Annotated in this window: 204 protein-coding genes, 1 tRNA gene and 2 pseudogenes (1 of these 207 running past the window's edge); 76 read left to right on the plus strand and 131 right to left on the minus strand. The window is 61.4% G+C overall.

Annotated elements, in window-relative coordinates:
• From ACQ4V8_RS06365 to ACQ4V8_RS06375, 3 genes are all read right to left on the minus strand, one after another.
• Positions 1–1,241, minus strand: partial view of a PepSY-associated TM helix domain-containing protein gene (locus ACQ4V8_RS06365; protein ID WP_436571162.1) — the 5' portion only. Its footprint begins 394 nt before the window's first position; the window shows 1,241 of its 1,635 coding nt (coding positions 1–1,241); the start codon lies at positions 1,239–1,241; its stop codon lies off the left edge, out of view.
• 59 nt (positions 1,242–1,300) lie between these two features.
• Positions 1,301–1,582, minus strand: a complete 282-nt coding sequence (locus tag ACQ4V8_RS06370) for a hypothetical protein (protein WP_010401367.1) — start codon at positions 1,580–1,582, stop codon at positions 1,301–1,303.
• 136 nt (positions 1,583–1,718) lie between these two features.
• Entirely contained in the window at positions 1,719–1,886 is a 168-nt protein-coding gene (locus ACQ4V8_RS06375) for a hypothetical protein (RefSeq protein WP_157998769.1), read from the minus strand.
• A 307-nt stretch (positions 1,887–2,193) separates the two neighbouring features.
• On the opposite strand from ACQ4V8_RS06375, the gene ffh reads away from it, so the two are divergent.
• Both ffh and ACQ4V8_RS06385 read left to right on the plus strand, forming a co-directional pair.
• Entirely contained in the window at positions 2,194–3,561 is a 1,368-nt protein-coding gene (ffh, locus tag ACQ4V8_RS06380; protein ID WP_010401368.1) for a signal recognition particle protein, read from the plus strand.
• A 355-nt stretch (positions 3,562–3,916) separates the two neighbouring features.
• A complete protein-coding gene (locus ACQ4V8_RS06385) occupies positions 3,917–4,315 on the plus strand; it encodes an SWIB/MDM2 domain-containing protein (RefSeq protein ID WP_010401369.1) in 399 nt (132 codons plus the stop codon).
• A 164-nt stretch (positions 4,316–4,479) separates the two neighbouring features.
• Here the strand turns inward: ACQ4V8_RS06385 and ACQ4V8_RS06390 are convergent, their stop codons facing one another.
• Positions 4,480–5,097: a lytic transglycosylase domain-containing protein gene (locus ACQ4V8_RS06390; RefSeq protein ID WP_010401370.1), complete on the minus strand. Its 618-nt coding sequence runs from the start codon at positions 5,095–5,097 to the stop codon at positions 4,480–4,482.
• Positions 5,094–6,833, minus strand: a complete 1,740-nt coding sequence (locus ACQ4V8_RS06395; RefSeq protein WP_010401371.1) for a proline--tRNA ligase — start codon at positions 6,831–6,833, stop codon at positions 5,094–5,096. The genes ACQ4V8_RS06390 and ACQ4V8_RS06395 overlap by 4 nt, the downstream gene beginning before the upstream one ends.
• 204 nt (positions 6,834–7,037) lie before the next feature.
• On the opposite strand from ACQ4V8_RS06395, the gene ACQ4V8_RS06400 reads away from it, so the two are divergent.
• A complete protein-coding gene (locus ACQ4V8_RS06400) occupies positions 7,038–7,670 on the plus strand; it encodes an RNA pyrophosphohydrolase (RefSeq protein ID WP_010401372.1) in 633 nt (210 codons plus the stop codon).
• A 100-nt stretch (positions 7,671–7,770) separates the two neighbouring features.
• Here the strand turns inward: ACQ4V8_RS06400 and mqo are convergent, their stop codons facing one another.
• On the minus strand, positions 7,771–9,369 hold the full coding sequence (mqo, locus tag ACQ4V8_RS06405; RefSeq protein WP_043462760.1) for a malate dehydrogenase (quinone): 1,599 nt from the start codon (positions 9,367–9,369) through the stop codon (positions 7,771–7,773).
• Complete coding sequence (locus ACQ4V8_RS06410; RefSeq protein ID WP_029496672.1) at positions 9,362–9,628, minus strand: hypothetical protein; 267 nt, start codon at positions 9,626–9,628, stop codon at positions 9,362–9,364. Before ACQ4V8_RS06410 ends, mqo begins: the two co-directional genes overlap by 8 nt.
• Positions 9,629–9,837: 209 nt before the next feature.
• On the opposite strand from ACQ4V8_RS06410, the gene ACQ4V8_RS06415 reads away from it, so the two are divergent.
• Positions 9,838–10,260, plus strand: coding sequence for a DUF1841 family protein (locus ACQ4V8_RS06415; RefSeq protein WP_010401378.1), 423 nt, complete (start codon positions 9,838–9,840; stop codon positions 10,258–10,260).
• A 157-nt stretch (positions 10,261–10,417) separates the two neighbouring features.
• On the opposite strand, the gene ACQ4V8_RS06420 is transcribed toward ACQ4V8_RS06415, so the two are convergent.
• Positions 10,418–10,759, minus strand: coding sequence for a c-type cytochrome (locus ACQ4V8_RS06420; RefSeq protein ID WP_436571098.1), 342 nt, complete (start codon positions 10,757–10,759; stop codon positions 10,418–10,420).
• Between the two features lie 11 nt (positions 10,760–10,770).
• Complete coding sequence (locus ACQ4V8_RS06425; protein ID WP_010401382.1) at positions 10,771–11,100, minus strand: c-type cytochrome; 330 nt, start codon at positions 11,098–11,100, stop codon at positions 10,771–10,773.
• 251 nt (positions 11,101–11,351) lie between these two features.
• Here ACQ4V8_RS06425 and ACQ4V8_RS06430 point away from each other — a divergent pair, with 251 nt between their 5' ends.
• The 5 genes from ACQ4V8_RS06430 to ACQ4V8_RS06450 all read left to right on the plus strand — a co-directional run bounded on the left by ACQ4V8_RS06430 (position 11,352) and on the right by ACQ4V8_RS06450 (position 16,669).
• Positions 11,352–12,221, plus strand: coding sequence for an AAA family ATPase (locus ACQ4V8_RS06430; protein WP_070346218.1), 870 nt, complete (start codon positions 11,352–11,354; stop codon positions 12,219–12,221).
• A 9-nt stretch (positions 12,222–12,230) separates the two neighbouring features.
• Complete coding sequence (locus ACQ4V8_RS06435; RefSeq protein WP_436571099.1) at positions 12,231–12,869, plus strand: GNAT family N-acetyltransferase; 639 nt, start codon at positions 12,231–12,233, stop codon at positions 12,867–12,869.
• Positions 12,863–14,032 (plus strand): vWA domain-containing protein, encoded by a 1,170-nt coding sequence (locus tag ACQ4V8_RS06440; RefSeq protein WP_436571100.1) that lies wholly within the window; start codon positions 12,863–12,865, stop codon positions 14,030–14,032. The genes ACQ4V8_RS06435 and ACQ4V8_RS06440 overlap by 7 nt, the downstream gene beginning before the upstream one ends.
• A 318-nt stretch (positions 14,033–14,350) precedes the next feature.
• Complete coding sequence (locus tag ACQ4V8_RS06445) at positions 14,351–15,538, plus strand: cation:proton antiporter (RefSeq protein ID WP_029496673.1); 1,188 nt, start codon at positions 14,351–14,353, stop codon at positions 15,536–15,538.
• Positions 15,539–16,669, plus strand: coding sequence for a YbdK family carboxylate-amine ligase (locus ACQ4V8_RS06450; protein ID WP_010401392.1), 1,131 nt, complete (start codon positions 15,539–15,541; stop codon positions 16,667–16,669). It abuts the gene before it with no gap.
• 29 nt (positions 16,670–16,698) lie between these two features.
• Here ACQ4V8_RS06450 and ACQ4V8_RS06455 read toward each other — a convergent pair whose 3' ends face one another.
• A complete protein-coding gene (locus ACQ4V8_RS06455) occupies positions 16,699–17,691 on the minus strand; it encodes a gamma-glutamyl-gamma-aminobutyrate hydrolase (RefSeq protein ID WP_010401393.1) in 993 nt (330 codons plus the stop codon).
• A 231-nt stretch (positions 17,692–17,922) separates the two neighbouring features.
• Here ACQ4V8_RS06455 and ACQ4V8_RS06460 point away from each other — a divergent pair, with 231 nt between their 5' ends.
• Genes ACQ4V8_RS06460 through ACQ4V8_RS06470 form a run of 3 tightly spaced genes read left to right on the plus strand, consistent with a single transcriptional unit; the run spans position 17,923 to position 19,788 of the window.
• The gene (locus tag ACQ4V8_RS06460) at positions 17,923–18,240 is read left to right on the plus strand and encodes a hypothetical protein (RefSeq protein ID WP_436571101.1); all 318 of its coding nucleotides are present in this window, start codon (positions 17,923–17,925) and stop codon (positions 18,238–18,240) included.
• Complete coding sequence (dapA, locus tag ACQ4V8_RS06465) at positions 18,237–19,268, plus strand: 4-hydroxy-tetrahydrodipicolinate synthase (RefSeq protein ID WP_436571102.1); 1,032 nt, start codon at positions 18,237–18,239, stop codon at positions 19,266–19,268. Before ACQ4V8_RS06460 ends, dapA begins: the two co-directional genes overlap by 4 nt.
• Positions 19,246–19,788: a ParA family partition ATPase gene (locus ACQ4V8_RS06470; RefSeq protein WP_010401399.1), complete on the plus strand. Its 543-nt coding sequence runs from the start codon at positions 19,246–19,248 to the stop codon at positions 19,786–19,788. Before dapA ends, ACQ4V8_RS06470 begins: the two co-directional genes overlap by 23 nt.
• A 54-nt stretch (positions 19,789–19,842) precedes the next feature.
• Here ACQ4V8_RS06470 and ACQ4V8_RS06475 read toward each other — a convergent pair whose 3' ends face one another.
• From ACQ4V8_RS06475 to kdpF, 7 genes are all read right to left on the minus strand, one after another.
• On the minus strand, positions 19,843–20,601 hold the full coding sequence (locus ACQ4V8_RS06475; protein WP_010401401.1) for a TorF family putative porin: 759 nt from the start codon (positions 20,599–20,601) through the stop codon (positions 19,843–19,845).
• Positions 20,602–20,732: 131 nt separating this feature from the next.
• A complete protein-coding gene (gene kdpE, locus ACQ4V8_RS06480; RefSeq protein WP_010401402.1) occupies positions 20,733–21,431 on the minus strand; it encodes a two-component system response regulator KdpE in 699 nt (232 codons plus the stop codon).
• Positions 21,428–24,169 carry a DUF4118 domain-containing protein gene (locus tag ACQ4V8_RS06485; protein ID WP_010401404.1) on the minus strand — a complete coding sequence of 914 codons (2,742 nt, stop codon included), beginning with the start codon at positions 24,167–24,169 and terminating at the stop codon, positions 21,428–21,430. Before ACQ4V8_RS06485 ends, kdpE begins: the two co-directional genes overlap by 4 nt.
• Positions 24,170–24,267: 98 nt before the next feature.
• A complete protein-coding gene (gene kdpC, locus ACQ4V8_RS06490; RefSeq protein ID WP_010401406.1) occupies positions 24,268–24,843 on the minus strand; it encodes a potassium-transporting ATPase subunit KdpC in 576 nt (191 codons plus the stop codon).
• A gap of 10 nt (positions 24,844–24,853) precedes the next feature.
• Positions 24,854–26,932, minus strand: coding sequence for a potassium-transporting ATPase subunit KdpB (gene kdpB, locus ACQ4V8_RS06495; RefSeq protein WP_010401407.1), 2,079 nt, complete (start codon positions 26,930–26,932; stop codon positions 24,854–24,856).
• Positions 26,933–26,941: 9 nt separating this feature from the next.
• A complete protein-coding gene (gene kdpA / locus ACQ4V8_RS06500; RefSeq protein WP_010401408.1) occupies positions 26,942–28,747 on the minus strand; it encodes a potassium-transporting ATPase subunit KdpA in 1,806 nt (601 codons plus the stop codon).
• Complete coding sequence (kdpF, locus tag ACQ4V8_RS06505; protein ID WP_034746483.1) at positions 28,747–28,836, minus strand: K(+)-transporting ATPase subunit F; 90 nt, start codon at positions 28,834–28,836, stop codon at positions 28,747–28,749. Before kdpF ends, kdpA begins: the two co-directional genes overlap by 1 nt.
• Positions 28,837–29,299: 463 nt before the next feature.
• Between kdpF and ACQ4V8_RS06510 the strand changes: the two genes are divergently transcribed.
• The 4 genes and pseudogenes from ACQ4V8_RS06510 (at position 29,300) to parC (ending at position 34,064) form a co-directional block, all read left to right on the plus strand.
• Positions 29,300–31,297 carry a DNA topoisomerase IV subunit B gene (locus ACQ4V8_RS06510; RefSeq protein WP_436571103.1) on the plus strand — a complete coding sequence of 666 codons (1,998 nt, stop codon included), beginning with the start codon at positions 29,300–29,302 and terminating at the stop codon, positions 31,295–31,297.
• A pseudogene (locus ACQ4V8_RS06515) lies at positions 31,297–31,476 on the plus strand (Hsp70 family protein); the annotation flags it as partial. The gene ACQ4V8_RS06510 and the pseudogene ACQ4V8_RS06515, both read left to right, overlap by 1 nt.
• A 14-nt stretch (positions 31,477–31,490) precedes the next feature.
• Complete coding sequence (locus ACQ4V8_RS06520) at positions 31,491–31,661, plus strand: hypothetical protein (protein WP_436571104.1); 171 nt, start codon at positions 31,491–31,493, stop codon at positions 31,659–31,661.
• Between the two features lie 48 nt (positions 31,662–31,709).
• On the plus strand, positions 31,710–34,064 hold the full coding sequence (gene parC / locus ACQ4V8_RS06525) for a DNA topoisomerase IV subunit A (protein ID WP_010401411.1): 2,355 nt from the start codon (positions 31,710–31,712) through the stop codon (positions 34,062–34,064).
• A 345-nt stretch (positions 34,065–34,409) separates the two neighbouring features.
• Here the strand turns inward: parC and ACQ4V8_RS06530 are convergent, their stop codons facing one another.
• The 12 genes from ACQ4V8_RS06530 to ACQ4V8_RS06585 form a co-directional block, all read right to left on the minus strand.
• Complete coding sequence (locus tag ACQ4V8_RS06530) at positions 34,410–34,757, minus strand: hypothetical protein (RefSeq protein WP_436571105.1); 348 nt, start codon at positions 34,755–34,757, stop codon at positions 34,410–34,412.
• 25 nt (positions 34,758–34,782) lie between these two features.
• Positions 34,783–37,200, minus strand: a complete 2,418-nt coding sequence (locus ACQ4V8_RS06535) for a DUF8189 domain-containing protein (RefSeq protein ID WP_436571106.1) — start codon at positions 37,198–37,200, stop codon at positions 34,783–34,785.
• A gap of 164 nt (positions 37,201–37,364) precedes the next feature.
• The gene (locus ACQ4V8_RS06540) at positions 37,365–37,841 is read right to left on the minus strand and encodes a hypothetical protein (protein ID WP_070346208.1); all 477 of its coding nucleotides are present in this window, start codon (positions 37,839–37,841) and stop codon (positions 37,365–37,367) included.
• Positions 37,842–38,054: 213 nt separating this feature from the next.
• On the minus strand, positions 38,055–39,284 hold the full coding sequence (locus ACQ4V8_RS06545; protein ID WP_196854976.1) for an acetate/propionate family kinase: 1,230 nt from the start codon (positions 39,282–39,284) through the stop codon (positions 38,055–38,057).
• On the minus strand, positions 39,281–40,696 hold the full coding sequence (locus tag ACQ4V8_RS06550) for a bifunctional enoyl-CoA hydratase/phosphate acetyltransferase (protein WP_010401419.1): 1,416 nt from the start codon (positions 40,694–40,696) through the stop codon (positions 39,281–39,283). The genes ACQ4V8_RS06545 and ACQ4V8_RS06550 overlap by 4 nt, the downstream gene beginning before the upstream one ends.
• 9 nt (positions 40,697–40,705) lie before the next feature.
• Positions 40,706–42,952 (minus strand): DUF3141 domain-containing protein, encoded by a 2,247-nt coding sequence (locus tag ACQ4V8_RS06555; RefSeq protein WP_436571107.1) that lies wholly within the window; start codon positions 42,950–42,952, stop codon positions 40,706–40,708.
• A 48-nt stretch (positions 42,953–43,000) separates the two neighbouring features.
• Positions 43,001–44,125, minus strand: coding sequence for an ABC transporter permease (locus tag ACQ4V8_RS06560; protein WP_010401423.1), 1,125 nt, complete (start codon positions 44,123–44,125; stop codon positions 43,001–43,003).
• 4 nt (positions 44,126–44,129) lie between these two features.
• Positions 44,130–46,886, minus strand: coding sequence for a ribosome-associated ATPase/putative transporter RbbA (gene rbbA, locus ACQ4V8_RS06565; RefSeq protein WP_070346206.1), 2,757 nt, complete (start codon positions 46,884–46,886; stop codon positions 44,130–44,132).
• A gap of 2 nt (positions 46,887–46,888) precedes the next feature.
• Positions 46,889–47,911 (minus strand): HlyD family secretion protein, encoded by a 1,023-nt coding sequence (locus tag ACQ4V8_RS06570; protein WP_436571163.1) that lies wholly within the window; start codon positions 47,909–47,911, stop codon positions 46,889–46,891.
• Positions 47,912–47,993: 82 nt separating this feature from the next.
• Positions 47,994–49,448, minus strand: coding sequence for an efflux transporter outer membrane subunit (locus ACQ4V8_RS06575; RefSeq protein ID WP_010401427.1), 1,455 nt, complete (start codon positions 49,446–49,448; stop codon positions 47,994–47,996).
• Positions 49,449–49,458: 10 nt separating this feature from the next.
• On the minus strand, positions 49,459–50,244 hold the full coding sequence (gene fabI / locus ACQ4V8_RS06580; RefSeq protein ID WP_082260962.1) for an enoyl-ACP reductase FabI: 786 nt from the start codon (positions 50,242–50,244) through the stop codon (positions 49,459–49,461).
• A 559-nt stretch (positions 50,245–50,803) separates the two neighbouring features.
• A complete protein-coding gene (locus tag ACQ4V8_RS06585) occupies positions 50,804–52,246 on the minus strand; it encodes an IgA Peptidase M64 (protein ID WP_436571108.1) in 1,443 nt (480 codons plus the stop codon).
• Positions 52,247–52,469: 223 nt separating this feature from the next.
• On the opposite strand from ACQ4V8_RS06585, the gene ACQ4V8_RS06590 reads away from it, so the two are divergent.
• Positions 52,470–53,735 (plus strand): DUF418 domain-containing protein, encoded by a 1,266-nt coding sequence (locus ACQ4V8_RS06590; protein ID WP_436571109.1) that lies wholly within the window; start codon positions 52,470–52,472, stop codon positions 53,733–53,735.
• On the opposite strand, the gene ACQ4V8_RS06595 is transcribed toward ACQ4V8_RS06590, so the two are convergent.
• The 3 genes from ACQ4V8_RS06595 to ACQ4V8_RS06605 all read right to left on the minus strand — a co-directional run bounded on the left by ACQ4V8_RS06595 (position 53,726) and on the right by ACQ4V8_RS06605 (position 58,887).
• A complete protein-coding gene (locus tag ACQ4V8_RS06595; protein WP_010401431.1) occupies positions 53,726–54,979 on the minus strand; it encodes a cyanophycinase in 1,254 nt (417 codons plus the stop codon). The two genes, ACQ4V8_RS06590 and ACQ4V8_RS06595, sit on opposite strands and share 10 nt — an antisense overlap.
• Positions 54,980–55,129: 150 nt before the next feature.
• Entirely contained in the window at positions 55,130–57,892 is a 2,763-nt protein-coding gene (locus ACQ4V8_RS06600) for a TonB-dependent receptor (protein WP_436571110.1), read from the minus strand.
• A gap of 35 nt (positions 57,893–57,927) precedes the next feature.
• Entirely contained in the window at positions 57,928–58,887 is a 960-nt protein-coding gene (locus ACQ4V8_RS06605) for a MurR/RpiR family transcriptional regulator (RefSeq protein WP_010401435.1), read from the minus strand.
• Between the two features lie 241 nt (positions 58,888–59,128).
• Here ACQ4V8_RS06605 and ACQ4V8_RS06610 point away from each other — a divergent pair, with 241 nt between their 5' ends.
• Together ACQ4V8_RS06610 and ACQ4V8_RS06615 are read left to right on the plus strand one after the other, a co-directional pair.
• Complete coding sequence (locus ACQ4V8_RS06610; RefSeq protein ID WP_029496680.1) at positions 59,129–60,265, plus strand: succinylglutamate desuccinylase/aspartoacylase family protein; 1,137 nt, start codon at positions 59,129–59,131, stop codon at positions 60,263–60,265.
• Positions 60,266–60,274: 9 nt separating this feature from the next.
• Positions 60,275–61,663, plus strand: coding sequence for a YfcC family protein (locus ACQ4V8_RS06615; protein ID WP_128089141.1), 1,389 nt, complete (start codon positions 60,275–60,277; stop codon positions 61,661–61,663).
• Between the two features lie 116 nt (positions 61,664–61,779).
• Here the strand turns inward: ACQ4V8_RS06615 and ACQ4V8_RS06620 are convergent, their stop codons facing one another.
• The gene (locus ACQ4V8_RS06620; protein ID WP_436571111.1) at positions 61,780–61,977 is read right to left on the minus strand and encodes a hypothetical protein; all 198 of its coding nucleotides are present in this window, start codon (positions 61,975–61,977) and stop codon (positions 61,780–61,782) included.
• Positions 61,978–62,251: 274 nt separating this feature from the next.
• On the opposite strand from ACQ4V8_RS06620, the gene argH reads away from it, so the two are divergent.
• Positions 62,252–63,649 (plus strand): argininosuccinate lyase, encoded by a 1,398-nt coding sequence (gene argH / locus ACQ4V8_RS06625; protein ID WP_436571112.1) that lies wholly within the window; start codon positions 62,252–62,254, stop codon positions 63,647–63,649.
• A 52-nt stretch (positions 63,650–63,701) separates the two neighbouring features.
• On the opposite strand, the gene ACQ4V8_RS06630 is transcribed toward argH, so the two are convergent.
• Positions 63,702–63,887: a hypothetical protein gene (locus ACQ4V8_RS06630; RefSeq protein WP_436571113.1), complete on the minus strand. Its 186-nt coding sequence runs from the start codon at positions 63,885–63,887 to the stop codon at positions 63,702–63,704.
• 85 nt (positions 63,888–63,972) lie between these two features.
• Between ACQ4V8_RS06630 and ACQ4V8_RS06635 the strand changes: the two genes are divergently transcribed.
• Complete coding sequence (locus ACQ4V8_RS06635) at positions 63,973–65,196, plus strand: M24 family metallopeptidase (protein WP_436571114.1); 1,224 nt, start codon at positions 63,973–63,975, stop codon at positions 65,194–65,196.
• Here ACQ4V8_RS06635 and ACQ4V8_RS06640 read toward each other — a convergent pair.
• From ACQ4V8_RS06640 to paaA, 20 genes are all read right to left on the minus strand, one after another.
• Positions 65,193–66,773, minus strand: a complete 1,581-nt coding sequence (locus ACQ4V8_RS06640) for a methyl-accepting chemotaxis protein (protein ID WP_010401446.1) — start codon at positions 66,771–66,773, stop codon at positions 65,193–65,195. The genes ACQ4V8_RS06635 and ACQ4V8_RS06640 overlap by 4 nt on opposite strands.
• 65 nt (positions 66,774–66,838) lie before the next feature.
• Positions 66,839–67,246 carry a type 2 periplasmic-binding domain-containing protein gene (locus tag ACQ4V8_RS06645; RefSeq protein WP_436571115.1) on the minus strand — a complete coding sequence of 136 codons (408 nt, stop codon included), beginning with the start codon at positions 67,244–67,246 and terminating at the stop codon, positions 66,839–66,841.
• Between the two features lie 10 nt (positions 67,247–67,256).
• Positions 67,257–68,522 carry a hypothetical protein gene (locus tag ACQ4V8_RS06650; RefSeq protein WP_436571116.1) on the minus strand — a complete coding sequence of 422 codons (1,266 nt, stop codon included), beginning with the start codon at positions 68,520–68,522 and terminating at the stop codon, positions 67,257–67,259.
• Positions 68,523–69,085: 563 nt separating this feature from the next.
• Positions 69,086–71,137, minus strand: a complete 2,052-nt coding sequence (paaZ, locus tag ACQ4V8_RS06655) for a phenylacetic acid degradation bifunctional protein PaaZ (RefSeq protein ID WP_010401452.1) — start codon at positions 71,135–71,137, stop codon at positions 69,086–69,088.
• A gap of 95 nt (positions 71,138–71,232) precedes the next feature.
• A complete protein-coding gene (locus tag ACQ4V8_RS06660; protein ID WP_010401454.1) occupies positions 71,233–71,847 on the minus strand; it encodes a phenylacetic acid degradation protein PaaY in 615 nt (204 codons plus the stop codon).
• A 77-nt stretch (positions 71,848–71,924) separates the two neighbouring features.
• Positions 71,925–72,668, minus strand: coding sequence for an ABC transporter ATP-binding protein (locus ACQ4V8_RS06665; protein WP_010401456.1), 744 nt, complete (start codon positions 72,666–72,668; stop codon positions 71,925–71,927).
• Positions 72,665–73,420 (minus strand): ABC transporter ATP-binding protein, encoded by a 756-nt coding sequence (locus tag ACQ4V8_RS06670; RefSeq protein WP_010401457.1) that lies wholly within the window; start codon positions 73,418–73,420, stop codon positions 72,665–72,667. Before ACQ4V8_RS06670 ends, ACQ4V8_RS06665 begins: the two co-directional genes overlap by 4 nt.
• A gap of 1 nt (position 73,421) precedes the next feature.
• Positions 73,422–74,438: a branched-chain amino acid ABC transporter permease gene (locus ACQ4V8_RS06675; RefSeq protein WP_070346200.1), complete on the minus strand. Its 1,017-nt coding sequence runs from the start codon at positions 74,436–74,438 to the stop codon at positions 73,422–73,424.
• Positions 74,435–75,313 (minus strand): branched-chain amino acid ABC transporter permease, encoded by an 879-nt coding sequence (locus tag ACQ4V8_RS06680; protein WP_010401459.1) that lies wholly within the window; start codon positions 75,311–75,313, stop codon positions 74,435–74,437. The genes ACQ4V8_RS06675 and ACQ4V8_RS06680 overlap by 4 nt, the downstream gene beginning before the upstream one ends.
• Positions 75,314–75,397: 84 nt before the next feature.
• Complete coding sequence (locus ACQ4V8_RS06685; protein ID WP_010401460.1) at positions 75,398–76,549, minus strand: ABC transporter substrate-binding protein; 1,152 nt, start codon at positions 76,547–76,549, stop codon at positions 75,398–75,400.
• A gap of 94 nt (positions 76,550–76,643) precedes the next feature.
• Positions 76,644–77,849: a 3-oxoadipyl-CoA thiolase gene (gene pcaF, locus ACQ4V8_RS06690; RefSeq protein ID WP_436571117.1), complete on the minus strand. Its 1,206-nt coding sequence runs from the start codon at positions 77,847–77,849 to the stop codon at positions 76,644–76,646.
• 31 nt (positions 77,850–77,880) lie between these two features.
• Complete coding sequence (paaK, locus tag ACQ4V8_RS06695) at positions 77,881–79,209, minus strand: phenylacetate--CoA ligase PaaK (RefSeq protein WP_436571164.1); 1,329 nt, start codon at positions 79,207–79,209, stop codon at positions 77,881–77,883.
• Between the two features lie 108 nt (positions 79,210–79,317).
• A complete protein-coding gene (gene paaI / locus ACQ4V8_RS06700; protein WP_261980858.1) occupies positions 79,318–79,749 on the minus strand; it encodes a hydroxyphenylacetyl-CoA thioesterase PaaI in 432 nt (143 codons plus the stop codon).
• A 10-nt stretch (positions 79,750–79,759) separates the two neighbouring features.
• Complete coding sequence (gene paaH, locus ACQ4V8_RS06705; protein ID WP_010401468.1) at positions 79,760–81,328, minus strand: 3-hydroxyacyl-CoA dehydrogenase PaaH; 1,569 nt, start codon at positions 81,326–81,328, stop codon at positions 79,760–79,762.
• A 1-nt stretch (position 81,329) separates the two neighbouring features.
• A complete protein-coding gene (gene paaG, locus ACQ4V8_RS06710) occupies positions 81,330–82,121 on the minus strand; it encodes a 2-(1,2-epoxy-1,2-dihydrophenyl)acetyl-CoA isomerase PaaG (RefSeq protein WP_436571118.1) in 792 nt (263 codons plus the stop codon).
• A gap of 123 nt (positions 82,122–82,244) precedes the next feature.
• The gene (paaE, locus tag ACQ4V8_RS06715; protein ID WP_010401473.1) at positions 82,245–83,324 is read right to left on the minus strand and encodes a 1,2-phenylacetyl-CoA epoxidase subunit PaaE; all 1,080 of its coding nucleotides are present in this window, start codon (positions 83,322–83,324) and stop codon (positions 82,245–82,247) included.
• Between the two features lie 40 nt (positions 83,325–83,364).
• The gene (gene paaD / locus ACQ4V8_RS06720; RefSeq protein WP_436571119.1) at positions 83,365–83,904 is read right to left on the minus strand and encodes a 1,2-phenylacetyl-CoA epoxidase subunit PaaD; all 540 of its coding nucleotides are present in this window, start codon (positions 83,902–83,904) and stop codon (positions 83,365–83,367) included.
• Positions 83,904–84,671, minus strand: coding sequence for a 1,2-phenylacetyl-CoA epoxidase subunit PaaC (gene paaC / locus ACQ4V8_RS06725; protein ID WP_010401475.1), 768 nt, complete (start codon positions 84,669–84,671; stop codon positions 83,904–83,906). The genes paaD and paaC overlap by 1 nt, the downstream gene beginning before the upstream one ends.
• 14 nt (positions 84,672–84,685) lie before the next feature.
• Entirely contained in the window at positions 84,686–84,970 is a 285-nt protein-coding gene (gene paaB, locus ACQ4V8_RS06730; protein ID WP_010401476.1) for a 1,2-phenylacetyl-CoA epoxidase subunit PaaB, read from the minus strand.
• A 30-nt stretch (positions 84,971–85,000) separates the two neighbouring features.
• The gene (gene paaA / locus ACQ4V8_RS06735; protein WP_010401477.1) at positions 85,001–85,990 is read right to left on the minus strand and encodes a 1,2-phenylacetyl-CoA epoxidase subunit PaaA; all 990 of its coding nucleotides are present in this window, start codon (positions 85,988–85,990) and stop codon (positions 85,001–85,003) included.
• A 267-nt stretch (positions 85,991–86,257) separates the two neighbouring features.
• Here paaA and paaX point away from each other — a divergent pair, with 267 nt between their 5' ends.
• Complete coding sequence (gene paaX, locus ACQ4V8_RS06740) at positions 86,258–87,187, plus strand: phenylacetic acid degradation operon negative regulatory protein PaaX (RefSeq protein WP_010401478.1); 930 nt, start codon at positions 86,258–86,260, stop codon at positions 87,185–87,187.
• A gap of 97 nt (positions 87,188–87,284) precedes the next feature.
• Here paaX and ACQ4V8_RS06745 read toward each other — a convergent pair whose 3' ends face one another.
• Positions 87,285–87,539 carry a hypothetical protein gene (locus ACQ4V8_RS06745; protein ID WP_010401480.1) on the minus strand — a complete coding sequence of 85 codons (255 nt, stop codon included), beginning with the start codon at positions 87,537–87,539 and terminating at the stop codon, positions 87,285–87,287.
• A gap of 141 nt (positions 87,540–87,680) precedes the next feature.
• Between ACQ4V8_RS06745 and ACQ4V8_RS06750 the strand changes: the two genes are divergently transcribed.
• Positions 87,681–88,805: a M14 family metallopeptidase gene (locus tag ACQ4V8_RS06750; RefSeq protein ID WP_010401483.1), complete on the plus strand. Its 1,125-nt coding sequence runs from the start codon at positions 87,681–87,683 to the stop codon at positions 88,803–88,805.
• A 103-nt stretch (positions 88,806–88,908) separates the two neighbouring features.
• Here the strand turns inward: ACQ4V8_RS06750 and pmbA are convergent, their stop codons facing one another.
• On the minus strand, positions 88,909–90,261 hold the full coding sequence (gene pmbA / locus ACQ4V8_RS06755) for a metalloprotease PmbA (RefSeq protein ID WP_436571120.1): 1,353 nt from the start codon (positions 90,259–90,261) through the stop codon (positions 88,909–88,911).
• Between the two features lie 92 nt (positions 90,262–90,353).
• Between pmbA and yjgA the strand changes: the two genes are divergently transcribed.
• The 3 genes from yjgA (at position 90,354) to ACQ4V8_RS06770 (ending at position 92,370) form a co-directional block, all read left to right on the plus strand.
• A complete protein-coding gene (gene yjgA, locus ACQ4V8_RS06760; protein ID WP_029496682.1) occupies positions 90,354–90,953 on the plus strand; it encodes a ribosome biogenesis factor YjgA in 600 nt (199 codons plus the stop codon).
• A gap of 122 nt (positions 90,954–91,075) precedes the next feature.
• The gene (gene mog / locus ACQ4V8_RS06765; protein WP_436571121.1) at positions 91,076–91,705 is read left to right on the plus strand and encodes a molybdopterin adenylyltransferase; all 630 of its coding nucleotides are present in this window, start codon (positions 91,076–91,078) and stop codon (positions 91,703–91,705) included.
• Positions 91,702–92,370, plus strand: a complete 669-nt coding sequence (locus tag ACQ4V8_RS06770; protein ID WP_010401489.1) for an alpha/beta hydrolase — start codon at positions 91,702–91,704, stop codon at positions 92,368–92,370. The genes mog and ACQ4V8_RS06770 overlap by 4 nt, the downstream gene beginning before the upstream one ends.
• Positions 92,371–92,424: 54 nt before the next feature.
• Here the strand turns inward: ACQ4V8_RS06770 and ACQ4V8_RS06775 are convergent, their stop codons facing one another.
• The 5 genes from ACQ4V8_RS06775 to ACQ4V8_RS06795 all read right to left on the minus strand — a co-directional run bounded on the left by ACQ4V8_RS06775 (position 92,425) and on the right by ACQ4V8_RS06795 (position 98,136).
• Positions 92,425–93,969, minus strand: a complete 1,545-nt coding sequence (locus ACQ4V8_RS06775) for a S1C family serine protease (protein ID WP_261980856.1) — start codon at positions 93,967–93,969, stop codon at positions 92,425–92,427.
• A 94-nt stretch (positions 93,970–94,063) separates the two neighbouring features.
• Positions 94,064–94,630 carry a carboxymuconolactone decarboxylase family protein gene (locus tag ACQ4V8_RS06780; RefSeq protein WP_010401492.1) on the minus strand — a complete coding sequence of 189 codons (567 nt, stop codon included), beginning with the start codon at positions 94,628–94,630 and terminating at the stop codon, positions 94,064–94,066.
• Positions 94,630–95,478, minus strand: a complete 849-nt coding sequence (locus ACQ4V8_RS06785) for a fumarylacetoacetate hydrolase family protein (RefSeq protein ID WP_010401495.1) — start codon at positions 95,476–95,478, stop codon at positions 94,630–94,632. Before ACQ4V8_RS06785 ends, ACQ4V8_RS06780 begins: the two co-directional genes overlap by 1 nt.
• A complete protein-coding gene (locus ACQ4V8_RS06790; RefSeq protein ID WP_050855968.1) occupies positions 95,423–96,769 on the minus strand; it encodes an MFS transporter in 1,347 nt (448 codons plus the stop codon). Before ACQ4V8_RS06790 ends, ACQ4V8_RS06785 begins: the two co-directional genes overlap by 56 nt.
• Positions 96,770–96,771: 2 nt before the next feature.
• The gene (locus ACQ4V8_RS06795; RefSeq protein WP_436571122.1) at positions 96,772–98,136 is read right to left on the minus strand and encodes a KamA family radical SAM protein; all 1,365 of its coding nucleotides are present in this window, start codon (positions 98,134–98,136) and stop codon (positions 96,772–96,774) included.
• Positions 98,137–98,419: 283 nt separating this feature from the next.
• Between ACQ4V8_RS06795 and ACQ4V8_RS06800 the strand changes: the two genes are divergently transcribed.
• From ACQ4V8_RS06800 to ACQ4V8_RS06815, 4 genes are all read left to right on the plus strand, one after another.
• Positions 98,420–98,878 (plus strand): cache domain-containing protein, encoded by a 459-nt coding sequence (locus tag ACQ4V8_RS06800; RefSeq protein WP_010401500.1) that lies wholly within the window; start codon positions 98,420–98,422, stop codon positions 98,876–98,878.
• Positions 98,879–98,946: 68 nt separating this feature from the next.
• Positions 98,947–100,665: a methyl-accepting chemotaxis protein gene (locus tag ACQ4V8_RS06805; protein ID WP_436571123.1), complete on the plus strand. Its 1,719-nt coding sequence runs from the start codon at positions 98,947–98,949 to the stop codon at positions 100,663–100,665.
• Positions 100,666–101,278: 613 nt separating this feature from the next.
• Positions 101,279–102,145 (plus strand): HDOD domain-containing protein, encoded by an 867-nt coding sequence (locus tag ACQ4V8_RS06810; protein WP_010401505.1) that lies wholly within the window; start codon positions 101,279–101,281, stop codon positions 102,143–102,145.
• Between the two features lie 101 nt (positions 102,146–102,246).
• A complete protein-coding gene (locus ACQ4V8_RS06815; protein ID WP_029496684.1) occupies positions 102,247–103,455 on the plus strand; it encodes a hypothetical protein in 1,209 nt (402 codons plus the stop codon).
• Between the two features lie 26 nt (positions 103,456–103,481).
• Here the strand turns inward: ACQ4V8_RS06815 and ACQ4V8_RS06820 are convergent, their stop codons facing one another.
• Positions 103,482–104,006 carry a DNA-deoxyinosine glycosylase gene (locus ACQ4V8_RS06820; RefSeq protein ID WP_010401510.1) on the minus strand — a complete coding sequence of 175 codons (525 nt, stop codon included), beginning with the start codon at positions 104,004–104,006 and terminating at the stop codon, positions 103,482–103,484.
• 95 nt (positions 104,007–104,101) lie between these two features.
• On the opposite strand from ACQ4V8_RS06820, the gene ACQ4V8_RS06825 reads away from it, so the two are divergent.
• From ACQ4V8_RS06825 to ACQ4V8_RS06840, 4 genes are all read left to right on the plus strand, one after another.
• A complete protein-coding gene (locus ACQ4V8_RS06825) occupies positions 104,102–104,530 on the plus strand; it encodes an Mpo1 family 2-hydroxy fatty acid dioxygenase (protein WP_010401512.1) in 429 nt (142 codons plus the stop codon).
• Between the two features lie 150 nt (positions 104,531–104,680).
• Positions 104,681–105,130: an outer membrane lipoprotein gene (locus ACQ4V8_RS06830; RefSeq protein ID WP_010401515.1), complete on the plus strand. Its 450-nt coding sequence runs from the start codon at positions 104,681–104,683 to the stop codon at positions 105,128–105,130.
• 326 nt (positions 105,131–105,456) lie between these two features.
• The gene (locus tag ACQ4V8_RS06835; RefSeq protein ID WP_436571124.1) at positions 105,457–106,410 is read left to right on the plus strand and encodes a DMT family transporter; all 954 of its coding nucleotides are present in this window, start codon (positions 105,457–105,459) and stop codon (positions 106,408–106,410) included.
• A complete protein-coding gene (locus tag ACQ4V8_RS06840; protein ID WP_010401518.1) occupies positions 106,407–106,916 on the plus strand; it encodes a GNAT family N-acetyltransferase in 510 nt (169 codons plus the stop codon). The genes ACQ4V8_RS06835 and ACQ4V8_RS06840 overlap by 4 nt, the downstream gene beginning before the upstream one ends.
• A 380-nt stretch (positions 106,917–107,296) precedes the next feature.
• Here ACQ4V8_RS06840 and ACQ4V8_RS06845 read toward each other — a convergent pair whose 3' ends face one another.
• Entirely contained in the window at positions 107,297–107,476 is a 180-nt protein-coding gene (locus ACQ4V8_RS06845) for a hypothetical protein (protein ID WP_029496686.1), read from the minus strand.
• Positions 107,477–107,490: 14 nt separating this feature from the next.
• Here ACQ4V8_RS06845 and ACQ4V8_RS06850 point away from each other — a divergent pair, with 14 nt between their 5' ends.
• Positions 107,491–107,670: a hypothetical protein gene (locus ACQ4V8_RS06850; RefSeq protein WP_029496687.1), complete on the plus strand. Its 180-nt coding sequence runs from the start codon at positions 107,491–107,493 to the stop codon at positions 107,668–107,670.
• 11 nt (positions 107,671–107,681) lie between these two features.
• Here the strand turns inward: ACQ4V8_RS06850 and ACQ4V8_RS06855 are convergent, their stop codons facing one another.
• The 8 genes from ACQ4V8_RS06855 to ACQ4V8_RS06890 form a co-directional block, all read right to left on the minus strand.
• On the minus strand, positions 107,682–109,148 hold the full coding sequence (locus tag ACQ4V8_RS06855; RefSeq protein ID WP_436571165.1) for a glycine betaine ABC transporter substrate-binding protein: 1,467 nt from the start codon (positions 109,146–109,148) through the stop codon (positions 107,682–107,684).
• A gap of 45 nt (positions 109,149–109,193) precedes the next feature.
• Entirely contained in the window at positions 109,194–110,420 is a 1,227-nt protein-coding gene (hutI, locus tag ACQ4V8_RS06860; protein ID WP_010401522.1) for an imidazolonepropionase, read from the minus strand.
• 12 nt (positions 110,421–110,432) lie between these two features.
• Positions 110,433–111,008 carry a HutD/Ves family protein gene (locus ACQ4V8_RS06865; RefSeq protein WP_436571125.1) on the minus strand — a complete coding sequence of 192 codons (576 nt, stop codon included), beginning with the start codon at positions 111,006–111,008 and terminating at the stop codon, positions 110,433–110,435.
• Positions 111,008–112,399, minus strand: coding sequence for a formimidoylglutamate deiminase (locus ACQ4V8_RS06870; protein ID WP_070346191.1), 1,392 nt, complete (start codon positions 112,397–112,399; stop codon positions 111,008–111,010). Before ACQ4V8_RS06870 ends, ACQ4V8_RS06865 begins: the two co-directional genes overlap by 1 nt.
• Positions 112,384–113,172: an N-formylglutamate deformylase gene (gene hutG / locus ACQ4V8_RS06875; protein WP_436571126.1), complete on the minus strand. Its 789-nt coding sequence runs from the start codon at positions 113,170–113,172 to the stop codon at positions 112,384–112,386. The genes ACQ4V8_RS06870 and hutG overlap by 16 nt, the downstream gene beginning before the upstream one ends.
• Positions 113,173–113,192: 20 nt before the next feature.
• Positions 113,193–114,752 carry a histidine ammonia-lyase gene (gene hutH, locus ACQ4V8_RS06880; RefSeq protein WP_010401527.1) on the minus strand — a complete coding sequence of 520 codons (1,560 nt, stop codon included), beginning with the start codon at positions 114,750–114,752 and terminating at the stop codon, positions 113,193–113,195.
• 19 nt (positions 114,753–114,771) lie between these two features.
• Positions 114,772–116,475, minus strand: a complete 1,704-nt coding sequence (gene hutU / locus ACQ4V8_RS06885) for a urocanate hydratase (RefSeq protein WP_436571127.1) — start codon at positions 116,473–116,475, stop codon at positions 114,772–114,774.
• A gap of 124 nt (positions 116,476–116,599) precedes the next feature.
• Positions 116,600–118,273: an amidohydrolase gene (locus ACQ4V8_RS06890; protein ID WP_436571128.1), complete on the minus strand. Its 1,674-nt coding sequence runs from the start codon at positions 118,271–118,273 to the stop codon at positions 116,600–116,602.
• Between the two features lie 160 nt (positions 118,274–118,433).
• On the opposite strand from ACQ4V8_RS06890, the gene ACQ4V8_RS06895 reads away from it, so the two are divergent.
• Positions 118,434–118,763: a hypothetical protein gene (locus tag ACQ4V8_RS06895; RefSeq protein ID WP_070346189.1), complete on the plus strand. Its 330-nt coding sequence runs from the start codon at positions 118,434–118,436 to the stop codon at positions 118,761–118,763.
• Between the two features lie 69 nt (positions 118,764–118,832).
• Here the strand turns inward: ACQ4V8_RS06895 and ACQ4V8_RS06900 are convergent, their stop codons facing one another.
• The 3 genes from ACQ4V8_RS06900 to ada form a co-directional block, all read right to left on the minus strand.
• Complete coding sequence (locus tag ACQ4V8_RS06900) at positions 118,833–120,518, minus strand: mechanosensitive ion channel family protein (protein WP_436571129.1); 1,686 nt, start codon at positions 120,516–120,518, stop codon at positions 118,833–118,835.
• Between the two features lie 74 nt (positions 120,519–120,592).
• The gene (locus ACQ4V8_RS06905; protein ID WP_436571130.1) at positions 120,593–121,282 is read right to left on the minus strand and encodes a 2OG-Fe(II) oxygenase; all 690 of its coding nucleotides are present in this window, start codon (positions 121,280–121,282) and stop codon (positions 120,593–120,595) included.
• Entirely contained in the window at positions 121,279–122,334 is a 1,056-nt protein-coding gene (ada, locus tag ACQ4V8_RS06910) for a bifunctional DNA-binding transcriptional regulator/O6-methylguanine-DNA methyltransferase Ada (protein ID WP_436571131.1), read from the minus strand. The genes ACQ4V8_RS06905 and ada overlap by 4 nt, the downstream gene beginning before the upstream one ends.
• Positions 122,335–122,516: 182 nt before the next feature.
• Between ada and hutC the strand changes: the two genes are divergently transcribed.
• The 8 genes from hutC (at position 122,517) to ACQ4V8_RS06950 (ending at position 133,095) form a co-directional block, all read left to right on the plus strand.
• A complete protein-coding gene (hutC, locus tag ACQ4V8_RS06915) occupies positions 122,517–123,236 on the plus strand; it encodes a histidine utilization transcriptional repressor HutC (protein ID WP_070346186.1) in 720 nt (239 codons plus the stop codon).
• A gap of 330 nt (positions 123,237–123,566) precedes the next feature.
• Entirely contained in the window at positions 123,567–126,887 is a 3,321-nt protein-coding gene (locus tag ACQ4V8_RS06920; RefSeq protein WP_010401540.1) for a PAS domain-containing hybrid sensor histidine kinase/response regulator, read from the plus strand.
• A 71-nt stretch (positions 126,888–126,958) separates the two neighbouring features.
• The gene (locus ACQ4V8_RS06925; protein WP_010401541.1) at positions 126,959–127,417 is read left to right on the plus strand and encodes a response regulator; all 459 of its coding nucleotides are present in this window, start codon (positions 126,959–126,961) and stop codon (positions 127,415–127,417) included.
• A 303-nt stretch (positions 127,418–127,720) separates the two neighbouring features.
• The gene (gene trxA, locus ACQ4V8_RS06930; protein ID WP_010401542.1) at positions 127,721–128,047 is read left to right on the plus strand and encodes a thioredoxin TrxA; all 327 of its coding nucleotides are present in this window, start codon (positions 127,721–127,723) and stop codon (positions 128,045–128,047) included.
• Between the two features lie 156 nt (positions 128,048–128,203).
• Complete coding sequence (gene rho / locus ACQ4V8_RS06935) at positions 128,204–129,466, plus strand: transcription termination factor Rho (protein ID WP_010401543.1); 1,263 nt, start codon at positions 128,204–128,206, stop codon at positions 129,464–129,466.
• Between the two features lie 278 nt (positions 129,467–129,744).
• Positions 129,745–130,014: a type B 50S ribosomal protein L31 gene (locus ACQ4V8_RS06940; protein WP_010401544.1), complete on the plus strand. Its 270-nt coding sequence runs from the start codon at positions 129,745–129,747 to the stop codon at positions 130,012–130,014.
• 152 nt (positions 130,015–130,166) lie between these two features.
• On the plus strand, positions 130,167–131,891 hold the full coding sequence (locus tag ACQ4V8_RS06945) for an ArnT family glycosyltransferase (protein WP_010401546.1): 1,725 nt from the start codon (positions 130,167–130,169) through the stop codon (positions 131,889–131,891).
• Positions 131,892–132,084: 193 nt separating this feature from the next.
• Positions 132,085–133,095, plus strand: coding sequence for a choice-of-anchor A family protein (locus ACQ4V8_RS06950; RefSeq protein WP_436571132.1), 1,011 nt, complete (start codon positions 132,085–132,087; stop codon positions 133,093–133,095).
• 78 nt (positions 133,096–133,173) lie between these two features.
• On the opposite strand, the gene ACQ4V8_RS06955 is transcribed toward ACQ4V8_RS06950, so the two are convergent.
• Entirely contained in the window at positions 133,174–134,853 is a 1,680-nt protein-coding gene (locus tag ACQ4V8_RS06955; RefSeq protein WP_010401550.1) for an AMP-binding protein, read from the minus strand.
• A 145-nt stretch (positions 134,854–134,998) separates the two neighbouring features.
• Here ACQ4V8_RS06955 and ACQ4V8_RS06960 point away from each other — a divergent pair, with 145 nt between their 5' ends.
• Entirely contained in the window at positions 134,999–137,359 is a 2,361-nt protein-coding gene (locus ACQ4V8_RS06960) for a DNA polymerase II (protein ID WP_436571133.1), read from the plus strand.
• 1 nt (position 137,360) lies between these two features.
• On the opposite strand, the gene ACQ4V8_RS06965 is transcribed toward ACQ4V8_RS06960, so the two are convergent.
• Complete coding sequence (locus ACQ4V8_RS06965) at positions 137,361–137,519, minus strand: hypothetical protein (RefSeq protein WP_196854919.1); 159 nt, start codon at positions 137,517–137,519, stop codon at positions 137,361–137,363.
• A 103-nt stretch (positions 137,520–137,622) separates the two neighbouring features.
• Between ACQ4V8_RS06965 and ACQ4V8_RS06970 the strand changes: the two genes are divergently transcribed.
• Entirely contained in the window at positions 137,623–138,939 is a 1,317-nt protein-coding gene (locus ACQ4V8_RS06970) for an enoyl ACP reductase FabMG family protein (protein ID WP_436571134.1), read from the plus strand.
• A gap of 170 nt (positions 138,940–139,109) precedes the next feature.
• Here ACQ4V8_RS06970 and ACQ4V8_RS06975 read toward each other — a convergent pair whose 3' ends face one another.
• Positions 139,110–139,292, minus strand: coding sequence for a hypothetical protein (locus tag ACQ4V8_RS06975; protein ID WP_436571135.1), 183 nt, complete (start codon positions 139,290–139,292; stop codon positions 139,110–139,112).
• A 46-nt stretch (positions 139,293–139,338) separates the two neighbouring features.
• Here ACQ4V8_RS06975 and ACQ4V8_RS06980 point away from each other — a divergent pair.
• Positions 139,339–139,425, plus strand: a tRNA-Leu gene (locus tag ACQ4V8_RS06980).
• A gap of 208 nt (positions 139,426–139,633) precedes the next feature.
• On the opposite strand, the pseudogene ACQ4V8_RS06985 reads toward ACQ4V8_RS06980, so the two are convergent.
• Positions 139,634–139,870 (minus strand): annotated as a pseudogene (locus ACQ4V8_RS06985) (type 2 periplasmic-binding domain-containing protein); the annotation flags it as partial.
• Between the two features lie 349 nt (positions 139,871–140,219).
• On the opposite strand from ACQ4V8_RS06985, the gene msuE reads away from it, so the two are divergent.
• From msuE to ACQ4V8_RS07000, 3 genes are all read left to right on the plus strand, one after another.
• On the plus strand, positions 140,220–140,801 hold the full coding sequence (gene msuE / locus ACQ4V8_RS06990; protein WP_010401558.1) for an FMN reductase: 582 nt from the start codon (positions 140,220–140,222) through the stop codon (positions 140,799–140,801).
• 207 nt (positions 140,802–141,008) lie between these two features.
• Positions 141,009–141,995 (plus strand): DUF1852 domain-containing protein, encoded by a 987-nt coding sequence (locus ACQ4V8_RS06995; RefSeq protein ID WP_070346180.1) that lies wholly within the window; start codon positions 141,009–141,011, stop codon positions 141,993–141,995.
• 23 nt (positions 141,996–142,018) lie between these two features.
• Positions 142,019–143,047 carry a methionine synthase gene (locus ACQ4V8_RS07000; RefSeq protein ID WP_010401562.1) on the plus strand — a complete coding sequence of 343 codons (1,029 nt, stop codon included), beginning with the start codon at positions 142,019–142,021 and terminating at the stop codon, positions 143,045–143,047.
• Positions 143,048–143,211: 164 nt separating this feature from the next.
• Here ACQ4V8_RS07000 and ACQ4V8_RS07005 read toward each other — a convergent pair whose 3' ends face one another.
• Positions 143,212–143,604, minus strand: a complete 393-nt coding sequence (locus tag ACQ4V8_RS07005) for an Imm10 family immunity protein (RefSeq protein WP_010401563.1) — start codon at positions 143,602–143,604, stop codon at positions 143,212–143,214.
• Positions 143,605–143,751: 147 nt separating this feature from the next.
• Between ACQ4V8_RS07005 and ACQ4V8_RS07010 the strand changes: the two genes are divergently transcribed.
• Together ACQ4V8_RS07010 and ACQ4V8_RS07015 are read left to right on the plus strand one after the other, a co-directional pair.
• A complete protein-coding gene (locus ACQ4V8_RS07010) occupies positions 143,752–144,024 on the plus strand; it encodes a hypothetical protein (protein ID WP_436571136.1) in 273 nt (90 codons plus the stop codon).
• A 173-nt stretch (positions 144,025–144,197) separates the two neighbouring features.
• Positions 144,198–144,698, plus strand: coding sequence for a hypothetical protein (locus tag ACQ4V8_RS07015; protein ID WP_010401567.1), 501 nt, complete (start codon positions 144,198–144,200; stop codon positions 144,696–144,698).
• Between the two features lie 358 nt (positions 144,699–145,056).
• Here ACQ4V8_RS07015 and ACQ4V8_RS07020 read toward each other — a convergent pair whose 3' ends face one another.
• The 9 genes from ACQ4V8_RS07020 to ACQ4V8_RS07060 all read right to left on the minus strand — a co-directional run bounded on the left by ACQ4V8_RS07020 (position 145,057) and on the right by ACQ4V8_RS07060 (position 155,004).
• Positions 145,057–147,375 (minus strand): NADP-dependent malic enzyme, encoded by a 2,319-nt coding sequence (locus ACQ4V8_RS07020; protein WP_029496694.1) that lies wholly within the window; start codon positions 147,373–147,375, stop codon positions 145,057–145,059.
• 244 nt (positions 147,376–147,619) lie between these two features.
• A complete protein-coding gene (locus ACQ4V8_RS07025; protein WP_010401572.1) occupies positions 147,620–148,540 on the minus strand; it encodes a Brp/Blh family beta-carotene 15,15'-dioxygenase in 921 nt (306 codons plus the stop codon).
• Complete coding sequence (locus tag ACQ4V8_RS07030) at positions 148,537–149,760, minus strand: lycopene cyclase family protein (protein WP_070346177.1); 1,224 nt, start codon at positions 149,758–149,760, stop codon at positions 148,537–148,539. The genes ACQ4V8_RS07025 and ACQ4V8_RS07030 overlap by 4 nt, the downstream gene beginning before the upstream one ends.
• The gene (locus ACQ4V8_RS07035) at positions 149,750–150,712 is read right to left on the minus strand and encodes a phytoene/squalene synthase family protein (RefSeq protein ID WP_070346176.1); all 963 of its coding nucleotides are present in this window, start codon (positions 150,710–150,712) and stop codon (positions 149,750–149,752) included. Before ACQ4V8_RS07035 ends, ACQ4V8_RS07030 begins: the two co-directional genes overlap by 11 nt.
• On the minus strand, positions 150,709–152,208 hold the full coding sequence (gene crtI / locus ACQ4V8_RS07040) for a phytoene desaturase family protein (RefSeq protein ID WP_436571137.1): 1,500 nt from the start codon (positions 152,206–152,208) through the stop codon (positions 150,709–150,711). The genes ACQ4V8_RS07035 and crtI overlap by 4 nt, the downstream gene beginning before the upstream one ends.
• A gap of 11 nt (positions 152,209–152,219) precedes the next feature.
• Entirely contained in the window at positions 152,220–153,131 is a 912-nt protein-coding gene (locus ACQ4V8_RS07045) for a polyprenyl synthetase family protein (RefSeq protein WP_436571138.1), read from the minus strand.
• Between the two features lie 74 nt (positions 153,132–153,205).
• Entirely contained in the window at positions 153,206–153,994 is a 789-nt protein-coding gene (locus ACQ4V8_RS07050) for a bacteriorhodopsin-like (RefSeq protein ID WP_010401582.1), read from the minus strand.
• Between the two features lie 93 nt (positions 153,995–154,087).
• The gene (locus ACQ4V8_RS07055; RefSeq protein ID WP_010401584.1) at positions 154,088–154,330 is read right to left on the minus strand and encodes a hypothetical protein; all 243 of its coding nucleotides are present in this window, start codon (positions 154,328–154,330) and stop codon (positions 154,088–154,090) included.
• A 23-nt stretch (positions 154,331–154,353) separates the two neighbouring features.
• Positions 154,354–155,004, minus strand: a complete 651-nt coding sequence (locus ACQ4V8_RS07060) for a sigma-70 family RNA polymerase sigma factor (protein ID WP_261980854.1) — start codon at positions 155,002–155,004, stop codon at positions 154,354–154,356.
• Between the two features lie 249 nt (positions 155,005–155,253).
• On the opposite strand from ACQ4V8_RS07060, the gene thiL reads away from it, so the two are divergent.
• Positions 155,254–156,234 (plus strand): thiamine-phosphate kinase, encoded by a 981-nt coding sequence (gene thiL, locus ACQ4V8_RS07065; RefSeq protein WP_436571139.1) that lies wholly within the window; start codon positions 155,254–155,256, stop codon positions 156,232–156,234.
• Positions 156,235–156,276: 42 nt separating this feature from the next.
• Here thiL and ACQ4V8_RS07070 read toward each other — a convergent pair whose 3' ends face one another.
• From ACQ4V8_RS07070 to ACQ4V8_RS07080, 3 genes are read right to left on the minus strand one after another with little or no spacing between them, the layout of a single operon-like run.
• Positions 156,277–158,853, minus strand: coding sequence for an EAL domain-containing protein (locus ACQ4V8_RS07070; protein ID WP_436571166.1), 2,577 nt, complete (start codon positions 158,851–158,853; stop codon positions 156,277–156,279).
• Positions 158,850–160,880, minus strand: coding sequence for a sensor histidine kinase, YfiR-like protein-associated (locus tag ACQ4V8_RS07075; RefSeq protein ID WP_495542704.1), 2,031 nt, complete (start codon positions 160,878–160,880; stop codon positions 158,850–158,852). Before ACQ4V8_RS07075 ends, ACQ4V8_RS07070 begins: the two co-directional genes overlap by 4 nt.
• 2 nt (positions 160,881–160,882) lie before the next feature.
• Entirely contained in the window at positions 160,883–161,500 is a 618-nt protein-coding gene (locus tag ACQ4V8_RS07080; protein ID WP_157998773.1) for a TOL_0243 family YfiR-like periplasmic protein, read from the minus strand.
• 224 nt (positions 161,501–161,724) lie between these two features.
• Between ACQ4V8_RS07080 and ACQ4V8_RS07085 the strand changes: the two genes are divergently transcribed.
• The 4 genes from ACQ4V8_RS07085 to ACQ4V8_RS07100 all read left to right on the plus strand — a co-directional run bounded on the left by ACQ4V8_RS07085 (position 161,725) and on the right by ACQ4V8_RS07100 (position 166,452).
• On the plus strand, positions 161,725–162,207 hold the full coding sequence (locus ACQ4V8_RS07085; protein WP_010401591.1) for a CinA family protein: 483 nt from the start codon (positions 161,725–161,727) through the stop codon (positions 162,205–162,207).
• 245 nt (positions 162,208–162,452) lie between these two features.
• Positions 162,453–163,181, plus strand: coding sequence for a P-loop NTPase family protein (locus ACQ4V8_RS07090; protein WP_010401592.1), 729 nt, complete (start codon positions 162,453–162,455; stop codon positions 163,179–163,181).
• Entirely contained in the window at positions 163,182–163,571 is a 390-nt protein-coding gene (gene traM, locus ACQ4V8_RS07095) for a conjugal transfer transcriptional regulator TraM (RefSeq protein WP_070346170.1), read from the plus strand. It abuts the gene before it with no gap.
• 67 nt (positions 163,572–163,638) lie between these two features.
• Positions 163,639–166,452 (plus strand): M16 family metallopeptidase, encoded by a 2,814-nt coding sequence (locus ACQ4V8_RS07100; RefSeq protein WP_070346169.1) that lies wholly within the window; start codon positions 163,639–163,641, stop codon positions 166,450–166,452.
• A gap of 85 nt (positions 166,453–166,537) precedes the next feature.
• On the opposite strand, the gene ACQ4V8_RS07105 is transcribed toward ACQ4V8_RS07100, so the two are convergent.
• The 4 genes from ACQ4V8_RS07105 to tcdA form a co-directional block, all read right to left on the minus strand.
• Positions 166,538–166,939 (minus strand): ribosomal maturation YjgA family protein, encoded by a 402-nt coding sequence (locus ACQ4V8_RS07105; protein ID WP_070346168.1) that lies wholly within the window; start codon positions 166,937–166,939, stop codon positions 166,538–166,540.
• Positions 166,940–167,114: 175 nt separating this feature from the next.
• Entirely contained in the window at positions 167,115–168,047 is a 933-nt protein-coding gene (gene cysK / locus ACQ4V8_RS07110; protein WP_196854904.1) for a cysteine synthase A, read from the minus strand.
• Positions 168,048–168,143: 96 nt separating this feature from the next.
• Positions 168,144–168,608, minus strand: a complete 465-nt coding sequence (locus ACQ4V8_RS07115) for an FKBP-type peptidyl-prolyl cis-trans isomerase (RefSeq protein ID WP_010401609.1) — start codon at positions 168,606–168,608, stop codon at positions 168,144–168,146.
• Between the two features lie 206 nt (positions 168,609–168,814).
• The gene (gene tcdA, locus ACQ4V8_RS07120; protein ID WP_010401610.1) at positions 168,815–169,645 is read right to left on the minus strand and encodes a tRNA cyclic N6-threonylcarbamoyladenosine(37) synthase TcdA; all 831 of its coding nucleotides are present in this window, start codon (positions 169,643–169,645) and stop codon (positions 168,815–168,817) included.
• Positions 169,646–169,786: 141 nt separating this feature from the next.
• Between tcdA and pdxH the strand changes: the two genes are divergently transcribed.
• From pdxH to ACQ4V8_RS07135, 3 genes are all read left to right on the plus strand, one after another.
• On the plus strand, positions 169,787–170,992 hold the full coding sequence (gene pdxH / locus ACQ4V8_RS07125; RefSeq protein ID WP_010401611.1) for a pyridoxamine 5'-phosphate oxidase: 1,206 nt from the start codon (positions 169,787–169,789) through the stop codon (positions 170,990–170,992).
• 125 nt (positions 170,993–171,117) lie between these two features.
• Positions 171,118–172,353 carry a class I SAM-dependent methyltransferase gene (locus ACQ4V8_RS07130; RefSeq protein ID WP_436571141.1) on the plus strand — a complete coding sequence of 412 codons (1,236 nt, stop codon included), beginning with the start codon at positions 171,118–171,120 and terminating at the stop codon, positions 172,351–172,353.
• 98 nt (positions 172,354–172,451) lie between these two features.
• The gene (locus ACQ4V8_RS07135) at positions 172,452–172,958 is read left to right on the plus strand and encodes a flavin reductase family protein (RefSeq protein ID WP_010401613.1); all 507 of its coding nucleotides are present in this window, start codon (positions 172,452–172,454) and stop codon (positions 172,956–172,958) included.
• A 41-nt stretch (positions 172,959–172,999) separates the two neighbouring features.
• Here ACQ4V8_RS07135 and ACQ4V8_RS07140 read toward each other — a convergent pair whose 3' ends face one another.
• From ACQ4V8_RS07140 to ACQ4V8_RS07190, 11 genes are all read right to left on the minus strand, one after another.
• Positions 173,000–173,686: an OmpW/AlkL family protein gene (locus tag ACQ4V8_RS07140; protein WP_010401614.1), complete on the minus strand. Its 687-nt coding sequence runs from the start codon at positions 173,684–173,686 to the stop codon at positions 173,000–173,002.
• 106 nt (positions 173,687–173,792) lie between these two features.
• Positions 173,793–175,175 carry an SGNH/GDSL hydrolase family protein gene (locus ACQ4V8_RS07145; RefSeq protein WP_436571142.1) on the minus strand — a complete coding sequence of 461 codons (1,383 nt, stop codon included), beginning with the start codon at positions 175,173–175,175 and terminating at the stop codon, positions 173,793–173,795.
• Positions 175,176–175,417: 242 nt separating this feature from the next.
• Entirely contained in the window at positions 175,418–176,446 is a 1,029-nt protein-coding gene (locus tag ACQ4V8_RS07150) for an L-threonylcarbamoyladenylate synthase (RefSeq protein WP_436571167.1), read from the minus strand.
• Between the two features lie 2 nt (positions 176,447–176,448).
• Positions 176,449–177,645: a 5-(carboxyamino)imidazole ribonucleotide synthase gene (locus ACQ4V8_RS07155; protein WP_029496697.1), complete on the minus strand. Its 1,197-nt coding sequence runs from the start codon at positions 177,643–177,645 to the stop codon at positions 176,449–176,451.
• A 15-nt stretch (positions 177,646–177,660) separates the two neighbouring features.
• Positions 177,661–178,167 carry a 5-(carboxyamino)imidazole ribonucleotide mutase gene (purE, locus tag ACQ4V8_RS07160; RefSeq protein ID WP_070346166.1) on the minus strand — a complete coding sequence of 169 codons (507 nt, stop codon included), beginning with the start codon at positions 178,165–178,167 and terminating at the stop codon, positions 177,661–177,663.
• 1 nt (position 178,168) lies between these two features.
• Positions 178,169–179,062 carry a phosphoribosylaminoimidazolesuccinocarboxamide synthase gene (locus ACQ4V8_RS07165; protein ID WP_070346165.1) on the minus strand — a complete coding sequence of 298 codons (894 nt, stop codon included), beginning with the start codon at positions 179,060–179,062 and terminating at the stop codon, positions 178,169–178,171.
• Between the two features lie 117 nt (positions 179,063–179,179).
• Positions 179,180–180,244, minus strand: coding sequence for a class II fructose-bisphosphate aldolase (fba, locus tag ACQ4V8_RS07170; RefSeq protein ID WP_010401625.1), 1,065 nt, complete (start codon positions 180,242–180,244; stop codon positions 179,180–179,182).
• Between the two features lie 79 nt (positions 180,245–180,323).
• Positions 180,324–181,772: a pyruvate kinase gene (pyk, locus tag ACQ4V8_RS07175; RefSeq protein ID WP_010401626.1), complete on the minus strand. Its 1,449-nt coding sequence runs from the start codon at positions 181,770–181,772 to the stop codon at positions 180,324–180,326.
• Positions 181,773–181,894: 122 nt separating this feature from the next.
• The gene (locus ACQ4V8_RS07180; protein WP_010401627.1) at positions 181,895–183,106 is read right to left on the minus strand and encodes a phosphoglycerate kinase; all 1,212 of its coding nucleotides are present in this window, start codon (positions 183,104–183,106) and stop codon (positions 181,895–181,897) included.
• Positions 183,107–183,183: 77 nt separating this feature from the next.
• Positions 183,184–183,534, minus strand: a complete 351-nt coding sequence (locus ACQ4V8_RS07185) for an AzlD domain-containing protein (RefSeq protein WP_070346163.1) — start codon at positions 183,532–183,534, stop codon at positions 183,184–183,186.
• Positions 183,527–184,261 carry an AzlC family ABC transporter permease gene (locus ACQ4V8_RS07190; RefSeq protein ID WP_010401629.1) on the minus strand — a complete coding sequence of 245 codons (735 nt, stop codon included), beginning with the start codon at positions 184,259–184,261 and terminating at the stop codon, positions 183,527–183,529. Before ACQ4V8_RS07190 ends, ACQ4V8_RS07185 begins: the two co-directional genes overlap by 8 nt.
• A 257-nt stretch (positions 184,262–184,518) precedes the next feature.
• On the opposite strand from ACQ4V8_RS07190, the gene ACQ4V8_RS07195 reads away from it, so the two are divergent.
• From ACQ4V8_RS07195 to ACQ4V8_RS07210, 4 genes are all read left to right on the plus strand, one after another.
• Positions 184,519–184,713, plus strand: coding sequence for a zinc-finger domain-containing protein (locus ACQ4V8_RS07195; RefSeq protein ID WP_010401630.1), 195 nt, complete (start codon positions 184,519–184,521; stop codon positions 184,711–184,713).
• 95 nt (positions 184,714–184,808) lie between these two features.
• Positions 184,809–185,234, plus strand: coding sequence for a YybH family protein (locus tag ACQ4V8_RS07200; protein ID WP_010401633.1), 426 nt, complete (start codon positions 184,809–184,811; stop codon positions 185,232–185,234).
• Complete coding sequence (locus ACQ4V8_RS07205) at positions 185,234–186,271, plus strand: YheT family hydrolase (RefSeq protein ID WP_010401637.1); 1,038 nt, start codon at positions 185,234–185,236, stop codon at positions 186,269–186,271. Before ACQ4V8_RS07200 ends, ACQ4V8_RS07205 begins: the two co-directional genes overlap by 1 nt.
• Entirely contained in the window at positions 186,264–186,854 is a 591-nt protein-coding gene (locus ACQ4V8_RS07210) for a DUF2946 family protein (RefSeq protein ID WP_010401639.1), read from the plus strand. Before ACQ4V8_RS07205 ends, ACQ4V8_RS07210 begins: the two co-directional genes overlap by 8 nt.
• A 3-nt stretch (positions 186,855–186,857) precedes the next feature.
• On the opposite strand, the gene ACQ4V8_RS07215 is transcribed toward ACQ4V8_RS07210, so the two are convergent.
• Positions 186,858–188,444 carry a beta-barrel assembly-enhancing protease gene (locus ACQ4V8_RS07215; RefSeq protein ID WP_436571143.1) on the minus strand — a complete coding sequence of 529 codons (1,587 nt, stop codon included), beginning with the start codon at positions 188,442–188,444 and terminating at the stop codon, positions 186,858–186,860.
• 196 nt (positions 188,445–188,640) lie between these two features.
• Between ACQ4V8_RS07215 and moaC the strand changes: the two genes are divergently transcribed.
• Both moaC and ACQ4V8_RS07225 read left to right on the plus strand, forming a co-directional pair.
• On the plus strand, positions 188,641–189,147 hold the full coding sequence (gene moaC / locus ACQ4V8_RS07220; RefSeq protein WP_070346604.1) for a cyclic pyranopterin monophosphate synthase MoaC: 507 nt from the start codon (positions 188,641–188,643) through the stop codon (positions 189,145–189,147).
• A 252-nt stretch (positions 189,148–189,399) separates the two neighbouring features.
• Positions 189,400–190,122: a flagellar brake protein gene (locus ACQ4V8_RS07225; protein WP_010401643.1), complete on the plus strand. Its 723-nt coding sequence runs from the start codon at positions 189,400–189,402 to the stop codon at positions 190,120–190,122.
• A 21-nt stretch (positions 190,123–190,143) separates the two neighbouring features.
• On the opposite strand, the gene ACQ4V8_RS07230 is transcribed toward ACQ4V8_RS07225, so the two are convergent.
• From ACQ4V8_RS07230 to recA, 6 genes are all read right to left on the minus strand, one after another.
• On the minus strand, positions 190,144–190,614 hold the full coding sequence (locus tag ACQ4V8_RS07230) for a pilin (RefSeq protein ID WP_010401644.1): 471 nt from the start codon (positions 190,612–190,614) through the stop codon (positions 190,144–190,146).
• Between the two features lie 210 nt (positions 190,615–190,824).
• Complete coding sequence (sucD, locus tag ACQ4V8_RS07235; RefSeq protein ID WP_010401645.1) at positions 190,825–191,706, minus strand: succinate--CoA ligase subunit alpha; 882 nt, start codon at positions 191,704–191,706, stop codon at positions 190,825–190,827.
• Positions 191,707–191,719: 13 nt separating this feature from the next.
• On the minus strand, positions 191,720–192,889 hold the full coding sequence (gene sucC, locus ACQ4V8_RS07240) for an ADP-forming succinate--CoA ligase subunit beta (RefSeq protein WP_010401647.1): 1,170 nt from the start codon (positions 192,887–192,889) through the stop codon (positions 191,720–191,722).
• Between the two features lie 72 nt (positions 192,890–192,961).
• Positions 192,962–193,522, minus strand: a complete 561-nt coding sequence (locus ACQ4V8_RS07245; RefSeq protein WP_029496701.1) for a DUF2889 domain-containing protein — start codon at positions 193,520–193,522, stop codon at positions 192,962–192,964.
• Positions 193,523–194,023: 501 nt separating this feature from the next.
• Entirely contained in the window at positions 194,024–194,479 is a 456-nt protein-coding gene (gene recX / locus ACQ4V8_RS07250; protein WP_010401650.1) for a recombination regulator RecX, read from the minus strand.
• Positions 194,480–194,682: 203 nt separating this feature from the next.
• The gene (gene recA / locus ACQ4V8_RS07255) at positions 194,683–195,783 is read right to left on the minus strand and encodes a recombinase RecA (protein ID WP_010401651.1); all 1,101 of its coding nucleotides are present in this window, start codon (positions 195,781–195,783) and stop codon (positions 194,683–194,685) included.
• A gap of 249 nt (positions 195,784–196,032) precedes the next feature.
• Between recA and ACQ4V8_RS07260 the strand changes: the two genes are divergently transcribed.
• The 6 genes from ACQ4V8_RS07260 to ACQ4V8_RS07285 are packed head-to-tail and all read left to right on the plus strand — an operon-like array spanning position 196,033 to position 203,968.
• Positions 196,033–196,767, plus strand: a complete 735-nt coding sequence (locus tag ACQ4V8_RS07260; RefSeq protein WP_010401652.1) for a response regulator — start codon at positions 196,033–196,035, stop codon at positions 196,765–196,767.
• The gene (locus ACQ4V8_RS07265; RefSeq protein ID WP_280721114.1) at positions 196,764–198,296 is read left to right on the plus strand and encodes a sensor histidine kinase; all 1,533 of its coding nucleotides are present in this window, start codon (positions 196,764–196,766) and stop codon (positions 198,294–198,296) included. The genes ACQ4V8_RS07260 and ACQ4V8_RS07265 overlap by 4 nt, the downstream gene beginning before the upstream one ends.
• Positions 198,289–198,603, plus strand: coding sequence for a DUF4212 domain-containing protein (locus tag ACQ4V8_RS07270; protein ID WP_010401656.1), 315 nt, complete (start codon positions 198,289–198,291; stop codon positions 198,601–198,603). Before ACQ4V8_RS07265 ends, ACQ4V8_RS07270 begins: the two co-directional genes overlap by 8 nt.
• Complete coding sequence (locus ACQ4V8_RS07275) at positions 198,600–200,648, plus strand: sodium:solute symporter family protein (RefSeq protein WP_436571144.1); 2,049 nt, start codon at positions 198,600–198,602, stop codon at positions 200,646–200,648. The genes ACQ4V8_RS07270 and ACQ4V8_RS07275 overlap by 4 nt, the downstream gene beginning before the upstream one ends.
• 41 nt (positions 200,649–200,689) lie before the next feature.
• Positions 200,690–202,708 carry an alpha/beta hydrolase family protein gene (locus tag ACQ4V8_RS07280; RefSeq protein ID WP_436571145.1) on the plus strand — a complete coding sequence of 673 codons (2,019 nt, stop codon included), beginning with the start codon at positions 200,690–200,692 and terminating at the stop codon, positions 202,706–202,708.
• Positions 202,709–202,741: 33 nt separating this feature from the next.
• Positions 202,742–203,968, plus strand: a complete 1,227-nt coding sequence (locus tag ACQ4V8_RS07285; RefSeq protein ID WP_070346159.1) for a 6-phosphofructokinase — start codon at positions 202,742–202,744, stop codon at positions 203,966–203,968.
• Between the two features lie 177 nt (positions 203,969–204,145).
• Here ACQ4V8_RS07285 and panB read toward each other — a convergent pair whose 3' ends face one another.
• The 6 genes from panB to ACQ4V8_RS07315 form a co-directional block, all read right to left on the minus strand.
• Complete coding sequence (panB, locus tag ACQ4V8_RS07290) at positions 204,146–205,021, minus strand: 3-methyl-2-oxobutanoate hydroxymethyltransferase (RefSeq protein WP_010401664.1); 876 nt, start codon at positions 205,019–205,021, stop codon at positions 204,146–204,148.
• Between the two features lie 109 nt (positions 205,022–205,130).
• Positions 205,131–205,619, minus strand: coding sequence for a 2-amino-4-hydroxy-6-hydroxymethyldihydropteridine diphosphokinase (gene folK / locus ACQ4V8_RS07295; RefSeq protein ID WP_436571168.1), 489 nt, complete (start codon positions 205,617–205,619; stop codon positions 205,131–205,133).
• Positions 205,619–207,001 carry a polynucleotide adenylyltransferase PcnB gene (gene pcnB / locus ACQ4V8_RS07300; RefSeq protein ID WP_010401667.1) on the minus strand — a complete coding sequence of 461 codons (1,383 nt, stop codon included), beginning with the start codon at positions 206,999–207,001 and terminating at the stop codon, positions 205,619–205,621. Before pcnB ends, folK begins: the two co-directional genes overlap by 1 nt.
• Positions 206,994–207,665: a histidinol-phosphatase gene (locus ACQ4V8_RS07305; protein WP_436571169.1), complete on the minus strand. Its 672-nt coding sequence runs from the start codon at positions 207,663–207,665 to the stop codon at positions 206,994–206,996. The genes pcnB and ACQ4V8_RS07305 overlap by 8 nt, the downstream gene beginning before the upstream one ends.
• Entirely contained in the window at positions 207,665–208,333 is a 669-nt protein-coding gene (gene hda, locus ACQ4V8_RS07310; protein WP_010401672.1) for a DnaA regulatory inactivator Hda, read from the minus strand. The genes ACQ4V8_RS07305 and hda overlap by 1 nt, the downstream gene beginning before the upstream one ends.
• Before the next feature lie 99 nt (positions 208,334–208,432).
• Positions 208,433–209,515 carry an AI-2E family transporter gene (locus ACQ4V8_RS07315; RefSeq protein WP_010401673.1) on the minus strand — a complete coding sequence of 361 codons (1,083 nt, stop codon included), beginning with the start codon at positions 209,513–209,515 and terminating at the stop codon, positions 208,433–208,435.
• A gap of 188 nt (positions 209,516–209,703) precedes the next feature.
• On the opposite strand from ACQ4V8_RS07315, the gene purM reads away from it, so the two are divergent.
• The gene (gene purM, locus ACQ4V8_RS07320) at positions 209,704–210,747 is read left to right on the plus strand and encodes a phosphoribosylformylglycinamidine cyclo-ligase (protein ID WP_010401674.1); all 1,044 of its coding nucleotides are present in this window, start codon (positions 209,704–209,706) and stop codon (positions 210,745–210,747) included.
• A 130-nt stretch (positions 210,748–210,877) separates the two neighbouring features.
• Here purM and ACQ4V8_RS07325 read toward each other — a convergent pair whose 3' ends face one another.
• The 7 genes from ACQ4V8_RS07325 to ACQ4V8_RS07355 all read right to left on the minus strand — a co-directional run bounded on the left by ACQ4V8_RS07325 (position 210,878) and on the right by ACQ4V8_RS07355 (position 219,362).
• A complete protein-coding gene (locus ACQ4V8_RS07325) occupies positions 210,878–212,368 on the minus strand; it encodes an aldehyde dehydrogenase (RefSeq protein WP_010401675.1) in 1,491 nt (496 codons plus the stop codon).
• A 36-nt stretch (positions 212,369–212,404) separates the two neighbouring features.
• On the minus strand, positions 212,405–213,250 hold the full coding sequence (locus ACQ4V8_RS07330) for an ABC transporter permease subunit (protein ID WP_010401676.1): 846 nt from the start codon (positions 213,248–213,250) through the stop codon (positions 212,405–212,407).
• Complete coding sequence (locus ACQ4V8_RS07335; protein WP_070346157.1) at positions 213,247–214,188, minus strand: ABC transporter permease subunit; 942 nt, start codon at positions 214,186–214,188, stop codon at positions 213,247–213,249. The genes ACQ4V8_RS07330 and ACQ4V8_RS07335 overlap by 4 nt, the downstream gene beginning before the upstream one ends.
• A gap of 7 nt (positions 214,189–214,195) precedes the next feature.
• Positions 214,196–215,344, minus strand: coding sequence for an ABC transporter ATP-binding protein (locus ACQ4V8_RS07340; protein WP_436571146.1), 1,149 nt, complete (start codon positions 215,342–215,344; stop codon positions 214,196–214,198).
• A gap of 219 nt (positions 215,345–215,563) precedes the next feature.
• Complete coding sequence (locus ACQ4V8_RS07345) at positions 215,564–217,024, minus strand: aspartate aminotransferase family protein (RefSeq protein ID WP_436571147.1); 1,461 nt, start codon at positions 217,022–217,024, stop codon at positions 215,564–215,566.
• A gap of 113 nt (positions 217,025–217,137) precedes the next feature.
• Complete coding sequence (locus ACQ4V8_RS07350) at positions 217,138–218,508, minus strand: glutamine synthetase family protein (protein WP_010401682.1); 1,371 nt, start codon at positions 218,506–218,508, stop codon at positions 217,138–217,140.
• A 77-nt stretch (positions 218,509–218,585) separates the two neighbouring features.
• Positions 218,586–219,362 (minus strand): gamma-glutamyl-gamma-aminobutyrate hydrolase family protein, encoded by a 777-nt coding sequence (locus ACQ4V8_RS07355; RefSeq protein WP_436571148.1) that lies wholly within the window; start codon positions 219,360–219,362, stop codon positions 218,586–218,588.
• Positions 219,363–219,639: 277 nt separating this feature from the next.
• Between ACQ4V8_RS07355 and ACQ4V8_RS07360 the strand changes: the two genes are divergently transcribed.
• Positions 219,640–220,785, plus strand: coding sequence for an MFS transporter (locus ACQ4V8_RS07360; RefSeq protein WP_010401685.1), 1,146 nt, complete (start codon positions 219,640–219,642; stop codon positions 220,783–220,785).
• A gap of 145 nt (positions 220,786–220,930) precedes the next feature.
• On the opposite strand, the gene ACQ4V8_RS07365 is transcribed toward ACQ4V8_RS07360, so the two are convergent.
• The gene (locus ACQ4V8_RS07365) at positions 220,931–221,554 is read right to left on the minus strand and encodes a trimeric intracellular cation channel family protein (RefSeq protein ID WP_010401687.1); all 624 of its coding nucleotides are present in this window, start codon (positions 221,552–221,554) and stop codon (positions 220,931–220,933) included.
• A gap of 72 nt (positions 221,555–221,626) precedes the next feature.
• Between ACQ4V8_RS07365 and ACQ4V8_RS07370 the strand changes: the two genes are divergently transcribed.
• Positions 221,627–221,758: a hypothetical protein gene (locus ACQ4V8_RS07370; protein ID WP_436571149.1), complete on the plus strand. Its 132-nt coding sequence runs from the start codon at positions 221,627–221,629 to the stop codon at positions 221,756–221,758.
• Between the two features lie 205 nt (positions 221,759–221,963).
• A complete protein-coding gene (locus tag ACQ4V8_RS07375; protein ID WP_196855626.1) occupies positions 221,964–222,851 on the plus strand; it encodes an HTH-type transcriptional regulator ArgP in 888 nt (295 codons plus the stop codon).
• Positions 222,852–222,912: 61 nt separating this feature from the next.
• Here the strand turns inward: ACQ4V8_RS07375 and can are convergent, their stop codons facing one another.
• The 4 genes from can to grpE all read right to left on the minus strand — a co-directional run bounded on the left by can (position 222,913) and on the right by grpE (position 227,584).
• Positions 222,913–223,584, minus strand: coding sequence for a carbonate dehydratase (gene can, locus ACQ4V8_RS07380; protein ID WP_436571150.1), 672 nt, complete (start codon positions 223,582–223,584; stop codon positions 222,913–222,915).
• Between the two features lie 134 nt (positions 223,585–223,718).
• Positions 223,719–224,852 (minus strand): molecular chaperone DnaJ, encoded by a 1,134-nt coding sequence (dnaJ, locus tag ACQ4V8_RS07385; protein ID WP_010401694.1) that lies wholly within the window; start codon positions 224,850–224,852, stop codon positions 223,719–223,721.
• Between the two features lie 160 nt (positions 224,853–225,012).
• Positions 225,013–226,956 carry a molecular chaperone DnaK gene (gene dnaK / locus ACQ4V8_RS07390; RefSeq protein ID WP_010401696.1) on the minus strand — a complete coding sequence of 648 codons (1,944 nt, stop codon included), beginning with the start codon at positions 226,954–226,956 and terminating at the stop codon, positions 225,013–225,015.
• 91 nt (positions 226,957–227,047) lie between these two features.
• Positions 227,048–227,584 (minus strand): nucleotide exchange factor GrpE, encoded by a 537-nt coding sequence (gene grpE, locus ACQ4V8_RS07395; protein ID WP_029496707.1) that lies wholly within the window; start codon positions 227,582–227,584, stop codon positions 227,048–227,050.
• Positions 227,585–227,683 lie beyond the last annotated feature (99 nt).

A 227,683-nucleotide genomic window follows, 5' to 3' on the forward strand; every position in this document is an offset into this window, starting at 1 on the left:
CCCACACAGGCAATGGCCAGGCCGGCAATCGCCGCCACGTTGAGGCATTCAATCACGCGGTACACGCGCTGCGTGCAGGCGCCGAACTCGGCGCCGGCCTTCTGGCGCCGCTTGACCAGGAACAGGATGGCACCCGTGCCCATCATGGCCGTGCCGGCCAAGCCGCAGACAAAATACAGCCAGCGCATCGGCGTACCGCCGAAACCGACCATATGCAGGTTAGACATGACGGAGCGCGTCAAGCCCGCGCCGCCCGTGTCCGACTCGCCCGGCAAGCGCACGGCAACTTGCTCGCCCGTAGCCAGCGCATAGCAGGCACGGCCCGTATTGGCGCTCAGGCGCGTCAGCAATTCAGCGTCTTCATTCCAGCCATACATGCATACGCGCATGGAGGCGTCATTTGGATTGTCCAGCACCACGGCGCGGATATCCTGGCCGATGGCTTGCTCGGCGCGCAGCGCGAACGATTCCAGCGCGGGAATGGCCAGCGGCTGCCCTGTCTTGACGGGTTTTCCCGCATCGTTCCAGTCGGCCAGGAAGGCTTTCTTGGCATTGTCCATGCCATATTGCACCACCACGGGGGCCGGCACATAGTCATCGCTGAAAAATGCCAGGCCCGTATAGGCGATCATGCACTGGAACGGTAACGTCAGCACCGCCACCGCATTGTGTGCGTCGAGCCAGGAACGCTGGCCCTTGGCCGGGCGAAAGGTGAAGAAATCCTTGAAGATGCGCTTGTGCGTGATGACGCCGCTCACCAGCGCCACCAGCATGATCATGCTGGTGATGCCGACGATCCACACGCCGATGCGTCCCGCGTGCAGCGCGTAGTGGAAATCGACGAAATGGTGGCCGCCGATGGTATCGCGCTGCGTTGCCGCGCGCGCCTGTTTGACGATGGCGCCCGTCAAGGGATCGAGGTCGGCCGAGCCATAGCCGCCGCTGGGCTGGAACCAGTAGGCGGACAGGCCGTGGCCCGGGCGCTGCACGGGCCAGATTTCCCACATATCCGCCTTCGGGTGCTGCTTCGCCATGAAATCGAGCGCCAGTTCCAGGCGGTGCGCGCGGTCCGTGACCTTGGGCAGCGCTGGGTCGTGCGCGCGCGATGCCTCTTCCAATGCGTGTTCAGGCGTCATCCAGTGGCCGATCGGGTCGTCGAAGACGGCCAGGGTGCCGGTCAGAAAAATGGCGAACAACAGCCAGGAAATCCACAGGCCGCTCCAGGTATGCAGCCAGGCCATGGCCTGGCGCAAACCGCCCTGCTGTGGCGTTTTGACCACCTTATCGACCTTGACGGCGTTCAAGCGGCACCTCGCGACAGCAGCAGGCCAATGCCGCCGCAGACGATGGCCGGCAGCAGCATGCCGAGCCAGGCGCGGCGCAGGTCCGGCACGGCAAAGACCCAGATCACGGCGCAGGTGTAGACGACGAAGGCGCTCAGAGTCGCTGTCAGCACAGCTTCGGCGCGCGACAGCGGCAGCACGGCCGACAGCAGCACAGCCACGCCGGACGTGAGCGCATAGCCGCCAAAGACGGCGGCAAGCACGCGCGAGAACAACAATATGTGGGCCGCTTTCATCATCGCGGTGCGACCGGTGCCATACGCCCGCTGCCGCCATCGCCGGCCAGATTGAACTGCACATCCATAAACCATGCATCCTTCATCAAGATAGGTCATTCAACAGTGATTATTGACAGTTGGTAGTTCAAGCTCAGCATCAGGTTGCGCGGCGTGCCAGCAGATTGCCGAAGACAGTCGAGCAAATGCTCTGGCCATCATGCTTGTCGAGCGCATTGCTGACGTTCAGGCGCAGCGCGGCGCCGCTGTTGAACTCCTTGCCGAGATTGGACGGACCGCTGTCGCGCGACAGCGTGCGGCGACACATCGGTATCGGCGGCCGACATGGCATCGCTTTCCGGTCAAGCGCGGCATACATTTAAATGCAAATGAGAATTATTACTATTCTAACCGCGTCTTTGGCTTTCGTGCAATCGTGACATTGACAGAAATACCAACTAATTCAAAAGCAGACCAGGCGCCAGGCAGTGCAGCGCAGGACCGCCAGGGCCCCGCGATGGAGTAAAATGGCGCCCATCGTCCGGTTCAGAACCTCCCCCAGCAGATGCATCCATCTCCTGCCGGGTCAGGCTCTTAGCACCGCCCACTCCCAAGCTTTTCATTGCAGGTTCATGATGCTAGATAATCTCACCCAACGGCTTGCCAAAGTCGTCAAGACCATGCGCGGCGAGGCGCGCCTGACCGAAGCGAACACCGCCGACATGCTGCGCGAAGTGCGCCTGGCGCTGCTCGAAGCCGACGTCGCCCTGCCCGCCGTGCGCGAATTCATCGCCAAAGTCAAAGAAAAAGCCATGGGCGAGGATGTTATTTCCTCGCTCACGCCAGGCCAGGCCCTGGTCGGCGTGGTGCAGCGCGAGCTGGCCGCCCTGATGGGCGCCGACCTGGGACCGGAAGCGTCGCAGATCAGCTTTGCGCAGCAACCGCCCGCCATCATCCTGATGGCCGGTCTGCAAGGTGTGGGTAAAACCACCACCGTCGGCAAGCTGGCAAAATATCTGAAGGAAGAAAAGAAGAAGAAAGTGCTGACCGTTTCGGCCGACGTGTATCGTCCTGCCGCGATCGCCCAGCTGCAATCGGTCACCGCCCAGGTGGGCGCCGACTTCTTCCCCTCTTCCAGCACCGACAAGCCGGTCGATATCGCCCTCGCTGCGCTGGACTGGGCGAAAAAGCATTACCACGACGTCCTGATCATCGATACGGCAGGCCGTCTGGGTATCGACGAAGAAATGATGCGCGAAATCGCTGCCGTCCACAGCGCCGTGAAACCGATCGAAACCCTGTTTGTCGTCGACGCCATGCTGGGCCAGGACGCGATCAATACGGCGAAAGCGTTCAACGATGCACTGCCGCTGACCGGCATCGTGCTGACCAAGCTCGATGGCGATGCACGCGGCGGTGCCGCCCTGTCGGTACGCCACATTACGGGTAAGCCAATCAAGTTTGCCGGTGTCTCGGAAAAACTCGACGGCCTGGAAGCATTTGACCCGACCCGCATGGCCAACCGCATCCTGGGCATGGGCGACATCCTCGCCCTGGTGGAAGAAGCGCGCAAGGGCGTCGACAGCAAGGCTGCGGCCGACCTGGCGCAAAAGATCAAGGTCGGCGGCAAGTTCGACATGAACGACTTCAAGGCGCAACTGGGGCAAATGAAGAAAATGGGCGGCATGGCCAACCTGATGGATAAGCTGCCAGCGCAGTTCCAGCAGGCGGCAGGCGGCAAGAACATGGATCAAGCCGATAAACAGGTGCGCCGCATGTGCGGCATCATCGATTCGATGACGCCGCAGGAGCGCGCCAAGCCTGAACTGATCAAGGCTACGCGCAAGCGCCGCATCGCCGCCGGCGCCGGCGTGCAAGTGCAGGAAGTGAACCGCATGCTGACGCAATTCGAGCAAATGCAGACGATGATGAAGAAATTGTCCGGCGGCGGCATGATGAAGATGATGCGTTCCATGAAGGGCATGATGCCCGGCATGAGGTAAGGCATCAACACCCGCGTTCGCGCGGATGTTGATGGCCTTCGCGACGCCGCACCAGCATCGCTTGAGACTCAAAAAACACCGTTTCAAATAATGCCGGTTTGCATTCTCCTGCGACCGGCATCCGTTCTTCTCTCCCCCTCAATAGCCCTCGCTGTAGAGTCAGCAAGCATGCCGTTTACGGGCAAAAACACGCTTCTGTGCTCCTGCGCGGTGCGCCCGGGCGACAGCATCGCCATTTAGCTGCTTTTTCCTCGTAAAAACGTGAAAAACACTTGCGTACAAGGTCAATCCACACCAATATTAGCCGTGCGATTAATTGCGCAATTTCCCATGTGTTTGTTAAGGAGGCTCGAAGATGGCAACAGCCAAAAAAACCCCAGTAGCAGCGCCAGCCAAAGCGGCCGCAGCAGCCAAGCCTGCCGCCGCCAAAAAAGCAGCACCCGCAGCCAAAGCAGCAGCTAAACCAGCAGCGGCAAAGAAAGCGGCAGCACCGGCAACACCACGCAAGCCAAACGCAGCATTCATGAAAGCAATGACGCCATCGAAAGAGCTGGCCGCCGTTGTTGGCGCAGCACCACTGCCGCGCACGGAAGTGACCAAAAAGGTATGGGATTACATCAAAAAACTCGATCTGCAAGATCCGGCCAACCGCCGCATGATCAATGCGGACGACAAGCTGAAAGCTGTTTTCAGCGGCAAAGCCCAAGTCTCCATGTTTGAAATGACGAAACTGATTTCCGATCATTTGAAATAATCAGATACCCGCCGGCCCTATCCCGAGCGAGTGCCCCGTAGCTGATTCAGCGAGCGGGGCATTTTTTTGGGGTCAGACTCTCAACACCGTTTGCTGGGGTCAGACCCTCAACACCGATAACACAGAGCTTTGCGCCAACGCTGCCGGGGGTCTGACCCCAGCCTTCATCTGAACTCCCACTGTTTCCACGCCGCCAGCACGGCATTCGGATACTCTGCCCGCCCCCGGCTGCCGTTATACCGCCCCAGCGCCAGGTACAAATCCCCGCGTTCCATATCCAGGTACATGCGCAAGATCGCGCAGCCATAGCGCAAATTCGTTTGCATGTGGAATAGCTTGCTGCGGTCACTGTCGCCGATGACGCCCGTCCAGAATGGCATGACCTGCATGTAGCCGCGTGCGCCAGCCAGCGAGACAGCATATTTGCGGTAGGCCGATTCCACCTGGATCAGGCCCAGCACCAGGGCCGGTTCCAGGCCAGCGCGGCGCGCTTCATACCATACCGTTTCCAAAAATTCCGTGCGCAGCTGCGCGTCCGGCAGCTTGCGTTGCAGGCGTTGCGACATTTGCGCCAGCCATTGCTGGTAGCGCTGCAGTTCGATGGGTGTGGCAAATTTGGGTTGCGGCGGGCGCTCATCGCGAATCGCGTGCGACAAGGCCAGGCGGACGGAGTCGGCCAGCGCCTCCTCTTTCTGCTTGCCGGCCTGCGCCGGGAAAGCGCAGGCCAGGCCGGCGGCCAGCGCGAGCGCGCCAGCCACCTTGCTTACTGATGGACGCTTCACTGCGCCATTTTGCCCTGGATGAAGGCGACGATCTCGTCCGGTGCCACGCCCGATGCTTCGGTGTCGCGGCGGCCCTGGTATTCAAGCTTGCCTTCTTTCAAGCCACGTTCGCCGATGACGATGCGGTGTGGCACGCCGATCAATTCCCAGTCTGCAAACATGGCGCCAGGACGCAGGCCGCGATCATCGACGATAACGTCCACGCCAGCGCCTTGCAGGGCCGCGTACAGCTTCTCCGTCTCTTCCTTGACCATCTCGCTGCGGTCCATGCCCATCGGGCACAGCACCACCTCGAATGGGGCGATCGATGCCGGCCAAATGATGCCCTTGTCATCGAAGTTCTGTTCGATGGCAGCGCCCAGGATGCGCGTCACGCCGATGCCGTAGCAACCCATCTGCAGTGGCGCAGGCTTGCCATTCTCGTCGAGGAAAGTGGCTTTCATGCTTTCCGAGTACGCCGTGCCCAGCTGGAACACGTGACCCACTTCGATGCCGCGCTCAATCGCCAGCACACCCTGGCCGTCCGGCGAGGCGTCGCCGGCGACGACATTGCGCAAGTCAGCCACGATGGCTGGCTCGGCTACATCGCGACCCCAATTGGCACCCGTGTAATGGAAACCGGCGTCATTCGCACCGCAAACGAAGTCGCTCATGTGGGCGACCGTGCGGTCCGCCACCACGGTGACCGGTGCTTTGGTGCCGATCGGGCCCAGGTAGCCAGGAATGGTGCCGTAGACTTCCAGGATTTCCGCTTCCGTCGAGAAACGGTGACCGGCCAGGCCGGCAACCTTGCTCACCTTGATCTCGTTCAATTCATGGTCGCCGCGCAGCAGCAGCATGAAATGCTGTTTCGTCACTTTCTCGTCCTTGCCCGTGGTTTCCACCGTCAGGGCGATGGTTTTCACGGTCTGCGACAAAGCCATGCCCAGCAGGGCCGCTACGCTTTCGCACTTGACGGTATCGGGCGTGGCCGTTTTGCTCAGTGCCTGGGTAGCGGCAGGACGCTCGCCCGCTGGCGCCAGCGCTTCAGCCGCTTCCATATTGGCGGCGAAATCGGAGGTCGGGCAATACACGAGCGCGTCTTCACCCGTGTGGGCAATAACGTGGAATTCGTGCGAACCGGAACCGCCGATGGCGCCATTGTCGGCCGCCACGGCGCGAAATTTCAGGCCGAAACGGGTGAAGATGCGCGTGTAGGCATCAAACATGACCTTGTATGACGCTTGCATGCCGGCCAGGTCGCGGTCGAAGGAATAGGCGTCCTTCATGGTGAATTCGCGGCCACGCATCAGGCCAAAACGTGGACGACGCTCGTCGCGGAATTTGGTCTGGATATGATAAAAGTTCAGCGGCAACTGGCGGTAGGACTTGATTTCCGTGCGCACGACGTCGGTGATGACTTCTTCTGATGTCGGCTGGATCGCGTATTCGCGGCCGTGGCGGTCTTTCACGCGCATCAGTTCATCGCCCATCTTGGTCCAGCGGCCCGTCTCCTGCCACAGTTCGGCTGGCTGTACCAGCGGCATCAGCAATTCGATGCCGGCGGCTTTGTTCATCTCGTCACGGATGATGGCTTCCACCTTGCGAATCACGCGCAAGCCCATCGGCATGTAAGTGTAGATGCCGGAACCGAGGCGTTTGATCATGCCTGCACGCATCATCAATTGGTGGCTGACGATTTCCGCGTCGGAAGGTGCATCTTTAAGTGTGGAAATAAAAAAACGGGAGGCGCGCATAACGGTGAATTCTTTTTAAAAAGAGAGGGTTATAATCAACCTAATTTTAAAGGATTAGCTGGCTGATGCGTCCATACTTTACACAAATGCGCTCAATTGGTGCGATTCCGGCGCTTTTCTCACCCCGAAAAGGTCACCGGCTTGCGAAGTTGTGGGTAATTACGTAAATAAGGACGCTCTGTCGCAGAAAGTTTGAGGTGCATTATGCTCGACCGTGAAGGGTTTCGGCCCAACGTCGGCATCATCCTGCTAAACGCCCAGAACGAGGTGTGGTGGGGCAAGCGGGTGCGCGAGCACTCATGGCAGTTTCCGCAAGGCGGTATCAAATATGGCGAAACACCGGAACAAGCCATGTTTCGCGAACTTGAAGAGGAAATCGGACTCAGACAGGAACACGTCAAAATTGTCGGCCGCACCCGCGACTGGCTGCGCTATGAAGTGCCAGACCACTTCATCAAGCGCGAGATTCGCGGCCACTACCGTGGCCAAAAGCAGATTTGGTTTCTGCTGAGAATGTGCGCGCGCGATAACGACGTCAATCTGCGCCTGACCGACCATCCCGAGTTCGACGCCTGGCGCTGGCATGAATACTGGGTCCCGCTCGATGTCGTCATTGAATTTAAACGCGATGTGTACCAGCGCGCCTTGCAGGAGCTGTCGCGCTTCCTGACTTGGCCCGCGCATGGCAACGCACAGCAAGCGCAGCGCCACACCTCGCGCTACCTGCGCCAGCCCCATGCACCACGGGCGCAGGATGCTGTGGCACTGGTCAAGCCTTGCGACGGCATTGCCGCCGATGGGTGCATGCCGGAGCTGCTCTTGCCGGGCAAGGTCTAGCCCAGCGCGATGAACGCACTTTCCCACGCAAAATGGGCAGCCTGAACAGGCTGCCCATTTTTACATTCCGGCAAAGAACTTTTTTGCCGGTCAGACTGACTTAGTTTGCCGCCGGCGCTGGCGCAGTAGCGGGAACATCGAGCGTAATCGCTTTCAAGCCCAGGATGTCGCTGCTGTAGTGGCGGATCTTGTTGGCCAGAGCCGGGTCACTATTCAACTTTTGGCCATACGACGGCACCATTTCCACCATCTTGGCTTGCCATTCCGGTGTCGCCAGGCGGCTCTTGAATGCCGTTTGCAGCACCTTGATCATGATAGGCGGCGCGGTCGAGGCACCGGGCGAGGCACCCAGCAGGGCGACGATGCTGCCATCGGCAGCGCCGACGACTTCCGTGCCGAACTGCAGCAAACCGCCTTTGACAGGATCATCTTTGACGATCTGCACGCGCTGGCCCGCGTTTTGCAAGGTCCAGTCTTCCATCTTGGCATTCGGCAGATATTCACGCAGGGTCTTCAAACGGTCTTCCGGCGTGTTCATGACTTGCTCGACCAGATATTTCGTCAACGGAATATTGTCATAGCCGGCTTGCAGCATGGGTTTCACATTGCCCGCGCCGATAGAGGCAGGCAAGTCGATCCACGAGCCGTTCTTCAGGAACTTGGTCGAGAAAGTGGCAAACGGGCCAAACAACAGCGCTTTCTTGCCATCGATAATGCGCGTATCGAGATGCGGCACGGACATCGGTGGCGAACCGACGGATGCCTTGCCGTAGACCTTGGCCGCATGCGCCGCCACCAGTTCCGGGTTGGTGGTGACCAGCCATTGGCCACCCACCGGCACGCCACCGTAGCCCTTGGCTTCAGCAATGCCCGATTTTTCCAGCAGCGGCAGCGAACCGCCACCGGCGCCGATGAAGACGAATTTGGCGCGCATGGTCTTTTCCTTGCCGGCAGCGAGGTCTTTCACCGTCACGTTCCACACGCCATCGGCGCCGCGCTCGATGTCTTCCACCTGGTGGCGCAGATGCAGGGCCATGCCATGACTGTCCGTCAGGTATTTCACCAAGCCGCGCGTGAGGTTGCCGAAATTGACGTCGGTACCGATTTCCATGCGCGTCGCCGCCACTTTCTGGCCCTTGTCGCGCCCTTGCATGATCAGCGGCGCCCATTGCTCGATCTGTGCCTGGTCTTCCGAGTACAGCATGCCCTTGAACAGGTTTTCCTTTTGCAGCGCGGCGTAGCGCTTCTTCAAAAAGGCGATATTGTCATCGCCCCAGACAAAGGCCATGTGCGGCACATTGTTGATGAAGGTCTGCGGTGCGCCCAGGTGCTTGTTGGCTACCTGATAGGCCCAGAATTGCTTGGAAATTTCAAATTGCTCGTTGATGGCAACGGCTTTTTTCGTCTCGATGCTGCCGTCGGCCGCTTCTGGCGTGTAATTGAGTTCGGCAAATGCCGAGTGGCCAGTGCCCGCGTTGTTCATCGCGTCCGAGCTTTCGGCGGCCACGGAATCGAGGCGCTCGACCATTTCCATCGTCAGCGATGGATCGAGTTCCTTGAGCATGCTGCCCAGGGTGGCGCTCATGGTGCCTGCGCCGATCAGCAGCACGTCGACCGGTTTTTCGGACGAGGCAGGAGGGGTCTTGTTACATGCCGCCAGGATCAGGCACGACATCAAAAGTAATAGCGATTTACGCATACGTAACTCCGTTTATGAATACTGAAGGATGATTCTTGCGCGCCACCGTGGCGACACCATCGCAGCTACCGGCTGATCTGACGAAAAACAGTCTGGCCTGCGGCGCGCCATGGCGGCCGAACAGCTCAATGTCGATGGTGATAGGCATGCTGCCGCGCTCCGGAATATCCCAAGAGCAATATCTGGTGGCAAAGGTGCGGGCAATGGATAGCGCAGACTGCGTTGCCGGCTGAAAAGCCGGCAATGAAATCGCCGTCATGTCCAGTGCGAATATCAAGAGTGGCGATTTTATCACCGTTATTTGGCGCCGCTAGGCCCACACGATAGTGGATAACACTTACTGCAGGGTAATAAATTGCCCCAACTATCGGGGCACGCAAACAGGCGCCAGACGGCAAGCATCCCCGATGCCCTTTGTCTATGTACGCGGTACAATGCCGGCTACCCCTTAGCCAGACTCCTTGAGCCATGTTCAACCCCTCTTCCGACGATGTGCGACGCTTCTTTTGCGAAACATTGCGCAAGCACCGCGCCCATGAAATCCTCACGCCGATGGAAGCCATCGCGCTCGACTGGATCCTCGAACACCCCGAATATGAAGACGCCTTGAGCGACGTCGAAGCGGCACTGGCGCGCGATTACTCCGTCGAAGGCGGACAGGCCAATCCTTTCCTGCACCTGTCCATGCATCTGTCGATCACGGAGCAAGTCCAGGTCGACCAGCCGCGCGGCATCCGCCCGGCAGTGCAGCAACTCACGCAACGCCTCGATTCAGCCCATGCAGCGCAGCACGAAGTGATGGAATGCCTGGGTCAGATGATCTGGGCATCGCAGCGCTCGGGCTTGCCGCCCGATACCGACGCCTACATCGACTGCGTGCGCCGCCGCTAAACCAGGCCAGCGCTGACGCCCTTGCCGGTATCGCTGGCCGAGAGCGAGCGGCTCGGCCGCGCGCCAAGCGCAAGGACAGCATGCGCTTGAACACGGCTATGTTCGATCTCGGCGCGCGCGACGCCGGCTGGCTAAAAACCTGGCGCGGCGCTACAGCTCAGCGGCGCACCACCAGGGTGGTCGGCAGGCTGTGCAGGTAGGCGGCCAGGTCCTTGATGTCTTGGTTGCTCAACGGTTTCACCTGGCCCGTCATGATGGCGTTGTTGCGGCCATTGGCCTTGTCGCCGCGTTTATACGCCGTCAAAGCATGTTCCAGGTAATCCTTGTGCTGGCCCGCCAGTTTTGGATACGATGGATCGATGGGCGAGCCGTAATCCTTGCCGTGGCAGGTCGCGCAGCTGTATTTTTCAGCCAGGGCCTTGCCAGTGTTGATATTGCCGGTGGCGCCGGCGCCGAACGACACCGTGGCGCAAACGAGGGCGGCGAGTAATGTTTTCATCGGGCTAGTCCTCAGTTCGGCTTGGCTTGTTGCGCATAATATGCGGCGACATCGGCGATATCCTGCTCGGACAGGCTGCTGGCGATACCCTTCATGCTGGGATGCTTGCGCTCGCCCTTCTTGTAGGCTAACAGGGCATTTTCGATATATTTTGCCGTCTGGCCGCCGATCATCGGTACCTGGAACACCTCGGGAAAGGTCGCCTTGTAACCGGGAATGCCGTGGCAACCAATACACATCTCCACCTTGGCAGTGGCTGCCTTGGCGTTTCCTACAATGTCAGCCGCTGTGACGGCATTTGCTGTGCCGGCAAGCACGAGAAGTGCAAATATTTTTTTCATAGTGGCAATGTGAACAAAGCTAATCGGAGAAACGCCAGAGCTGGTTTTTATTGATCTTCTCTATTGTATTGACAATTAAGATTGACAATTAAGGTTAACAATTAATCTGCTGCTTGCCGATTCTAGCCAAGATATTCTTGCAAGTCCACCTATAAAACCCGCATTGTCGGCCGGCAAGCACTGGCCATCCGCGTGGCGGTGCGCCACAGTTCTGTTTATACTCAGCATTTCCCTATTTTGGCAGACCGCTCATGCAAGCAAAGCACCCCCAGCAAGGCCAACGCTTCGAAGGTTCCGACAGCTATGTCGCCACCGCCGACCTGAAACTGGCCGTGAATGCGGCGCTGACCCTGCAGCGCCCGCTGCTGATCAAGGGCGAGCCGGGCACCGGCAAGACCATGCTGGCCGAAGAAGTGGCCGCCGCACTGAACATGCCGCTGATGCAATGGCATATCAAATCGACCACCAAGGCGCAGCAGGGCTTGTACGAATACGATGCCGTGTCGCGCCTGCGCGATTCGCAGCTGGGCGACGAGCGCGTGCGCGACATACAGAACTATATCGTCAAGGGCGTGCTATGGCAGGCATTCACAGCGCCCGAGCCGGTGGTGCTGCTGATCGATGAAATCGACAAGGCCGACATCGAATTCCCGAACGACCTGCTGCGTGAACTGGACCGCATGGAATTCTATGTCTATGAAACGCGCGAAATGGTCACGGCGCGCCATCGCCCGCTGGTCATCATCACCTCGAACAACGAGAAGGAATTGCCGGATGCGTTTTTGCGCCGCTGCTTCTTCCATTACATCAAATTCCCGGACAAGGACACGATGGAGCAGATCGTCGCCGTCCACTACCCGCACCTGAAACAGCAATTGCTGGCACAGGCGCTCGACACCTTCTATGCAGTGCGCGACGTGCCGGGCCTGAAGAAAAAACCGTCGACCTCGGAATTTCTCGACTGGCTCAAACTGCTGCTGGCCGAAGACATCCCCTTTGACGCGCTGCGCAGCAACGATAACAAGGCTGTCGTGCCACCGCTGCACGGTGCGCTGCTGAAAAACGAACAGGACGTGCATCTGTTCGAGCGCCTGATGTTCATGTCGCGCACCAACCGCTAAGGAGCGCAGGTGAACGACATCAGCCCGGACAAGGTCTTCGTACCCCTGGAACTGCACGGCATCGCCCTCGAAGCGCTGGCGCCGCACCACGCGCCCGGCTTGCGCGCGGCGGCCACGGATGGCGAACTGTGGAATCTGCGCGTCACCTCGGTGCCGGAACCGGAACAGGTCGACCAGTACATTTTCAAGAGCATCGAAATGCGCCCGGCGCGCTTCGCCTTTGCCGTCATCGACGTGGCCAGCGGCGAGGTGCTCGGCAGCACCAGTTACCACGACGTAGTACCCGCCATAGGCCGCCTGGAAATCGGCTACACCTGGTACGCGAAACGCTGCCAGCGCAGCCACGTCAACACCACCTGCAAATTGCTGCTGCTGGCGCATGCCTTCGACACGCTCGGCTGCGCTCTGGTGGGTTTTCGCACCGATAATTTCAACCATGCCTCGCAGGCGGCCATCGAGCGCCTGGGCGCGAAAAAGGATGGCGTGCTGCGCCACCATGCGCTGCGCCGCGACGGCACCGTGCGCGACACCGTCATGTACAGCATCACGCGCGGCGAGTGGCCGGAAATAGCCGCCCATCTGCGCGACAAGCTGGCGCAGCGCCGCATCGCCGCACTGCCCCGCGCGCAAGGGCAGACGCCATGCTGATCGATTTCTTCTTCACGCTCAAGGACGCAAAGATTCCTGTCTCGATCAAGGAATTTCTGACCCTGCTCGAAGCATTGCAAAAGAATGTCATCGACGCCTCGATGGACGATTTCTACTATCTGTCGCGCCTGACCCTGGTCAAGGACGAAGCCCATTTCGACAAGTTCGACCGCGCATTTGCCCAATACTTCAAGGGTGTCAACGCAGCCTTCGAGACGAACGCGGCGATTCCCCTCGACTGGCTGCTCAAGCGCATGCAGCGCGAGCTGTCCGAAGAGCAGAAGGCGCAGCTGGAAAAATTCGGCTACGACAAGCTGATGGACCGCCTGAACGAACTGCTGAAGGAACAGAAGGAGCGCCACGAGGGCGGCAGCAAGTGGATAGGCACGGGCGGCACGTCGCCGTTCGGCAATGGCGGCACGAATCCGGAAGGCATCCGCATCGGAGGCAAGGGCGGCAACCGCACGGCAGTAAAAGTATGGGAAGCGCGCAGCTACAAGGATTACGACAGCGAGCGCGAACTAGGCACGCGCAACATCAAGGTGGCACTGCGCCGCCTGCGCAAATTCGCGCGCGAAGGTGCGCAAGACGAGCTGGCGCTCGATGCCACCATTGCCGCCACGGCCAACAACGCGGGCTATCTGGACATCAAGATGCGGCCAGAGCGCAAGAACCGCATCAAGGTACTGATGCTGTTCGATGTGGGCGGCAGCATGGACGACCATATCGAGCGCACCGAAGAACTGTTTTCGGCGGCGAAAACGGAATTCAAAAACATGGAGTTCTTTTACTTCCATAACTGCGTCTATGACACCCTGTGGAAGAACAACCGGCGCCGCAACGCCGAGCGTTTTTCCACCTGGGACGTACTGCGCAAGTATGCGCCAGATACCAAGCTGATTTTTGTCGGCGACGCCACCATGAGTCCCTACGAAATCCTGCAGCCGGGTGGTTCGGTCGAATACAACAACGAGGAAGCGGGATCGACATGGCTGGCGCGCTTTACCCAGGCATTCCCCAAATTCATCTGGCTCAATCCCGAGTCGGAGGGCTTGTGGCAGTACCGCCAGTCGATAGGCGTGATACGCCAATTAATGAACAACCGCATGTTTCCCCTCTCGATCGACGGGCTGGAACGGGGCATGCGCCTGCTCAGCAAATAAAGAAATACGCCAAAAAATCCATGGCGGCGGACGGGCCGCCATGGCGCACACTGCGACACTGACCTACCGTGCAGGGCCTGTGCGCCGCGCTCGAGTACTATACGCTGATACCAGCCCTGCCATACCCTAACCTGCTGCATCCTGTGCGCGGCCGCCATGGCCGCGACACTGTTCGATTGCGCACATCGTGCACGCCTTCTGCTCCGGTAGAATCGGCGCATCGCTGTGCGCAAACTATGCACCATCGCTGCACCACGACATGATCGCGCCAGCCTCCATGCTGGCGCTTGGTGCCAGCGCTATTTCAAAGGAATGAGCATGCAAAGTCTGATCTCGATCGCCGCCGACCTGTCCTGGCCATTCGCCATCACCGTGGCCTGGGTGGTGGGCGAATTCGGCCACCGCTGGACTGGCCTGCCGCGCATCAGTTTTTATGGCGTCATCGGCTTCGTCCTGGCGCAAACGCAGGTCGGCATCTTGCCGCAAACGGACGCCGGTCCCATGCTGGTGCTGGCCGACGTGGCCTTCGGCCTGATCCTGTTCGAAGTCGGCTACCGCATCAACCTGCGCTGGCTAAAGAACAACCCGTGGATTGCCGTCACGGGCCTGGCAGAATCCTTGCTGACCTTTGCCGTCGTCTACTTCATCGGTATTGAATTTGGCAGCACCTCGATGACAGCGCTGCTGCTGGCGTCCTTGGCCATGTCCACCTCGCCAGCCACCATCATGCGCGTCATCAACGAAGAACGCAGCTCGGGCCAGGTGACGGAACGCATCGTCCACCTGACGGCGCTGAACTGCGTGTTGGCCGTCTTCACGTTCAACATCATCGTCGGCTTCTGGATGTTCCAGAGCGCCACCGACCTGGTCCAAGCCACTAGCAGCAGCGCCGCCGTGCTGGCCGCCTCGGTCGCCGCCGGCACCGTCTTTGGCATCGTCGTACCGGCCATGCTGCGCCGTCTGGGCAATATGGCGCAGGACGCCACCGTCGCCTTTGCACTGTCGGTGATGCTGCTCGTCGCCCTGACCTATTCCACCAGCCTGTCGCCGCTACTGGCCACCCTCACATTCGGCCTGGTAGCGCGCCACCGCCGCGTCGCCTTCAGCCAGGCGCAGCGTAATTTCGGCGCGCTGGGCGAACTGCTGACGGTGCTGCTGTTCGTGTATGCCGCCTCGACCCTGGAGTGGGCCAGCGTGACGGCCGGCGCGGCCCTGGCCCTGGCCGTCGTCGGCGGTCGCTTGCTGACGAAAGTCGTCGGCGTGGCCGCGTTTTCGCACGTCAGCGGCATTTCCTGGCGCAAGGGCGTGCTGACGGGAATGGCCCTCACGCCCGTTTCCGTCTTCATCATCCTGCTGCTCGAACACGCGCGCCAGCAAGGCGTGAACTTCGGCGACGAATTGAACGCCCTGGCCGCCGTCACGCTGGGCCTGGAACTGGTCGGCCCGGTGCTGGTGCAGCGCGTGCTGATGCTGGCCAAAGAAACCCACGAAATCAAGGAGCGCTAAATGCCACTGGAACCCTTTGGCCAATCGGCCGCGCTGACCTTCGGCGTCGAACTCGAACTGCAACTGGTGAATCTGTCAGACTATGATTTGACGGCAGCGAGCCCCGATCTGCTGCATCTGCTGAACAAGAAACCGTTTCCCGGCAACGTTACGCCGGAAATCACCGAGAGCATGATCGAGATTAACTCTAGCGTGCACACGCATCACGGCCCCCTGCTGGCGCAGTTGCAAGAAATCCGCGACACACTGGTCACGGCCGGCGACAAGCTCAATATCGGCATCGCGGGCGGCGGCACGCACCCGTTCCAGCAATGGTCGTCACAAAAGATCTTCTCCAAGCCGCGTTTCCAGGAAATCTCGGAACTGTACGGCTACCTGGCCAAGCAGTTCACCATCTTCGGCCAGCACGTGCACATCGGATGCGCCTCGGGCGACGACGCCATGTTCCTGCTGCATTCACTGAACCGCTACATCCCCCACTTCATCGCCCTGTCGGCTTCCTCGCCCTACGTGCAAGGACGCGATACGCTGTTCGACTCGGCCCGCCTGAACTCCGTATTCGCCTTTCCCATGAGCGGGCGCGCACCGTTCACCCTCAGCTGGGAACAATTCTCCAACGAATATTTCGCCAAGATGGAGAACACGGGCATCATCAAGAGCATGAAGGACTTTTACTGGGATATCCGTCCCAAGCCGGAATTTGGCACTATCGAACTGCGCGTGTGCGACACGCCGCTGACGGTGGAGCGGGCCGCCGCGCTGGCCGCCTACCTGCAAGCGCTGTGCCGCTACCTGCTCGAACGCCGCGAAACCCCGCCGGTGGAAGACGATTACCTCGTGTATAACTACAACCGCTTCCAGGCTTGCCGCTTTGGCCTCGATGGTGCCATCACGCATCCGAAAACCTACGAGACGATGTCACTGCGCGAAGACATCATGACCACCCTGCGCAAAATGGAACCGCACGCCGAGGCGCTGGGCAGTACGCCAGCCTTGAAACACCTGTCTGAGGTGGCCAAGCAATGGAGCGACGCACAATACCTGCGCAAGCAGCACAGCCTGCAGGGCAGCGCCGAGGGCATGGTCGATGCCGCCATTCGATGTTTTCGCGGTGAGCCCATGAATTACTGACGCTGCCCAGCCTGGAAACATCGGTCGGCTCAAAACCGCGTCTCGCGCGCCGCGCGCAAAAAGTTATCGAGGATGGGCGTGCAATCGAGCAGTTCGACCCCGCCTGCCGAATGAAATTCCGGGTGCCACTGCAGGCCCATGACGAAGCGCGCCCGCTGGTAGCGGATGGCTTCGACGATATTATCGCCTTGCGAATACGCTTCCACGCTGATGTCGCGCCCCAGGTCCTTAACCGACTGGTGGTGGATGGAATTGACGAGCGCCTCGCCCGCCTTCGGGAACATGCCCGCCAGCGACGAGCCTTTCGGGAAGACGATGCTGTGGCGATGGCGGTCGTACAGGTCGTTGACGTGCGAGGTGGCGCCTTCCACGTCCGAAGCGATGTCCTGGTACAAAGTGCCGCCAAAGCCCACGTTGATGAGTTGGCAGCCGCGGCATATGCCCAGCACGGGTTTGCCCGCGTCGACAAATTCATGCAGCAATTCCAGTTCGTACAGGTCGCGCGCGCGGTCGCCGCTCCATTCGGGGCGCGTAGCCGCCTCGGAATACGTCTGCGGGGAAACGTCGGCGCCCCCCTGCAGCACCAGGCCGTCCAGGTGGCGCGCATAGTGGCGCAAGGTGATATTGCTCGGGTGTAGCAAGCCGCTGGTATTGACCGTCGGGATCATGAACACCAGCACGTCACGCGACATGACCCACTGCGCAATCGACTCCTCCAGGTATTGCAGGTTCTTGCTGCGCAGTCCGGTGGCGCCCGGCTCGGGATGGAAAATGCGCGCCGAGATGCCAATGCGCAGGGTGCGCCGCATGAAATCGCGGCTGGCCTTGTCGCGCATGGAACGGTAGCGCGACGAGATCACCCTCCACGCCAGCGCCAGCGGCGTGTCGTTATCCTTCAGATAACGGGGCACAGCATCGTGCGCACGCTGCTCATCATCGGGTGCCCTGCCGACCCGCTCGGGCCGGGCCGGCGTTGCAGGATCGGTGGCCGGGAGGTGCTGGAGATCTTTTTCGTCTGACATGGCAAGGCTGACTGAAAGCGGAGACGTTTTCAATATAAACCCCTGCCTGCCAAAGCACGATTCAATTTTGTAACAAAAGCACAGGCGCGCCGCATCCACGCAACACGCGGGCAGAAAAATGCGGCCAGCGCTGCATACGGCGCGTTTACGCGCGCGGTCCCGCTTTTTAGAGAATCTTTACGCCCCCGCTGCTAATCTTGAACGTACCTCAACCACCGCTGCAAAGCTACCATGGAACCCCATTCACGCCTGCCTACGCATCAAGCCCATCAAGTCCATCGAGCACTGCCCCACCGCCATCCGCGCCTGCCCACATTCCTCATGCATATCACGGTCGACAAGTCTTGCCTGGCCGAGCTGCGCCAACTGGTCGTCAAGACGTGCGGCGGCATGCTGTCATTCATGCGCATCGAGGCGATCGAGCATGCCGAACGCATGAAGGTTTGGCTGTGCGTGACGGAGCCGGCCCTGCGCCTGACCATGGATGCCGTCATGCGCCTGCTGCCGGCGGCGGAATTTGGCCGTATCAGCCAGGGGAAATCGCTATGAACCAGTATTGCTGCGAGCAGGCGATGTCTTCATCGCGCATCACCGCGCACTTCCAAGGCATCTGGGTACCGATGGTCACGCCGTTTTGCGAAGGCGAACTCGATCTAGCCGCAGCACAGCAGTTGGCCAGCGAGCTCGCTAGCAGCGGCGTCGATGGCCTGGTGGTGTGTGGCACCACGGGCGAAGCGGCCATGCTGAGCGCTGCGGAGCAAAGCATGCTGCTCGATAGCGTACTCGAAGCCGTCGGCCCCCGCTTCCCCGTCGTGATGGGTATCGGCGGCAGCGATACGCGCAGCGTCGTCGCTGCGGTGCAGCGCTATCACGACCATCCGCTGGCCGCTCTGCTGATCTCGGCACCGTCGTATGTACGCCCTTCGCAGGACGGCATCGTGCGCCACTTCCAGGCCATCGCCGACGCCACCGACCATTCCATCGTGCTATACAACGTGCCGGCCCGCACGGGGGTCAATATCGAACCGCAGACGGCGGCACTGCTGGCGCGCGACTCGCACTTCGTCGCCATCAAGGAAGCGGGCGGCAAGCTGCAGCAATTGGCGGAACTGCTGCTTGAGACACGCCTGGACGTGCTGTGCGGCGACGACACTGTGCTGCTGGCCAGCCTTTCCATGGGCGGCCACGGCGCCATGTCGGCCGCCGCCCAGATAAGGCCGGATCTGTATGCGCAGCTGTACCACCTGGTCAAGCAGGGCCGCCACGGCGCCGCAGGCGCCCTGTTCAAGACCATGCTGCCCCTTATCCGCCTGCTGTTTTCCGAACCCAATCCTGGGCCATTGAAGGCGGCGCTGGCCATGCAAGGCAAGGTGCGCGACGAGCTGCGCCTGCCGATGACGCCGATGTCCCGCGCCGGCCAGGACAGTCTGGCCGAAGCACTCGATGCATTGATGGAACTGCCCACATGGACAGCCAGCGACAGGGACGCGCCACGCGAAGGCTGTGTGCTGCAACTGGTCTGCGCCGCCAACCTCATACCAGCCGTGCGCCAAGATGATCATCGCCATCACGGATGAAAGCGGGGGCATCGAGAAATCCATCCTGGCCGGGCGACTAGCCGCCTCGCGCGCGCTGGCCGGACGCAAGGTATTGCTGCTCGATGCCGATCCGCGCCAGGGAGCCATGGCGCAGGCGAAAAATATGCACGACATGGCCATGCACGGCAGCCCGACGCGGCCACGCCTGATGGCGCGCGCCATCAGCGCCAAGGGCTTGCAGCCGGAACTGGAACACCTGGTGACCTGCTACCACGACATCGTCATCGACAGCGAAGGGCGCGACTCCATGGGTAGCCGTTCAGCCCTGATCGCCGCACGCGTGCTGGTGGTGCCGCCGAACGGCGTCGTGGATGGCGCTGCGCAGGCTGGCCTGGCGCGCCGCATCGCGTATGCACGCAGCATCAATCCGGAGCTGCGCGTCCTGCTGGCAACGGACACACAAGCGGCACCTGCCCACGCCCTGGCCGCACAGATTCCACTGGCCCGCGTGGTCAGCCTGGGACAATTGTATTGCGCCGTTTTCAACCTGCCCCGCTAGCACGGCTCGAAAAAAAGGCGGCGCATGCGCCGCCTCTCCTTTTATCTCCGTCAATTAGAACGTTTTGCCAACTGTCAGTTGCAGCGCCGTCTTGCCCATGAATTTACCATTCACCGGCGAAGCATAGGCCGACTTGTCAGCGTTCGTGCCGATCACGGCCAGCGCGCCCGTCACCACGCCGAAATCGCGCGTGATGCCCACTTTCCAGTCCGTGTAGCTGGCCGCATCATTGTTTTTGACCTTCTGATGGCCCGCGTGCAGGTTAGCGGTCCAGCCGTTGCTCAGGTCGATATTCGCGCCGATGTCCAGATAGCCACTGTTTTTGCTGTTGACGAGGCCGAACAGATTGGAAACGGTGTGCGAATACTTGATATAGGCGGGGCCATACGACAACTGGCCGTAGACTTCCTGCGTATCGGCGTCGGCCAGGCCGGCGATGTACTTCAAGCCATTGTCCGCATACACATACGCCAGCACGCCCACGTCGTAAGCGACATCGGCCGTCAACTGGCCGCGCTTGCCCGCATACAGATCCACTTCAACGTCGCCGCTGCCGCCCGCATCCTTGGTCCATTTGATGGTGGAGGCCCAGGCGCCCGCGTACAGGCCGGTAGGATTGTTGACGTAGTCGACGCCACCCTGCAGCGCCGGCTTCAAGCGCGTCTGCGAAATGCCACGAAAACGGTAGTCGGACACGCCGGCCACGTTGAAGCTGATTTCATTGTCAGGCTTGGCTTCTTCTGCGTGAGCCAGGCTGGCCGTAAAGGCGCTGAAGGGGGTGGCTAGGGCGAGTGCAAGGAATAATTTATTCATGGTTTCTTCTTCTTCATGGGTAGTATGGGCCTTTGCCAATATGGCGCAGCTGGCCCGCCGCTGCAAAATTGTAGGTAAAGCGTCCCCCCGGCGCGCGCAGCGCCCGTTTTCCAACAGGGGAATAAAGCTGTTTAGAGAGGCAGCAGCAAGCGGTAGCCGACCGCCGTTTCCGTCAGCAGGTACTGCGGCTGGGCCGGATCGGCTTCCAACTTCTGGCGCAGATGGCCCATGTAGATGCGCAGATAGTGGCCGTTTTCACTGTTCGACGGCCCCCATACTTCGCGCAGCAGTTGCGGATTGGTGACCACCCTGCCAGCGTTCTTCACAAGCACCGACAGCAAGCGAAATTCAGTCGGCGTCATGTGCACCAGTTGCTTGTTGCGCGTCACCAGGCGGTCCTTCAGGTCAACGCGCACGTCGCCGAACTGCACCACGCCATCATCGCTGGCGGCAGGTTGACGCTGGCGGCGCAAGGTGGCGCGCACGCGGGCCAGCAACTCGCCAACGCCGAACGGCTTGGTCAGGTAATCGTCGGCACCGGCGTCCAGCGCGCGTATCTTGTCCTCTTCATCGACGCGTGCCGACAGCACGATGATGGGCACGGCCGACCATTTGCGGATGTCGGCGATGAAGTCGATGCCGTCGCCGTCAGGCAGGCCCAGGTCCAGCACGATCATGTCGGGCCGGCGCGTGCCGGCATCGATCAGACCGCGCTGCATGGTGGCGGACTCGAAAATCTGCCAGCCCTCGTCTTCCAGCGCGGCGCGCACGAAGCGGCGGATTTGCGGTTCATCCTCGACCAGCAAGGCGGTGGCGGAAGGTTCGTTCATGATGGTTTTCCTGTTTCATAATCGTTGGCGTCATCGAGTTCGATCTCCGGCGGCGCAGGGGGCGTGCCCAATGGCAGGCTAAATGCAATGGCAGCGCCCTGTCCCGGCACATGCGGCTGCGCGTGTATGCTGCCGCCGTGGGCTTCGACGATGGCACGGCAAATGGCCAGTCCCAGCCCGACGCCCGGCTTGTTCGATTCGCGCTCGCCGCGCGTGAATTTTTCAAAGATGGCCTCTTCGCGACCGGGTGGCAGGCCCGGACCATCGTCAAACACCCTCACCTGCAGGAACTGGCCGTGCACCCCGGCCGCGACAGTAATGGTGCTGCCGGGCGGCGTGTACTTGGCCGCGTTTTCCAGCAGGTTGCACAGCACGCGCTCGATCAGCACTGCGTCGTAGCGTACCAGCGGCAAATCTGGCGCCAACTGCGTCTGCACGGCATGCTGCTGTAATTGCGGGCCGCTGGCGCGCAGCGCGCTGCCCACCACCTCTTCCAACGCCTGCCATTGCAAGTTCAGGCGTACCTGCCCGCTTTCGATGCGCGCCATGTCCAGCAAGTTCGCCACCAGAGCGCTCATGCGCACGGTTTCAAACTGCAGCGAGCGCGCCATGTCCAGCTGCGCAGGCGACAACGCTGGCCTGGACAGCGCCAGCGATTCGGCCAGCCCCACCAGCGACGTCAATGGCGTACGCAAGTCGTGCGAGAGGGCCGCCAGCAGCGAATTACGCAGCCGCTCGGACTCCATCTGCAGCAGCGCGCCCTGGGCGACGTCGATATAGTGCACGCGCTCGAGCGCGATAGCGGCCAGTGCGGCAAAGGTATCGAGGTGCTGCCGCTGTTCCGGCACCAGCAGCCAGCGCCCGTGCTGGGCAGCCTCCAGCGGCAACAGCGCCAGCACGCCCCGCGTACGCATCGGCGCGATCAGCGGCAGGTAGAAAATGGGCGAAGCGGGCAAGGTATCGGTGCCCGTACCGGCTGCCTGCGCATGGTCGAAGGCCCACTGCGCGATACCCATATCGAGCGGCTCGCCGCCGTTCGGCGGCAGCAAGCTGCCCTCATCATTGGGCAGGAGCAAGGTGGCGCGCGCACGGAAAGCGCGTTCGATGGCGCTTTTCGTGATATCGAAAATCTGCTCTGTCTGCAGCACGCCGGACAGCTCCCGCGAAAACTCGTACAGGGCACGGGCGCGTGCTTCGCGGTGCGATGCCACGCGCGCCTGGAAGCGCAGGCCGGCCGTCAGGTGGCCCGTGATCAGGCCCACGGCCAGCATCACGCCAAAAGTAATTATGTACTGAAAATCGCCCACGGCAAACGAGAAGCGCGGTGGCACGAAGATAAAATCGAAGCAAGCCACGCCCACGAGGCTGGCCAGCGCCGCCGGTCCGCGCCCCAGGCGCACAGCCACCAGCACCACCGTCAGCAGCGACAGCATGGCGATATTGGCCAGGTCCAGATAGGGTTGCAGGGGGACCGAGGCGAGGGCTGTGCCCAAGCTGACGCCGGCGGCCAATAGGTAACGCCAATGGCGCGATGACCTGCGCGGCACCTGCGCATCGTCGCCCGCCGCGCGCCGCAGCGCCGTATCGGCAGGTGGCAAGCCGACCTCGATCAAGTCAATATCGGGCGCCAGACTGGCCATGCGCACGGACGGAGGCGTATGCCACAGGCGCAGCAGCGCACCGCAGTTGGCACGGCCGACGATGACTTTCGAGATATTTGCGCTGCGCGCATACTCGACCACGGCACCGGCAATGTCGGCGGACGGCACAATAGCCGTGCGCGCCCCCAGGTCCTGCGCCAGTTTCAGCGTTTTCAGGATGCGTTCGCGCTCACGCGCCGGCAGGCGCTGCAGGCGCGGCGTTTCCACGTACAGCGCGTGCCATTCGGCATTGAGCTGGCTGGCCAGGCGCGCCGTGCTGCGGATCACGTGTTCGCCACCCACGTACGGGCCCACGCATGCGAGCAGCGCGGCGCCCGTCTTCCACACTGGATTGATGGATTTCTCGACGCGGTAAGCCTGCACGTCGTCCTGCACCCGGTCCGCCGTGCGGCGCAAAGCCAGTTCACGCAGGGCGATTAGATTACCCTTGCGGAAAAAATGCTGGGATGCCCGCTCGGCCTGCTGCGGCTGGTATACCTTGCCCTGCTTCAGGCGGCGCAACAGTTCATCGGCGGGGATATCGACCAGTACCACTTCATCGGCGCGGTCGAACACCGTGTCGGGCAGGGTTTCAGCCACGCGCACGCCGGTGATGCCACCCACCACATCGTTCAGGCTTTCCAGATGCTGCACATTGACGGTCGACAGCACGTCGATACCGGCCGCCAGCAATTCCTCGACATCCTGCCAGCGCTTCGGATGGCGCGAACCGGCCACGTTCGAATGGGCCAGTTCATCCATCAGTATCAGCGGCGGCGCGCGCAACAAGGCCGCGTCCAGGTCGAACTCGAACAGGGTCTTGCCACGGTATTCGATGGCCTTCAGGGGCAGCAGCGGCAAACCGTCCAGCTGGGCCATCGTATCCTGGCGCCCATGCGTCTCCACCACGCCCACCAGCAGATCCTGGCCATCGGCCAGCATCTTGCGGGCGGCGGCCAGCATCGCATAGGTCTTGCCGACGCCTGCCGAGGCGCCGAAGTAAATGCGCAGGCGGCCGCGCGCGGCTTTCTTTTCCTGCGCCTGCACTTGCGCCAGCAGGGCATCAGGGTCGGGGCGTTGGCTGTCGTTGGGGAGCATGTTGTATTTTAATCTTCTTGGGCATTGTAGGTCGGATTAGCGCGTCCGAAGGGCGCGCGTAATCCGACAACATCGTTGGCCTGCGTACCGTTGGCAGCTTACTTTGCCAGGGCATCAAGCGCCAGATTGAGTTCCAGCACATTCACCCGTGGCTCGCCGAAAAAGCCGATATACGCGGTTTTCTGCACCTTGGCGATGGCGTTTTCCACCTGCGCCAGCGGCACGGCGCGGACGCGGGCCACGCGCGGCGCCTGGTACAACGCTGCTGCCAGACTGATTTCCGGGTCCAGGCCGCTGCTCGACGCCGTTACCAGGTCGACCGGAATGGCGCGCGTATTGCCGGGATCTGCTTCCTTCAGGGCGGCGATGCGCGCCTTCACGGCGTCCACCAGGGCCGGATTGCTCGGTCCCAGATTCGAGCCGCCCGAACCGGCACCGTTATTTGCCATCGGCGCGGTGGCCGATGGCCGGCCCCAGAAATACTTGGGCGAGGTGAAGGACTGGCCGATCAGCATCGAGCCGACGGGGCGGCCAGCGCGCTCGACGATGCTGCCGTTGACTTCATCGTTGAAGGCCAGCTGCCCGATGCCGGCCGTGGCAAACGGATAGACGACGCCGCAGATCACGGTCAGCGCGGCAAACAGGACCAGGGCGGGACGTACGATAGTGCTCATGATGGTTCCTTTAAACTAAATTGAGAGCGGACAGCAGCATGTCGATCAGCTTGATCCCGATAAACGGCAAGATGATGCCGCCCAGGCCGTAGATCAGCAGATTGCGACGCAACAGGCTGGCCGCGCCGATGGCCCGGTATTGCACGCCCTTCAGGGCCAGCGGAATCAGCACGACGATGATCAGGGCATTGAAGATCACCGCCGACATGATGGCCGAGGCGGGGCTGGACAGGTGCATGATGTCGAGCGCCTTCAACTGCGGATAAGTGCCCACGAAGGCAGCCGGGATGATGGCGAAGTACTTGGCGATGTCGTTCGAAATCGAGAACGTCGTCAGCGAACCGCGCGTCATCAGCATCTGCTTGCCGATTTCAACGATTTCCAGCAGCTTGGTCGGATTCGAATCCAGGTCGACCATATTGCCCGCCTCTTTCGCCGCCTGCGTACCGGAATTCATGGCCACGGCGACATCGGCCTGCGCCAACGCAGGAGCATCGTTGGTACCGTCGCCCGTCATTGCCACCAGGCGGCCTTCGGACTGGTAGCTGCGAATCAGCTTGAGCTTGTCTTCCGGCGTCGCTTCGGCCAGGAAGTCATCGACGCCCGCCTCGGCTGCGATGGCCGCTGCCGTCAGCTTGTTGTCGCCCGTGATCATGACGGTCTTGATGCCCATGCGGCGCAATTCCGCAAAACGCTCCTTGATGCCGCCCTTGACGATATCCTTCAGTTCCACGACACCCATCACGCGGCCATCGTCGACCACCACCAGCGGCGTGCTGCCACGGCGCGCAATATCATCGACAGCGCGCGATACCTCGGCCGGATACGGCTGGCCCAGCGCTTCCACATACTTTTTCATGGAGTCGGCTGCACCCTTGCGCAGCTGGCGCACTTGCTGTTCGCCAGGAATATCCACGCCACTCATGCGCGTTTGCGCCGTGAAGGGCACGAAGGTGGCGTTCAAGCTGGCCATCTCGCGTTCGCGGATGTTGAATTTCTGCTTGGCCAGCACGACGATGCTGCGTCCTTCCGGTGTTTCATCGGCCAAGGAAGCGAGTTGCGCCGCATCGGCCAACTGCTGCTCTGTCACGCCGGGAGCGGGCACAAAACTCGACGCCTGGCGGTTGCCCAGGGTGATGGTGCCCGTTTTATCGAGCAGCAGCACGTCCACGTCACCCGCCGCTTCCACCGCGCGGCCCGAGGTGGCGATCACATTGGCTTGCATCATGCGGCTCATGCCGGCCACGCCGATGGCCGACAGCAGGCCACCGATGGTAGTCGGGATCAGGCACACCAGCAGCGCGATCAGCACGGTGATGCTGACGGGCGTGCCGCTGCCGGCTGCCGCTACGGAAAACAGCGAGTACGGCAGCAAGGTCACGGTGACGATCAGGAAGACAATCGACAGGGCGACGAGCAAAATCGTCAGGGCGATTTCATTCGGTGTCTTCTGGCGCTTGGCGCCTTCCACCATGGCGATCATGCGGTCGATGAAGGCTTCACCCGGATTGACCGAGACGCGTACCAGCAGCCAGTCCGACAACACGCGGGTGCCGCCCGTCACGGCGGAAAAGTCGCCGCCCGATTCGCGGATCACGGGCGCCGATTCGCCCGTGATGGCACTCTCGTCGACCGAGGCCACGCCGGCCGTGACTTCGCCGTCGGCGGGAATCACGTCACCCGCCTCGACCAGCACCGTCATGCCCTTGCGCAGATCGGTTGCCGGCGTAGGCAGCCAGGAGGTGCCGTACTTCGGTGTTTGCATTTTCTTTGCCATCACCGTCTGCTTCAGGGCGCGCAAGGAGGCCGCCTGGGCCTTGCTGCGCCCTTCGGCCAGCGCTTCGGCAAAGTTTGCGAACAGCACCGTAAACCACAGCCACACGGCAACGGCGGCGATGAAGCCGAACGGCGCTTCACCCTGGCCGTTGATGGCCTGGATAGCCAGCAGGGTCGTGATGATGCTGCCCACGTAGACGACAAACATCACGGGGCTGCGCCACTGCGTGCGGGGGTCGAGTTTTTTGAACGCATCGACGATGGCGGGGCCGATCAATGCGGAATCGAACAAGGTCAGGCTTGTGCGTGACATGGTAGCCTCTTATTGTGTGAAAAGTTGCAGGTGTTCGACGATCGGGCCGAGGGCCAGCGCGGGAACGTAATTGAGCACGCCAACGAGCACGACCACGCCGATCAGCAAGCCGATGAACATGGGGCCGTGGGTGGGCATGGTGCCGGCGTTGGCCGACAAGCGCTGCTTGGCTGCCAGCGAACCGGCCACTGCCAGCACGGGCACGATCACGCCGAAACGGCCGAACCACATGGCAATGGCCAGCATCACGTTGTAGAACGGTGTGTTGGCGGACAGGCCGGCAAACGCGCTGCCGTTGTTATTGGCCGCCGAGGTGAAGGCGTACAGGATCTCCGAGAAGCCATGCGCGCCTGGATTGGCGACGCCGATCTTGCCCGGTTCGACCATCACGGCGATCGCCGTACCCGTCAATACCAGGGCTGGCGTAATCAGAATGGCCAGCGAGACCATCTTCATTTCATAGGCCTGGATTTTCTTGCCCAGGTATTCAGGCGTGCGCCCTATCATCAGACCGGCGATGAAGACGGCCAGGATGGCGAACATCAGCATGCCGTACAGGCCCGTGCCCACGCCACCGAAAATCACTTCGCCAAATTGCATCAGCAGCAGTGGCACCATGCCGCCCAGCGGCATGTAAGAGTCGTGCATGGAATTGACGGCGCCGCAGGATGCCGCTGTCGTCACCGCAGCGAACAGGGTCGAGGAGCTGATGCCGAAGCGCGTTTCCTTGCCTTCCATATTGCCGCCCGATTGCAGGCTGCTCACTTGCTGGTCCACGCCCAGCGCTTGCAAGGCGGGATTGGCTTGCTGCTCGGCGCTCATCACGCCAGCCGTCATGACGACGAAGATCAAGGTCATCGCGGCCAGCACGGCCCAGCCCTGCCGCAGGTCACCCACCATGCTGCCGAATGTAAAGCACAGACCGGCGGGAATGATGAAAATGGCCAGCATCTGCAGGAAGTTCGACAGCACGGTGGGATTCTCGTACGGATGCGAGGAATTGGCGTTGAAGAAGCCACCGCCATTCGTGCCCAGCAACTTGATCGATTCCTGCGACGCGACGGGGCCCATGGCGATCGTCTGCGTGCTCGCTACTTGGGCTTCCATGACGGGTTTGCCGGCAGCGTCCAGCACCGGCTGGCCATCGGCAGTCATTTTCGGCGTTTCATACGCCACTTGGTCGAGCAGGGTCACTTCCTTGTAGGCGGAAAAATTCTGGATCATGCCTTCGCCCATGAAGACGACAGACAGGGCCAGCGACAGCGGCAGCAGGATGTACAGCGTGGAGCGCACCAGGTCGACCCAGAAATTACCGATCGATTTACCCGAGCGCGAGGCAAAGCCGCGCACCAGCGCGAAGATCACGGCGATGCCGGTCGCTGCCGAAAAGAAGTTCTGGCATGCCATGCCCAGCATCTGGGTCAAGTAGCTCATGGTCTGTTCGCCGCCGTAGCCCTGCCAGTTGGTATTGGCGACGAAGCTGACGGTGGTATTGAACGAGGAATCGGGGCTGACGGCGCCCAGGCCCTGTGGATTGAGGGGCAAGAAGCCCTGCAGGCGCTGCAGGCCGTAGACGAAGACGGCGCCCACGGTGTTGAAGACGATCAGGGCGATGGCATAGCTTTTCCAGCCCATGCCCTTGTCGGCGGGCAGGCCGGACCAGCGGTACAGCAGGTTTTCCAGCTTTTGCAACCAGCCCAGGCCGCGCACGGGGCCATCGCCGGCCACCCTGGCCATGTACAAGCCGAGCGGATAGCCGGCGGCCAGCAATACGACCAGGAAGGCCACCAGCAGCAATATCGATTGCGTCGTCATCACAGTTCCTCCGCCTTCAGCAGCGCCACCAGCAGGTACACCAACAGGCCAGCCGAGACCACGGCGCCCAGCACATAAAACGCGTTCATTTGACGCTCCCTAATTTGTCGCAGGCGACGGCAAAGCCGGCCGCTACGACGAAAAAAACGGCAATCAAGCCGAGATACACGATATCCATTCCCACCCTCATTCAGGTTTGTTTTGATGCTGTGCAGATTAGCCAAAAGGGTCTAAAAAATTTGTAAAGACTGGAGAGGTGCTTGTAAACAAGATGTAAAAACGACGGCTTTGCCGCATAAAATCCTTCACAATGGGCGTCAAACCACGCGTACGGCGCACTCTTGTTGCCCTGGAGTAGCGCTATTGCTCGCTGGACAAGATAGAATGCGCGAGCGTCCGCACAAGGACGCCATGTCTGCCGCACTGCCCTGTGCCAGTGACGCTGGACGGGATATACTGTATATTCATACAGTTATCATCGCCGCTGTCATTGCGCCCCGCAGTGCACTGGCCTGGCGTTCCAACCACTGTCTTTACTTAGCTTGAACACGTATGGCCACTAAAAAACCAGCATCCGACTACAGCGAATCATCCATCCGTGTCCTGAAAGGACTGGAACCCGTCAAGCAGCGCCCGGGGATGTACACCCGCACTGAGAATCCGCTGCACATCATTCAGGAAGTGATCGACAATGCCTCCGACGAGGCGCTGGGCGGTCATTGCACACATATCGCCGTGACGCAAAACACGGATGGCAGCATCACCGTTGAAGACAATGGCCGCGGCATTCCCGTCGGCATCCACCCGGAAGAAGGCGTGCCGACGGTGGAAATCGTGTTTACACGGCTGCACGCGGGCGGCAAGTTCGACAAGGGTTCGGGCGGCGCCTATGCGTTCTCGGGCGGCTTGCACGGCGTCGGCGTGTCCGTTACCAATGCGCTGTCGACGCGCCTGGAAATCACCGTCTGGCGCAAGGAAAGCGACGGCAACGGCCTGCATCACATGGTGTTTGCGAATGGCGACGTGATCGAACCCCTGAGTTCCCGCCCCGCCCCGCGCGACGGCAAGAAGTCGGGCACGCGCGTCACCGCCTGGCCCGACGCGAAATATTTTGATTCCCCCAATATCTCGCAAACCGAGCTGCAGCGCCTGCTGCGTTCGAAAGCCGTGCTGCTGCCCGGCGTGACCGTCACGCTCACCAACGCCAAGACGGGCGATACGCAAACCTGGCTTTACGCGGAAGGCTTGCGCGGCTACCTGACCGAATCGCTGGCGCAGGTATCGAATGGCGAAACCCTGATTCCCCTGTTCGAAGGCGCGCAGTACGCAGGCCCGGATTCAGAAGGCTTTGCCGAAGGCGAAGGCGCGGCCTGGGTCGTGGCGTGGACAGAAGAAGGCGCCATCGTGCGCGAATCGTATGTCAACCTGATTCCCACCTCGAATGGCGGCACGCACGAATCGGGCTTGCGCGACGGCCTGTTCGGCGCCGTGAAAAACTTCGTCGAAATGCACTCACTGCTGCCAAAAGGCGTGAAGCTGCTGCCGGAAGACGTGTTTGCGCGCGCTTCCTTCGTGCTGTCGGCCAAGGTGCTGGACCCGCAATTCCAGGGCCAGATCAAGGAACGCCTGAATTCGCGCGACGCCGTACGCCTGGTCTCGACCTTCACCAAGCCGCCGCTGGAACTGTGGCTGAACCAGCACGTCGATTACGGCAAGAAGCTGGCCGATCTCGTGATCAAGCAGGCGCAGTCGCGCCAGCGTTCGCTGCAAAAGGTAGAAAAGAAAAAATCCTCGGGCGTCGCCGTCCTTCCCGGCAAGCTGACCGACTGCGAATCGTCGGACATCACGCGCAATGAACTGTTCCTCGTCGAGGGTGATTCGGCGGGCGGCTCGGCCAAGATGGGGCGCGACAAGGAATTCCAGGCCATCCTGCCGCTGCGCGGCAAGGTCTTGAACTCGTGGGAGACAGACCGCGACCGCCTGTTTGCCAATAACGAGATCCACGATATTGCAGTCGCCATCGGCGTCGATCCGCATAGCGTGGGCAGCTCGCCCGACCTGTCCGGCCTGCGCTATGGCAAGATCTGCATCCTCTCGGATGCGGACGTGGACGGCTCGCACATCCAGGTACTGCTGCTGACCCTGTTCTTCAAGCACTTCCCGGCCCTGATCAACAAAGGCCATATCTGCATCGCCCGCCCGCCCCTGTACCGGGTCGATGCACCGGCGCGCGGCAAGAAGCCAATGCAGAAAATCTATGCGCTCGACGACGGCGAACTGGTCGCCATCGAGGACAAGCTGCGCAAGGAAGGCGTAAAGCAGGGCGCCTGGTCGATCTCGCGCTTCAAGGGCCTGGGCGAAATGAACGCAGAACAGCTGTGGGAAACGACGATGAACCCGGACACGCGCCGTTTGCTGCCCGTGACGCTGGGCGAAATCGATCATATGGCTTGCGCCGCCCGCTTCAATATGTTGATGGGCAAAGGCGAAGCGGCTGGGCGCCGTGCCTGGATCGAGGAACACGGCAATGAGGCGGAGGCCGATATCTGATGATCATCGGTATCGACCTGGGCACCACCAACGGCCTGGTCGCCATCTGGCGCGACGGCAAGGCTAGCATCATCCCGAATGCGCTGGGCGAACACCTGACGCCATCGTGCGTCAGCATCGACGCTGACGGCAGCGTGCTGGTGGGCCGCGCCGCGCGCGAGCGCCTGCAGACGCACCCGCCGCCTGGCCACTGGTGATCACGCCCGCGGCCGCCACCTTCCTGCTCGCCAGTGAGCCCGATGGTCCGCCGCAGCTGGCCATCGTCAAGCTGAGTGTCGTACTGGCGCTGTCCGTCCTGTATTTCACCGTGCGCCATCTGTGTCTGCGGCAGCGCAGGTCCGCACAAGCGTCCGGGCTGTCATAATCAGCTCAATAAATTTAACCGCAACAACCTAACACCGAAACAAGCGCCATGTCCACACAAACCAATTTATTTGACGATACCAAGCCAGAGCCGACCCTGCCGGATGAACCGGTATTCGACGGCGAAGCGCTGACTCTCTCTACCTTCGCCGAGCGCGCCTATCTCGATTACGCCATCTCGGTGGTCAAGGGCCGCGCCCTGCCCGACGTGTGCGACGGCCAGAAACCGGTGCAGCGCCGCATCCTGTATGCGATGAATGAGCTGGGCTTGAATTCCACGGCCAAACCGCGCAAATCGGCGGCCGTGGTCGGCGACGTGCTCGGTAAATTGCATCCGCACGGCGACCAGTCCGTATATGACGCGCTGGTGCGCATGGCGCAGGATTTCTCGCTGCGCTACCCGCTGATTGATGGCCAAGGCAACTTCGGCTCGCGCGATGGCGATGGCGCGGCGGCGATGCGCTACACGGAAGCGCGTTTGACGCCGATCGCCAAACTGCTGATGGATGAAATCGGCATGGGCACGGTGGACTTCCAGCCCAACTACGACGGCTCGACGGAAGAACCGAAGCTGCTGCCAGCGCGCCTGCCGATGGTGCTGCTGAACGGCGCCTCCGGCATCGCCGTAGGCCTGGCCACGGAAATCCCGTCGCACAACCTGGCGGAAGTGGCGAAAGCGGCCGTCGCCATGATCCGCGATCCGAAGATGACGCACGCCGAGCTGATGGCCATCATTCCCGGCCCCGACTTCCCCGGCGGCGGCCAAATCATCACGCCGCCCTCGCAGATCGCCGACATGTATGCGAGCGGGCGTGGCAGCATGAAAGTACGCGCGCGCTGGAAGATCGAAGAGTTGGCGCGCGGCCAGTGGCAAGCCGTCGTGACGGAACTGCCGCCCGGTACTTCGTCGCAAAAGGTGCTCGAAGAAATCGAAGAACTGACCAATCCAAAGATCAAGCTGGGCAAGAAGGCGCTGTCGCCGGACCAGGTGGCCCTGAAGGCGCTGATCCTCAATTCGCTCGACACCATCCGCGACGAATCGGGCCGCGCCGCCCCCGTGCGCCTGGTGTTCGAGCCGAAGTCGAAGAACCAGGACCAGACAGAATTCATGCTGATGCTGCTGGCACACACCTCGCTGGAATCGTCGACTTCGATCAACCTGGTGATGATAGGCGGCGATGGCCGTCCGCGCCAGAAAGGCCTGGGCGACATCCTGCGCGAGTGGATCGATTTCCGCTTCGAAACCGTCACGCGCCGCACCGGCTACAAACTGGGCAAGGTCAAGGACCGCATCCATATCCTGGAAGGACGCGAAGCGATCCTGCTCAATATCGACAAGGTGATCCAGATCATCCGCAATTCGGATGAACCGAAAGCGGCCCTGATCGACGCCTTCAAACTGTCCGAGCGCCAGGCCGACGACATCCTGGAAATCCGCTTGCGCCAACTGGCGCGCCTGGAAACGATCAAAATTCAGCAAGAGCTGGCCGAACTGCGCAAGGAAGAAAAATCCTTGCAAGACCTGCTCGACAACCCGGGCTCGATGAAACGCGCCGTCATCCGCGAAATCGAAGCGGACGCCAAACAGTTCGGCGACGCGCGCCGTACCCTGATCGAGGAAGCGCAAAAAGCAGTAGCGGAACAAAAAGTAGTCGATGAACCGGTCACCGTCATCATTTCGGAAAAAGGCTGGGTGCGCGCACGCACCGGCATCGGCCACGATGCGGCGCAGTTCACCTTCAAGGCGGGCGACACACTGCATGGCGCCTTCGAATGCCGCACGGTCGACACCTTGCTGGGCTTTGGCAACAACGGCAAGATTTACTCGGTTCCCGTCTCGGCGCTACCCAACGCGCGCGGCGATGGTGTGCCGATCACGACCCTGTGCGACCTGAGCGGCGGCACGCCGGGCAATGCCGTGCGCATCCTGCATTACTTTGCGGGCAATGGCGCCACTAATTTGCTGCTGGCCTCGAGCGCCGGCTATGGCTTCATCGCCAAGGCAGGCGACATGAGCAGCCGCCTGAAAACCGGCAAGGCCTTCATCACCCTCGATGAGGGTGACCTGCCATTGGCGCCGAAAGTCATCGCTGAAGCGGCCAGCGCCCTGGCCTGTCTGACGGAAGGCGCGCGCCTGCTGGTGTTCGGGCTCGATGAAATGAAAATCCTGACCAAGGGCGGCACCGGCGTCAAGTTGATCGACTTGGACGCCAAGGACAAACTGTTGGCCGTGCAGCCTATCACCCAGCGCGGCGTGGTAGTGTCGGGCATCGGCCGGGCATCGAAACCGCAGGATGCGTCGCTTGGTGCGACCGCCCTGGCCGAGCATTTCGGCAAGCGCGCAAAGAAGGGAAAGTCGCTGGCGGCCAAGCTGAAACCGGTCTCGATGGCAGCCATCGGCTAAGCCTCACCCGCTCAATCGAAAAGACAGGTTCGCCTGTCTTTCGTCCATCGGCGCGTAGCGGCAACAGGTAAAAGTAATTTGCAGATAGTTTTATGGATATTTTATAGACGCTGCCGCACTTTCGTTATCCCTGCAGGCATGAACAATACAGGCGAGCTGCCATGCAGCGCTTGATCCCGGCCGAGCGGCTGGTAGCGAGTATGGCGGCCCGAGGCTTGCCGCATAAAGCATCGCCAGGGAACTGGACAAGTCGCCGGCCAACGGACGCAAGCGCTTGCATGCGATTGACGAGAAACTCGGCGTGGGCAAGCGCAGCGCGCTCGCGTACACGCTGCGCGCCTAAGCTTAACGCCGCGACAGACGCAGCACCTCAGGCGTTGCTTCGACGATGTCGATCACGTCCTGTGTCCCGACGCCATCGCCCAAGATATAACGCCCCATGCCCAGGGGCCGCAGCCGGGTAGCCGGACCGGCGCGGGGGCGGTCATCGGGGCCGGGCGACATGCTGGTCATGCTCGCCTCCCCGCCTGCCATGGCCCCGGTTGCACCGCCGAATTCCAGCACCTTGCGTCCCTTGCGGCTGGGAGGAAAGACGAACGTCGCCGAGGGCCGGTACACCTCGATACCGTCTGCATCCTCCTCGAAGGAATGCGTCCAGCTACCGCTGGGCAATGCCATCGTCATGCCTTGCATGGTGCCCCCTGTTTAAATAATCGCATCAAAAGCACGATACCACGCCGCCCAGGCTTTCGTAGCCGCTCACGGAGGGCGACCAGGTCGTACCATGCCATGCCTTGTGCAACAGGGCGCCATTCGTGCCTGTGACAAACACGTCGAGCCGATTTGCGCCCCAGGCCGTGGCGCGCGGCCGCGAGGTGCACACGCCGCCCAGGTTTTCAAAACCCGTCAAGGATGGTGTCCAGGCAGAGCCATTCCAAGCCTTGTGGTACAGGGCGCTATCGGTGCCGATGACAAACAGGTCGAGCCGGTTGGCCGCCCACGATACGGCTTCCACCTCGCCCACGCAGATGCCGCCCAGACGCTCATAGCCGTCGATGGAAGGTCCCCATTTCGCGCCGTCCCACCATTTATGGTACAGCGCGCCATCGGTGCCCGTGACAAACACGTCGAGCCGGTTCGATCCCCACGCCACCGCCTTCGGCGACGAGGTGCAGACGCCCCCCAGGCGCTCATAGCCCGTCAGCGACGGTCCCCAAGACGTGCCGTTCCACCACTTGTGGTACAGCGCATGGTCGGAACCGATGAGGAAAACGTCGAGGCGGTTCGGTCCCCAGGCAACCGCTTCCGGCTGTCCCAGGCAGATGCCGCCCATGGCTTCGTAGCCCGTCAAAGATGGTCCCCAGGCGGCGCCATTCCACCACTTGTGATACAGGCCGCGGTCCGTACCGACGACAAACACGTCGAGGCGGTTCGGCCCCCAGGCGACGACACGCGGGTCGCCCACGCACACGCCGCCCATGGCTTCATAGCCTGTCAGAGACGGTGCCCAGGCAGTGCCATTCCACCACTTGTGGAACAGGCCGCTGTCAGTGCCCGTGACAAACACATCGAGCCGGTTCGGCGCCCACGATACCACCTGCGGCGCACTGGTACAGATGCCGCCCTGCCCTTCGTAATCAGTCAGCGGTGGCACCCAGGCCGTGCCATTCCAGGCCTTGTGGCACAGTGCACGGTCCGTGCCCAGCACGAAGACGTCGAGGCGGTTCGCCCCCCAGGCCACGACAGGGGAGGAACTCTGGCGCGGCAGCGCGCCAGTGCCGCCCGTCCCACTGCCGATGCTGGCACGCGGACCGTCGAGACAAGCCTGCATGCGCGCCACCTGGCCCGCCGTGAACATCAACATGGCCGTATCGTCGACATAATCCATGTAATTCATGAACATGTCGCCATTTGGTCCATTGCTACAAGAAACATGCGGGAACGAAGGCTGGCCGGTGTTCGGCCCGCCCTGGTTAGGCGTGTCGGCCACATTGTCCGTGCCCGAGCACCCCGTGCCGTCATCACCCCAGATATGGTTCAGGTTCAGCCAGTGTCCAATTTCATGCGTGGCCGTGCGTCCCAGGTGGAACGGTGGCGCTGCCGTACCGGTCGTGCCGAAAGCCGATTGCAGTATCACCACGCCGTCGGTGGCGGCCGGGCCACCGGGGAACTGCGCGTAGCCCAGCAAGCCGCCGCCCAGCTGGCACACCCAGATATTGAGGTAGGTATCGGCCGGCCAGGCATCCATGCCGCCCGCCGCCTGCAATTTGACGCCATCGTCCGCGCCAAACGATGGCAGCGTCGTCTGGCGCCGCTCGATGCCGCTGGTAGCTGCGCCCTGCGGATCGGTCGTGGCCAGCGCAAACTCCACGCGCGCGTCGGACGCCAGCGGCAGGAATGGCGCCGGCGTACCGTTGACATCCGGGTTGACGCGCCGGAAGTCACGATTGAGCACGTCGATCTGGCTGACGATCTGCGCATCCGAAATATTCTGCGCTGCGGTATGCCACACCACGTGCACGACTACCGGTATCTGCGTCACGCCGGCACGACCGGCAATGCTGCTGTCGCCCGCATAGAGTCCGGCCTGATTTTCAATGTCGGCGCGGACATGCGCATAGGACGGATCTTCGCTCAGCAGGCGCCGGTGCACATCCATGGTGGCGCAGGTACGCACTTGCGGCGTGCCGCCGCCCTCGCCCTGTTCACCTCCCCCACCTCGACCACCTCCCCCGCCTCCCATGCCTTCCATGCCTTCCATGCCACCTGCACCGCCCGCCCCGCCCGCCCCGCCTCCCCCGCCTCTCATGCCACCTGCACCGCCCGCGCCATCGCCGCCGCCCCCCATGCCGCCGCCATCGCTCACGTGCATGCAACTGGCGCCGGCCATGCCCTGTGATACCTGCTGCATGCCGCCGCCGGGCATGCTGGCGTCGGTGGCCGTGGCGCCAGCATGGACAACGGCCTGGTCCGCATACGAGACGCCAAGGCGCGGTCCCGGCATGACATCGTCGCCGGCCGCATCAGCGTCGGCCTGAATATCACCTTCGACCGGCATGGCCTGCATGAGAGGCGCGGCGGAGCTGCCGACAGCCATGCCGGGAGTTGGTGAATTTTTCGTTTTAGCGGTACTCATGATGTCCCCTTCGTCTATTTGCCAGTTCACTATGGCACGGCAAAAGGACGAGCATTTGCGCCAGATCAAGGCTGGCAAGCCACGCCAGAGAAAAAACGAGGACGAAAAAAAAGACAGCCGAAGCTGTCTTTGCGGTTTGCGGGACGTCACCCGCAAACAGGGAATTACTTGGCCGCGGCGGCCTTGACTTCAGCGTCGGCCTTGGCTTTGGCTTCTGCCGTCTTGGTGGCGGCGAGGGCCTTGTCGGCGTTCGCTTCGACTTTTTCCTTGGCGACCTTGACGTCGGCTTTCACGGCAGCCTTGGTGGCTTTCGCATCAGCCTTGGCGTCGGTTTTATCTGCCTTGGCTTCCATTTTCAGTTTATCTTCCGCATCGGCATTGACGACTTTATCGTGGGCCTTGGCCTTGGTTTTATTCGCCTTATGATGGGCGTCGGCTTTCTTTTCGTCGGCTTTCATTTCTGCCTTGGCGACGTTGGCGTCAGCCTTGGCGTCGACTTTGGCTTGCGCAGCGGCAGCCTTGTTGACGTCTTTTTGTGCGCCAGCCTGGGCTTTCACGACGGCTTCCGTAGCCGGTGCGGTTTGAGCGAAGGCTGCGGTAGCAAACAGGGTAGCGATCAGGGCGGCGAGTAATTTGTTCATGATGAGACCTTTCAATATGGATTCGAGTTATTTTTACTAAAGGCGGGCAAGATGTGCCAAATTTGCCAGGCATCGGGCTGTTGCTGTCAGCAACCCGATGGCATGACTTCATCCTAAAGAAAAAACTAAAACCAGACTGTACGCTATCGCACTCAATACGAAATAGGTGCAATTCGGCAAATTCCCATGGGGTGCGATGGCATCGTCAGATCCTCATGCGCTGACGGCCAATATCGCATGGCGGGCGGCCACCCATTCCTCGTTAGCCGGTTCCACGCCCACCACAATGCGGCTGGCATCGGTGGAAATACGGCTGGCGTTGCGCGCATTGGCCTGCGCCTCAAGCACGGGGCCGATGAAACCGAGTTCGGCGCAGATGCGTTGGCGCAGTTCAGCGCTGTGTTCGCCGATACCGGCCGTAAACACCAGCATATCGAGCCCACCCAATACGGCCGTCAGGGCGCCGATTTCGCGCACGATGCGACGGATATACAGCGCCAGCGCGGCGCGGATGCGCTCGCCCGTGGCATCCTGCCGGTCCTGCTGCGCCAGCAACACCGGCGGATCGGCCGACACGCCCGACACGCCCAGCAAGCCCGACTCGTGGTACAGCACATGCGCCACCTTTTCCAGCGACAGCTTCTCGATTTCCATCAGATAGATCACGGCACCCGGATCGAGCGAACCGCAGCGCGTGCCCATCATCAGGCCGTCGAGCGCGGAAAAGCCCATGGTCGTGGCCACGCTGTGTAAATTATCCATGGCGCACAGGCTGGCGCCGCTGCCCAGATGGGCAACGATGACCTTGCCGCGCGCGACGGGGCCGTAGCGCTGCTCCAGCACCAGCGACTGATATTCGTACGACAGGCCGTGGAAGCCATAGCGGCGCAAGCCCCGCTCCCACGCATCATAAGGCAGGGCCAGCATCTGCTCGACCTGCGGCACCGTGTGGTGGAAAGCGGTGTCGAAGCACGCCACCTGGGCAATATCGGGATGCGATTCGAGCAACACCTCGATCGCCTCCAATGCAAAAGGCTGGTGCAGCGGCGCCAGCGGAACAAAACTTTTCAGGTCCGCCAGCACGCTCAAATCGATGCGCACAGGGGCGAAATACTTGCTGCCGCCATGCACCACGCGGTGCGCCACGGCGCGCAGCGGGCGTCCCGCCAGTTGCGCCACGACTTGCGCGCGGATGGTTTCGAGGGCCGCGTGGTGCGGCTGCTCTGCATCGAGCTGCAAGGCGACTGGGGGCAGGCCAGCGGCGCGGTAAGTGGCATTTTCGCGGCCGATACCTTCGACCTTGCCGCTCCATTGCGCCTGCTGCGGCAGTACACCGCCGGCTTGCTCGAACAGGGCGAACTTGATGCTCGATGAGCCGCAATTGAGCACCAGGATCAGGGGGCCATCGGTCTGTTCTTCTACGTGCAGGACTGGCGCGTTCATGGCGGCGTACTGCGGTAATGATTAGCCAGCATCACGGCGATGGCACACGAGGCGATACGGCTGGCGCGCGAGTCGGCGCGGCTGGTGAGTATCACGGGAACCTTCGCGCCCAGCACGATGCCGGCGCTGTCCGCGTCACCCATGTATTCAAGCTGCTTGGCCAGCATATTGCCGCTTTCCAGGTCGGGCACCAGCAAGATATCGGCGCGGCCCGCCACCTCCGAGACGATGCCCTTGACGGTGGCGGCGGCGATCGACACGGCATTGTCGAAGGCCAGCGGACCGTCGAGGATGGCCCCGGTGATCTGGCCACGATCAGCCATCTTGCACAGGGCGGCCGCGTCCAGGGTGGCCGGCATGTCCGCATTGACCGTTTCCACGGCGGCCAGGATGGCCACGCGTGGTCTGGCCACGCCGATCACGTGCGCCAGGTCGATGGCGTTGCGCACGATGTCGGCCTTCATGGCCAGGTTCGGCGCGATATTGATGGCCGCGTCCGTGATGATGAAAGGACGCGGATACGCAGGCGTCTGCATCAGGAAGCAGTGGCTGATGCGGCGCTTGGTGCGCAGGCCGGCGCTGGCAGCGAGCACCGCCGACATCAATTCATCCGTGTGCAGGCTGCCCTTCATCAGCGCCTCCACTTCTCCCTTGCCCGCCAGTTCGGCACCGCGCGCCGCTGCCGCATGGCTATGTTCGACGTCCTCGATGGCGATGCCGGCCAGGCTCAGGCCAGCCTCCAGCGCTACCGCTTCCAGGCGCGCGCGCGGCGCCACCAGCACGGGCGTGATCAGGCCGGCCGCATAGGCGTCCAGCGCGCCCGACAAGCTCAATTCGTCGCAAGGATGGATCACGGCCACCTTGATCGGACCCAGCGTGCGCGCATGCTCGAGCAGGCGCCGCGTGCCGTCGCCGTTATGCAGGCGCACTTCCGGCAAAGTGGCGCGCACTCTTTCGATCTGCTCGGCGGGCGCGATCACCTGCGCTTCGCCGTCGAGCACTACGGCACCATGCTGGTTGACGCAGCGGCAGGCCAGGGTCACGTGGCGGTTGCGCGGATCGAGCGTGGTGACGGTAACGCTGATGGCCAGCGTATCGCCTACGCGCACGGGCTGCAGGAATCGCAGGGTCTGGCCCGTGTAGACCGTGCCGGCGCCGGGCAGGCGCGTGCCCAGCACGGCAGAAATGAGGGCTGCGCCCCACATGCCGTGGGCAATGACGCCCTGATAGCGGCTGGAGGCGGCAAATTCAGCATCCAGATGCTGCGGGTTGTCATCGCCCGACATCACCGCGAACAGGGAGATATCGTCCATGCTCAGGGTGCGCGTGATGCTGGCAGTGTCGCCGATGGCGATCTGGTCGAAGGTGCGGTTACGCACGATATGCAAATCATCGTCTGGGGGAGTAGTCATCTTGGTCTTTTAGGCAGGGGTAGTGTTTTTGGCAGGTTTGCTTGCGGGCCTGGCCTGCGGCAAGGCCTTCGCCTGCGCCTTGGTCGCGCGCTCGAAGCGCGCCAGCATCTGCTGCAGGCTCGCTTCCTCGTCCGGCGTCGGCGCTACGGGCACTTGCAGCACTTGCTGCAGCCAGTCGGCCAGCGCGCCGATGTCGTCCGGGTCAGCGCGCGATAGCAAGACCGGCAAGGCGGCGATGGCGGCATCGAAATCGTGCAGCATCAAACGCGCCTGCTGGCGCACGATGCCGCGGAATTGCTCCATGCTAAATTCCTGCCGGTATTGCGGCTCAATCAGCTTCAAGGCCAGGTTGAAACGGCGCTCGTCGGCGATCATGCGGAAGCGGTAAATATAGAACAGCGCGCGCACGGCTGCTTCCACCAGCCCCCCGCACTGCATGTCCTCATCCATCTTGCGCGTTTCGCAGCGCACGTATTCGCAATGCTCGGGCGAGATGCCAGGATGGGGGCGCGGCGGCGCGGCGGCGCCCATGGTTTGTCCCGTCAGCGCTTGCACCAGGGGCGAGCCATAGATCATGTCGAAAGTCGTTTCCTGCAGCGTGTCGCGCCAGTTGCTCCAGCTGTTCAAGCCAGCGCTCATGGCGCCGGAGAAGGCTTCCTGCATGGCCAGCAGCGGGTTATCCGGTGCCACGGGGTGGCGATGGGAACGCACTTTTTCCGCCTCTCTGGCCACCAGCTTGGCCAGCGGATTGTGGTCCGTCCAGCGCTCGTACGAGACGCGCAGCGGGTGCGTGAGCTGCAGCAAGCGTGCCGACTGCGGCGTAACCATGGCACGCACCCACGGTTGCGCGAAGCTGCGGTACAAAGCCAGATTCACCTCGGATACGCGCGCAGCGGCGGCGAACTTGCGGTCGTTTTCCACATCCGGCTGGACGATGGCGCGCACATCCTCGATGCCGCGATGCTCGACCTGCAGCACATAGTCGCCGCTGGCCAGGTCGGCGTTCGGCGTCTCGGGCGTCTTGTCGACGATCCTGGCTTCGTAAATGCCGGCCGGCAGCAGGTTGATCAAATCGATATTACTGGCGAATTTCTGGTGCTCCTTGTGCCCCACCTTGGCCGATACGAAAATACCCAGGTGACCGATACTGTCATGCACCGCATAGACGATGGTCTGGTCGTGCATCAGCACATCGTTATCGTCGCGGTACAGGTCCGTGATCCAGCCCAGCGCCTGCGGCGGCGGCGTAATGTTGTCGCCGTTCGAGCAAAACACGACGATGGGCGAACGGATATTGCGCAAGTCCAGGCGCACGCCGTCGGAAGTGATCAGTTCCGCCGTGGCCAGGCGGTTGCCGATGAACAGATTGTCGACGATGTACTGCATCTCGACGTCATTGAGGAACACGTGGCCGCCCCAGTATTTTTCAAATTCCAGGTAACGCGGCGCTTCCGTATCGATATTTGCGTACAAGTTGTACTGCTTGCTCCACAGCGTGTTGGCCGGATTGAGCTTCTCGAAATTTTGCACCAGGCTGGCGCCGTCGAAGCGCCCATTGCCCAGGTCGCCCGCCAGCGCCGTAGCCCAGCTACCGCCCATCAGTCCGCCCCCGTAGCGCATCGGATTGCGTCCGTGCCAGCCGGCCCAGTACGACACGGGCGCGCCGGCCACGATAATGGGACCGAATAGTTCCGGACGCATGGCCGCCGTCATGAGGATTTGCCAGCCTGCCTGGCAATTGCCGATGACGACGGGCTTGCCCTCACTGAGCGGATGCAGGGCGATGACTTGCTCCAGGAAGGCCGCCTCGGCGTGCATCACGTCTTCCACCGTCTGTCCCGGCACGGGATCGGGCAGGAAACCGATGAAGTAGCACGGATGGCCGGCGCGCAAGGCCACGCCGATTTCACTCTCGGCCTTGAAGCCGCCAATGCCGGGACCATGGCCAGCGCGCGGGTCGACGACTACAAAAGGACGCTTGCCCGGATCGGGCGGCGGCGCATCTGGCGTCAATATGCGCGCCAGGCCGTAATTGACGGGGCGCGCCAGGTCCAGCCCGGACAGCACCAGTTCGGCGGGGAAGTCCAGTACGTTCGGCACTTCCTCGGCCAGATGCTCCTGGTACTGATTGCCGCGCCGGCGCATCACGTCCGCGTACAGCACGATGCGCTGCCAAGAGTCGCGCGCATAGTCGCCCAGCATGCCCATGGATGGCAAGCCGCCGGTGGAGAAAAATGGAGCAGATTCGATCTTCATGGCTATCCTTTTCATGCAAACAGGCGACGGAACATTCCGGCGCAGGGCCTACGCCATTTGGCTGATGGTCTTGCGAAAGCGCGCCAGCGCAAAGGTAAACAAGGCCGTGCCGATTGCCAGCAGGGCCAGGAACGGCTTCCACACCACGTCGATGCCCGCACCACGGTACAGAATCGCCTGGCTTAACTCGACGAAATGCGTGGTCGGTGCAATCAGCATGATGTTCTGTACCAGCTCGGGCATGCTTTCGCGCGGCGTGCTGCCGCCCGAGAGCATCTGCAGCGGCAGCAGCACGAGGATCAGCAGCATGCCGAACTGCGGCATGCTGCGCGCCACGGTGGCCAGGAAAATACCCATCGAGGTGGTGGCGAACAGGTGCAGGGCAGCGCCGCACAGGAACAGTGCGATGGAGCCTTCGATGGGCACGTGCAGCATGCCACGCACCACCAGGTTCAGCGACAGGGCGGCGGCCAACAGCACCACCAGGCCCATCGACCAGACCTTGCCCAGCATGATCTCGGCCGGTGTCACGGGCATCACCAGCAGATGCTCGATGGTGCCGTGTTCACGCTCGCGTATCAGGGCCGCGCCCGTGAGGATGATCGACAGCATCGTCACCTGGTTGATGAGTTCCATCAGCGAGCCAAACCAGGCCTGGCTCAGCGAAGGATTGAAGCGCGCGCGCATCACCAGCTCCACCGGCGAGATCGTCGCGCCACGATAGCGTTTGACGAATTCTGCCACTTCGCCGGCGACGATCTGCTGAATGTAGCCGCTGCCGCTGAAAGCCTGGCTCATGCGCGTGGCGTCCACGTTCATCTGCAGTTCCGCATGGCGCCCGCCCAGCACGTCGGACTGCAGCTTGGGCGGGATCGTCAGCACGAAGGTGTACTGGCCCGCATCGAGGCCTGCATCGATCTGACTCTGGCTGATCATGGCCGGCGGCGTGAACTGCGGCGGGAAGAACGCAGAGGCGATGCGCGCGGACAGGGGCGAGCCATCCTCGTCGACGATGGCGATCGAGGCCATGTGCAGGGTTTCCGGCTTGGCCGTGGCAGCCACGTAAATGGCTAAGGTGAAGGTATAAAGAATCAGGATCAGCATCATCGGATCGCGAATCAGGCTCCAGATTTCTTTCACGCCCAGGCGGTAGATATTTTCAAGGTGACGCATACGCTTATGACTCCTGTTTCTTCAGCAGCGCCACCGTCACGCCGAGGATCACGGGAATGGCGACAATCAGCGGCCAGAACGAGGCCTGCAAGTCGCCCAATCCCAGTGCCTTGTTAAATACGCCGCGGCTGATATTGAGCATGTGCGTGGCCGGGTACATCAGGCCAATCGCCTTGCCCACGCCTTCCATCGACGAGACGGGATTGAGCAAGCCGGAAAACTGGATGGCCGGGATCATGGTGCCGATCATGGTCACGAACAGGGCCGCGATCTGGCTGCGGGTAAATGTCGAGGCGAACAAGCCGATACCGGTGGCGCAGATGTTGAAGATGAAGGTGGCGCCGATCAGGGTCGGCAAGCTGCCCTTGATCGGCACGCCAAAGGCGGTGACCGCCAGCAGCGCCATGAGCACGAAGTTGAGCATGGCCAGCAGCACGTACGGCACCTGCTTGCCGAGCAAAAATTCCAGGCGTGTGACAGGCGTCACGTACAGGTTGATGATGGAACCGAGTTCCTTTTCGCGCACCACAGAAAGCGCTGCCAGCATGGCCGGCAGCATCAGCAGCAACAAGGGAATCACGGCCGGCACCATGGCTGGCAAGCTTTTCACGTCAGGGTTGTAGCGATAGCGCGTCTGGATGGCGACGGGGTTAGCCATCTTGATGCCATAGCGGTGCAGGGCCTGGTCGGCCAGCCACAACTGATGCATGCCCTGCACGTATCCCTGTACGGTTTCGGCGCGCATCGGCATGGCGCCGTCGATCCACGCCCCCACTTGCGCTGGTGCGCCGCGCTGCACGTCGCGCGCAAAGCCGGGCGGAATCTCGATGGCCAGCGACAACTCGCCGCTGCGCATGCGCTTGTCGATATCGGCATAGTCGCGTAGCGGCGCTCGCTCGACGAAGTAGCGCGAGCCCGCCAGATTGTTCGTGTAATTCTGGCTCAGGCTAGTCTGGTCATGGTCGAGCACTGCGTAACTGAGGTCTTCGACGTCCAGGCTGATGCCAAAACCAATGACGAACAACAGCAGCACGGAGCCACCCAGCGCCAGCGTCAGGCGCACGGGGTCGCGGCGCAATTCCAGCGTTTCGCGCCACATGTAGCTGAGCATGCGCCCCAGGCTGAAGCGACTGCGCCGCTGCTGCGGTAGTGGCGCCTGCGCTGGTGCTGCCTGCACGGGTGCCGCCGCTTCCTGCGCGTCCTCCACGGTCGCCGCTGCCGTGCCGCCACCGGCTTCTTCCAGGTAGGCGATGAAGGCCGCTTCCAGCGATACTGCGCCCTTCTTGCGTACCAGTTCGGCCGGCGCATCGCTGACCAGCACTTTACCCGCATGCATCAACGAAATGCGGTCGCAGCGCTCGGCCTCGTTCATGAAATGGGTCGAGATGAAGATGGTCACGCGGTCACGCCGCGCCAGCTCGATCATCAGGCGCCAGAAGTTGTCGCGCGCGATCGGATCGACGCCGGACGTCGGCTCGTCGAGGATCAACATCTCCGGCTTATGCACCATGGCGACGGCCAGCGACAAACGCTGGCGTATGCCCAGTGGCAGGCTATCGGGCAAGTCGTCCATTACGGCGTGCAAGTCGAAGCGCTGCGCCATTTCATCGATGCGGGCAGCAATTTGCGCTTCCGGCACGTGGAACAGGCGCGCATGGAGCACCAAATTCTGGCGCACCGTCAGTTCGCTATACAGGGAAAATGCCTGCGACATATAGCCAACCCTGCGGCGCGTGTCGATATCGTTGGAATCGACTTCCTTGCCGAATAGCCAGGCCTTGCCCTCGGTGGCCGGCAGCAGGCCAGTGAGCATCTTCATGGTGGTCGACTTGCCGCAGCCGTTCGAACCGAGAAAGCCGAAAATCTCACCGCGACCGATGCGGAAATTCACATGGTCGACGGCAGTGAAATCGCCGAAGCGCATGGTCAGGTCTTGCGCCTCGATGGCTACATCCTGCGCGCTGGCGGCATCGAGCGGCGTGATGACCACGGGCTGGTGACCGGCGCGCTTGGCTTCCGGCAGCAGCTTGATGAAAGCCGCTTCCAGGGTATCGCTTTGCGTGCGCTCCAGCAGTTCGGCCGGCGTACCGGTACCGCGCACCTTGCCGTCATCCATGGCCACTAACCAGTCGAAGCGCTGCGCCTCGTCCATGTAGGCGGTGGCCACCATCACGCTCATCTGCGGGCGCTGCACGCGGATACTGGCGATGAGGTCCCAGAACTGGGCCCGCGCCAGCGGATCGACGCCGGTGGTCGGCTCGTCGAGAATGAGCAGGTCGGGATCGTGGATCAGCGCGCAGCACAGGCCCAGTTTCTGCTTCATGCCGCCCGACAGCTTGCCCGCCGGGCGCGCCAGGAAGGTATGCAAGCCCGTGCTGCGAGTGAGCTGGTCGATGCGGCGGCGGCGCTCGGCGGCATCATGGCCGAACAGGCGCGCAAAAAACTGCAGGTTTTCCTCGACCGACAGGGTTGGATACAGGTTTTTTCCCAAGCCTTGCGGCATGTAGGCGATGCGCGGACAGACATCGTCGCGATGGCGCGCATCGCGCATGTCGCCGCCCAGCGCCATGACGCTGCCTTGCTGCACGACGCGCGCACCGGCCACCAGCGACAGCAGGCTCGATTTGCCCACGCCATCGGGCCCGATCAAGCCCACCATGCGGCCGGCCGGCACGTCGAGGTCAATGCCGTCGAGCGCCACCGTCTTGCCGTAATGCTGGCTGACGCCCTGGATGCTGACGACAAACGGGTTCACGTCCATGCTCACTGCGCTACCTTGGCAGTCAGTTCAGCCGGCCATGGCTGCTTTGCATCGAGACGCACCCACGCCACGCCGGGCAAGCCCACTTTCACCAGCGCCAGGTGCTTTTGCAGCAGCTCGCGGCTGATCTGCGCCTTGACGCGGAACATCAACTTCTGGCGCTCGCTGGCCGTCTCTACCGTCTTCGGCGTGAACTGCGCGCTGGCAGCGACAAAGGAAATCGTCGCCGGAATCACATAATTGGGCGCGGCGTCGAGGATGATGCGCACTTCGCTGCCCATCGCCACCTTGCCGGCCGCCGTTTCGGGCAGGAAGAAGGTCATGTAGACATCCGACAGGTCGACCAGGTTGAGCACCTTGCCGCCACCGGCCAGCACTTCGCCCTGCTGCGCCACCAGGTACTGCACGCGACCATCGCGCGGCGCCGCCAGTTGGCCATCGGCCAGGTCGGCGGCTATGCGCGCAGTAGTTGCTTCGGCGGCCGTCACGGCGGAACGCGAACCGACCACTTGCGCCTTGGCCGCGTCGATGGCCGCCTGCGCCGCCGTGACCTGCGCCTTGGCCGCATTCAGGGCGGCAGCCACGCTGCGCACGCGAGCGCGGTCATCGTCGAGTTCCTGCACCGAGGAAGCGCCTTCTTTCGACAGAGTTTCGGAACGCGCCAGACGGCGCCTGGCCGCATCGAGTTCGCTTTCACGCTGCGCCACCAGGGCCTGCGTGGCCGCCTTGTCGCTCATGCGCACGGCCACCTGTGCCTGCGCCCCGACCACCGCGTCGGACGCCTGCTGCTGGCGCGCGCGCGCCTCGTCGCGCTGCGCCGTCAGCGAGTCCACCTGCATGCTCGCCAGCGGCTGGCCAGCCTTGACGAAGTCGCCCTCGCGCACGAGGATATCCTTGACGCGGCCAGCGAGCTTGGTGGCGACATCGATCTCGGTCGCTTCGATGCGGCCATTACCACTGACGAAACCTTCACCGGGGCCGGTGGGGCGCATTTTTTGCCAGGCCACAAAGCCCAGCACGAGCATTGCCGCGACGAGCGCAGCGGGAATAAGTTTTTTCTTCAGTTGTGGAGTCATGGTGTCGGCAATCGCAATCAATCGGGGAACGTCAATAGGTGAACGTGGCGGCAGCGGGTGCGCCGCCACCCAGGGCGGCGTACAGGCTGACCTGGCTGGCGAGCAGCGCGCGGCGCGTCTGCACCAGTTGCTGCTCGACCGTCAGCAAATCGCGCTGCGCATCGAGTACTTCCAGGTAGGGCGCGGCGCCATTGTCGTAGCGCAGCTTGGCCAGGCGCGCCCGCTCGCTCTGCGCGGCCAAAGTGGTCTTGCCGATGTCGACCTGCAGCGCCAGCCAGCGCCGGTTCGACAACGCGTCGGCCACTTCGCGAAACGCGCCCTGCACGCTCTTTTCATAATTGGCCACGGCCACATCGCGGCGCACCTCGGCCAGATCCATATTGGCGCGGATGCGGCCGGCGTCAAAGATCGGCAGCACCAGGCGCGGCGCGAAATTCCACGCGCCACTGCCCGAGTCGAACAGGCCACTTAATTGCGCGCTGGCAGTGCCGTAGCCAGCCGTCAGCGAAATACTCGGGAAGAAGGCAGCGCGCGCCGCGCCAATATTGGCTTGCGCTGCGCGCAGCTGATGCTCGGCCGCCACCAGGTCGGGGCGCTGCGCCAGCAAGGCCGACGGCAAGCCCGCATGCAGCGGCTGCAGCACGCTGGCATCGTCGAAGCGGCGCACCTCACCAGCCACCGGCGTCAGGTCGAGCACGCCACCGACCAATTGGGCCAGCGCATGCGCCTGCACGGCGCGCGCCTGCTCCAACTGCGCCGATAGCGACAAGGCCTGGCTAAGCAGGGTTTCCACCTGCGTCAGGTCCAGCTTGGAAATCGAACCGACCTCGAAGCGGCGCGTAAAGATGCGCAGCGACTCGGCGCGGCTATCGACCGTGGCGCGCGCCAGCGCCACCCGTTCATCGAGTTCGCGCAAGCCCAGGTAGCCATTGGCCACCTGGGCCACCAGGGCAACACCGACGGCGCGGCGCGCCTCGTCGCTGGCCAGCAGGGTTTGCAGCGCGCTATCGTTCAGACTGCGCACGCGGCCCCAGAAATCGAGCTCCCATGCACTCACGTTCAAACCCGTTTGGTACTGCGTACTCGTCATGGGGCGCCGCGTCAGGCTAAGATCAGCAGGCACGTGCGCGCGACTGCCGGAGGCTCCCAGCGCAATGGTGGGGAATTGCTCGGCGCGTTGCATGCCGTATGCGGCGCGTGCCTCTTCCACCCGCAGGGCGGCGATGCGAATATCGCGGTTGCTGGCCAAGGCCTGCGCAATGAGCGCCTGCAAGCGCGCATCGGTAAAGTAGGCTTGCCAGCCGATATCGGCAGCATGCGCGCCGGCAGGATCGGCTTCCGGATACTGCGCCGCCACCGGTAGCGGCGGTGGCGCATACGGCGGCGCCATCGAGGCGCAACCGGCCAGGGCCAGCGTGGTGGCCAGAGCGGTGGCCAGCGCAGCGCCCCTGGCGCACGCTGGTAAAGCGGGAACAGGCATGATCATCTTCTTCCAGTCAATTCAGAATGTTGTAGCCACCGTCGACATACAAGGTGCCGCCCGTGATGGCGCGCGCGCCGTCGCCGGCGAGGAAGGCGCACAGCGCGCCCACGTCTTCGATGGTGGCCAAGCGCCGCATGGGCGAGCGTGCGATGGCGTCAGCCATCAAGCGGTCGAAATGGGCAATGCCGGAAGCGGCCCGCGTCTCCAGGGGCCCGGGCGAGATGGCATTGACGCGGATACCTTGCGGGCCAAGCTCTGCTGCCAGGTAGCGCACCGATGCTTCCAGTGCGGCCTTCACGGGCCCCATCAGGCCATAGTCGGCGATGACTTCCTCGGCCCCCAGATACGTCATGGTCATCAGGCTGCCGCCGTCGGGCATCAGGGGTTCGGCCAGCTTCGCCATGCGCATGAAGGAGTGGCACGAAACATCCATCGCTTGCGCGAAACCATCGGCGGAACTGTCCGTGACGCGGCCATGCAAGTCCTGTCTGGGCGCGTAGGCAATGGAATGCACAACGAAATCGAGCCGCCCCCACTGCTGCTCGATCTGCGCAAACAGCGCTTCGAGCTGGCCCGGCACGGCCACATCGAGCGGTGCCATGATGGCCGCCTGCACTTGCTGCGCCAGCGGTTCCACATGCGGGCGGGCCTTGTCATTGAGCCAGGTCACGGCCAATTCGGCGCCGGCTGCGCGCAGCGCGCTGGCGCAGCCCCAGGCAATGCTTTGCGCGTTGGCGATACCCACCACCAGCCCGCGCTTTCCCTGCAATGTCAGTAACGGCGGCATGGACGTCGTCATGCTTTATTCGGCCGCAGGACGGGCCAGGGCGTGGCCGCGTCCAGGCATTGCAGCGCAGCGGTGAGCGCGCATGGCAAGGCGATGCAAGTGGGGGGAGGTAAGCTACTGCACGCGTCAGGCGCGGGGATCTGCATCTTCATGTATCGGGCTTCCATCACTGAAATTCGAGGCCGGCACCAGTGCATTCTCGGGGAACTGGTACGGGGCAAAATTACTCTACAGCATTTAGACGCGTGCCTCATAAAGAGTCCAATCCGCATTCGATGACGCTTTGAGTGAGGTCAACTATAAGCGCGATTGCGGCAATGCAACATTGATATAGATCAAATTCTACCCCAATATTATTTAAATGAATTATTTTTTATGCAATCGCGCGGACGTGCCTATCAGACAACTCTGCCGGGCTGAGGGAAAGAAAAGAACGTTTGCCAGCTTGCATGAAAAACAAACAGCGCTGGGCGATGGCGGACGGCAGACGGCGCGGTAGAGACAAAATGGGGGCCATGCTATTGCATTGCAACATGCCCCAGCATCCCTTGCACAATTGAGCTGACCGGCCTTATTTGCGAGGCGCCGCAGCGGGACGCGAATACAGGTCGATGATGCTGCTGATACCATCCTGGCATACGGTGCAGAACGCCTCGCTACGGTCGAACATGATGCACTGCAGTTCGGGCCGGTAGTAGCCGGACGACTCGTAGTTGGCGCCTTCGAAGGCGCCAACGGCATGGCGCTGCGGCGCCGTGGAAAACAGTTGCTGCGTGTATGCCAGGTCGGCCTTGAACAAGTCGCTCATCTCGCTTTCCGGGCGGTTGGCCGCGCGCAGCGCGGCGCGCTGCTTCTGATACTCGCGCGCATGACTGTCGTACGCTTGCTTCGGCCACGGGGTAGGCAGCGGCGTGCCGGCCTTGACGTGGTGCTTCCATTTCAGCCTGGCCGGATCGCGCAGCGCCGTGGCGTTCGGCTCCCACGGTTCCTGCCGCTCGCCATTCGACTGATAGGCCACGGGCGAGGTGTAGTACTCGTCGGCCAGGCCGGCGAAATGGTGGCCAAATTCATGCACAAACAGATATTTTGCCCAATCGCTATTCGCTGCCGCCGTGCTGAACTGGCCGAAGATACCGCCGCCACCGTAGGTGTCGTTGTTGACCAGGATTTCAATGAATTCATACGGCGCATACTGCGCCAGGTCGCGCAGGGCGCGGTTATCCGTCGTCAGCACATAGCGCTCGCTGCCAAAGATATCGTAGCGCGTGCCCAGCGGCGACGCGTGATGCACGCCGGTCGATGGGCGCGATACGCCCGATTCCTGCGTCGGCGCGGCCATGGCCCATACATTGAAATCATTGGCCCGTTCGCGAAATGGCGACACCGTAAACAGGTGCTCGGCCAATTTGCGCGCCGTCGCTTCGAACTTGCCCATGTCGGCGGCCGTGTAGCCGTCGCCCATGATCAGCAGGTCGACCTTTTCGGACGATGGGCCACTGATGCGGATCGGGATCGGCTTGACGGGTGCCGGTGGCTGCTTGCGAATCACGTCCTGCGCCGCCGGGTCGACGTCGGTGCTCCATACAATGGAAAACAGGCCGCGCTCGTCGCGCTTCAAGATGCGCACGCGCGCGGGCTGCTCCGGCTGCGGGAAGCGCACCGATTCCTGGAAGGCGCGTGTGGTGGTTTTCGCTTCATCGGTGCTGGCCCATTCGCCAAAGATGGTGGAAAAACCGCGCGAGTACAGTAGCTTGCCCGACTTGATATCGACCACTTCCAGCAGGTTGTTGCCGCGATTGCTATCGTCGATGGGACGCGCCGGATTGCCCGGCCATGGCAGGGGCTCGACCAGCACGCGCTCGATCGCATAATGTTCGCCCAGTGCATTGCCGCTGTGCTGGTAATCGAGGCGCATGGTCGCTGGCAACGGCGCAGTGTCGGCCTGCGCGATAGGCAGCAGGCCGGTGGCCAGCGTCAGCGCGCAGAGGAGGGGGCGAATCGGGGTCTGCTGCATGTGATTCCTAAAACGATAGAAAAACAGGTGAAGGGTACGGTTTCCCAAACAATCCGCATGCCTGCCGGCAGGCACGGGAACAAGCGCTGCGGCACATTGTAGCGACAGGAAGCGAGCGCGCAAAGCGCCCATTTCACCCGCTGCACTTGACCATGCCATCCAATCGCTGCATATTAAATCGACTAGTCAATTCATTGTATATTTAAAAGGACCGCAAGCCGCCATGCGCACCATCGATCCCGAGAAACACACGGCCCGCCGTGACGCCATGAGCAATGTACCCAGCACGCCATGCCCACGCATCGCCGACATCGACGCCCTGCGCGGCTGCGCCCTGTTCGGCATCCTGGTGGTCAATATCGGCGCCTTTGCCACGCCCTGGTTTGGCCTGGGCTTGAGCGATCCGGCATTTCACGGCAGCGTGGACCGCGCCACGCACTTCCTCGTCGCACTGCTGTTCGAGACCAAGTTCTATCTCTTGTTTTCCTTCCTGTTCGGCTACAGCATCACCTTGCAGATGCAGGCTGCCGCGCGCGCCAATGCGCCGTTCGTGCCGCGCATGCTGCGCCGGCAAGCGGGCCTGTGGCTGATCGGTGCCCTGCATGCGGTGTTTCTGTTTCATGGCGACATACTCACCACCTATGCCGTGCTGGGCATGGTGCTGCTGGTACTGCACCGCTGCGGTGAACGCCGGGCACTATCGCTGGCCTTGATGCTCGTCACCGTCTGCATCGGGTTCTGGGGGGCCATGGCCTGGCTGCAAAGCCTGCAGCCAGCGCACGCCGCCGCCCAGCAGGCCGTGTCCATGGCGCAGAAGGCGGCGAGCGCGCTAGCCGCCTACCGTGCCACGCCGGCCACCGTCATCGCCCAGCATGTGCGCGAACTGAATGACATCTGGATCGTCTTGCTGCTGGTGCAGGCGCCCTGTGCGCTGGCCATGTTCCTGTGCGGCATGGCCGCCGGCAAGCGCGAGATGCTGCTGCACGCCAGCGATTATCTGCCGCTGCGCCGCCGCCTGCTATGGGCCGGCGCGCTGGCGGGATTGCCCTGCGCCGCATTCTATGCGTGGACCTCGGTGTATGCAGACAGCCAGGCATGGCAAGTGGCGGGACTGGCCGTGGGACTGGCGAGCGCACCGCTGCTGGCGGGCGCCTACCTGGCGCTGGCGCTGGCCCTGTTCGGGCGCCTGCGTAATGGCACGCTGTTCGCCCTGCTAGCCGAGGCGGGCCGCATGGCACTGTCGAACTACCTGCTGCAGTCAGCCGTCTGCGCCTGGCTATTTCTCGCGTATGGCCTGCGGCTGATGGGCAGTGTCTCACCGCTAGGCGCCCTGGCGCTGGCCGTCATCATCTTCAGCCTGCAACTGCCACTGAGCCACTGGTGGCTGCGCGGCCATGCATATGGCCCTGTCGAGTGGCTGCTCCGGGCCTTGACGAACGCCGCGTGGCCACGCTGGCGCCGCGCCAGCGCCAGCACTGGCTATTTGTAGCGGTACAGCGGCTGGCGCAGCTGGATCGGCCGGATATCGAGGCGCAGTTTCAACACCGAATACGCTTCCGCCTCGGTCGAGCTGTAACCGACGCTGTTGACCGTTTTACTGAAGCGGAACTCGAAGCCCAGGTCCGGATATGGATCGCGCGGGTTGCCGAAAGCGATGCCGATGGCTTCCTGCTGCGCGTTGTCAATCAGGTTGCCCATCAGGTCGAGCACGGCGTTATTGCCGAGAATATCGTTGGTAAACACCGGCTCGCGCATGTCGGGCTGGTTCGGATCGAGCTTGTTGTCAGCCTTGTCCGGCGAGGGCGTGAACGCACGCGTAACGAGATTGAATTTGTCGCCCCGGTCCAGATAACTGATGGCAGCGTTGCTGATATTGAAGTTTTTCACGCCACGGTCGCTGATGGCGCCCGACAGGTCGATCAGCAAGGCACCGCTATAGCCGATGACTTCCACGTCGCGCATGGCGTCAACCACCATGGCGCTGTTTTCATCGATGCCCAGTCCCAGGTGATAGCCTTTTTTCAGCATCACGGGAATCATGCGCGCAAAGCGTCCGCGCACCAGCAGATGCTGGTCCACAAAAACATCGCTGCCGATGAAGCCCAGTCCAGGTGCGATCTCGCGGCCATCTGTCACGCCCATCTTGAGCATGTCCAGCACGGGCTTGGCGTCATAAAACATGGTGGTGCTCATGATGGCGGCGCCGGCGCTGGAACCGGCGATCACGCCGCCGTTGCGATAGACCGACCAAATAGCTTCCAGCGCGGCCGTCCGGCTGCCGTCCGCGCGCAGCAGCGCTTGCGTGATGCGCCCCTGGTCGCCGCCCGCAAAATAGATGCCGGTGGCCGACTTGATCTGCGTGACGATGGCCGGATCTTCGGCTGCCTTGCGGTAATCGCGATTGGGCAGCTTGACGGCAAGCGGTACGAAAAAGGCATCGGCACCATATTGATTGAGTTTTTTAATGATGCTTTCACCCGATTTTTCCGGGTTCATCGCGGCCGAGGCCAGCACGGCGATGCGCGCGCCTGGCCCGCCCGACAACTTGACGATGCGCTGCCAGACTTCGGCATTGTCGGCGCGCAGGCCGCCGCCGATGATGACGAGGGTGCCCTGCGGAGCGCTGCCGATGGCACTGGCGCCAGGCGCCGCCACGGCATGGATGCTGCACAATGCCAGCGCAAACAGCAGCGCGGCGAGGAAGGTCTGATACAGGCTTGAAGATGATTTCATGATGCCTCTCGAATACAAGAAAAGTGGCGCACGCTTGTTGATACAGGCGCGCGCCCTTGCTGCCTATGCTGCTTGCAACCCAACTCCATCGAAAACGATATTACCGTCTGCATGTGACAGCGGTATTGCGGTATCTCCTGCTCTTCGGCCCTATTTGAAGCTGTAATTGGCACTGGCATAGAAACGCCGGCCACGCGGGTCAGAATAGCTGGGGTCATAGCCAGACAGGAAAAAGTACGCCTGGTTCGAGTAGGGCGGGCTGGTGTTGAATAGGTTCTGTATGCCCGCGCGCAGCTTGAACTGCTTGCTGACCGCATACGCAGCCGACATGTCCCACAGCGTGTAGGCCTTCACCCGGTTCGGCTTGACGACGCTGCCGTCGTCCGTGTTGATGGCCGAATTCTGGTCAGCATAGCCGCTCGAATAGGTGTTCGACAGGCTGGCCGAATACGCGCCGTTATCCCAGTCCAGCGTGATCGTATGGCGCCAGCGCTGTACCACGCCATCCGTGACGAAGGCATTCAGATTGCTGATGAAATCGTCTCCCGGGCTGGTCTGGATTTTCGAGTCGAGCACATAGGTGCCGCTCAGGTGTCCGCCAAAACGCCCCCACGCTGTTTTCACGCCATGCAGATCGGCCGTAATATCGAGACCCGCAGCCTTTTGCGCGCCGCGGTTTTCCTTGCGCAGCTCGATATAGTCGATTTCATTGTCAGCGTTGCGGTGGACAAGGTCGCCGTATTTGGCCAGCTTGCCCAGAATGATATCGTCGCCGATTTCGCTGATCAGGTCCGTGCGCTTGATGTTCCAGTAATCAAAGCTGAAGGTCCAGTGCTGGCTCGGTTCCAGCACCATGCCGGCCGAGAACTGGCGGCTGCGCTCCGGTTTCAGCTTATCGTTGCTGTAGCGGCGCGTGTCCCAGTTTTGCGCGCAATCGGCATAATTGTTGTCCACGGTGGCGCACAGCACGGGATCCGGCAAGGTCGCCGTGCTGCTGTAGACGGTAGGACGGTGCAGGTCCGACATCGACGGCGCGCGGAAGCCCTTGCCGGCCGAAGCGCGCATCAGCACTTGCTTGCTGGGCAGATAGGTCAGGCCCACCTTGGGGCTGAGGGCGCCACCGACCTGCTGGTAGTGATCGTAGCGGCCCGACAACTGCGCCTGCCATTGCTTGGTAAACGGCAGCAGCAATTCGCCGTAGACGGCTTGCACATTGCGACTGTCGCTAGTGGTCACGCCCCCTTCTGGCGCTTCATCGTTGGTAATATTATTACTCATCAACAATGCGGATGGCCGGAAATCCGTACGCTCGCGGCGCACTTCGCCGCCCACGGCCAGCGCCATGTCGCCACCGCCCATGGGCATCAAGGCACGCGATACCTTGAAATCCAGGGCATCCATGACGCCGCGCGCATGCCGTACTTCGTCATTGACCTGGATGCTCTCGAGCAGCGCCTTGCCGGCCGCGCCAGACGGGCCGAATGGATTGATGGTGCCATCCGTGATGCCCTTCTGTAGCTGGTCGGCCAGTAAGTAGCCGTGCGTGTCCTTGTCCCTGACCACGTTGACGCTGTGATTCAAGCCCACATCGTAATCCCAGCCGCCGACAGTGCCAGTGGCGCCGACTACATAACGCTGGCTTTCGCTGGTCAATTCGCTGGTGCGCATGCCAGCTTCGTTCAGGCGTATGCGCAGGGCCAGCGTGCCAGTCAAGCCGACGGCGTTCAACTGCGGCACCATGCTGGCGTCGATTTCGCCGTCTGGCCGCGCTGTCGATCCCACGTAATAGCTGCGCGAGCGGCTCAACGCCACCTCCGCATACAGCTGGTGATCGTTGTTCAACTTGAGGACGCCGCGAGTCAGTAGATTCTGCTTGTCCGTTTTCGGATACAGTTCGGTGTCGCCCATGTAGTTATAGGTACATGCATCGACACCACCCGTTCCAGCCGGCAGGTACACATTGGCCGGTCCGCTACAGCCTGGAATCGACAGATTGATCAAACGATTCGTGATCGGCTGGCCATTTAGCAGGAAGCCCTTTTCCTGCAGGTAGTCGCGCTGGTCGCGGCTCAGGCGAATATTCGCCGGACTGGTGTAACTGGACAGCAAATGCCCCAGGCGTTCCGGCACATGCAGGTTCGGAATGAACTTGCGCTGCGAGGTGTTCAGGCGGTCGGTTTTTTGCAGGTCGAGCACGGCAAATATATTGTAGCCATCCACAGCCAGGTCGCCCGTGCCGGCCGTGATGCTGGCCGTGCGCTTGCCGGCACCGCCCTCCTGCGTGCCGCTGCCGTAAGCGTTCAGTTCCACGCCCTGGTAATCCTTGCGCGTTATAAAATTGATGACGCCGCCGATGGCGTCCGTGCCATACAGGGCCGAAGCGCCGTCGAGCAGCACTTCCACGCGCTGCAGGGCAGCGGCCGGGATGTTATTCAAGTCCACGCCCGCATCGTCGCCGGGCGAGGCGAAGTTCGCCATGCGCCGGCCATTGAGCAGCACCAGCGTGGACGAGGTGCCCACGCCGCGCAGATTGGCGCTGTTGAAGCCGCGCTGGTCGCCGCCCACGTTGATGCTGGCGCCATCGGTCAAGCCCCCAACGTTGGCCGAGACGCGCGCCATCAGTTCGGCTGCCGTCGTCACGCCCGCCTTTTCGATATCGGCGCGCGTGATGACTTGCACCGGCAGCGCCGTCTCCGATTCCAGCCGCTTGATGGCTGAGCCCGTGATCTCCACGCGCTGCATCTTTTTCTGCGCCGGCTCCCCAGCCTGCTCCTGCTCCTGAGCCTGTGCGCCGCTGGCCAGCATGCCCAGCGCCGCCGATACGCTCAAGGCGCCCAGCGCCAGGCGCACGCCTTGCGCCAGCGCAGATTCGCGTGGCAATACGCAAGCACCATCTTGTCTTTTAATGTGCATGGAAACTCTCCCCAATCGTCTATATTTAATTTTTGTCATAATTTTTGTACTGCCTTGCGTTGCCTCGATACTGCTTTCCGAGGCCCCGGCACGCCATGCTCGCCGCCGTATAGATAGGCGGCGATGACTTCGCTCAGGCGGGCCGCTTTTTCAACGTTCTTCTTGTTCGACACCATCAGCGCCACGGCCAGCGCCTCGATCATGGCCAGCGCCGTGCTGGCACTGCTGGGCAGGACAGGGTGCGTGCTTTGCGCATACAGCGCGTGATCGGCCAGTTCGGCCAGCGGCGACGCGGGAGAGTCGGTCAGCGCGACGATGCAGGCGCCGCGGTCGCGCGCGAAGCTGGCCAGGCCGATGCAGTCGAGCGTGTAACGGGGAAAGGAGATCACCGCCAGCACGTCTTGTGACGTCAGGTTGAGCAGATGCCCGGCCGCCACTTCCGAACCACCTGTGCCCACCACTTCGACCACATGCGGGCAAAACGGCTGCAGATGCTGCACCAGCATGCCCGCCAGGTTGGCCGACAGGCCAAAACCCATCACGTACACTACCCTGGCGCGCGTCAGGCGCCGCACCACGGCCTGCATGGCGGGCGGCGACAGGGCATCGGATGTGGCGGCGATGTTCGCAGCCGCATACTCCAGACTTTCCGTGATGGGTGATGTGGCGCGCACGCGCCGTTCTATCGTGCGGCGCAATTTGTCGACTGGCTGCAATAGCGATTGCAGCGTTTCAGCCATGGCGCCACGCATGGCCGAATAATTCTTCTGGCCGATGTCACGCGCGAAGCGGCTGATGGTGGCCGTCGATACCTGGCAACTATCGGCCAGTTCCTCGATGCCCAGCGCCGTCACGCGCATCTGGTTGCGCAGCAGGTAATCGGCGATCTGGCGCTGCGAAGTCGAGCCGCTGGTCAGCACGTGCATCAGCGTTTGCCCCAGCGACGATTGCGCGAAGGCAGCATCGGGCGACGACAGGGTGGAGGCCACTGGCATGCGGGAGCTGTTACGGGCAGCACTGGCGGATGATTTCATGTCACTGGCGGCCTGTGTTCTTGTGCATCGAGAAAAAGGGATAAAAAGGCGAAAACGCGTCGCTGCGACTCACTCTACGCATATCAAAAAGAAAACTCAACAATTATTTGTAACAGGATTTTCATTGATTTACTTCGTGAAAATAATGCTACATAATCGACCGAAATCCATCAACCGCGCTCCGTTTTGGGGCGAATTCACCATGCAAGTACGACAGCACCCCATCTCCACCGCGCACGCCAGCGTATCCTGCCAGTTGAGCAGCTTTCACTTTGGCACGGCGGCGGCTGACAGCCGCAGCGGCAAAAAGGTCTATATTCAGGCGGCGCTGCACGCGGACGAAGTGCCGGGCATGCTGGTAGCGCAATTTTTGCGCCGCGAACTGCTGGCGCTGGAGGCGGCGGGCAAGATCCACGGCGAAGTGATACTGGTACCGGCTGCCAATCCCATCGGCCTGGCGCAAGCCATCCATGGCGCGCCGTTCGGTCGCTTCGACCTGACCACTGGCATCAACTTCAACCGCGCCTACCGCCACGTGGCAGATGAACTGAAAACCACGCTCGATGGCCAGCTGGGACAGGATGCAAAGGCCAACGTGGCGCTGATACGCCAGCACGCACGCGACGCTGTCGCTGCCTGGCGACCGGGCACGGATGCGGAGACGCTGAAAAAGACCTTGCTGGGCATGGCTATCGATGCCGACATTGTGCTTGACCTGCATTGCGACAACGAAGCGGCCCTGCATATCTATACAGGCACGCCGCTGGCGGCGCAGATCGCGCCCCTGTCCGCACTGCTAGGCGCGCGCGCCGTGCTGCTCGAACTGGCAGCCGGCGAAGAACCGTTCGACGAAGCCTGCAGCCGCCTGTGGTGGGACCTCGACGCACATTTCAAGGGACGCTATCCGATTCCCGCCGCCTGCCTGTCGAGTACCATTGAATTGCGCGGCGAAGTGGAAGTGAGCTATGCGCTGGCAGAACGCGATGCCACCGCCCTGCTGCGCTTCCTCGCCATCGAGGGCGTGCTGGAGCTAGCCGGCGCCGGCGACGACCTGCCCGCGCCGCAATGCCAGCCGACGCCGCTGGCCGGGGTGGAGCCTATCCTCGCGCCACATCACGGCGTACTGGTGTATCTGCGCGAAATGGGCGAAGTGCTGGCCGCCGGCGATGCGCTGGCCGACCTGATCGATCCCGTCAGCGGCACGACGACGACCTTGCGCTGCAGCGTCGCCGGTGTCTTCTTTGCGCGCAGTGCCCACCGCCACGTCTTGCGTGGCATGAACGTCGGCAAGGTCGCCGGCGCCGTCGCCTTCCGTGGCGGTAGCCTACTGAGCCAATAAATGACACCCATGAAAAAATTCAAGCTCCCCAACACCTTCGTCCTGCTATGCGCCATCCTGGCCATGATCGCCGTAGCGACATGGCTGGTGCCAGGCGGGAAATTCGACACGCAACTGGTCAACGGCAAGCAGCTGATCATTCCCGGCACGTTTCACTATGTGGATAACAAGCCGCAAGGTCTGGCCGCGCTGATGATGGCGCCCATCAAGGGCTTCGTCGACGCCAGCCTGATCATCGGCTTCGTGCTGATCGTCGGCGGCGCCTTCGCCGTGCTGCAAAAGACGGAAGCGTTCGATTCGCTGATCAAGGCCATCGCCAAGGCGCATACCAGTTCGCGCTTCGTGCGGGCCGCCATCATTCCCGTCTTCTTCACCATGTTTTCCCTCGGCGGCGCCACCTTCGGCATGAACGAAGAAGCGATCCCCTTCATCCTGATCTTCGTGCCGCTGGCGCTGGCCCTGGGCTATGACACCATCACGGGCGTGTCGATCCCCTTCATCGGCTCGCAGGTGGGGTTTTCAGCCGCCTTCCTGAACCCGTTCAACGTCGGTATCGCGCAGGGTATCGCCGGCGTGCCTATCTTTTCCGGTATCGGCTACCGCTTGATCGTGTGGGCCATCGCCACCGCTGTCAGCATCGTGTTCCTGATGTGGTACGCGGCGCGCATCAAGCGCCATCCGGAAAAAAGCCCGACCTATCTGCTCGATATCGAAAAACGCAGCGAACACTCGATGGACCTGGACAGCTTTGCCGGCATGACCCGCACGCACCGCGCAGTGCTGTGGATTTTCATGGCGACCTTGCTGACGATGGTCGTCGGCGTCGTCAAGTACGACTGGTTCATCGATGAAATCGCCGCGCTGTTTCTGGTCATGGCCATCGTCGTCGGCCTGGTGGGACGGCTCGACATGGACAGCCTGGTGGCCTCTTTCGTGCAAGGCGCGCGCGACATGGTCAGCGTGGCGCTGGTCATTGCGCTGGCGCGCGGCACCATGATACTGGCGCGCGACGCGCAGATCATCGACACCATGCTGCATGCGCTCACGCCCCTGGTGGCCTCGTCGAGCCCTGTCTTTGCCGCGCAAAAGATGTTCTTCATGCAGTCGGTGATCAACTTCTTCATCCATTCTGGCAGCGGCCAGGCTGCGCTGACCATGCCCATCATGGCGCCGCTGGCGGACCTGGTGGGCGTGACGCGCCAGACCGCCATTCTGGCTTTCCAGTTCGGCGAATTCACCACACCGATGATCCCGACCTCCGGCATCACTGTCGGCGTGCTGGCGCTGGCGCGCGTGCCGTGGATTACCTGGGCCAAGTGGATGATTCCGCTGCAACTGATTTACCTGGCGCTCGCACTGCTACTCCTGATTCCCCCCTGCCTGATGCACTGGCAGTAAAAATCCCGGCCATGACGACACCCAGTGCGCATGGCCTTTTTTACGCCCGACCAGGCGTTGCTGTGTAGCACTACTGCTGCCGCCCTGCCCGTACTACCTGCATTTCCTGGCCGTGCTTACAGTGCGGCTTTTTCTTGCGCAGTCAGTCGCTTGGCGCTGACATGGACGGTGTGCATGGTAGCTTGATCGGCGCTGGCAGCGATCGATGACGGCGCAGCACGGAACTTCGGCACGGCGGCAGTGGCCAGGCTGGTGGCAGCGGCGATGGCGATGATGGCAACGAAGATGGCTTCCATGTTTTTCATGATGTTCATGTTATTTTCCTTCAGGTTAAGGGGCGTTGCCGTTTGTCCTGCAATGCTTGAACTGTAGGCCGATGCTCCTGGAATCACCATCGGCTTGCGACAAAACGCGCACTTCGCGGGACAGAATACAAAAAGAAGGGATGAAACGCGCAATAGCGCCCGCAGCGTGACATTTGAGGCTTGCCAGCCCCATTGCTGACCATTTCAGCGCCCTGCAAGCCCCTAAAAGCCCTACCGCCGGCCAACCTTGTTTATAATCGCCCCACACTAAAGGACTTCTTTCATGACTGATCAATTCTCCAAAAAGGGCGAAGCCTGGTCGGCCCGGTTTTCCGAACCGGTCTCGGACCTCGTCAAGCGTTACACAGCTTCTGTATTTTTTGACAAGCGCCTGGCGCTGTTCGACATCGAAGGTTCGCTGGCCCATGCGGAAATGCTGCATGCGCAAGCCATCATCAGCCCGGCCGATTACGCGCAAATCGAGCGCGGCATGGCGCAAATCTCGCAGGAAATCGCCACCGGCCAGTTCGAATGGCTGCTGGACCTGGAAGATGTCCACCTCAATATCGAAAAGCGCCTGACCGAACTGGTAGGCGATGCGGGCAAGCGCTTGCACACGGGCCGTTCGCGCAACGACCAAGTGGCCACCGACATCCGCCTGTACGTGCGTTCCGCCATCGACGACATCACCGCTCTGCTGGCGACGTTGCGCAGCGCGCTGACGGATCTGGCCGAGCAACATGCCGACACCATCATGCCGGGCTTTACCCACATGCAGGTGGCCCAGCCGATCACCTTCGGTCATCACATGCTGGCCTACGTGGAAATGTTCGGCCGCGATGCCGAACGCATGGCCGATTGCCGCAAGCGCGTCAATCGCTTGCCGCTGGGCGCCGCAGCCCTGGCCGGCACCACCTTCCCTATCGACCGCCTGCGCGTGGCCAAGACGCTGGGCTTCGACGATGTCTGCCACAACTCGCTCGATGCCGTTTCGGACCGTGATTTCGCCATCGAATTTTGCGCCGCTGCCGCCGTACTGATGATGCACGTGTCGCGCATGGCAGAAGAACTGGTGATCTGGATGAGCCCGCGCATCGGCTTCATCGACATCGCCGACCGCTTCTGCACCGGCTCGTCGATCATGCCGCAAAAGAAAAACCCGGACGTGCCGGAACTGGCGCGTGGCAAGACGGGCCGCGTGTATGGCCACCTGATCGGCCTGCTGACTCTGATGAAAGGCCAGCCACTGGCCTACAACAAGGATAACCAGGAAGACAAGGAACCGCTGTTCGATACCGTCGACACCGTCATCGACACGCTGCGCATCTTCGCCGACATGGCCGGTGGCATCACGGTGAAACCGGAAGCGATGCGCGCGGCGGCCCTGCAAGGCTACGCCACGGCGACCGACCTGGCCGACTACCTGGTCAAGAAGGGCTTGCCGTTCCGCGACGCGCATGAAGCGGTGGCCCTGGCCGTGCGCGCCTGCGTCGATGCCGGTTGCGACCTGGCCGACCTGACCTTGGACCAGCTGCGCGCGTTTTCCCCGCTGACCGGTGAAGACGTATTCGAAGTGCTGACCCTGGAAGGCTCCGTCGCCGCGCGCGACCACGTGGGCGGCACCGCGCCGCGCCAGGTACGCGCCGCGATCGCCCGCGTGCGCACCCAGCTGGAAAAATAATCCGCGCTTGCGCGCGCAAGCGCCCCGCTGCATCGCGCAAGCGGGGCGTTTTTCATTGCGCGACGATTTTCGACAATACGGAATAAGCGGCACCCGTCTGCGACGCTTCCAGCAGCAGGGTCAGCTCCGTGTAAGTACAGATAATGTTGATCAGCTTGATGCGGTCCCACGCCAGGGCTAGAGCAAGGCTCGGATGCAAGGTGCCAGGCGCAAGCTCACGGCCGTCAGCCAGCTTCAAGCCGAAAGGCGCGAACTGCGAACTGCGAACTGCGAACTGATATCATGCCCGCATTCCAAATTCAGCATCGAGCAAAGGAGCTTGCATGAGCATAGGTGGCACTTCCATAGAACAGGCATTGGCATCGCTGTCAGACATGACGGGCGGTATGCTTGCTATCAGCAAGGACGAACATGCCCAAGGCATCGCCAAGGCGCAAGCCTTCATGCGCGAACAGGGCATCGCCGCGATCTACCTGAACGCGGGCGCCAACCTCACCTATTTCACGGGCACCAAATGGTATGCCAGCGAACGCATGGTCGGTGCCATCGTGCCGGCCAGCGGAGAGATCGAATACATTGCCCCCGCCTTCGAGGAAACTACCTTGCAAGGCTTCATGCTGGTCGAAGGCCGTGTCAACTGCTGGGAAGAGCATGAAAGTCCCTACCAGCTGTTCGTCGATGTGCTGGCGCGCATGGGAGTGGCGCAGGACGCGCACCAGCGGCCACGCGTGGGCATCTGCGAAAGCGCCGCCTTCTTCATCTACGATGGCATCGCGCCACTGGCCGCCGGCTACGCGCTGGAAAATGCACGCGCCGTCACCGCGTACTGCCGCAGCCGCAAGTCACAGGCGGAAATCGCCCTCATGCAGCGCGTGATGGACATGACCCTGGCCGTGCACGTAGCTACGGCCAGCATGCTGCATGAAGGCATCACGACGCTGGAAGTGGAAGAATTCATCCAGCGAGCGCACCGCAAAGTGGGAGCGCCGCGCTCGTATTTTTGCATCGTGCTGTTCGGCGAAGCGACCGCCTACCCGCATGGCGTGAACTATGTGCAAACGTTGAAAGCGGGCGACACGGTGTTGATCGACACGGGTTGCCAGGTGATGAACTACATCTCCGACATCACGCGCACCTATGTGTTTGGCGCCATCAGCGAGCGCCAGCGCAGCGTATGGAATAGCGAAAAGGCAGCGCAGGCAGCCGCCTTCGCCGCTGCCCAGCTGGGCGTGCCCTGCGGCGACGTGGACCGCGCCGCGCGCGCGTCGCTGGAAGCGGACGGCTTTGGCCCGGGCTACAAGCTGCCGGGACTGCCGCACCGCACGGGCCACGGCATCGGCCTCGATATCCACGAATGGCCTTACCTGGTGGGAAATGACACCACGCCGCTCGACGTCGGCATGTGTTTCTCGAACGAACCGATGATCTGCATCCCTGGGCAATTCGGCATACGTCACGAAGACCATTTCTACATGACGCAAAACGGTCCACGCTGGTTCACCGAACCGGCGCGCAGCATCGACGATCCGTTCGGGCTGCAGGCCTAAGCCGCCCTCGACAAGCCAAGCCGCCGTCCCACCGGCACGCTGGCGATCGGTTCCAGGCTACCTTGCGCCAGCTTGAACACGGCCAGCGCCGTGCCCAGTTGCACGGCCTGATCCTGCAGTGATTCGGCCGCTGCCGACGCCTCTTCCACCAGTGCGGAATTTTGCTGCGTCATTTGATCCATATTGCCGATGGCCACGCCGATATCGCCAATGCCTGCACTTTGCGCCTGGCTCGCTGCGCTGATCTCGGCCATGATGTCGGCCACTTTTTTCACGGAATCGACGATCTGGCCCATGGTCAGCCCCGCCTCGTCGACCAGCTTCGAGCCCACATTTACTTTCGCCACCGAATCGCCGATCAATTGTTTGATCTCGCGCGCCGCGGCCGCGCTGCGCTGCGCCAGGTTGCGCACTTCGGAGGCCACCACGGCAAAGCCGCGCCCCTGCTCGCCAGCGCGCGCCGCTTCCACGGCCGCATTCAGAGCCAGGATATTGGTCTGGAAGGCGATGCCATCGATGACGCCGATGATGTCAACGATGCGTCTGGATGAATCGTTGATCTCGCCCATGGTGCTCACTACCTGGCTGACCACTTGCCCACCTTTGACCGCCACTGCGGATGCCGACACCACCAATTCATGCGCCTGTCCTGCGTTGGCGGCGTTGTCGCGCACGGTCGTCGTCAGACTGTCCATGCTGCGCGCCGTCTGGTCCAGGCTACCCGCCTGCGATTCCGTGCGCGCGGCCAGGTCTGCATTGCCCTGTGCGATTTCGGCGCTGGCCACCTGGATGGTTTCGGCCGACGCCTTGATGTCGGACACCATGCCACCCAATTTGGCGCGCATGTCCTTGAGTGCCGCCAGCAGGCTGCCATGGTCACCCGCTTCGGTGACGATCTGCATGGACAAGTCGCCGTCGGCAACAGCGCGCGCGATCTGGCGCGCATATTCGGGTTCACCACCCAGTTGCTGCCAGATGGCGCGCACGACGAAATGCGACACAGCCACCAGACAGACGATCACGGCCAGCGCCACGGCGATGCTGGTATTGAGCGCATGGCGCACATTGGCCGCGCTGCGTTCTATGCCCTCTTTGAACTGCAATTGCGCCTCTTCGTTAGTCTTCGCCAGATCTTTGTTGAGCACCGCCAGCGCGACTTGCATGCGCGCCACGGTCGCCTGCGGATCGCCCTCTTCCATTTCCAGCATGATGCGCGCTGCGCTCAGCGCAGGCGCGTAGTAGGCATCGAATTCCTTGGCAAGGCGCTGGCCATGCTCGCGCTGGCCGGCAATCGCCGCAAAGTCACCCAGCTTGGCGCGCAGCTTGACTGCCTGGCCGCCGACTTGGCCGATACGCTCTTTGTCGCCTTCACTGACAGCATCGCGCAGGGCGTCACCGACGGCGACCACATCCAGGGTCAGCGACTTGGCCATGTCAAGCACGGGATAGTCGGCGCTTTCGGTGGCGTGGATGGAATTGAGCGCGGCCGTCGACAGATAAGCGCTGACGGCCAGACCCAGCCCAAAAATTACGGCCGAGACGACAGGCAGCGCCCATATCTTGCGTTTGATGCTCATTGCTGTCTCCTGATGTTATCTGGTGCAAAAGACGACATGCGCCAGGGCATGCCGTCGCTACTGCTTTATGGCGTGGTCAGCACCGCTTTCACCGTGCCATCGAGCGCGCTCTTCTCGATGTAGCCGATGGCTTTCGGATCGGCAGCCACGGCCTTTTTCACCTCTGCGCTATTGGCCACTTCCTTCGGCAAGGTCGCCTTGCCCGTGAAAACCAGCTTGGACCACAGGGCTTTCGCTTGCGACGGTTCCTTGTCCGTCACCTTCTTGTAGAACTCTGCGCGCACGGGAGCGCCTTCCGGCTGGTCGATCGGCGTCATGGCCGTCGATTTGCCGAGAAAGAATTGGGCTATCTGATCATTCGTCATGGCGCCAGCAGCGCTCTTGGCATTGACCACCACGACCACTTCGGCCATGGCGGGAACGTTAATCGACAAGGCCAGCAGGGTAGCTACATGCAAGATAAATGGTTTCATGCTGCGCTCCTTAAAAAACGAAATCGATGGCGGCGGCAACCACCGTCACGGGGCCGCTGAAACCTGGCTTGGCTTGTACAAACAAGCCCTGGCCGTTCTTAGGTTTGATGCGGTCGATCTGTACCTTCAACGCCGCCGAGCGGTGGAAGTCCCAGCGCACGCCAATGCTGTCCGTCGATTGCTCCAGCTGATTGCGTGTGTAAGCCATGGTGTTGACGCCGGCCGACAGCGCGCGCAAGGTCGGCGTACAAGCGGCAGGATAGCCGGGCGGGCAAGCTGCCGGTACGGTGTTGTTCACGCGATCATCAGCCTTCAGGCTGGCATGGCTGTAATACGGCAAAAAGGCGCCGATCCGGTAGGCCGCCATCACATACCACGAGGTGCTGTCGCTGACGTAACTATCCGTCTTGCGCTTGGCGTACTCGGACTGCACCAGGATATCGTTCCAGTCCAGGCCCAGGCCGATGGAAGTAAACGAAGCTTTCTTGTTCTTCACCTCCAGCGCATCGGCCAGTACGCCCAACTGGGCAAACTTGTAGCCAGCACCGGCGGCGCGCAAGCCCTCCATCAGCGCATTCTGGCTGGCGGAATCATTGATGGTCAGCTTGGTTTCGGCGCGACCGAAACGCAGGGTCACGGGGCCATGTTCTGCCACCAGATTGAGTGCGACGATGGACTTGCCTTCCACATGCACGGTGGAGTTGGGGCCGGTGGCCAGGGTAGCCTTGGTACGGCCCAGTGCCAGTTGGCTGGTGATGTTGGTGTCACCGAGGCTGAACTGGTAAGTGCCGTCGATGCCGTCGATGCTGTTGAGCGGCACCTGCGAATACATTTCGCCCGGTGGACGCAGCATGGTGTTGGCATAGCCCACGTTACGGTAATCGGAAATCATGAACACGGGCAGGCCCATGCGGCCGACGCGCACGCTGAAGCTGTCCGACACCTTGGCCTTGGCGAAGGCCCATGCCAGTTCGGCGCCGAAATCATCCTCGCCATCCTTGCGCACCAAGCCTTGCACGGTGGCCGACAGCCATGGATTGACTGTGACATTGGCCTGCAAGCCCAGATTGGAATCGACGCCGGTGCGGGCAGTGCGGCCCGCGCCAGCAGCCTGATTCGGACGCGCGAACTGTGCGTTGTCAGTATCGGCCACGGTCAGCGCGGCGGTACCAAAACCGCTGATCTTGACGGTCGGGCCGCTGGCAGCATCTTCGGCATAGGCATGGCTGATGGCCAGAGGCATGGCCAGCAGAAAAATCAGGACGTGTTTATTCATAGTAATTAAATACCCGTAGCAAAGAATGTTAATCGTGGAATTAGGCTCGTGGCCGATGGCTTGCCGGCCATCACGGACCGGGTCCTTTTTTGCACCACCGTCGCTGAGCATGGCGTGACTGGCGATGTGACCTTTTAGCCAGCCCATGCTACAGAGAAAATCGCTACTTTGAAAAGTTTTCCTAAGGCAATTACCGATTTTGCCATTTTTTACCGAAAAAACATGCTTTCTAGAGGATTTTGTCTAAAGAGCAGGCCGGAAAAACCACACTTTCATTGTAATTTTCACATTTTTCAATATATATTTTAATAACTAAATAAACAATTAGCTGTATGCCCGGCATCGACCTGTTCGACAGCCATTTGCCTCGTCATGTCAGCGGCGCGGGCACATTTGCCCAGCGCGCATAACGTCCATAACGCATCTAACGCGGCAGGCTGCCAGTGCTCGTCCCTGCCGGCAGCAAGCCGGCCTGAAGAGCGCCTTGCCGGCCGAATCCGTATACTGGCTCAAGGTGAAAAACTCGGACGGCGCAGGCGGCGCAGGTTCGGGCTTGCTAACGTTTACTCACGCTTCGATACCAGGGTCAAAATGTCGTAGCTGGCGACCAGTTCCTCATTCTGGTTGCTCACCTGCACGTCCCAGGCCACCACGCCCTGGCCCACGCCAAACACGTCCTTGCGGTTGCGGTCAACCTTGCGTTTGCAGGTCAGGCGGGCGCGAATGGTGTCGCCAATGGCGACGGGCGCGACGAAGCGCAGGTTATCGAGGCCATAGTTGGCCAGCACCGGGCCGACACCGGGCGAGACGAACAGGCCGGCAGCGGCCGACAGCACGAAGTAGCCATGGGCGATGCGCTTGCCGAACTGCGATTGCTTGGCCGCGATTTCGTCGAAATGCATATAGAAGAAATCGCCCGAGATACCGCCGAAGGCGACGATGTCCGCTTCGCTGACGGTGCGGCGGTGCGTGAGCAGCGAGTCGCCCGTCTTCAAGTCTTCGAAGTGCTTGCGGAACGGATGGATCGGGCTTTCATTGACATCTGCGCCGCGCACGTATTCGCCCGTGATCGCCGCCAGCATGGTCGGCGAACCTTGCACCGCAGCCCGCTGCAGATAGTGGCGCACGGCGCGCACGCCGCCCAACTCTTCACCGCCGCCTGCGCGGCCAGGGCCACCGTGCTTCAATTGTGGCAATGGCGAACCATGGCCGGTCGAATCGACGCAAGCCACGCGCTCGAGCACGTGCACGCGGCCATGCGTGGCCGCCACTTGCGGCACCACACGCGCAGCGATCCTCGGATCGCGCGTCACCAGGGTGCTCACCAGGCTACCCTTGCCGCGCGCGGCGAGAGCCAGCGCTGCGTCGATATCGTGGTAGCCCATCATGGTGCTGACGGGACCAAACGCTTCCACGTCATGTACGGCGTCGTTAGCGAAGGCATCGCGGCACAGCAGCAAGGTCGGCGAGAAGAAGCTGCCGTCAAGGGCACCATCGCCAAGCGGATTGAAGCCGTCGGCCGCGCCGAACACCACCTCATTATGCTGCGACAGCGTGGCGACACGCTCCGCCACATCGCTTTGCTGTTCCTTCGAGGCCAGCGCGCCCATGCGTACGCCTTCGATGGACGGGTCGCCCACCACCACCTTGGCCAGGCGTTCGCGCAAGCGCGTGCCGACGGCATCCAGCAGGTGCTCAGGCACGATGATGCGGCGGATGGCCGTGCATTTTTGGCCCGACTTGCCCGTCATTTCTCGCACGACTTCCTTGACGAACAGGTCAAATTCCATGTCCTCGGGCGTGACGTCCGGCGCCAGGATGGCACAATTGAGCGAATCGGCTTCGCCGTTAAAGGGTACGGACTGGGCGATCAGGTTCGGATTGGTGCGCAGCTTGGCGGCCGTAGCGGCCGATCCTGTAAACGTGACGAAGTCCTGGCCATTCAAGCGGTCCAGCAGGTCGCCTGTGGAGCCGATCACCAGTTGAATACTGCCGGCCGGCAGCAGGCCTGATTCATGCATCATGCGCACGACGGCCTGCGTCAGGTAACTGGTCGCCGTGGCCGGCTTGGCGATACAGGGCATGGCAGCGAGAAAACTCGGCGCAAATTTTTCCAGCAAACCCCATATGGGAAAATTGAAGGCGTTGATATGCACGGCCAGGCCGCCGCGCGGCACCAGAATGTGCGTGCCGGCAAAGCCGCCTTTTTTACCCAGCGCAATGGCCGGGCCTTCATGCAGCACGTTCGACGACGGCAGCTCGTTGCTGCCCATGCTGGCGTAGGCGAACAGGGTGCCCGTGCCGCCTTCGATATCGACCCAGCTATCGGCGCGCGTGGCGCCTGACAGATGCGAAATCGCATACAGCTCTTCCTTGCGCTCGACCAGATATAAGGCCAAGGCCTTCAGGCGCGCGGCGCGCTGCTGGAAGTCCAGCGCCATGAGCCCCGGCACACCCGTCTTGCGGGCATAGGTGACGGCTTCGTCGAAGTCGATCTTCTCGGCATGCGTGTGATAAATGACGCGGTTATTCAAAGCGTTGTGCAGCGGCACCGCCGCACTTTCGCCCAGCCAGCGGCCGGCGATCAGGCTTTGCAAGGTGGATATTTGAGCCATGTGGTTTCTCCGTAAAACGAGGGTGTTGGTGACGTTGGTGTGGTGTCGGATTACGCGGGGCGCTGCCCCGCTAATCCGACCTACGCCCATATTGTTTATTGCGCTGCGGCGTTCTTGTGCAGGTGTAGCGGCAGTGCGGATTCAAAATTGAGGCGTTGGCGGTTCGCCTCGACTTGCGTCAGGGCGTCCACCTCGCGCATCGTCTGCATCGAGCGAACGGCAAGTTCGTGGTACTGGCCCGTGCCCGAACTTTTCCATTTGATTTCATCGTCTGTCAGCGCGCGGATGATCTTGGCCGGCGTGCCCACCACCATGCTGCGCGGCGCAACGATCATGCCCGCGCGGACGAAACTCATGGCCGCGACGATGGATTCCGCGCCGATGATGGCGTTGTCCATGACCACGGCGTTCATGCCCACCAGCGCATTGCGGCCGATGCGGCAGCCGTGCAGTACGGCGCCATGGCCGATATGGCCATCGACTTCGACCACCGTGTCGCAGCCAGGGAAGCCGTGCATGACGCAGGTATCCTGCAAGTTCGCGCCCTCTTCCAGGATCAATCGACCGAAGTCGCCACGGATCGAGGCCAGCGGGCCGATATAGCAGCGCGGGCCAACGATGACGTCGCCGATCAGCACGGCTGACGGGTGCACATAAGCGCTGGGGTGGACGACGGGGGTGACGCCATTGATTTCGTAGACTTTGACCATGTTGCTCTCCAAAACATTATTGCCAGCCGTAGCGGCTGATGTCGGATTACGCGCAAGCGCTAATCCGACCTACGTCTTCACATACCCAGGTAGGCGCTTTGTACTTGCTCGTTGTGCAGCAACTCGGGACCGGGGCCGGACAAGATGATCGCCCCAGTCTCGATCACATAGCCCACGTCGGCGATCGACAGGGCGGCGTGCGCGTTCTGCTCGACGAGGAAGATGGTGATGCCCTGGTCGCGCAGTTCGGCCACGATGCGGAAGATTTCCGCGATCAGGAGCGGCGCCAGGCCCATGCTCGGTTCATCGAGCAGCAGCAGTTGTGGACGGCCCATCAGTGCGCGCGCCATGGCCAGCATCTGCTGCTGCCCGCCCGATAAGGTCCCGGCCAGCAGCAGCCGCTTTTCCTTCAAAATCGGGAACAGGCCATACATGCGCTCCATGTCGCCCGCCACGTCCTGCGCGGGGCGTGTAAAAGCGCCCAGGCGCAGATTGTCTTCCACCGTCATGGGGCCGAACACTTGCCGCCCTTCCGGCACCTGGCAAATGCCGGCGCGCACGCGCCTGTCGGCGCTCATGCGGCTGACGTCCTCGCCGGAAAAGACAATACTGCCGGCGCTGATCGGCTGCACGCCAGAGATGGCACGCAGCAAGGTCGTCTTGCCGGCACCATTGGCACCCACCAGCGCCACGAGTTGCCCCTGGCGCACCTGCAGGTCGATGCCGTGCAGGGCCTGGATACGGCCATAATGACTGGTCAGCCCTTTGATATCGAGTAGCAGCGGTGTTTGAGGTTTTTCCTGATTTTTTTCGTGCTTCATGCAGCCACTCCCAAATACGCCGCCACCACGTCGGGATTGGCGCGCACTTCGGCGGCGGTCCCTTCGGCCAGCTTCTTGCCATAGTCGAGCACCAGGATATGGTCCGACAGGTTCATCACCAGTTTCATGTCATGCTCGACCAGCACCACCGTCACGCCCGATTGCGCCACCTTGCGTATCAAGGCTTCGATCTCGCCCGTCTCCGTGTGGTTCAGGCCAGCGGCCGGTTCATCGAGCAGCAGCACCTTCGGCTTGGCCGCCAGCGCGCGGGCGATTTCCAGACGTTTCAGCGCACCATAAGACATCTGGCCCGCCTCGTCATCGATATGCCGACCTACGCCGACAAACTCCATCAGGCCCGCCGCCTCGTCGCGGCAAGCTGCGTCGGCGCGACGCACGGACGGCAAACGCAGCATGCAGGCGAACAGGTTCTGGTTCAGGCGCAAATGCGCGCCCACCATCACATTGTCGATGGCCGTCATATTCATGCATACCTGCAGATTCTGGAAGGTGCGGCTCATGCCGCGCCGCGCCAGCGCATCGGGCGACATGGCGGCCACGTTCTCGCCATTGAGCAAGATCTGGCCTTTGCTCGGCGTATACACACCCGTGATCAAATTGAACAAGGTCGTCTTGCCGGCGCCATTGGGACCGATCACGGAGTGGATATTGCCCTGCTTGACGGTGAAGCTCACATCCTGCACCGCGTGCACACCGCCAAAACTCTTGCTCAGATTATTAATCGTCAGCATTTCATGCCTCCTGCACCGGTAGTTTTTCCGCGCCGTCGGGGGCTTTGGGTGCCTGCGGCACTCCTGCCCGTTTGCGCGAACGGCTGGCCAGGCTAGGTACGAGCCCCTTGGGCATAAAGATCATGGTGGCCATCAGGATCACGCCGAAGACCACCGTTTCCCAGCCTTCAAAACTTGACAGCAGCTGCGGCAAAATCGTCAGCAGGGCCGCCCCGATGATGGAGCCGAAGATCGACGCCATGCCACCGACCACCACCATCGTCACCAGCTCGATCGAGTGGAAGAAGCCGGACAGGTTGGGGGTAATAAAACCGATGTAATGAGCGCTGATGCTTCCTGCGATGCTGGCAATGACGGCCGACAGCACGAACACGCGCACCTTGAAGCGCGTAGTATCGACGCCCACCACGCGGGCCGCCACTTCCGAGCCGTGGATGGCCTGCAGTGCGCGCCCGACGGGCGAATCGATCAGGTTCAGGGCCAGCCAGGTGACCAGTAACAGCAGTACGGCGCAGACCAGGTACCACGCTTTCTCACCGGCGATTTCCAGGCCGACCAGCGTGAAGGCGGACACACCTATCCCATCGGGGCCGCCCGTCCATTGCGTCTCGTTGTTGATGACGATGGAAATGATGATGCCCAGGCCCAGAGTCGCCATGGCCAGGGTGTGGCCCTTGAGCTTCAATACGGGGCGCGCCAGCAGCAGCGCCAGCAAGCCTGTGGCGACGGCACCTGCCGCCAGGGCAGCTAGCGGTGGCCAGCTGTAGTGCGTGGTCAGCACGGCCGAGGCATACGCGCCCAGGCCGTAGAAACCCGCGTGACCCAGGCTGATCTGGCCCGTATAGCCCATCAGGAGATTCAGGCCGATAACGACGATGGCGTTAAGCGCAATGCGGATCGCAACGTCATAGTAGAACGCATTCGTGAAGAACAGCGGCAGGATGGCCAGCACCAGCGCCAGCAACAGCAAGCCGCCGTGGCGCGAGCGGGTAAAGAATGTGCGCAACTGCGTCTTCATACACGCTCCGAGTTTTTGGCGCCAAACAAGCCTTGCGGCAGGAAGAACAGGATCAGCAGGATCAGCACGAAAGGCACGGCGTCCTTGTAGGCCGAGGAGATGTAGCCGGCCGTCATGGCTTCGGCAATGCCGAGAATGAGGCCACCGGCAATCGCACCGGCACCGCCGCCGAGGCCACCGAGTACGGCGGCGACAAAGCCTTTCAGGCCCAGCATGATGCCGGCGTCATACGAGGTGTAGGTGATCGGTGCGACCAGGATGCCGCCCGCCGCGCCCAGCAAGGCTGACAAGCCGAAGGAAAATAGCAGCACCTTGCGCGTGTTGATGCCCACCAGTTGCGCAGCGAGCTTGTTGTGCGAGGTGGCCAGCATGGCCTTGCCCATCAAGGTACGGCCGAAGAACCAGCCCAGCACCAGCACGATGACGACCGTCACGCCCAGCACCCACAGGCTTTGCGGCAGCAGGCTGGCGCCCAAAAATTCGATCGGCGCATCGCCGGAAAAGGCAGGCAGCGTATGCGTATCCTTGCCCAGCCAGATTTGCACCAGGCCTCGCAGCACCAGCGAGGCGCCGATGGTGATGATCAACAGGGTGATGACCTGTGCATTTTGCGCCGGTTCGATCACGGTTTTTTCCATCAACAGGCCTACCAAGCCCGTAGCGATGACGGCCAGGATGATGGCCAGCGGCAGCGGCACGCCGGCGGCCGACATCACGGCGGCCAGCATCCCGCCCAGCATGATGAATTCGCCCTGGGCGAAGTTGATCACGCCGCTGGTGTTGTAGATGATGGTAAAGCCCAGCGCCGCCAGCGCGTAGGCGGAACCGACCGTCATCCCCGAATACAAAAATTGCAGAAATTGAGCGACTTCCATGGTGTCTCCATTATGTTCGGCTGTGCGCGGACGGCCTTCGAGGGCAGCCCGCGCGGGTACTTCTGGCTTACATTATTTCGAACATCACTTCGACAATTGCCATTCGCCGTTCTTCACTTCCACCATGCGGAACGCCGACAGGTCCAGGCCCATGTGGTCCTTGGCCGACATGTTGAAGACACCGGTCGTGCCGACAAAACCCTTGGTCTGCTCCAGTGCCGTGCGCACTTTTTCGCGCTCCGTTCCCCCGGCGCGCTTGATCGCATCCACAGACAGGTTCAGGGCATCGAGCGCATAGCCGCCGAAGGTCGACGGATCGATCTTGTAGCGCTCTTTATACGTCTTGTCGTAGCCGACCACGATGGCCTTTTGCGCGTCGCTATCGGGCAGCATGGCACCGATCAGCAGCGCTGGCGTCGGCAGGCGCACGCCTTCGGCGGCCTTGCCCGACAATTTCAGATACTCGTCTGACGCCACGCCATGCGACTGGTACAGCGGCAGCGCGGACATGCCCAGCTGGCCGTAGTTCTTGGTCACCACCGCCGGCCCCTGGCCCAGGCCGAAGACGAATACGGCTTGCACGCCGGCGGTATTTTTGATGCGCGTGAGCTGCGCCGTGATGTCCGTGTCTTTCGGCCCGTAGGTTTCATCGGCCACCAGGGTAATGCCATATTTCGAGGCGACGATCTGCGATTCCTTGCGGCCCGAGGCGCCGAAGCCACTCGTTTCCGACAGCAGGCCGACCTTGCTGATGCCGCGCTTCTTCATGTCCTCGAACACCTTCTCGGCCGCCATACGGTCCGTATGCGGCGTCTTGAAGACCCATTTTTTTACCGGATCGATGATGACCACAGCGCCCGCCAGCGAAATGAACGGTATGCTGGCGCGCTCCACCAGCGGTGCCATCGCCATCGTCGCGCCGGTGGTGGTGCCGCCGATCAGCACATCGACCTTGTCGGACTCGATCAGGCGCTTGGTAAAACCGTTGGCCTTGGCGGCGTCGCTGCCATCATCGTAGTGCACCAGTTCCAGCTTGCGCCCCAGCACGCCGCCAGCGGCATTGATTTTCTCAATATACAGTTGCAGGGTTTTCAGCTCCGGATCGCCCAAAAAAGCGGCTGGTCCCGTGACCGACAGCACGGAACCGATCTTGATATTATCGGCCGCATACGCGCCTGCGGCGGACATGGCCAGCACGCCGGCGATCAGGGTTTTCTTGAAAATATTGGCAATCATTGTGGTCTCCACCAGGTTGGCACTACGGTCAATGTAGGGTTGGCGCTTTTTTATGAGCCTGCGCCTTTTGTATTTTTACTTTGTTTTTACTCGTTTATACGCGTTCAATGACGACAGCAATACCCTGCCCCACGCCGATGCACATGGTGCACAGCGCATAGCGCCCGCCCGTTCGTTCCAGCTGGTTCAGGGCCGCCATCACCAGGCGCGCACCGGATGCGCCCAGCGGATGGCCGATGGCAATCGCGCCGCCATTCGGGTTCACGTGGGCCGCGTCGTCAGCCAGGCCCAAGTCGCGCGTGACGGCCAGCGCCTGCGCCGCAAACGCTTCATTCAATTCGATCACATCCATCTGCTCGATGCTCAGACCCGTCTGTGCCAGCACCTTGCGCGAGGCTGGAGAAGGACCAAAGCCCATGATGCGCGGCGCCAGGCCAGCGGTGGCCATGCCCAGCACTTTTGCGCGTGGCGTCAATTTGTATTTATCCACGGCGGCGGCCGAGGCCAGCAAAATTGCGCAAGCGCCATCGTTCAAGCCCGAGGCATTGCCAGCGGTGACCGTGCCATCCACCTTGACCACGCCCTTGAGTTTCGCCAGCATGTCCAGCGAAGTATCGGGACGCGGATGTTCATCCATCGTCACCATCTTCGGCTCGCCTTTTTTCTGCGGCACGGCGACAGGCACGATTTCGCGATCGAAGACGCCAGCGGCGTTCGCTGAAGCCCAGCGCTGCTGGCTGCGCTGCGCCAGGGCATCCTGATCGGCGCGGCTGATGCCAAATTCCATGGCCACGTTTTCCGCCGTTTCCGGCATGGTGTCGATGCCGTACTGCGCCTTCATCTTGCCGTTGACGAAACGCCAGCCAAGGGTCGTGTCTTCGATTTTCGCCGCGCGCGAGAAGGCGCTGTCAGCCTTGCCCATCACGAAAGGCGCGCGCGTCATGCTTTCCACGCCGCCGGCGATGATCAGTTGCGCCTCACCGGCCTTGATGGAGCGCGCAGCGAGACCCACGGCGTCCAGGCTGGAGCCGCACAGACGGTTGATGGTATTGGCGGGCACCTCGGCGGGCAAGCCGGCCAGCAGCGCGGCCATGCGGCCCACGTTGCGGTTGTCTTCACCCGCCTGGTTGGCGCAGCCGTAGAACACGTCGTCGATGGCGGACCAGTCGACGGATGGATTGCGGGCGATCAGCGCGGCAATCGGCAGCGCGCCCAGGTCGTCCGCGCGCACGCTGGAAAGTGCCCCGCCATAGCGGCCAAAGGGAGTGCGTACTGCGTCACAGATAAAGGCTTCGTTCATGGTCTATCCTGCTTGATCGATGTAGAGAAAATTAGGAGAACATCTTTTGGCGCTGGTCGAGCACGCGGCGGGCCTTGCCCGTCAAGGTGCGTTCGATGCCGGCAGCAGCTACCAGGCGCACGCGCGTGCTTACACCCACGTGCGTCTTGATGCGATGCTCCAGCTCGCGCGCCAAGGCGTCCGTTTCGCTCACCGAGATGCTGGCAGTGAGGTCGAGACGCAGCTCGGCGATCACTTCGAGCTTGTCGAGGTGGCCGTCGCGCGTGAGCACCAGCTGGTATTGCGGCGCCAGCTTTGGCATCTTCAAAATCAGCTCTTCGATCTGCGTAGGGAAGACGTTCACGCCGCGGATGATCAGCATGTCGTCCGAGCGGCCAGTGATCTTGCCGATGCGGCGCATGGAGCGCGAGGTTGGCGGCAGCAAGCGGGTCAGGTCACGCGTGCGGTAGCGGATGACAGGCAGCGCTTCCTTGGACAGCGAGGTGAAGACCAGTTCGCCCTCTTCGCCGTCCGGCAGCACTTCGCCCGTTTCCGGATCGATGATCTCGGGGTAGAAATGATCTTCCCAGATGACGGGACCGTCCTTGCTTTCGATGCATTCGGAAGCCACGCCAGGCCCCATTACTTCGGACAGGCCGTAGATGTCGACGGCGTCTATGCCGGCGCGCGCTTCGATTTCCAAACGCATGGCATCCGTCCACGGCTCGGCACCGAAGATGCCCACCTTCAACGACGATTCGGCAGGATCGAGACCCTGGCGCGTGAATTCCTCGATGATGTTGAGCATGTACGAGGGCGTGACCATGATGATGGCAGGCTTGAAATCCTGGATCAACTGCACCTGCTTTTCCGTCTGGCCGCCCGACATCGGAATGACCGTGCAGCCCAGGCGTTCGGCGCCATAGTGCGCGCCCAGGCCGCCCGTAAACAAGCCGTAGCCGTAGGAGATATGCACCATGTCGCCCGCGCGGCCACCGCCGGCGCGGATCGAGCGCGCCACCACATTGGCCCAGGTATCGATATCGTTCTGCGTGTAGCCGACCACCGTCGCCTTGCCGGTGGTGCCGCTCGATGCGTGGATGCGCATCACTTGCTCGCGCGGCACGGCAAACAGGCCAAACGGGTAATTGTCGCGCAAGACTTTTTTATCGGTGAATGGAAATTTCGACAGATCAGACAACGCCTTCAGATCGTCCGGATGTACGCCCGCTTGGTCAAAGGCAGCGCGGTAATGGGGCACGTTATCGTACGCGTGCTTGAGCGTCCATTTCATGCGTTCGAGCTGCAGCGCCTGCAGTTCATCCTTGCTGGCGCGCTCGATCGGCTCAAGGTCATTTGGGGAAGGCGTACGTTGCACCATCATTGTCTCCTTTAGTAAGGCCTGACCAAACCTGCTGCGCGTCGTGATTTGCGACGGTTTTGTCGAGGCATTTTCAATCTTAAAAAAATATCAAACCATTCCGGCAGTTCAAGCCTGCTCTTGTATGACTTCACCCGCCACGCGGATCGACTTGCCGCGAAAGAGCGCGATGGTGCGCCCTTCCTGGTTGCTGACCTTGACGTCGTATACGCCGCTCTTGCCGGCCAGCGCCTGCTCGACGGCGTCGGCCGTGAGCACGTCGCCTTCGCGGCCCGGTGCCAGGTAATCGATGCTGCAGCCGGCGCCCACGGTATTGAAGTTATAGCTATTGCAGGCAAATGCAAAAGCGCTGTCGGCCAGGGCAAAGATAAAGCCGCCATGGCAGCTCTGGTGGCCGTTGAGCATGTTCGGGCGCACCGTCATCGTCATGCGCGCATGGCCAGGGCCGACCTCGGCCAGCGCGATGCCCATGGCAGCGGTGGCGTTATCGCGCGACAGCATGCAGGCAGCGGCTGCCTGCGCCAACGCTTGTGCAGTCATATTCTGATCTTCATTCGGCATAAAAGCGGGCTCCAGTGGCAAGTTTGCGGCGCAGCAGGGGCGAGACACGGTAGCGATCTTCGCCATAACCCAGCGCCAGGTGCTGCAGCACGGTCACGATGTGATGGACGCCCACCGCATCGGCCCAGGCCAGCGGTCCGCGCGGATAGTTGACGCCTTTCTGCATGGCGATATCGACGGCAGCGACCGTGCACACGCCCTGGTTGACGGCGTCGGCGGCCTCGTTGGCCAGCATGGCGACCGTGCGCATGACGACCAGTCCAGGCACGTCGTCCAGGCGCGTGACGCTAAAGCCGGCTGCCTGGAACAGGCCCACGACAGCGGCGTAGGCGGTATCGCTGCACTGGTCGGCGCGCGCCACGGCGATGCGCTTGGCACTCGCGTAGTCAAGCGCCAGATCGAATAAGACCGTGTCCGGATGCTGATTGTCGTGCGCGCGCTGGGTAGCGCTACGGCCGTCGCTGAGATAAATCGCGGCACCATGGCAATGCAGGGCCGGCGCTTCGTCGTGCACCTGGCCTTCCTGTGTGACGCGGCGGCTAACACTGATGCCAGTGTGCTCCAGGCGCTGTACCAGGCTGCGAATGACGCCGCTGTGGCCACGGCCATCACCGCCTATGGCTGCTGACAAGGCGACAAATTCGGGCTTGGGCTGCGGGCCTTCCGCTTGCACGACCGGTGCAGAGGCACCTTCGCCATAGGCATACAAGCCACGCCCCGACTTGCGGCCCAGGAAACCGGCGTTGACCATTTCCTGCTGCAGCACGGACGGCGTGAAACGGGGATCATTAAAGTAGGCATCGAACACCGATTGCGTGACGGAGAAATTGACATCATGGCCGATCAGGTCCATCAACTCGAATGGCCCCATGCGAAAACCGCCGGCGTCGCGCAGCACCGCGTCGATGGTGGCGGGATCACCCGCCTGTTCGCTGAGCAAACGCCAGGCTTCCGCGTAAAACGGACGCGCAACACGGTTGACGATGAAGCCGGGCGTCGATTTGGCATGCACGGGGTTCTTGCCCCAGACAATCGACGTGTCATACACGGTGGCGGCCACTTGCGCGCTGGTGGCCAGGCCACTGATTACTTCAACCAGCGCCATCAAGGGCACGGGATTAAAGAAGTGCATGCCGACCAGGCGTTCAGGGCGGCGCAGCTTGGCCGCGATGGCCGTGACGGAAATCGACGACGTGTTCGTCGCCAGGATGCAGTCGTCGCTGACAACAGCCTCCAGTTCGGCGAACAGGCCGCGCTTGACATCAAGGTTTTCCACGATGGCTTCCACCACCAGCGCGGCATCTGCCACGTCGGCCAGGCTGTCGACAGCCTGCAGGCGTGTCGTGGCGGCCGCGGCTTCATCAGCCGTCATGCGGCCCTTTTCGGCCAGCTTTGCGTACATCTTGCCGATATCGGCCAAGGCCTTGCTCACCGCTTGCGCGCGCGTGTCGTACAACTTGACACGGTAACCGGCAGCGGCAGCGACTTGTGCGATACCGGCGCCCATGGCGCCGCTGCCGATGACGGCGATGATACTGTTGTTTGCCAATGCGCTCATATCAGTGCCCCTTGAATTGCGGTGCGCGCTTTTCCATGAAGGCGGCCACGCCTTCGCGGTAATCGTCGCTGTTACCGAGTTCGCGCATCATGCGTGCCTCCAGCGCCAGCTGCTGCGGCAGAGTATTGGCGCCACTTAGAGCCAACGCCTGCTTGGTGTAGGCCAGGCCCTTGGTCGGCGCCGCGGAAAAGTGCACGGCCAGCTTGCGCGTTTCTTGCGCCAGCTGCGCATCGTCCACGCATTTCCAGATCAGGCCCCAATCCTCGGCCTTTTCAGCCGTCAGCTTTTCACCGAGCATGGCCAGGCCCATGGCGCGCGCCGATCCGATCAGGCGCGGCAAGAAGAAAGTGCCGCCCGTATCCGGAATCAGGCCCAGCTTGCAAAACACTTCGACGAAACTGGCCGACTTGCCGGCGATGACGATGTCGCATGCCAGCGCCAGGTTGGCGCCTGCGCCAGCGGCCACGCCATTGACGGCGCAAATGACGGGCATCGGCAAGGCTTTCAGGGCCAGCACCAGCGGCGCATAGTTTTTTTCCACCGACTCGCCCAGGTCCACGCCCTTAGCGCCAGGTTCAACGGCGCGGTCGGACAAATCCTGGCCCGCGCAAAAGCCGCGGCCAGCACCCGTCAACACGAACACGCGCACGCAGCTGTCGGCGTTCACTTGCGCGATCGCGTCACGCACTTCGTCGTGCATGGCCTGGGTAAAGCTATTGAGCTTGTCGGGACGGTTCAGGGTGAGCGTGGCGATGCCCTGCTCGATGGTGAAGAGGATGTTTTGGTAGCTCATGGCGTCTCGCTTTTTTAGTTTTCAACCCGCAGCGGAAATCTGGGGTCAGTTCCTTCGGAATCGTCATTCGCCCCACTGGGGCGAATGACCCCGACGGGTCTGACCCCGGCAGTCGCAGTTGGGTTATTCGGCCTGGTCGAAGTCGACCACGACCTTGTCGGTGAGCGGAAAACTCTGGCAACTGAGGACGAAGCCACGCGCCACTTCATAGTCTTCCAACGCGTAGTTGACGTCCATTTCAACCTTGCCATCGAGGATCTTGCAGCGGCAGGTCGAGCATACGCCGCCCTTGCACGAATAGCGCATGTCGATGCCTTGACGCAGACCCGCGTCGAGGATGGATTCCTTATCCTTGTCCATCGTGAAGGTGGTGTGGTTGCCATCGAGGATGACGGTCACTTCGGCTTCCTGCACCGCGCCGGTGGCTAACGGCGCGCGCGGCTTATGAAAGTTTTTAGGGATGCTGGCGGCGAACAGTTCGATCTTGATATGCTGCTTGGGCATGCCGGCCGCCTGCAGGGCTGCGGAAACGCCGAGCATCATGTCTTCCGGGCCGCAGATGAAGGCGTTGTCGTAGTCTTCGACCTTGATCCAGTGCTGCAGGAACTGCTCGCATTTTTCCTGCGTGATGCGGCCGTTGAACAATTCGATATCCTGCTGCTCGCGACTCATCACGTAGATCAGGTTCAATCGTTCCAGGTACACGTCCTTCAAGTCCGTCAATTCTTCCTTGAAGATCACGGACGAGGAAGCGCGGTTACCGTAGAACAGGGTAAATCGGCTCAATGGCTCGGCCAGCAGGGTCGTCTTGATGATGGACAGGATGGGCGTGATGCCGCTGCCGGCCGCGAACGCCAGGTAGTGCTTGCGGTTGACGCAGTCGAGCGGCACGTTGAAGTGGCCCATGGGCGGCATCACTTCGATGATGGTGCCGGCTTTCAAGGTATCGTTGGCCCAGGTGGAAAACGCGCCACCGGGCGTGCGCTTGATGGCCACGCGCAAGGTGCCGTCTTGCACCGCCGAACAGATCGAATACGAGCGGCGCACGTCTTCGGCGTTGATATTGGCGCGCAAGGTCAGGTGCTGGCCCTGCTGGAAGCGGAACTGCTGCTGCAACTCCAATGGCACGTCGAACGTCACGGCGATGGTGTCACGCGTTTCATTGCGCACCTTCGCCACGCACAGCGGATAAAATTTACTCATGCTTCATCTCCAGTTTCTTCGGAACGTGTGCCTGATTTTTTTAGTGGCACTTGAAGTAGTCAAACGGTTCGCGGCAATCGATGCATTTGTACAGCGCCTTGCATGGCGTGGAGCCGAACTGGCTGGTCAGTTGCGTATGCGTGGAAGCGCAGTTAGGGCAAATCACCTCCAGCTGCGGCAAGGGCAGGCGCTTGACGCCACCCGCTGTGCCTCTATGCAGGCCGCTGATATCGATCACCTGCTGCTGCGGCGGGGCGATGCCATAGCCTTTCAGCTTGGCCTTGCCGGCCTCGCTCATCCAGTCTGTGGTCCAGGCGGGCGCCAACTGGTTCACCAGCGTCACCTTGGCCACGCCATGGCTGCGCAAGGCATCCGTGACGGCATCGGCGATCACCTGCATGGCGGGGCAACCTGAATACGTGGGCGTGATCGTCACGATGCACTCGTTGCTGCTGACCACATCGACGGCGCGCACGATGCCCAGGTCCACCACCGAAATGACGGGAATTTCCGGGTCCGGCACGTCGCCCAGCCAGGCCCAGACCTGGGCCGCGTCCAGCGCCGCCGTGGGCGTGTCCATTACCACTGCACCCCGGGATAAGCGCGCTGCAGGAACTGCATCTCGGCCAGGATGAATCCCAGGTGTTCCGTGTGCGTGCCCTGCTTGCCGCCCTTTTGCATCCAGGCGTCGGGCGCCGGCATGCTCAAGGTGGCTTCGGCGAAAATCTCGGCCACGTGTTCGAGGAAGGCCTGGCGCAACACCTCCGATGGCGGTGCGATGCCGGCGGCGAGCATGGCTTGGTCGACGGCGTCGTACTTGAACATCTCGCCCGTGTACATCCACAACTTGTCGGCAGCGGCTTGTGTTTTCGCGTGGCTGTCCGCCGTGCCGTCACCGAGGCGCACGATCAGGTCACCGCTGCGGCGCAGGTGATACGTCACTTCCTTGAGCGATTTTTTCGCCACTTCGACGATGCGTACGTCGCTGGCCTTGGCCAGTTCCAGCAGCTGGAAGTAGTGCCAGGTATCGAAAAAGAACTGGCGCATCATGGTGTCGGCGTAATTGCCGTTCGGCTGTTCCAGCAGCAGACAATTCTTGAAGTCATGGGCGTCGCGCAAAAAGGCGATGTCGTCCTCGTCACGGCCCGCGTTTTCCAGTTCGGCCGCATAGCTGAACCACAACCGCGTCTGGCCCAGGAGGTCGAGTGCCACATTGGTCAGCGCCATGTCCTCTTCCAGCGCCGGCCCCTTGCCGCACAGCTGCGACAGCTGCTGGCTGAGGATCAGGGCATTGTCACCCAGGCGCAGCAGGTAATCGAACTTTTGTTGCGTGAGCTTGTCATCCATTACAGGCGCTCCCATCACAGGTTCTTGACTTCTTCCGGCATCGGGAAGAAGGTGGGATGGCGATACACCTTGCTGTTCGACGGCTCGAACAGGGCGCCCTTGTCGCCAGGGCTGCTGGCGACGATATCGGCCGCGCGCACCACCCAGATGCTCACGCCTTCATTGCGGCGTGTATAGACATCACGCGCATGGTTGACCGCCATGCTGGCGTCGGAAGCATGCAGGCTGCCTACATGTTTGTGCGCCAGGCCGTGCTGGCTGCGGATGAAAACTTCCCACAATGGCCATTCTTTGCTCATATTGTTCTCCCCTATCTGTCTTATTTCTATTCAGGCTGCCGCTTTGTTAGCGGCTTGCTTGTCGGCGTAGGCGAGCAAGGCATCGCGGAACCACGCGCCGTCTTCATACGCCTTGACCCGCGTTTGCAGGCGCTCGCGGTTGCACGGGCCATTGCCCTTCAATACATTGTTAAATTCGGACCAGTCGATTTCACCGAACTCATAGTGGCCTGTTTCGGCATTCAATTTCAGGTCGGGATCGGGCACGGTCAGGCCCAGGTACTCGATTTGCGGCACGGTCTGGTCGACCATGCGCTGGCGCAATTCGTCATTCGAAAACAGCTTGATGCGCCATTGCGCCGATTGGGCGCTGTTCACGGAGGCGGCGTCGGAGGGGCCGAACATCATCAACGATGGCCACCACCAGCGGTTCAGCGCATCTTGCGCCATGGCTTTCTGTTCCGGCGTGCCCTTGCACAACGACATCATGATGTCGTAGCCCTGGCGCGCATGAAATGATTCTTCCTTGCAGACGCGGATCATGGCGCGCGCATATGGGCCATATGAGCAGCGGCACAGCGGGATTTGATTGATGATGGCGGAGCCGTCGACCAGCCAGCCGATGGCGCCCATGTCGGCCCACGACAGCGTAGGATAGTTAAAGATGCTCGAATACTTGGCTTTGCCAGAATGCAAGGCGGCGAGCAGATCATCGCGCGACACGCCCAGGGTTTCCGCGGCGCTGTACAGGTACAGCCCGTGACCGGCTTCGTCCTGGATCTTCGCCAGCAGGATGGACTTGCGTTTCAAGGTCGGCGCGCGCGTGACCCAGTTACCTTCGGGCAATTGACCGACGATTTCCGAATGGGCATGCTGCGAAATCTGGCGGATCAAGGTCTTGCGGTAAGCGTCCGGCATCCAGTCCTTGGCCTCGATCTTGATGCCTTCGTCGATGCGCGCCTGAAAAGCGCGCTCTTCCTGGCCCATGTCGTCGATGGAACGGACGTTCTTGAGGCCGGTTTCAACCATTTGTGCGTACATGATATGTCTCCCATGTCTTTGATTTTGCACAGCAACGCGGTGCCTTGGATGAATAATACGATACAAAAAACTATTTGCATACACTTGATGTGAGTCATTTTAAAAATTCGTATCTTGTTGGGATTTTTTGTGCGTATGATCTTGCTTATGAGAAAACACTGTGTAGCGCCATCAGCGCTTCCGGCAAATTATTGACGCGCTACCCGCGCAGCCAAGTAAACTGCTGCCTTTATTGAATCGACCGCAACACGGCCAGACCGGAACCACATGAAGAACACCCGCTGCACGGCATGGATAGCCGATTTCCTGGAAAGCGACCCACCGCGCTCGAAGTCCCTGGTGATGACCATCTTTGGCGACGCCATCGTGCCGCGCGGCGGCGCCATCTGGCTCGGTAGCCTGATCGAACTGCTGGCACCGTTTGGCGTCAATGATCGCCTGCTGCGTACCAGCGTATTCCGCCTGGCGCAGGAGGGCTGGCTCAGCTCGCAGCGCGATGGCCGCCGCAGCGCCTATACGATACGCCCGGAGGCGCTGGCCCGCTTCGAGCGCGCCTATCGCCGCATCTATGCGCCGCTGGTGGTGCACTGGGATGGCAGCTGGACCCTGGTGATCGGGCCGGCCGGCAGCATCGGCGCCGCTGAAAGGGGCGCGCTGCGCAAGGAATTATTGTGGGCTGGCTATGGCTTGATATCTCCTGGCATCTTTGGCCATCCAGCCAGCAACGCGGAGGCGCTGGAAGATATCCTCGTGCGCAATGAAGTACAGGGCAAGCTGTATGTGTGCCACACCACGGAGTTGCCCGATGTCAGCACCCGGCCCTTGCGCGACATGCTGGGAGAATGCTGGGACTTGTCGGAAGTGATCGCCGGCTATGAAAAATTCATCGCCCGCTTCCAACCGCTGCTGACCCTGCTGCAAGAAGAGCCCGTGTTCGATACCGAGCAAGCCTTTGTCATCCGCTCACTGCTGACGCACGCCTACCGTCGCGTGCAATTGCACGATCCGCAACTGCCCGTCGAACTGCTACCCGAACCGTGGCCAGGCACGCAAGCATATGCACTGGCGCGCGACCTGTACCGCATCACCCATGCGCCAGCCGAAGAACATATCCTGGCCACTTTGCGGCGCGAGGATGAGCGGGCGCCGGACGTTGCACCGTGGTTTTTTGAACGTTTTGGGGGACTGACGACGTGAACGCCTGAAAAATGTTCAGGGCCAGGCGCGTAGCCGCAGGCAGTACGACTAGTACGCCAAGGCAACGCAACGCCGCCATGGACATTTTCTCAGGTGTTCACTGCTTTGCCACCACCTGCTTCGCCCCAGCCAACAAATCCTGCCCCAGCTTTTCCAGCGCATTCGCTTGCACCAGCATGGTATCGAGGATGGCGGCATTGAAGGTGAATTCGGCCGGTGTGGTGTAGCCGGGGAAACGCAGGATGCGCAACAATTCCTGCAAGGTGGTGCCCTTGCCCAGGTGCGCCAGGGCGTCGCCGAGGGCGCTGACTTTCTTTTCCAGTTCGCGTATGTGTTTGCCGTTGTCATCCATGATGATCTCCCGTTGTTGGAACTTCCACGTTAGCAAAGTACATTCGCCATCGTTTGCGCCAGCACAAAGACATTCGCAAAACAGGTATCATCGCGCCATTGCACACGATGCAAAACCCATACGTTTTTATCAGGAACACTCATGACCATTAAAATCAGCCAGCAATTCGACGCCGGCGCGATCGAGGTGCTGCGCGCCGACGATGCCCACTCCATCGAGCTGAACATCCGCAAGGATTCCCACGCCGACATCACGCAGTGGTTTTATTTCCGCCTGCAAGGCGCGCAAGGCGAAGCGTGCACGATCCGCTTCATGAATGCAGGCAAGTCGGCCTATCCGGACGGCTGGAAAGACTATCAAGCCGTGGCCAGCTATGACCGCGAAACCTGGTTCCGCGTGCCAACCAGCTTCGATGGCAGCGTGATGACCATCGAACACACGCCGGAAGAAGAGAGCGTGTATTACGCCTACTTCGAACCGTATCCGTGGGATCGCCACCTGGCCCTGATCGACAGCGCGCAAGCGTCGCCGCTGGTACGCTTGATCGACCTGGGCAGCACCGTGGAAGGGCGCGACATGAATCTGCTGGTGGTCGGCGACGCCGATGCCGAGAAGAAGGTCTGGGTCATCGCACGCCAGCATCCGGGCGAAACAATGGCGGAATGGTTTGTCGAAGGCATGCTCGAAGCATTGCTGGACCAGGCCAATCCATTCGCCCGCCAGTGCCTGCAAGACGCCGTCTTCTACGTGGTGCCGAACATGAACCCTGACGGTTCGGTGCATGGCAACCTGCGCACCAACGCGGCCGGCGCCAACCTGAACCGTGAATGGATGACGCCGACGATGGAGCGCAGCCCGGAAGTATTCCTGGTGAAACAGAAAATGCATGAAATTGGCTGCGACCTGTTCCTCGACGTGCATGGCGACGAAGGTCTGCCATACGTATTCGTCGCCGGCAGCGATGCGCTGGAAAATTTCACGCCTGCACAAAAGGCCGAGCAAGACCGCTTCATCGCCGACTTCAAGGTGGCCAGCCCCGACTTCCAGGATGAGCACGGCTATGAAGATGGCCCGTTCACGCCGGAAGTGCTGACCATGGGTTCGCCGCATATCACGCACGCCTTCGGCTGCCTGGCGCTGACCCTGGAACTGCCGTTCAAGGATAATGCCAACGATCCTGACCCACAAACGGGCTGGAGCGGCGCCCGCAGCGCTGCCCTGGGCGCGGCCGTACTGCAAGCTATCCTGTCCACCTTGCGCGCCTGAGTAGCAGGGCCAAACCGGCCCGCGTGAGATGCATGCCACGCTGAACACGCAAGACCAGAAAAAAGGCGCCAACGGCGCCTTTTGATCAGCAGGCATGCATCGTTCAGCCGCCCGCTACCACCATGCTCTCGATGAGGATGGAACCGGTCTCTTTGGTGCCACGGCGCAAGGCGTCGGCGCCCACGGCGACGATGTTGCGCAACATCTCCTTCATGTTGCCGGCGATGGTGATTTCTTCCACCGGATACTGGATCACGCCATTTTCCACCCAGAAACCAGACGCGCCGCGCGAATAGTCGCCCGTCACATAGTTGGTTCCTTGTCCCATCAGTTCCGTCACCAGCAAGCCCGTGCCCAGCTTTTTCAGCATGGCATTAAAGTCGTCGCTCGCATGCGTCTGGGTCGAGGTCAAATACAGATTATGCGAGCCACCCGCATTGCCCGTCGTCTGCATGCCCAGTTTGCGGGCCGTGTAGGTCGACAGGAAATAGCCTTGCACCACGCCATCCTTGACGACGTCGCGGCTGACCGTTTTCACGCCCTCCTCGTCGAACGGGGCCGAACCGACACCGCCGATGACGTGCGGATCTTCAAAGATCTGCACGTGCGACGGCAGCACTTGCGTGCCCAGGGCATCCATCAGAAAAGTGGATTTTCGGTATAGGGCGCCGCCCGAGGTCGCTTGCACATAAGTACCCAGCAAACCGGCTGCCAGCGGCGCCTCGAACAGCACGGGACAAGTGCGCGTGCCCAGCTTGCGCGCATTCAGGCGCGACAGGGCGCGCTCGGCGGCATAGCGGCCGATGGCTTCCGGACTGGCCATTTTGGCGGCATCGCGCACGGATGAATACCAGTCATCGCGCTGCATCTTGGCACCCTTGCCGGCAATTGGCGCCACGGACAGGGTATGGCGCGAAAACGGGTAGCCGCCCATGAAGCCGCGCGAATTGGCGGCAACAAAGTGCGATTGCTGCACGTACACGCCGGCGCCTTCGCTGTTCGTGATGCGCGGATCGACGGCAAACGCGGCCGCCTCGGCGCGCTTTGCCAGCACGACAGCTTCCTCAGCGGAAATCATCCACGGATAGAACAATTGCAAGTCGCGTGGAGACATTTCCAGCGTGTCGGCATCGGCCAAGCCCGCGCAATCGTCCTCGGCCGTGAAGCGGGCGATGTTATAGGCGGCATCCACCGTGGCGCGCAGGGCGGAAGGCGAGAAATCGGCAGTGCTGGCATTGCCGCGCTTCTTGCCGACAAACACGGTCACGCCCATGCCCTTATCCTTGTTTTTTTCTATCGTCTCGATCTTGCCTTTTCGTACAGAAACGGACAAGCCGCCGCCTTCACTGACTTCGACGGCTGCATCGGTGCCGCCCGCTTCCCGCGCAAAAGACAACACATCACGGGCTAGTTGCTGCAATTGCTCTTGACTATGGGTAAATACGGAGTCGTTCATGCGCTGTTTTCTTCGGAAAGCCGCTAAAAAGGTTATCATAGCAGTCGTTTACAGTTTACAGGTGCGGCCTACGCGGCCAATCCCGCCTTATCATGCCAAATCCAAACCGGGGAGCTTGCGGCTTCCAATCCACCGAATTCGAACAGGAATATGAACGTCCATCGAAGTCGGAACTCAAGCGTCAAATGACCGTCCTGCAAAAGCTGGGCGAAGAACTCGTCAACGAGGCACGTGACCGCGTCAAGCGCGTCCCGATGCCGGAAGACGTGCGCGACGCCATTCTCGAATGCCAGCAAATCCGGGATCACGAAGGCCGCCGTCGCCAGCTGCAATTCGTGGGCAAGAAGATGCGCACCCTGGATGAGGAAGAAGTTGCCGCCATCCAACGTACCATCGATAGCTGGAAAGGCTTGTCGAAAGCCGACACGGCCAATATGCACGCGATGGAACGCCGCCGCGACAAGCTGTTGACGGATGACAAGGCGCTGACCGTCTTGCTGTCGGAAAACCCGGAATTGGACGTGCAGCACCTGCGCACCCTGATCCGCAATGCCCGCAAGGAGCAAGCCGAGAACAAGCCGCCAAAAGCCTACCGTGAAATCTTCCAGATCTTGAAAGAGATCGCCAAGAAGAAAAACGGCGGCAAGAAAGATGCCGACGAAGATGACGTTGAAGGCGACGAAGACGAATAAACCCCACATGCAAAAGCCGGGGTCGGACCCTCAGGGTCCGACCCCAGTCTTTGCTTAGGGTTGGGAAAAAACCGGGAGCCAACCCGGTTTTTTTTGGTTTTTACGACATAGACAGGTGCCCCATGACCACGATAGAAGACGAATTGATTATCGGCCTCGTGTCGATCTCGGACCGCGCCAGCGGCGGCGTGTATGAAGACCAGGGCATCCCGGCCCTGGAAAGCTGGCTCACCGCCGCCATCCGCACGCCATTTCGCCTGGAAAAACGGCTGATCCCGGACGAGCGCTCGCAGATAGAAAACACCCTGATCGACCTGGTCGACCTGAGCCACTGCCACCTGATCCTGACGACGGGCGGCACGGGCCCGGCACGGCGCGATGTGACGCCGGACGCCACGCTCAGCGTCGGGACCAAGGAAATGCCCGGTTTCGGCGAACAGATGCGCCAGATCAGCCTGCAATTCGTGCCGACGGCGATTTTGTCGCGCCAGGTGGCCGTGATCCGCGAAACGCCCGAGCGCGCCGCCCTGATCCTGAACTTGCCAGGCCAGCCGAAAGCCATCAAGGAAACATTGGAAGGTCTGAAAGACGTGGACGGAAATCAATTGGTGGATGGCATCTTTGCCGCCGTGCCGTATTGCATCGACCTGATCAAAGGGCCTTACATGGAAACCGACCCGGCCATCTGCAAGACCTTCCGCCCCAAATCGGCGCTGCGTCCCGCGCAACCTTTACCTGAGGAAAATACATGAGCACCTTGCTGGAAACCATAGAACTCGACAGCGCCGCCAACCCCACCGTTTCCATCATCTGGATGCATGGCCTGGGCGCCGACGGCAATGACTTCGTGCCGCTGGTCAAGGAACTCGATTTGCGCGGCTGCCCCGCCATCCGCTTCATCTTCCCCAGCGCCGGCACCATGCCTGTCACCATCAACAACGGCTATGTGATGCGCGCCTGGTACGACATCCTCGTGAGCGACCTCGTGCGCCGCGAAGATGAAGGCGGCTTGCGCGCCTCGCAAGCACAAATCGAAGCGCTGATTGCGCGCGAAAAGGCGCGCGGCATTCCCGCCAGCCGCATCATCCTGGCCGGCTTTTCGCAAGGCTGCGCCATGACCTTGCAAACGGGCTTGCGCCATGCCGAGCCACTCGCTGGCCTGATGTGTTTATCCGGCTATCTGCCGCTGGCCGACAAGACCGCGTTTGAACGCACGCCAGCAAGCCTGGAAACACCGGTCTTCATGGCGCACGGCACGGCCGACCCCGTGGTGCCGATGGCCCGCGCCCAGCAGTCGCGCGACATGCTCACCGGCATGGGATACAAAGTGGAATGGCACGAGTACATGATGCAACACTCGCTGTGCCAGGAAGAAATCGACGCCATCGGCGCCTGGCTGAAAAAAGTATTGGCTTAAACAATAACAGGCGCAGTGTGCGCTGCGCCTGTTGTTGTTCGGAACGCCGGGAGCCTAGTTGCTCGCCGGCTTTTTTGCATTCCAGATCGTCAGCATGTCGGACGATGCTTCCGAGCGGATGCCGTTGTCCGTCAGCACCGATTCCGTCGCTGCCAGCATGTCCTTGCGGGGCACGACAAGCATTTCCGCATCACGCTGCTGGAAGCGGAACGTCAACAATTCATCCGTCTGGTCGCGCAGCAGGGCCACCAGGTGTGCCAGGCTGCGCACGCGCACGCCATTGACGGAGTCGACAACCGAAAAGAAACGCGTGCTGTAGCCATTCATCAGCTTGTGCGGAAAGAACGGTGCGGCGATCACCACCAGTTCTTCGCGCTCACCGTCGGGCGCATCGCCGCGCCGCGTGGCAAGGGGATTGCCAGCAAACGCCATGCCGCCCAACATCGCCGGGTTGCCATTCGGCGCGGCCATGAATTCCGTGCTGGCGCGCGAAAACACCATCGGCCCGAAAATGAAATAGGATGGGTAATTGCCCTGCAGGCTGCTAATCAGCATCGGGTGCGCAGCCGAGACGGGCACCTTGATTTTCAGGGACACGCCCTGGCGTACCACCGTCAGCGGCAACTGCTCGTCCTTCGCCAGTTGCTGCACCCGGTACTGAAAGCGTACGCGGCTGTTGGCATTCAGCTTGACCATGCCCTGGTTGTCGATAGGAAATTCACCGATATGCGTGATGACGTCCCACTCCTTGAGCGGATAGGCCGCATCCTTGCTGGCCGGCGTCATCACGACGGCGCCCTCGACACCCTTGGCCAGCTTCAGATATGTGCGCAGGGCGGGATTTTCCAGCGTTTGGGTCACGTCACGCAGGGCCGGCTTGCCCTTGGGCGCGCCACTTTCCTGGTCGCGCAGGAAGAGTTCGATTTCCTCGTTGGGAATGATATAGCCGATGTTTTGCGCATTGAGCATGCCGGCAAAGGCCAGGCCGATCATCTTGTCGCCGGCAATCACGGGGCCGCCGCTATTGCCCGGATTGATGGCCGCATCGATCTGGATGCGCAAACCGGAGACGGGGAAGTTATAGCGCACAAATTCGATGCGCGAGACGATGCCCTTGGTGATCGACAGCGAGGTGCCACCCGTCGGATAGCCATACGCCAGCACGGCATCACGCACGTCCGGCAAGACATTGGCGCGCGGCACCGCTTTGTGGCTGGCGAAAAAACTGTCATCGTCAATTTTCAGCAAGGCCAGGTCCATACCGCGCGAGATGGCCAGCACGGTGGCCGGTATCTTGTCGCCCGCGCCATTGGCCTGGATCTGCACCTGGCTGGCATAGCCGACCACGTGCGCATTGGTGAGGATGCGGCGCCCTTCGATGACGACGCCTGAGCCCGTCACCTCTTGCGGTGCGGCCTTGCTCCAGGGCTTGTACGGATCGGGGCCGCGCAGGGTGGAAAACACCTTGACGACGGAATTTTCCAGGATGGATGCGCTGGTGCTGGTCTCGGCGGCAAGCGCGTCCAGCGTCATCAAGGGGCAAAGGACCAACACCAGCAAGGCGCGGCACATCAGGGTAAAGCAAGAACGAGTTTTCATTGAACTTTTTGGCAATGGAAGAGAAAATTATTATATATAGAATAATTTCAACTGCATTACACTTTATCCATCTTTACCCGAAGAACTGCTCTAATTAAATGGGCAAGGGCGGCACGCCTAATGCCGGCACCGCCGTCTGCGCCCCATTCATCACCATGGCCAGGAAAGTGTAATAGCCATTGATGCCCATCAAGTCAACCACACCGTGTTCGCCAAACAGGGCCAGCGCGCGTGCATAGGTGGCATCGCTGACGCGCTTGTTTTGCTGCAGCTCGATGCAAAAGTCATGCACGGCTTGCTCGTCTTCTTTCAGGGCCGGCGGCGCGCGGCGCGCGGCAATGGCGTCCACGGCCGCTTGCGCGATGCCGTTTTGCACGGCCAGCGGTGCGTGGATGGCCCATTCGACTTGCTGATCCCACTGGCGCGCCGTCAGCACAATTGCCAGTTCCGACAGGCGCGTGCCGATGGCGCTGCGGTAGCGCAGGTACTCGCCCATGCGCTGCGCTGTTTCCATCAGCTCGGGGCTGCGGATCAGCGGCACGAAGGGACCGTACAGGGCACCGCGCGGGCCATCGATGATGGCTTGCGCGGCAGCGCGCTGCTGCGGGTCGAGCTGCGCCAAGGGCAGCGCTGGCAGACGGTCGATACTTGACCGCGCCATCAAGCCGTCCAGGCGAGCACGTCCTGCTGCTGTTCGCCGAGGCCGGCGATACCCAGACGCAGGCTGTCACCCTTTTTCAGGAAACGCTGCGGCTTGCGGCTCTGGCCCACGCCCGGCGGCGTGCCCGTGGCGATGACGTCGCCCGGTTCCAGAGTCATGAATTGCGACAGGTAGCTGACGATCTGCGCCACCGTGAAAATCATGGTTCGCGTATTACCCGTCTGCATGCGCTTGCCGTTCACTTCCAGGTACAGGTCCAGGTCTTGCTCGTCGATGACTTCATCGCGCGTCACCAGCCACGGGCCGACGGGGCCGAAGGTGTCGCAGCCCTTGCCTTTATCCCATTGGCCGCCCCGCTCCAGCTGGAATGAGCGCTCGGAAATATCGTTGACGACGCAGTAGCCGGCCACGTATTTCAGCGCATCTTCTTCGCTCACGTACTGTGCGCGCGTGCCGATGACCACGCCCAGTTCCACTTCCCAGTCGGTCTTTTTCGAGCCTTTCGGCAGCACGATATTGTCGTCCGGGCCATTCAGGCAGGTAATTGCCTTCATGAACACAATCGGTTCGGCAGGAATCGGCATGCCGGACTCGGCCGCGTGATCCGCGTAATTGAGGCCGATGCCGATGAACTTGCCGACTTTCGCCAGCGGCACGCCGAAGCGGGGATTGCCGCGCACCAGGGGCAGCGTCTTTTCGTCGAGCTTGGCCAGCTTGCGCAGGGCCTTGTCGGACAGTTGCGCGCCGTCAATATCCGCGATCACGCCGGACAGGTCGCGCAATTTGCCTTCTTCATCGATCAGGCCCGGTTTTTCCTTGCCTGGACGTCCATAACGAACGAGTTTCATAGTCTTCCTTGGAGTTGATCATTGCCGCTGTGCAAGCTGCCATTTTACCGGATGGCCCGGCACGCCTGTAGCGGTAGATGAAAAACATCGCAAGTCCCGGCAGTTGCAAGGCCACCAGCACGCCAAACGCGACCTGGTACGCTTGCGGCGGATACTGCTGCAGACTATTTAGCGGCCAGCATCCGAGGATCAAGCCAAAGCCTGCCTGCACCAGGAAGGCGCCCGTAAAAATGAGCAGATTCAAGCAGGTCGACGCCCTGCCAGTCAAGCTGGGCGGCATGCTTTGCGCGACGATCGCATAGTCGAGGCCCGTCACCGTGCCCAGCAAGGTAAACAATACCGACAGCAAAGGCAGGCTGGGCAGCACATTGCATGCCATCGCCACTTGCACGGCAATGAACAGGAGCAGGCCGACGCCCGCCACTTGCATGGGTTCGATCGCCCGCCGCCCGGCCCACTGCGTCAGCATGCCCATGCCGATGGCGCCAAAGATGACGGCTGCCATGCCCAGGTACAACAAATACGCCACGCTGTCATCGGACAAGCCACCGACGTCGGATAGCCAGCGCCCAAGCCACAAACCCTGCACGCCAAAGAACACCGTATGCGGCAGCAGGATCAGCGCGATGGTGCGCAGAAAGGCCCTGTCGCGATACACGCGCCAGACACTGGCCTGGCTCACCGTGTGGGCGACAACGGGCACGGGCAGGGCCGGCGACAGCAGGCGGATCAGCAGGCCGATGGCCAGCGCCGCCAGCGCCAGTCCCAGGAACACGCCACGCCAGTCCGTATAGTGCAGGGCCAGCTTGACGGGCATGGTGGCCGTGGCCGCGCCGAGTCCACCCACGGCGATCAGGTAGCCGTGCACGGATGGCAGGCGCGCGGGTGCGATGGTGCACGAGATCGCTTTCACGGCGGCCATGAAACAACCGCCCAAGCCTGCCCCCATGAGTGCCCGCGCCCACATCAACTCGGCAAAGCTGTGACCCCGGCTGAACAGCCACGCACCGAGGGCCGCCAGCGCCAGCAGCCACAGTTGCAGCGTGCGGGGGGCGTAACGGTCGAGCGCCATGCCGATCGGCAGTTGCAGCAGCGCAAAGGCAAGAAAAAAGACGCTGGTCAGCAAGCCCAGTTGGGCCGGCGTCAGGGCGATGGAAGCCAGCAATTGCGTCGTCAGCACGGCATTCACGCCGCGCAGCAGACACGACAGGTAGTGACCGAGCGCAAACGGCAGAAACACCAGGTAAAACACGGCCACGCCGGAACGGGAGGAGGCGTCGGCGCCGTGCATGCTCAAGCGGCCTGTGCCAGGCGGATGATTTTCTGCGGCAACTGCGGCATAGGCTCATCGGTTTCAAAGAAAAACTTCTCGTGGCCAAACGCGGGCTGTAAATCGTCTATCCACGTCGCTTGCGCGTCGAACTTTGCGTAAAACGGCCGGCGCACCCAGTCCGGGTTGCGCGCCTGTAAAAATTGCAGTGCAAACAGTTTTTCGCCATTGATGGTAACGATGCCATCGATGACGATCTTGCCGGGAAAGGCGCTCATGGAGGGCCCGCGCACCGTGCGCGACAAGCCGGACACCTTCTGGTAGGCGGCCTGGAAAATCTCGTGCGCCTTCGCCAGCGGCAACTCGAAATAGCCGCGAGGGCCCGTATCGCGTTCGACAAACATGTAATACGGAATCGCTCCCAGGCGCGTACCGGTCTGCCACAACTCGGCCCAGCTAGCCGGGTCTTCATTGATGTGGCGGATCAGCGGCCCCTGCATGCGCAAGGTGGCGCCGGTCGACACGATGCGCTTGACGGCGTGCTGCGCGATGTCCTGGCGCAACTCCACGGCATGACTGTAATGGCCCATCACGGCCAGATTCTTGCCCGCCTTGACGATGCGCTCGAACAGGCGCAGCAAATCGTCCGCGTCATGCTCGAAGACAAAGCGCTGCGGCCAATAGGCCACCGCCTTGGTGCCGATGCGGATGTTCTGCAGGTGTTCCAGGCCCGGCGCCAGCAGCGGCTCCAGGTAGGCGGCAAGTTGCCGCGTATTCATGATCATCGGGTCACCTCCCGTGATCAGCACATCCGTCACTTCCGGATGCAGTTTCAGGTAGGTAACCAGCTCATGCGACTCGCGCGCGTCAAACTTCATGTCGTCCATGCCGACGAACTGGGGCCAGCGGAAGCAGAAGGTGCAATACGCGTGGCACGTCTGCCCGGCGCTGGGGAAAAACAGCACCGTTTGCGCATATTTATGCTGCAGGCCGCGCACCGGCTCAGCGTTGATCCGAGGCACGTTATGCGTCATCTGCCCGGCCGGATGGGGATTCATGCCCAGGCGGATAGCGCGCACATAGGCGTCGATGGCGGCCTTGTCGCGCTGCACCAGCACGAGGTCGCGCAAGTGCGCGTACTGCTCGGGCGCCAGCATGTCGCGGTGGGGGAAAACGAGGCGATAGATGGGATCGTCAGGGATATTATTCCAGTCGATCAACTGGTCGAGCACATAGACATTAGTGCGAAACGGTAAGACGTGCGAGACCACTTGCACAGCCTCGCGCTGCTCTTCCGGCAACCATTCCCACTGCCGCGCCTGATGAATGGTGTGCCGCGTATACGGCTTGAACTTGGGTGAAAACGGCTCGGTAATAAGTGCGGACACGATGAGCTCCTTGCGAATAAATAGCGATAACTAGCATGAAATTGAACCTATATCGCTCAATTCCAACCTTTTCTCCCACTGCCATGCCAGCTTGGCATGGCGGCAGAAGTCAGCATAATTCTTGCCGTACAGAACCAAATTGCTTCACATCAACAGGCATTCCGATACCTTGTTCGCTGCCTACAAGCAACACCTTAGTTTGTTCTTGCGCAATTTGAGGAAACCTTTGACGACGTAAATTACGACTTGGCAAATCATCCCTCGATTCTCACAAGGAGCTGTCATGCAATACTTAATTACGCGTAGCCTGCTGTGCCTAGCCTTTGCTGGCGGCAGCGTCAGTGCCGCAGTCGAAGCAACGGAAAAAGACGCCATCGCCATGACCGAACGGGGCGCCGCCTTCATGAAGGCGCATGGCAAGGAAGAGATGATGAAGAAAATCACGGCGAAAGATCCCGACTTCGTGCAGGGCTCGCTATACGTGGACATGCGCGACCTCAAGACGGGCATTGTGCTGGCTCACCCCATCAATCCCTCCATTGTGGGCAAGGACTTGACGGACGTGCCTGACGCGAGCGGCAAAAAATATCGCCGTGAAATCATTGAACTGGCGCAAAAACAGGGCAAGGGCTGGGTCGACTACCAGTACAAAAACCCCACCAGCGGCAAGATCGAACCCAAGACCACGTATATCCTGCGCGTCAACGATGTGGTGCTGGAAGCGGGCATCTACAAAAAATAAGGCCGCGATGGCGCACACCAACAGCGTGCGCCACCAGCGCTTGGAACAGCCATAGCCAGGAGTCAAGCATGCTCAATACATTACGCATCGGACCAAAATTATTGCTGGCGCCAGCGCTGGTCTTGCTGCTGCTGATACTCAGCTCGACCGGCGCCTGGTATGGCATGGTGCGGCAAAATGCCTCGCTGGAAAACATGGTGCGCGTGCGCATCACGCATCTGAAGGCGGCCTGCGACGTGGCAGGCGACGCCAAGCACGTACACGGCAATATGTACCAGTTGCTGTCGTGGACCAATGGCAGCTTCGCCAAGGCCCGCATCGATGCGCTGGAGCAACAGATCAAGGCGCGCCATGCGGCCATCGGCAGCCAGCTGGCCGCGCTGCGCGCCACGGCCACGGGCGCCGAGCGCAGCTTGGTCGATGCCGCCATCACGGCCCTGGCCGGCTACCGCAAGGCGGTGCTGGAAACCATGGAAATGGCGCAAATGGACCAGTCGATCGCCACCAATTCCATGCTCAAGGCGGAAACGCAATTTGGCCAATTCAATACCCAACTGGCACAACTGTCGGCCCTCGAAACGAAGCTCAGCAGCAAGGCCCATGCGACGGCCAGCGCCGAGTTTCGCCGCCTGGGCTGGAGCCTGCTGCTGGCCGTCCTGCTCTCCATCGTACTTTCCATCGTGGTGACCATGCTGGTGCGCCGCGCCATGCTGCTGGAAATCTGCGGCATTACTGAGGCCGTGCAAGACCTGGCGGCAGGCAAGCTGATGGCTGGCGCCCCCAAACACGGCAAGGACGAGATCGCCGCCACGTCGCGCGTGCTGGACCAAACCATCGCCCACCTGAACCAGACCTTGCGCACCATCATGGGCGCCGTGCAATCGATCGATACGGCGTCGCGCGAAATTGCCACTGGCAATCAGGATCTGTCGGCGCGCACGGAAATGCAAGCGAGCTCGCTGGAAGAAACGTCGAGTGCCATGGAAGCACTGACGCAGGCCGTCAATGACAACGCCGACAACGCCCAGCTGGCCTGCGACTTGGCGGGGCAAGCGTCGACCCTGGCGACGCAAGGGGGCGCTTCGATGCAGCAGGCGGTGGCGACGATGGCGACGATACGGGCCAATTCGCGCCAGATCGTGGATATTATCGGCGTGATCGATGGCATTTCCTTACAGACCAATATCCTGGCGCTAAATGCGGCGGTGGAAGCGGCGCGCGCGGGCGAGCAAGGGCGCGGCTTTGCCGTGGTCGCGTCCGAAGTGCGCACCCTGGCACAACGCTCGGCGCAGGCCGCCAGGGAAATCAAGACCCTGATCGCCACCTCGGTCACTACCATCGATGGCGGCAGTGTTGCAGTGCAGCAAGCCGGAGCCAGCATGGGCGCTATCGTCGCCTCGGTGCAGCAAGTCAACGAGATCATCGAGCGCGTGAAACAGGCCAGCGCCGAGCAAGCGTCGGGCATCACGGAAGTGAACCAGGCTGTCACGCAAATGGATGACGTCACCCAGCAAAATGCAGCCCTGGTGGAGCAGGCGGCAGCGGCGGCGGCCAGTTTGCAGGACCAGGCCGTCAAATTGTCGGCAGCCGTAGCCGTATTCACCCTGGACGAGCAACCCGCTACGCCGCTCGGCGACAGCGACGACGCGCTCTTCCAGCATCCGGCCAGTCGCATCAAGGAAGAAGGCAAGGACAGGCGCGCGCAGCACAGCGCGCTGCGCAGCCTGCCCGACCTGCGCGCAAGCAAGGATACGCCGCCGCGCCGGCGTGGCCAGATGCGTAATTAAGCCCGGCGCGCGCATCGGCTGGCGCGGATGCGGCAGGTGGGGCGAAGCGTCCGGCATGCGGCGCCACGGCATCCCCAGCGCCCTGGCGATGCCTGTGTCCGGCCCCGAATACAGTTGCTGCACATGCTAGACGCTAGACGCTAGACGCCGCGCCCTTCGCGCATGGCACCAAGACTTGCCGGCGGCGCGATGGCGCCCCTCATACGCTGGCGTTTCCATGCTACGCCCACCCACGCCGTCGAGCATTACGGTCAGACCGCTCAGTGGACGCGCCACGCTAATGGAATCGTCCGAAAAATTGATACCGGCAAGGCGTTTTTCATGCCAGAATTGTCCTGCCGCGCTTCCCTCCGTCCCCTTCGCCACACCTTAAAAATAAATAAAAATTAATCTTCTTGCCATGGCGGCGGCGATGAACATCGTCGTAAAATGACGAAAATATCCGATGAACAAGGTCAAAACGGCGATTTTTTACAGAATATATTGTCGAGTTGAACTATTGCCACGCATAAACAGCGATAATCGTCGGGCATTGCGCCAAACGCTCATGAAGCAGACAGCGCCAGCGCATGACAGAATAAGCACCGGGCACGAAAATAATGATGAAAGCGTGATGATGAAAGCGGCAGCGCAAAAGCAGGCAGTGCAGGAAGATCCGGTTGACGCCTTGATGCGTTCCATCCGTATCCCGCCGCGCCCCAGCCTGCTGGTCGACTTGCAGCGCGAACTGGCCGAAGACGACCCGTCGCCACGCCGCATCGCGCGCATCATCGCCAACGATGTCGGCATGTCCGGCGCCCTGCTGAAACTGGCCAACTCGCCCTTCTATGGCGCGGCACGCAAGGCCAAATCTGTCGAGCAAGGCATCAACTTTCTCGGCGTCAACCAGTGCAGCGCCATGATGACGGGCTTGCTGGCGCGTCAGGCGCTGGAAGCGGAAGGCGTGGAACTGAACAACTTCTGGGATGTGTCGGCCAAGCGCGCGCGCGCCGTGGTATTTACCTCGCGCAAGCTGCGCATCGCCCCGCCCGACATCGCCCATACCTTCGGCCTGTTCTGCGATATCGGCGTGCCCCTGCTGATGAACCGCTTCCCCGACTACGTCAACACGTACGCGGCGGCGGCCAACGATGCGCACAATTGCTTTACCAGCCTGGAAGATGCACGCCACCAGACCAACCACGCCGCCATCGGCTGCTTGCTGGCACGCAACTGGGGCCTGTCCTCCGATGTCTCCTGGGCGATTTTGCACCATCACGACTACTCGGTATTAACGGACACGTCCACGGACGAAGCCATCCGCTCGCTCGTCGCCCTGTCGCTGCTGGCCGAAAAGGGTATTCAACGCTACCATGGCAACAGTACCTCGCTGGAATGGGACAAGGGCGGTGAACTTGCCTGCCAGCATCTCGGCCTGTCGCAGGAAGAAGCCGCCGACCTGCTCGACGAGTTGCACGAGATGTTCGATACCGACCATTAAGGTATCGGGCGGCCACATCCACCTGTATGATCTGTCCCGGCGCCTGGCCTGAGCCTTGGCGCCCGTTCGCCTGACCCGTCTTTCTTAACCTGTTGATCGCCATGCCCAAAAATAAGCGCCCTGTCCCCCGTAAATCCGCCAACACGCCTGAAGACAAGGATGAGTCCGTCACGCGCATGCTGTGCACGATGGCCCTGAACCTGGCGGAGCAGGAAGACAGCGAATCGCAAGGCACGGTACTGGCCGAGCAAGCCGTCGAATTCGGCCGCCTGATCCGCAAGGCCTTGAATCAAAAGAAGGATGAAATCCTGTACGACGCTATCGAGCGCGCCAAATACGAAGACGTGGGTGCCTACCAGTACCTGCGCAGCCATATCGAAGAAGCGGCCTCGATTTCCGTGATCCGCCGCGACAATGCCCCGGCCATGGAAATCAACGCCTTCGTCGTGCCCCTGCTGGTGCAAAGCACGGGCGGCCTGCAGGAAGCCGATTGCTTCCAGGACCAGGACGCGTTCGAAGCGCTGGTGAAAAGTTTCCAGCAGGCGCAGTTGGAAAGCGCCAAGGCCAAGGTGGTCTTGATGAGCCATGCCTACGACCTCGATGAAATCGACCGCATCACTTACAGCCACTTGCATGAGATGGTGCGCGATGCGTACTCGTCGATGACAGACAAGAAGATCGTCGCCACGCCGGGCCTGGAAAACAGCATCGTGGGCTGGAGCGAGACAGCCTTCGGCCCGCAAGACACAGCCGTCGAACTGCGCTTCCTGCTGGGCTTTGCCCTCAAGCGCGTGGACGATCCTTTCTATGCGGAACCGAAGGATGAAGCGGCGCTCGACGCCTGGTTCGACGCGCGCATGGCCCGCTACCAGCAGTGGACGACGGAAGTGGGCGAGCTGGTCAAGCGCTGCCTGGCGCCCGCCAGCAGTGCCCTGGAAGTCAGTTTTTTATACCAGGATTTGTTCCACGGTGGCAAGGAACAAGGCATGAGCGAATATGCGATGCTGCAAATGATGTCGGGCATCAACCACGCGCTGGCGGAAAACAGCGTCGATGCCGCAGATGTCTCGGTCGTCGTCGGTCCGGCCGATGAACACGGCGAAATGCTGTTGCGCGTCAACGTCAGCACGGCGGGCGGTGCGCTGCTGCACAGCGCCGACAAGCCGCTGGATCTGGCCGCCGACCTGCAGGACGAAGTCGACGATATCTGCGATGCACTGGCCACCATCGGTGTAACGCAATTGTCAGTGGCCTTGAAATTCGATGCCAAGGGACAGCCGCTGGAAGCGCAACCGTACGCACCGGCCTGAGGCGCTGGCGCGATCTATATTCTGGATTAAAACGGCTGTAATGTTCTCCATTGCGCCAACTTGGCGCCATAGCCGAGCGTATAGGCAGGGCTGCTCGATGGCAAGCTGACGATGCGGTAACGCTGCGCGTGCTGGCCCAGCACCTTGAGGCCCAGCTTCGCGGCCGTGCCACCGTTAAAGGCGATCGTGTGCAACTGCGGCAAGCTGGCGGCCAGGGCCACCAGGTCGTTGTCGTCGCGGGCGCGGATATTGCTATCCAGGCTGCCCGTGCGCTGCGCCTGCGCCACCACATCCCATAAGCCTACGCCGTGCGCCAGCAAGGTGCTCAAACGCGCTGCGTAAGGCAGGCTGCTCAATGCCACGCCCAGCACCTCGCCCAGCAACATCCAGAATTTGTTTTGCGGGTGCGCATAGTACTGACTGTGCGCCAGCGATTTTTCGCCGGGCAGGCTGCCCAGTATCAGCAGGCGCGTGCCGGCGTCGACGACGGGAGCGAAGCAGCGCTTGCGCGTGTCGACGGCAACGTCTGGCAAGAAGGCTGGGCTATTCAAACGAGAGCTCCGGAAGGGGAAACGAAGCACCATTTTACCCGGCCACGCGACGGTGTAGAATTGCTTGACAAGCTAGCCCACACAAGAGACCACCCATGCGCACCATCGACACCCTGCTGGCCCAGTATGGCGAAAGCCACCGCAACGACGTCAATGAATGGGTACATATCGTGTGCGTGCCCTTGATCGTTTTCAGCCTGCTGGGGCTGCTGTGGAGCGTGCACCCCAGCGTGGCGCTGCTCGCCAGTGTTCTGGCCTTATTCTATTATTTCAAGTTGTCGCGCCCGTTCGCGGCGGGCATGCTGGCGATGCTGGCCGTCATGCTGGGCCTGCTACTGCTGATGCCGGCACTGACCATCGTGCCCGTGTCGGTGGCGCTATTCGTGCTGGCCTGGATCGGCCAATTCATCGGTCACCAGATCGAAGGCAAGAAACCGTCGTTCCTGGACGATGTACGCTTCTTGCTGGTGGGGCCGCTGTTCGTGCTGGGATTTTTGTACCGGCGCCTGCGGCTGGCGTATTGAGCTGCAAGCGCGCATGTGCTCATGCTGGGCCGGTAACAGATTTTTACTCTTCGTAACGAGCTATCTGCGCTAAGTTTCCTTATGATAAGTCAGCACCTTTACTGCTGGTCGACGCAATCGGCAACTAACTTTTGTCCAAGGGAGTCCCACATGAAAGCACCAATTATTGCAGTGGCATTGCTCGCCACCCTGGCCGGCTGCGCCGTACAACCGAACTCGGCAAACGTCTACCCTGCGCGCCAGGCGCAAAATGAACAGACGGTTCGCATGGGCACGGTTGAATCCGTGCGTGAAGTGACCATCGCCAAAGGCGAAACAGGCACGGGCGTACTTGCTGGCGCGGCACTAGGCGGCGTGGCCGGCTCGGCAGTCGGTGGTGGCAAGGGCGCCATTGCGGCCAGCATCCTCGGCGCGGTCGCCGGCGGCATCGCCGGCCAAAGCATTGAAGCGAACGCTTCCAACAAGCGCGGTCTGGAAATCACCGTGCGCCTGGACAATGGCGACATGCGCGCCATCGTGCAAGAGGCGGACGAACTGTTCCGTCCGGGCGAGCGCGTGCGCCTGCTGTCGGACGGCCGCAAGACCCGCGTCACGCACTGATAGCACGGCCGGCGCGCAGGCATCAGGCGAAGGCGCAGGTCGCCAGCAACAAAACCGAGGGGTGCAGCCAGACGGCAACCGAGGTTGCCACGATAACGTAGACAAGCAAGCTCCAGACTTTGACATGCAGTGACGTTGGCATGGCGCCCCTCCTTTCAAGATGCAATTCAGAACATATTTAATTGATAATAATGTAAATATTTTTATAAATTTAATATTTTCCAGCAGCACTGCGCTGGCTCAATGCCTGAGGGTATCTGGCCGCGCATATGGCCCATCCATTTGCCAAGCTCGACCGGGACGCGCAATGCCCTTATACTCGGGCGATGTCCTCTCCTCTCCTGTTCATCATTGCCTGCTTAATCTGGGGCTCCACCTTCTGGGCCATCACCTTGCAGCTGGGCGATGTCGCCCCCGCCATTTCCGTGGTCTACCGCTTCGGCCTCGCCTGCGCCACCCTGTTTGCCTGGTGCGCATTGCGCGGCGACACCTTGCGCCTTCCCTGGCGCGCACAAAAATGGATGCTACTGCAAGGCCTGGCCTCGTTTGCCCTCAGCTATGTCTGCACCTATAGCTCGGAGCAATACCTCGTCTCTGCCCTCGTCAGCGTACTATTTGCGTTGATGGTGTTCTGGACACCATTACTCAACCGCATCGCCTTCGGCACACGCCTCACCTGGAGCACTTGCTGCGCGGCGTTTGTCGCCCTCTGCGGCATCGTGCTGCTGTTTTACCAATCCATCGGCGCGGCGCTGCACGATATTGTCGGCGGCGGCAATGGCCGCAATGCACATTTCCTGCTCGGTTTCATGCTGGCCCTGGTGGCCACCGTTTCGAGCACGCTCGGCAATGCCCTGGTCATGAAGGTGCGCGAGCATTCCAGCAACGTGATGCTGAGCATGGCCTGGAGCATGCTGTGGGGCACGCTCATGGTGGCCGTCTGGGCCATCGCCACGGGCCAGTCCTGGCAAGTACCCACACGCCCCAGTTACTGGATAGGCTTGCTGTATCTGGCCATCTTCGGCTCGGTGATCGCCTTCAGTGCCTATTTCACTTTAATCGCGCGCATCGGCACGCAAAAGACCGTCTATATCGGCGTAGTCACGCCCGTCATCTCGGTGCTGCTGTCGGTGCAATTCGAACACTACCGGCCCGCCGCCATCGAATGGGTGGGCATGCTGCTGTGCCTATCGAGCGTGGCTTGGGCCCTGACGTCAGGCGCGCGCAAGACGGCTGGCGTTTCCGCCATTTCCACCACTTCATCAGTAAAGGCAACATGAACACTTCCAACGCCACCCTCGCCATCCGTCCCGCCCTGGCAAGCGACGTGGCCGCCATCTTCGGCATGATCCATGAACTGGCCGTGTTTGAAAAACTTGAACACCTGATGATCGCCAAGGAATCCATGCTGCACGACAGCCTGTTTGGCCGCCATCCCGCCTGCGAAGCACTGGTCGGCGTGGAAAATGGCGAAGTGGTGACGTTCGCCCTGTTCTTCCACAACTTTTCCACCTTCCTCTGCCGCAAGGGGCTGTACCTGGAAGACCTGTACGTGAAGCAGTCGGTGCGCGGCAAGGGCTATGGCAAACAGATGCTGGTGGCGCTGGCGCAACTGGCCGTCGAACGCGATTGCGGCCGCTTCGAATGGTCGGTGCTGGACTGGAATGAAAACGCGATCAACTTCTACAAGGGCATGGGCGCGGACGTGATGCCGGACTGGCGCATCTGCCGCGTGGCTGGCGATGCCTTGACGCAATTGTCGGCTGGCACGCCCAAACCCGCATAAGCGATTGCCAAAAAAAATCCCCGCGGGCTAGCGGCACCGCGGGGTGAACCCATTGTCAAGTGGGAGGGGGAGAATGCAATCAACGGTGATCACTATAAACGCTACAACTTGTCACCGCGCCGACCTTTACATTTGCTTACCGGGCCTTACATTTTCCTTAAAGCACTCACGTCACTGCCCATCGCTTGCCACAGTTTATTTCCGTGGTTCAATCAATATCCCGTGCAAGCCTATCTGTTGTTGCGCAACGCGACTATCAGCGTGCGCATTCGTATAAAGTTGGTACACTGTCAGGCAGGCGATGCCAACAGCAAACACGGCAAAAATGACCATACGACGCTCCTTGAGTATGCTTGTCGGCATCAGCAATATCAGCGATATCAGAGCCTGCGGCCGCTGATGGCCAGGCAGGGAAGAATCAGTGTGACATCTTCTGCTGGTAGGGCCTTGCGCAAGATCAAATGCGCCAACGTGAGGACACGCTGGCGTTTGATGCGGCGCAAAATGGCAGCCATGTGCTCACACACAATAAACGCATTAATGAATGCATCGTCGTGCATACGGGAGCCGCATCATGAATGTCTTTGCCAAACCACTGGTCATGAAAATCTACCGCACCTACCTGCGTTTTCGCCTGGAACGCTACACACGCGACCTGCAAGCCATCGCTGAACAGCGCGAAAACGACTTCCAGGCTGAACGCATCCTGCACCAGGCGGTCGTCTCTGTGCGTTCGAAACTACACTCGCTGTAAGCAGGCGGACGTCAATGCTGCCGGCCGGCCACGGCCCAGCGCTCCAGCAGCTCGAACAGGCCTTGCGTCAGCAGAGCCAACACGGCTGCGGGGATCGCACCGGCCAGCAACATGTCATTGTCGTTCAGCGCCAGGCCGATGGTAATGCGTTCGCCGTAGCCGCCCGCGCCGATGAAAGCGGCGATGGTGGCCGTGCCCACGCTCATCACGGCCGCCGTTTTTACGCCGGCCAGCATGACGGGCAAGGCCAGCGGCAATTCCACGTGTAGCAGGCGGTCGCGCCAGTTCAAGCCCAGCGCCAGCGCCGCCATGCGCAAGCCTTGCGGCACTTGCATAATGCCGGTGCAAGTATTGCGCACGATGGGCAGCAAGGCATATACGAAGAGGGCTACCAGCGCAGGCACCGTACCGATCATGCCCAGCAGCGGAATCAATATCGCCAGCAGAGCCAGCGACGGTACCGTCTGCAGTACGCCCACCATGGCCAGCACCGTTTGCCGCAGGGGCGCCGAAAACGCCGCCAGCACGCCCAGCGGAATGCCGATCAGGCAGGCCAGCGCCACCGACAGCAGCACCAGGGTCACGTGCTGGCGCGTCAGCGTCCATACATCGTCGCCGATGACTTTATCGAGCAGATTGCTGCGCGCAGCGCTGGCTGGCTGTGATACCTTCGCAGCGCTGGCCAGCCACTGCCGCGCCACGCCGGCAAAGCTCTTGCCATCGATTTCCACGGCCGCATTCATGGCGATCATATCGTCCTCGCTGATGCGCCCCTGCAGTGCTTGCAGTGCCTGCCAAGCGGCAGGAAAGCGCGGCGGCAAATCGAGCCGGAACAAGAGCATGGCGTCATAACGAGGGAAATACTGCTGCGTGTCGGCCAGCACGCGCAAGCCGTACTGGCGGATCTTCGCATCCGTCGAATAGATATCGATCACGTCCACCTGGCGCTGCGCCAGCGCTTCATAGGCGATGCCGTGATCGAGCCCGCGCGGGCGCTGCGGCAAGCCATAGCGCGCGGCCAAGCCTGGCCAGCCATCGACGCGGCCGATGAATTCATGCGACAGGCCAAACTGCAAGGCGGGATGCTGCGCCAGTTGCCCCAGGCTGGCGATGCCCGTTTCATCACCACGCATGGCCAGCGCATAAGTGTTGTTAAAACCCAGCGGCACGGCCACGCCCAGGCCCAGCAGCGCCAGCTCGCGTCGCATCTGCTGCAGATCAATGGCTTTGTCGTGCTTGAGGATTTCGCTGCCGATCGTACCCATGTATTCGGCATATACGTCAATGCTGCCCGCCTGCAGCGCGGCGAGCACGATGGCCGTGCTACCCAGCCCCTGGCGGTGCTCCACCATGACGTGCGGCGCGGCGCTCTGCTTGAGAATTTCGCCGAGGATGTAGGATTCCGTAAAGCGCTTCGAGCCCACCTTCAAGGTGCCGCCCTCCATGGCGGGCGCGGGCGCGGCCGTAAAAACAAGCATTAACAACAGGTAGACAACACGCACGCGGCGCTCCAGGATGGCTGATCAATCCGTCAAGCTTACCACCGGCGCGCGCCAGACACCGCCGTGTACCGCGCCCACGCACGGGTTCAGGCCCAGCGCATACGCCAGGTCGGCCGGACGCGCAATGCGCCACAGGGCGAAATCGGCGCGCTTGCCGACCACCAGGCTACCGGTCTCATGCTGCAAGCCCAGTGCGCGCGCCGCGTGGAGCGTGCAGCCGGCCAACGCTTCCTGCGGCGTGAGGCGCCACAGGGTGCACGCCATATTCATCGCCAGCAGCAATGACGTCATGGGCGAGGTGCCCGGATTGCAATCGGTGGACACGGCCATCGGCACGCCCGCCGCGCGCAAAGCGGCCACTGGCGGTTGCTGTATTTCGCGCAAAAAGTAATACGCGCCCGGCAGCAGCACGGCCACCGTGCCATGCTCTGCCATGGCGGCGATGCCCTCTTCCGACAGAAATTCCAGATGGTCGGCCGACAGGCCAGCATAACGGGCGACCAGGGCCGCGCCGCCCTGGTCCGACAATTGCTCCGCATGCAGCTTTACAGGCAAATTCAATGCCTGCGCGGCATCGAACATCCGCTGTGTTTGCGCTGGCGTAAAGCCGATGCGCTCGCAAAAAGCATCGACGGCGTCGACCAGGCCGTCGCCAGCCAGCTTGGGCAGCATCTGCGCGCACAGCAGATCGATATACGCGTCGGCGCGCCCCGTATACTCGGGCGGCAGTGCGTGCGCACCGAGGAAAGTGGTGCGCACGGTGAGCGGCAGCTTTTCAGCGATCCTGCGCGCCACGCGCAACATCTTCGCCTCGCTGTCCATCTCCAGGCCGTAGCCGGACTTGATCTCCAGCGTCGTCACGCCCTCGGCCAGCAGCGCCAACACGCGCGGCAAGCTTTGCCGCAGCAATTCGTTGTCGCTGGCCGCGCGCGTGGCGCGCACGGTGGACATGATGCCACCGCCGGCACGGCTGATATCTTCATAGCTGGCGCCATTGAGGCGCGCTTCGAATTCGTCGCTGCGATTGCCTGCGTGGACAATGTGCGTATGGCAGTCGATCAGGCCCGGCGTCAGCCAGCAGCCCTGGCCGTCCAACACGGTGGCTGCGCTGGCCGGCAGCTCCTTGCCGTGGCCGAGCCAGGCAATGCGGCCATCCTTGACGGCGATGGCCGCGTCCAGCAGTTCGCCATAGCCGTGCTGCATGGTGGCCAGGTGAACGTTGTGGATGACCAGGTCCCAATCTTGCATGCTTGTTCTCTCCTAGATGAACAGGTCGACGCGGAACACGGCCGAACGCTGCAAGGCGTCGAGCCGCCATTCCTGCGCATCGTCGGCATCGAGCAGCAGCGTGTCGTAACGGGCCAGCGCGAACTGCTGGTCGCCACCGCGCGCCAGCACGGCGCCCGCGCCGGCGACAAATAGCAGCGTCGTCGTACTGCGCCGCGACAGCTTGCCCGGCGCCTTGATTTTCTCCAGCTGGTGGCGACAACGGTCGCGCCGCGTCATCACGTTGAAATCCGTCGTCAGCGCCTTGACATGCGCAACGAAGGCCGCTTCGCCAGGAAACCAGAGCATGGGCTGCGCCGCGTTCAAGACCACCTTGCGCGTGCCATCGAGCGTCAGCTGCACGCTGTCGCCATCGACCAGCATCAGGCTGCGATCGATGCCGGGAAAGCTGGAAAACGGTCCGCTGGCCGTGATCGTCGCCAGGCTGATACGCCAATCGAAATTATCGAAGCCGGCACCCTCGGGAGCGATGGCGATTTCCGTCGTGCTGCCGCCGCCGTTTTTCCACGGCGTGGCGCGCAAGCATTCATGCGGGATGAAGGTCGCCATCAGAGCGCCCTCAGTTGCGCCAGGGTGCGCTTGTAGGCAGCCGCGATGGCATCGTGCGCCACATGGCGCCCGCCGCGCACCTGCCACTGGCCGCCACACAGCACGTCGCGCACCAGGTTGTCGTTGCCGCAAAAGAGAAAACTGCCCAGCACATCGGCTATGGCCACGCCGCACAGGTTGACGTGCGCCTCGTCGAGCACCAGCAAATCGGCGCGGCAGCCCGGCGCCAGCGCGCCCAGCTTGCGCCCGGATGCCTGCGCGCCGCCGCGCAAGGCCGCCTGCCACAGATAATCGCCCACATGGCGTTCATCGGAGGTGGCAGCGACATTGCGCTGCTGGCCCTGCAAGCGCTGGCCGTATTCGAGCCAGCGCAATTCCTCCACCGGCGACTGCGATACATGGCTGTCGCTGCCGACGCCGAAACGCCCGCCGGCGGCGATGAATTGAGCCAGCGGAAACAGGCCATCACCGAGGTTCGCCTCCGTCGTCAGGCACAGACCTGCCACGGCGCCGCTGGCGGCCATCAGCGCCACCTCGTCGGGCTGCACATGCGTGGCGTGCACCAGGCACCAGCGCGCGTCAACATGGACTTGGTCGTACAGATACTGCACCGGGCGCCGGCCGCTGTAGTCAAAACATTGGCGCACTTCGCCCTGCTGCTCGGCGATGTGCATATGAATCGGGCGCTGCGCCGGCAGCGCTTGCAGCACTTCGTGGATCTGCGCCACGCTGGCGGCGCGCAGCGAATGCGGTGCAAAGCCCACTTCCACCTGCCCGCAGCGCTGCGGCGCCAGCGCCTCGATGATGCACAAGACATCGTCCGCATCCGTGCGAAAGCGTGCCTGCTCCGCTTTCAACGGCTGTTCGCCAAAGCCCGCATGGCTGTACAACACGGGCAGCATGGTCACGCCGATACCGCTGATGCGCGCAGCGGCCAGCACCCGTTCGGCCGTCTCCGCAGGGCGTGCATACAATGCGCCTGCAACATCGCGCTGCAGATAGTGAAACTCGCACACGGACGTGTAGCCATGGCGCAGGCATTCGGCAAACAACTGCGCGGCGATGGTTTGCATTTGCTCGGGCGTGATGTGGCGCGCGAAGCGGTACATCAGTTCGCGCCACGTCCAGAAGCTGTCCGGCGCATTGCCGACTCCTGCGCCGGCGATTTCGGTCATGCCACCCAGCGCGCGCTGAAAGGCATGCGAATGCAGGTTGACCATGCCGGGCAAGACATATTCCACCACCTCCACGCCAAGCACAGTTGCAGTTGCATCCTCCTGAATATGCGTCAAATCCCCATTTTTATCCCATTCCAGCAGCACGTCGCGGCGCCAGCCCTGCGGTAGCAGCGCGTGGCGGGCAAACAAACGGGAGCTCAAGGCGCCACCCATGCCACGGCCGCTTGCATCATCTGGCGCAGCAGCGGCTGCACCTGTGCGGCCAAGTCGGGACGGTAGCCGAACGGCATCGCTTCATCCATGTACAGGCACTGGCACATCTCCAGCTGGAGCGCATGCACGCGGCGTTGCGGCTGGCCGTAATGGCGCGTGATGTGGCCGCCCTTGAAGCGGCCGTTCAAGGCCACCGTAAAGTGCTGCTGCGAACGCGCGATATCGACCACGGAGGACGTCAGGCCGGCATCGCAGCTGGCGCCATCTGCCGTGCCGAAATTGAGGTCTGGCAGCTTGCCGTCAAAGAAGCGCGGCACGTGCGAGGCGATGGAATGGGCATCCCACAACACCACGGCAGCGTGCACGCGCAGTAGCCGGTCCAGTTCCGCCCGCAGTTGCCGGTGGTACGGTGCCCAGTAACGCTGCAAGCGCTGCTGCACCTCGGCCGCATCGGGTTCGCACCCTGGCAGATACAGCGGCTCGCGGTGAAACGTATCGTTGGGCAGCAAACCCGTCGTATCCTGACCCGGATACAGATTCGTGTCTTCCTGCGGGCGGTTCAAGTCGATCGTGTAGCGCGACCAGCGCGCCGACAGCACGGACGCACCCATCTCCTGCAAAAAACCATACAGCTCGCGCAAATGCCAATCCGTGTCGGCCTTGATCAAGGCCTGCGGCGTCATGCGCGCGGCGATATCGTCCGGTATGTCGGTGCCCACGTGGGGCATCGACACCAGCAGTGCAATGCTGCCTTCATTGAAGCGGAAATCCATGCTTGTCTCCTTGCACCCGTTCAAGCGTACAGCGGGGCGAACAAATTCTTGCACGTGCTGCTCAATTCCCCGCGTATGACCATCTGCTTGGCCGCTTCGATATCGGGCGCAAAAAAGCGGTCGGCGTCGAAGAACGGCACCTTCTGGCGCAGTTGCTGATGTACATGTTCAAGCTGCGGCGAAGTTTTCAGGGGGCGATGGAAATCGATGCCCTGCGCAGCGGCCAGCAGCTCGATGCCGATAATCACGGCCGTGTTGTGCGCCATATCGTCCAGGCGGCGCCCGGCGAACGTGGCCATGCTCACGTGGTCTTCCTGGTTGGCGGAAGTGGGCAGGCTGTCGACGCTGGCCGGATGCGCGAGCGACTTGTTTTCCGACGCCAGCGCGGCAGCCGTCACGTGGGCGATCATGAAACCGGAATTGACGCCCGGATCACGCACCAGAAAGGGGGGCAAACCGGACAGCGTGGCGTCGATCAGCAGCGCGATGCGGCGCTCGGCCAACGCGCCGATTTCGGCGATCGCCAGCGCCAGGGTATCGGCGGCAAACGCCACCGGCTCGGCATGGAAGTTCCCGCCCGAGACGATTTGCACCTGTCCGTTGGGTCCATCCTGGAAGATCAGCGGGTTATCCGTAACGGCATTGGCTTCGATCAGCAAGGTGCGCCCCGCATTGCCAATCAAATCGAGACAGGCACCCATGACTTGCGGCTGGCAGCGCAGGCTGTATGGGTCTTGCACGCGCTCGTCGCCCTCCAGGTGCGAGGCGCGAATAGCGCTGTTGGCCACCAGTTGGCGGTACATCTGCGCGGCCAGGATTTGCCCCGGCTGTCCCCGCACGGCATGCACGCGCGCGTCGAATGGCGAGTCGCTGCCCTTGGCCGCATCGAGCGACAGCGCACCCGTGACCATGGCCGCTTCCAGCAAACGCTCGGCCATGAACAAGCCATGCAGCGCCAGCGCATTCGACACTTGCGTGCCATTGATCAGTGCCAGGCCCTCTTTCGCCGCCAGCACGACGGGCGCGATGCCCGCCTGCGCCAGCGCTTCAGGGGCCGGCATCAATGCGCCGTTGACACGCACGTCGCCCACGCCCAACATGGCCAGGGTCATGTGCGACAGCGGCGCCAGGTCGCCCGAGGCGCCCACGGAACCCTTGGCGGGAATGGCCGGCATGATGCCCGCGTTGTACAGGGCGATCAGGGTATCGATAATCAGCGGGCGCACGCCGGAATAACCGCGCGCCAGGCTGCCGATCTTCATCAGCATGACCAGACGCACGACGGCGTCCGACAGCAGTTCGCCCGTGCCGACGGAATGCGACAGAATCAGGTTGCGCTGCAACTGCTCCAGCTTTTCATCGGGGATACGCGTCTTGGCGAGCAAGCCGAAACCCGTGTTGATACCGTAAGCCGCGTCGCCCTTGGCGACGATGGCTTGCACGGCTGCGGCCGAGTCCTCGATGACGCGATACGCCTCGGCGGCGAGGATCAGTTTGGCGGGTGCGGCCCAGACGGCGCGCAGGTCGCCCAAGGTCATCGCGCCCGGTTTCAGGGTCCAACTTTTGGCATGCTGTGTCATAGTCATTCGCATCAAGGTCTCAAGGAAGCATGGGAAGAATCAGGCCGTTGCGCTTGGCGCAGGCGGCCGCTGTTTCATAGCCGGCATCGGCATGGCGCATCACGCCCGAACCGCTGTCGTTGACCAGCACGCGCGCCAGGCGTTTCGCCGCGCCTTGCGTGCCGTCAGCCACGATCACCATGCCCGAATGCTGAGAATAACCCATGCCCACACCGCCGCCATGGTGCAGCGAGACCCAGGTGGCGCCGCCGGCCGTGTTCAGCATGGCGTTCAGCAAGGGCCAGTCGGAAACGGCGTCGGTGCCATCCTTCATGCTTTCGGTCTCGCGGTTCGGGCTGGCGACGGAACCCGTGTCCAGGTGGTCGCGGCCGATGACAATCGGTGCCTTCAGCTCGCCCGTGCGCACCATCTCGTTGAAGGCCAGGCCGGCGATGTGGCGCTCGCCCAGTCCCAGCCAGCAGATGCGCGCCGGCAAACCCTGAAAGGCGATGCGCTCGCGCGCCATGTCCAGCCAATGGTGCACCTGCTTATGGTGCGGGAACAGTGCCTTGATCTTCGCATCCGTCTTGTAGATATCTTCCGGGTCGCCCGACAAGGCCACCCAGCGGAACGGCCCGCGTCCTTCGCAAAACTGCGGGCGGATGTAGGCGGGCACGAAGCCGGGGAAGTCGAAGGCATTCTGCACGCCCTGGTCGAACGCCACCTGGCGGATATTGTTGCCGTAATCGACAGTGTGCACGCCCATGGCGTGGAAATCGAGCATGGCTTGCACGTGGGCGGCGCAGGAATCGGCCGCGGCCACCGTCAGGCGCGCGTGGCGCTGCGGGTCCTGTTGCGCCGCCTTCCAGTCCGACACGCTCCAGCCGCGTGGCAGGTAACCGTTGACCAGGTCATGCGCGGATGTCTGGTCCGTCACCAGATCCGGCAGCATGCCGCCCGCTTTCGCGCGGCGCACCAGTTCCGGCAACACTTCGGCCGCGTTGCCCAAGAGGCCAATGGAAATGGCTTCCTTGCGTTCAGTGTGATATTTGACCAGTTCCAGGGCTTCGTCCAGGCTGGCCGCCTGCTTGTCCAGGTAGCGCGTGCGCAAGCGGAAGTCGATGCTGCTTTGCTGGCATTCGATATTGAGCGACACGGCGCCCGCCATGGTGGCAGCCAGCGGCTGCGCGCCGCCCATGCCGCCCAGGCCCGCCGTCAAAATCCAGCGCCCGCCCCAGTCACCGCCAAAATGCTGGCGCCCCGCCTCGGCGAAGGTTTCATACGTGCCTTGCACGATGCCCTGCGTGCCGATATAGATCCAGCTGCCGGCCGTCATCTGGCCGTACATGAACAGGCCTTGCCGATCGAGTTCGTTGAAGTGTTCCCAGTTAGCCCATTTCGGCACCAGGTTGGAGTTGGCGATCAGTACGCGCGGCGCGTCAGCGTGGGTCTGGAACACGCCCACCGGCTTGCCGGACTGGATCAGCAAGGTCTGGTCGTCTTCCAGTTCGCGCAGCGAGGCGAGGATCTGGTCGAAACAGGCCCAGTTGCGGGCGGCGCGGCCGATGCCGCCGTAGACCACCAGATGCTGCGGATTTTCCGCCACTTCCGGGTCCAGGTTGTTTTGCAACATGCGGTAGGCCGCTTCGGCCTGCCAACTCTTGCAAGCCATGACCGTGCCGCGCGGGGCGCGGATGGTACGGCTGGCATCAAAGCGTGGATCGGTGTCCATTGTGCTATTCATGCTGTCTCCTCGTAGGGTGCGAGCGGACATGCGTGGTCCGCTCTGGTGCTCCCAGCATAGGTTGTCTATACAACCAAGTCAACAGATTTTCTTTGAGGTCACCCGACGGGTCTGCCCCCAGCCCTCATTTTTTCTCGTACACGCGCTGGCCCGCCACCCACGTCTGCAGCACCTGCGTCTTGCCAATCGCCGTCGGCGCCACCTTGAACAGGTCCTGGTCGACGACGATGAAGTCCGCCCATTTGCCCGCTTCCAGCGTGCCGATGACCTTTTCCTGGTGCGCCGCCCAGGCCGCGTCGAGCGTGAAGCAGCGCAGCGCTTGCGTCACCGTCATCGCTTGCTGCCGATACCAGCCACCAGCCGGGAATCCTGCGCTGTTTTGCCGCGTGACGGCAGCGTGGATGCCCTCGAACGGATTCGGCGACTCGATGGGGAAGTCCGATCCGCAGGCGATGCGCGAACCTTGCGCAAGGAAGGTGCGCCACGCATACGCGCCCTTGATGCGCTCGTGGCCCACGCGCTGCTCCGCCATGTTCTGGTCGGACGTGGCGTGCGTGGGCTGCATCGACGGCACGATGCCCAGGGTTTTGAAACGGGGGATGTCGGATAATTGCACCACCTGCGCATGCTCCATGCGATGGCGCAGGCCCGCGCTGCGGTATTGCGCGGTCAAGGCCTGGTATGCGTCGAGGATTTGATGGTTGCCCGCGTCGCCGATGGCGTGCACGTTCACCTGGTAGCCGGCGCGCATGGCTTTATCCATCTTCGCGCGCATGGCGGCGTCCGGGTAGAACAGCAGGCCGCGGGTAGACGGATCGTCGCTGTAGGGCGCCAGCAGAGCCGCGCCGCGGCTGCCCAGGGCGCCGTCGGACAGCAGTTTGACGGCGCGCAAGGCGTACATGTCGCGCGCGTAGCTGTTCAAGGGGCCGTTTTTCGCCAGCGCGTCGAAGTCTTCCGTGGTGTCGGCGATCATGCCGTACACGCGCACCGTCAGCTTGCCGTGGTCGGCGTAATCGCGGAACAATCGGTCCTGCAATTGGCCGATGCCCGCATCGTGCACGCTGGTCAGGCCCACTTGCGACAGCTGCGCCAGCGCGCCATCGAGGGCGGCGCGGTTTTCCACGTCGCCGGGCTTGGGCAGCACGGCGTCCATCAAGTCCATGGCGTTATCGACCAGCACACCGGTGGCATTGCCGTCCGCATCGCGTTCGATCTTGCCGCCCGCCGGATCAGGCGTGGCGCGCGTGATGCCGGCCAGCGCCAGCGCGCGGCTGTTGGCCCAGCCAGCATGGCCATCGACGCGGCGTAGCCAGACGGGGCGCGCGCTTTCGGCCGCATCGAGCTCCAACGCCGTGGGAAAGCGCCCCAGCTTCCAGATTTCCTGGTTCCAGCCACTGCCGACGACCCAGTTGCGCTCCGGGTGCGCACGGGCGAAGTCGCCCACGGCCTGCACGGCGGCCGGCAGCGAGGTGGAACCGTACAACATCACGCCGCTGGCGATCGTCCCCAGGCCAAACACGTGGCCATGCGCGTCGATCAGGCCCGGCAACACGATCTTGCCCTGCACGTCAACATGGGTGGCGCCCTTGGCCGCCTTGCGCTTCACCTGCGCGGCACTGCCGACGGCGAGCAGCTTGCCTGCGTCGTCAAAGGCCAGCGCCGTGAAACGCAGCACCTTGCCAGCCGCGTCGAGCGTATAGCCATTGGCATTGTCGATGACGGTGTCAGCATGCACGTGGCCGAGGGTGCCCAGGCAAGCGAGAATAAGCAGGGTGCGGCGCATTGGCAGGGTCGGCATTTCCATCTCCAGGTCGTGAATGAATAGACGAGTGTATAGAAATTGGCAAAATGGTCAATCAGGCAGACACAGGCGCGCATGCCTTGCGCCCCGTCAACAGTTCCCCACCGCCGCTGGCCTACGCTGGCGTTTTATCGCGCAGGTTCCATGGCCAGGCACCATGTCATCAGTACCACCGCTTGCGACATGTTCTTCAAGCGCGTGGCCCACTAAAAGAAAAGCCAGGGCGCGCGCTTCGACAGCCATCAAGGTCGTCCAACTGGAAGGCATCAAGACGACCGACAAGGACGTCGATTCGTCCGTCAAGCAGGTCAAAGTGAAGGACACGGTTCGCCCGCTGACCAAGGGCGAGATCGACATGGCGTGGATGCTGTTCCAGGATGCAATCGACTACGGCAAGCTCAAGGTGCATGGGGAGCCGCATCTATGGCTATCAAGGAAGATTCTGCGTAAGAACTACGGCTGTTGGCGGCCAACAAGTCATTCCTAGCAAGTCATTCCGATTCACAGCGAACAGCGACATGCAAGCCTGGATTGATGAAGTCTGCCCATCCCCTCGCTAGCAACTTCCGGGCTTGGACGGCACCACTTGACCCGATTCTTCCCCCCGCTGCGCCGGCGCCCTGAACCATTCACCGGGCGGCACCACGTGCGACTCTTTCGGATCATCGATGTAGTGCGGCGAAGTAATCTGCACGTCGAATTCGTTGAAGACGTCGATGATATTCTGGTGCAAGCGGTTCAGCACTTCGGCGCGCTGGCGGGGGACTTCGGCACTGGCATAGGCGACCAGGCGATATTGCACGTAGTAATCCTGCAAGGCCAACTGCATCACGTAAGGTTTCGGCGTGGTGGACAGTTCCGTCGTGCGCGACGCGGCCAGTTCCAGCATGGCGTGCACCTGGCGCCATGGCGTGGCATAGCCGATGGTGACGGTGGAATCGAGCACGAAGCCGCCGCCGGGCTGGGCGCGCGAATAGTTTTTCGTCGTTTGCGACATCACCCAGGCGTTCGGCAAGGCCACTTCCTCGCCCAGGCCCGTGCGCAAGCGCGTCTCGAACATGCCCACGTCGACCACCGTGCCTTCGCTGTCGCCCACACGCACATATTCTCCCTTGCGCAGGGCGCGCGTGTACATCAGGATCAGGCCGCTCGCGCCCTGGCCGACGATGCTCGACGCGCCGATCGACACCATCAGGCCCACCAGCACGGACAGGCCCTGGAAGGCGGCCGTGTGCGAACCGGGCAGATACGGATACGCCATGGCCAGCGCGAACAGCCAGATCACCACGCTGGCGATGCGGCGCGTGGGCAAGGCCGTGTCCTTGTCGAGCCAGCCGATTTGCAGTTCTCCGCTTTCCACGCGCTTGAACAGCGAGGCGGCCGTGGCGGCGATCAGGCGCGCGATGGCGAAGATCACGCACACCAGCACCAGCCCCGGCAAGGCACCGAGGATGGCGTGCAAGACGTCGGCGGCCACGGCGAACAGGTAGCCGCTCAGGCTTTCGCCCCAGGAACGCGTGTAGGGCAGGCGGCCCAACACGAACGCGGCCCACAAATACGTGGCCATCAGGCGCAAGCCCCACAGCACGACGCTGAGCAATTGGTAGGCAAAGGCGATGTAGTGCTCGGCGTCGAGCACACGCACGTTTTTCAGGCGCACGTCGCGCAAGCGCGAGGCCAGCAGGATGCCGCTGCGACGCTTGGCCCAGTGATACAGTCGCGTCAAGCCCATCCACACCAGCCAGAACACGAGGGTGGCGGCCGCGCACATGGCGGCGGCGATCGACAGATAGCGCCAGCTGCTCTGTTCGCGATAATCGGTGAGGGCCTTGCTCAATTGCTCGGCGGCCACCTTGGCCACGCTTTCCGTCGTATCGCCGGCCAGCTGGTTGACATCGCCAGGCACGACGACGAACAGTTGCACGCCATCGAGCAGCACTTGCGTGCCTTCAGCAATCATGCGCGTGCTCGTCTGCATGCGTCCGTTTTTCGCCAGCACGCCTTCCAGGCGGCGCTGCGCGCCGATGGCGCGTTCATCGGGAGGATAGCCGGCCAGCGCGGCGCGGAAGACGAATACCTTGCGGTTGGCAAACATCAGCGGTGCCGTCCTGGCCGCAGCAAGCTGCGACGGCGCCATGACGGACGCGGCTTCCGTAACAAGCGCGGGCACGCCCTCGTCCGCACGGGCTGCGGGCAACAGGAAAATGGTCAACAGGCACAGCAGGCGGAGCAACACGGACATGGCAGAAATGAAAGAGTGGCACGTAAAGCCATCATGCCATGTAATCCTGGAAACTCAAGCGCCGCAGCTACCGTTCAGCTCGCATCGTGAAAAATGATGCCCAGGGTGTGGCGCAAGCCAGAATGCAGGCGCGACACGCCGTGGCGCATGTTGACGCGGTAACTGCCGCGCGTGCCATTCACCGGGCGCTGCGCGACGGGAAAGATGACAGCGTCGCCCTGCGCCAACGGCACGACCTCCAGGCGCGACTGCATGCGCGGGCGCTGCTCCGTCAGCACGAAGTGACCACCCGTGAAATCGTCTTGCGGGCGCGACAACAGCACGGCCAGTTGCAGCGGTAACACGTGCTCGCCATACAGGTCCTGGTGCAGGCAGTTGTAATCGCCTTCGCGGTAGCGCAGCAGCAGGGGCGTGGGCCGCGTCTGCCCGGCCGCATGGCAGCGCGCCAGGAAATCCCCGTGCGCCACAGGAAAGCGGCTATCGACGCCCATGCTGGCGTGCCAGCGGTTGGCAATCGCCGCCAGCGGCCCGTACAGTTGTTCGCGCAAGGCGGCCACGATGTCGGGCAGCGGATAGGCCCAATACTGGTACTCGCCCTGGCCAAAACCATGGCGCTGCATCACCACCTTGCTGCGAAAACGCGAGGCATCGTCATAGTGCGCGGCCAGTGCCGTGCAGGCATGCTCACTCAGCAAGCCCGGCACGACGGCGCAACCGTATTGATTCAGCGCATCCTCGATCTGGCGCCAGTCCAGCGCCCTCACCGTTCGCCCTCGCGCTCGAGCAGCGCCTGCTTGCGCTCCACGCCCCAGCGGTAGCCGGACAAGGCACCATCGTTGCGCACCACCCTGTGGCAGGGGATGGCGACGGCCAGCGCATTGGCAGCGCAAGCGCCCGCCACGGCGCGCGCGCCTTGCGGGACGCCGATGCGCTGCGCCAGTTCGGCATAGCTGACGGTACTGCCGGCAGGGATCTCGCGCAAGGCTTGCCACACGCGCTGCTGGAACACCGTGCCGCGCACGTCGAGCGGCAAGTCCAGGCCGATAGCGGGCGCCTCGACCAGGCCCACCACCTGCGCCACCGTCTGCTCGTACGCGGCTTCGGCGCCGCGCAGTTCGGCCTGCGGAAAACGGTCCTGCAAATCGCGCAGCAGCACTTCCGGGTCGTCATCGATCAAAATCGCGCAGATGCCCTTGTCCGTGCTGGCCACCAGGATGGCGCCCAGCGTACAGGCGCCGATGGCGAAACGGATCACGGCGCCGCTGCCGCCAGCGCGAAACGCACCCGGCGTCATGCCCAGCAAGCCGGGCGTCGCGGCATACAGGCGGGCGCTGGAATTGAAGCCGGCAGCGTACAAGATCTCGGTGACACTCGCCGCGCCCTGCAAACCGGTCTTCAGCCGCGCGCCGCGCCGCGCCGCCGCATACGCTTTCGGCGTGATGCCTGTGTGCGCCTTGAAGACGCGGTGAAAGTGATAGCGGCTCATGCCGGCGGCCCTGGCCAGGCTGTCCAACTCCAGCAGCTCCTCGCTGGCATCGATCAGACGGCAGATATCTGCCACGATGGCCGCCTGGCGCTGGGCCAGCGGCGGCAGGTTCGGCTTGCAGCGCAGACAGGGACGAAAGCCAGCCGCCTCGGCTTGCTCGCAACTGGCGTGGAAGGCCACGTTGCGGCGCAAGGCCGGGCGCGCCGCGCAGGAAGGGCGACAATACACGCCCGTCGTGCGTACCGAGTAATAAAAAACGCCGTCGGCCTCGGGCGCGCGCCGCTGCAGGGCCTCCCAGCGTTCATCGTCGGTCGAGTAAGAGTGTTCCATGGCGAACTCCGTGCAGGTCAATAGTCAGTAGCCAGCATAGCCAGCGGCGGCCAGCGCCACACTCCGGTGCTTGCTTTTGAATTCAAAAAAAAGGCTGGCGGCAGGCCTGGTGCTCGGTGCTAAAATCGGCCATCGCGCCCCCAGCCGGCGGCGCATGCTGCCCGTGCCCCGGAGAAACCGCATTGGACGACCATACTACCCAGGAAAATACGCCTATTTTCCAGCGCATCAAGGATTTTCTGCTGGCCGGCATCGCCGCCGGACGCTGGAAGGAAGGCGACGTAATTCCCTCCGAGCAAGCATTGGTGAAACAATTCGGTGTCTCGCGCATGACCGTCAACCGCGCCGTGCGCGAACTGACCAGCGAACAGGTGCTGACGCGGCGCCAGGGTTCCGGCACCTATGTAGCACAGCAAAAATACCAGGCAACCTTGTTGGAAATCAAGAGTATCGCCGATGAAGTACGCGCACGCGGGCATATCCACCGCAGCAGCTTGCAATTGCTCGAACGCACCAAGGCCTCGGATTTGCTGGCAAAGCAATTCGACTTGCCATCGGAACATCCTTTGTTTCATTCGCTGATCGTGCATTTTGAAAACGGCGTGCCGATCCAGGTGGAAGACCGCTGGGTCAATCCCGAGTGCGCGCCCGACTACATGACGCAGGATTTTTCCAGCATCACGCCGAACGAATACCTGATGGCTGCCGCTCCCCTGCAAGGCGCCACCTACAGCATCGAGGCACTGTCGGCGCCGCGCGACATCGCCGAAATGCTGGCCATCGACACGAAACAGGCTTGCCTGGTGCTGCGCCGCCAGACGCGCTCGGGCGGCAAGATCGCCTCGATCGCCACCATGTGGCATCCCGGGCACCGCTATCAGTTCGCCGGCAGCTTTACCTAAGGCTATCGCCGCGATTGATTAGCACGATTTCGCGCCAACTTTCTCACCAATTCCCACCAAATCACAAAAAAAACAGGCAACCCGGGGCAAAAAAAAAGCCATTTTGGCCGTTTCTGAACTTAAATACTGCGACTAAATATTCGATGCTATAGTTGCCGCCAGAAAGCGGCGCAGGCGCTTATTTGAGCGCGCATCATGCACTGCCAATCGAGTCCAATCACGCCCCAGAAAGGGATGCATTTGCCGTATTGCAGTCATACGAGTTTCAGCGCACCACGCCGACGGCGCCCTGCGCTGCATCGGCTTGCACGTACGCTGCTGGCGGCAGGCATGGCACTGGCGCTACCGGTGCAGGCGGCGGTACACGGCATGACGCCGACACTGCTGTGGCCGTACGCTGCCGCCAGCGCCACCGCCCTGGCGGGACTGGCTTGCTGGCAAGCCTGGCGACTGCGGCAACAGTTGCGGCGCCTGCTCCCGCCCGCGCAAGCACTGGTCGAGCAGGATGCCGGACAAGCCTTGCGCGGCGCCGCCCTGGCTGGCTGGACCTGGCGGCGGCAGTCCAACCTGCTGCAATTCGCGCCCCAATATCAAGAGATGCTGGGCGACAAGAGCGCCAGGCTCGAGCATGCACTATCCGACTGGCTGGCCGAAGCGCACCGCGACGATCGCGCGCGCCTGATGCTTGTATTTCGCCAGCATCTCGATGGCCAGGCGCAGGGCACCTTTCATTGCGAATTCCGTTTGCGCCATAGCGACGGCCACTGGCGCTGGCTGCTGGCGCGCGGCGCAGTACTGTCGCGCGCTGCGGATGGCGCCGCCACACAGGCCAGCGGTATCGTCTGCGATATCAGCGCACGCAAGCAAGACGAGCAAGAACGCATGCATTCACTGCTGGAAGCGGCGCCCGAAGCCATGCTGGTGGCCGACATCGAGGGCAAGGTGCATTACGCCAACCAGATCGGCGCGCGCTGTTTCGGCTATCCCCTGGCCGAATTGACGGGCATATCGCTGGAGCAACTTGTGCCTGAAAGTACGGTCAACCATCCCTCGGGCGACCCGCAAGCGCGGCACAGCCTGCCAGGCCGGGTGATGCTGGCGCGCCGCCGCGACGGTACGCACTTCCCCGCCAAGGTCAGCCTGTCGCCGCTGCGCATAGCCGGGCAAGCGTTTTCCATCGTTTCGCTGCGCGACATGACGCAGCGCCAGCGCGCCGAAGAAGCCTTGCACGCCAGTTCGGAGCGCTACCGCCTGATCGTACAGACGGCCGCCGAAGGCATCTGGATGACGGATGCGGACGGCAAAACCACTTTCGTCAACCCGAAGATGGCGCATATGCTGGGCTACACGGTACAGGAAATGCTGAACCGTACCATGCTCGATTTCATGGACCGCGACAGCCAGTTGCTGATGCAGCGCCGCCTGGCCAGCCACGGCAGCTTCGCCAGCCAGCCCGAGCAGGTCGACTTGCACTTCTTGCGCAAGGACTTGTCCAGCCTGTGGGGCTTGCTGTCAAGCACCAGTATCGAATCGGAGAATGGCGAGCCGGGCGGCACGCTGGCGATGATTACCGACATTACGGAACGGCGACAGGCGTCGATCGCCCTGTCCAATTCAAGCCAGCGCATGGCGTCCGTATTTGGCGCCGTCACCAACGGCCTGGTGGTGCAAGACAGCCATGGACACATATTGGAAAGCAACGCAGCCGCCGAACGCATGCTGGCGGCCAGTCCGGCCAACCGCAGCCTGTGGCAAGCCATCCGCGAAGACGGTTCCGCCTTCGACCGGCACAGCCATCCCGTACACATCACCCTGTCGACGGGCAAGGCCATGCGAGACGTGCTGATGGGCGTCCAGCAGCACGACGGCAGCCTGTCGTGGCTATCCGTGAATACCGAGGCCATACGCGACGAATACGGCAAGGTAGGCATGGTAGTGGCCAGCCTGACGGACATCACGTATCACAAGCGCAGCGAGAGCGCCTTGCGCGAACTCAATGAACATCTGGAAGAGCGCGTAGCGCAGCGTACCGAGCAGCTCGACCAGGCCAAGCAGATGGCCGAAGAAGCGAGCCTGGCGAAGGGACAATTCCTGGCCAATATGAGCCATGAAATCCGTACGCCGATGAATGGCGTGATCGGCATGGCCTATCTCGCACTAAAGACGGACCTGGAACCGCGCCAGCGCGATTACCTGGAAAAAATCCGCTTTGCAGGCGAACACCTGCTGGGCATCATCGACGATATCCTCGACATCTCGAAAATCGAAGCGGGCAAGCTGGAAATCGAGCACGTCAACTTCAGTTTCGACCACGTGGTGCAAACCCTGATGACGGTGGTGGCGCCGCGCGCCGCCAGCAAGAACCTGGAACTGCTGTTCGAGATCGACCCGCAATTGCCGGCCGTGCTGGTGGGCGACCCGCTGCGCCTGGGGCAAGTACTGATCAACTACGCCAATAACGCCATTAAGTTCAGCGAAAAGGGTAGCATTACCGTGCAAGTACGCAAAGTGGTGGCGGACGAAAAAAACTGTTTGGTACGCTTCGAAGTGTGCGACCACGGCATCGGCCTGTCGCACGATGAAATGAGTAAGCTGTTTCAGTCCTTCCAGCAGGCCGACACTTCCACCACGCGCGAATATGGCGGCACAGGCCTGGGCCTGTCCATCTGCAAGCAGCTGGCACAGCTGATGGGTGGCGACGTGGGCGTCGACAGCAGCCCAGGCGCCGGCAGCACCTTCTGGTTCACGGCCAACCTCGGCATTTCCGACCAGGCGGCGCCGGCCATGCTCGACAGCATGGCGCAGACGGCAGCGGCCATGCGCGCCAGCGCCGACGCCGCCCTGGTCATGCGCACGCTCAAGCATGCGCGCATCCTGCTGGTGGAAGACAACACTTTCAACCAGCAAGTGGCGCTGGAATTGCTGGAGGAAGCGGGCGCCTGCGTCTGCCTGGCCAACAATGGCGAAGAGGCGCTCGACCTGCTGCGCCAGACGCAGTTCGACTGCGTGCTGATGGACGTGCAGATGCCGTTGATGGATGGCTTGCAAGCGACGCGCGAGATCCGCGCCGACCCGCAGCTGGCGCATCTGCGCGTGCTGGCCATGACGGCCACGGCCACCAGCGAAGACCGCGTGCGCTGCCTGGAAGCGGGCATGGACGATTTCATTTCCAAACCGATCCAGCCAGCCATGATGTACCAGACCATCGCCAGCTGGCTGCCGGCGCGCGAGACACCGCCGCCTGCCCGCAGCCGCGCCGCGCCCGCCTTCAAGACCACGCTGGCGGGCGACCCGCAAGTGATCGACTTGTCCATCCTGGCCAAGTTACTGGGCTACAATCCGGAAAAAGTGCGCAAATTCGCCTTCAAGTTCCTGCAGACGACGCAGGATGGCTTTGACGATATCGACGCGGCCCTGGCGCGCGGCGACGTGCATCAGGTACGTGAACTGGGGCACCGCATCAAGTCGTCGGCGCGCACCGTGGGAGCCATGGGGCTGGCCGAACTGTGCCACAACCTGGAAACGCTGGCGCCCGGTGAGCCGGACGACGAGGCTGAGCGGGCCCAGCGCATCGTGGCGCACATGTGGCCCCTGCTGGAACAGATTACCGAGCAAATCATGCATAACACCAGCTTTGCCAATGACGATTAGTTACCGCTAGTTTTTTGAGGCGAGGTATCGGCATCAACAACGATGCAACATATCAATAGGAAGACAGGACGATGAATACTGTATCAAACCAAGCACGCCGTGAACAGGACGAAGCAGGCCTGGCGCCGTTGCGCGTGCTGCTGCTGGACGACGATGTCTTCATGCTTGACGTGCTCAGCGACATGCTCGAACAAATGGGGCCGTTCGACATCCGCTGCGAGTCGCACAGCGAACGGGCGCTGGCGGCCCTCAAGCAGCACCAGCCAGACCTGCTGATCTGCGACCTGTCCATGCCCGACGTCGACGGCATCGAATTCCTGCGCATGGCGGCCGACAATGGCTTCCGCGGCGGCGTGGTCCTGCTCTCAGGCCTGCATTCGGCCGTGCGTCTGGCGGCCGAGCGCCTGGCCGTGGCCAATGGCCTGCATATATTAGGCACCTTCCGCAAGCCGATGGAAAGTGCGGAATTGCAACTTATGGTGAACTTGCAACTGCAGCACACGGCCCGCCTGGCCAGCGTACACGCCTGAGCGCGGACGCTGGCCGGGAGGGTGGGCACGGCGCTGCAAGCGAGCAGGCATGCGGCTTTGCCGCATTGCCGGGACGCGCGCCGGCAATATGGCGCAAGTTTTTCTGCAATAATCGCCACGCTTTGAAAAAATGGGTTATTATTTCAGCCATCCCCGCCTGCATACCTCTGGCCGCACCCTCCAAGAACATTGAAGTTGTGCCCATTGTCCCCATCTGCTAGCTGCATTCCAGGAAGCATGGATGGCGAACCAGCGTATGGTTAATTCCAGGCATTATTGATCCCACCCTCATTTGAGGAAAATATGAGCGAAAATATCAAACACATTAGCGATGCATCTTTTGAAGCAGACGTCCTGAAATCCGAGTTGCCAGTACTGGTCGACTTCTGGGCAGAATGGTGCGGTCCCTGCAAGGCCATCGGTCCGATCCTGGAAGAAGTAGCCAAGGAATATGCTGGCCGCATCGTGATCGCCAAGATGGACGTGGACGCCAACCAGGCAGTGCCTGCCAAGTTCGGCATCCGTGGCATCCCAACCCTGATCCTGTTCAAGGATGGTGTCGCAGCCGCCCAAAAAGTGGGCGCCATGGCCAAGGGCCAGTTGACCGCTTTCGTCGACAGCAACATTTAATGTATGATAGGCAGCGCTGCGCCCGCAGCGCCGCCTGACTGGATAGACCGGGAAGCGGCTTTGCCATCATTCGTGCACAGCCTGCCCCAATAATTAATCAACGCCACGCAGTCCCCTCCCCTACCTTTACATCCCGTCTCGGGACACTCAACACATATGCATTTATCCGAACTAAAGGCCCTACACGTATCCGCCCTGCTTGAGATGGCGATCGGTCTTGACATTGACAACGCAGCCCGCTTGCGCAAACAGGAGCTGATGTTCGCTATCCTGAAAAAACGCGCCAAGTCCGGCGAACAGATTTTTGGCGACGGCGCCCTGGAAGTGCTGCCAGACGGCTTCGGCTTCCTGCGCTCGCCTGACGCCAGCTACATGGCGTCCACCGACGACATTTACATCTCCCCTTCGCAAATCCGCCGCTTCAATCTGCACACCGGCGATTCGATCGAGGGCGAGGTAAGGACCCCGAAAGATGGCGAACGCTATTTCGCACTGGTCAAAGTAGACAAGGTTAACGGCGAATCGCCGGAAGCGTCGAAGCACCGCATCCTGTTTGAAAACCTGACGCCGCTGCACCCGAACGAGCCGCTGCGCCTGGAACGTGAAATGAATGGCCAGGAAAACATCACCGGCCGCATCATCGACTTGATCGCCCCGATCGGCAAAGGCCAGCGCGGCTTGCTGGTGGCATCGCCGAAATCCGGTAAATCCGTGATCCTGCAGCATATCGCCCACGCGATCACGGCAAATCATCCCGATATCACGCTGATCGTGCTGCTGATCGACGAGCGTCCGGAAGAAGTTACCGAAATGCAACGTTCGGTGCGCGGCGAAGTCGTCGCCTCGACCTTCGACGAGCCAGCCACGCGCCATGTGCAAGTGGCCGAGATGGTGCTGGAAAAAGCCAAGCGCCTGGTCGAAATGAAAAAAGACGTAGTGATCCTGCTCGACTCGATCACCCGCCTGGCGCGCGCCTACAACACCGTCATCCCTGCCTCGGGCAAGGTATTGACCGGTGGTGTCGACGCGAACGCCCTGCAACGTCCAAAACGCTTCTTCGGCGCCGCGCGCAATATCGAAGAAGGCGGCTCGCTGACCATCATCGCCACGGCGCTGATCGAAACGGGTTCGCGCATGGATGACGTGATCTTTGAAGAATTCAAGGGTACCGGCAACATGGAAGTCCATCTGGAACGCCGCCTGGCCGAGAAACGTGTCTATCCGGCAATTAACCTGAACAAATCGGGTACCCGCCGCGAGGAACTGCTGATCAAGCCAAACGAGCTGCAAAAAATCTGGATCCTGCGCAAGTTGCTGTACTCGATGGACGAGATCGAGGCGATGGAGTTCATTCTGGACAAGATGAAGGCAACCAAAAACAACGCCGAATTCTTCGACATGATGCGTAGAGGCGGCTAAAACCTACTGCGCGGCCACATTTGCGATCTGCGTTGCTCACTGTACTAAAGTACAGTTCCGCTACCCAATCGCAACTGTGGCCTGCTCGCTACGGTTTTATCTCGCCTCTCACGTAGGTGCAAGCCGCTCATTGAGCGGCTTTTTTATTGCCTGCCGCCAGAAAGCGCTATATAATCTGCGGTTGCATTATTTTAAACCCTGGCAAGTGATCGGCAATCGGGTCAAGAAGCAAGACGACCGACGAAGTGCTGTTTGGCTACCAACCTAGAGAGAAGACCATGAAAGTCGATACCCATCCAGAATACCGCGAAGTTGTTTTCCACGATCTGTCGTGCGATTTCAAATTCGTTACCCGCTCGACCATCCAAACCCGCGAAAAAATCACCCACGACGGTAAAGAATACCCACTGGTGAAGATCGAGGTTTCGGCTGAATCGCACCCATTCTTCACGGGCAAGCACAAAATCGTCGATACCGCTGGTCGCGTCGAGAAGTTCCGTCAGAAGTTCGGTACCGTTGGTTCGAAAACCGCAGTCGCAGCAGGCTGATTTTTGCCGCTTTGCGGCAAAAAAGGGCAGCTTCGGCTGTCAGAAAAAAGGCAGCCACGGCTGCCTTTTTTGTCTTTGGCCGCTTTACCTTATACTCGCGCATACCCGATGCCATTCGTTGCATCTTGCCACCATTCTGATACCAACTATCGATGAAGCCAGTCCGCCTTCCTGCCGCTGCCACACTCGCGCTGCCACGATGGGCCTTGTTTGCGCTCGGCCTGCTGTACATTCTGCCTGGCCTGATCGGCCGCGAACCGTGGAAGAACGATGATGCCGCCAGTTTCGGCATCATGTGGACCATGGCGCATGGCGGCCTGAGCGACTGGCTATGGCCCAACGTGGCCGGCCTATCGATGCCCGAGGAAGGCCCGCTGGCCTTCTGGCTGGGTGCCATTTTCATCAAACTGTTCGGCTGGATCGACGGCGACGTCTTTGGCGCGCGCATGTCGACCATCGGCATCTTCATCGTCAGTACCGTGTCCGTCTGGTACACCGCCTTCAACCTCGGACGTCGCAATGATGCCCAGCCCCTGCGCCTGGCCTTCGGCGGCCAGCCTGAGCCGGACGATTTTGGCCGCACCCTGGCCGATGCCGCCGTGCTCATCTACCTGGGCTGCCTGGGCTTGCTGCAGCACAGCCACGACATCACGGCCGAAGCGCTCTATGTCTCCCTGATGGCCTACCTGCTGTACCGCGCCGTGCGCTATGTGGAAGGCCCGTCCGTGCGCAATGCTGCCCTGCTGGGCCTGGCGCTGGGCGGCCTGACCCTCACGCGCGGCTGGATCACGCCGGCGGCGCTGAGCATCGCCCTGCTGCTGTGCAGCGTCTTCCTGCGCCTGCCGCTACTGCGCAGCGTGCGCCACCTGGCGCTGGCCGTGCTCGCGGCCATCGCACTGGTCCTGGTCTGGCTGTTGCCTAGCGAACTGCTGATGCCCTACGGCCATTCGCCGCTGCAGGCATGGATGGAGTGGAACTGCCGCCAGTTCAGTCCACCCAGCCTGAAAAGCCTGCAATATTTCTTACGCGTCGGCATCTGGTTCTTCTGGCCCGCGTGGCCGTTCGCAGCCTGGGCCGTGTACGCCTGGCGCCGCCAGCGCCATGTGCTGCACATTGTCGTGCCGCTCACATTTGTCGCCATGCTGGCCATCCTGGGGCTATGCCACCCCGATCCCGAACCGAGCCAGCTGCTGCCGCTGCTGCCGCCGCTGGCAGTGATGGCCGCATTCGGCCTGCTGACCATGAAACGCGGTGCCATCAACGCCATCGACTGGTTCTCAGTGATGGTGCTGACCATCTGCGGCCTCATGCTGTGGCTATTCTGGTTCGCCACCCTGACAGGCTGGCCGCCGCGCCTGGCGTACAACGCATTGAAGCTGTTGCCAGGATTTAAGCCTGAACTGGAACTGGTGGCCTTCTTCGTCGCCGCCTGCGCCAGCGCAGGCTGGGTGGCGCTGGTGCACTGGCGTATCTCGCGCCAGCCCGCCGTGCTGTGGCGCGCCGTGGTGCTGTCGTCCGGCGGGCTGATCCTGATCTGGGTGCTGATCATGACGCTGTTCTTGCCCGAGCTGAACTACAGCAAGAGCTACGCCAGCGTGGCGCAGCAGATTTCCATCCACCTGCCGCCAGGCAGCACGTGCATCAACAGCAACGTCGGTGCCGCCCAGCGCGCCTCGTTCGCCTATTACGGCCACTTGCCATTTGCCAAGCTGGGCCAGCAGCAGTGCGATGTATTCTTGTTGCAAGATAGTCTCAAGGTTCCAGACAACAAGGAACAGCTGCCCGAGCATCACGGCGCGGACTGGATCAAGCTATGGGAGGGACGCCGCCCCACCGATAATGTGGAGCGTTTCCGCCTGTACCAGCGCGTCAGATAGCAACATAACCGGGCCAGTCCCGGTTTTTTTATGCCCACAAGCAGCTTATCAATAAAACACTATAAGTTGCAAAATAAAATATTTTATTGCTTTTAGTGAATGAAACTTGCTTTTTATGTATAATTCGTATCAGCGCGACGGCGGCCATCCTGCTCTCCCGCCCCATCCGTTCACTCCTTACCATGAGAAACCCATGAAATCCTTGTCGATTACCGCTCGCAGCCTGCCCGTCATCAGCGCTACCGTACTTGCCCTTTCCTGCAGCGCCTTCGCGCAGGCGGCAAGCACGAACATCAACCTGGGCGCAGCGAACGGTTATTCGGCATTCATTTTCGGCAACGTTGGCGGCAGCGGCATCACCGGTTTCCATGACGTCGAAGGCCGCCTGGCAGTCGGCGGCGACGCTTACCTGAGCAGTTTTTCGGTTGGCCAAAAAAGCACGGCCGGCGCCGGCGCCCCAAGCATCGTCACGGGCGGCAATCTCAACATCGGCACGGGTGCCATCTACAACGGCGGCGCCTTGGGCAAGGCTGTGTATGGCGTTAGCCAGCAGAACGCCAAGGTATCGACGCAGCAATGGTTTGAACAAGGCACATTCAGCAAAGGCAATGCCTCGACGCTGAACTTTGCAGCGGCCAAGCAGCAGTTGACCACCCTGTCGAAGGATGTTGCCAAGCTGAAACCGACGGGCACCGTCATCATGGAAAACGATGGCTACACCCTGCGTGGTGATATCCATGCGGATGTGAATATCTTCAACATCGATTCCGATGCACTGAAAAACCTGACCCTGGACCTGTCCACGATCAAAAGCACAGCCCACATCATCATCAATGATGGCGCCAGCAAGATCAACCTGTCGGGCGGCTACGCCAGCTTCAGCAATTTCGCTGACCGCACGCTGTTCAATTTCGCGAACGCCACCAGCACCAGCCTGACGACCTACAGCTGGGGCAGCATCCTGGCACCGAACAGCGACTTCTTCGGTACCGGCCACCTGGAAGGCACGCTGGTGGCCAATTCCGTCAGCGCCAAGAGCGCATGGGGTTCGCAGGTAGAGATCGGCGCCAAAGGCTTCAATGCCGTCACCGTCTCGGCCGTACCGGAGCCAGGCACCTACGCCATGCTGCTGGCCGGCCTGGGCTTGCTGGCATGCATGCGCCGCCGCACGCCAGCGCGCACAGCGCACGCACAACTGGCTTAAGCTGCGCGCCGAAGCAATACACCGGGACGCTCGCTGAGCGTCCCGGTGCTTTTTTATATACGCCAGAAAAGTGAACGCTTACGCGGCGCCCAGGCCCAGGTCGGTCGCCACCTGCTGGCGCAGCAGGTATTTCTGAATCTTGCCCGTCACCGTCATGGGGAATTGCTCGACGAAACGCACGTAGCGGGGAATCTTGTAATAGGCGATCTGGCCGTCGCAAAAGGCACGGATATCCTCGCTGCTGGCCTGCATGCCAGGACGCAAGATGATGCAGGCACACAACTCTTCGCCATACTTGGCATCAGGCACCCCCACGCATTGCACGTCGAGCACGCTCGGGTGGCGGTACAGGAATTCCTCGACCTCGCGCGGGTAGATGTTTTCGCCACCACGGATGACCATATCTTTCGAGCGGCCGACGATGCTGCAAAAGCCCTTGTCATCGATGACGGCCAGGTCGCCCGTGTGCATCCAGCGCGCCGTGTCGATGGCTTCCCTGGTTTTTTCAGGATCGCCCCAGTAACCCTGCATCACGGAATAGCCACGCGTGAGTAATTCGCCCTTCTCGCCGCGTGGCACGATGCGCCCTTGCGCATCGATGATTTTCACTTCCAGATGCGGATGGACGCGACCAATGGAGGCGACGCGCATGGCGCGCGGATCATCGATGGAGGTCTGGAAACTGACGGGCGAGGTTTCCGTCATGCCATACGCAATCGTGATTTCCGCCATGTGCATCAACTCGATGACGCGCGTCATGACTTCCATCGGACACGGCGAGCCAGCCATGATGCCGGTACGCAAGGTCGACAGGTCATATTGCTTGAAATCCGGGTGATCGAGGATGGCGATGAACATGGTGGGCACGCCATGCAAGCCGGTGCAACGCTCGGCCTGCACCGTGCCCAACACGCTCTTCGGGTCGAAACCTTCACCCGGGAACACCATGGCCGCGCCATGCGTGACGCAAGCCAGGTTGCCCAGCACCATGCCAAAGCAGTGGTATAGGGGGACGGGGATGCACAGGCGATCGTGTTCGGTAAGGCGCATGGCCTCGCCGATGAAAAAACCGTTATTGATAATATTGTGATGCGTCAGGGTCGCGCCCTTGGGCGCGCCCGTGGTGCCGGAAGTGAACTGAATATTGACGGCGTCGTCAAACTGCAAAGTGGCGCTGACTTCTTCCAGGTGCGCGAGGTCGGCGTCGGAGATGCCCTCCATCAAGGCATCGAAGTTGTGCATGCCCGGCGTGGCAGCCGCGCCCAGGCGTATCACATGGCGCAATTGGGGCAGGCGCGACGAGCGCAGCGCACCGGCACGCGAACCGGCGATTTCCGGCACCACGTCCTGCACGATGGCCAGGTAATCGCTGGACTTGAAGCTGGGCGAGACGATCAGCGCGCTGCACTGCACCTTGTCGAGCACATATTCGAGTTCCGAGCGGCGGTAGGCGGGATTGATATTGACCATGATCAAGCCGGCTTTCGCCGTAGCAAACTGCGTCAGCACCCATTCGGCACAGTTTTGCGACCAGATGCCGATTCTGTCGCCCGGCTGCAAGCCCAGCTTAAGCAAGCCGGCAGCCAGGCGGTGCACGCGCTGCTGGAATTGCAGATACGTCCAGCGCACGTTCTGGTGCGCCACGATCAGCGCATCATGCTGGCCGTAGCGGGCGGCGACGCCGTCCAGGTAAGCGCCTATCGTTGCGCCGATCAACGGCGTCTCGTGGGCGCCATGTACATAACTCAGTGCTTGCATGCTGTCTCCAGGGTAATGGCGCGATGCGCTCTTGTTATCGTCTTCGATACTAAAAATTATAGCCGCATCCCATCGCGCACGGCACCGGCTTGCTGTAATGTGCAGGCCGGTGCCACACTATCGGGCACGACACGGACACCAAGGCATGGACAGCACCGCACTCCCTCCCACACAGGGCTTTATCCTGACCCGCCACTGGCACGACACCAGCGCCGGTACGCAGGTCGATTTCTGGCTGGCAACAGATGCCGGTCCCCGCCACGTGCGCCTGCCCGTACAGACGGCGGTCGCCTTTCTTCCCATGGCGCAGCGCGAGCAGGCGCAACTGCTGCTGCGCGGCGAGCGCCACGCCGAGCTGCGAGCGCTGTCGCTGTGCGACTTCCAACATCGCCCCGTGCTGGGCTTGTACTGCAAGCAATACCGACATTTGCTGAAGCTGGAAAAGCAGCTGCGCGCCCATGGTATCGACGTGTATGAAGCCGATATCCGCCCGCCCGAGCGCTATCTGATGGAGCGCTTCATTACGGCGCCGGTGTCGTTCAGTGAGGAAACATCGCAGGCAGTACAGCTGAAGCCGGCGCCCGGCTACCGCCCGAACTTGAAACTAGTGTCGCTCGACATCGAAACGACGGCGTACGGCGAACTGTATTCGCTGGCCCTGGAAGGCTGCGGCCAGCGCCAGGTTTATATGTTGGGGCCGCCAAACGGCGGTGACGAGGCACTCGATTTCGACCTCGAATACTGCGACAGCCGCGCCCAGATCCTTGAACGCCTGAACACGTGGATGGAAGAGCATGATCCAGACGCCATCATCGGCTGGAACCTGGTGCAATTCGACTTGCGCGTGCTGCGCCAGCACGCCGAGCGCTACCGTGTGCCCTTGCGACTGGGACGCGGTGGCGCCGTCATGGAATGGCGCGAGCATGGCGACAAGCAAGAACACTATTTTGCCGCCGCCGCAGGCCGGCTGATCATCGACGGCATCGAAGCGTTGAAGTCGGCGACGTGGAACTTTTCCTCGTTCAGCCTGGAAAACGTGGCACAGACACTGCTCGGTGAAGGCAAGTCCATCGACAATCCCTACCAGCGCATGGCCGAGATCGACCGGCGTTTCCGTGAGGATAAACCGGCACTGGCGCGCTACAACCTCAAGGATTGCGAACTGGTCACGCGCATCTTCGCCAAGACCGAGTTGCTGACGTTTTTGTTGGAACGGGCCAGCGTCACAGGCCTGGCGGCCGACCGCAGCGGCGGCTCCGTAGCCGCCTTCGAGCACCTGTACTTGCCGCTGATGCACCGGCAAGGTTACGTGGCGCCCAACCTGGGCGATGTCAGCGGCGAAAACAGTCCGGGCGGCTTCGTCATGGATTCCCAGTCGGGCTTGTACGATTCCGTGCTGGTGCTAGACTATAAAAGCCTGTACCCATCCATCATCCGCACTTTCCTGATCGACCCCGTGGGCCTGGTGGTGGGTACGCGTGGCGACGAGGCACAAACCGTGCCCGGCTACCGGGGCGCGCAATTTTCACGCCTGAAACACTGCCTGCCCGCCATCGTGCAACAGGTATGGCAGGGGCGCGAGGCGGCCAAGCGCGAGCGCAACGCGCCGCTGTCGCAAGCGTTAAAGATCATCATGAACGCGTTCTATGGCGTGCTGGGCTCGAGCGGCTGCCGCTTTTTCGACCCGCGCCTGGCCTCGTCGATCACCCTGCGCGGCCACGACATCATGCACCGCACGCGCGAGCTGATCACCGAACAGGGCTACCAGGTCATCTATGGCGACACGGATTCGACGTTTGTGTGGCTGAAAACGGCGCATAGCGATGCAGAAGCGGGCAAGATCGGGCGCGCCCTGGTGACGCACGTGAATGCCTGGTGGGAGCGGCATTTACGCGATGAGTTCGGCCTGGACAATGCGCTGGAACTGGAATTCGAGACGCATTACCGGCGTTTCCTGATGCCCACCATCCGTGGCTCGGAAGAAGGCAGCAAGAAGCGCTACGCCGGCCTGGTGGGCAAGCCCGACGGCAGCGAGGCGATGGTCTACAAGGGCCTGGAAACGGTGCGCAGCGACTGGACGCCGCTGGCACAGCAATTCCAGCAAGAGTTGTACCGGCGCATCTTCCAGCGCGCCGCCTACCAAGACTATGTGCGCCACTACGTGGCGCGCACGCTGCGCGGCGAATGCGACGCCTTATTGGTCTACCGCAAGCGATTGCGCCGTCCGCTCGACGATTACCAGCGCAACGTGCCGCCCCATGTGCGCGCGGCGCGCACGGCCGACGCCTACAATCTGGCGCAGGGCCGGCCACTGCAGTACCAAAATGGCGGCTGGATCAGCTATGTGATCACGGTGGCAGGGCCGGAACCGCTGGAAACGCAGCGCTCGCCCATCGATTACCAGCACTACCTGACGCGCCAGTTGCAGCCGGTGGCCGACGCGATACTGCCTTTCCTGGGCGACGATTTTTCGCGCCTGGTGTCGGGGCAGCAGGATTTGTTTTAGATCAATTTTGCTGACCGGCAAGGCCAAGCTGAGGTAATATCGGCGCCTGCCAGGCCAGTCTGCGGGTGCTGTGCGCCGGAGCAGCGTAAAATACGCCATGGCGAAAGAATAAGAGCTGCACGAAAAAGACGATGCCATTCCAGACGAGAATCGTTTGCAACAGGATTTTCGCCGCTGAAATGGCGCATCATTTGACATTATGTTGAACCAGCAGGCAGCGCATGTAACCGTCTGTCCTGCTAATTTTTGAATGAATTGACACCATGACCGAGATTACGTCCTTAAGAGACATCCCGCAAAAAAATATCTTCCGCAAGGGCGACACCTTTGTGCTGTTCGGCGAGCTGTTCGGCCGCGGCTATGTGAATGGCTTGCTGGACGAAGCGCGCAAGGCGGGCATGAATATCGTCGGCATGACGGTCGGGCGCCGCGATGAAAACCTGGCGCTGCGCCCACTGAACGCGGAAGAGCTGGCAGAAGCCGAAGCCAACCTGGGCGGGCGCATCATCAATGTGCCGCTGATGGCCGGTTTCGACCTCGACGCGCCAGCCGGCGAACCGACGCCGACGGCCCTGCTGGCCGGTATGACCCTGAAGAGCTGGCAGGAAGACAAGCTGGACTGGGCGCAGATCGAACGCTGCCGCGAAGCCGGCATCGCCCGCTTCAGCGCTTCCGTGGCGAAAGCCATGGCCGAACTGGACAGCCTGATTCCTGATGGCAGCAATGCGTATTTCGCCCACACCATGGCCGGTGGCATTCCGAAAGTCAAAGTCTTCCTGGCCATCGCCAACCGCGTCTACAAAGGCCGCGGCGAGCGCTTCATGTCCTCGCGCGCCCTGCTCGACAGCGACCTGGGCAAGCTGATCCTGATGAACTTCGACGAAGTCACGGCCAACACCCTGCAGCACCTGATCGACGGCAGCGCCGCCATCCGCGCACGCCTCGAGCAAACGGGTGGCCAGGTGCGCTACAGCGCCTACGGCTACCACGGCACCGAAATCCTGATCGACGGTACATACCAGTGGCAAACGTATAGCAACTACACGCAAGGCCTGGCCAAGATGCGCCTGGAAAACGTGGCCAAGGCTGCGTGGGAAAAAGGCATCAAGGCCACCGTCTTCAATTGCCCGGAAATCCGCACCAATTCGTCCGACATTTTTGCGGGCGTGGAACTGTCGCTGTTCCCCCTGCTCGATGCGCTGAAAAAAGAAGGCGGCGCAGCCTGGGCCGAAGAGCAATGGAAAATCTGCCAGGGCTTGCTGGAAGACGGCGTCTCGCTGCAAGACTTGCTCGACCGTATCGCCGCCTACAATGGCGACGCCACCAGCGTGCAGTTCCGCAACTTCGCTGCCTGGCCGATGGACAACACGCCGGAGCTGGCCGAGGTCATGATCGGCACCTCGGACGACATCACCAAGCTGCACAAAGAGCGCAAGGAACTGATCACCGATCAGCTGAGCTCGCTGGTGCTGGAAGGCACGGGCCCGCTGATGTTCCACGCCATGTCGGAGCCGCAAGCGCCCGTCGTCTGGCTAAACCACGACATCATCGCGCGTCAGCTGAACTCGGCTCACAACTGAACTTGATGTAACGCAAGCTGCAAGACACCGACGGCCCGGCTCATCCCCGGGCCGTCGGCGTTTTGATGGCGGCTTTGCGTGACGCACGCCTTACGCGCGCACGCTGGACACGCCACCATCGGCGAGCAGCGCCGTGCCACGGCTGACACTGCAGGCATAGGCAGCCAGGGTCAGCGCCGGGCGATCCCGTCCGGCGTGGCCAGGCGTTTCGATACTTGCCAGCCCACCACACAGGCCACGGCTTGCGCGCCGCCGTGCACCAGCACAGTAACGCGCCATGGCACGCGAACAGCTGCGCTGGAATTGGCGTCGTCAAAGAGCACCAATGCATGTGTAAAATACTTTTCAAGCATAAAACTTGCCAGATTGTGACAGATCAGCCATAATGCGTCTCGCGTTGCCGGGATGGCGGAATAGGTAGACGCACGGGACTCAAAATCCCGCGCTGGAAACAGCGTGCCGGTTCGATTCCGGCTCCCGGCACCACCAGACAAATCGAAGAAGTGCCGATAAAGCCACTAAATCCAATAAAATCAAGGATTTAGTGGCTTTTTTCTTGTCTGTTCAATCCCCACATTGCTGATCAAGCCCGAAAAACTGCTGACGTTCTTGGTCAAGTTTTGTGTAACCTTGGCGCCACCTCCGATGCAACCCTCCAAACATTTTGGAGAAAAACGTGACATCGGCAATTACTAGCGCGACAAAAGATCAGCTTGGCGACGCCGCCCACACCCAGCCGTGCCAGGTGCCGGCACCACGTCCATCTTGCTCGCATATTGCTCGACCAGCCAACGCGGCAGGGCCGACACGCAGCGTCCACTGGCCACCACTGCAGCATGATGTCGATGGTTTCGATGGTTTCAATGGCTTTGTGGCGCTTGGGCGTGACACCGAGCGGTAACAGGAACTGCTTGTCGATGTCCAGGCGTTGAGCGCGCCTAGCGCGCCAAACTGGCACTTCTGCTTGACGCTCACATCAGCGTCGGGCCAAGTTTCTCGACCTGCTGGACGATGGTTAGGTGGATGCGCTCAAGCATCTGAATGAATCATTTTCATATATGCATGAAATATGACCATTATGCTTCATGGATACTCAGCGCTATCATGTACCCCGTGGTGCTCGCATCTTGCGCAGCGCTCATGGGCCAGCATGCATCAGCTCGGATGAGCGGCCGTGATGCGCAGCGTCGATCTGGCCGACACGCTGGAGCAGGAGAAACCCAGGGCCAGGCCGCGCGGATTTCCCGGCGCCGTACAGATCCATCTACATGAAAGCAAACATGACACGTCCACTGCGCTTAGTCGCCGTTTCCGGCGGGATGCAACGCCCTTCCAAGGCTACCGCCCTGGCCGAGCACCTGCTGGACCTGATCGCCGACGAAGTCGCCTGCGAACTACGCCTGGTTGAACTGGGTCAGTTGGCACCACAGCTTGCGGGCGCGCTCTGGCGCTCCCAACTGCCCGACAACGTGGAGCGCGAACTTGCAGCGGTCGAGCAAGCTGACATCCTGGTGGTGACAACACCGGTCTTCCGCGGCGCCTACACGGGACTGTTCAAGCACTTCTTCGACTTCATTCATCAAGATGCCTTGATCGACAAACCCGTCCTGTTGGCAGCCACCGGCGGCAGCGAGCGCCATGCCCTGGTGATCGAGCACCAGTTGCGACCACTGTTCAGCTTCTTCCAGGCACGCACCTTGCCGCTGGGCGTGTACGCGACCGATAAGGATTTCCTCGACTACCGTCTGCAGGACGCGGCCCTGATCGGGCGGGCCGCACTGGCAGTCCAACGGGCATTGCCATTGATCGAGTTGACGCGCCGTGCAAGATCTGCCGCCGCCGAGGAGTTGATTGCGGCCTGAAGCGAAGGAGCATCGGATTGCCGCCTGGCGGGTGATAAAGAACGCTGGTCACTCGCAGCAGACAGCGGCACGTCTCGATTAGCACGCACAGGAGCAAGAATGGCACGCGAGAAGAATTGCAAATAAGATTGTAAAACTATCAATAAAAACAGACATCTCAATACTCAAATTCATATTTTCCCGCAGAAATTAGGACACCAGATCACAATGAGCAAAGATTTCACATTTAACATCAAGAGCATTTCTTTCGATGAAAACTATCATCCATCGGAAAATACGCGCCTGACGACCAACTTCGCCAATTTAGCCAGAGGAAAGAGTCGCCAAGAAAACTTGCGCAATACCCTGAGGATGATTGAAAATCGCTTCAATAACTTGGCGCACTGGGATAACCCGAAGGGAGATCGCTACTCGGTAGAACTGGAAATCATTTCCGTCGAGATGAATATTGATGTTGAAGGCGGCAATGACGTACTGCCATTGATTGAGATATTGAAACCGAATATCATAGACAAAAAAACCAAGGAACGCATTGATGGCATCGCCGGGAATAATTTTTCCTCTTACGTGCGCGATTACGACTTCAGTGTGCTGCTGCCAGAGCATAACAATAATAAATCAGCATTTGGCACTCCGGAGAATTTCGGCGATTTTCATGGAAAGCTATTCAAACACTTCGTCAAATCAAATGCTTACCAGGAGCGTTTCAACAAGCCACCTGTTATCTGTATCAGCGCATCGAGCAGCAAGACTTATCATCGAACTGAAAATCAGCACCCGATACTGGGCATTGAGTATCAGCAAAATGAATTTTCCCCGACGGATGAGTATTTTGAAAAAATGGGTATGCAAGTTCGCTATTTTATGCCGCCTAATAGTTCTGCCCCTTTGGCTTTCTATTTTATCGGCGACCTGCTTGCTGACTACACCAATCTTGAGCTTATCGGCACCATCAGCACGATGGAAACGTTTCAAAAGATTTACCGGCCTGAAATTTACAATGCCAATTCTGCGGCGGGAAAGCATTACCAGCCTAGCTTAAAGAATCAGGATTATTCATTGACGCAAATTGTCTATGATAGAGAAGAGCGCAGCCAACTCGCTGTCAAGCAGGGAAAATATACGGAGGAGCACTTCATCAAGCCCTACAAAAATATTCTCGAACAATGGGCTGCCAGCACGCTCTCGCATTAAGCAAAATACACGAAAAATTTATCATGAAAAAATTATTACCTACTTCAACTGCCGGCAGCTTGCCCAAACCTTCTTGGCTTGCACAACCTGAAAAACTGTGGTCGCCTTGGAAATTACAAGACGAGGAATTAATTGAGGGCAAACAAGATGCTTTACGTTTGTCACTGCAGGAACAGCAGCAAGCAGGCATTGATATCGTCAGTGATGGCGAGCAGACGCGCCAGCATTTTGTCACCACGTTTATTGAGCACCTGAATGGCGTTGATTTCGAAAAACGCGAGACTGTCAGAATTCGTGATCGCTATGACGCGGTTGTGCCGACAGTCGTTGGCGCAGTGAGTCGCCAGAAGCCGGTTTTTGTGGAAGACGCCAAATTTTTACGACAGCAAACCAAGCAAGCGATTAAATGGGCCTTGCCAGGTCCGATGACGATGATTGATACGCTATATGACAGCCACTATAAGAGCCGCGAAAAACTGGCCTGGGAATTTGCTAAAATCCTCAATCAAGAAGCCAAAGAATTAGAGGCTGCTGGCGTCGACATCATCCAGTTTGACGAACCCGCATTCAATGTCTTCTTTGACGAAGTCAATGACTGGGGGATTGCTACCTTGGAAAGGGCGATTGAAGGGCTCAAATGCGAAACTGCCGTACATATTTGCTATGGTTACGGCATCAAAGCCAATACTGATTGGAAAAATACGCTGGGGTCCGAATGGCGCCAATATGAAGAATCGTTTCCCAAGCTGCAGAAATCGAACATCGATATCATCTCGCTGGAATGCCACAACTCGCGTGTCCCCATTGACCTGATTGAACTCATTCGCGGAAAAAAAGTGATGGTAGGGGCGATTGACGTGGCAAGTAATACCATAGAAACACCGGAGGAAGTAGCCAACACCCTGCGCAAAGCGCTACGCTTTGTCGATGCCGACAAGCTCTACCCTAGCACCAACTGTGGCATGGCACCGTTGTCGCGCCAAGTAGCAAGAGGCAAATTAAATGCGCTCAGTGCAGGCGCAGCAATCATCCGCGGAGAACTCTCAGCCTAACTGGCTGCTGCAATACCGTCCCGGTCCGTCGCCCATGGCGACGGACCGATGCCATGTCGAAAGGGAAATGACATGGCCCGATGCATCAGCTTTTTTCCGCTGCTGCCAACCGCCTTCATGTCAGCCGGCCTGCACGGCGCCCAGGCGCACGATGGCGACGTAAATCACCGTTCCTCGCGATAGTAATCGCAGCCCTCGAACGTGGTGCGCAGCGCCTGTTGCAGCTGCGCGTAGCGCTCCGGCGTCAAATTAAAACGCACGTCGATCTGGCCATCGTCATCCATCTGCATGGCCGCCTCGGCATCCATCTGCACCGACAAGCGATTCGGATGCAAGATCACGGCATGCATGTGGCCGTACCAGGCAAATTGCTGGCCGCAGTATTCGATGTACGGCTCGTCCATACCCATGGCCACGTCCTGCGCGTCGTATTCTTCGGCGCGCTGCAGCATCAGGTAGACGGGCTCGCCTTTGCCGGGCGCCGCGGCAAGGGTGGTGATCAGGGCGTGGTCTTGATTGACAACGGACAACTCGGTGGCGGTAAATCCTGCGGACATGGCGTGCTTTCAACAAATAGAAGAATCACGCCACCATAGCGCAAAAGTGCCCCGGACGACATAGGGTGCGACGAATATAGCGTGCTGCCCCGGAGCCGCTTGGCCGCCTATCATTGCCGCTCCAATCCATTTTTGCAGGAGAGCGCCTTGATCGCAGCATCGCCCTACACCACCCGCCTGGCCATTCCCCCGCTCGCCACCTATCAGCAGTTGCGCGTCGCCGCCGGCCTGAGCGCGAAAACCACGGAAGCGGCGGCCAAGGGCTTGCCGAACTCCCTGTTTGCCGTGCAAGTACTCTACGGCGACGCCGTAGTGGACATGGGCACGGTCATCGGCGATGGCCAGGCGCAAGCGCTGTACGCGCAGTTCGGTTTCCAGCACACGGCGCCCGCCTCGGTGGGGATGGCGCTGAAACGCTAGGCGCTGACGCTGACGCTGATTGTGGATGATGGTTGATGGTTGATGGCCATCGGCGACGGCGCATCATAGCGAGGATTATTCTGGGCGGCACGACGAACTTGCTATAGTAGCGGCAGCGACGCGCTGCGCGTTTGCGCCCCCGGCTCACCCCCTTCAGAAATCAGAGAGATACCATGCTTTACCTGCTTGCCATCGTGATCGTCATCGCCCTGCTGTACTACGTCTTCAGCGGTCGCACGTCCGTCAAACCGCTGCACCAGCCGCTGCTCTCGATGCGCCAGTACGTGCCGGCGATTCCTCCTGGCGCCCCGGCGCAGCACTGGAACGACGCGGGGCGCTTTGCTTCGGAAGTGGAAAACGAATCGATGTACCAGCCCGCTATCGCCAAGCTCGCAGGTGAGCATGGCCCAGGCAATGCGGAAAAAAAATGCCTGGCCCTGCTCGTCTGCGACGATGCCCATCCGTTCCAGGACAAGGCCATCGCCGTCTTCATCGATGGCGAGCTGGTCGGCTACCTGGCGCAGAACGACGCCCTGCGCCTGCACCGCAACCTGGGCCGCCAGGAGCTGGCCGGCCAGCTGACCTCGTGCGACGCCGTCATCCGCGGCGGTGGACTGTGGCACGGCAAGCGCCTGTCGTATGCCGTGTGGCTCGATCTGCAGCCCCATAATTAAGTGAACTCCCGCCACGGCCAGCGTTGTTGCGTCACACAAAGGGACGCCGGCACGATGCTGCCGACGCCGATGCAGACCACTGGAAGGGCAAGGAGTTCGAGACCATTATCGGTCGCTGCAGGGCGAGCATATTGATACAGATCAAATAGCTCGCCATTTCCTGGAAATGGCCTTGCAGATAGCCATCGCCAGTATTTTGTTGACGCATATCACACTGCGCTTAAGGACGTCGCCGCCCGGCACGGCAATGTGCGCGCGACCCACACAGTACTGATGACGCCCCTTGCTGATACCGCACAGATGTAAAAAAGCCGCACCACCGTGAAGGATGGCGCGGCTTTTGTCGAGCAGCTAGCGCTTAGGCCTTGCGTTGCGCCACGGCGTCGACGACGCACAGGGCCGTCATGTTGACGATGCGGCGCACGGTAGCCGATGGCGTCAGAATGTGCACGGGCTTGGCGCAGCCGAGCAGGATCGGACCCACGGCGATGCCGTTGCCGGCTGCCGTCTTCACCAGGTTGTAGGCGATGTTGGCCGACTCGATATTCGGCATGACGAGCAGGTTGGCATCGTTCTTCAGTGCCGAGTTTGGCATGATTTTCTGACGCAGCTTGCTGTCGAGGGCCGTATCGCCGTGCATTTCGCCGTCGATTTCCAGGTCCGGGGCGCGTTCCTTGATGATCGCCAGCGCGGCGCGCATTTTTTGCGCCGAGGCGCTGTCGCTGGAACCGAAGTTCGAATGCGACAGCAGAGCCGCGCGCGGCGACAGGCCGAAACGGGTCATCTCTTCGGCCGCCATGATGGTGATCTCGGCCAATTGCTCGGCGTCCGGATTCTCGTTGACGTGCGTGTCCACCATCACCAATTGACGCTCCGGCATGATCAGCACGTTCATGGCCGCATAGACATTGCTGCCGGCGCGCTTGCCCAGCACCTGGTCGATGTACTTCAGGTGCAGCTGGGTGGTGCCGAAGGTACCGCAGATCATGCCGTCGGCGTCGCCCTTGTGGATCATCATCGATCCGATCAGGGTATGGCGGCGACGCATTTCCAGTTTCGCGTATTCCTCGGTGACGCCCTTGCGGCTGGTCATGGCGTAATACGTATTCCAGTAATCGCGATAGCGCTCGTCGAAGTCCGGGTTGATGACGTCGAAGTCGACGCCTTGCTTGAGGCGCAGGCCGAATTTCTCGATGCGCGCTTCGAGTACCGGTGGACGGCCCACCAAGATAGGCCGCGCCAGCTTTTCATCGACCACCACTTGCACGGCGCGCAGCACGCGCTCTTCTTCGCCTTCGGCGTAGACGATGCGTTTGAGTTCGGCCGGCGTCGATTTGGCTTTCAGGAACAATGGCTTCATGAAGGTGCCGCTGCGGTAGACGAATTGCTGCAGGCTATCCGCATACGCTTGCAAGTCCTTGATCGGACGGGTGGCGACGCCCGATTCCTCGGCCGCCTTGGCGACAGCCGGGGCGATCTTGATCAGCAAGCGCGGATCGAACGGCATCGGGATCAGGTATTCAGGGCCGAACGACAGGTTGCTGATGCCGTAGGTAGTGGCCACGATGTCCGACTGCTCGGCATGCGCCAGGTCGGCGATCGCGTGCACCACGGCGATTTCCATCTCGCGCGTAATCGTCGTCGCGCCGCAATCGAGGGCGCCGCGGAAGATGTACGGGAAGCACAGCACATTGTTGACCTGATTCGGATAGTCCGAACGGCCCGTGGCGATGATGGCGTCGCTGCGCACGGCCTTGACTTCTTCCGGCAGGATTTCCGGATTCGGGTTGGCCAGCGCCAAGATCAAGGGATTCGGCGCCATATTGCGCACCATGTCTTGTTTCAGCACGCCGCCGGCGGAAACGCCGAGGAAAATGTCGGCGTCCGGGATGACCTCGGCCAGGGTGCGCAGCGGCGTGTCTTGCGCGAAGCGTTCCTTGTCCGGGTCCATCAGTTCCGTGCGGCCCTTGTAGACCACGCCGGCCAGGTCGGTGACGTAGATATTTTTCAGCGGGAAGCCCAGGTCGACGATCAGGTCCAGACAGGCCAGCGCAGCGGCGCCTGCGCCCGACACGACCAGCTTGCATTCCTCAATTTTCTTGCCGACGGCTTTCAAGCCATTCAGGATGGCCGCACCGACGATGATGGCGGTGCCGTGCTGATCGTCATGGAAGACGGGAATCTTCATGCGGTCGCGCAGTTGGCGCTCGATGTAAAAGCACTCGGGCGCCTTGATATCTTCCAGGTTCACGCCACCGAAGGTCGGTTCCAGCGAAGCGATGATGTCGACCAGCTTGTCCGGGTCCATCTCGTTGATTTCGATGTCGAAGACGTCGATGCCGGCGAATTTCTTGAACAGTACGCCCTTGCCTTCCATCACCGGCTTCGCGGCCAGCGGGCCGATATTGCCCAGTCCCAGCACGGCCGTGCCGTTGGTGATCACGGCCACCAGGTTGCCGCGCGCCGTATATTTATACACATTCGCCGGATCGATGACGATCTCTTCGCACGGTGCCGCCACGCCTGGCGAGTAAGCGAGCGCCAAGTCGCGCTGGTTGGTCAGTTGTTTGGTGGGCGTCACGCTGATTTTACCGGGGCGCGGACACTCGTGATATTCAAGTGCAGCCAAGCGCAATTGTTGACGCAATTCTTCTTTTTTATCAGATGACGAATCCATGCTGTGCAGCCTTCCTGTTTGGTCGATCGGGTATTCGGGATTTTATCAGACCAATTCTTTCAATCAGCTAGGTATTTTCCGCTAGCCACAGTCTGATATCACGAAAACGTATAACTTACCATTGTAAAGCCATCTGGTGGCATACATAGGATAAGCAATAAAAACTATCAATTATTATACTTCGATTTGTTTTTTAAATGAAAGACCAATAGCACGCTACAGCGGCAGGGCCATACGCATCTCTTCACCGATTGAGCGGGGACGGCGCGTCCCGTCTGGCCCAGCCAGACCAGCGCACTTGCTCCACCAGGGCCATATGCGGCACTGTCAGCGCCGCCAGTCCGACAAACACCAATTGCATCAGGCCCGCTTCCAGTGGAGCGGCGCGCAAACCGTATGCGGCGGCCCCCCCCAGGATGAGCGTACCCAGCATGGGAAGCAGAGCGGCGCGGCCCAGCCTTGTCGTCGATTCAGCGCCAGCGCCAGCATAGTGCCAGGTGCGCACGATGTGGCGCGCGCCATGCATGGCACAAAAAAACACGGTAAATGCCAACAGCGGCGGCGCCAGCAGCGCCAGCGCCGCCGCCGCCGCCATTTCGAGGCCGGTCAGCCAATGCGTGCGGCTTTGCCAGGCTGCTGCCAGCGCCGTTGCCAGCAGCCAAGGCCAGCTGATCTCGTGTAAAAAGCTGGCCAGTAGCATCGCCGCTTGCGGTAACACCAGAAAGGCAAACAGGCGCGCCATCTCGTTTTCATGCAGCAGGGCGGGCAGCACGATCATGGCGCCGCCGTAGAGCAGGCGCGCGACCAAGCTGGTGCCTGGCGCCGGGTCGCCCGAAAAATGCAGCGCCGACAATAGCAGGAAACCGAGCAGGAATAATTGTGGCATCGTGTGCCATATCAGTACCACCAGCAGCCCCGCACTCAAATACGCCAGCGTGAAGCCGCACCAGTGGCGCAATCCGTGCACGCCGTACAGTTCCTGGGCGAACACAATGTCGAGCGCACCGTGTGGCACGCCAAGCAGCAAGATGAGTGCGGCCAGCACCAGCAGACCTGTCGTGCCGCCCAATGCGAGCGCCAGCGCATCAGCAACGACGACGCCCGCAGCCGCGACGCCGGCGGCAATGGCGCAAAACAGCAATCCCTGGATGCGTAGTGCCGTCATGCCGGCAGCACGGCACTGCGGCGCGTCGCCAATTGCTTGAGCGCGATCGGAAGATGACGCAGGAATGGGCGCGCAGGCAACGCGGCAACGATCTTTGCGCAGTCGGTCAGACTGCCTTGCTCGCTCAGGAAGCGCGTCAGGCAGCCGCTGTCGACCGTGTCGAACAAGCGCAGAAACAGCGCGGGCGCGATGTCCGGCCGGGCCCGCAGCAGTGACAGGAACAGGCCGTCCAGCGCGCGCAGCAGCGGCGGGTCAGCCACATGAGCAAGCGGCAATGCACCTTCGCCGAGCCGCTCGGCGCACAGTTCGGCCCAGCGCTGTATGCGCTGAAATGCGTAACCGGTGGCCGGACGCGCCGCCCCTTGCAGTATGCCGGCCCTGACATAGGTCGGATCGCACTGTGCAGCCGACTTTGCAGCCGACTTTGCAGCCGAGTTTGCAGCCGATACCTGCAAGCCCATCGGCAGCATGCCATGCTCGTAACGCAGCACCTCGAACCTGGTTGCACCAGTGCAGGCGGCAACGGCCAGTGCGAGTTCGTCCGATAATTGTTTTGGCCTCAGCGGCGTCGGCCCGAATTGCGTCACTTCGATCAGCGCGCGGTGCGCTGACAGAGGCAGCACATAGGTAAACAAGATGCGCTCTAGGCCGGTGCCGCGAAAATCCATCAGCGTCACGCAAGCGGGATCGAATATCGGCGCGCTGCAGACAATTTCCTGACCGTAAAATGACTGCCAGAGCGTGGCCTCTGCGCTGGGCTGCTCACCGATGCCGGCGCCAGCGCGGGTGTCGATGAGCATCGCAGCGCGATAAGCGTTCTGGCGGCAAGTGACATGCCAGGCTTGCTCAGCCTTGCGTGGCGTACCATCGACAGACTCGCCCAGCAGCAGCGTGATGGCCTGATTGCTGGCGACCTTGGCCAGCGCTTCGGTGTAAAACGCATCGGCGCTGATGCGCTGGTAAGGCGTGGCAGAGCAGTCGACCCTGACCTGGCCCGCGTCCGTATGCACGGTCAGCGCATTCCAGCGTTGCTGCACCAGATGGCGCAGCGGCGCTGCCGGCTCGCCCCAGAAACACCAGGTCCGGTCGTTGGTGTAAGCATGGCGCGCTTCGATGATCAGCGTGCGCGGACAGCGCTCGCCAAGCGCGGCCAGGCGCAGCGCCAGGCTCAGGCCGGCGCAACCGCCACCCAATATGATCAGGTCGAATTCAGTGCTCATGTGCCCGTTCGCTGCGCGGCAGCGCATGCTGCAAGTCGGCAAAAGCGTTGTGCAATGCATGATCGTGCCCACGGCTGCTGCGCCAGAAGCGCGGCGTCAGCGCCGCCGTCAGCAAGGCGTGCAGTGTCAGCGCCGCCTTGCTCCTGCCTGGCACCACCGCGCGTCCTTCCCAGAATGCATGGTCACTGCGCCGCAGACGCACACCGATGGCCTGGTACAGGCGCGCTGCGACGAGAATGGCGCCACGCGCGCGCAGCGGCAAGTAGGGCAAACCCTGTTGGCCACTCTGGTAATAGATGTCGGCCTGATCGAGCAAGTCAGCTACGCAGCGGCGCAGCAACGGTTGCAAGGACAGGGCTGGCGCAATCAATTGCTGCGGCGCGAGCGCGCCGATGCGCGACGCCGGCAGGTAGCGTCGTCCGGCGCCTGCATCTTCGCTCACATCGCGGCAAATATTGGTCAGCTGCATGGCAATGCCCAGATCGAGCGCATGGCGCAGCGCCGCCTCGTCGCGTACGCCCAATACCTGGCACATCATCAGTCCGACCGTGCCGGCTACCCGATAGCAGTAGCGCAGCAAGGCAGCATCGTCTTCGACACGCACCGGCTCCAGATCCGAAGCCACGCCGCGTATCAATTCGAGCATCAGCGCCGGTTCGATAGCGCATTCGGCCATCAGACCCAGCACGTCGCGCGTAGCCGGATCATCCGAGATGCCGGCAGCGATCTCGGTGCTCAGCAGTGCCAGCGCGCGCTGCGCATCCTCGACCGACGTTGCTTCGTCGGCCAGATCGTCGACATGGCGGCAAAAACCGTACAGGCGCGTCGCGCGCGCGGCATGCACCCTGCCCAGCAGGTGGCCGGCCCAGTAGAAGCTGCGTCCTTTCGAGCGCAGCGCGGCGCCGGCGTTCGCTAGCGCGCGCTGTTGTGCCGGCGTGCGCGCCGGCGTCATGTTGCCCGCGTCACTGCGGTCGCGGCTGGAATCAGCGCGTCGACGACCTTGGCCGAGCAGAGCACGCCCGGCAAACCGGCGCCGGGATGGGTGCCGGCGCCGGTCAGATACAAATTCTTGATGCCTTCGGCGCGGTTGTGGAAGCGAAACCAGGCCGATTGCCGGAACAGCGGCGCCACTGAAAAGCCGGAACCGTGCACGCTCAGGTAATCGTGCTGGAAGTCTTCGGGCGTCTTGAAGAAATCGGCGGTAATGCTTTCCTGTAAGCCTGGCAGCAAGGTCGCATCGAGCGCGGCGACGATGCGGTCGCGCAGCAGCGGCCCTTGCTCTTGCCAGTTGATGCCGCCTTGCAGATTCGGTACCGGGCACAGCACGTAAAAACTGTCACAGCCGGCCGGCGCAAAACTGGGGTCGGTGGCGGTAGGCCGGTGCAGGTACAGCGAGAAGTCATCGGCCAGCACCTTGCGCTCAAAAATGTCCTTCAACAACTCGCGGTAGCGTTCGCCCATCGAAATGGTATGGTGCGCAACATCGGGATAGGTGCGTGTAGTGCCAAAATAGAGCACAAACAATCCCATCGAATAATGCGCTGCGGCCAGTTTCAGACGCGCCGACAGCGCCTGCTGACGCGGTTTAAGCATGGCGCCATACAAATGCGCCGCATCGGCATTTGATACCACCAGATCGGCGTTCAGCAGTGTGCCGTTTTCCAGTTGTACGCCGGTAGCCTTGCCTTGTTCGACGCGGATCGAACTGACGGTCGTGTTGAGCTGGACCACAATACCATGGCGCTGCATCAGTTGGCCCAGCGCAGCCGTGATCGCGCCGGTACCGCCCATCGCAAAATGGACGCCGTAGGCGCGCTCGAGAAAATGGATCAGGCCATAAATGCTAGTGGTATTGAATGGATTGCCGCCCACCAGCAGCGGCTGGATTGAAAACGCCTGGCGCAGTTTCGGGCTCGTCAGATAGCGCGACACCAGGCCCCACACGGTCTGGTAACTACCGAGCCCGATCAGGCGAGGGATCTGGCGTAGCATCGTGACCAGCCGGTCGAATGGCTGGGCAGACAATTCGGTGAAGCCGACCGCAAAGATACGTTTTGAATGGGCCAGCAAGGCGAGGTAACCGTCGCAGTCGCGCGGCTCGATGCGGGCGATTTCGGCCATGGTCTGTTCGAGCGTGCCGCCGTAATCGAAGGTGTCGCCATCGGCGAAACGGAAGCGATACCAGGGCGTGAGCGGCACCAGCGTCAGATGGTCGGCCATGCGTTCGCCGAACAATTCGAACAGTTCTTCGAACAGGAATGGGGCGGTAATGACGGTCGGCCCGGCGTCATGCCGGAAGCCGTCGCGCTCGAACACCTGAGCGCGTCCGCCGAGCGCACCGCTGCGATCGAGCAGCGTGACCCGGTAACCCTTGGCGCGCAGCCTGAGCGCTGCCGCAATACCGCCAAAGCCGGCCCCGATGACGATGCCGTGCGCTTGTTCGTGCATGTCGGTGTCTCTCATAAGCGCTGCGCCAGACGCTGTATCAGCGTCGTGAGCAAATCGCCGGTGCCACCAGGCAGTTCGGCGGCGGCAGCGGCGGCGCACCCGAAATGGTGCTGTGCCCGCTTCACTGCGGCGGCGCGGGCAGACGCTTGTCCGCCTGCTTGCAGCATCAGCACGATGTTGAATGAGCGCGCTATCTTCAGCGGGTCCGAATCGATGTCGATATCGTCGATGTCATCAACGATCTGATAGCCGATGGCAAAGCTTTCGGCAGCGTATCTGGCGTTCGGCATGGCCTCGGCGCGCCCGGCAGCGAGCAGCGCGAGTTCCGTCGGCAAGCTCAGCAGGGCGCCCGATTTTGCCCTCGCCATCGCTTCATAGCTGGCGATGTCGTCATGCTGCGGGCCGGCCAGATCTAGGCATTGGCCGTGGATCGCTTTGCTCGTATGCGCCAGCGTCAGGTTCAGCAGCGCCGGCAGGAGGCTCGTTTGGGTGACTGCACCAAGTGCGCCGTAGGCCATTGCCAGCATCAAATCGCCGGCGCAAATGGCCGTGTTGTCGCCAAACGCCGACCAGACAGTGGCTACGCCGTGGCGCAGCAGGTCACGGTCTTGCAAGTCGTCGTGTATCAGCGAAGCGTTGTGCAGCAGTTCTACTGTGGTGGCGATGGCGACGATATCGCCAGGCGCCAGTTGCAGACTCAGCCCGGCATGGATGGCCAGGCGGGCGCGCACACGCTGGCCGCCACTGCGCAGATGGCAGGCAGCGGCAGTGGCCGCGTCCGATGGCGGCATGTGCGAGGCGACGCTATGGAATAAATTAAGTTCGACCGCATCGAGCAAACTCCCGAAGGTGGCCACCGCAGTGGCGGGGGCGGGCCTTGGAATGAGCACCTGATGAGGTGATGGTATGGCTTGCGCGTACATGGTTTCGCTCCAGCGACGAGGAAAATTGCGCCGGAACCGACGGCCCCGGCGCATCAACATCCTACTTGTGAAGCTTACGCGTTGCCGCCTTGCTTGTGTCCAGAGGCGGGGGCGACGGCATGCTCGTCGGCGGCCGACTTGCGGACCGCGATCATGTAGATCAGTACGCCGAATGCCGCTTTGGCTACGATATCAGCGACCGTGTATCCCACCTGAACGGCGGTGGTGGCAGCGCCGCCAGTAAAGCCTATCATCGGGAAAATGAAGACGACCGGATAAAAGCACCACGACAACACGGTCACCCAGCGTGCGGCACTGACCAGGCCGCGTGCCGATTCCGGCTGCGATGCGATCGATTTTTTCAGGCCGAAGAACAGGTCATAGACAATGATCAGGAACGGGATCATGGCCAGCGTCCACCAGAGCCAGCGCGTGCCAGGAACACCGGAAATTTCACCGGGGTAACCGAGCACAACCATCAGTGCGGCCAGCAAGCCCAGCTTGGTGCTTTTTGCCACGGTTTCCGCTGGCGATAAACGCATTACCAGGATCAGTTCGATCAGCAGCAGCGGCACCGTCAGCAACCAGTCGACGTAACGATAGGCATCGTTAAATTTGATGCCCGTCGCCGTTACCTGTCCTGCCACCACGGTGTACGACTCTTCCCACGAGGCGAAAATACGGATGTAGTGGTAGGCGGCGATCAGTGTCACCAAGCCGGTGATGGTGAGGGCCGTCTTGTAGGGCGCCGCCACCTGTGAGCGTCCGAGGAAAAAGAAGATCGTTGCCGCTCCCATGACGGCAATGGCGAATGAAAACGCGTTATATACCAGTTCGAATTGTCCTACTGTGATTAGATCCACGGTTACTCCGATGATGGTGATGTTGCTAGTTGGTTGCTTTCTTCCCGATGCAAAACGGATCTGTTGCCGATCCGCCTGCCTGTATCAAAGCCATCATTCGGGAACTCTTTCGGTACCACACTCGGCAGTGCGCGTGGCTTCGGCCGCGGCGATGAAACGCATGATCCCCGCAGTGTAATGCCGGTCGGGACAACAGTTGCCCCGGAGCGCGTCTTTCACAAACTGCACTGCCACCAGGGACTCAAATAGTGCCGGTGATGCATCGAGTTCTTCAATGGCAGCCTGAAATGCGGTATCGCTAATGTCTTCTTCGAGCAGTTGCAGTACATATTCCATGCTGTCGCTGTTTGCTATCGAATTCAAAAAGACCTCACTGAAATGGCTTTGCTTAACATTGGACGTATATCCGAACTAATAGTTGCACGTGCGCGGAAAATAAGTGAACGCACCGTATTGAGTGGCATGCATAGTTGCGTCGCAATTGCTTGATAGCTCAAGTCATCGCGCTCGCGCAAAAGGAAGGCGCTGCGCATGCTCGGCGTCAGGTTTTCGATCGACTGTTCAATGCCGGCCGCCAGTTGCGCGCCGCACAAGTGCTCGTCGGGACCGGGTGCGTGACCTTTCCAGCTCGCATTATCCTGCAGCACCATCGTTTCTGTCAGCAGATCCATCGGGATGGAATTTTCGTCTTGCTCCTGGCCATCCCTGAAATAAGACATTGTCAGGTTGCGGGCGATCGCATACAGCCAGGTCGAAAACGCACTTTCGAAACGAAACTCGGGCAAACTGCGGTAAGCGCGCAGAAACGCTTCCTGTGTCAGTTCTTCTGCCACTGCGTTATTGCGCACCGAAGCGTTAATCAGCGCGGCAACCCGGCGCTGGTATTTTGTTACCAGCACTTCGAATGCGCGCAAGTCACCACTGCAAAAGCGCCGGATCAACAAGTTGTCAACTTTACCGATCTCTGAAAGTTCAGGTTGCGAGTGCGTCTGCAACGGTCTCGACATCATGTTGGCCTCGTTATATTTACAACATTGGATTTGGACGTAGCGCGTTCTCATTTGCCAAATATTGAAGACATAGTAACAATATTTCCAATAAGTCGTCGGGCGTAGCTTATTTAGTTATGTATAAGGTATTTCAAATTTACTGCCCTATCGAGGATGGGCATGGTCAGCTGCTTGCAGTGACAAAGACCTGTATTCCGGGCCAGCCTATAATAGCCAGGCCCCACCATCACTCAACGAACAGACTACGCCATGGCCCTACAAGACGCGCTTTCCGAATTCGACCTGATCAAACAATATTTTGTACGCCAGCGCCCCAGCCGGGCCACTCTGGGCATCGGCGACGATTGCGCCCTGCTCACCCCCGGCGCCGGCAAGCAGATCGCCATCTCCTCGGACATGCTGGTCGAGGACCGGCACTTCTTTGCCGGTGCCGACGCCCGCATGCTGGGCCACAAAAGCCTGGCCGTGAACCTGTCTGACCTGGCCGCCATGGGCGCGCGTCCCGTGGCATTTACCCTGGCCCTGGCCCTGCCGCAAGCCGAGCGCGCCTGGCTGGCAGGCTTTGCCGAAGGTCTGTTTGCGCTGGCCGATGAATTCGGCTGCGAACTCATCGGCGGTGACACCACCAAGGGTGCCTTGAATATCTGCATCACCGTGTTCGGCGAACTGACACCGGGCCAGGCGCTGCGCCGCAGCGCGGCCGTGGCGGGCGACGATATCTGGGTCAGCGGGACTGTCGGCGATGCGCGCCTGGCGCTGGCCGGCTACCGCATGGAGCAGGCGCTGACACCAAACGAGCTGCTGACGGCAGCGGCGCGCATGCACACGCCCACGCCGCGCGTGACACTAGGCTGCGCTTTGGCCGAGCATGGCCTGGCGCATGCGGCCATTGATATTTCCGACGGCCTGGTGGGAGATCTGGGTCATATCCTGAAAGCGTCGCAAGTCGGTGCCACGCTCGATGTCGATGCGCTGCCAGCCGGTCCCGTGCTGGCGCAGCAAGAAACCGGCCTGCGCCGCCGCTACACGGCCGCCGGCGGCGACGATTATGAGCTGTGTTTCACGGCACCGGCAGCGTCGCGCGAGGCCATCGCCGCCCTGGCGACCAGCTGTGGCACGCCCGTCACACGGGTCGGCTGCATTCAGGAGCAAAGCGGCTTGCGCCTGGTCGATGCGGCCGGCTTGCCACTCGACCTGCAACTATCGTCCTTCGACCATTTCAGCGACTAACGACGACAATGCAGACGACAATGCAGACGACAATTAAACCGGCTACCGCAGCGCCGCGCGCGCCAGCCCAGGCTGGTTCACCATCCAGTAGTGCTGGAAGGCCAGGCGGATGTTGTCGCGCAGCTCGGTGTCATCCCAGGGCTTGGTATAAAAACGGTAAATCGCACCCCGGTTGATCGAGTCGAGCACCGCTTCGAAGCCCGTGTAGCTCGACAAGATGATGCGTATGGTTTCCGGATACAGTTCCTTGACCTTGCTCAAAAATTCCGTGCCGCTCATGCTGGGCATGCGCTGCTCGCAGACGATGACGTGCACGCGGTGCAGCGCCAGCATCTCGAAGCCCTCGCCTGGCGTGCTGGCCGTGAGGATCTGATATCCCTCAGGGCGGAGCAGGCGGTGCAGCGACGACAGCACGTTGACGTCATCGTCGACGATGAGCAGAGTTTGCGCCGGCTGCGCGGCGGGATCAAGACCGGGCGGCAGGCCGGCGCCGACAACAATCATCTGCCCCAGTTCCAGCGCGGGCAAGGCGCGGCTGAAATACAAGCCCTGGATCTCGTCGCAGCGGTTACGCCGCAGATATTCAAGCTGCGGGCGCGACTCCACGCCCTCGGCCACCACCCTCAGTTTCAGGCTATGCGCCATGCTGACGATGGCCAGCGCGATGGCCGCGTCGTTCGGATTGCTGGTGATGTTGCGTACGAAGGCGATATCGATTTTCAGCTTGTCGATGGGGAAGCGCTGCAAGTACGCCAGGCTCGAGTAGCCGGTGCCGAAATCGTCGATCGCCACCTTGACGCCGATTTTCTTCAATTTTCCCAGTACGACGATGGTGTGTTCGGCATTCGACATCAGCGCCGTTTCCGTCAGTTCCAGCTCCAGCAGTTCAGGCGCCACGCCATACTGCGCCAACGCGCACGTCACCTCGCCTTCCAGGTCGCCTTCGGCAAACTGGCGGCTCGACACATTCACGGCCACGTGCACGGGCCCCACTTCGCTGTCGCGCCACTCGGCGATCTGGCGGCAGGCGGCCTGGATCACCCACGCGCCCACGCGTACGATCAAGCCCGTATCTTCCAGCACCGGCACGAATTCGGCCGGCGCCACCAAGCCGTAGCCAGGGCGACGCCAGCGCAGCAGCGCTTCGACACCGCTGATGCCGCCCGTGCGCAAGTCCACCTTGGGCTGGTAGTACAGGATGAATTGTTCGTGTTCGATGGCATGGCGCAGCGCCAGTTCCAAGTCAAGGCGCACCAGCACCTGCACGTTCATGCCGGCCGTGAAAAAGCGGTAGCCGTCGCGCCCCGCCTGCTTGGCGCCGTCCATGGCCGTATTCGCGTATTTAATCAGCGTTTCCGGGTCGGTGGCGTCGTCCGGATACATGGCGATGCCGATGCTGGCCGTCAGGGTGGCCGCATGGCCGCGCAAGTCGAATGGTGCGCGCAAGGCTACACGCACCTGATTGGCCACGGCCACGGCGTCCTGCTGGTTACGGCTCATGCTCAGGATCAACGCGAATTCGTCGTTGCCCAGGCGCCCCACCGTGTCGCGCAGGCGCACGCATTGAACCAGGCGGTTGCTGAACTGGCGCAGCAATTCGTCGCCCAGCGCCGCGCCCAGGGTATCGTTGATGCTCTTGAAACGGTCGAGTCCGATGCACAGCACCACAATGCGCCATCTTTTTTCCTGTGCAAGTTCGACGGCCTGGGCCAGCGCCTGGTAAAACAGGCTGCGGTTAGGCAACCCAGTCAAGCCATCGTAATGGGCCAGGTGCTTCAATCGCTCCTGCGCCTGGCGCCGCTCGCTGATGTCGCGCGCCACGGCAATCAGCAGCAGGCCACCGGGCCCCTGTCCGCCTGCCACGGGCGCTTGTACATACCAGTGCCAGCCCAGTTCCACGGGCACCAGGCTCAGGTCGCGCCGCAGCAATTCGCACTCCGTCACTTCCATGGCCAGCTGGACCGGGCCGTCCGGCAGCGCGGTCAGGGGCGCCGATGGCGGCGACGGCAACAAGGTGCCGGGCGCCAGCGCCAGCAGCTCGCCGCGCGCATAGCCGAGCAGGCGGCACGCGCCGTCGTTGACGTCGACCAGGGTCATGCACAGCACGTCGACCAGGAAGATGGCGTCGCTGGTGGCATCCATGGCGCCGCGAAAGCGCTGCAGCTCGGCAGTGCGCTGGCCCACTGTACGTTCGAGCAGCGTGTTGTAGTGATGCGCGGCGCGGTGCAGCAGCCGCACTTCGAGCATGTTGCGGATGCGCGTGAGCACTTCGAGCGCGTCGAACGGCTTGCTGATGAAGTCACGCGCGCCCGCTTCCAGCGCGGCCAGCTTGGCCTCAGGGTCGGCGGCGATCACCAGCACGGGCAGATAGCCTTCCAGCTCCAGCGGGCGCAGCGCATCCATCACGGCATAGCCGCTCATGGCAGGCATGACCAGGTCGAGAATGATCAGGTCAAACTGGTGGCGCTGGTGCAGGCCGACTACGGTGCGCGCATCGAGGGTGCTGGTAATGGCCGTATAACCACCGCTGCCGAGTAGATGCTCGAGCAGGCGTACATTGACTTCATGGTCGTCGACGATGAGAATTTTAGCCGCGTAAATATCGGCCTGGCTGATCATGGCGCCCACTTGCCTTGCCGCTGGCGCTGCTGCGCCACATAGGCCAGGGTACTGTTAATCGCCTCGGTAAATTCATCGAGGTTGATCGGCTTGGTAAGATAGCGGTAAAAGCCCAGCGCCATGCTGCGCTCCACATCGCCGGGCATGGCGTTGGCCGTCAAAGCGATGACAGGAATATGCGCCGTGCGCGGATCGGCGCGCAGTAGTTTCAACGCATCCGTGCCGTTCACATGCGGCAGGTTGATGTCCATTAAGATCATCTGCGGCAAGTGACTGCGCGCCATCTCCACGCCCAGGCGGCCATCCCTGGCCGTCAGCAACTGCAATCGGGGGCAGTAGCGCACGATTTCCTCGACCAGGGTCAGGTTGGCGGGGTTGTCTTCCACATACAGCAAGGTGACGGGGGCGCTGTTCTCAAGCAAGGCGCCGGCCAGGTCAGGTCGCGACAAGGCCGGGGCCACGGGAATGGGCACGGCATCGACTATGCACAGCTCGATCCAGAAAGTGCTGCCATCGCCAAGCGTGCTCGACACGCCGATGCTGCCATCCATCAATTCCACCAGGCGCTTCGTCACTACCAGGCCAATGCCACTACCTTCTTCGGTGCCGCCCTCCTGCCCCAGCCGGTTGAAGGGCTGGAACAGCAGCGCCACCTGTTCTGCATTCAAGCCCAAGCCCGTGTCACGCACGCTGATGCGTACCCGTCCGCCGACCTGCGGCGCGCAATCGATGGTCACCTGCCCCTGCTCGCGGTTGTACTTGAGCGCATTCGACAGCAGGTTCAACAAAATCTGCTTGAGGCGCGTGCGGTCGGCCAGCACGTTGTAGGTGCAGGCATCGGGGAAGACCATGCCGATGCGGCGCTGGGTGGCCAGCGGCGCGATCATGTCGTGGCATTCCTGCAAGATGGCGTCCAGGCCCACAGGTTCGAGCGACAGGCTGAGCGTGCCCGACTCCACCTTCGCCAGGTCGAGGATTTCATTGATCAAGGTCAACAAATGGCGTCCCGATTTAAGGATATGGCCGGCAAACTCCTTCTTTTGCTGCAGGGTCGACGGCAGGCGGTCGGAACTGAGGATTTGCGCGAAGCCCAGGATAGCGTTCAGCGGCGTGCGCAATTCATGGCTCATCGACGACAGGAACGCCGACTTGGCATAGTTGGCGCTGCGCGCCTCCTCCATCGCCATGGCCAGTTCCGCATTCGTCATTTCAAGCTGCATCGTGCGCTCGTGCACGCGCACTTCGAGCTCCTGATTCAGGCGCATGACTTCCTGCTGCGCCTGGGTGCGCTGCTCGCCTTCGCGCGCCAGTTCGCCGTTCGAGCGCTCCAGCGCATGCGTGCGCAGCTCGATCTCGGCCAGCATCTTGTTGAAGGAATCGACCAGCTGCGCCACTTCGTCGACGCTGAGCTTGCGCGCGCGGCGCGAGTAGTCGCCCGTCTCGATCACGACACGCGCCACATCAGCGATATCGAGGATGGGCTGCGTGATGACAAAATCGAGGCGACGCAGCAGCAACAAGGCCACCAGCAGCGCCAGCACCGTCACGCCCAGCGCCATGGCCAGATAGTCGGCCGTGCGGCCGGCAAGCTCATAATCGGCACGCAGATAGACGGTGCCCAGCAGTTCGCCATTGTCAACGATGGCCCTGAACAGTTCCAGCGAGCTGCCCTGAATGGTTTCGCCTTCCTTGCCCGCCTTGTCTGGCAGCTCGCCCACGCGCTCATTCGCGCGGTAGCTGGCAAACAGACTGCCATCGGCCTTGTAGAGGGCGCCGGCCGTCACGCGCGGACGGATGCGCATCAGGTTGAGGTTTTCCAGCGCCAGGCGCTCGTCATCGAAGGTCAGCGCGGCCGAACTCATGTGCCCCAGCAACTCGGCCTGGGTACTGATATCGGTCACCAGGTTGCGGTGGTAGGCGCGCAAGTCATAGACGACGATGGTGGCCAGCGAAATGACGAGCGCCACCAGGGTCGTCAGCAAGACTACCGACATCAGTTTGTGACGAATGGAACGCAGCCTGATCATGCTTATGCGCCCCCCGTCTGCACGCGGTACGCAGCGAGCAGCATGCGCGCACTGATGCGGATATGCGCCTGCGCCACCGGTTTCAGGGCCACGTCGAAGCGCACCTTGTCTTCGGCCATCACGAAATTGATCATGCTGCCCATCGCATAGACCTCTTCCGAATCGGAGACCGTCAGTAACGCCAGGCCACGGCTAGCGGCCAGCATCTCGTGCAGTATCGCCTTGTCGAGCACGCCCAGGTACAGCACGTGCAGCCCGGCCAGCGTTTCGCCGCGGCGTACCTTTTTTACCTGCACGGCGCGACCATTGACGCTGTGCCCGGCCACGCTCTGTTCGAGCTGCTCGGCCAGCGCATCGGCGCCCGCCACGCCAATCACCAACGCAGAGTCTGGGCGCAAAAAACTGCCGTCCGGCCACTCGACATAACCGGCAAACCGATACAGGTACGCGGCCTTGACTTGGCGTTCCAGTTCGCCCTGCATCTGCGCCAGCGCATCGGCGCATAGCAGGCTAAGGAGCAGCAATAGCCAGCCCCAGCGCAGAGGGTGGCGCTCTGCGCCGCGCAAGGGGCGACGCAGGGCGCCAGAATGGCGCCACCAGGAACAGTTCAGAATTGCCATGACAACCGAGTAAAGATAATGCGTACGAAGGCGCGGCACCATGCCGCGTGCCTATTCGGGCGATGCGCACCAGGGTGGCGCAGCGACAGAGCGCCCGCCATCCCGAAGTGGTAGCAAATGTATAAAAGAGTGTACGCATTTTCGCTGTTAAAGGGGAAACTTTCTTTTACCGGCGGTCATGCTACAGTCTTGCCACCCTTCCACATCGCATGCAGGAGTCCTCCATGAGCAACGCACTCGTTCCCCTCTCCAACGCAGTCGGCCTGGCCTTGCAGGCCAAGGGCCTGCTGCTGGCCACGGCCGAATCGTGCACGGGCGGCGGCGTGGCGCAGGCCGTCACCGACATCGCCGGTTCGAGCGCCTGGTTCGAACGGGGCTTCGTCACCTATTCCAATGCGGCCAAGAGCAGCATGCTGGGCGTACCCGCCGAGCTGATCGCCGTACACGGTGCCGTCAGCGAGGAAGTGGCCGCCGCCATGGCACAAGGCAGCTTGGCCCACAGCAATGCCCAGGTCGCCATCTCGACCACGGGCATTGCTGGCCCCACGGGCGGCGTGCCGGGCAAGCCTGTCGGCACCGTCTGCTTTGGCTGGGCCGTGGACGGGCGCGTACAGACGCAGCGCAAGGTGTTTGCAGGCGACCGCCAGGCCGTGCGCGAGCAGGCGGTAGCGCACGCCCTGCAAGAACTGCTACGCTTTCTTGACTGAGCTCGGCGCTGCAGGCTTTCTCGAGACAGGACAATGGCACTGCATCCTGGTTCATACTATCGGGGGAGATTTTTCACACAAAACTTGCTCTATATCAATGGTATCCTGACTGGCATCATCAGCAGATCGCTGTTGCGCGTGGCATCGTTGCAAACGATGGCGCGCAACATGCCAGTGGTGGCCTGACGCGCGCCGCTGTCACGGATCTTTGATAGTCACTGACGCAACAACTTGGAGTAGTCGCAATGCAAAACACGGTACATTTCATCCTGCAGGGCAAGGGCGGCATTGGCAAGACCCTGGTATCGACCCTGCTGGCCCAGTGGCTAAACGGCAAGGACGACCTGCCTTTGCGCTGCTATGACACCGATCAGGAAAACGCCACGTTCTCGCGCTACAAGGCGATGCAGGTCAAGCATGTGCCGGTGATGACGGATGCGCGCAACATCGACCCGAAACGCTTTGACGCGCTGATGATCGACATCCTCGAAACAGACGGCAACTGCGTGATCGACAATGGCGCAAATACCTTTTCACCGCTGATGGGCTATCTGCTGGAAAACGACTGCTTCTCGCTGCTCGAAGAATCGGGCCGCAAGGTCTACATCCACACCATCGTCGGTGGTGGCGATACCCTGCACGACACGGCCACGGGCTTTGTTGCCACGGCGCAAGCGACGAAAGTGCCACTGGTGCTGTGGCAAAACGAACACTTCGGCCTGCTGCAATCGGCATCCGGCAAGCAGTTTATCGAATCGCAGTCGTATGCCGACAACCGCGCGCGCGTCAGGGGCAGCATTACCTTGAGCCAGCGCAATCCCGACACCTTTGGCGCGGATATCAAGAAAATGAACACGGCCCGCCTGACGATGCAGGAAGTGCTGCAAAACGATAAGTTCAACATCATGGAAAAGCAGCGCATCAAGGTGGTCTACCGCGACATCTTCGAACAACTCGACAAGGTGCAATGGTAGATGGACCAGCATAAACTGCGCAGCCACGTGTTCGACAAGACGGGCATCAAGATCGACGTTGACGACCCGATATTCGCCCTGGTGGCGCTGAACGAAGCGGTGCTGGCGGAAACCGTCGAGCGCCAGCTGGCCCTGCTGGACGCTGCCACGCAAGCGCTGGCGGCGCAGGCACGCGCGGCGGGCGGCTTGCCGCCCTTGCCAGCGGCGGCCATGGCCCAGCCGACAGCCGAATTGGAATTGCCCTTGTCCGCGCCCGTGTCTGCGCCATCGCCAGCCGGGCCGGCCGGCTTCACGCCGCGCGAATGGCGCCTGCTGGGCGCGGCCGCCATCGTCTCCCTCGCCTGTGCGCTGCTGGTACTGGGCGGCGCGGCCCTGCTGTATAAACCCTAGCACCATCGCGCTGCGCCAGCGACGAGCATGCCGCAGCGTCTCCCCTCACCTTCGCCTGGAAACATGCATGAAACCGATCAAACTGTTGGCCATTCCCGCCCTGATGCTGTCGCTGTACGGCACCCCGCTCAGCCTCGCCCAGGCCGCCGCTGCGGCCGTCGCGACGCCAGCGACGACCGTGCCAAATGTTGCCTACGAAAAATACACGCTGCCGAATGGCCTCGATGTGATCCTCGTGGAAGAGCATAAATTGCCCGTCACGGCTGTCAATATCTGGTACCACGTGGGGCCGGCCAATGAAGCGCCCGGCCTGACGGGCTTTGCGCATTTGTTTGAACACATGATGTTTGCCGCCACCAAGCATGTGCCACGCGGCATGGCCGATCAGTTGCTCGAAGGGGCAGGCGCCACCGATTCGAACGGCAGCACCGATTTCGACCGCACCAATTATTTCGACACGGTACCGTCGAACCAGCTGGAACTGGCCCTGTGGGCCCATTCCGACCGCATGGGCTATCTGCTGGACGTGCTCGACCAGACGGCGCTGACCAACCAGCAAGACGTGGTGCGCAACGAGCGCCGCCAGAGCGTGGAAAACGCGCCCTACGGCATCGTGCAGGAAGCCCTGTACCACCAGCTGTTCCCCAAGACCCACCCGTATTACGCCAGCGTCATCGGTACGCATGCGGACATCCAAAACGCCAAACTGGCCGACATCAAGGAATTCTTTAGCAACTACTATGGCCCCAACAACGCCAGCCTGGTGATCGCCGGCAACATCGACAAAGCGAAAACCAAGGAACTGGTCAACAAATACTTTGGCAGCTTCAAGAGCGGCCCGGCCGTGGCCAAGCCCGCTGTGGTGACGCCGCCCATCACGCAGGAACGCCGCCTCGTGGTGCAAGACAGGGTCGAGCTAGCGCGCGTCTTCATGGCCTGGCTGACGCCGTCCGCCTACGCCAAGGATGATGCGGAACTGTCGATGGCGGCGCACATCCTGGCCGGCGGCAAGTCCAGCCGCCTGTACAAGTCCTTGGTGTACGACAAGCAGATCGCGCAGGACGTGGGCGCCAACCAAAGCTCGAACGCCCTCACCTCCGTGTTTACCATCGACGTGACGGCCCGCCCCGGCCACCTGCCCGAGGAAATCGAGCAAGCCATGCAAACGGAGCTGGAGCAATTGCGCACCCAAGGGCCTGGCGAGAAGGAAATCGAGCGGGCCCGCAACAGCATCGAGACCGCCATGCTGAGCCAGGTGGAAAAAGTGGGCGGCCGCGCCAACATGATGAATCAGTACAACCAGTACCTGGGCGACCCGGGCTACTTGGCCAAGGATATCGAACGCTACCGCCAGGTGACGGCGGCCGGCGTGCAGCGCGCCGTCGACACCTATCTGAAAAACCAGTCGCGCGTGGTCGTGTATGGCGTGCCCGGCACGCCGGACCTGGGCGCGGAAGTGCCGACGCCGGCACCGGGCAAGGTCAAGGCGGCGCCAGGCACGGCCATCAATGCGGACCAAGCATGGCGCCGAGCCGTGCCGAAGGCGGGTCCGGCGCCGAAGATTGTGCTGCCGCAAGCGACGTCCTTCACCCTGAGCAATGGCTTGACGGTGATCCACCATTACAACCCGGCCGTGCCGCTGGTGGCGAGCCAGTTGGTCATCAAAAGCGGCTCGGGTGCCAACCCGCTGGCGCAGCCGGGCTTGTCTGGCTTTACAGCGCAATTGCTGCAGGAAGGCACGGCCACGCGCAGCGCGCCGCAGATCGCCGATGATGTGGCGCAACTGGGCGCTTTCCTGGGCACCGGTTCCGACGCAGATGCCTCGTTCGCCCAGCTGACGTCGCTGAAGACCACCTTCCCGCAAGCGCTAGACGTGCTGGCCGACGTGGTACTGCACCCGCAATTCCCCTCAGCCGAAGTGGAGCGCCAGCGCGCCAGCCGCATCGGCGAACTGGCACAGCAGCGCGAAAACGCTGCGGCCGTGGCGGCTCGCGTGGAAGCGGCGGCCCTGTATGGCCCGCAACATCCATACGGCACCACCGAGCTGGGCACGGAAGCGGCCCTGACAGCGACCAGCGGCGCCGACTTGCAGGCGTTCTGGCAGCAGCATTACGTGCCCAATAATGCGGCCCTGATCGTCTCGGGCGATATCGGCGCTACCGAATTGAAGGCGCTGGCCGAAGCCAAGTTCGGCAGCTGGAAGGCGGGCCCGGTGGCGCCGTCCGTGACGGCGGCGCCGGTCACGACGCAAGCCCGGCTGATCCTGGTCGACAAGCCGGGCGCGCCGCAAACGGCCGTGCGCATATCGAGCATCGGGGTGGCCCGCACGACGCCCGACTATGCGCCGCTGCAAGTGATGAACGCGGCGCTGGGCGGCTTGTTTACCAGCCGGCTCAGTAATAAGCTGCGCGAAGAAAAGGGCTACACCTATGGCGTGCACTCGCAATTCCAGTACCGCAGCGAGCCGGGGCCGTTCTCGATTGCCGCCGGCGTACGCACCGACGTGACGGGTCCGGCCGTGTCGGAAACCTTCAAGGAAATCCGCGCCATGATCGCCCAGCCCCTGGCGGCCAAGGAATTGTCGAATGCGCGCAATTCGCAGGTGCTGTCGCTGCCGGGCCAGTTCGAGACGAATGCCAGCATCAGCGCCAGCCTGGCCAACGCGTATATCTACGGCCTCGGCCTCGACTACTACGCAACCTTGCCGCAGCGCTTTGCCAGCGTGACGGACAAGCAGGTGCAGCAAGTGGCGAAGAAATACCTGCAGCCGGAAAAGCTGATCGTCATCGGCGTGGGCGACAAGGCGAAGATCGCCCCGCAATTGAGCAAACTCAAACTGGCACCCGTGGAATTGCGCGGCGCGGAGGGTAACGTCAAGTGATACTGATGGGGCTAGTCCTGTCAGGGGAATGTGTCCCAATGGGACGCATTCCGATTCCAAAGGAACTGGCCCCACATATCAAAGCTTAGCGGCGCTTGAACAGCGCCGCTTTATCGACCAGTGCAGCGATCGCCACACCGACCGTGTAGGCGATCAGGTCGGCCCAGCCAAAGGTGGAACCCAGCACCAGGTGCCCCAGCGGATGCGCGCGCAGCTCGACGATCCATGGCACCTGGATCAACTGGCCAAATTCGACGCCAAAGCAGATCAGCAGACAATACAGCGCCAGTTTCCACGTGCGCATGCGCGTGGCGATGGCACCGAGCGCAAAGACGATCATCATGGCCCACAGGGCGTCGCCCGGATACTTGCCGAGGGCGGCAGGAAGCAATTGGGGATAGGCGCGCGAGGCCAGGCCCAGCGCAATGACAGCCACGGTTGCGCCCACCTGCAGCAGGCGGCGGCGTTCAGGTTTTACCAGGAACATATTTCCATTCAAAGGCACAATACAGGCCGAACCATTACGGCCCAGTATGGCGGTATTGTACTGCGCCTGCCGTGTCTGCCTCGCGCATATTTCGCCGGGGTAAATTCAACCGCTCCCCTGCGGCAGCGCCGGTGAGGCGCGACCACCTACGCAGCCGCGCCCGACAGGCCCACACTCAGTCGCCCAAGCCCGCATACAGCGCCGTACTCAGGTAACGCTCGCCAAACGACGCGATGATGGTGACGATGGTCTTGCCCGCGTTTTCCGGACGGCGCGCCACTTGCAGCGCGGCCCATAGGGCGGCGCCCGACGAGATGCCGACCAGCAAGCCTTCATCGCTGGCGGCCAGGCGCGCGGTGGCGAACGCGTCGTCGCTCTTGACGCAAATGATTTCATCGTAGATGGCGGTGTTCAACACATGCGGCACGAAACCGGCGCCGATGCCCTGGATCGGGTGCGGCCCTTTCGTGCCTTTCGACAGCATCGGCGACGCTTCCGGTTCCACGGCAATCACTTGCAGGCCAGGCTTGCGTTCCTTGAGCGCTTCGCCGATACCGGTAATGGTGCCGCCCGTGCCGACGCCAGCGATAACGATGTCGACTTGTCCATCCGTATCGCGCCAGATTTCCTCGGCTGTCGTGACGCGGTGGATGGCGGGATTGGCGGGATTGTTAAATTGCTGCAGCATCAGGTAGCGCGGATCGGCTGCCACCATCTCTTCGGCCGTACGGATGGCGCCCAGCATGCCTTCGCTGCCGGGTGTGAGCACCAGCTCGGCGCCATAGGCGCGCAGCAAGATGCGCCGTTCGCGGCTCATGGTATCGGGCATGACGAGGGTGCAGCGGTAGCCGCGCGCGGCGCAGACCATGGCCAGCGCAATGCCCGTGTTGCCGCTCGTGGGTTCGACGATGATGGTATCGGGATGGATCTTGCCGGCCGCTTCTGCCGCGACGATCATGGCCAGGCCGATGCGGTCCTTGACGCTGTGCGCGGGATTATAGAATTCGAGTTTAGCCAGGATGGTGGCAACGCTGCCGGCGGCGATGCGATTGATGCGCACCAGGGGGGTGTTGCCGATCAGTTCAGTGACGTCATTGGCGATGTTCATGGAAGCAGTCTCCGCTATTTCAAGAAACTGCAGTCTACCGCGTTTCAAAGCGCTGATGGCGGCAGCGCGTGCATGCGCCGCCGCCAAACTGCATAATTACTTAACGTCCAGTAATTCCACATCGAAGATCAGTGCCGAGTTCGGCGGAATGTCGCCATTGCCGGCGCCACGCGGACCATAGGCCATGTCGCCTGGAATGATCAAGGTGCGCTTGCCGCCTACTTTCATGCCAGCCACGCCCTGGTCCCAGCCCTTGATGACCATGCCCTTGCCGAGCGGAAAATCAAACGGGCCACGGCCAACGGAGCTGTCGAACTTCTTGCCGCGCGAATCTTTCGCCAGGGGACGGTACAGCCAGCCCGTATAGTGCACGGTGACGTTACTGCCAGCGGAGGCTTCCTTGCCCGTGCCGACTTTATTGTCGATCAGAATCAATTTATCGGCGACGGGGCCGGGGCTCAGCGATACGGCGGCGGCGGGAACAGGCGCTGGTGCCTGTGCCTGTGCCAGCGACGCGGCGACGGAGCAGATCAGGGCAAACAAAACGGAGCTACGCGTCATGATGTCTTCTTTCAGTGAGTTTCAGTGGTATCCCTGCGCCAGCCAACCGGCAGGGAAAGCCAATCATAGCAAACCGTTGCAGCGATAGGAAAAACTTGTCGCCCGCTACACACTGTCCCCGCCTGTGTTGCACGCTTCGGCCCGATGCGGGTGGACTCGCTGAACAGCAGCGGCGACTCGCCCATCCTGGCCGGCCGAAAACTGACTTAGGCGGCCTCTGGCACTGACACTGGCGGGGGCAGCGCGACAGGCTTGTCCTGGCGCAAGCTTTTCAGCGCATGTGCGGCGGCCACCATGCCGAAGCTGGCCGTCACCACCACGCTGGAGCCGAAGCCGGCGCAATTGAGGCCCGTCACGCCGGCGGACGTGCCATCGATGGCGCACGCTTCGGCGCTCTCGGGCGTGCTCAACGGTTCCATGGAAAACACGGCGTCGACATTGAATTTGTTTTTCAGGCCACGCGGAAAACCATATTCGGTGCGCAACAGTTTTCGTACACGCTTGAGTAGCGGTTCCTGCTCCGTTTTCGCCAGGTCGCGCACGGCGATCAGGGTCGGGTCGGTCTGCCCGCCCGCGCTACCGATGGTCAGCATGGGCAACTGGCGCGCGCGGCAATAGGCGATCACGGCCGCCTTCGCCTTGGCATTGTCGATGGCGTCGACCAGGTAGTCGAAATCGCGCCCGCCCAGCAACTGTTGCAAATTATCGGGGGTAATAAAATCTTCGATCTGCGTGACTTGGCAAAATGGGTTGATCAGTTCGATGCGTTCGGCCAGGGCCGTGATCTTGGCCTTGCCGATGGTGTCGCTCATGGCCTGGATCTGGCGATTGATATTTGATTCGGCAACATTATCGAGGTCGATCAGGGTCAGGCGGCCGATGGCGCTGCGCGCCAGCGCTTCGACGATCCAGGAACCGACGCCGCCCACGCCGATCACACACACATGGGCGGCGCGAAAGCGTGCCAACGCCGGAGCGCCATACAGGCGGGCAATGCCGCCGAAACGCCGTTCAAAATCGATTTCGGTCAAGTCCATGGAAGTTAGTTCATTGGTGGAAGTATGCATGGCACCATTTTAACGGACACTGCGCCGGCAGATATTCTAAAATAGCCCAATAGATACAGCGACCAGGCATTTGTCGCCGCGTCCCCACACCGCCCACCACGAGAACTCGCCATGACCTCTCCCCTGTTCGACTCCGTTCCCGGCTTTGACCAGCCCATCGCCGTGCTCAAGCATTGCCACGACAAGATCCGCAAGCAGTTGACGACCCTGCAAAACCTGCTGGGCCACCTGGCGCAGCACGGCAACACGACAGAGGCGCAGCAGGCTGCCAAGGCGGTGTTGCAATATTTCAATAAAGCCGCGCATGTGCACCACGACGACGAAGAGCAAGACTTGATGCCCATGCTGCAGGCGACGGCTAGCGGCGACGACGCAGCGCTGCTGGCGACCCTGGTGCCGGAAATCCTCGCCGACCACCAGCGTATGGACCAGTCCTGGCTGACCCTGCGCCCGGAACTGGACGCCATCGCGACCGGCATGGGCACGCAACTGTCCACCGATGCAGTACGCGATTTCGATGCCGCCTACCAGGCCCACATGGTCAAGGAAGAGAGCCAGCTGGCGCCCATGGCCAAGCGCCTGTTCAGCGCGCAACAGATGGCGCAGCTGGGCACGGCGATGCAGCGCCGCCGCGGCATCGCGCCCGATGCGCCCGCAGCAGTCCAGCCAGACGCAGCAGCGGTGCTGGCGGCCATGCGCACCGATTACGCCCAGTCCAGTCTGAACGAGACGGATGTGCTGGCAGATCCCATCGCCATGTTCCAGAAATGGTTTGCCGAGGCCGTCAAGGCCCAGGTGATGGAACCGAACGCCATGAGCCTGGCAACCGTCAGTGCTGACGGCAAGCCCAGCTCGCGCATCGTGCTGATCAAGCAGTTCGACGCACGCGGCTTTACCTGGTACACGAATTACGACAGCGACAAGGGCCAGCATCTGGCACACAAGCCGCATGCCGCGCTACTGTTCTTTTGGGGCGAGCTGGAGCGGCAAGTACGCATCGAAGGCACGGTGGTGAAAACCACGGCGGCCGAGAGCGACGAATATTTCAATGTGCGTCCCCTGCAAAGCCGCTTGTCGGCCATTGCCTCGCAGCAAAGCGCTCCCATCGCCGACCGTGCCGCGCTGGAAAGCAATTACGAGGCTGTCGCCGCTGCTGTCGGCGACGCCCAGCCGCCACGCCCGGCCCACTGGGGTGGCTACCGTTTGCAGCCGGAACGCATCGAATTCTGGCAGGGACGCCGTTCGCGCTTCCACGACCGCATCGTGTTTACGCGTGGTGCTGACGGCCAATGGAGCATGCAGCGTTTGCAACCGTAAGCGCGCATCTAGGCAGCGCAAAGCAAGCGACTACTTATCGGTGTAGGGTAGGAGGCTGGAAGTGACTAAATAACATAGTTTCTCAATTTGCGGCCCCAACTGGGGCCGCCTCATTGGAGGCGATCTTGTTTATACAAAACCAACTCAAGTCCTGGATCGCCAGCATCGGCAGCAAGACCGCCTTGCCGCTGCGCATAGAATTGTGGAATGGCCAGCATGTTGATCTGTCCAGCGAAACGCCGCGCGTCACGATTCGGCTGCCGACCGTCGCCTCGGCCCGCTATCTGCTGAACCCGTCGCTGGCCAATCTGGGCTCGGCCTATGTGGAAGGCAATATCGAAGTCATGGGCAAGGCGCAGGACATGATTTCCATCTGCAATGCGCTGGCGCGCCATACCCTGAAAGCGCAAGGCAAGCTGGCGCGCATCGTGCGCAGCTTCAGGCACGACAAGCGCCAAGATGCCGAGGCCATCCGCTACCACTACGATGTATCGAATGGCTTCTACCAGCAATTCCTCGACCCCGCCCTCGTGTATTCCTGCGCCTATTTCGAACACGGCGATGAAACCCTGGCGCAGGCGCAAGTCAAGAAGATCGAGCATATCCTGAAGAAAATCCAGCTGCAGCCGGGCCAGAGCCTGCTCGACATCGGCTGCGGCTGGGGCGCGCTGGTGATTCGCGCTGCGCAGCAATATGGCGCCCGCTGCGTGGGCGTGACGCTGTCGGAAAACCAGTACGCGCTGGCGCGCGAGCGCGTGGCGGCGGCGGGCCTGGCGCACCTGATAGACATCCGCCTGCAAGACTACCGCGACGTCACGGGTCAGTTCGACCGCATCAGCAGCGTGGGCATGTTCGAGCACGTGGGCCTCAAACACTTAGCCGACTACTTTGCCATCATCAACAAGCTGCTGGCGCCCGATGGCATGGCGATGAATCACGGCATCACTTCCACCGACCCGGAAAATGGGGAAATGCCATACGGCGGTGGCGAATTCATCGAAAAGTATGTGTTTCCATACGGTGAGCTGGCGCACATCGGCAATGTGCTCAACACCATGCAGCAGGGAGGGCTGGAAGTGCTGGACGTGGAAAACCTGCGCCGCCACTATGCGCGTACCTGCGCCCTGTGGACGGAGAATTTCGAAGCCAACGCCGAACAGATCCGCCTGTTGGCGGGCGAGCGGCGCTTCCGCATCTGGCATGTCTACCTGGCTGGCTGCGCCTATGCCTTCGAGCAAGATTTGATCAGCCTGTACCAGATCGTTTGCGTGAAGGCGGGACGGCATTCCTCCAGCCTGCCCTGGTCGCGCCACTACATGTATGCGCAGGATGCCAGGCTGGCACGCGTGTTCGCGCCCTGACAGGCGCACCACTTGCGCCGCAAATGAGGGCATACTGGCCACGCTTGCACTGGCATCGCCGATCTTTGGCATAATGTCAGCAAATAGACAGGTCAACCATGAACACTAGCTTTCCCCGCGCACCCGCGCAAGAATTCGATACGGCACATTTCCGCCAGGCGCTGTCACAGTTTGCCACCGGCGTGACGGTCATTACGACGCGTCTGGCCGATGGCAGTTTTCGCGGCTTGACGGCCAGCTCCTTCAATTCCGTCTCGCTGTCGCCGCCCCTGGTGCTGTGGAGCCTGGGCTGCGAGGCGAACAGCATGCCCATCTTCAGCGGCAACTCGCATTACGTCATCAATGTGCTGAGCGCCGACCAGGCGGAACTGGCTATGCGCTTTTCACGGCGCACGCCGAATCCCTTCGACGACGTCGAATATGAACTGTCGCGCACGGGCCTGCCCATCCTGAAAGGTGTGTCGGCCTGGTTCGAATGCCACAACCGCAGCCGTTATCCGGAAGGCGACCACGTCATTTTCGTGGGCGAAGTGGAACAATGCGCATTTGCCGCGCAGTCGCCCTTGATCTATCACAATGGAAAGTTCAATACACCGCCAGCCTGAGCAGCGGAACAAAAAAAATCCGCCGAGGCGGATTTTTTGTTTTACAGGGTAAAGTTGTACCCGATGCTGATACTCACGGCAACCGGGTCAAGCTTGATGTCCTGCGTCTGCCCCGTCGAGAATTTCGCCTTGGTTTTGAGGTAAGTCTTGACCACGGCCACGTCGGCAAACCAGCGCTCGTTGAAAGCGAGCGTGCTGCCGATCACCAGGCTGCCAGTCAACTTGTTGTCCATGCGATAGGTCACTGGTTTTCCACCCGGATCGAGCAAGGCCGTCATCTGGCCCGAGCCTGTTTCTTTTTGGAAATATGCATACGTCAAGCCCGCGCCCACGTAGGGGCGGATCATCGCATTGGGCTGGAAGAAACGGTACTGGATGAAGGCCGTCGGCGGCAACACTTCCGACGTCCCCAGCTTGCCCGTACCTTTGATCGAACCATCGCCCATCAGGTCATGCTTGTAGGGCACGCCCAGGATCATTTCAGCCGAAATATTGTCCGTGAGCATGTAGGCAAAGGTCAGGATAGGCTTGGTATCGGCCTTGACGTCGGCCTTGGTGCCCGGCAGTGCCGGTGCAGAAATGTCACCACTATCGACATGTGGCGTGATCTTGTTGATGCCAGCCTTGGCCATCCAGGTGCCTGCACTTTGCGCCGAAGCACCCGTCGCCATGGCCATCGCGGCGGCGGCGGCCAGCACGCGTACAGCGGTATTGAAACGATTGTTCATCTTGTCTCCTGATCATTATGTGCGGATAGCTGAGCATCTCAGCTATCCAGTCTTGTCACTGGCAGCGCCAGCCACGCCGCGCGGACGCAGCCGACACGGCCATTCTTTACAGCCAGCCCCGCACGACCATGTCCTTGGCCACATAACGCGCCAGCAACAGGTTATTGAACGGCGTAGGGTGCACATCGTCGGCATACGAGTAATGGCTGACGTCGCCCGCTTTCAGGTTCGTGCCATTGCAGGCCAGCGAGCTTTCCAGGAAATTCTTCGCCGGCGTCAGGTCGCACGCCGTCTCGCGGACGTTGGTCAAGCCATACGGGCCGGGATTGGTGCCCTGGTCATTGCTGACTTTAAACACGTCGACCAGCAAGACTTTCGCATTGCCGCCCAGACCGGTGCTGAGTTCGCCATTGAAGGCGCTGACCATGGCATTGATGAGCGCCTTGGTATTGGCATCCTTGCTCAAGCCCGATGGCGTGCCAGCCACGTCAGGCAGGTTGTTGAGCACCACATAGTTGGCGCCCTTGGCGATGATCTGCTCTTTCACCAGCACTACCAGATCGCTACCCGCTTGTTTCAATGCAGCAATCAGCAACGGCCCCTGGGCGGCAGCGTAATCGGCACCGGCCTTGGCGCCGGCAGCATTGCCCGTCACCGTCGCATCGGCTTGTGCCTTGGCGGCGGCAGCGGCGGCCAGCGATGGGGCATTCGTATTGCCGGCCACAACGGCCGCTTGCACGGCGGCACCGACGATGGTCGTCGATGTCGCACCAGGCGCAGCGCTGGCCGCTTTGATGGCGGCACCGATGCCAACAGCGGCCGTGGCAGGATTGGTGGCGCCGGCCGCCAGGGCCAGTGCCAGGTTGGTGGCGAAGGCTTGTGCGCCCGCAGCCGCGCCTGCGGCCGCACCAGCGGCCTTCGCCCCTGCCTGCAATACGCCGAGCTGGTACAGCACGTCGTTACCACCGGCCATCACGAAAACGGCTTCCGTGCCGCTGAACTTGCCACCGGAAACAGCCAGGTGATTCTCGATCTGCTTCACCACGGGCACGGTCAGGGCACCCAGCGTGCTGCCTGTCAACTTATTGTTCGGGCCAACCGGGTTCGTCACGCGCGAACCGCCCATCGCATAGCCAAAGCAGCCGGCATGCTTGACGCGCGGGGCAGCCAGTGTCGGTATGCTGCTTTCCAGCCCCGTTTCGGCAGCGCATGGTGCCGGCAAGCCCAATTGCGCGGCCAGGTGCTCGGTCCAGTTCTTGCCCGTCAATTCGGGATTGATCTTGGTATTGTCACCATTGATGGTGAATTTGCCGCCACCGGCGGCGGCCACGCCTGCAACGGCATACGAACCGACGTCGGACAGGCTGTCGCCGAACGACACCTGCGCCGTGTATTTGACTTTCAAGGTTTGATCACCGCCGGTGGCGCCACCGCAACCTGCCAGGATAGCCGCAGCCAGCACGGCCAACGCGAATTTTGTTTGATGCATTTTGTCTCCTCGGTCTTTTTTCTGGTTTCTAAACGAACGGGCGTGCTATTCGCTACCCAGCTAATATGCCATCGTTCTTCAGGCTTGTATAGAAAATATGTTATAAAAATCAACGAAATAACAACACTGCCAGCGCCCTGGCACGACAGGGCACGCGCCTGAATTATGGAGGATTTAAGATGTTTTGTGGCAAGCATCTCTATTGCGCTGCATCAAGAAAAAGCCCCTTGCGGGGCTTTTCATTATGCGCACAGAAACTGCTGCAAGATACCGCTTGAGCCGAACGCGGCACGCCGCAATCGGTCATTCACGCCCAACCACTCGGGGCCGGTGGGCGGTGCTTCGACGAGTATCAGCTCGGCGCCGACCTGGTCCATCATGCGCAGCGAGGCATACAGGGCATGTGCGTAATTTTCCGGGGTCGCGGCCAACAGCACGCTGGCGCTGGCCGGCGGCAGATCCGAGTAATGAATCAGGGCTACACGGCGCCCATCATTGAGCAAGCGGTTCAAGGTGGCGCGCACAGCGTCGCTATGCTGCATCGCAACAGGAGTGTGTGGCGCGTAGTGCGATTCCAGGGTACCCGAGGCACGCGGTGCGGCCGCATCGGCGATGGCCGGTGCGCGGCCTATGACGGCGGCGATCTGCGCGCTGCTGATATGGCCGGGACGCAACAGCACGGGACCGTGCGTGCGCAGGCGCGACAGGTCGACGATGGTCGACTCAATGCCGACCTCGCTCTGGCCGCCATCGAGGACCAGGCCCAGCAAGCCGCTGCCCAGTTCCGCCGGGAATTCATCGCGCACGTGCTGCGCCGTGGTGGGACTGACATTGCCAAATTTGTTTGCCGACGGTGCCGCCAGGCCACCCTTGCCGCCCTTGAAGCTGCGTAGCAGGGCGATCGCCACCGGATGCGACGGGCAGCGCAGGCCTACCGTATCCTGGCCGCCAGAGACGGCATCGGGAATATGTGCGGCGCGCTTGACGATCAGGGTCAGCGGACCGGGCCAGAAGGCGGCCACCAGCTGTTCTGCTTCGACTGGGATGTCATCGGACCAGTGCCCCAAGTCGGCGCCAGGCGCCACGTGCACGATCACCGGGTGGTCCGATGGACGGCCCTTGGCTTCGTAAATGCGCGCCACGGCGACCGGGTTTTCCGCATCGGCGCCAAGACCGTACACGGTTTCCGTCGGGAACGCGACAAGGCCGCCCGCTTCCAGCACGTCAGCGGCCGTCGCGATGGCGGTCATATCGAAGTCTTGTGCAGGCATGCTCACGGTACGATTCCCAGGATCAGGCAAGCGTCGTGCAGGCGCTGCTGCGCCTGCGGCAAGCTGGCGGCGATGAAGGTCAGGTGCCCCATCTTGCGCCCAGGGCGCGGATCGTCCTTGCCATACAGGTGCAAACAGGCACCCGGCAACGCCAGTACCTGATCCCACGCCGGTTCGCAGGCGACATCGCTGCCGGCAGCAAACCAGGCGTCACCGAGAATATTGAGCATCACGGCCGGCGAATGCTGGCGCACGTCGCCCAGCGGCAAGCGCGCCATGGCCCGCACCTGCTGCGCGAACTGGCTGGTGGCACAGGCATCCATCGTGTAATGGCCACTGTTATGCGGGCGTGGCGCCATTTCATTGACGACCAGGCTGCCATCGTCGAGCACGAAAAATTCGATGCACAGCACGCCGACGTAGCCAAGTTCGGCAACCATGGCTTGCGCCGCCCGCTGCGCTTTGGCGGCGCAATCGTCCGATACGTTCGGGCCCGGCACGGTGGTAGTAAACAGCACGCCGTCGCGGTGCACGTTTTCGGCGATCGGATACACGACTGACTGCCCGTCCACGCCGCGCGCCGTGAGTACCGACACTTCATAGGCCAGCGGCAGCATCTTTTCCAACAAGCAAGTTACCTCGCCCATTTCGGCAAACGCGGCGCGCACCTCGTCGCGCGTGCGCACGCGGAACTGGCCCTTGCCGTCATAGCCCATGCGCACGGTTTTCAGTATGCCCGGCAGCAAATCGTCGACTATGCGGTCGATATCGTGCTGCGTGGCAATCACCATGTGCGGCGCTGGCAGCACGCCCGATTTGGCTGCGCAGTCGACAAAGAAACGTTTTTCCGCGATACGGTCTTGCGCCACCGACACGCCATGCGCATTCGGCGCCACGAAGACGTGGCCAGCCAGACGCGACAGGCTGTCGGCCGGCACGTTTTCGAATTCGGTGGTCACGGCCAGGCATTGCGCAGCGAGGGCGTCGAGACCGGCCGCATCGCTGTAACCGGCATTGATCAGGCGCTGCGCCACCTGCCCCGCAGGGCAAGCTTCAGACGGTTCCAGCACGGCAACCTGATAACCCATGCCTTGTGCGGCCTGGGCAAACATGCGGCCGAGCTGGCCGCCACCCATCACACCCAGCCACGCCGGTGGATTGGCGGCGGGCAACAATGGGGAAGTCGATTTACTATTCATTATTTTTCAAACACATTAATCAGGCAAGACCATGGCCTTGGCGGCGGCCGTTTGCGTGGCACGGAAGGCTTCCAGCTGGTCGGCCAGGGCGTCGTCATTGGCGGCAAGCATGGCCACCGCCGTCAGTGCCGCATTTGCCGCGCCCGCTTCGCCGATGGCGAAAGTGGCCACCGGCACGCCCTTGGGCATTTGCAGGATGGATAGCATGGAATCTTCGCCGCGCAAGTATTTCGATGGCACGGGCACGCCCAGCACGGGCACGATGGTCATCGCCGCCACCATGCCAGGCAGGTGGGCGGCGCCGCCGGCGCCGGCGATGATGGCACGCAAGCCGCGCGCGCGCGCGCTTTTCGCGTACGCATACATTTCGTCGGGCATGCGGTGCGCGGAAATGACTTGCGCTTCGTATGGCACGCCAAACTGTTTCAGGATGGCAACCGCATTTTGCATCACGTCCCAGTCCGAGGACGAGCCCATGATGACGCCGACCAGCGGCTTGGCGTTCAACTTTTGCTCACTCATCTCAGGCCTTCAGCTTCTCGCCCGTCAGGCGTTCGATAGCTTCGAAATACTTGGCCTGGGTTTTTTCGATGACGTCGGCCGGCAGCGCAGGCGCCGGCGCGGTCTTGCCCCATGTCAACGTTTCCAGGTAGTCGCGCACGAACTGCTTGTCGAACGACGGCGGCGAGATGCCAGGCTGATAAGAATCGGCGGGCCAGAAGCGCGACGAATCGGCCGTCAGCACTTCATCCATCAAATGCATGACGCCATTATCGTCGAGGCCGAATTCGAATTTGGTGTCGGCGATGATGATGCCGCGCGTGGCAGCGTACTCGGCGGCAGCCTGGTACAGGGCGATGGCCACGTCACGCATCTTGGCGGCCAGGTCAGCGCCGATGCGCTGTTCCATGTCCGCAAAGCTGATATTTTCGTCATGCTCGCCCAGTTCGGCCTTGGCCGCCGGGGTGAAGATCGGCTGCGGCAGTTTTTCCGCCTGTTGCAGGCCCGCTGGCAGCGCGATACCGCAAATGCTGCCCGTGTCCTGGTAATCTTTCCAGCCCGAGCCGATGATGTAGCCGCGCACGACCGCCTCGACCATGATGGGTTTCAAGCGCTTGGCCACCACGGCGCGGCCCCTGACTTGCTCCACTTCCTCGGGCGCCACCACGGATTCAGGCGCCACGCCAGTGAGGTGGTTCGGCACGATGTGGCCCAGTTTTTCGAACCAGAAGTCGCTCATTTGGTTGAGCACCTTGCCCTTGCCGGGGATAGGCTCGTTCATGACGACATCGAAGGCCGACAGACGGTCCGTGGTGACGATCAGGATCTTGTCGTCGCCAACGGCGTAGTTGTCGCGGACCTTGCCGTGGCCCAGCAATGGCAGGGAATGGATGGAAGTCTGATAGAGGCTGTTCATAGCGGGGGAATAGTTGGATGATACAAAACCGGCAAGCAGGGGATGCCTGCCGGTCGAGAAAATCGGGCACCAGGACGCGCTGTATGCGCATGCCTGCTGCCCGTTCCAGACAGAATTTTACTTCACAATTTGCGACAGCTCGCCGGCCTTGTAGCGCTCGGCCATTTTTTCCATCGTGATGACCTTGATTTTCGAGGCCTGGCCTTCGCAGCCGAATGCCTGCATGCGCGCGCGCACGATCTGCTCGGCAGCAGTGCGGGCTGGCTTGAGGAAGTCGCGCGGATCGAATTTCGACGGATTTTCAAACAAATACTTGCGGATTGCGGCCGTCATCGCCAGGCGGATATCGGTGTCGATGTTGATCTTGCGCACGCCGTGACGGATGCCTTCCTGGATTTCTTCGACTGGCACGCCGTAGGTTTCCTTCATGTCGCCGCCGAATTCGCGGATGATGGCCAGCAATTCCTGCGGTACCGACGAGGAGCCATGCATCACCAGATGGGTGTTCGGGATACGCGCGTGGATTTCCTTGATGCGGTCGATGGCGAGGATATCGCCAGTCGGCTTGCGCGTGAATTTATACGCGCCGTGCGAGGTGCCGATGGCGATCGCCAAGGCGTCGCACTGGGTGCGCTGCACGAAATCGGCCGCTTGCGCCACGTCCGTCAGCAATTGCTCGCGCGTCATGGTGCCGTCGGCGCCGTGACCGTCTTCCTTGTCGCCCTTCATGGTTTCCAGCGAACCGAGCACGCCCAGTTCCGCTTCCACCGTCACGCCGATGGCGTGCGAGAATTTCACCACTTCACGCGATACTTCCACGTTGTACTCGTACGAGGCGACCGACTTGCCGTCCGCTTCCAGCGAGCCGTCCATCATCACGGAGGTGAAGCCCGAACGGATGGCAGCCATGCAGACGGCCGGCGACTGGCCGTGGTCCTGGTGCATGACGACAGGAATGTGCGGATACGCTTCGACGGCGGCGTCGATCAGGTGACGCAGGAAGGCTTCACCGGCGTACTTGCGCGCGCCAGCGGACGCTTGCATGATCACCGGGCTGTTGAGCGCATCGGCGGCAGCCATGATGGCTTGCACTTGCTCCAGGTTATTGACGTTGAAAGCAGGAATGCCATAACCGTTTTCGGCGGCATGGTCCAGCAGTTGACGCATGGATACGAGAGACATGGTAATACTCCAGAGAACAATAGAAACTGTTGCGGCGCTTCGCAGTCCATGACCGCGCCGGCGCCTGAATTCGGGGGCCTTATTCCAATTCGCCGACTGTGACGATTTTCAGGGCATTCGTACCGCCCACCTGCCCCATCGGCTCGCCCCAGGTGACGACGATCATGTCGCCCTTCTTGACGATACCCTGCGCTACCAGCAGCTCTTCGGCTTGCTTCAGCACTTGCGCGCTGGGGGCATTTTGCATCAGATGATACGCGCGCACATTGCGGTACAGCGCCGCTTTACGCAGGGTTGTTACACTCGGCGTCAGCGCATAGATCGGCGTGTCGATGCTGTGACGGCTCATCCACAGGGCGGTGGAACCCGATTCCGTCAGCGCCACGATGGCTTTCACGCGCAAGTGATGCGCCGTAAACAGGGCGCCATACGCGATCGACTGGTCGATGCGGGTAAACGTGACGTTGAGGAAATCGGCATCGAGCTTGTTGTATTCGGACTGTTCCGCCTCGACGCAGATGGCGGCCATCATTTCCACCGTTTCGATCGGGTACTTGCCCGAGGCCGTCTCGGCCGACGTCATGACGGCATCCGTGCCGTCGAGCACGGCATTGGCCACGTCGGACACTTCGGCCCGCGTGGGCACGGCGTTGACGATCATCGATTCCATCATCTGCGTGGCAGTAATGGCCAGCTTGTTCGACGCGCGCGCCATCTTGATCATGCGTTTTTGCAGGGCCGGCACGGCCGCATTGCCCACCTCAACCGCCAAATCGCCGCGCGCCACCATGATGCCGTCCGAGGCATCGAGGATTTCCTGCAAGGCTGGAATGGCTTCCGCCCGCTCGATCTTGGCGATCATCATCGGCTTGTGGTGGTACGCTTCGCCCGCGATATTGGCCAGCTGGCGCGCCATTTCCATGTCGGTCGCGCATTTCGGGAAGGAAATGGCCAAGTAGTCGGCCTGGAAACTCATGGCCGTCTTGATGTCTTCCATATCCTTCGCCGTCAGTGCGGGCGCGGACAGGCCGCCACCCTGGCGGTTGATGCCCTTGTTGTTCGACAATTCGCCACCGATCTTGACGGTGGTATGGATTTCACTGCCCTGAATGCGCTCGACGATCAGCACGATGAGGCCATCGTTGAGCAGCAGCACATCGCCCTTGTGCAGGTCGCGCGGCAGGGCCTTGTAATCGAGGCCCACGCGTTCCTGGTTGCCTAGTTCGCCATTCTCGCCCCACTTGGCGTCGAGGATGAAGCGCTGGCCCGCTTCGAGCTCGATGCGGGTATTTTCAAACTTGCCGACGCGAATCTTCGGCCCTTGCATGTCGGCCATGATGGCCACTTCGCGGCCGCATTCAAGCGCCGCCTGACGCACCAGCGCGGCGCGGTCGATATGGTCTTGCGCCTTGCCGTGGGAAAAATTCAAACGCACCACGTCGACACCCGCACGTATCATCTTCACCAAAATAGCGAAGTCGGTGGAGGCAGGGCCGATGGTTGCTACGATTTTTGTACCACGTGGCATAGGAGTCCTTTTGCGCCAACAAGACGCTAGCTGAGCAAGACCTGGCAGCGACGCCACCCGGCAAGGTAAAAGCGCAGCGATCAGGCTGCGCTTGCTACTGAACTGCTGACGACGGCTAAAAATTAAGCAGCGCGCTGCAGGAGAATGTCCACGGCGGGCAAAGTCTTGCCTTCCAGGAACTCCAGGAAAGCACCGCCGCCCGTCGAGATATAGCTGATTTTATCGGTGATGTCATACTTGGCAATCGCCGCCAGGGTGTCGCCACCGCCAGCGATCGAGAATGCTTTCGATTCGGCAATCGCCAGCGCCAAGGTCTTGGTCCCGTTGCCGAACTGGTCAAATTCGAACACGCCCACGGGGCCGTTCCACACGATGGTGCCGGCAGCGGCAATCTGCTGTGCCAGCAGGGCCGCCGTTTTCGGGCCGATATCGAGGATCATGTCGTCGTCAGCCACATCGGCCACATCCTTGACGGTCGCGCTAGCGGTTGGCGAAAATTCCTTGGCGCACACGACGTCGACAGGAATCGGCACTTGCGCGCCGCGCTTGGCCATGATCTCGATGATGGCTTTGGCTTCTTCCACGAGTTCCGCTTCCACCAGCGACTTGCCGACATTCAAGCCAACGGCCTTCATGAAGGTGTTGGCGATGCCGCCGCCGACGATCAGATTATCGACCTTGTCGGACAAGGCTTTCAGGATGGTCAGCTTGCTCGATACTTTCGAACCGGCAACAATGGCCAGCAAAGGGCGGGCCGGCGCGTGCAAGGCTTTCCCCAGCGCATCGAGTTCGGCGGCCAGCAGCGGACCGGCGCAGGCGACAGGCGCGAACTTGGCGATGCCGTGCGTGGATGCTTCGGCGCGGTGGGCCGTGCCGAACGCGTCATTGACATAAATATCGCACAGCTTGGCCATTTTTTGCGCCAGCACATCGCTGTTTTTCTTTTCGCCCTGGTTGACGCGCACGTTTTCCAGCATGACCACTTGGCCATTGGACAGGTTTTCCAGGCCGGCGCCATCGGTCCAGTTTTGCTTCAGTACAACTTCTTGACCCAGCAGCTCGGACAGGCGGGCCGCCACCGGCGCCAGGCTGTCGGCCGGCTTGAACTCGCCTTCCGTCGGACGGCCCAGGTGCGACGTCACCATGACGGCTGCGCCAGCGTCGAGCGCAGCGCGGATGGCCGGCACCGAGGCGCGGATGCGCGTATCTTCGGTAATCTTGCCACTCTCATCTTGCGGGACGTTCAGGTCGGCGCGGATAAACACGCGCTTGCCTTGCAGTGCATTTTGGGCGATCAAATCTTGCAGACGGATGAAGTTGAGAACAGCTGACATGGCGATCCAGATGACGAGTGGAAGGAAGTGCGCTATTTTACCGCAATGCCCAAGGCAAATCGCCGATTTGTCCGGCTTTACTGAAAAACATGCAACAGTCGCAAGCCCGTGAAAACCAGCATGCCAAACACAATGGTTTGCAGCATATTGCGGCGGAGCACAAAAAAGAGCGTCGCAGCAATACCCGACAAGAGTTTCAAATTCGACAATTCGAAATATACTTGCTGCCCGTCCATCAGCATATCGGGCGCGATGATGGCCGCCAGCGCGCAGGCCGGTGCAAAGCGCAGCATCTCATTGATCCTGCGCGGAATGCTGATGTGATGGCCGACCAGCCAGAAGGTGCTGCGCGTGGCAGCTGTGGCCACCACCAGCACGGCGATGGCGATCCACACGTCGCCCCTACCCCAGTCTATACCGTCAAACATGGCGTTTTTTCCATTTTTCCGTCAATTCTTCCACGGCCATGGCGCTGACCATACCCACCAGCACGGCCACCAGCAAGCCCAGCTTATACGGCAGGCCGTAGGCCAGCACGGCTACCGTGCCCGCCACCAGCACGCCGCACAGGGCGGCGCGGCTGAGAATCAGGGGTACGGTGACGCACAGGATCGCCAGAGTCCCGGCAAACCCCAGCCCCCATTCAGCCGGTACGACGGCGCCCAGCACGATGCCGATGAGGGAACCGGTTTGCCAGGCCAGCCAGTTAGGGTAGATCAAGCCCTTGAGGAAGGGCAGCTTGGCCGGGTCCGGCGTTTCATGGGGGTAGCGCTGCAAGAACAGGCCCACGGTGATATCGCCGGCCACATAGCCGAGCGCAAAGCGCTGGCGCCACGGCAAATGGGAGAAATGCGGGGCCAGCAGCACGGAAAAGATGACAAAACGCAGATTGACGACGAGGGCCGTGGCAAAAATCACCCACACGGGCGCGTGCGCGGCCAGCAGGGGCAAGGACGCCAGCTGGGCCGAGCCGGCAAAGACCAGCAGCGTCATCGCCCCTGCCTGCACCGGCGTCAGGCCGCTTTTCACCATGGCAACGCCCACCACCATACCCCAGGCGGCAATGCCCAGCAGGCTGGGCGCCCCCAGTTTCAGGCCAGCGCGCCAAGCGTCTTTCAGCAAGCCCTCGTCCTTGTCGGCGGCAACGGCATTCACACGATGCTCCGGTAGGCTGAGTGTGGTAACTGCACAACATTTAGGCAGGGCGAGAGGGGCGGCAACGGTAATACCGGCAAGGCAAATCCAGTCAGTGTGGCGCTGCAGCCGCTATATTTGCGCAAAAAACGCGCCGCAGCCGCAAATAATCAAGCCGCCATTTTAGCCATGATTTTTGCTGTCTGCCTGAATCCGTTAAAATCGTACTTTTTGCAGCAGCCGACTTCCTTCCATATAGCCTCACGGAGCATGACAAGATGACAAAAACCACCCAGCCAGCGGTCGAACTCGACAGTAAAGACTTGCCAGCCCACTGCCCTAACCCGGCCATGCCGCTGTGGTCGTCGCATCCGCGCGTGTTTCTGGAGTTTAACCATGACGGTATCGCCAAGTGCCCGTATTGCGGCACGGCGTACACCCTGAAGGAAGGCGCCAGCGCCGGCCATCATTAAGCTGCCCAGCGGCGCGCACCGAGCGCGCCGTTTTCATTTGCACCTCTGAGTGTCATACTCTGAGTGTCATATATAGCGCTCAAGCCGGAGTCGTCATGAAACGTCTGAAAGAACTCAATGGCAGCGCCGCCGAAGTCGAAGCGGCGTTCTACGATGCCTTGCACCGCGCCGACCTCGAAGCGCTGATGGCGCTGTGGGCCGACGATGAAGAGATCGTCTGCATCCACCCGGGCGGAGCGCGCCTGATCGGCCATGCCGCCATCCGCGCCGCATGGGAAACTATCCTCGCCGGCGGTGGCCTGCACATCGTGCCGGCACAGCTGCATGAAACGCACAATTTGATGAGTTCGGTACACACCGTCATCGAAGGCGTCACCAATGAAGCCGGCGCTGCGGCGCACTTGCTGGCCACGAATGTGTATGTGAAAACGCCGCGCGGCTGGCGCATCGTCCTGCACCACGCCTCCGTCGCCCCCGGCGGCGCGCCGCCTGACGTCACGCGAGCGCAGATCTTGCACTGATGCCTATACCCTTTTCCACCAGCGCGCCCTACAGCGCGCCACTCTGGCTGCCCGGCGGCCACGCGCAGACGATTTATCCGGCCGTATGCCTGGCCAAGCCGGCCGTGCTGTTCCGCCGCGAACGCTGGCAAGCACCCGATGGCGATTTCGTCGACGTCGACCTGGTCGACGGCCAGCCGGGCCAGCCTTTCGTGGTGCTGTTCCACGGTTTGGAAGGCTCATCGAACAGCCACTACGCGCGCGCCCTGATGGCCGAGGTAGCCGCGCGCGGCTGGTCGGGCGCCGTGCCGCATTTTCGCGGCTGCTCGGGCGTAGCCAACCTGGCGCCGCGCTTTTACCACTCGGGCGATGCACAGGAAGTGGACTGGATCGTGCAGCGCCTGCGCCCGCGCGCAACGGGCAAGTTTTACGCAGCCGGCGTCTCGCTGGGCGGCAATGCCCTGCTATGCTGGCTGGGCCAGTCGCAGCACCAGGCCGAGATCATCGATGCCGCTGCGGCCGTGTCTGCCCCGCTGGACCTGGCGCAGGGAGGCAAGGCCTTGTCTTCCGGCGCCAACCGGCTCTATACGCGCATGTTCCTGAACACGCTCAAACCCAAATGCCTGGCCAAGCTGGAACAGTTTCCGGGCCTGTTTGCACGCGACGCCATGCTCGCTGCGCGCGACTTGCACGCCTTCGACAATGTCGTCACGGCCCCCCTGCATGGATACCGCGATGCCGACGATTACTGGCACCGCGCCAGCGCCAAGCATGTCTTGCAAGACATCACTGTGCCGACCCTGGTGTTAAATGCGCAAAACGATCCTTTCCTGCCCGGGCGCTACTTGCCGCGCAGCGCCGCAAGCAAGGTAACGCTCGAGTATCCGCGCCACGGCGGCCACGTCGGCTTTGCCGCTGGCAGCTTGCCAGGCAGTACGCGCTGGCTGCCGCAGCGCCTGATACATTTTTTTGAAGGCGGCAACACGGCGCCAGCGGCACCACAAAGCTGTCACGCTAGTGGCTCGCAAACGCACACGGAAAACCCTACACATGGATGAACTCGTCAAACAGGCGCTGGCCAAATGGCCCAACGTGCCCCACTGCTACGGCTGGCTGGGTCTGGATGCGCGCGGCAACTGGCGCATGCGCGACCAGCAGGCGCAACAGCAACAACTGCCAGGCGACAAGATCGCCCACGTGGCCCTGCTGGGATTTATCAACCGCAATTACGACCATGACGAACGCGGTTGCTGGTTTTTCCAGAATGGCCCGCAGCGCGTCTACCTGAACCTGGAAGCGACGCCGTATATCGCCCGCAGCGATCCGCAGCACGGTTTTGTCTTGCAGACAGGCGCGCCGCTGGCGGCCATCGATGCCGCCTGGCTGTGCGACAACGGGGCGCTCATCCTGCGCCAGGGCGACTGCGTGGCGCAGGTCGATGACCGCGATATGGCGCAGGTGCTGCCCGCGCTGCGCGTCGACGGACAGGTGGCCAGCGACGAGGCGATGCTGGACTGGCTGGAAAATAACCAGGGGAACTTGGTGTTATTGCATGACGGCAAGGAGATTGCCGTGCAGCCGCTGGCCTATGCCAGCGTAGCGCAAACCTTCGGCTTCCAGCGCGCGCCGCAAGCCGAATAAAAACTAGCCCTTCTGGTCCTTGATCTGTTCGCGGCGCTTTTCCTGCAGTTCGCGCTCGCGCGCATCGATCACGGCCTGGTCATAAAAAGTCGCGTCCGTCGATTTGCGGGCGATCGTCAACTGGTCCAGCGCGGCCATGGTGGCGCCCTGCAGCACGTAGGATTCGGCCAGCGCCATGTGCTGCAAGGTCATCTTGCCCTGGTCCGCATAAGACTTCGCCAATAAATCATACAGTTCCGGCTCTTCCTTGTAGAGCTGCACCTGGTCGCGCAAGTACAAGGTCGATTGCTCCAGCTTGCCCGCCGCCATCAACGCTTGCGCATACTGGTGGGCAATACCGCGCGAGAGGGGAAACTGCTGGCGCGCCGCCTCGGCCGCCTTCAGGGCTTGCTGCGCCACTTCCTTTTTCTGCGCCGGCATCAGCAACACTTCCAGCCCCATCGCGGCCAGCAGCGAATTGGGGCCCTGCGTGCCACCCGAGGTATACACATTCGGCCCGGCCGGCTGGTGCAGCGCGGCATTGGCCGCATCGAGTTCCTTCTGCGCCTCGACCGGTTTACCCTGCTTGACGGCGACGAAGGACAAGCCGTAATGGGCGGCCGTCACCTGGAAGCGGCTTTGCTGCTCCAGTTGCGTCTTGAAGATGGCCGCAGCATTGAGCAAGCCTTGCACGCTTTCATCTTGCAGCACGCGCGCGCGGGCGCGGGCCAGGTGGAAACTCAAGCTATCCGGACGCTGCTTGTAGGGCTGCTCGCGGATGCGTGCCTGGATGTCGGCGATGCGCTCCGTCGTCAGCGGGTGCGTCTGCAGATAGGCGGGCATCAGGTCACTGTACGAGCGGCTGGCGGCCTGCATGCGGCCGAAGAAGGCGACCATGCCGGTGGTATCGAAACCGGCTTCGCCCATGATCTGGAAACCGATGCGGTCGGCCTCGCGTTCGGCCTCGCGGCCGAAATTGAGCTGGCGCTGGATGGCCAGGCCCTGGCCCGCGGCAAACACGCCCAGCGCCACATCGCCGCCCGCGCGTGATGCCAGCGCCGCGAGCAGCATGGCCGCCAGCGGCATCAGGGCATCCTGGCGCTGCTGGCCCAGCATGCGCGCGATATGGCGCTGCGCCACGTGGCCGATTTCGTGCGACAGCACGGACGCCAGTTCGGCCTCCGTTTGGGCTGCCAGTACCAGCGCCGAATGGACGCCGATGAAACCACCGGGCAAGGCAAACGCGTTCAATTGCGGATCGCGCACGGCAAAGAAAAAATAGTCATAATTCGTTTCGCCGCGCACGCTGGGGCGCGCCGCCACGAGGGCGTTGCCGAAGGTGTTCAGGTATTCCAGCAAGGGCGCGTCGTCGAGATAATCGCGGTCGCCGCGGATGCCACGCATGATTTCCTCGCCGATCTTGCGCTCCATCGCCGGCGACAGGTCTTCGCGCGAGGTGTCGCCCAGGTTCGGCAGATTCGGCGCTGACGGCACGGCCAGCGGCGTCCAGTTGCCGGCCGGCTTGGCCACCGCGCTGGCGGCCGACGCCGGTGCGGACGTGTAGGATTGCGCCAGCGCAAACGGGGCCGCCAGCCACAATGCAGCGAGCATGGTTGCGCGCCGGCAGCCGCACAGCGATGCTGCAGCGGCGTTTTCAAATACGCTCGGAAGGGTAGTTTTTGAATTCACGGGTGCTATCATACCTTGTTAGCGGCGCCCATTCCCACGCGACAAACATGCACCATGCCAATGACATGGCGTGCTGGCCTGGCGTGCCGCATCTCCACTCCTCACCTATTTTGACGCCATGACAACAGCAGACAAGCAAGCCCCCGCCGGGGAACTGAGCCATTTCGATGCCACGGGCCAGGCCCATATGGTCGACGTAGGCAGCAAGGAAGACACGCGCCGCAGCGCCGTGGCCGCCGGCACCATCCGCATGCAAGCGGCCACCCTGGCCTTGATTATTTCAGGCAACGCCAAGAAAGGCGACGTACTCGGCATCGCCCGCATCGCCGCCATCATGGGCGCCAAGCGCACCAGCGACCTGATTCCCCTATGCCACCCGCTCGCCCTCACCCGCGTCAGCGTCGATTTTGACGTCGATGAAGCGGCCAACAGCGTGCACTGCCGTGCCCAGGTAGACACCACGGGCAAGACCGGCGTGGAAATGGAAGCGCTCACTGCCGTGCAAATCGGCTTGTTGACGATCTACGATATGTGCAAGGCCGTCGACCGGGGCATGGTCATGACCAATGTGCGCGTGCTGGAAAAGCAGGGCGGCAAGTCGGGTGATTGGCACGCCGAGGTGTAAGGCGACAGCGCCACCGCTACAGGCAGGCACTGGCTGAGCCAACTTGACGCGGCGCACACGCCCGCATGCAGGGATGCGCGCGCCGTGGCCATGCCGAGCCGGCCAGTAACACGGCAATAACTGCCAGCTTAGCTAGCCGCTTAGCTACCCGCTTAGCCACCAGGAAAGCCCGAATGAATTTCCGTAAAATAAGTGCTTTTTCATCAATAAATCATGCATACTGCGGTTCGCCAATATCGAGATGAGCATCGCATGACAAGCAACAAGCCCGCCGCGCAAAACAAGCTCCAGGACTACGAATTCGAGGCGATGAATCTACAGGTGGGCGGACGCATCCAGTTCATCACGCACCGCACCATCAAGCCCATCCAGCATTTCTCTACCCTGATCGGCTACGTGAAAGACGAGTACCTGATCGTCAAGATACCCATGGAAAACGGCGCCTCCATCGCCCTCAACGAGGGCGACAAGCTGACCATCCGCGTGTTTTCCGGCGTCACCGTGTGTTCGTTTGCGTGCAGCGTGCTGCGCATGTTCGGGCGCCCCCTCAATTATGTGCATCTGAGCTTTCCCGACGCCATCCAGGGCACCAGCCTGCGCACGGCGATGCGCGTGAAAGTGGACATTCCAGCGCAACTCAGTTACCGCGACGTGGCGCCCGCGCCCGTATTCATCGTCAACCTCAGCGTCTCGGGGGCATTGATCGAGGCCGCCAGCATGCTCACGCCGGACGACGATGGCGTAGCGCTCAGCTTTACCCTGCTGGTGCAGCCGAACAAGCATCAGATGCGCGTCAATACGCGCGCGCGCATCCAGAACGTCAGCGTGGGCAAGCCCTCGCATGGCAACGCCGCCGACAACGCCGAAATCTATACGTATGGCGTGCAATTCATCGACCTGGAACCGACCCACTATACCCTGCTGCAAAACCTCACCTATGAAGCGCTGATTGCAGACCGGCAAAAAATCGTCTGACACGGACACGTCAGGCGCCGCTCACTGCGTCGCCACCACCTTGGGAGCATTGTTCCTGATAATGGCTTCCCTGGCCGCCGCATTCGTCACGCTGGTGCTGTTGAACCAGTTCAGGCTGCTGCCGCTGTTGAGCTGCAGCTCCATGCTCACCGTCTGGCCGCCCAGGCCACTGCCTAGGTCAGCTGCCAGGGTCAACTCGATATCACCCTTGAGCACCTTGGCGCCGGCCACTTCGCGCGTCGGGGTAAAGGTGGGGATGGCGCTGGGCACGGCCGGGGTAGGTGTGCTGCAGGCATCTGCCAGTCCACCGTTTTCCTGCACGCACAGGGCCACGGCCGTCTTCAGCGGTGCAGCGGCCATCAGCACGTTGCTGACCTTGGCGCGCATCGTATAGTCACCGTACTGGGGAATGGCCACGGCCGCCAGGATGCCGGCGATGGCCACCACGATCATCAGTTCTATCAGGGTAAATCCGCTCTGCGCGCGCATCATATCCTCCCATGGTGCCGTTGCTCACGTCAGGTACACAGCAAGCGTCATGCCAGCCATGCGCCCGGGCAGCGGCAGTACCGGTGGAAAGAAAAGCGACACATTTGGGCAGGTTCGGACCAACGCCGTCGGTCCAGACCCGCAAGCGGACTGTCTTGCGGACAAAAAAAGGAGCCGAAGCTCCTTTTTTGTACTACGTGCACCGGGCTGGAATTACAGCATGGCTTTCAGCAGACGCGCCATTTCCGACGGGTTTTTGGTCACGGTGATACCGCAAGCTTCCATGATTTCCAGCTTGGCTTGTGCCGTATCGGCACCGCCCGAGATCAGCGCGCCGGCGTGGCCCATGCGCTTGCCTGGAGGAGCGGTAACGCCGGCGATGAAGCCAACGACCGGTTTTTTCATGTTGTCTTTGATCCAATAAGCCGCGTTGGCTTCGTCAGGACCACCGATTTCGCCGATCATGATGACCGCGTCGGTATCTGGATCGTCATTGAACATCTTCATGATGTCGATGTGCTTCAGACCGTTGATCGGGTCGCCGCCGATGCCGACTGCCGACGATTGGCCCAGGCCCAGTGCGGTCAACTGACCCACTGCTTCATAGGTCAATGTGCCCGAACGCGATACCACGCCGATGCGGCCTTTTTTATGGATGTGGCCTGGCATGATGCCGATCTTGATTTCGTCTGGCGTGATCAAGCCTGGGCAGTTAGGGCCCAGCAGCAATGTTTTGCTGTTGGCTTTAGCCATGCGGTCTTTCAGAGCCATCATGTCACGTACAGGAATGCCTTCGGTGATGCAAATGGCCAGATCCATTTCAGCTTCGACCGCTTCCCAGATCGCCGCTGCTGCGCCTGCTGGCGGCACGTAGATCACGGAAACGTTGGCGCCGGTTTCTTTTTTCGCTTCGGTAACGCTAGCGAAAATGGGAATGCCTTCGAAATCTTCGCCGGCTTTCTTCGGGTTCACGCCTGCCACGAAGGCAGCTTTGCCGTTCGCGTAGTCGCGGCAACCGCGGGTGTGGAACTGGCCGGTCTTGCCGGTGATCCCTTGGGTTACGACTTTGGTATCTTTATTGATCAGAATGGACATGTTGATTCCTTAATTAAGCTTGACCGGCAGCAGCGGCAACGACGCTCTTTGCTGCATCTTCCATGGTGTCGGCTGCGATGATAGGCAGACCGGAATCGGCCAGCATCTTTTTGCCCAGATCTTCGTTGGTGCCCTTCATGCGCACGACCAGCGGGACGTTCAGCGAGACGGCCTTGACCGCGGCGATGACGCCTTCGGCGATCACGTCGCAACGCATGATGCCGCCGAAAATGTTCACCAGGATGGCTTTCAGGCCTGGGTTTTTCAGCATGATCTTGAACGCTTCGGTCACTTTTTCTGCCGTGGCGCCGCCGCCTACGTCGAGGAAGTTGGCTGGCTCGCCGCCGAACAGCTTGATGGTGTCCATGGTGGCCATGGCCAAGCCGGCACCGTTCACCAGGCAACCGATGTTGCCGTCGAGCGAAATGTAGGCCAGATCGAATTTCGACGCTTCGATTTCAGCTGGATCTTCTTCATCCAGGTCGCGCAGGGCGACGATTTCCGGATGACGGAACAGCGCGTTCGGGTCGAAGTTGAACTTGGCGTCCAGGGCGATGACCTTGCCGCTGCCGGTGACGATCAGCGGATTGATTTCGGCCAGCGAGCAATCGGTTTCCCAATACGCTTTGTACAGGCCTTGCAGGTTGACGCGGGCGTCGACGATGGAACCGGCAGGCACGCCGATTTTGCTCGCGATGTCATCTGCCTGGGCATCGGTCAGGCCAACGCCTGGATCGATGGTGACGTGATGGATCTTCTCTGGATGGCTCTCGGCCACTTCTTCGATGTCCATGCCGCCTTCGGACGACGCCATCAGGACGATTTTCTGCGTGACGCGGTCGGTGACCAGCGAAACATACAGTTCTTGTTTGATGTCGGCGCCTTCTTCCACCATCAGGCGGTTGACTTTCTGGCCTTCGGCGCTGGTCTGATGCGTGATCAGCTGCATGCCCATGATCTGGTCAGCATATTGCTTGACCTGCTCCATCGATTTCGCCACTTTGACGCCGCCGCCCTTGCCGCGACCACCTGCGTGGATCTGCGCCTTGACGACCCATACCGGACCACCCAGGGTTTCCGCAGCCTTGACGGCTTCGTCGACGGACATGCACGCAATACCGCGTGGTACCGTCACTCCATATTGCCGGAGGATTTCTTTGGCTTGATACTCATGGATTTTCATGCTGGCTTCCCTTCTGATACTGATGTATAAAAATACGGTTAGTGGTGCAAAAAAAACAGGAAAGCGCCGGGGTCACGCTTTGGCTACCCAGCGCGGGTAATACTGTGCAACCGCCCCACCATCGGTGCGCAGGGCGTGGCATTTGTCGAGTTGAAACGGCTTTTCATGCGATAAGTCAGCATTCTCACCGTCACGGGTCGACCAGACATCGCCGGCAAATGCCTGAACCGTCGCAGTCGGCAAGACTTGCGCCAGTTCGGTCAAATGGGTACAGCCAGCGATTCCCGCCAGGCGCTGTTTCAAGTCGCGGCGGAAATTCTTGAGTAAATTCAAACCGATCAGCGCCCTGTATGCGGGGCCGATGGTATCGCAAAAACCAGGATAGGGCACGGAATCGGAGGCGGCATCGGCCTCGACGATAGTCAGTGCGTGATCGACGGTAATGCGCAAGTGGAGGTCATGCAGGGGAGTGCCGGCGGGACGGGGGCCGGAGGCCAGCATCGCGTCATAGCTTTTGATATCGGTAATACGGGCGTCAATATCCCACAGGCCGTCGTCGCGCACATACGCTTGGACGTCGATAACGCGGGAGTGCCGTAAGGCGCGCCGGGATACGGGAGTTGACAGGGGCATAAGACCGATGCCGCTTGCGCGGCCGTAATTTAGTAAGCAGCAATGTGCATAAAGCACGCTGTTCGCAGCTTCTACGAACAGCAACCGCACCTGCGGCGCCGCAAAAACCCTAAAAGTGTAGCACACTGGACGCCGGTTGCGCCGCAACATAATTTTTCACTGCCTCGATAAAGACATTTCAAAGCATAAATAATGCACATGGAAATTGATGCCATTATCACCGATGGTGATGATTGATATGTCCGATGCACGCCGCGAAATACGCCAACGTGCCGCGCTTGCCCTGCAAACAGCAGCATGGGCAAGCCTGGCCCCACGCAGCGCAACAATAGGCCATCCAATGAACAGGCTGATGCCAGGGAAAGTGACTTGCCAGTAAAACCATGCTCTGGCGCGATGCGAGCGCGCGGGCAAGGCTCAGGGCAGCCATCGACTGTTGCAGAAGGAACACAACGGTGCCGGCGAGGAGTCGCGGCCAGCGGGACCGCTAGCGGCGCGCACCTAGTCGTCTTCGGGCTCCAGGCCCTTCAAGGCCACGTGCACGGCGCGCTGCGAAAAGCCGCGCTGCATCAAAAAGCGCATCTGCTTGTTGCGCTGTTCGGCATCCTGCGCCACCGTACCGAATTTGCGACGCCATACTTCGCAGGCGCGTGCGGTCTCGCCTTCGGCCAGGCCCGCCTTGAGTTCCTGCAAGGCCTCGCCAGCAATCCCATGGCTTTGCAATTCCGCCATGATGCGGCTATTGCCGAAACGGGCCGAGCGGCGGTGTATCAGCGACTCGGAAAAACGCTCCTGCGACAGCCAGTTGGCTTGTTCCAGGCTGTCGAGCAAGGCCTCCACATCATCGCCTTCCTGCGCATGGCGCTGCAACTTGCGCCGCAATTCCATGCGGCTATGTTCGCGCATCGACAAAAAGCGTAGCGCCCTGCCCTTCAGGCTTAGTTGTACTGCAGCCATACACCCACCTTGTCTTTCATTCCACGATCACAGCACCCAAATACAATCGCCGCCCGGCGCAACAGCGCGGGACGGCGATCAGGGTCCTACCTTGCGGCAAGCCATGCGTAGGTCGGATTAGGCCACCTGGGCCGTAATCCGACAACATTGTTGACGTCTGTGGTGTTGTCGGATTAGGCGCGGCTTTGCCGCGCTAATCCGACCTACTCTGACTTGGCTTCCGCCTTGGCAGCCTTGTCGGCGGCTTTATCCGCTTTTTCCGGCTTTTCAGCCGCCAGCGGTGGCAGTTCGCGCACGCCCAGCGAAGCGCGGACCTTGTTTTCGATCTCGCGGGCCAGCGCCGGACGCTCTTGCAAGAAGGCACGGGCGTTGTCTTTGCCCTGGCCGATGCGTTCGCCGTTGTAGCTGTACCACGAACCGGATTTTTCCACGATCTTGGCATCCGAGCCCAGGTCCAGGATTTCGCCTTCGCGCGAAGTGCCGGCGCCGTACAGGATATCGAAGTGCGCTTCCTTGAACGGTGGCGCGATCTTGTTCTTGACGACCTTGACCTTGGTTTCGTTGCCGATCACTTCATCGCCGGACTTGATCGAGCCGGTGCGGCGGATATCGAGGCGCACGGAGGCGTAGAATTTCAGCGCGTTGCCGCCGGTAGTCGTTTCCGGGCTGCCGAACATCACGCCGATCTTCATGCGGATCTGGTTGATGAAGATGACCAGGGTATTGGTGCGGTTGATGGAACCGGTCAGCTTGCGCAGGGCTTGCGACATCAGGCGCGCTTGCAAGCCTGGCAGGGAATCGCCCATGTCGCCTTCGATCTCGGCGCGTGGCGTCAGTGCGGCCACGGAATCGATGACGACAAGGTCGACGCTGCCCGAACGCACGAGTGCGTCGCAGATTTCCAGCGCCTGCTCGCCCGTATCCGGTTGCGAGATCAGCAACTCATGCAGGTTCACGCCCAGTTTTTGGGCGTATCCGACGTCGAGTGCGTGCTCGGCATCGATAAAGGCGCAAGTGCCGCCAATTTTTTGCATTTCAGCAATGGTTTGCAGGGTCAGCGTGGTTTTACCCGACGATTCTGGACCGTAGATTTCCACTACGCGGCCGCGCGGCAAGCCGCCCACGCCCAGCGCGATATCGAGGCCGAGCGAACCAGTTGACACGACTTGCACTTCTTCGATCACCGCGCTGGCATCCATGCGCATGACCGAACCTTTGCCAAACTGCTTCTCGATCTGCGCCAGTGCGGCGGCCAGCGCCTTGGCTTTTTCCGATGCGGGTACTACAGCTTTTTTATCGTCCATATGTTCTTTCAGCCGTTCTACAGTTGCAGATTCAGTTGAATCGTGCAGCCTGCGATAGCGCCAGTGGGTTAAATTCTTTATACAGACAGTACTGTATAAAAAAACAGTGATCAATGCAAGCGGAACGTGGATTTGTTTTGAAACAGATCAATACAACCCTGGTTTTTCACAAAAACTATCCACCTTGCGGAAAATCAAACACAATACAGACTTCTGATGTCCTGAAGTTGCAAGCATAGGAAGTTCACCATGCGTATTTTACTTGCCGAAGATGACAGCGTGCTGGCCGATGGCCTGACCCGTTCGCTGCGCCAGTCCGGTTATGCAATCGACTACGTCAAGACCGGCCAGGAGGCCGATACTGCCCTGTCGACCCAGGAATTCGACCTGCTGATCCTCGACCTGGGCCTGCCGAAGATGTCCGGCCTGGAAGTGCTGCGCCGCCTGCGCGCGCGCGCCTCGCTGCTGCCGGTACTGATCCTGACGGCTGCCGATTCCATCGAGCAACGCGTGAATGGCCTCGACCTGGGTGCCGATGATTATATGGCCAAGCCGTTCGCCCTGTCAGAACTGGAGGCAAGAGTGCGCGCCCTGACGCGCCGTGGCGCCGGCGGCGGCGCGGCCATCATCAAGCACGGCCCCCTCAGCTACGACCAGGTGGGGCGCAGCGCCTACATCAACGAGCAGATGCTCGACCTGTCGGCGCGCGAACTGGGCTTACTGGAAATCCTGCTGGGCCGTACCGGCCGCCTCGTCTCGAAAGAGCAGCTGGTCGACCATTTGTGCGAATGGGGCGAAGAGGTGTCGAACAACGCCATCGAAGTGTATGTGCACCGTTTGCGCAAGAAGATCGAGGTCGGTGGCGTGCGCATCGCTACGGTGCGTGGCCTCGGCTATTGCCTGGAAAAATACTCGGAAGCGGCGCGCCTGAACGCCGAAGCGGGCGTGTCGGCCAGCCCGGCCAGCGGAGCCGCCAGCAAGTGAAGGCGCGCGAAGCGCCAGCGGACGAGGTGAACGACGACGACTGGTTCGAGCCGCCCACCACGGAGCAAGATGACAGCATCGAGCATTCGCTGTTCGGCGAAATCCTCGACTGGATGCTGGCGCCCTTGCTGCTGCTGTGGCCGATGAGCATCGCCATCACTTACCTGGTGGCCAAGGGCATCGCGAATCAACCGTTCGACCATGCGCTGGAAGACAGCGTGACGGTGCTGACGCAGCAGGTCAAGCAAGCCGATGGCGCGATGCTGCGCCGCATGCAGGACAAGAGCAGCAAGGGCCGCGACTTCCTGCGCGGCGACGATGTCGATACCTTGTATTACCTGGTCATGGGCGGGCAAGGCGAATACCTCGACGGCGACCGCGACTTGCCGCCGCCGCAAGAACCCGATAAATACCGCAGTGGCATGGTGCTGTTTCGCAACGACACCATCCACGGCACGCCCGTGCGGGTGGCGTTCACCTATCTCGACATGCCCTCCAGCATCGACGATGAACCGCGCCGCACGCTGGTGCAAGTGGCCGAAACGCTGGAAAAACGCGCCCAGCTGGCGAATGAAATCATCAAGGGCGTGATCTTGCCGCAGTTCATCATCCTGCCCGTGATCCTGGCCCTGGTCTGGTTTGCCCTGGCGCGCGGCCTGTCACCGCTGGCGCAATTGCAGGAACGCATACGCGCGCGACCACCGGATGACCTCTCCCCCATCGAATCGGGCCAGGTGCCCGAGGAAATCACGCCACTGGTCGCTTCGCTCAACGAGATGCTGGCGCGCTTATCTTTGTCCATCGACATGCAGAAACGCTTCATCGCCGACGCTGCGCACCAGATGAAGACACCGCTGGCCGGCATGCGCATGCAATCCGAACTGGCCCTGCGGCAAACCGACCACGACGAGATTCACCGCTCACTGCTGCAGTTGGCGAAAAGTTCGGAAGCGGCCACGCGCCTGGTGAATCAGCTGCTGGCCCTGGCACGCGCGGAAAACCAGCCGCAGGCCGGCACGGCATTTGCTCCCATCGAGCTGAGCGAACTGGCGCGCGGCGTGGTGCAGGACTGGGTGCAAGCCTCGTTTGCCCAGCATATCGACCTGGGATTCGAACAGCCCGCGTATTCGATCATGATTTCCGGCAATGCCATGATGCTGCGTGAACTGCTGAGTAATCTGATCGACAATGCCCTGCGCTACACGCCCACTGGCGGCAGCGTCACGGTGCGCGTGCGCAGCACCCTGGAACTGGCCATCCTGGAAGTGGAAGATACGGGTCCCGGCATACCGCAGGCCGAGCGGGAACACGTGTTCGAGCGCTTTTACCGCATTCTCGGCAGCAATGTCGACGGTAGCGGACTGGGCTTGGCCATCGTGCGCGAAATTGCTCAGCAGCATGGCGCCGAAGTCGATATTTTCAACAATCCGCGCGCCCACGCACCAAAGCTGCCGGGCACCCTGTTACGCCTGAGCATCGCCCTGCTGTTGCCCGATCCCCCCGAAGACGATGAGATCACGTATGGATAAGCCCAGCATTCCCGCGACACCGTTGCGGCCGGCGCGCGCACCGAGCCCCGAGCTGCAGGCGCGCCTCGATGTGCATTGGCAACAGACGCGGCGCCTGACGGCCATCCTGCTGCTGATCTGGCTGCTGACGGGCTTTCTGACCATATTTTATGCGCGCGAACTATTGCATCTGAACCTGTTCGGCTGGCCGCTGCCCTTCTATATGGCGGCCCAGGGCGCCTCGCTGGTCTACCTGGCCATCATTGCCTTCTATGCCTGGCGCATGCGGCGCCTGGACCGTGCTTTTCATGCCGAGGAGCAAAAATGAGCGGCCAGCGCAGCTTCTTTGCGCGGCTGTGCCGCTACTACCTGCTGTTTACCGCCGGTTTTGCCGCCTTCCTGCTGGCCCTGTCGGTACTCGAACAGGAAGGCATGCCGCGCGCCTGGATCGGCTACCTGTTCATGTTGGTCACCATCACCCTGTACGCCACCATCGGCGTCATCAGCCGCACCTCGAACGTCACCGAATACTATGTGGCAGGGCGCAGAGTGCCCGCCATGTTCAACGGCATGGCCACGGCCGCCGACTGGATTTCGGCCGCCAGCTTCATCAGCCTGGCCGGTGGCCTGTACCTGAACGGCTTCGACGGCCTGGCCTTCATCATGGGCTGGACGGGCGGCTATTGCCTGGTAGCACTCTTGATCGCGCCCTACCTGCGCAAGTTCAGCCAATACACGATCCCCGATTTCCTCGCCGCCCGCTATGCCAGCGGCACCGACAAGCGCGGCGCCAGCGTGCGCGTCGTGGCCGTGGCCGCCACCATCATCGTGTCGTTCACCTATGTCGTGGCGCAGATCTACGCCGTCGGCCTGATTGCCTCGCGCTTCACGGGCGTGGATTTTTCCGTCGGCATCTTCCTGGGCCTGGCCAGCATCCTGGTCTGCTCTTTTCTGGGTGGCATGCGCGCCATCACCTGGACGCAGGTGGCGCAGTACATCATCATCCTGGTCGCCTTTCTGATTCCCGCCATCTGGCTGTCGGTCAAGCATGCGGATAACCCCGTGCCGCAGATCGCTTACGGCAAAGTGTTGCCGCAACTGAGCGCACGCGAACACGTGCTGGAAACGGACCCGAAAGAAAACGAAGTGCGCGCCATCTTCCGCCAGCGCGCACAAAGCTACCAGGCGCGCATCGCCGGCTTGCCCGGCTCCTGGGAGCAAGGCCGCCTGACAGCCCAGCGCCAGCTCGATACTTTACGCCAGCGCAATACCTCGCTATTCGATATCCGCAACGCGGAGCGCTATCTGATTGCCTATCCGAAAAGCCCGGAGGAGGCACGCGTGCTGTGGCAGGCGATGCAGGCGCAGAATCAGAAACGCGCCGAACCGATCATTCCGCACGCGCAGCCGTTTCCCGCCGCCGACCGCGAGCAGTCCGACATCAAGCGCAACAATTTTCTGGCTCTCGTGTTTTGCATGATGCTGGGCACGGCTGCTCTGCCGCATATCCTGATGCGCTCCTACACCACGCCATCCGTGCACGAAACGCGCGTATCGGTCTTCTGGACCCTGTTTTTCATCTTGTTGATCTACCTCACGATTCCTGCGCTGGCCGTGCTGGTCAAGTACGATATTTACTCGGCACTGGTGGGTACGCAGTACACCAATCTGCCCACCTGGGTGTCGTACTGGGCCAATGTGGACAAGCTCAGTCCGCTGATCAGCATCGTCGACGTCAACCGCGACGGCATCGTGCAACTGGCGGAAATTTCCATCGACGCCGACGTGTTGGTGCTAGCCACGCCCGAGATCGCCGGCCTGCCCTATGTGATTTCCGGCCTGGTGGCGGCTGGCGGCTTGGCCGCCGCCCTGTCGACGGCGGACGGCTTGCTGCTGGCTATTTCAAATGCCCTCTCGCACGACATCTATTACAAGGTGGTCGATCCCAGCGCCTCGACGCAAAAACGCGTGACGATTTCAAAATTGCTGCTGCTGGCCGTGGCCTTCATCGCCGCCTATGCGGCCTCGCAAAAACCGGCCGACATCCTGTCGCTGGTGGGCGTGGCTTTTTCGCTGGCCGCCTCGACCCTGTTCGCGCCGCTGGTGCTGGGTGTCTTCTGGCAACGCGCCAATTACCAGGGCGCACTGGCCGGCATGCTGGCCGGCTTTGGCGTGTGCCTGTATTACATGCTGCACACCAGCGCCATGCTCGGTGGCAATGCCAGCGGTCAATGGTTTCATATCGCGCCCATTTCCGCCGGCATCTTCGGCGTACCGGTTGGCCTGGCCGCCGCCATCGTGGTCAGCTGGCTGACACCGGCACCGGCGCGCCGCAGCAAGGGACTGGTGGAGCATATCCGGGCACCGGAATGAACCTCTATATTTAAATTTTTCATTCCAGCTTAAAACACACTATGCCCCAGTCTCTCTTGCGTCTGCTACATGCCTTGGCCGCCTGCGCCAGCCTATTTGCCATCTCCGCACAAGCGCACACCGCCGTCGTACCGCCGCTGCCGGCTTTCTTCGCCAACCCGGAATTTAGCGCCCCCCAGCTGTCACCCGATGCGCGTCACCTGGCCGTAAAAGTGAGCGGCGCGAACAAGCGCGAACGGCTGGCCATCGTCAACCTGCTCGATAATAACATCAACATCGTGGCGCAATTTAGCAACGTCGATGTCGGTGACGTCGAATGGGTCAACAACGAGCGCCTGATCCTGAACACGCGCGACCGCCAGACGGCGCCCGGCGACCTGCGTTTCGGGCCGGGACTATTTGCCGTCAACCGAGACGGCAGCAACTTTCGCCAACTGGCCGCGCGCAGCGCCACGCCCGACGCCTCCACCTCGGTCTATAAATTGCTGCCATGGCATACCTACCTGATGGGACAGCGTGGGGCGCAGGATTCCCAGGCCGTGTATGTGCGCAGCACCGTGTACACCTCGACGGGCGAAGTCGACTATGAGGGCTTGCGGCAACTCGATACGCTCACGGGCCGCAGCACGAGCGTCAAGCCGCCGGGCAAGGTGCGCCGCTGGCTGCTCGACCAGCATGGCGAACCACGCCTGGCCGTAACCCGGGAGCGCAATATGGAAAGCATCATGTACCGAGAACCGGACGGCGGCGCCTGGCGCACGCTGGCGCAGTTCGACGCCTACCTCGGCGGCCCAGATGCCTTCACCCCGCTCTCCTTTGGCCCGGATGGCGCCCTGTACGTGAGCGCCCGCATGGGCAGCGATACGCTGTCCGTGCATGCCTACGACCTCGCCAACAGCCGCATCACACCCACGCCCATCATCTCGCTCGACGGCTATGATTTCAGCGGCAATCTGATCGTCCGGCAAGGCAAGTTGCTGGGTGTGCGCCACCTCAGCGATGCGCGCACCACGCGCTGGTTCGACCCCGCCATGGCAGCGACCCAGGCGCGCATCGACGCCCTGCTGCCAGCGACAATCAACCTGGTCTCGCTGGCGGCCCGCCCCACCACGCCCTTCATTCTGGTAACCTCGTATTCCGATCGGCAACCGGGCAAATTCTCGCTGTTCAATAGCGACACGGGCACGCTGAGCATCATCGGCGAAACGCAGCCGCTGATTCAGCCGGCGCAGATGAGCGAGCAGCAGTTGGTGCGCTACAAGACGCGCGATGGCCTGTCCATTCCAGCCTGGCTCACCGTGCCCGCCACGACTTCCGGCAAGCAGTTGCCGCTGGTCGTGCTCGTGCATGGTGGTCCGTATGTCCGCGGCAACTCCTGGCAATGGAATGCCGAAGTACAATTTCTTGCCTCGCGTGGCTATGCCGTGCTGCAACCGGAATTTCGCGGCAGCACAGGCTTTGGCGCCAAGCATTTTCGGGCCGGCTGGAAACAATGGGGCTTGAAGATGCAGGACGATCTTGCCGATGGCGCGCGCTGGGCCATCACCGAAGGGATCGCCGATCCGCGCCGTATCTGCATTGCCGGCGCCAGCTATGGCGGCTATGCTGCCCTGATGGGCCTGGTCAACGATCCCGACCTGTTCCGCTGCGCCGTCGACTGGGTGGGCGTGACCGACATTAACCTGCTGTATAGCGGCCATTGGAGCTTCAAGTCCGATCTCGGCGATGACTGGAAACAATACGGCATGCCCGAACTCATTGGCGACCGGACGGCCAACGCGGCCCAGTTCCAGGCCACCTCGCCCATCGCCCAGGCGGCGCGCATCACCCAGCCCCTATTGCTGGCATACGGCGCCGCCGACCAGCGGGTGCCGCTCTACCACGGCAAGCAGTTTTATGCGGCCGTCAAACAACACAACCGCGATGTCGAATGGGTGGTCTATGACGAGGAAGGCCATGGCTGGACGCTGCCAAAGAACCGCATCGACTTCTGGGGCCGGGTGGAAAAATTCCTCGACAGAATGATCGGAAAAGACAGCGCCGTGGCAAAAAAGGAGTAGGCTGGAAGGCCGTACCGTTTGCGAGGAGACCCCATGCCATCTGGAAAAATTCTTGTTGCCCAGGGAGGCGGCCCCACCGCCGTCATCAACCAGTCGCTGGTGGGCGTGGTGCTCGAATCGCGGCGCTTTCACCATGTCACGCGCGTGTATGGCGCGCTGCACGGCGTGCGTGGCATCGTCAATGAAGAGTTTGTTGATCTGACACAGGAAACCAGCCATAACCTGGAACTGGTGGCCGCCACGCCCTCATCGGCCCTCGGCTCCACGCGCGACAAGCCCGATATCGCCTACTGCCAGCAAATCTTCGAAGTGCTGCGCGCGCACGAGATCGAACACTTCTTCTATATCGGCGGCAATGACTCGTCCGACACGGTGCGCATCGTCAGCGAGGAAGCGCACAAGGCAGGCTACCCGCTGCGCTGTATCCACATCCCGAAAACCATCGACAACGACCTGGTGGGCAGCGACCACACGCCAGGCTTTCCCTCGGCCGCGCGTTTCGTCGCCCAGGCCTTCGCCGGCGCCAACCTCGACAATGCAGCCTTGCCTGGCGTATACGTGGGCGTGGTGATGGGCCGCCACGCGGGCTTTTTGACGGCCGCCTCGGCGCTGGGCAAGAAGTTCCCCGACGATGGCCCACACCTGATCTACCTGCCCGAACGCGTCTTCGTGCTCGATCAATTTATCGCCGACGTGAAAGCTGCATATGAAAAATACGGCCGCTGCGTGATCGCCGTCTCGGAGGGCATCCACGATGCCTCGGGCGAACCCATCGCCAGCCTGCTGGCCCAACAGGCTGGCGATGCGGTGGAGCGCGATGCGCACGGCAATGTGCAATTGTCGGGCACCGGCGCACTGGCCGACCTGCTATGCGATGCCATCAAGGCCAAGCTGGGCATCAAGCGCGTGCGCGGCGACACCTTCGGCTATCTGCAGCGTTCCTTCATCGGTTGCGTCTCTGATGTAGATCAACGCGAAGCGCGCGAAGTGGGCGAGAAGGCGGTGCAGTTCGCCATGTGGGGCGAGCGCGATGGCTCGGTCGCCATCAAGCGTACGGGCTTTTATTCCGTTGACTACGAGTTGCTGCCGCTGGCGGACGTGGCGGGCAAGACGCGCACCATGGAAGACGAATTCATCAGCGCCAGCGGCACGGACGTCACCGATGCCTTCCGGCTGTATCTGCGCCCGCTACTGGGTTCGGGCATGCCGGACGCCTTCCGCCTGCGGGCGGCCAAGGTGGCCAAGGTGCTGAAGCCCTAAATGCTTCTGCGCCAGCGATGGTAGTGACAGTGGCCGCAATGGTTGCTGACCACTGATCGTGCTGCTCGATGGCATGCCGATGGCGCTTTGGCGGACGGGCACGCTACGCACCAAAAAAATCGCCCCGACAGTTGTCGAGGCGAGATGCCCTGCATGGCCGGCGTCAGCAGCCGTGCATCAGAAGCAGTGTTCCTGTGCCGGGAAGCTGCCATCCTTGACCGCTTGCACATAGCCGGAGACGGCGGCGTCGATGCTGGCAGCGCCTTCCATGAAGTTGCGCACAAAACGCGCCTTGCGCCCTGGGAACACGCCCAGCATGTCGTGCATGACGAGTACCTGGCCCGAGCAGTCGGGACCGGCGCCGATGCCGATGGTCGGTATCGTCAGCATGTCGGTCACTTCCTTGCCCAGCTGCGTCGGCATCGCTTCCATCAGCACGATGGCGGCACCCGCGTTTTGCAGCGCCAGCGCGTCATTCTTGAGCTGTGCGGCACTTTCCGTGCTCTTGCCTTGCACCTTATAGCCGCCCAGCTGATGCACCGATTGCGGCGTCAGGCCGATGTGGGCGCAGATGGGGATGCCGCGCTCGGTAAGGAAACGGACAGTCTCGGCCAGCCAGGCACCGCCTTCGATCTTGACCATGTGCGCACCGGCTTGCATCAGGATGACGGCGTTGGCATAGGCTGTTTCGGGCGTGCCATACGCACCGAACGGCAAGTCGGACATGATCAAGGCCGACTTGGCGCCGCGCGCCACGGCAGCCGTGTGGTAGGCCAGTTCAGCCACGGTGACGGGCAGGGTCGAGTTATGGCCATTGCAGACCATGCCGAGCGAATCGCCGATCAGCAAGATCTCGACGCCGCAACGGTCCATCAGGGACGCGAAGCTGGCGTCATAGCAGGTCAGCATGGAAATCTTTTCGCCGGCGGCGCGCAGCGTGGCCAGCGTGTGGATGGTCACAGCCTTGTTGGCGACAGTCTTCGATGGCGCCGGCGCCGGGGTGGCGGCCTTGTCTTTTGCGGCCAGATCTGTTCCTTGCAAATAAGCGGACATAGGTATTCTCTAGAGTGTAAAGGGGGTGGTGCGACGACGATGCCGCTAGTGTAGTACTTTATGCGGCGTGCTGCAGCAGCGCCATTGTAGAGGATGGGCGCGAAACGGCTCAGAGCTGACTGATGGCCTGCTCAGCGACGCTTGCCAGGTAATCCCGCGCCGGTCCGAGGCCGGGCACGACGATGGCGGGCGCCAAGGCCAGCAGCGGCACCAGCACGAAGGCGCGCTCGGTGATGCGCGGATGGGGCACTGTCAGCGTGGCGCTGGCGATCTGCGCGTCGCCGTACAGCAGCAAGTCCAGGTCCAGCGTGCGCGGGGCGTTGCGGTAGGGCCGCTCGCGCCCGTGCGCCGCCTCGATGGCATGCAGCGCCAGCAGCAGCTCTTCGGCCGGCACTGTGGTCGAGATGCGCGCCACGGCGTTGATGTAGTCGTCACCGCTGGAAGCTATGGGTGCCGTGCGGTAGCTGGCCGAGGCGTCGAGCAAGCTGGTGCCGGGCAGGCGCGCCAGGCGCGCAATCGCATCCTGCACATTGGCCTGCGCCTCGCCCAGGTTGGCACCGATACCGATGTAAGCGGTGACGGGGGCAAGTGCGTCCATCATTCGTCGCCAGTGCTGCCCGTGCTGCTGCCGCCCGTGCCGCCCGTGCCACTCTTGCTGCGCGTGCTGCGGCGTGGCGGACGCTTCTTCTTGATGGCGCCCGGCGCGGCATTCGCGCTGACCAGCAAGGCTTCGCGCGTTTCCTCGTCGCCTTCATAAAACGCGGTCCACCATTCGCCGATCTCCATGTCGATCTCGCCCGAAGCGCAGCGCAGCAGCAGGAAGTCGTAGCCAGCACGGAAGCGCAGGTGTTCCAGCAATTTGTGCGGCGCCTTGCCGACGCGGCGCTCGAAGCGTGGCTGCATCGACCAGATGTCGCGCATGTCGGAGCCGATCTTGCGTTGCAAGGCCAGCTTTTCCGTTTGCGAGTCGAGCACGTCGTCGGCCGCCAGGTGCAGCGCGGGGATCGTCGACTCGCCGGCGGCGCGGTAAGCCGTCCATTTTTCCAGCACCTGGTGCCACAAGAGCGAGGCAAACAGAAAGCCTGGCGAGACGGTCTTGCCGGCGGCGATGCGGGCGTCCGTGGCGTCCAGCGCCAGGGTGACGAATTTCGCTCCCAGCGGCTGCTCCAGCACCACGTCGAGCAGCGGCAGCAAGCCGTGATGCAAGCCTTCCTTGCGCAGCTGCTGCAGGCAGGCCAGCGCGTGGCCGCTCATCAGGAGCTTCAGCATTTCGTCGAACACGCGCGGCGCGGGCACATTGTTGATCAGCGGCGCCATGATGGGAATCGGTGCCGCCGTATGCGGCTCGATGGTGAATTTCAGCTTGGCCGCAAAGCGCACCACGCGCAGCATGCGCACGGGATCTTCGCGGTAGCGTTCTTCCGGCTTGCCGATCATGCGCAGGGTCTGGGCGCGGATATCTTCCACGCCGCCGTGGTAATCGAGCACTTCCTGCGTGGCCGGGTTGTAGTACATGGCGTTGATGGTGAAGTCGCGGCGCAGCGCATCTTCGTGCTGCAAGCCGAAGGTATTGTCGCGCAGGACGCGGCCATGTTCATCCTTGGGCGCGGAATCGGCGCCGGCGCCGCGGAAGGTCGTCACTTCCAGCAAATCCTGGCCGAACATCACATGTACGATCTGGAAGCGCTTGCCGATGATGAAGGCGCGGCGGAACAAGCGCTTGACCTGTTCCGGCGTGGCGTTGGTGGCGATATCGAAGTCTTTCGGCTTCACGCCCAGCAGCAGGTCGCGCACGGCGCCGCCGACGACGAAGGCTTCGAAGCCCGCCTCCTGCAGGCTGCTGGTGACGCGGATGGCATTCGACGATACCAGTTTCGGGTCGATTCCGTGTTGCGCAGGACCGAGCACGACGGCGGCCGTGGTGTCGCGCGCTGCCTCTTTTTTAACGCCGAGGATCTTGCGGATGAATTTTTTAATCATTGAATAAGTGGAGTGATGGCCAGCCGTGGACGGTTGCATGTGCGCTCAAAGCGGTGTTGGGATTGGTCGCGACCGGATGGGTAACGACCGATAGCAAGGGAATGTCGTTGTGTGAATCGCTGTAAAAGTAGCTGCGCTCGAACTGCCCCAGCGCCTTGCCCATCTTGTCCAGCCAGGCATGGGTGTGGGTCAGCTTGCCCGCGCCCAGGGTCGGCGTGCCCAGCAGCTTGCCCGTGACGTTGCCTTCAGCGTCATATTCGGGCATGGCGGCCAGCAGGTGTTCGACACCCAGTGCCTCGGCGATGGGCTTGGTGATGAAATAGTTGGTGGCCGTGACGATGGCCAGCAAATCGCCTGCGTCCCGGTGCTGTTTCAGCAGCGCCAGCACTGCGGGGCGGATCGCCGGCAAGACCACTTCGGCCATGAATTGCTGGTGCAGCGCGTCCAGGCGTTCGCGCGGGAATTGCGCCAGGGTGCCGAGGGAAAATTCCAGGTATTGCACCGGGTCGAGCGTGCCGGCCTGGTATTGGGCGAAGAATTCATCGTTACGGCGGGTGAATTCGGTGGCATCCACGGCACCGATGCGTACCAGGAATTCGCCCCACTCGTGATCCGAGTCGATGGGCAGCAGGGTGTGGTCGAGGTCAAACAGGGCCAGATTCATCATTCTTTCGCTTCCGCCTGCAGCAACTCGCGCAACAATGGCAAGGTGATCGGGCGTTGGGTTTCCAGGGAGTAGAGGTCGAGAGAGTCCAGCATCGTCGACAGCGAACGCATGTCGCGCCGGAAATGGGACAGCAGATAGGGTAACACGCCCGGCGATAAGGTCAAGCCGCGGGTGGTGGCCGCCTGGGTCAGGGCGGCGATTTTTTCATCGTCGGTCAAGCCCTGGATCTGGTAAATCAAGCCCCAGCCCATGCGCGTGCGCAAGTCTTCGCGCACGGGCAGCACGGCCGGCGGCACGGCGCCGCTGCACACCATATAGGCTTTGTTGGCGCGGATTTCATTGAACAGTGCAAAGGCATCGATCTGCGCCAGCGGCGAGAGCTTTTCGCAGTCGTCGAGCAGATACAAATCGACCTCCGGCGAATACACGAATTCGGACTCGATCGAGAATGGAGAAATGTAGCGCGCGCGCTCGGTGCTGGCCAGGGCCTTGAGCAGATGGCTCTTGCCGGCGGCCAGTTCGCCCCACAGGTAAGCAAAATGTTCGCGCGCAGTGCGCGCGGCGAACTGACGCATCAACTGCGCCACTTCGGCATTCTGTCCCACCTCGAAGGTATCGAGGCTGTGCGCCTGGTCTGTGCCTAAATCGAGCACCAGTTGTTTCATGGCGTACGCCTTGTCCTGTTTTTCATTACTGCTTGAGCGTCGTCGTCGCTGTTGTTAGTTCGTTGTTAGTTTCGCATTGTAGCCGTATCGGGTACCCTGTCATGCATTATAGAAGCTGCTGGACAGGTAGTGGCGTCTTAGATGCTTAAAAGCGACCATCAGGACGGCCGAAGCGGGCAAAGCGAGCAAAACGCCGACGAAACCGAATAATTGTCCGAAGGCCAATAAGGCGAAGATGACGGCCAGGGGGTTCAGGCCGATGCGCTCGCCCACCAGGCGCGGCGTGAGGAAAAAGCCTTCGATGACCTGGCCACAGCCATAGATGACGGCCACGGCGATGACGCCGCTCCAGTCGGCAAACTGCAGCAGGGCGGCGATCAGGGCCAGCATCAGCCCCAGGCCGAAGCCCAAATAGGGGATGAAGACCAGCAAGCCGGTGATGATACCAACAGGCAATGCCACTTCAAAACCGGCGATGGCCAGCGCCACCGAGTAATACGTGGCCAGCACCAGCATGACGAGCAACTGGCCGCGCAGGTATTGCGCCAGCAGCGTATCGACTTCCTGCGCCATGCCCACCGTGCGCCCGACCCAGCGGCGCGGCACGGCGCCGGCGATGCGCGCCAGCATCGGATGCCAGTCCAGCAACAAGTAAAACAGCACCACGGGAATCAGCACCACGGTGGCCAGCCAGCCCAGCACGGCGGTGCCGCCGATGCGCGCCGAGGCCAGCACGGTGCTCCAGATTTCATCGCCACTGGTCGCCATCTGCTGGCTCAGCATGCGTTTGATGCCCGTGCCGTCAAGGCGCACGCGAATGCCCAGGTCGCGCAGTTTCGGCGCCAGCAACTCGTTGGCCTTGCTGAGAAATTGCGGGATCTGCGCCTGCAGCAGGGGGATTTCCTTTTGCAATACCGGCACGACGATCAGTACCAGCGCTGTCATGGCGAGGAAAAACAACACGACCACGAGCAGCACGGCCAGCGGACGGGGCACGTAAAAACGCTTGTAATGCAGGCGTTGCAATCGGTCCACGCCCGGATTGAGCACATAGGCGAGGATGGCGGCCGCCAGAAAGGGCGTCAGGATGGGGCCCAGGCTGACGAGCAGCAGCAAGAATGCCAGCCAGACCGCGATCCAAAATGCTGTTTGCTTCTGCTCTGCGCTGATCGGGAATGGCATGGCGTTGTACTTTTGCGTTAAAAAAAGGCAGTTAATTACGAAATAGCGGGGGCAGTTTGATAAAATAGCGTCTTGATCGACCGAATTCACCCGCTGGCACCCTGCCGCATGATGTTGAAAAACATGCTTGCGCGCGCGTGCCGGCGGGTATCCGCCTTCTATTTTACCGCCTCCGCTGCCACCACACCATGAACCAGACTTCTAATGTTTCCCTTTCCTACCGTGACGCTGGCGTCGATATCGACGCAGGCGACGCTTTAGTCGAAGCAATCAAGCCGTTTGCCAAGCGCACCCTGCGCGAAGGCGTGATGGGCGGCCTGGGCGGTTTTGGCGCCATGTTTGAAATCAGCAAGAAGTACAAGGAACCGGTGCTGGTCTCGGGCACCGACGGCGTGGGCACGAAATTGCGCCTGGCGTTTGAACTGAACCGCCATGACACGGTCGGCATCGACCTGGTCGCCATGAGCGTAAACGACATCCTGGTGCAAGGCGCCGAGCCCCTGTTCTTCCTCGACTATTTCGCTTGCGGCAAGCTCGACGTGGCCATTGCCACCGACGTCATCAAGGGCATCGCCCAGGGTTGCGAACAAGCCGGTTGCGCGCTGATCGGCGGCGAAACGGCTGAAATGCCGAGCATGTACCCGGCCGGCGAATACGACCTGGCAGGTTTTGCCGTCGGCGCGGTGGAAAAATCGAAAATCATCGACGGTAGCAAAATCGCCCCCGGTGACGTGGTGCTGGGCCTGGCTTCGTCGGGCGTGCACTCGAACGGTTACTCGCTGGTGCGCAAGATCATTGAAGTGGCGAAGCCTGACCTGGAAGGTGACTTCCACGGCCGCAAGCTGGCCGACGTGCTGATGCAGCCAACGCGCATCTACGTCAAGCCGCTGCTGGCGCTGATGGATGCCATGGAAGTGAAGGGCATGGTGCACATCACCGGTGGCGGCCTGGTCGAAAACATCCCGCGCGTGCTGCAGCCTGGCCTGGTGGCCGAACTGGACTCGAAGGCGTGGACCATGCCACCGCTGTTCACGTGGCTGCAACAGCACGGCGGCGTGGCTGACGCCGAAATGCACCGCGTCTTCAACTGCGGCATCGGCATGACCGTCATCGTCTCGCAGGAAAATGCAGACGCCGCCATCGCACAATTGCAAGCGGCCGGCGAAAGCGTCTCGCGCATCGGTACCATCCGCGCACGCGTGGGTGACGAGCATCAAACGATAGTCATCTAAGCTGCAGCTTGAATGACCGAGGCAGGCGCTCGCAAGAGGCCTGCCTTTTTTTCTTGGCCATAAAAAACTGTGTTAATCGACGCAGAGTATTCATCCGCTTTTTTACTGACTCTGGCAGCAATTACGCCACCTAAGCCACCTGTATCCAGGTCGTCTTCAATTCCGTGTACTTGTCCAGCGCGTGCAGCGACTTGTCGCGCCCGTTGCCCGACTGTTTATAACCGCCGAACGGCACGGTGATGTCGTCGCCGTCGTACTGGTTGACATGCACGGTACCTGCACGCAGCGCGCGCGCCGTCAAGATGGCCTTGCTGAGGTCCGACGTCCACACGGCCGCCTGCAAGCCATAGGGCGTGGCATTGGCCTGTTTGATGGCATCGGCGATATGCGTAAAGCCCAGCACCGACAGCACGGGGCCGAAAATCTCTTCGCGCGCAATCGTCATGCCCGCGTCCACGCCACCGAACACGGTCGGCTGCACATAGTAGCCGCCCGTCTGAGTGCGTACGGCCTCGCCGCCGCCCAGCAGTTGCGCGCCTTCGCTCTTGCCCGCCGCGATATAGCCCATGACCGTGTTCATCTGCGTGGCGTCGACGATGGCGCCCATGACGGTGGCTTCGTCGAGCGGGTCGCCAGGCTGGAAGCGGGGCAGCATGGCCAGCGCCTTGGCCAGGAATTCTTCCCTGATCGATTCTTCCACGAACAAGCGCGAGGGCGCGTTGCAGCTTTCGCCCTGGTTGAAAAAGATGGAACCGACGGCGGCGGCCACGGCCTTGTCCAGGTCCGGGCAATCGGCGCAGACAATGTTGGCAGACTTGCCGCCCAGTTCCGTCCACGCCCGCTTCAGATTCGACTGACCCGCCATCTGCACGATCAACTTGCCCGTGCGGGTGGAACCTGTGAAACCGATGCAATCGACATCCATGTGCAGCGCCAGCGCCGCACCTGCCTCGTTGCCAAAGCCAGGCAGCACATTGAAGACGCCCGCCGGCACGCCTGCCTGCAGCGCGATGTCGGCCAGGCGCAGGGCCGTCAATGGCGATTTTTCCGATGGTTTCAGGATAACGCTGTTGCCAGCCGCGAGCGCGGGTGCGATCTTCCAGGCGGCCATGATCATCGGATAATTCCACGGCACGATGGCGGCGACGACGCCCACCGGTTCGCGCGTGATCAAGGCCAGGCTGCTGGACGGCGTAGGTGCGATTTCATCGTAGACCTTGTCGATCGCCTCGCCATACCAGCGCAGGCAATTGGCCGTGGCACCCACATCCACGCTCTGGCTGTACTTAATCGGTTTACCCATGTCCAGGGTTTCCAGCAGGGCCAGTTCGGCGCCGTTCTGCTGCACCAGGTCGGCGAACTTGATCAGTATGCGCTTGCGCTGCGCCGGGGATTTGCCGGCCCAGCGGCGGTCGTCAAAGGCGGCGCGGGCGGCCAGCACGGCCGCATCCACGTCGGCGCTGTCGCAGCGCGCCACCTGGCCCAGGAGACGGCCATCGATGGGCGACAAATTATCGAAGCTCTGGCCAGACCTGGCCGCCATCCGTTCGCCATTGATGAAGGCGCGTCCATCGATCGTGAGCGCTGCTGCGCGTGCGTGCCAGCTGGTGTTTTCCGTCATGCTCGTCTCCCGCAAGGTAAAAACGCCAGCTTACTCCTAGTCGGCCAAATAGGCCGCAGAGATCTGCTTGCGCCGTCTGCGGTCGGCGCGCGCCAGCATCACGGCATACACGATCACGGCAATCGTCACGACGAGGATGGTCAGCGCGGCAATGGCATTGACGCGCGGATCGAGCCCCAGGCGCGCGCGCGAAAAGATCACCAGCGGCATGGTCGTCGAACCGGGGCCGGACAAGAAGGCCGACAGCACCACATCGTCCAGCGACAGCGTAAACGTCAGCAGCCAGGCCGAGGCCAGCGCCTGCGTGATATTCGGCAGGGTCACCAGGAAGAAGACCTGGTGCGCGCGGCAACCCAGGTCCATCGCCGCCTCGGCCAAGGATTTACTCATCTCCTGCAGGCGCGATTGCACCACCACGGCCGCATACGCCATGCCCAGCAGGGTATGCCCCAGCCACATGGTGAGTACGCCGCGCTCGGGGAAACCAAAGACCTTTTGCATCGATACCAACATCAGCAACAGCGATAGGCCGATGATCACTTCCGGCATCACCAGCGGCGCGCTGACCATGGCCGAGAACAAGGTACGCCCGCCGAAGCGCTGGTAACTGGTCAAGACAAAGGCGGCGAAAGTGCCCAGGATGACGGACGAGGTGGCCGACATGAAGGCGATCTTCAGCGACAGGCCGAAACCCGAGATGATCTGCGTATCGCTCATCAACTCGCTGTACCAGCGCAGAGAAAAGCCGCTCCACACCATGTCCTGGCGCGAGCTGTTGAACGAGAAGACGATCAGCACGATGATCGGGAGGTAGAGGAAAAAATAGCCGAGCGAGAGCCAGCCACGGCCGAACCAGCGCTGCAGGAAGGTAGCTTTATTCATGTGCGCTGCTCCGCGTCCTGGTGTGTCTTGTATCGGTTGAAAATGGCCATCGGCACGAGGATCAGCAATATCATCAACACCGTCACGGACGAGGCCATGGCCCAGTCGTTATTGGTGAAATACTCATCCCATAGCACTCTGCCGATCATCAGGGTTTCCGGACCGCCCAGCAGCTCGGGGATCACGTACTCGCCCACGGACGGGATGAACACCAGCATGGCGCCGGCGATGATGCCCGACTTCGACAGCGGCACCGTGATGCGCCAGAACGCCTGCAATGGCGTCGCGCCCAAGTCGGCCGCCGCTTCGAGATAACGCACGTCCATCTTCACCAGATTGGCATACAGCGGCAAAATCATGAACGGAAGATAGGCGTAGACCATGCCGACTACCAAGGAGAACGAGGTATTCATCATGTGCAGCGGTTCGCTCACCACGCCCAGCGCGATCAAGAGGTCGTTGAGCAAGCCGTGGTTGGCCAGGATGCCCTTCCACGCATACACGCGCAGCAGGAACGAGGTCCAGAACGGCAGCATCACCAGCATCATCAGCACAGGACGGATCGATGGCTTGGCGCGCGCCATGAAGTAAGCGAATGGGTAGCCGATAAACAGGCAGATGGCCGTAGTGATGGCCGCGTACTTGATGGAACTGAGGTAGGTCAGCAGATACAGTTCATCGGCGGCGATGAACAGGTAGTTGGCGATTTTTACCTTCAGCACAACGATGCCGTCGACATACGACAGCAGGCCGCCAAACGGGCTGCCCGCCGTGTCCATGTCGGACAGGCTGATGCGCAGCACGATCAGGAAGGGTAGCAAAAAGGCCGCCGTCAGGAACAGCGCAGGCACGGCGATGACGGCGTTGCGGCCCGCATTTCGCCCCGTTATCGAGCGCAAGGTAAAGAAGTGGCACAGCGATTGCAGGAGGGATGTCATGATGGCCTCAGCTGGTCAGCACGACGATGTCGGCGCCATCCCACCATAGCCACACGCGCTGTTCGCGCTCCAGGCGCGAGACATCGTGGCGGGCGGCGTTGGTGCGCGACACTTTCACCACCGTACCGCTATCGAGGCGCACGTGGTAGCTGGTTTCGTTGCCAAAATACGCCATGGCGACGATCACGCCTTGGGCGCAGTTAAAACCGTGTTCCGCCGGCGACGCGCGCTCTTCCAAGGCAGGCGGCGCGATCTGGATGCCGATTTTCTCGGGCCGCACGGCCACCGAGACATCCATGCCCAGGTTGCCCGTGATGCCGTGCGAGACATACTGGCGGCCGTCCGGCGTGTCGATGACCACGTGATCGGGTTCGTCTTGCGTGATGTGGCCGTCGAACAGGTTGACGCTGCCGATGAAGTCGGCGACGAAACGGCAGTTCGGCGTTTCATAGATTTCACCGGGCGCGCCCACCTGCAGGATGCGCCCTTCGCTCATGACGGCGATGCGAGTGGCCATGCTCATGGCTTCATCCTGGTCGTGCGTGACCATCACGCAGGTCACGCCCACCTGTTCGATGATGTTGACCAGCTCCATCTGCGTGCGCTCGCGCAGTTTCTTGTCGAGCGCGCCCAGCGGTTCGTCCAGCAGCAGCAACTGCGGACGCTTGGCCAGGCTGCGCGCCAGCGCCACGCGCTGCTGCTGGCCGCCCGACAGCTGGTGCGGCTTGCGCCGGGCGTATGGGCCCAGTTGCACCAGCGCCAGCATCTGTTCGACACGCGCCGCCACTTCCGCTTTCGGCAAGCCATCGCGGCGCAGGCCGAAGGCAATGTTATCCCACACCGACAGATGGGGGAATAGCGCGTACGATTGGAACATCATGTTGATGGGCCGCTGGTGTGGCGGCACATCGACGATGCTATTGCCCGCCAGGGCAATGCGGCCCGAGGTCGGCGTCTCGAAACCGGCCAGCATGCGCAGCAGGGTCGACTTGCCGCAACCGGAACTGCCCAGCAAGGCGAAAATCTCGCCCTTGTTGATCGTCACGGAAATCGCATCGACGGCGCGCACGCCATCGAATTCCTTGACCAGCTGATCAATCAGCAAGAAAGGCGCTTGGGCGTCGCTGGCCGACGCGGCAGGTGTTGCTATCGTCATCTATGGGTGGCTTCTGGGTAAGAGTGTGTCAGAGTGTCTCAAAAAGAAAAACTGGCCGCTGTAGTAGCGGCCAAGACGGAAGTTTAGCGGAACTGCCGCGATTCTGGTCCAAAAAAACTTGAGTTAGCGCCTATTTGGGTGAAAAACTGACACCAACCCAAGAGCAAACCCTGGGGTCGTACCCTGAGGGTACGACCCCAGCCCTTGCGTTTGGGTTCACTACACCCAGCCCTTCGCTTTCACATCCGCATAGGTCTTGTCCAGGCACAGCCGTATCAAAGCCACCATTTCATCGATCTGCGCGCGCGTCATGACCAGGGGCGGCGCGACGATCATGCGCTCGCCCACGGCGCGCATGATGACGCCGTTGTCGAACATGTGCGCGCGGCATAGCATGCCCACGCCCTGGTCCTCGTCGAACAACACATTTTCATGCACGCTGGCGCCCTTCTTGCGCACCAGGTTCAATCCCGCGACCAGGCCACAGCTGTCCGCGTAGCCCACCAGCGGATGTTCGCCCAGGCTGGCGAAACACTGCTGTAAATACGGCCCCGTGTCCTCGGCGACCTTCGCCACCAACTGCTCTTCCTCGATGATGCGGATGTTTTCCAGCGCCGCGGCGCAAGCGACGGGATGGCCAGAATAGGTAAAGCCATGCGTAAATTCGCCGCCCTGCTCGATCAACACCTTGGCCACCCTGTCACCCACCAACACGCCGCCCAAGGGCACATAGCCCGAGGTGACGCCCTTGGCAAAGGTGATCAGATCGGGCTTGATGCCGAACAGTTCGGAGCCAAACCAGCGCCCCAGGCGGCCAAAGCCGCAGATGACTTCATCGGCGATCAGGATGATGCCGTACTTGTCGCAGATGCGCTGTATTTCGGGCCAGTAAGTGCCAGGCGGGATGATCACGCCGCCGGCACCCTGCACCGGCTCGCCTATGAAGGCGGCCACCTTGTCGGCGCCGATTTCCAGGATTTTGTCTTCCAGCCAGCCGGCCGCCTTGATGCCGAATTCCTCGGGGCTCAAGCCATGACCCGACTCCAGGTAGTTCGGCTGGCCGATATGCACGATGCCCGGTATCGGCAAGCCGCCCTGCGCATGCATGCCGCCCATGCCGCCCAGAGACGCGCCGGCCACCGTGCTGCCGTGGTAAGCGTTGTGGCGGCTGATGATGGTATGGCGCTCCGGATAACCGAGGATATCCCAGTAGCGGCGCACCATGCGCAGGTTGGTGTCGTTGCCTTCGGAGCCGGAACCGGTGAAAAACACATGCTGGAACTGCGGCGGCGAAATTTGCGCCAGCTTGGCCGCCAGTTGCACGGCCGGCACGTTCGTCGTGCCAAAGAAACTGTTATAAAAAGGCAGCGTCTCCATCTGCCGGTACACGGCTTGCGAAATCGAGGTGCGGCCATAACCCACGTTCACGCACCACAGGCCTGACATGCCGTCGACGATTTTCTTGCCCTGGCTATCCCACAGGTAGACGCCATCGCCGCGCACCATCACGCGGGCGCCCTTGCTTGCCAGGTCCTGGAAATCGGTGAACGGATGCAAATAGTGGGCCGAGTCCATCTGCTGGATGGCAGCCGTGTCGTATAGCTGCGGCGCTGCATTTTTTTGCGCCACCGAGGCGACCAGCGCGGCGCTTGGCGCCAGCGGATTATTGGATGTGCTCATTGCGATCCTTTCTCTGAGTGCCTGACAAAATGTTGAGAGCTAGACGCGTTGCCGAGGCAGTACAAATGTACGACGAGGCTAGGCAACAGCGCCATGGACTTTTTGACGGAAACTCATACGTGCAGTAACAAGTGTTCGCGCTCCCAGGGGCTGATGACCGTCATGAACTCCTGGTGTTCGAGGTCCTTGATGGCCGCATACACGTCGATGAAGCGCTCGCCCAGCACCGTGCGCAGCTTGTCTTCCGCGCGCAGCAGTTGCAGCGCTTCGGGCAAGCCTTGCGGCAGCTCGAATTTCATGTCGTAGGCGCTGCCCTCCATCATCGGCGTCGCCTCCAGCTGCTCCGTCATGCCCAGATATCCGCAGGCCAGCGTCACGGCCAGCGCCAGGTAAGGATTGGCGTCGGCGCCGATGATGCGGTTTTCCACGCGCCGGTCCTGCACGCCCGACTCGGGCACGCGAAAGCCCACGGTGCGGTTATCCAGGCCCCACTGGATGTTGATGGGCGCCGCTGTATGGCGCACGATGCGGCGGTAGGAATTCACATACGGTGCGACGATGGCCATGGCCGAGGGCATGTAGCGCTGCAGGCCGGCGATGTAATGCTTGAAGATGGGGGCAGCCGAACCATCGTCATTGCTGAAGATATTCAAGCCCGTCTTCGCATCGACGACGCTCTGGTGCACATGCATGGCGGACCCAGGTTCGCCGGCCATGGGCTTGGCCATGAAGGTAGCGTACATATCGTGTTTCAGGGCCGCTTCGCGCAAGGTGCGCTTGAAGAAGAAAACCTTGTCGGCCAGGCCCAGCGGGTCGCCATGCAGGAAGTTGATTTCCATCTGCCCGGCACCGATCTCGTGGATCAAGGTATCGACGTCGAGGTTCATCAATTCGCAGTAATCGTAGATATCCTCGAACAGGGGATCGAATTCGTTGACGGCGTCGATGCTGTACACCTGACGGCTGGTCTCGGCGCGGCCGCTGCGGCCGATAGGCGGCTTCAATGGCAAGTCCGGGTCCGTGTTTTTCGCCGTCAGGTAGAACTCCAGCTCCGGCGCCACCACCGGCTTCCAGCCCTTGTCCGCATACAGTTTCAAGACGCGCCGCAGCACCGAGCGCGGGGCGAAATCGACCAGCATGCCATCGGAAAAATAACAGTCGTGGATGACTTGCGCGGTGGGATCGGTGGCCCACGGCACCATGGTGATGGTAGTCGGATCGGCCTTCAAGATCATGTCGCGGTCGGTGCTGGAAATGGCGCGGTCATAGCCGCCATCGTCAAGCGGGTAATTGCCCGTCACGGTCATGCCCAGCACCGCCTCCGGAATGCGCATGCCGCGCTCTTGGGTAAATTTTCCGCGCGGCAGGATCTTCCCGCGCGCCACGCCCGTCAAGTCGGGCACCAGGCATTCGATTTCCGTGACGCGCTTTTCATTGAGCCACACATCCATATCCGTATAGGTGAAATTTTCGCGTATTGCCATGTTTCCCTCTCGTTGCTGTTGCGCTTTTCTTGATTAAGCGCCGCGTGCTGCGGGCGGCGCGCCCCTCTACTCTGCTGTCAAGCTGTCCTGTGATTGTTTCTGGGCTGCTGTTGCTGGTAATCATGGCACGCCTGGCCAAAAGCGCCGAACAAGCGCATCGACTGCGGATGGTCTTCCACCTGCCATTCCGGGTGCCATTGCACGGCCAGCGTAAAACCGGCGGCGCTGGCCAGGGTATAGGCTTCCACCAGGCCGTCGTCGGCCCAAGCTTCCACCAGCAAGCCCTCGGCCAGCCGGGCAATGCCTTGGCCATGCAGGGAATTGACCATCATTTCGCTGGCGCCGCCCAGCAGGCGCGATAACAGGCCCTCCGGCATCAACTTGATACGGTGCGCGCACGCGTACTGGCGTGCCAGCGGATCGAGTACGTTCTCCCGGTGCTCCAGCATGCCCGGCAGCGCATGTACGGCCTGGTGCAAGCTACCGCCGAGGGCCACGTTGACTTCCTGGAAGCCGCGGCAAATGGCGAGCAAGGGCAGCTGGCGCGCCAGCGCAGCGCGGATCAAAGGCAAAGTGGTGGCGTCACGCGCGGGGTCTTGCGGCAGGTCGGGGTGGAGAATCTGTTCGCCATACAGGCGTGCGTCGACGTTCGAGGCGGAACCGGTCAGCATGACGCCATCGGCGATCTGCAACGCCGCCTCCAGGTCGGCTTCAACACCCAGGGCGGGCAGCAGCAGCGGCATGCAGCCGGCGCCGCGCAGCACCGCGTGCAGGTATTTTTCCTGCGCCATGTGCCAAACATGGTTCCCCAGCGGGCGCTGGCAGGCGGGAACGAGAACGATGGGACGGCGCATAGAGTGCTACCTCGCTGGCGGGACGATCCAATGACAGCGCCATGACAGCGCCGCCGCTCGCTACACTGTACAGCAGAGCCCGTAGCAATGGCCACACGTGGCCAGCGGCGGCGCACATGGCTTACACTACGGCTTTGCAAGCTTGCGTTTACTAAAATCATCATATGCCCGTCCGGCGCCAAACACCAGCGCCACCGGCAAAGTGCCCTTACTTTCCCATGCATCCACAGCGTTTTCCGGCCTTCCGAAACTCTATTTGCTCCCTGCGGGGCCAGTCATGAAGAGCATGCCATGGCGTGATTTCTTCGCTCTTGTCATCAGCATCGGCGTGGTCGGCCTGGGCCTGGGTGCCACCATGCCGCTCACCGCACTGACCCTGCACCAGCGCGGCGTCGGCACGGACATCATCGGCATGATCACCGCCATCAGCGCGCTCGGCATCCTGGCAGTCTCGCCGTTCGTCTCGCGCTGGGTCGGTCGTTTCGGCGCGCGCGCCACCATGCTGGGCGCCGTCTGGGTGGCATCGCTGGCGACGATCTCCATGCAGTTCACCGACCACCTGCTGGCGTGGAGCGTGCTGCGCTTCCTGTTCGGCGGCGCCATGGGCGTACTGTTTACCATCGGAGAAGCATGGGTAAACCGCCTGGCGCCCGATAATTCGCGCGGGCGCGTGGTGGCCATGTACACCACCAGTTTTACCTTCTTCCAGCTGATCGGCCCCGCGCTGGTGGCACTCTTCAACGACAAAATCAGCTGGAGCTTTGCCGCCTGTGGCCTGCTATTCCTGCTCGCCGTGCCGGGATTGATGCTGATCTCGAACAGCGGGCCGGAACGCGAAGCGGAAGAACAGGGTGTGAAATGGACCCTGATCCTGCCACGCATGCCGATGATCGTGCTGGGCGCCGCCTTCTTTGCCCTGTTCGACACGCTGGCATTGAGCTTGCTGCCCCTGTACGCGATGGAGCACGGCATCAGCACGGACCTGGCCCTGCTGTCAGCCACCGTGGTGCTGGTGGGCGACACGGGCTTGCAATTCGCACTGGGATGGATGGCCGACCGCTACGGCCGCGCCAAAGTCCACGCGGCCTGCGGCCTAGCTGTCTGCCTGCTGCTGCCGCTGCTGCCATTGGCCGTCGGCACGCCGTGGCTGTGGTGGACTTTGCTGTTGTTGCTGGGCGCAGCGGCAGGCGGCATCTACATGCTAGCGCTGGTGGCCTGCGGCGAGCGCTTCACGGGCTTGTCGCTGACCAGCGCCAGCGCCATCGTCAACGCTACCTGGGGCGTGACCAGCGGCGGCGGTCCCCTGCTGACAGGGGTCTTGATGCAATCGGTGGGCGTCAACGCCCTGCCGGCCGTGATGTGGATGTGCGCCGCCATTTTCGTCGGCAGCGCCGTGTGGGAGCGCCGCAAGGGCATCGTGTAGGGTGCGCTACTGCCGCGTTTTCTGCAGCCGCTGCAGCAGCTCGCCGGCCAGGCGACAAGCTACGCTAAGCTACGATAAGCTAGGCACGCCTGCCTGAACGCAGCCCATTGCTGCTGCGCCTGAAAATAATGACGGCGTTGCCGCCCTATTCAAAGCCGCGTATGCGGTCGCCATTAAAATTGGGCAAGCGCCACTCGAAATGCAAAGCCAGGAAACGGAACAGGAAACCGGCGCCGATGGACACCAGCTGCGCCACTGCGCTGTCGACCCGGAAGTACAGCAAGCCCACATACAGGCTGCCCGTAAACAGCGCCACGGTGGCATACACTTCGCGCTGCAGCACGAGCGGAATCTGGTTGCACAGGATATCGCGCAGCAGGCCGCCGAAGACACCCGTGATCATCCCGGCCAGCACGACGATGGCAGGATGCATCTTGGCCGACATGGCGATGTCGCAGCCAATCACGCAAAACGCCACCAGGCCGAGTCCGTCCACCAGCAAGAAAATGGCGCGCAGGTGGTGCAGGTAGCGCGCGACAAACGCCGTGACGATGGCCGCGCCGATGGTAAACAGCAGGTACTCGGGATGCGCGATCCAGCCCAGCGGATAGTGCCCCAGCAGCACGTCGCGCACGGTACCGCCGCCCAGCGCCGTGACGGTGCCGATCATGCAGATGCCGAACAAATCCATGCCGCGCCGCATGCCCATGATGGCGCCGGACATCGCTTCGGCGACAATCGCCACCAGGTAAATCGTATATAACAGCATGGTCTTGCTCTTCCGAAAATGATGTGAGAATTTGTTCGCGTTCGCGCGCTTCGCTCAGGGTGCGCCTCGTTCGTGGCCGTACTGGAGCCGCCACTGCCAGCGTCACCGTCGAACAACGCCAAGCCGGTCGGTGCGGCCAGTACCTGCGCGCGCCGTTTCAGCTTGCACACCAGCTTTGATGGCGACTTGCGGGCCGTCATGTAGCTCGGCTGTGCTTGCTCGCCTGTGCTTGCTCGGCTGTGCTGACATGCTGGTATTTCCTTGCTGCCAAGAGCCCGCAGACGGCTAGCTTGCACTTCAGCAATTGAATGCATCCGCGATTGTGCATTGTGCACTGCAACACACGCATCCTTATGAAAAGTAAGTATTATTTAGTATTGATAAAATTTTCTTATGTTAGGTATGCGCCATGGATCTCAATCCCAAGCACACGGAAGCGTTCCGCGCCGTCGTCGAAACGGGCAGCTTCGAGCAGGCGGCGCTGCGGCTGCACCTGACCTCGCCGGCCATTTCGCAGCGCGTGCGGGCACTGGAAAGCCAGCTCGGCAATGCCTTGATCGTGCGCAGCCGTCCCGCGCGCGCCACGCGCATGGGGCAGCGCCTGATGCAGTATCTGAAGCGCGCCAAGCTGCTGGAAGCGGACTTGCAGGCGGAACTGGCGGTGCAGCAAGATGCCCCGCTGACCCTGGTACTGGCGCTGAATGCGGACTCGATCGGTACCTGGTTCTTCCCCGCCCTGTCGGAAGTGCTGATACGCGAGCGCGTGCTGCTGGACTTGACCGTGGAAGACCAGGACCACACCTACACTTTGCTCGAGACGGGCATGGCCATCGGCTGCATCAGCACCGAGCCAAAGCCCATGCGCGGTTGCACGGCCGAGCCGCTGGGCGTCATGCGCTACTGGCTGGTGGCCACGCCCGCGTTCCGCCGGCAATGGTTTGCGCACGGCCTCACGCGCAAGGCGGCGCGCACGGCGCCCGTGGTCGCCTACACGCGCAAGGACACCTTGCAGTCATCGTTCCTGCAAGAAGCGCTGGGCTTGCCCGAAGGCGCCTACCCATGCCATTACGTACCGGGCGCCACCTCGCACTTCAACGCCATCCGCTACGGCCTGGGCTACGGCATGGTGCCGGAGTTGCTGCTCAAAACCAATACGCATGGCGAACTGGTGGAAATGCTCACGCCCAAAACCCCGGCCGACGTGGCACTATACTGGCATACGTGGAAAGTACAGTCGCCGCGCATGGAGCAGCTGTCACGGCAAATCATCGCGGCGGCGCGCAGCATGCTGAATTGACTAGCGCTGCACGCCCCAGCGCTGGCCACCGCGCTGATGCGACGCGCTGCACCAACGGCGCTTACGCCGTTGCTTCGTAGCGGGCCAGGCGGGTCGCCATGCGCGGCGCCAGCTCGTGGCCGGCCTGAACTGTCACTTCCAGATCGTTGAGCAAGCCATCCTTCAAGCCATAGACCCAGCCATGGACGCTCAGTTCCTGGCCACGCTCCCACGCATCTTGGACGATGGTCGTCTGGCACACGTTCAAGACCTGTTCCACCACGTTCAGCTCGCACAGGCGGTCGCCGCGCTGGCGGCTGGTCAGCACGTCACCGAGGTAGCGTTCGTGCTTCTGGCCCACATCCTGCACGTGGCGCAGCCAGTTGTCGACCAGGCCGATGCGCGTGCCCGTCATGGCCGCATGCACACCCTTGCAGCCGTAGTGGCCGACGATGATGACATGTTTGACTTTCAGCACGTCCACGGCAAATTGCAGGACGGACAGACAATTGAGGTCGGAATGCACGACCACATTGGCAATATTGCGGTGCACAAACACGTCGCCAGGCGCCATGCCCAGCAGTTCGTTGGCGGGCACGCGGCTGTCGGAGCAGCCGATCCACAAGTATTCGGGCGACGTTTGCGCTTCCAGGTTCTTGAAATAGCTGGGGTCTTTCACCACCATAGTATCGGCCCAGCGGCGGTTACGCTGCAGCAGCTCCGCCAGGGCCAAGCCATTTTTCGGTTCGGTCATCTCGTTCCCATTGTATAAGTACGGCTGAATCGGCGGCAAATCGCGCCCGTAGGCCGGCGATGTGCCCGCATTTTCAGTCGCGGTAAAAAAACGCCGGGATGTTTAAGCATCCCGGCGCATGGTGTTATCAGTGCTTACTCAAAAAAATCCTTGACCTTGTCTTTCCAGGTCTTGCTTTGCGGACTGTGCTTGGCACCGCCCTCGGTGGTCGACTTTTCAAAGTCGCGCAGCAGGTCTTTCTGTTTTTCAGTCAGCTTCACCGGTGTTTCGATCGCCACGTGGCAGAACAAGTCGCCCGCATAACCGGAGCGCACGCCCTTGATGCCCTTGCCTTTCAGGCGGAAGGTCTTGCCCGACTGTGTGCCTTCCGGGATCGTAAACGACACTTTGCCGTTCAGGGTGGGCACTTCGATTTCGCCGCCCAAGGCCGCCTTGGTGAACGAGATCGGCATTTCGCAATGCAGGTCGTCGCCTTCACGCTGGAACACGGCGTGCGGCTTGATGTGAATTTCCACATACAGGTCGCCTGCCGGGCCGCCATTCGTGCCCGGTTCGCCGTTGCCGGACGAGCGGATGCGCATGCCATTGTCGATACCGACAGGAATTTTGACTTCCAGCGTCTTGTTGCGCTTGATACGACCGGCGCCGCCGCATGGCGTGCACGGGTCGGTGATGACCTTGCCACTACCATGACATTTCGGGCAAGTTTGCTGGATGCTAAAGAAACCTTGCTGCATGCGCACCTGGCCATGGCCACCGCAAGTACCGCAGGTGGTCGGCGACGTGCCCGGCTTGGCGCCGCTGCCGTGGCAGGTATCGCATTTGTCCCAGCTCGGCACGCGGATGGTCGTGTCGAAGCCGTGCGCAGCTTGCTCCAGTGTAATTTCCAGGTTGTAGCGCAAATCGGCGCCACGGTACACCTGTGGACCCGCATTGCGGCTGCGTCCACCGCCACCGCCAAAGATGTCGCCGAAGATATCGCCGAAGCTGTCGGCAAAGCCGCCCGCACCGCCGCCGAAGCCGCCACCGCCGCCCATGTTCGGATCCACGCCAGCGTGACCATAGCGGTCATACGCTTCGCGCTTTTCCGGATTGGTCAGCATCTCGTAGGCTTCTTTGACTTCCTTAAACTTTTCTTCCGATTCTTTGCTATCCGGATTGCGGTCCGGATGGTATTTCATCGCCAGTTTACGGTAAGACTTTTTGATCTCTTCTTCCGAAGCATTTTTTGCGACACCGAGTGTCTCGTAAAAATCACGCTTTGCCATGTTGTCGGCACCTTGCAGTCTATCTACTGATGTAAAAATTACACGAAAAAGCCGAGTCGAGTGTTGCACGGGGCAACGACTCGGCTCGGCCGGTCTTCGCGGCTAATCCCGCGATGTAGCGTTCAGCCCGGCTGCCCCCACTCTATGGGAGCGCAAGACATTACTTGCTGTCTTTGACTTCTTTGAAGTCAGCGTCAACAACGTCGTCTTGCTTGGCGCCTGCGTCCGATGCGCCAGCAGCTTGCTGTGCACCTTCTGCGCCGCCGGCAGCTTGCTGCGCTTGCATGTCGGCATACATTTTTTCGCCCAGTTTCTGCGATGCGCTCGACAGTGCTTCCACCTTGGCGTCGATCTCAGCCTTGTCGCCCGCCTTGATGCTTGCTTCCAGGTCGGTGATAGCCGCTTCGATCTTCTCTTTCTCGCCCGCATCAAGCTTGTCGCCGTATTCAGTCAAGGATTTCCGGGTCGAGTGTACCAGAGCATCGGCTTGATTGCGCGACTCGGCCAATTCTTTGACCTTTTTGTCTTCTTCCGCATTCAATTCGGCGTCTTTTACCATCTTCTGGATTTCCGCCTCGGTCAAGCCGGAATTGGCCTTGATCGTGATCTTGTTTTCCTTGCCGGTAGCCTTGTCTTTCGCGCCCACATGCAAGATGCCGTTGGCGTCGATGTCGAAAGTCACTTCGATCTGTGGCGTGCCACGCGACGATGGTGGAATGCCTTCCAGATTGAATTCACCGAGGCCTTTGTTGCCGGCGGCGATTTCGCGCTCACCCTGGAAGACCTTGATGGTCACTGCAGGCTGATTGTCGTCGGCCGTCGAGAACACTTGGCTGAACTTGGTCGGAATCGTCGTGTTCTTGTGGATCATCTTGGTCATCACGCCGCCCAGGGTTTCGATACCCAGGGACAAAGGCGTTACGTCCAGCAACAGCAAGTCTTTGCGTTCGCCCGACAGGACCGAACCTTGAATCGCTGCACCCACGGCGACGGCTTCGTCTGGATTCACGTCTTTGCGTGGATCTTTGCCGAAGAATTCCTTCACTTTTTCCTGCACCTTCGGCATACGCGTCATACCGCCGACCAGGATGATGTCATCGATGTCGGATACTTTTACGCCAGCGTCTTTGATAGCGATACGGCATGGTTCCATCGTCGCGATGATCAGCTCTTCCACCAACGATTCCAGCTTGGCGCGGGTCATCTTCAGATTCAGGTGGACCGGTGCGCCGTTCGCCATGGCGATGTACGGCTCGTTGATCTCGGTTTGTTGCGACGACGACAATTCGATCTTCGCGCGCTCGGCCGAGGCCTTGATGCGCTGCAGAGCGATCGGATCTTTTTTCAGGTCGATGCCGTTGATCTTCTTGAACTCGTCGATGATGTAATCGATGATGCGCTGGTCGAAGTCTTCGCCACCGAGGAAGGTATCGCCGTTGGTCGACAGCACTTCAAATTGTTTCTCGCCATCAACATCTGCGATTTCGATGATCGACACGTCGAACGTACCACCACCCAAGTCATACACGGCGATTTTACGGTCGCCTTTTTCGGTCTTGTCCAGGCCGAAGGCCAGCGCTGCTGCGGTTGGCTCGTTGATGATGCGCTTGACGTCCAGACCAGCGATACGGCCGGCATCCTTGGTCGCTTGACGCTGCGAGTCGTTAAAGTAGGCCGGTACGGTGATGACGGCTTCGGTGACTTCTTCACCGAGGTAGTCTTCTGCCGTTTTCTTCATCTTGCGCAATACTTCAGCCGAAATTTGTGGCGGCGCCAGTTTTTTGTCGCGTACGCCGATCCATGCATCGCCGTTGTCGGCTTTCATGATTTGATACGGCATCAGCGCGATATCTTTTTGTACTTCTTTTTCGTCGAACTTGCGACCGATCAAACGCTTGACTGCATACAGCGTGTTTTTCGGATTGGTCACGGCCTGGCGTTTTGCTGGCGCGCCAACGAGAATTTCGCCATCTTCTTGATAAGCAATAATCGACGGCGTCGTGCGTGCGCCTTCAGCGTTTTCGATTACCTTTGGTTGACCGTTTTCCATGATGGAAACGCAGGAATTCGTGGTTCCCAGATCGATACCGATAATTCTACCCATGATTTTTTTCCTTTTGTTTGCTAGATTTCAGATGGTTCTTATATGTGGCAAAGCGGCATGGTTTCAAGGCTTGCTTGATGCCGCACTCTGATTATTTTGCTTGCGCGGCCGTGACAATGGCTGGACGCAGCAGGCGGTCCGCAATCATATAGCCCTTTTGCAGGACTGACACGATGGTATTGGCTTCCTGTTCCGCTGGTACCACGGCAACCGCCTGGTGCTTCATCGGATCGAGCTTTTCACCCTGCACTGGCAATACTTCCACCAGGCGATTGCGTTCGAACGCCGCGTTCAACTGCTTCAGGGTCATCTCGACGCCTTCTTTCAGCGATTCGATGGTCGGTGCTTCCACCGTCAGCGCCATTTCCAGGCTGTCTTTTACCGGCACCATGGCTTCGGCAAAGCTTTCCACTGCAAATTTATGCGCTTTGGCAACATCTTCCTGCGCACGGCGGCGAATATTTTCACCATCGGCCTTGGCGCGCATGAAGGCATCGTGCATCTCTGCAAGACGCGCTTCGGTACTCGCCAGCTGCTCTTCCAAAGTAGGCTCTGCGGGAGTCGATGGGGCAGCCGCCGCGGCGTCCGCTTGCGGATTAGGTACAGCTTGGTTTTCCTGATCTTGCATCTAGAAAGCTCCTACAATCAATGACTTAAATGAGTTAGTCTAAAATCTTCACAACACTAACCGGCAAATGGGGCTATATCCTACTGTTTCAAGGGGTAT

The sequence above is a fragment of the Janthinobacterium paucivorans genome (assembly GCF_051380805.1).
In the GTDB taxonomy this organism is placed as follows: domain Bacteria; phylum Pseudomonadota; class Gammaproteobacteria; order Burkholderiales; family Burkholderiaceae_D; genus Janthinobacterium; species Janthinobacterium lividum_D.

What these genes read in the sequence shown, in the direction of transcription:
- ACQ4V8_RS06370 (WP_010401367.1), bottom strand. Translation starts at nt 1,582, where the DNA reads ATGATGAAAGCGGCCCACATATTGTTGTTCTCGCGCGTGCTTGCCGCC.
- ACQ4V8_RS06375 (WP_157998769.1), bottom strand. Translation starts at nt 1,886, where the DNA reads ATGTGTCGCCGCACGCTGTCGCGCGACAGCGGTCCGTCCAATCTCGGC.
- ffh (WP_010401368.1), top strand. Translation starts at nt 2,194, where the DNA reads ATGCTAGATAATCTCACCCAACGGCTTGCCAAAGTCGTCAAGACCATG.
- ACQ4V8_RS06385 (WP_010401369.1), top strand. Translation starts at nt 3,917, where the DNA reads ATGGCAACAGCCAAAAAAACCCCAGTAGCAGCGCCAGCCAAAGCGGCC.
- ACQ4V8_RS06395 (WP_010401371.1), bottom strand. Translation starts at nt 6,833, where the DNA reads ATGCGCGCCTCCCGTTTTTTTATTTCCACACTTAAAGATGCACCTTCC.
- ACQ4V8_RS06400 (WP_010401372.1), top strand. Translation starts at nt 7,038, where the DNA reads ATGCTCGACCGTGAAGGGTTTCGGCCCAACGTCGGCATCATCCTGCTA.
- mqo (WP_043462760.1), bottom strand. Translation starts at nt 9,369, where the DNA reads ATGCGTAAATCGCTATTACTTTTGATGTCGTGCCTGATCCTGGCGGCA.
- ACQ4V8_RS06410 (WP_029496672.1), bottom strand. Translation starts at nt 9,628, where the DNA reads ATGACGGCGATTTCATTGCCGGCTTTTCAGCCGGCAACGCAGTCTGCG.
- ACQ4V8_RS06415 (WP_010401378.1), top strand. Translation starts at nt 9,838, where the DNA reads ATGTTCAACCCCTCTTCCGACGATGTGCGACGCTTCTTTTGCGAAACA.
- ACQ4V8_RS06420 (WP_436571098.1), bottom strand. Translation starts at nt 10,759, where the DNA reads ATGAAAACATTACTCGCCGCCCTCGTTTGCGCCACGGTGTCGTTCGGC.
- ACQ4V8_RS06425 (WP_010401382.1), bottom strand. Translation starts at nt 11,100, where the DNA reads ATGAAAAAAATATTTGCACTTCTCGTGCTTGCCGGCACAGCAAATGCC.
- ACQ4V8_RS06430 (WP_070346218.1), top strand. Translation starts at nt 11,352, where the DNA reads ATGCAAGCAAAGCACCCCCAGCAAGGCCAACGCTTCGAAGGTTCCGAC.
- ACQ4V8_RS06440 (WP_436571100.1), top strand. Translation starts at nt 12,863, where the DNA reads ATGCTGATCGATTTCTTCTTCACGCTCAAGGACGCAAAGATTCCTGTC.
- ACQ4V8_RS06445 (WP_029496673.1), top strand. Translation starts at nt 14,351, where the DNA reads ATGCAAAGTCTGATCTCGATCGCCGCCGACCTGTCCTGGCCATTCGCC.
- ACQ4V8_RS06450 (WP_010401392.1), top strand. Translation starts at nt 15,539, where the DNA reads ATGCCACTGGAACCCTTTGGCCAATCGGCCGCGCTGACCTTCGGCGTC.
- ACQ4V8_RS06455 (WP_010401393.1), bottom strand. Translation starts at nt 17,691, where the DNA reads ATGTCAGACGAAAAAGATCTCCAGCACCTCCCGGCCACCGATCCTGCA.
- ACQ4V8_RS06460 (WP_436571101.1), top strand. Translation starts at nt 17,923, where the DNA reads ATGGAACCCCATTCACGCCTGCCTACGCATCAAGCCCATCAAGTCCAT.
- dapA (WP_436571102.1), top strand. Translation starts at nt 18,237, where the DNA reads ATGAACCAGTATTGCTGCGAGCAGGCGATGTCTTCATCGCGCATCACC.
- ACQ4V8_RS06470 (WP_010401399.1), top strand. Translation starts at nt 19,246, where the DNA reads ATGATCATCGCCATCACGGATGAAAGCGGGGGCATCGAGAAATCCATC.
- ACQ4V8_RS06475 (WP_010401401.1), bottom strand. Translation starts at nt 20,601, where the DNA reads ATGAATAAATTATTCCTTGCACTCGCCCTAGCCACCCCCTTCAGCGCC.
- kdpE (WP_010401402.1), bottom strand. Translation starts at nt 21,431, where the DNA reads ATGAACGAACCTTCCGCCACCGCCTTGCTGGTCGAGGATGAACCGCAA.
- ACQ4V8_RS06485 (WP_010401404.1), bottom strand. Translation starts at nt 24,169, where the DNA reads ATGCTCCCCAACGACAGCCAACGCCCCGACCCTGATGCCCTGCTGGCG.
- kdpC (WP_010401406.1), bottom strand. Translation starts at nt 24,843, where the DNA reads ATGAGCACTATCGTACGTCCCGCCCTGGTCCTGTTTGCCGCGCTGACC.
- kdpB (WP_010401407.1), bottom strand. Translation starts at nt 26,932, where the DNA reads ATGTCACGCACAAGCCTGACCTTGTTCGATTCCGCATTGATCGGCCCC.
- kdpA (WP_010401408.1), bottom strand. Translation starts at nt 28,747, where the DNA reads ATGACGACGCAATCGATATTGCTGCTGGTGGCCTTCCTGGTCGTATTG.
- kdpF (WP_034746483.1), bottom strand. Translation starts at nt 28,836, where the DNA reads ATGAACGCGTTTTATGTGCTGGGCGCCGTGGTCTCGGCTGGCCTGTTG.
- ACQ4V8_RS06510 (WP_436571103.1), top strand. Translation starts at nt 29,300, where the DNA reads ATGGCCACTAAAAAACCAGCATCCGACTACAGCGAATCATCCATCCGT.
- parC (WP_010401411.1), top strand. Translation starts at nt 31,710, where the DNA reads ATGTCCACACAAACCAATTTATTTGACGATACCAAGCCAGAGCCGACC.
- ACQ4V8_RS06530 (WP_436571105.1), bottom strand. Translation starts at nt 34,757, where the DNA reads ATGCAAGGCATGACGATGGCATTGCCCAGCGGTAGCTGGACGCATTCC.
- ACQ4V8_RS06535 (WP_436571106.1), bottom strand. Translation starts at nt 37,200, where the DNA reads ATGAGTACCGCTAAAACGAAAAATTCACCAACTCCCGGCATGGCTGTC.
- ACQ4V8_RS06540 (WP_070346208.1), bottom strand. Translation starts at nt 37,841, where the DNA reads ATGAACAAATTACTCGCCGCCCTGATCGCTACCCTGTTTGCTACCGCA.
- ACQ4V8_RS06545 (WP_196854976.1), bottom strand. Translation starts at nt 39,284, where the DNA reads ATGAACGCGCCAGTCCTGCACGTAGAAGAACAGACCGATGGCCCCCTG.
- ACQ4V8_RS06550 (WP_010401419.1), bottom strand. Translation starts at nt 40,696, where the DNA reads ATGACTACTCCCCCAGACGATGATTTGCATATCGTGCGTAACCGCACC.
- ACQ4V8_RS06555 (WP_436571107.1), bottom strand. Translation starts at nt 42,952, where the DNA reads ATGAAGATCGAATCTGCTCCATTTTTCTCCACCGGCGGCTTGCCATCC.
- ACQ4V8_RS06560 (WP_010401423.1), bottom strand. Translation starts at nt 44,125, where the DNA reads ATGCGTCACCTTGAAAATATCTACCGCCTGGGCGTGAAAGAAATCTGG.
- rbbA (WP_070346206.1), bottom strand. Translation starts at nt 46,886, where the DNA reads ATGGACGTGAACCCGTTTGTCGTCAGCATCCAGGGCGTCAGCCAGCAT.
- ACQ4V8_RS06570 (WP_436571163.1), bottom strand. Translation starts at nt 47,911, where the DNA reads ATGCTCGTGCTGGGCTTTGTGGCCTGGCAAAAAATGCGCCCCACCGGC.
- ACQ4V8_RS06575 (WP_010401427.1), bottom strand. Translation starts at nt 49,448, where the DNA reads ATGATCATGCCTGTTCCCGCTTTACCAGCGTGCGCCAGGGGCGCTGCG.
- fabI (WP_082260962.1), bottom strand. Translation starts at nt 50,244, where the DNA reads ATGACGACGTCCATGCCGCCGTTACTGACATTGCAGGGAAAGCGCGGG.
- ACQ4V8_RS06585 (WP_436571108.1), bottom strand. Translation starts at nt 52,246, where the DNA reads ATGCAGCAGACCCCGATTCGCCCCCTCCTCTGCGCGCTGACGCTGGCC.
- ACQ4V8_RS06590 (WP_436571109.1), top strand. Translation starts at nt 52,470, where the DNA reads ATGCGCACCATCGATCCCGAGAAACACACGGCCCGCCGTGACGCCATG.
- ACQ4V8_RS06595 (WP_010401431.1), bottom strand. Translation starts at nt 54,979, where the DNA reads ATGAAATCATCTTCAAGCCTGTATCAGACCTTCCTCGCCGCGCTGCTG.
- ACQ4V8_RS06600 (WP_436571110.1), bottom strand. Translation starts at nt 57,892, where the DNA reads ATGCACATTAAAAGACAAGATGGTGCTTGCGTATTGCCACGCGAATCT.
- ACQ4V8_RS06605 (WP_010401435.1), bottom strand. Translation starts at nt 58,887, where the DNA reads ATGCCAGTGGCCTCCACCCTGTCGTCGCCCGATGCTGCCTTCGCGCAA.
- ACQ4V8_RS06610 (WP_029496680.1), top strand. Translation starts at nt 59,129, where the DNA reads ATGCAAGTACGACAGCACCCCATCTCCACCGCGCACGCCAGCGTATCC.
- ACQ4V8_RS06615 (WP_128089141.1), top strand. Translation starts at nt 60,275, where the DNA reads ATGAAAAAATTCAAGCTCCCCAACACCTTCGTCCTGCTATGCGCCATC.
- ACQ4V8_RS06620 (WP_436571111.1), bottom strand. Translation starts at nt 61,977, where the DNA reads ATGAACATCATGAAAAACATGGAAGCCATCTTCGTTGCCATCATCGCC.
- argH (WP_436571112.1), top strand. Translation starts at nt 62,252, where the DNA reads ATGACTGATCAATTCTCCAAAAAGGGCGAAGCCTGGTCGGCCCGGTTT.
- ACQ4V8_RS06635 (WP_436571114.1), top strand. Translation starts at nt 63,973, where the DNA reads ATGAGCATAGGTGGCACTTCCATAGAACAGGCATTGGCATCGCTGTCA.
- ACQ4V8_RS06640 (WP_010401446.1), bottom strand. Translation starts at nt 66,773, where the DNA reads ATGAGCATCAAACGCAAGATATGGGCGCTGCCTGTCGTCTCGGCCGTA.
- ACQ4V8_RS06645 (WP_436571115.1), bottom strand. Translation starts at nt 67,246, where the DNA reads ATGAAACCATTTATCTTGCATGTAGCTACCCTGCTGGCCTTGTCGATT.
- ACQ4V8_RS06650 (WP_436571116.1), bottom strand. Translation starts at nt 68,522, where the DNA reads ATGAATAAACACGTCCTGATTTTTCTGCTGGCCATGCCTCTGGCCATC.
- paaZ (WP_010401452.1), bottom strand. Translation starts at nt 71,137, where the DNA reads ATGGCTCAAATATCCACCTTGCAAAGCCTGATCGCCGGCCGCTGGCTG.
- ACQ4V8_RS06660 (WP_010401454.1), bottom strand. Translation starts at nt 71,847, where the DNA reads ATGGTCAAAGTCTACGAAATCAATGGCGTCACCCCCGTCGTCCACCCC.
- ACQ4V8_RS06665 (WP_010401456.1), bottom strand. Translation starts at nt 72,668, where the DNA reads ATGAAGCACGAAAAAAATCAGGAAAAACCTCAAACACCGCTGCTACTC.
- ACQ4V8_RS06670 (WP_010401457.1), bottom strand. Translation starts at nt 73,420, where the DNA reads ATGCTGACGATTAATAATCTGAGCAAGAGTTTTGGCGGTGTGCACGCG.
- ACQ4V8_RS06675 (WP_070346200.1), bottom strand. Translation starts at nt 74,438, where the DNA reads ATGAAGACGCAGTTGCGCACATTCTTTACCCGCTCGCGCCACGGCGGC.
- ACQ4V8_RS06680 (WP_010401459.1), bottom strand. Translation starts at nt 75,313, where the DNA reads ATGGAAGTCGCTCAATTTCTGCAATTTTTGTATTCGGGGATGACGGTC.
- ACQ4V8_RS06685 (WP_010401460.1), bottom strand. Translation starts at nt 76,549, where the DNA reads ATGATTGCCAATATTTTCAAGAAAACCCTGATCGCCGGCGTGCTGGCC.
- pcaF (WP_436571117.1), bottom strand. Translation starts at nt 77,849, where the DNA reads ATGAACGAAGCCTTTATCTGTGACGCAGTACGCACTCCCTTTGGCCGC.
- paaK (WP_436571164.1), bottom strand. Translation starts at nt 79,209, where the DNA reads ATGGTGCAACGTACGCCTTCCCCAAATGACCTTGAGCCGATCGAGCGC.
- paaI (WP_261980858.1), bottom strand. Translation starts at nt 79,749, where the DNA reads ATGACTGCACAAGCGTTGGCGCAGGCAGCCGCTGCCTGCATGCTGTCG.
- paaH (WP_010401468.1), bottom strand. Translation starts at nt 81,328, where the DNA reads ATGAGCGCATTGGCAAACAACAGTATCATCGCCGTCATCGGCAGCGGC.
- paaG (WP_436571118.1), bottom strand. Translation starts at nt 82,121, where the DNA reads ATGAGCTACCAAAACATCCTCTTCACCATCGAGCAGGGCATCGCCACG.
- paaE (WP_010401473.1), bottom strand. Translation starts at nt 83,324, where the DNA reads ATGAGTAAATTTTATCCGCTGTGCGTGGCGAAGGTGCGCAATGAAACG.
- paaD (WP_436571119.1), bottom strand. Translation starts at nt 83,904, where the DNA reads ATGGACACGCCCACGGCGGCGCTGGACGCGGCCCAGGTCTGGGCCTGG.
- paaC (WP_010401475.1), bottom strand. Translation starts at nt 84,671, where the DNA reads ATGGATGACAAGCTCACGCAACAAAAGTTCGATTACCTGCTGCGCCTG.
- paaB (WP_010401476.1), bottom strand. Translation starts at nt 84,970, where the DNA reads ATGAGCAAAGAATGGCCATTGTGGGAAGTTTTCATCCGCAGCCAGCAC.
- paaA (WP_010401477.1), bottom strand. Translation starts at nt 85,990, where the DNA reads ATGTACGCACAAATGGTTGAAACCGGCCTCAAGAACGTCCGTTCCATC.
- paaX (WP_010401478.1), top strand. Translation starts at nt 86,258, where the DNA reads ATGAAGAACACCCGCTGCACGGCATGGATAGCCGATTTCCTGGAAAGC.
- ACQ4V8_RS06745 (WP_010401480.1), bottom strand. Translation starts at nt 87,539, where the DNA reads ATGGATGACAACGGCAAACACATACGCGAACTGGAAAAGAAAGTCAGC.
- ACQ4V8_RS06750 (WP_010401483.1), top strand. Translation starts at nt 87,681, where the DNA reads ATGACCATTAAAATCAGCCAGCAATTCGACGCCGGCGCGATCGAGGTG.
- pmbA (WP_436571120.1), bottom strand. Translation starts at nt 90,261, where the DNA reads ATGAACGACTCCGTATTTACCCATAGTCAAGAGCAATTGCAGCAACTA.
- yjgA (WP_029496682.1), top strand. Translation starts at nt 90,354, where the DNA reads ATGCCAAATCCAAACCGGGGAGCTTGCGGCTTCCAATCCACCGAATTC.
- mog (WP_436571121.1), top strand. Translation starts at nt 91,076, where the DNA reads ATGACCACGATAGAAGACGAATTGATTATCGGCCTCGTGTCGATCTCG.
- ACQ4V8_RS06770 (WP_010401489.1), top strand. Translation starts at nt 91,702, where the DNA reads ATGAGCACCTTGCTGGAAACCATAGAACTCGACAGCGCCGCCAACCCC.
- ACQ4V8_RS06775 (WP_261980856.1), bottom strand. Translation starts at nt 93,969, where the DNA reads ATGAAAACTCGTTCTTGCTTTACCCTGATGTGCCGCGCCTTGCTGGTG.
- ACQ4V8_RS06780 (WP_010401492.1), bottom strand. Translation starts at nt 94,630, where the DNA reads ATGGCGCGGTCAAGTATCGACCGTCTGCCAGCGCTGCCCTTGGCGCAG.
- ACQ4V8_RS06785 (WP_010401495.1), bottom strand. Translation starts at nt 95,478, where the DNA reads ATGAAACTCGTTCGTTATGGACGTCCAGGCAAGGAAAAACCGGGCCTG.
- ACQ4V8_RS06790 (WP_050855968.1), bottom strand. Translation starts at nt 96,769, where the DNA reads ATGCACGGCGCCGACGCCTCCTCCCGTTCCGGCGTGGCCGTGTTTTAC.
- ACQ4V8_RS06800 (WP_010401500.1), top strand. Translation starts at nt 98,420, where the DNA reads ATGCAATACTTAATTACGCGTAGCCTGCTGTGCCTAGCCTTTGCTGGC.
- ACQ4V8_RS06805 (WP_436571123.1), top strand. Translation starts at nt 98,947, where the DNA reads ATGCTCAATACATTACGCATCGGACCAAAATTATTGCTGGCGCCAGCG.
- ACQ4V8_RS06810 (WP_010401505.1), top strand. Translation starts at nt 101,279, where the DNA reads ATGATGAAAGCGGCAGCGCAAAAGCAGGCAGTGCAGGAAGATCCGGTT.
- ACQ4V8_RS06815 (WP_029496684.1), top strand. Translation starts at nt 102,247, where the DNA reads ATGCCCAAAAATAAGCGCCCTGTCCCCCGTAAATCCGCCAACACGCCT.
- ACQ4V8_RS06825 (WP_010401512.1), top strand. Translation starts at nt 104,102, where the DNA reads ATGCGCACCATCGACACCCTGCTGGCCCAGTATGGCGAAAGCCACCGC.
- ACQ4V8_RS06830 (WP_010401515.1), top strand. Translation starts at nt 104,681, where the DNA reads ATGAAAGCACCAATTATTGCAGTGGCATTGCTCGCCACCCTGGCCGGC.
- ACQ4V8_RS06835 (WP_436571124.1), top strand. Translation starts at nt 105,457, where the DNA reads ATGTCCTCTCCTCTCCTGTTCATCATTGCCTGCTTAATCTGGGGCTCC.
- ACQ4V8_RS06840 (WP_010401518.1), top strand. Translation starts at nt 106,407, where the DNA reads ATGAACACTTCCAACGCCACCCTCGCCATCCGTCCCGCCCTGGCAAGC.
- ACQ4V8_RS06845 (WP_029496686.1), bottom strand. Translation starts at nt 107,476, where the DNA reads ATGCACGACGATGCATTCATTAATGCGTTTATTGTGTGTGAGCACATG.
- ACQ4V8_RS06850 (WP_029496687.1), top strand. Translation starts at nt 107,491, where the DNA reads ATGAATGTCTTTGCCAAACCACTGGTCATGAAAATCTACCGCACCTAC.
- ACQ4V8_RS06855 (WP_436571165.1), bottom strand. Translation starts at nt 109,148, where the DNA reads ATGCTTGTTTTTACGGCCGCGCCCGCGCCCGCCATGGAGGGCGGCACC.
- hutI (WP_010401522.1), bottom strand. Translation starts at nt 110,420, where the DNA reads ATGCAAGATTGGGACCTGGTCATCCACAACGTTCACCTGGCCACCATG.
- ACQ4V8_RS06865 (WP_436571125.1), bottom strand. Translation starts at nt 111,008, where the DNA reads ATGGCGACCTTCATCCCGCATGAATGCTTGCGCGCCACGCCGTGGAAA.
- ACQ4V8_RS06870 (WP_070346191.1), bottom strand. Translation starts at nt 112,399, where the DNA reads ATGGGTGGCGCCTTGAGCTCCCGTTTGTTTGCCCGCCACGCGCTGCTA.
- hutG (WP_436571126.1), bottom strand. Translation starts at nt 113,172, where the DNA reads ATGGATTTCCGCTTCAATGAAGGCAGCATTGCACTGCTGGTGTCGATG.
- hutH (WP_010401527.1), bottom strand. Translation starts at nt 114,752, where the DNA reads ATGACACAGCATGCCAAAAGTTGGACCCTGAAACCGGGCGCGATGACC.
- hutU (WP_436571127.1), bottom strand. Translation starts at nt 116,475, where the DNA reads ATGAATAGCACAATGGACACCGATCCACGCTTTGATGCCAGCCGTACC.
- ACQ4V8_RS06890 (WP_436571128.1), bottom strand. Translation starts at nt 118,273, where the DNA reads ATGCCGACCCTGCCAATGCGCCGCACCCTGCTTATTCTCGCTTGCCTG.
- ACQ4V8_RS06895 (WP_070346189.1), top strand. Translation starts at nt 118,434, where the DNA reads ATGTCATCAGTACCACCGCTTGCGACATGTTCTTCAAGCGCGTGGCCC.
- ACQ4V8_RS06900 (WP_436571129.1), bottom strand. Translation starts at nt 120,518, where the DNA reads ATGTCCGTGTTGCTCCGCCTGCTGTGCCTGTTGACCATTTTCCTGTTG.
- ada (WP_436571131.1), bottom strand. Translation starts at nt 122,334, where the DNA reads ATGGAACACTCTTACTCGACCGACGATGAACGCTGGGAGGCCCTGCAG.
- ACQ4V8_RS06920 (WP_010401540.1), top strand. Translation starts at nt 123,567, where the DNA reads ATGGCACTGGCGCTACCGGTGCAGGCGGCGGTACACGGCATGACGCCG.
- ACQ4V8_RS06925 (WP_010401541.1), top strand. Translation starts at nt 126,959, where the DNA reads ATGAATACTGTATCAAACCAAGCACGCCGTGAACAGGACGAAGCAGGC.
- trxA (WP_010401542.1), top strand. Translation starts at nt 127,721, where the DNA reads ATGAGCGAAAATATCAAACACATTAGCGATGCATCTTTTGAAGCAGAC.
- rho (WP_010401543.1), top strand. Translation starts at nt 128,204, where the DNA reads ATGCATTTATCCGAACTAAAGGCCCTACACGTATCCGCCCTGCTTGAG.
- ACQ4V8_RS06940 (WP_010401544.1), top strand. Translation starts at nt 129,745, where the DNA reads ATGAAAGTCGATACCCATCCAGAATACCGCGAAGTTGTTTTCCACGAT.
- ACQ4V8_RS06945 (WP_010401546.1), top strand. Translation starts at nt 130,167, where the DNA reads ATGAAGCCAGTCCGCCTTCCTGCCGCTGCCACACTCGCGCTGCCACGA.
- ACQ4V8_RS06950 (WP_436571132.1), top strand. Translation starts at nt 132,085, where the DNA reads ATGAAATCCTTGTCGATTACCGCTCGCAGCCTGCCCGTCATCAGCGCT.
- ACQ4V8_RS06955 (WP_010401550.1), bottom strand. Translation starts at nt 134,853, where the DNA reads ATGCAAGCACTGAGTTATGTACATGGCGCCCACGAGACGCCGTTGATC.
- ACQ4V8_RS06960 (WP_436571133.1), top strand. Translation starts at nt 134,999, where the DNA reads ATGGACAGCACCGCACTCCCTCCCACACAGGGCTTTATCCTGACCCGC.
- ACQ4V8_RS06970 (WP_436571134.1), top strand. Translation starts at nt 137,623, where the DNA reads ATGACCGAGATTACGTCCTTAAGAGACATCCCGCAAAAAAATATCTTC.
- ACQ4V8_RS06975 (WP_436571135.1), bottom strand. Translation starts at nt 139,292, where the DNA reads ATGCTTGAAAAGTATTTTACACATGCATTGGTGCTCTTTGACGACGCC.
- msuE (WP_010401558.1), top strand. Translation starts at nt 140,220, where the DNA reads ATGACACGTCCACTGCGCTTAGTCGCCGTTTCCGGCGGGATGCAACGC.
- ACQ4V8_RS06995 (WP_070346180.1), top strand. Translation starts at nt 141,009, where the DNA reads ATGAGCAAAGATTTCACATTTAACATCAAGAGCATTTCTTTCGATGAA.
- ACQ4V8_RS07000 (WP_010401562.1), top strand. Translation starts at nt 142,019, where the DNA reads ATGAAAAAATTATTACCTACTTCAACTGCCGGCAGCTTGCCCAAACCT.
- ACQ4V8_RS07005 (WP_010401563.1), bottom strand. Translation starts at nt 143,604, where the DNA reads ATGTCCGCAGGATTTACCGCCACCGAGTTGTCCGTTGTCAATCAAGAC.
- ACQ4V8_RS07015 (WP_010401567.1), top strand. Translation starts at nt 144,198, where the DNA reads ATGCTTTACCTGCTTGCCATCGTGATCGTCATCGCCCTGCTGTACTAC.
- ACQ4V8_RS07020 (WP_029496694.1), bottom strand. Translation starts at nt 147,375, where the DNA reads ATGGATTCGTCATCTGATAAAAAAGAAGAATTGCGTCAACAATTGCGC.
- ACQ4V8_RS07025 (WP_010401572.1), bottom strand. Translation starts at nt 148,540, where the DNA reads ATGACGGCACTACGCATCCAGGGATTGCTGTTTTGCGCCATTGCCGCC.
- ACQ4V8_RS07030 (WP_070346177.1), bottom strand. Translation starts at nt 149,760, where the DNA reads ATGAGCACTGAATTCGACCTGATCATATTGGGTGGCGGTTGCGCCGGC.
- ACQ4V8_RS07035 (WP_070346176.1), bottom strand. Translation starts at nt 150,712, where the DNA reads ATGACGCCGGCGCGCACGCCGGCACAACAGCGCGCGCTAGCGAACGCC.
- crtI (WP_436571137.1), bottom strand. Translation starts at nt 152,208, where the DNA reads ATGCACGAACAAGCGCACGGCATCGTCATCGGGGCCGGCTTTGGCGGT.
- ACQ4V8_RS07045 (WP_436571138.1), bottom strand. Translation starts at nt 153,131, where the DNA reads ATGTACGCGCAAGCCATACCATCACCTCATCAGGTGCTCATTCCAAGG.
- ACQ4V8_RS07055 (WP_010401584.1), bottom strand. Translation starts at nt 154,330, where the DNA reads ATGGAATATGTACTGCAACTGCTCGAAGAAGACATTAGCGATACCGCA.
- ACQ4V8_RS07060 (WP_261980854.1), bottom strand. Translation starts at nt 155,004, where the DNA reads ATGATGTCGAGACCGTTGCAGACGCACTCGCAACCTGAACTTTCAGAG.
- thiL (WP_436571139.1), top strand. Translation starts at nt 155,254, where the DNA reads ATGGCCCTACAAGACGCGCTTTCCGAATTCGACCTGATCAAACAATAT.
- ACQ4V8_RS07070 (WP_436571166.1), bottom strand. Translation starts at nt 158,853, where the DNA reads ATGATCAGCCAGGCCGATATTTACGCGGCTAAAATTCTCATCGTCGAC.
- ACQ4V8_RS07075 (WP_495542704.1), bottom strand. Translation starts at nt 160,880, where the DNA reads ATGATCAGGCTGCGTTCCATTCGTCACAAACTGATGTCGGTAGTCTTG.
- ACQ4V8_RS07080 (WP_157998773.1), bottom strand. Translation starts at nt 161,500, where the DNA reads ATGGCAATTCTGAACTGTTCCTGGTGGCGCCATTCTGGCGCCCTGCGT.
- ACQ4V8_RS07085 (WP_010401591.1), top strand. Translation starts at nt 161,725, where the DNA reads ATGAGCAACGCACTCGTTCCCCTCTCCAACGCAGTCGGCCTGGCCTTG.
- ACQ4V8_RS07090 (WP_010401592.1), top strand. Translation starts at nt 162,453, where the DNA reads ATGCAAAACACGGTACATTTCATCCTGCAGGGCAAGGGCGGCATTGGC.
- traM (WP_070346170.1), top strand. Translation starts at nt 163,182, where the DNA reads ATGGACCAGCATAAACTGCGCAGCCACGTGTTCGACAAGACGGGCATC.
- ACQ4V8_RS07100 (WP_070346169.1), top strand. Translation starts at nt 163,639, where the DNA reads ATGAAACCGATCAAACTGTTGGCCATTCCCGCCCTGATGCTGTCGCTG.
- ACQ4V8_RS07105 (WP_070346168.1), bottom strand. Translation starts at nt 166,939, where the DNA reads ATGTTCCTGGTAAAACCTGAACGCCGCCGCCTGCTGCAGGTGGGCGCA.
- cysK (WP_196854904.1), bottom strand. Translation starts at nt 168,047, where the DNA reads ATGAACATCGCCAATGACGTCACTGAACTGATCGGCAACACCCCCCTG.
- ACQ4V8_RS07115 (WP_010401609.1), bottom strand. Translation starts at nt 168,608, where the DNA reads ATGACGCGTAGCTCCGTTTTGTTTGCCCTGATCTGCTCCGTCGCCGCG.
- tcdA (WP_010401610.1), bottom strand. Translation starts at nt 169,645, where the DNA reads ATGGACTTGACCGAAATCGATTTTGAACGGCGTTTCGGCGGCATTGCC.
- pdxH (WP_010401611.1), top strand. Translation starts at nt 169,787, where the DNA reads ATGACCTCTCCCCTGTTCGACTCCGTTCCCGGCTTTGACCAGCCCATC.
- ACQ4V8_RS07135 (WP_010401613.1), top strand. Translation starts at nt 172,452, where the DNA reads ATGAACACTAGCTTTCCCCGCGCACCCGCGCAAGAATTCGATACGGCA.
- ACQ4V8_RS07140 (WP_010401614.1), bottom strand. Translation starts at nt 173,686, where the DNA reads ATGAACAATCGTTTCAATACCGCTGTACGCGTGCTGGCCGCCGCCGCC.
- ACQ4V8_RS07145 (WP_436571142.1), bottom strand. Translation starts at nt 175,175, where the DNA reads ATGCATCAAACAAAATTCGCGTTGGCCGTGCTGGCTGCGGCTATCCTG.
- ACQ4V8_RS07150 (WP_436571167.1), bottom strand. Translation starts at nt 176,446, where the DNA reads ATGCCTGCACAAGACTTCGATATGACCGCCATCGCGACGGCCGCTGAC.
- ACQ4V8_RS07155 (WP_029496697.1), bottom strand. Translation starts at nt 177,645, where the DNA reads ATGAATAGTAAATCGACTTCCCCATTGTTGCCCGCCGCCAATCCACCG.
- purE (WP_070346166.1), bottom strand. Translation starts at nt 178,167, where the DNA reads ATGAGTGAGCAAAAGTTGAACGCCAAGCCGCTGGTCGGCGTCATCATG.
- ACQ4V8_RS07165 (WP_070346165.1), bottom strand. Translation starts at nt 179,062, where the DNA reads ATGAACAGCCTCTATCAGACTTCCATCCATTCCCTGCCATTGCTGGGC.
- fba (WP_010401625.1), bottom strand. Translation starts at nt 180,244, where the DNA reads ATGTCTCTCGTATCCATGCGTCAACTGCTGGACCATGCCGCCGAAAAC.
- pyk (WP_010401626.1), bottom strand. Translation starts at nt 181,772, where the DNA reads ATGCCACGTGGTACAAAAATCGTAGCAACCATCGGCCCTGCCTCCACC.
- ACQ4V8_RS07180 (WP_010401627.1), bottom strand. Translation starts at nt 183,106, where the DNA reads ATGTCAGCTGTTCTCAACTTCATCCGTCTGCAAGATTTGATCGCCCAA.
- ACQ4V8_RS07185 (WP_070346163.1), bottom strand. Translation starts at nt 183,534, where the DNA reads ATGTTTGACGGTATAGACTGGGGTAGGGGCGACGTGTGGATCGCCATC.
- ACQ4V8_RS07195 (WP_010401630.1), top strand. Translation starts at nt 184,519, where the DNA reads ATGACAAAAACCACCCAGCCAGCGGTCGAACTCGACAGTAAAGACTTG.
- ACQ4V8_RS07200 (WP_010401633.1), top strand. Translation starts at nt 184,809, where the DNA reads ATGAAACGTCTGAAAGAACTCAATGGCAGCGCCGCCGAAGTCGAAGCG.
- ACQ4V8_RS07205 (WP_010401637.1), top strand. Translation starts at nt 185,234, where the DNA reads ATGCCTATACCCTTTTCCACCAGCGCGCCCTACAGCGCGCCACTCTGG.
- ACQ4V8_RS07210 (WP_010401639.1), top strand. Translation starts at nt 186,264, where the DNA reads ATGGATGAACTCGTCAAACAGGCGCTGGCCAAATGGCCCAACGTGCCC.
- ACQ4V8_RS07215 (WP_436571143.1), bottom strand. Translation starts at nt 188,444, where the DNA reads ATGCTCGCTGCATTGTGGCTGGCGGCCCCGTTTGCGCTGGCGCAATCC.
- moaC (WP_070346604.1), top strand. Translation starts at nt 188,641, where the DNA reads ATGACAACAGCAGACAAGCAAGCCCCCGCCGGGGAACTGAGCCATTTC.
- ACQ4V8_RS07225 (WP_010401643.1), top strand. Translation starts at nt 189,400, where the DNA reads ATGACAAGCAACAAGCCCGCCGCGCAAAACAAGCTCCAGGACTACGAA.
- ACQ4V8_RS07230 (WP_010401644.1), bottom strand. Translation starts at nt 190,614, where the DNA reads ATGATGCGCGCGCAGAGCGGATTTACCCTGATAGAACTGATGATCGTG.
- sucD (WP_010401645.1), bottom strand. Translation starts at nt 191,706, where the DNA reads ATGTCCATTCTGATCAATAAAGATACCAAAGTCGTAACCCAAGGGATC.
- sucC (WP_010401647.1), bottom strand. Translation starts at nt 192,889, where the DNA reads ATGAAAATCCATGAGTATCAAGCCAAAGAAATCCTCCGGCAATATGGA.
- ACQ4V8_RS07245 (WP_029496701.1), bottom strand. Translation starts at nt 193,522, where the DNA reads ATGCCCCTGTCAACTCCCGTATCCCGGCGCGCCTTACGGCACTCCCGC.
- recX (WP_010401650.1), bottom strand. Translation starts at nt 194,479, where the DNA reads ATGGCTGCAGTACAACTAAGCCTGAAGGGCAGGGCGCTACGCTTTTTG.
- recA (WP_010401651.1), bottom strand. Translation starts at nt 195,783, where the DNA reads ATGGACGATAAAAAAGCTGTAGTACCCGCATCGGAAAAAGCCAAGGCG.
- ACQ4V8_RS07260 (WP_010401652.1), top strand. Translation starts at nt 196,033, where the DNA reads ATGCGTATTTTACTTGCCGAAGATGACAGCGTGCTGGCCGATGGCCTG.
- ACQ4V8_RS07270 (WP_010401656.1), top strand. Translation starts at nt 198,289, where the DNA reads ATGGATAAGCCCAGCATTCCCGCGACACCGTTGCGGCCGGCGCGCGCA.
- ACQ4V8_RS07275 (WP_436571144.1), top strand. Translation starts at nt 198,600, where the DNA reads ATGAGCGGCCAGCGCAGCTTCTTTGCGCGGCTGTGCCGCTACTACCTG.
- ACQ4V8_RS07280 (WP_436571145.1), top strand. Translation starts at nt 200,690, where the DNA reads ATGCCCCAGTCTCTCTTGCGTCTGCTACATGCCTTGGCCGCCTGCGCC.
- ACQ4V8_RS07285 (WP_070346159.1), top strand. Translation starts at nt 202,742, where the DNA reads ATGCCATCTGGAAAAATTCTTGTTGCCCAGGGAGGCGGCCCCACCGCC.
- panB (WP_010401664.1), bottom strand. Translation starts at nt 205,021, where the DNA reads ATGTCCGCTTATTTGCAAGGAACAGATCTGGCCGCAAAAGACAAGGCC.
- folK (WP_436571168.1), bottom strand. Translation starts at nt 205,619, where the DNA reads ATGGACGCACTTGCCCCCGTCACCGCTTACATCGGTATCGGTGCCAAC.
- pcnB (WP_010401667.1), bottom strand. Translation starts at nt 207,001, where the DNA reads ATGATTAAAAAATTCATCCGCAAGATCCTCGGCGTTAAAAAAGAGGCA.
- ACQ4V8_RS07305 (WP_436571169.1), bottom strand. Translation starts at nt 207,665, where the DNA reads ATGAATCTGGCCCTGTTTGACCTCGACCACACCCTGCTGCCCATCGAC.
- hda (WP_010401672.1), bottom strand. Translation starts at nt 208,333, where the DNA reads ATGAAACAACTGGTGCTCGATTTAGGCACAGACCAGGCGCACAGCCTC.
- ACQ4V8_RS07315 (WP_010401673.1), bottom strand. Translation starts at nt 209,515, where the DNA reads ATGCCATTCCCGATCAGCGCAGAGCAGAAGCAAACAGCATTTTGGATC.
- purM (WP_010401674.1), top strand. Translation starts at nt 209,704, where the DNA reads ATGAACCAGACTTCTAATGTTTCCCTTTCCTACCGTGACGCTGGCGTC.
- ACQ4V8_RS07325 (WP_010401675.1), bottom strand. Translation starts at nt 212,368, where the DNA reads ATGACGGAAAACACCAGCTGGCACGCACGCGCAGCAGCGCTCACGATC.
- ACQ4V8_RS07330 (WP_010401676.1), bottom strand. Translation starts at nt 213,250, where the DNA reads ATGAATAAAGCTACCTTCCTGCAGCGCTGGTTCGGCCGTGGCTGGCTC.
- ACQ4V8_RS07335 (WP_070346157.1), bottom strand. Translation starts at nt 214,188, where the DNA reads ATGACATCCCTCCTGCAATCGCTGTGCCACTTCTTTACCTTGCGCTCG.
- ACQ4V8_RS07340 (WP_436571146.1), bottom strand. Translation starts at nt 215,344, where the DNA reads ATGACGATAGCAACACCTGCCGCGTCGGCCAGCGACGCCCAAGCGCCT.
- ACQ4V8_RS07345 (WP_436571147.1), bottom strand. Translation starts at nt 217,024, where the DNA reads ATGAGCACATCCAATAATCCGCTGGCGCCAAGCGCCGCGCTGGTCGCC.
- ACQ4V8_RS07350 (WP_010401682.1), bottom strand. Translation starts at nt 218,508, where the DNA reads ATGGCAATACGCGAAAATTTCACCTATACGGATATGGATGTGTGGCTC.
- ACQ4V8_RS07355 (WP_436571148.1), bottom strand. Translation starts at nt 219,362, where the DNA reads ATGCGCCGTCCCATCGTTCTCGTTCCCGCCTGCCAGCGCCCGCTGGGG.
- ACQ4V8_RS07360 (WP_010401685.1), top strand. Translation starts at nt 219,640, where the DNA reads ATGAAGAGCATGCCATGGCGTGATTTCTTCGCTCTTGTCATCAGCATC.
- ACQ4V8_RS07365 (WP_010401687.1), bottom strand. Translation starts at nt 221,554, where the DNA reads ATGCTGTTATATACGATTTACCTGGTGGCGATTGTCGCCGAAGCGATG.
- ACQ4V8_RS07375 (WP_196855626.1), top strand. Translation starts at nt 221,964, where the DNA reads ATGGATCTCAATCCCAAGCACACGGAAGCGTTCCGCGCCGTCGTCGAA.
- can (WP_436571150.1), bottom strand. Translation starts at nt 223,584, where the DNA reads ATGACCGAACCGAAAAATGGCTTGGCCCTGGCGGAGCTGCTGCAGCGT.
- dnaJ (WP_010401694.1), bottom strand. Translation starts at nt 224,852, where the DNA reads ATGGCAAAGCGTGATTTTTACGAGACACTCGGTGTCGCAAAAAATGCT.
- dnaK (WP_010401696.1), bottom strand. Translation starts at nt 226,956, where the DNA reads ATGGGTAGAATTATCGGTATCGATCTGGGAACCACGAATTCCTGCGTT.
- grpE (WP_029496707.1), bottom strand. Translation starts at nt 227,584, where the DNA reads ATGCAAGATCAGGAAAACCAAGCTGTACCTAATCCGCAAGCGGACGCC.